This window comes from Pseudoalteromonas luteoviolacea NCIMB 1944 (genome assembly GCF_001625565.1).
Taxonomy (GTDB): Bacteria; Pseudomonadota; Gammaproteobacteria; order Enterobacterales; family Alteromonadaceae; genus Pseudoalteromonas; species Pseudoalteromonas luteoviolacea_F.
In genome coordinates, this window is record NZ_AUXS01000016.1 from 115,344 (window position 1) to 346,029 (window position 230,686).

Below are 230,686 nucleotides of genomic sequence, written 5' to 3' on the forward strand. Positions count from 1 at the left end.
ATGACCATCAACAACAGCTACTTGACGCACTCAAAACTCTGGCTTGTAGAGCACAGCAGCTAGCCTGTGAAGGTTGCGACATCATTGTACTTAGCGATCAGAATGTTACGCATCAACAAGCGGCTATTCCTGCTCTACTTGCCGTTGCTACTATCAACCAAAAGTTGATTGCCGAAGGTCTGCGTTTCAACACCAGTTTAATTTGTCACACCGGACAAGCCGCGAGCACACATGACATAGCTTGCCTATTGGGATTTGGCGCATCGGCAGTCTGCCCTATTACCGTTTACAATCGTGCGATCGAGTTATTTAAAGACGAAGGTATGGTTTTTGATGCCCTTGCCAGATATCAAAAGGCCGCCGAAAAAGCACTGATGAAAACCATGGGTAAATTTGGTTTGTGTACTGTCGAGAGCTACATTGGTGGAGAATTCTTTGAAGCCAACTTTATCGACACACACGATCCGCTACTCAAAGCTATTTTTCCCAATATTCACTCACCTGTAGGTGGAGCTCGCTTTAAAGATCTTGCTGATAGCGCTATTACGTGGCACAAAAAAGTATTTGAGGTTCAAGCCGAAGATCAAATTCCTGTGCTCGGCTTATTTAAAGAACGGGCCCAAGGGGCTGGCCACAGTTTTGGCACAACTGCCGTACGTGAATACATCAATATGACTGAGGAAAAAATTCAATATATTGATGAGTCACAGCTCGAGTCCACAGATACAGGCGTTATTCTACCCGAAGATGACGGCTATAAAGATCTTGGCTACGAAGCCAGAACCCCCGCGCAAATAGCCCAATTTGAAATCACACAAGCTTATCGAGATTTCAGTCACAACCTACTTGTTGAACGTCATCATCGTCCAGCTGCACTGCGAGATGTCCTTTCTCTACCGCTTGATTTTACAAACCTTGATAGCACACAGGCCTTTGTTGATGCTTTAAAACTGATAGAGATTTCCGGTTCTTTTAAAGTCAATATTAGAGGTTTAAGCGTAGAGCCTATCGCTCAACATAAATGGCTGCTTAGCCACAGTGCCAATCAGCCAGATACCAATTTGCACCTTGCAGAGGCATTAAACCAGTTATTCAAAACTGAAATTTACGAGGTGCTACCAGCCAATGATAAGATCTTAATAGTCACACGAACCAACTCTACGCTAGATAAACTGTGCGGAAAACTTTGTACAGGGGTGGCGCCAGTGCCCCTTGCCCAAGTGCAACCCGCCCACGAAATCACTGCCACTTTCGCTTCAGGTGCCATGAGTCATGGAGCACTGGTTGAAAAAGCCCATGAAGCCGTAGCACAAGGTACGAACATCGCAGGTGCGATGAGTAACTCGGGTGAAGGCGGTGAAAACTCTCGCCGTTACAATACAGTCAAAGCCAGTAAAATAAAGCAGTTTGCTTCTGGGCGCTTTGGCGTTTGGACCGGCTATTTAGCCGACCCAGCACTGCAAGAAATCGAAATCAAAATTGGTCAAGGTGCTAAACCTGGTGAAGGTGGTCAGTTACCAGCGCCTAAAGTCAATGTCGTGATAGCCGCAGCACGCGGTGGCACACCGGGTGTAGAGCTGGTTTCTCCACCACCTCACCACGATACATACTCGATTGAGGATTTAGGCCAGCTGATCCACGATGCCAAAGCAGCACGTGTCAGGGTTATTGTTAAACTCGTGTCTTCAGAAGGGATAGGTACGATTGCCGTTGGTGTTGCCAAAGCTGGTGCCGATGTCATCAATGTTGCAGGAAACACTGGCGGGACAGGCGCAGCCCAAGTAACAAGCTTAAAACACACTGGCCGAGCGGCAGATATTGGCATTGCCGAAGTGCATCAAGCACTCAGTGAAAACGGCCTCAGAGATAAAATCACACTGCGATGTTCCAATGCACATCAAACGGGTAGCGATGTTGTTAAATCGGCTATGTTGGGCGGCGATTCATTCGAGTTTGGCACCACAGCGCTTATGATGCTCAAATGTGTAATGGCTAAAAACTGTAATTTAAAGTGCCCTGCGGGACTTACCACCAACCCAGAAGTATACCGAGGCGATCCGAGAGCACTGGCACAATACTTTATGAACGTTGCACACGAAGTACGAGAGATCTTGGCCAGCATAGGTTATCACTCATTAACTGAAGTGCGTGGGCGCTCAGATTTACTGCATCTTGTCTCCCATCCTGCCATGGTTGGCAAGTTAGATATGACTGCAATGTTAAAGCCTGCCGAAGAGATAAAATTCGACTCGCCAGTCTATTTGGAAGCCAATTTTGATATTGATAACAAATGGCTAAAACAGTTACAAAGCGAGTTTATAACGACTAAAAAGATATGCTTCGACAGTGAATCTATCAAACTCAATAACTGTAATAAAACCGTCGCAGGTCAATTGGCAATCGATATTGAACGCATTTTGACCTACCAACTGTCAGATAAAGATATCAACGCCCACCCCGCTATCATGCGTCTTGAAAATGGCCGTATTGTACTCAAACCGCATAGTGTTAACTTGCATACCTCAGGCTCTGCTGGTCAAAGTTACGGGGCCTTCAATAATTCAGGCATGTCGCTTCGCCATATTGGAACCTGTAACGACGGGGTTGGCAAAGGCGCCAGTGGCGGTCAGATCACCATTACCAGCAGTGGTAAAAATATCGATGAAAATGTCCTTATTGGTAACTTCGCACTATTTGGTGCAACTGGCGGACAGCTCTATGTTTGCGGTCAGGCAGGCGACCGATTTGGAGTAAGAAACTCCGGCGCGGTCGCGGTTGTAGAAGGTGTGGGCGATTTTTGCTGTGAATACATGACCAATGGTGCCATCGTCAACCTAGGCGCTTATGGTAAAGGGTTTGGCAATGGCATGAGTGGCGGAACCGCATATCAATATGATCCATCGGGTCAAATTAGTGAACTGTGCTCGCAAGACTCCGTTTCGGCGCTGTGTTTGGCCACGGACGATGAACTAAGTCGCGGACAGGAACTGGCGCTGTTGCAACATTTGCACGATCACCTCGCGGCTACTGGCTCACCACGTGTGCAAGCACTAATAGATAATTGGCAATCCGCTAAGCAACACTTTTATGTGCTTATTCCAAACGCACTTTATCAGTACCACTGCGCAGAACAGATTGTCCTGTCATTAAATAGGCGGACAATGCTAGAAGAGCTATCGCTCGGCTGGGCAAATAAGTCTGTCAAAGCTATCCAGCTTGCATATCACAAGTATCACAGTAACGCAGCATCCCTGTTCGCTGGCAAGCTACCCGGCTACGGCGATTGCGATACCGAATTAGTTTACAACTATATAAGTAGTGCTGGTGTGCTTCACAGAGCGGAGCAATTGGTGCAAAAACAACATGCACAGGGTTATACGGAGATCACCGCAAAGTACTTGTTTGAAACCTTAGATCACAAACTGATTGATTCACTAGCCAAAGATGCAAAAGAAGCTTTGGCCAGTTATGACGATCAGGCTCTTAGCTGCCTGTTGGCTTTAAAACGCGTGCAAGATTACAAAGATGCGCTTTCACTCAGAGAGGTCTGTGACTCACATGCGATAGGCACGAGTGTGTGGATCATGCACAGAGATAGAGCCGTGCAAAAAGCGCTGCTCGAGTACCGCAGTCTCGATGAGCTGCTCGCTACACATTATTGCTATGTACTGTCTGAAGCCGTCAAAACCGCAGCGTAATTAGGAGAACCTTATGGAACAATTAAAAAGCAACAAAAAAGTCCCGTTTTTGCCACAAGATATTCCGTTTAATGACGATCAACGCCAGTGGCTGGGCGGCTTTTTAGCTGGGCTGCACACCCGGTTATTAGTTAAAGAAGAACATGTTTCGACCGCCAGTGCTCCACAACAGCAGATCAAGCCGTTAACCATTATTTATGGTTCGCAAACAGGCAATGCCGAAGGCGTTGCAGAAGAAGCAGCAGAGATAGCTAAAAACCATGGACTGTCTCCTGCTGTTATTGACATGGATGACGCTGACCTTACACAGTTAAGCCAAGCCGAACGTTTGCTGGTCATCACCAGTACCTACGGTGAAGGAGAAATGCCTGACAATGCCCAAGCTCTGTGGGACGATATCTCGAGCGAAAGCGCACCGCGTTTCGACAATACGTATTACTCCGTATTAGCACTTGGCGATACCAACTACGACGATTTTTGTCTTGCAGGCATTCAGTGGGATGAGCGCTTAGAAGCGCTGGGGGCCACACGGATTGCAGAGCGGGTCGATTGCGATGTTGCCTTTGAATCTCCAGCGCAGGAGTGGATCGCAGAGACACTGCCAACCATTGCGCAAAAAGGCAGTAATGGACATAGTGAAGTTGTGCCCAGTCCACCCCCCGCAGCAACAAAAAAGGCAAAACCCAAATTCAATCGAGATAACCCGTTCGAAGCCGAGCTAATAAATGCCTATACATTAAATAAACCAGACTCTGGCAAAGAAACCTGTCACTACGAATTTTCATTGCTCGATACAAATGAGAGCTATGACGCAGGTGATGCCATCAATTTAATTCCATGTAATCGGCCTGATTTGGTCGAAGAGTTAATCAACATACTCGGCGCAAGGAAAGAACAACACGAACAATTTGATGGTCATACTCTTGCACTGCAAACCATCTTCAGTGAACACTTAGAGATCCGAGTACCTAGTAAAGAGTTTATCGCTGAGGTAGCTGCACGCAGTGGCAATGCCGAATTTATTGCCAAATTAGAAGAGGATCCGCAGAGTCTCAATGATTTTCTTTGGGGACTAGATTGCGTTGACCTATTAACAAAATATGCGCCGACAGCATTTACGGCCAGCGACTTTATACGTCTCGCCAAGCCTCTTGCTCCGAGAGCCTACTCCATCTCCTCGAGTATTAAGAAACATCAAAACCAAGTGCATTTAACGATCGCAAGCGTCCGTTATACTCAGGACAACCGCACACATAATGGCGTTTGTTCAACGTTTTTGGCCGACATTTGTAAACCTGGCGACAAGGTAAAGTGCTACTTCGCACCCAATAAGCACTTCTCTGTTCCTGAGGACACGTCAGCCCCCATTATAATGGTCGGTCCTGGTACTGGTATCGCGCCATTTAGAGGCTTTTTAGAAGAACGCGCAGCGACACAGGCTACTGGTGACAACTGGCTGTTTTTTGGCGATAGACAAAAGGCGTGCGACTTTTTATACCAAGAAGAGTTAGAAGCAATGCAACAATCTGGGATTTTAACCCGCCTAGACTTGGCATTTTCCCGAGATCAAACGCAGAAAGTCTACGTTCAAGACAAAATGCAAGAACAAGGCGCTGAGCTATTTTCATGGCTTGAACGCGGCGCGTACTTTTATGTCTGTGGGGATGCATTTAGAATGGCCAAAGACGTCGACAAAGCACTTCATAATGTGATCGCTGAACATGGCGGTTTAGATGCTGAACAAGCTCAATCCTACGTAGCGAGCCTGAAAAAACAAAAGCGTTATGTCAGAGACGTGTATTAATGAAAAAGAGGCTGCAACTTGCGGCCTCTTCACTATTTAATCAACGTCAGTTGACCTACTTATTGGCTTCTTGGCTTTTTGCCGCCTCAGCTAAGCCATACATATCTGCGGTAAATAAACCGATCCCCTGCTTTCTAAAATCGCTTTCTTTGGAATAAGGTTGCTTGGTTTGATATAAGTATACTTCGCTGCCGTTTTGCTGGGCACGCGCAGCAAATTGATCAGGCCACCCCCACAAGATGCGACCAAATTGCTCAGGTAACACCAGAGTTGTATTGGCACAAGATTTTGGATAGTAACGAGACCAACCAATAAAGATATATTTCACTAAACAGCGCTTACCAACTTCTTTTGAGTACGTCTTTTGGTTTGGGAATTTTTCTATGATCCCTTCAGACACACTTTGAAGACCAATAAAGCTTAAACGATTGCGCTGCGCTTCAGAAAGCTTTTCCAAATGACTCTTAAGCACTTCAACGGCATCTGGCCCTGCTGTTTTTAGATTGAGTAGAAATGACTTTTCAGGAAACTGCTCAAGTACATCTGCAAGAGAAGGTATCAGCCCTACCCCTTTACCTCTTAATGGATAGGTTTCCTCTTCGCCAACACGGTAGCCATACCCAGCATCGAGTGTTCTGAGGTGTTCCATTGTTTGCTTAGACGTCACCCCTTCGCCATTAGTTCTGCAATCTAACGTCCAATCATGAAACACAGCCAATTGTTTGTCCGTCGTAGCATGAATGTTTAAGTGTACTGTGTCTGCACCTAGCTTAAATGCTTTGCCTATCGCAGGTATTGTGTTTTCAATATATGGGTGCTCAACGGAAGCTAGTCGGCGTGCTGTGCAAGTTTCATTTGTTACACCTGAATAATCCGTTGGTTGTACTAATCCTTTATACGAAATGATTTTTCCTTGATGATCCAGTTCAAGGTCAGGTTGCCTAGCAACCAATATGATAAGTATTAAGACGGATATACGTACAGCCCAGTGTTTCATGAAACTCCTCAAAAATAAGCTTTTAAGCGCACTATTTTAACAAAAATGTCTTGCTGAAGGAATTATCAAACCCCTTATCTGGGCACAAATGTTACAGTAGCCCCTAATGGCAACAGAAGGTGCTTTATTTTTATTCATAGCAATGATAAAAATACCCATAAGAAAAACAAGCCTCTCTAAACGATATTGGTCGTTATTTAGTGAGGCGTATTTGTGATGAAAAAGCGTTGTTGATAGGCTTTTTGGTTTGCTCATGCTGCCCTACATCATAACAATGATTGTTTTTGATTTTGATAAAGTAAGTGCAAAGCAAGTTTCCAACGTACTAAATTGCACCCTGAATTATTAAATAGAGTGTCATTAGTCAAATGGGTCACATTTTGAGTATCACTGTTAAGTGCTAATCCCTAACCTTTATGATCTGCAACTCAGGCTCGATAAAAGAAAATCAAACTTTCACTTTTTACTTGTTTAAAAAGCTAAGCGGCCTGCTCAACAATGACAAAGGTAGAAAATTTACTGATGGAACAAATAGAGGAAGTTACATGTTACTAGAAATCGCTATCGGTGACGCTTACGGTGCTGGCTTTGAGTTTGCTAGCAAAGAAAAAGTTACAAACTATAATAACCTGACAGCCTACCATGAACACGGTTTAGGTATTGCGCCAGGCCATTATACAGACGACACACAAATGTCGATTGCGTTAGCAGAACTCATAGTAAGCTCTGAACCATGGACTAAGGAAAGTATTACACGAAAGTTTGTTGAGTGTTTTAAACGGGACAAGCGACTTGGGTATTCAAAAGGGTTTTATGCCTTTTTGGAGTCAATTGAATCCGCTGATGAATTTTTGGCAAAAATAAAGCCCAATAGCACAGCCAATGGTGCAGCAATGCGTTCAGTCCCAATAGGATTGTTTCCCAATATTGACGATGTTCTCAACAAGGCAAAGCTACAGGCTTGTGTGACTCACAACACACCTGTCGGTATTAATTCTTCTCAAGCTGTCGCACTAGCTAGTCACTACTTTTTCTATCAACTTGGACCCAAACAGCAAGTCGCTAATTTTGTTCAATCTCATACCGATATTAAGTGGGATATTAACTGGAATAAAGAGGTCGCTTGTTGCGGTCATGAAACCGTAAACGCCTTGCTCACCGTTTTAGTTAAAGCACGCAGTTTCTCTGAAATACTCACTCAATCAGTCGCTTTTGGCGGTGATGTTGACACTGTTGCAGCATGCGCTCTGGGTATTGCAAGTCTAAATGAAGACTATGTTAATGATTTACCTGCTTTTTTATTCGCAGAGCTTGAAAACAACCAGTATGGTCGAGATTACTTAATTCAGCTGTCAGCACAATTAAAGCGCACCATAAACAGCCTTTCATAACGCCCATATTTAAACGCGTTTGTTTTTAATATCACCTCACTTGCGGCAACAAGGGGGTGATATTATTGCCATAATTGGCAAATACTGTTTTGAGTTGTTTATCTAAATACATAAGCTCAGCTAGACACATATTTTGAAAAGACAAATTAGCTGCGCCTCGGCCATAATTTAATACCAAATTACGCCTAATCCACATTTTTAAATGAGTAACATGTAGCTGGTCACCGCCTTTTAGGCACACTTCTACAAATTTGCGCCCAGCATCTATGTAGGCGGCCAAGTTATCAATATTGGCAGGGCTATGTTTAAGGATCATTGCCTGCACTGCAAATTCCGCACTTGCGTTTTGATACGCTTTTTCAAAAGCGTCTTTAGCAATTAGCTGTTGATAATTCATCCTGAAGGTAATTTGGCCGTTGATATTGATAATAATAATCAATATCAACAACACTGTAAATGCTGCGAATGATCTAAATATTAGCCCATAAAAGTGACTTTACAGATAAGGCCATCTTTTACTTCGTATGCAGCAACCACTTTGACGCTATGATCAATCTCTTTACTGGGTAGAGTTGACGATTGAGCCAGCTCATGATCGATTAAAAAGTGCCCCTGAACAATACGCGTCAAAGAAGAAGCATGTAAGTAACTAAGGCTTGAAAACTTTTTGCCATAACGCTCAATGAGCGCTTGCTTTCCTTTGAAGACCAAAGTTTGAGATTGGTAAATTTCTACGTCTTCACTATAAGTCGCTGCAAATGCGTCGATATCTTGATTGTTATAGGCTTCAAGCTGTCGGTCGACAATATCAATGGTGGTTTGTTCTATTTCTGTATTCATAGGTCTGGTCCAAAACGAGGTTGCTTTGGACCGGTATATTATACAAACAAAACGTGGCTGTTAACCTTTCGACATCAGAGATTTCCACCAAAAGGCATTGTTATGAGGCGTGCCGGCCGTGATCACTTCCCCTACAATCGGCGTGTTTATTGTCACCTGCTCATGCTCAGCCGCTTTGCTCACACGCTCAAGCGGGTCGTACCATGAGTGGAAAGCCAAATCGAATGTTCCATTGTGAATAGGGAACATGACCTCACCATTTAAGTCGAGATGCGCCTGCACGCTCTGCTCTGGGGTCATGTGGATATCTGCCCAATCTTTGTCATATGCACCAGTTTCAATGAAGGTATAATTGAATGGCCCATAGCGACGACCAATTTCTTTAAATCCATCAAAATAACCGGAGTCGCCACTGAAATAGATACTTTGATCGCCAGCCTTAATAACCCATGACCCCCACAGTGTTTTATTGCTATCTCCCAATCCTCTACCGGAGAAGTGTTGAGTTGGTACAAATGATACTAGGCTATTGTTGTCCGTGTGCTCTTGCCACCAGTCAAATGCCTTGACCTTAATGTCATCAACACCCCATTGTTTTAGGTCACCTTCAACGCCAAGTGGTACAAAAATTTCTTTAGTTTTGTCTATGAGCGCCAATACACTGTCTTTGTCCAAATGATCGTAGTGATTATGAGAGATCAGAATGCGTTCAATGGGCGGCAAGTCTTCAAGGGAAATAGGCGTGTCTTGAAAACGTTCAGGACCTGCAAAGCTGAAAGGCGAAGCGCGCTTTGAAAATACCGGATCAAGCAGCCAATACTTGCCGTACACTTTCAGTAATACCGATGAATGACCCAGTTTTATCATATGGATTTGTGTATCAGACAACTGAGTCAGCATAGATGTGCTCTGCTGTACCATAGGTAAAGGCTTACTCGGCACCGGCGACTGTTTAGTTTCAGTAATATAACGCCAGAAAATGCCTAGGGTTTTTCTCATGTTGGGCTGCTCAGTTTCATTACTATTATGAAATTTACCCGCTTTAAACTGTGTTGAGTAATAACCCGCTTCATTCACTTGTGCATCTAAGTTTGAAACCATAGTGCATCCTCCAACCGTTAATCCAAATAATACTGCTGCAAAAAGGGAGATTTTATATCTAGCTTTCATTTGCCATCACCAAAAGTAAACTACACGGTGCAGTTTTTCACATCCAATATAAAAAGTAAACTATGCAGTGCAACTTTTTTTAAATTCAGCTACACTAGCCTCGTCAAAATGAGGAGTTAACAATGAAGCTGTCCGAAAAAAAACGTCTGCAAATCATTCAAGCAGCAGAGCTTTTATTCGCTGAACATGGAGCACAACAAACCAGTATGGATTTGGTGGCACAAACTGCCGAAGTATCAAAACGCACGGTTTACAATCATTTTGATAGCAAAGAAGCGCTTCTTTATGCCGTGATCGAAAACATGCTCGACCAAGTAACTCAAGAGCAGGAGTTGATCTATACAAATGACAAAACTATGCGCCAACAGCTTATAGAGATTGCACGCTCCGAAGCAAAAATGCTGACTTCAGCGCCCTTTTTACGTATCGCCCGGGTTGCGTTTTTAGAGTTACTGCAAAATCCTGATATGGCAGTACATTTGAATAACACCAAAGTCGGTTGTATGCGCTATTTTGAAACCTTCATAGATCATGCAATTGCGGCTGAGCAACTTGAAATAGACGATATTACATTTGCGACCAAGCAGTTTGTCTTTCAACTTAAATCATTCATATTCTACCCACGCCTGTATGGTTTTGAGATGGATGCCCATATTACCGAAGATAAAATCATTGAAGAGACAGTGGATACATTTCTAGCTCGCTACCAAGTCAAAGGTGGTAAATAAAAATGAAGCTGGGTAAACGACTTGCTCAAATAAGTGCATTGGTTGATGACCGCTATACCCATATATGGGATTGCTGCTGCGATCACGGCCTACTTGGTGCCAACCTGCTCGATAAAGGCCTCAATGCTAAAATTCACTTTGTCGATATTGTGCCGCACTTGATGCAAGCCCTGGAAACGAAATTACGGCAATTCTATCTACACAAAAGCGACCAGTGGCAAACCCATTGTTTGGACGTCGCCAAGTTGCCACTAAGTGAAAAGCAAGGCAAACACTTAGTGATTATTGCAGGTGTAGGCGGCGATCTGTGTAGTGCCTTTGTGAAACAAATACTAGCCGATCACCCTAATGCAGACATCGAATTTTTGCTCTGCCCTGTGCATCATTTATATGCATTGAGGCAAGATCTCAATAGTCTTGAACTACATTTAATCGACGAAGTATTGATCAAAGAAAACAAACGCCATTACGAGTTGCTAAAACTATCAAATAAAGCAGCTCGCCAAACAGTATTTGACGACATCTCGCCTGTTGGTGAAAAAATTTGGTATTACCGTGACGAGCAAACCCGTGCTGTGGCATCAGAATACCTCAGTAAAACCATTGCACACTATAAGCGTATAGACCAAGGTAGTGGCGATGTCTCTGCCATTGTTGCAGCCTATGAAAATGTTGAGCTCATAGCCGAGTAATCCTTTACGTCGCCTTTTAGAAATATTTAACTACGATATACATGCCTAACATATTGCCGCTTTAACCATGAACATATGAGTATAACTGGCCACAGTATCAAAAAGTAGCCAAGAGAAAACAACGCGCCGGTAATTGGCGCAAAATTACGCCCCGTATCGGATATTACTCGTTGCATCGCTTTTTGTTGCTCAGGTGTTTGTTATTGAGGGGCGTTTATCGTATAAATATCCCGATATAGGCCGTCAGGGAAACACATTCTATCCGTTTTAACACCACCCAAACGCTCTACTAAAGCGCGAGCGGGGGCATTATCGTCATTCATATACGTTTGCACATGTTCAAAATTCAGCTCGTCATATGCATGTTTTATCGCGGCTTCTGACGCTTCAACGGCATAGCCTTTGCCACGACCTTCGGGTAGCAACCACCATGTCAGTTCAGTTGGCCAGTTGTAACCACGCCAAAAGCCACATGTACCAATATACTTTCCCGTTGCTTTTTCCTGCACGACCCACACACCGAAACCATACAAATACCAACAACCTAAATCGGCTTTAAGCCTTGCCAGTACTTGCGCCGGTTCGATGGGGCCACCGTACATTTTTGATGCGCCTGCGTCGGTATAAAACTGTAAATAGGCATCGAGGCTATCCGTTGTGGGCGCAACTAATTTCAGCCGCTCTGTTTCTAATGTTGTTATTGTTGTCATGTATATCATCCAAATTAATGTTCTTTTGAGAGCGCCAGTCTCGCTGCTAGTGCTAGGAATAACGTGCCTAGAATACCGTCAAAGTGTTGCGCAAGTTTAAATTTGCCAGCAAAAATGCTCGCTACTTTGCTGAAAATAATAGAAAAAGCAAAGTTAACTAGCAAAACGATTGTACATAGTAGTACACCTAAGGTGATGATTTGAGGCACCATAGGCTGCGTATCATTTGTAAATTGAACTAAAAACACGCTAAAAAACAAAATGGCTTTAGGGTTCATTAAATTATTTAAAAACCCTTTGATAAGAAGGTTTCGAGAAGACAAAGGTGTGGCTTTAACGGACGCTTGTGGTTGTTTTTTATTTATCCACCAAGTTTTTAGCATATTCACGCCAAGCCAAGCTAGATATAAGGCGCCGAGTAATTTTACCAGCATTATTAACGGTGGAAACTGTTGCATTAATTGACCTAAGCCTAAAGCAACACCCAATGTTTGCAACAGGCCCGCAATAAAAATTCCCAGTGATATCCTCACCCCAGCCAAAAAACCTTGCCCTGAAGAGTAAGCCGAAATCAACACCAAATCAGGCCCAGGTGAAATCGCAAGAAGTAAGCACGTCATGGCAAACAGTGGCAAAATCGAAAGCTCTAGCATTTATACAATCTCCATCATTATTGCTGCAAAAAACCGACAATTTTGCCACACATTGTCTATCTAAATAAATCACCTTTAATTATTGATTTTATTGGCCCTGATCCTCGCTAAGTCGCAGGGGACTGATTTTTAATATTTGTAGTGGCTTCTGAGGCACTTTGCTGACTACGAGCATGGCCATACCAATTCACTTTGCGTGTTAAAATCATTACCAAAGACAACACCATAAAACACATTAAGCTGCCCATCAATAGTGCATAATCTTCTGCACCTAACATACTATAGAGCAGGCTATACAACATGATTAGACCGGCACTGAAGTAGAGCCCTAGTTTTAAACTTTTGAGTATCCCGGTAACATACCAGCCAAGTAAACCTGTCGCACTTAACGTGGAAATTAGATAAGCAGCGCCAAATCCGAGATGCTCACTTAATGAGATAAGGAGTAGATAGAAGATTGCTAACGCAAGTCCGACAAAGCCATATTGCACAGGATGGATCGGCTCTGAACGCACCAGCTCGAGCAGGAAAAAGCTTGCCATTACCAACAAAATAACCAGTAAGGCATAATTGATTGCTCGATGACTTTTCAAATAGTGGTCGACCGGATCCACTAACGCAACCCCCATAGTTCGGCTGTATAACATCTGACATTGACTGCGCATGACACAATTAGTAAAAATGCTTTGCATATTGGTGGAGAAATAACTCGCCTGCCAGCGTGCTGTAAATGACTCGTCACTGATTTCAGAGCTCAAAGGCAAATACTCACCTTCAAAACTTGGGTGAGGCCAGTTGGCAGACATACTCAAATGCGTTTCACTGCCAAGCGGCGACAATGAAAGCCGTGTCATCCCTTGTAAATGCAGATCTGCTGAAAAGGTTAAAGTCTCGTTCGCCAATTGCGACACTGAGATTGGCGCGTGTACGCCCTCTTGAATACTGTTTAAAAGTGACCCCGGTAATATATCTACTTCTTGGCCAGACACTTTTAATATTGAATCTAACCCGATACCTCTAATGTCCTCGATACCAAATACCAAGCTTGCACTTATCACTTGCTCTGCTCGCAGTGCGTGTAGATGAGCAATCGAGAACTCACCTGAGATGGTGTTGATAGAGCGATACAAGGTCGCTTTATAAATACTCCGGTATTTTTCAAATGTATCTAATTTGCTGTGTATTTTAAGCGTTTCAGGTAACACAAAGGCTTTGTCCTTAATCACCTTGGTTTCATTTTTCAGCTCGACTTCTCGCTCAAATTCGATATATAAAAATGGACCGATTAAACGTTGCTCATCACTACTGCTTTTAGCTATCTCCCGCTGGACCTGTTGCTGCATTTGGCTGCGCTCATCAATCAAGTCTTTTATCAGCATCAAAGGTATCATCAGAAAGATAATAATCCCGATTAAGGTCGCAAACTTTACGCCCATTTTTTCTTTGTTTTGGTTATTCATGATTAACTCCTTAGGTTTACCAACAGTCTAATAACCTTATTTGGCTTACTCGTGGAGTTATTGTGGAGTCTTTATGGAGTTTTCACTGCCAACGTCACTTCGACTCCCTTGTTGCGGTTGCGAATTTGCAAGTAACCAAAATGTAGCTTGGCCACTTGATCAACAAAGTTAAGTCCAAGCCCTGTACTTTTATTGCCGTTGGCTCTTGGCAATGAATAAAAACGTTCGGTCAATCGAGCTAGCGCATAGTCTGGGATTGGCGCCCCTTCATTAAAAATAACGAAACAACAATGTTCATCTCGCTGCACTATGTGCACTTCAAGCGCCCCGCCTTGAGTAACAAAATCTAGTGCATTATCAAACAGATTAAGTAAAGCTTGGCGCAGTAAAAAGATATCGCCGACAATAGCAATACTATGTGTATCATCAAATTGATATTTAACCGCTTTTTGTTCCATCTTGATGTTCAGCGTATCTGCAACATAGTGTACTAAATCGGCGCTATTAATATCACTTGTCTGTTCAAGTTCAGGCTGTTTTTCTAGTTTTGCCAGCACCAATAGTTTGTCAATCAAAGACTGCATGCGCTCAGACTCGCGCTCAATATTTGTCGCGAATCGCTGTCGTTTAGCCTCTTCTAGCGGCATCTGTAATAGTTCACTGGCTCCTTTTATCCCTGAGAGCGGGCTTTTCAATTCGTGGGTCAGTGTTTCAACATATGACTCAACGTAATTTTTACCATCGAGTTGATTTCGCATATCCGCCAGAGCATCGCTGAGCTGCCCATATTCATAAAATACTCTAAAAACTGGCTTTGCCGCCTTTTCTCCCTGCCCCATTTTATAAGCGTATACAGAGAGTTTTTTCAATGCTGAGTTAATGCGCCACGCAATCACGGCTCCAACCAATAACACCAGCACACTCATGACCGCGAGCCAATTAATTACTCGCTGTTTTGACAGGTCAATAAATGGCTGTACAGAGCGGTTCGCTTTGGCAACCGTTAAACTCCCAATGGTTTGGCCTTGGTATATGACTGGCGCCGCCACATGCATCACCGTTGAAAGCGGATCATTTGGATCTGTCGCGGTGGAACGAGCGCCGTATTGTCCCCTAAGGGTAAGATACACATCATTCCAGCGCGAAAAATCACGCCCAATGTCCTGTTGCCAAGAATCCGCAACCACAATACCTGACATATCAGTGACATAAATTCGGTGAGTCATGGATTTCTTATCGACTCCCCAGATCGCCGCATCGACACTTCTATTACCAAACTGCTGAATTAAATGGGCAATTTTACTACTTTGTAAGGTCTCATTAGCCAGGTCATCAGCCACCAACACAGCGAGCAAATTTGCCATATCAACGAGCGTTTCTTCTGTAGTTTGACGCACTGTCGGTTTGATTTCTTTGAGCAGTGTTGAACTGACAAAATAGGTCGTCATGATCACAATGACGAAATAGAGCAAAAATAGTCTCAGTCCCAGTGGAATTTTAGGCCAGCGCTGCATCGTACTTCCTAGTCTTCAAAGTAATAACCAAAACCGCGTTTGGTTTTTAAGTTATCACTCATTTGCACAGTTTTCAGCTTATTGCGAATAGATTTGATATGCGAATCAATATTTCGCTCATATGCCTCTTCAATCGGCATATCGGCAAAGTCCATCAGCTGTTGGCGGCTTAGAACACGTGATGATGCGGTGATCAGCGCTTTAAGCAACCGAAACTCCAATGCAGTCAGACCTAATGCGACACCATTTTTATGATAGTCGTAATTTTCTTCTGTTAAGTCGGACGTGGTTATATCTTTGACGTGTGATAGCGTTTGCTGTCTAGGATTCAGTCTTAATTTTATTCGCGCTAACATCTCTCTTGGACTAAATGGTTTAGTGACATAGTCATCAGCACCTATTTCCAACCCAACAACACGATCAATTTCGTCTGATCGCGCCGTCAAAAAAATAATTGGTAGAGCAGAAAACGCGCGGATCTGCTTACAAAGCTCAAAACCATTGCCATCAGGTAAGCCAACATCAAGCACCAATAGATCAGCATGTGCTGAGCGCAAATATTCAATTCCCGCGCCTGCGGTATTGAACCAGTTAACCTCAAAGCCATCCAGCTCCAATACGTGTGTTAATGTATCCGCGATTGCCGGTTCATCTTCAATAATGACTATATTCAAGGCGCCCCCTAGAGATGCTTTACAGTGTATGATCGTTTTTGAGCCGCTTAGTATAGGGCAGCAGGTCACAATCTTCTATAAAAGTATTTAAAAAACGGTAGCTTACACTGAGAAATCATCACTGCTTCGACATGTATTTAACGACTCTAACAGCGACAGGGCTGTCAATGTCTTGGAGTGTTTTCATGATGCACCGAAAAGACCAATCCGCCGATCTGTTGCCAGAGCCGGCTCCAATCAGCGGCATCGCTATTTCCTTAAAACCATGTTGCTGAGCGAGATTTAATGCATTTTTTACTGATTGGCTTACAGAGTATTCGGTGGCAAACCAACATAAATTAATCCCCGCAACATGAATAATCCCTTTGTAATTCAAATCACCGGCGGATGTAAAACGCGCTTCCCCAAGTGGAATTGCCCCATAGTTTGCCACTTCTTTAAAAGGCTCTGTGCCTGCTTTTCGTTTGATTGCCCCGGAGACCCCTTGTGGTAAAAGTAACCACCAAGGAATGATATTGCGATTCCAACTATTGACGATCGCATCAACATTTTGCTCCAAAAGATCCCCATGCACTACCGTTACTCTGACGCTCATAATCCCTTGTCACCCAGCTGTGTATACACTTCAATCACCACAGGTATTACGGATAAAACCAAAAGAGCAGCCATAACGTAATTAAAATATACTCTAGATTTTTGCTGCTTTAATACACGTTGAAGAACAGACCCACACAAAAGCCAAGTACCAACACAGGGGAATGCTGCAACCAAAAATATCAATGCAATTGTCATGTTTTGGCCGTAATAACCTTCACCTAATGAAGTAAAAGCAGCAATTGCGCCAGTTGCGACAACCCATGCCTTCGCATTTACCCATTGAAATAAAGCCCCGTTAATAAACGTAAGTGGTGTTTGCGCTTGTGATTCCATAGTTTCACCGCCTGAGCGGGCAATAAGCCAAGCGAGATACAGTAAATAGGCAATGCCCGCACACTTAATCACAAAATGTAAGTCTGGGAACCAGTTAAATACTTGTCCAAAGCCCAGCCCCACCACCAGCAACATCACACTAAATCCAACGCAAATTCCCGACAGCAAGGGTAAGGTTTTTTTAATACCAAAATTTAGGGCACTGGTCATCACCATAATGTTATTTGGCCCCGGTGTGATTGACGTGGAAATTGCGAATAGGGTGACAGCAATCAAATACTCCATTTTCAGTATTTCCTTAAGCAGCATTGTGTTAATCAAATCAATATCACTATACAAGCATATTTTTTCAAACAAAGTATATAAAAAACGTCGAGCCTTAATCACTCTATCGCAATTTGCAGAAACAATTTATTGGCCGCTATTTTCTTTCAACGCTTTCACTTCAAAGGGTTTGGTCTAGAGTTAAAGTTGAATAACCCAGAAACAACATTTGTTGTCTCGATGCTGAATATGCAAGGAATAGGACCATATGACCTACACAAAGTTACTTGTCGTTGACGATGATGCAATTGATAGAAAAACAGTGATAAAAACACTCTCTAGCGAGCAACAACATTATGATATTGTCGAGGCCAGTAGCCTTATTGAAGCATATCAACTCATTCAAGAGATACAAGTTGACGTGATCTTACTTGATTTCAACATGCCGCTGGTCAACGGTGTCGAAGCAATTATCGAGTTAAGAGGCAATTGCTATCTAAAACATACTGCAATCGTGATGACCTGTAATATCTATGATCAACAACTTGCTTTGGATTGCATTAATGCAGGCGCGCAAGACTTTTTACTCAAGCAAGAAATCACCGGCTCTCAGTTAGCACGCTCCATATTACAAGCTCGAAAACGTCATGAACTAGAGCAGCAATTACATGAGAGTTACATACATATCAAAGAATTGGCTGAGAGAGATTCTTTGACTGGTTTGCACAATCGCTTCCATTTCGAAGAAATGTTGAATCGTCTGCTTTGCTCCCGAGCTCGCCGCCAAAACGAATTAACCGCTGTAATGATGTTAGACCTCAATAAATTCAAACATATTAACGACAATTTCGGTCACCATACCGGTGATAGATTGCTTGGCGCTATATCTGGTAGAATAAAAGAGGTATTGCGTGAAAACGAGTTACTTGCCCGCTTAGGTGGAGATGAGTTTGCATTTGCTTGTGGTGAACTATCATCAATATCGCAAGCACAAGTTATTGCTAGGCGCATACTCGCTACCCTTGATACGCCTTTTGAGATTGCCGGTCATGCGCTGCATTGCAGTGGCAGTATTGGCATTGCCATCGCGCCTTATAATGCAGAGCACAGTCAAGATCTGATGAAACTAGCAGATATTGCAATGTACCGAGCAAAGCGCAAATCAGGCGAGCAGATTGAAATTTTTCAAGATAACATTCAGGCGCCTTTTTTACTTAAATACAAAGTAGAAGCCGAGCTGCGTCAAGCGGTTAGCAATAAAGAGTTTGATATTAAATACCAGCCTATTATTGACAGAGAATCCGAAAAAATCGTGATTCTCGAAGCCTTGCTACGCTGGCCTATTGCAACAACCACTCAACTACCTGCCGAGTTTATTCCCATTGCCGAAGAAGCCGATTTGCTCCAGTCAATTGGCCAATGGGTTTTGGAATCAGCATTTAAACATTTCGCCGCTATGCTGCAAAATCAGCAGTACCAATTTAAGCTCGCGATCAATGTTTCGCCAGGCCAGTTAAGCAAAAGTGGCTTTGCTTATATGGTGATAGAAGCACTTACTAGATTTCAAATACCACCGGAACGACTGATACTCGAATTAACCGAAGAAGCCCTATTGCAAAATTCATCAATGATCAATGAAACCCTAGCCAGTCTCGCTGAGCAGGGAATTGGGCTAGCGCTAGACGACTTTGGTACTGGCTTTTCGTCTTTACCTTATCTGCTTAAATCTCCCATAAAAATAGTAAAAATTGACCGTTCGATAATCCAAAGTATTTCGCAGCCGGACTCAACCAGTCACGACATGCTTAAAGGACTGACTTACATGCTCACTAAATTAGACTTTGATATTGTCGCTGAGGGTGTTGAAACAAGCCCACAATCAACAACCTGTGCAGATTTAAATATTAATTTGCTGCAAGGTTTTTTATATTACCAACCCATGAGTGAACACAAAGTAAAACAATTGCTTGAAGATGAAAATAACACTAACCATTTAACGGTAGTGAACAGCAATTCACCTTTGAATCAAGGCACAAAAAAGTAACGCTGATAGCCTGTAAAGCGCCTTCAATTCTTGATAAAGATATGCGTAGTAAAGGCGCTTGCGCGTCAACTTGAACTATTAGGCTATACGAAAAAAGAAGCGCCTAATTCGTTTGAAGGCAACAGTGTTTTAATTGATGGCGCAAAGCTATACTGGGATTGCTGCGCAACTTGCCCCACATTCCTATACACCACTTATTGCATAGCAATTCGATAGCTATAGATATTAAATGGCTCATCAGCTGTTCGAATCGACCATCAAGGTTAGTTGCTCTGTTAAATTGTCAACGCCATAGGCGCCTTTAATAAAGTAGCCTTTGACTTGTGAGTAACTCAACGCCATTTTTCTATCTTGCTCTCTTTCCGAGCTACTGAACATAACAATGATGATTGAATCAAGGCTCAGCTTTTTCACCACCCCCTCAAAGACTTTTAAAAATTCAAAGCCCCCCATAAGTGGCATATTGATATCTAAAAATATAAACTTTGGCGGATAAACCTCATCGCTCATTGCAGCATGTTGTTCACCGTCTTCAAAAAATTCTACTGCATTGACGCCATCACACGCTTCAAATACCTTGCTAATTGGTAATTTCGAGTCTCTTAGCTGCCGCTTTAAAATGTACCTATCATCTTCATTGTCATCAACTATCAATATTGAAAATGGCGTCATTGTTTATTCATTCCTTTTAATTTGAATAGTAAATCGAGTTCCCTGATCGGAAGTTTCAAACTTGATATACCCCTTCAATTTATCAACGTGTTTTTTGACAATTGCAAGACCAAGTCCGGATCCAGAAGATAGCTGAGGGTGGAATCGCTTAAACATATCATAGACTTGATGATGATACGCTGTTGGTATGCCAACACCGTTGTCTTCAACTTCAAGTGTGATCCTATCATGGTCATTATCTTTCATAGTAACAGTGACAAAACACTGTTTTTTGGCAACATCTTTGTACTTAAAAGAGTTAGATACTAAGTTTTCAATGATTTGCTTATAGCGCACTCGCTGCCCAAATATTTTGGTGTCGTCCATATCGACAGTCATAGTCAGAACACACTGTTCAGCGTGATAGAAAGCGTTTACTTTTGCTGTCACTTCATCTAGTAAATCATGGATATCAAAAAATTCATCTCTTTCTTTGACCAAGTCAACACGAGTTAAAGACAGCACATCGTCGACCAGAGATTCCAACTTAGACATTTGATTAAAAATACGTTCAACACTGCTTGTTGCTTCTTGTAAATTACCGCTTTCTATATCTTCCAATACGTACTGAGCAAGCTGCTTAGACGCGGTCAGCGGTGACTTTAAGTCATGTGAGGTACGGTAAGAAAACTCACTGAGGTCTTCATTTGCTGCCTCAATTTTTTCTAAGTTGTCGTTCAGTTTAACCCGCATTGTTTCCAACGAGCGGCTCAGAACAGCAAACTCTGTTGGCGACTCTATCTCCAGCTTATTATCTAGCTTTAACATTGACACATTTTCTGAAAACTGCGTGATTTTAGTCAGTGGGTTTAGAAATAAATATCTATAGATAAAGGAGGTTATGACAAAAAGTAGCACTAATATAAACGCACACACCCAAAATACAGCGAAGCCAATTTCATGTAAAAGCCCGCTGGTCATAGATAGCGGATAAATACCGTAGATTTCCCACCCCCAAGGTGAGAATACGTGTTTGGAATAGATATAACGCTCCGGACCTATTTTCACCACATTGACACCATCAATGATATCAAAGCCGATTGCGCTTAACTGCGCCTGAGGATCTCCCTTTAAATAACCCTCTTTGTAAAACCACTTATCAAAGGTCTTATCAAAAATTAAAAAACTGCCGTCGTAGTGTTCATAGCTTTGTTTAACCTCCAACAGCACCTCTTTTTTATACGCATTTACATAACTCGGATAGCCATCTAGTTTGTTTTTAATTAAGGTCTGATTTCGTGACTCGACATGCAAGCCGATAAAATCTGTTGTATGCATATCATTTAACAGTGTTAATTTTTCGAAAGTTGTCCGCTCAATAAACTGATATGCAATCAACCCCACCGCTGCAGGGCCAAGTACCATTAAAGGGAAAAATATTATAAATAATAGATACTTAAGTTTCATTTTATCGCTCGTTAATGATACACATGCTCGCCCGCTATTTTGAGCAAGCTAAAGGGTATAACAACGCCCAACGACGTGGCGGTTTTGACGTTAAACGCCAGAATATTCTTTGACGCAGAACGAATTTCAATTTTACTAGCAGGCGTACCACTTAATATTTTAACGACAATTTTGGCGATTTCCTTCCCTGTCCACTCAGGATCAGGAATAACCGTAAATAACGCACCTTGTTGCACCGATCTAATATTTGCACCATACAAAATAGGTTTCAAAATAGACATAGCAGGGACAAATTCACTTTTTTCGCTAAGCGGCCCATTCACAGACCAGAAAAAGTCCACTTGTGATTGAATCGCGCTTGCGGCTTGATACGCCGCTAAATAAGTATCATCTAGTGAGGCATTACTCACATCCTGATATTCAATGACCTTTTTAGTTAATTGGATATTTTTATATTGTTTCGCTATTACCTCAATCCTGCGTATGTCTGTCAAAGCAGCTGGGTATGTGGTCGCAACAATACCAATGTTAACTTTATCATTCTTAAATAGTTGATTGACGATTTCTAACTTAGTGCCGCGCCTTACTGAGTATGCTCTACCCGTAATAAAGTGACTGCTGGAATTGTCACCCATGGTAAGCCCGGCACCTTCTGGATCAGCCACTGTCACAAACACCATAGGGATACCTTGATTGGCCAGCAGCTTTTTACCTATTTTCGCAGCGAGTGTGCCATTAGCGATCAGTAAATCAAAACAGCGACAAGCAAGTTTTTCTTGAATATGCGCAGCTATGATGGCGCTTTGCCCTTTGCCATCAAATACCTCAATTTCCAATTGGTTATCCAATCGTTGTAAATGAGTTATTACTTGCTTGGTGTGAGTGGTGACGATAGGCACTTGAAGCGTCTCGACAATCAATATTTTTCGAGCTTCGGCATTTAACGCAAATGCCAATAAACACATTAATAAGAATCGGCCTATAATCACACTATATCTCCTTGCGACACTCTCGAGGATGTAGTTATTTACTCAATGTCGACCTACTCGAGCGCATTTACTTTTTCAGATACCATCAGCTTTTTCGAGACAGAAAAATGAAGCTTACTGCCTTGACCACATTCATTATCTGAAAAATAGATATCTCCACGATGTTTGTTAACGATTCTTTTTGCAGTAGCCAACCCTAACCCAGAACCTGCGTAAGTTTCACTATTGTGTAAACGGGCTAACGGCTCAAACACTTTATGCCTTAGTTGTGGTGGGATACCAATGCCGTTATCTTGTACGGTGAAGTGCCAACACGTTTCATCACACTGGCAAGAGATATCAATAAATGGCTGACTTTCAGAGTATTTAAGGGAGTTTTCTAATATGTTTTGAAACAACTGTACAACAAAGCTCGGGATCGCAGTAATGGATGGCAAATCTGACCAGGCTATTTTAGCACTTGAGGATTCAATTTGAGTGGTGAGATTCGATATTGCTATTTCAACACACTTGTTAAAATCCGTTTTTTCGAAAAGGTGAGAATCGTCTAAATCTAATTGGGTATAACAAACCAACGCATCAATTAACCCGTACATCTGCAATGATGATTGATTGATCAGTGTCAGTTTATCTAACACATTTGCCGGAACACATTGATGGTAATTTTGCACAATTACTTGGCTCATTTTTCGAACCGCGTTTGCTGGCTGTTTTAAATCATGCGCCAATACATATGCAAACTGCGAAAGTTCTCTATTTTTTTCCTCAATTCTGCGATGCAATCGCGCAGAGTGTATGGCTGAATTAATTGATTTCATCAATGACAAGTGTGTGAGGCCGCCTTTGCTTATATAGTCTGATGCGCCATTTTTGATTGACTCCGCAGCCACGGTTTCACTGCCCTGCCCGGTGAGCATAATAACGGGCAATAGCGGAAACTGTTTATTAATCGCCGATAACGTCATTAATCCATCGGTGCCGGGTAATGAATAATCTAGCAGAACAATGTCAACCTGATGGCTTTTCAGTATGTCTAAGCCATGTTCACCTGACTCGGCCTCTAAAACATGCCAATGGGAACCATCGCTCGTCAGTGTTCTCTTTAAAAAATAGCGATCGTCCTCACTATCATCCACTATCAAAACATTCAATACGTCCATCTATACTCCTTTATACCTCACCCCAAACCAAATTAGCGTTTTACTGGCTTAAGCTGTGCTCAAGCTCCTGCCTTAACGGCTCTTATTTTTAAATCTAGGCCCTGCCCTTGCGTCGCTCTCAACACGGCATACTTCCATATAATGACCGCAAGATATTCTCATTGCTTTTAAACTGATTTTTCTTGTGCTTGTATACGCTCCCTCAAAAATGATAGGTAAGCGCTTTAGTATCCGTGTTTATTTAGGTAATTACGCAACATGTACAACCTTTCAGTCATTCGACCCATGCTTTTTAAGGTACATTGAACACCAGCTATTCGTCCCCGTCGCGCTTGGGCGCTTAACTTCAAAAAAGTATAGTAAATCACTGGCTAAGTTTTCCATGTAAACTAAAAAATGTATCTTGCCACTGACTGCATAGCCACTATTTCGCGCGGCTCTTAAGTAACCATAGCCAACGTATATTGGTACCTTTTGCTGCCGACCAAGGCATCTCAAAAAAAGCATCCTTAATTAAGATAAACATCAACTAAGAGTAATACTAAGTTAGTAAATAAATAGCCACTTCGCTAGCCAAATATTTACTCCTAAACTAGGCTGATTATTAACACTAAAGTACATCATAAGATCAGGCCACAGCCACCGTGGTGACAGGGAGCACAGCAAATGAATATATTGCTGGTTGATGATGAAAAAATTGACCGTGAGCTGGTGAAAGAAGCCTTATTTTGCTCAGGGAAAAAATTTAATATAAAAGAAGCAATTAGCGCCGAGGACGGGCTTACTGCTATCGCACAAGATGAATTCGACATTGTATTGTTGGATTATCAAATGCCCAAGCAAAATGGGCTTCAACTGTTGATGACATTAAAATCGAAAAACATCTGCGAGGATTGTGCGATCATTATGATCACAAACAATAGAGATGAAGAATTGCTGGTTAATTGCATCAATGCCGGTGCCCAAGATTTATTACTTAAAGATGAAGTCACTTCAACCCAACTCATTAGATGCATCAAACAATCTCAAAGAAGAATAGACTTACAGAACAAACTTACTCATAGCTATCAACAAGTTAAACAACTAGCTGAGCGCGATACATTAACCGGGCTTTTTAACCGCAGATATTTTGAAAATGCACTCACCTCGCTGTTGGTCAATATGCGCAGTCTCGACGGGTATGTGGTTGTGATGTTGTTAGATATCGATGGGTTCAAATTGATTAATGACAGTTTAGGGCACTCAGCTGGCGATGTTGTTTTAAAGGAGTTTGCTAACCGGGTTAAGTCAAGCTTTCGAGAAAGCCCCTTATTCGCAAGGCTTGGTGGGGATGAATTTGCATTCGTATTTTCTGGCGTCAGGGACTCAAACGCGGCTTTGGCGATATCTGAGCGACTGCTGTCTAGCTTCGATGAGCCATTCCACTATGATAAACATCAAATTCACAGCACTGCCAGCATAGGTATTACGCTTTGCGCTTCAAAAACCACATCGGAAGACATGCTAAAACAAGCTGATATCGCCATGTATAAGGCAAAAAAGCAAAAAGAAAACAAAGCCTGCTTTTTTGATGAGTCCTTGGAACGAGAGTTTTATCGGCTATTTCAAATTGAAAACGAACTTAGGACCGTGATAAAAAACCACAATTTTGACGTTTTTTTTCAACCTATCTTTAATACGACAGGCACCAAAATTATTGCCATCGAAGCCCTTGTGAGACTCCCAGTCGGTGACTCCAAAGCCTCGCCAGCTGAGTTTATCATTGCTTCAGAAAAACTCCGACTGATTGAAACGTTTGGCAGGATGATCATTCAAAAATCTCTGGCTAAGTACGCACAACTGGTCAATATGACAAACTCCAATAACATAGCACTGTCAATCAACCTCTCCCCTTTGCAAATTCATGATTTAAACCTCAACGCATTTATCGTCGAGCAAGCTAAATTAAATCACGTCAACCTCAGCAATGTCATTGTTGAAGTGACCGAGACCGCACTGCTAGAGAATAATACAGCGACTTTAGAAACACTGAAGTTAATTAAAAGCAGCGGGTGTCAAATTGCTCTCGATGACTTTGGCACTGGATTTTCCTCTATATCGCATTTGTTAAATTACCCAATTGATATCGTTAAACTCGATAAAAGTTTAATTGAGAGAACAGTAGACGATAAAAAAGCCCAAGCGATGCTGGATGGACTCACATCCATGTTACATGGGATCTCAATCGAAACGGTCGCAGAAGGCGTAGAGTGCAAAGCGCATGTGGATGTGTGCCAACGAGCTGGAGTGTCTCGCCTGCAAGGGTATTTTTTTGGCAAGCCTATGCCAGTTGATTCATTAATCGAGTGTATCTTAAATAGCTCGTTCTAAGCCTAAGTGCACTGTATACGCGACTCAGTGCACCTATAATTGTTGTATTACGCTTTTTTGACGAACTTTGCAGTCACCATCATTTCACCAACACCATCGACCTTACAATCAAGCTCGTGATCTTTTTTATCCAACACACGCCTAACTAGCGCTTTAGTGCCTATTTTTATAACCTGTGAACTGCCTTTTATTTTAAGGTCTTTAATCACAGTCACTTTGTCGCCATCGACAAGTAAGGTGCCATTGGCATCTTTTACTTGTGGCGTATCATCTTCCTCAGATTCTGACGGGTCCCACTCATAAGCGCACTCTGGACAGATTAATTGGCTCTGATCCTGATAAACATACTCAGAGTTACACTTCGGACAAGGAGGGCAAGACATACTTTACTGCCTATATAAGTTTCTTTGTGCGCATGATAATCCCTCCTTGGCAACATCGCGAGAAAAATTCCACGCAATGTGGGAATTTTTTAACACAAACGATTATTCCCCTGATTTTGATCAAACGGCTATTGTCGTAATAACCTGCAAACTATCAGTTTAGTAACCTACTAACTCTCCGTAACCTGCACCTGAAAATCCTCCGTGACTCAACACTCGTCCCTCCCAATAAGGAATACTCAGTTTATTGCGTGAGTCAGGGTTAATACTCTGAATGTCGATTGGCTCAAAACCCTCGACTCTGAGCCGCCAACGCGTTGGGTAAGTAACATCTGCCAATTGAATATGCTCCAAGACCTCCAGCGCAACTTGATCATTGTCAAATGCCCGAGTTTGTCCATTTTCATCAATCGCCGTCGCACTGCAATATTCATAACCACGACTCGATGAGCGAATGCAAAACGCCATTAACCCACCATCAGCGGGGTTGTCCGCTTGCAAACTAAACCAGTCCCACCCCGCTTGGCTCGGATCAATAAATGCTGATGACCACTCTCTATCAAGCCAAGCTCGCCCTTTGACAGTGTGGTATTGAGAGTCAAATTCCACTTCACCTGTGACATCTAAAAATGGATAGCTGTAATACATTGACGCATGACCGTCCTGAGTTTTTTGACTATACCCCTGCTTGCCATGCAAGACTCTTGGACTGTTATCGAGCTGTAGTGCAACACGATATCCGTTTTCGCTGGCAGTTAAGCTCAAAGGTAGAAAGGACTCATCAACACTTTCCAATGACCAGCTCTTCAGCCTAGCTTCAAATGGAAATGCACTAATCGTAACATCTGATACTCTACCCGATTTTTCGAATGCCACATGCTGCGTGTCAGTTTGCACCGCAAAGTGGGCAAAATAGAATTGCCCATCCCACCAAGGGCTCGATATATCAGAAGAGATATCTGGCATACTTACTCTAAACAAAGTCCATTGCACACCAAACTTTTCACCTGTGGTGCTTTCTAAATTTGCGGTCACATACCACCACTCAATGCCTTGCTTAGGGTGACTGCCATGATCTTTAGGAAACGCCAAAGTGGTCCCTGGCTCTACCGCCTCACCACTTTGCAAGGAAAAAAGATGAGCACTTGGTGGCGGATTTGTTACTTCACCATCCATTTTTAATAGCGCCGTAATCACCAACACAAAACCTATTATTATTGCTATAAACTTTGTTTTCATTTGACTCTCTATAGCTTTGCTACACTGTCTGCGATGTTACGTTTTAGCAGCCTTAGCATAGGTAATGCGCCAACAAACATGGCCAGACTTAATACAACAAGGCTAAACGCGAATATACTCTTCCAATCCAATATCATGGCCATGCTCCAACCAAATGCCAAAGGCATCACATAAGTCAGGAGCACCCACCCCAATAAAATCCCTAATGGGATTGCCAATGCAATGGTTACTGTCAAAATAATCAAGGTTTGCAGCAGTTTGGCCCGCAATAATTGTGAACGAGTCACTCCCAAAGTTTGCAGCACTGCCATAGGTTGAAGTTGACGCCTTCCCAGTGTCAAAAAGCTCACCCATACACCAAATAATGCGATTAACATGATAAATATGTTTAACGCATGAGTGACGCTAAACGTGTTTTCAAACAGTTGTTTTGCATACTGCTTAAACACTTTATTCACGCTCACTTGAGTGCGCTCAATGGACATTTGCTCAACTAGATATTCAGTTACTGTATTTATATCGTCGTCATTGATGAGCGAAAGTGAAAAGCCAAACGCTTGATACTTAAAACCACTGTGTTCTATGACACTTGTGGCGGTCAATAATGTCGCTTCCTGCTCGCCGTAGTCATAAAATACCCCAGAGACCAAACATTCAAACACCTGCCGTCCTTGTCTAACCTCAACAATACGCCCGGTTTCAATGCCATATAAACGCCAACCAGGCTCATTTACCAAGCACCTAGGCATACTCGCTTGATGAGGTGATATGTGCTGCGCCGTCACCTTGTGGCCGCCCAATAAGGTAACATGCTGATGAAAGCTTGCGTCACGGCCAAAACTAACGAGTTTAAGTGGTATTTGTTTACTCTCATCAATCAGTTCGCTGCGAGCTTGCCAATACACCCCCACTCTCTCCACTTGGGGCATTTGCGCCAGTTGACTATGCATTTGTGTGCTAACCTCTGCTGGGCGTACATATAAATCAGCACTTAACCTGCTTTCCAAATGGCCATCCAGAGTATGGCTAAAGCTTTTGACCATCACCAACATACCAATTGCAGCGCCCATTGCCATCAAAGTTGCCAAGACAGCACTTAACAAAGATTTAAGTTGCCCCTGACTATCGCCTTTGAGCCACAGTATCAAAGGCGATTGCACAGGCCAGCGAGTTGAAAACACTCGAGTGATCACACCCGGTGTAATGCAAAAGAAAATCAACAATATAACCGCACATAGAAACAAGGCCACAAGTTTACTTTTTGCAAACAAGGCAAGTAATACCGCGCCACTACAAAGTCCAGATAATATAAGCCACGTAACGCCTTTTTTCGCGAATAAGCGGGTTAGTCGATGTGAAAGAAAGAAGCCTGACAACACCGCGATATTTAGCACAAAACCTAGCGCCACCATCGACCAATTCAATTGGACTGTCAATGCTCTGTCTAACTGGTAAAAACTGCGCAGAACCTGCGTGACATCAGCAACCAACACATTGGCCAGTGAAACACCAAATAATGCCCCCAAATAGGCACACACAAGCCCAAGTAATCCCAGCTCTATAAACATGGCTTGCCTTAACCTGCTCGGTTGGCAGCCCATCAAATACAACTGTTTATGCAAGGTTGTCCTAGCAGAAAACGCCAGCTTAACTGCATTAAAGCTTAAAAATGCACCAACGATATACCCCAGCAGTGCCAGAGCTTGGAGGTTAAAGAAAAATGGCCCTGAAAGCGTGTCAAAGGCCTGTGAGTCGGCCCGCTCGAGCCTCGCGCTACCTTGCAGCGCTTGGTTTAAGTTAGTGGTGGCGGTTTCATCTAAGTCAAACACCTCTAAATAGCTCACTTCTCCGTTGGCATTAAGCAATCTATCGGCCAAACTTATGTCCATAAGCGCTTGATAACCCAACCCTTCAAATGGTGAAATATGATAGCTGACGCCATTGATATTAAGTCTGTTCGAGCCTAACCTTGCAATCATTTTGGGGTCTAAAAAAACCGTATCAAATAGCGCTTTGCGACTAAGGTTTTGTGCATTCAACCCAGCTTGTGAGCTTGGTGCCGATTGTGACGCCCAATGAAGTAAATTGACACCTTTGATGCTGAGCCATTTGTTATTTTCGAGTTGGACCCGACCCTCTAAGACGACTTCAAAATGAATGTTGGTTTGGCGGGACAACTGTTTTCTCACCGTCTCAGGGAGGCGTTCTGTGCCGAGGTTAGGTTTAATAAAGTGAGTAACAGGAACTGCGAGTAACGCGCTGCTATTGGTATAACGCTTCGAAGCTTCTAGATTTAAGCCATAAATAGCACTTATCAAAGCCGTGCCCAAGCTAAAACCAAGTATAAAAAGTAAAAAAAGCCCCTTGTGACGAAGGTAAAACTGCCAATAAGCGAAAAATATAAGCTTAAATTCAGTCATGTAGCTGCCCATTTTTGAGCCTCAGCTGCCTTTCAAACTGAACGGCCAGTTTTTCACTGTGCGTAACCATTACTAAGTTAATTTGATGCTCTTTGCATAATGATTGCAATAGCTCAAGCACCTCTTGACTGCGCTCGCTGTCTAAATTTCCGGTTGGTTCATCTGCCAATATCACCTTGGGCTGGTTGATAATGGCCCTTGCAATACCAACTCGTTGTTGCTCCCCGCCACTCAACTCACAGGGCAAAGCCATAAGCTTGTGCGCTATGCCGAGTCGCTCAGCGAGAGTAGAAAGCGTTTGTTGTGATACTTCTAGACCGTTTAAACGCGCTTGAAAGGTAATATTATCCGCCACGTTCAACGCTTCAAGCAGTTGGTAGTGCTGAAATATCACTCCAATTTGACGCCGATAAAGGGCAAGCTGATTATCATCAAACCCAGAGATGACGGTACCATTAACTTTGATTTCACCGCTGTCAGGCATCAATAACCCGGCCAGCAAATTTAACAGAGTCGTTTTTCCCGACCCACTGTCGCCTACCAAGGCGACCTGTTGCGCGCCCTCAATTGTCACAGAAACATTATTAATAATGCGTCGTTGAGCCGCACCATCGGCTCTAGAAAATACAACATTTTTTAACTGGATCATGTCAGCCTCGAGATGTTTACGTACCTATTGTGCACCCTCAGGACAGCGTGATCTAGTCAGAAGCAATAATTAAATTGTAACAATTTTTGGGTAACTGTTTGAAACTATTCGCCTCTACAACACGGTGTTAGTCATAACCATCTATGGAGGGCAATAGCGCAACATTAAACCAGTAGTCTTTTAAAATCTTAAATGCATTTGCCAAGTCATCAAATTCAACGGGCTTTTGAATATAAGACGCTGCACCTAAGGCATAACAAGATTCAATATCTTGAGGATCGCTTGAGGTTGTTAATACCACAATGGGAATAGAACACATTTTCGGATCAGTTTTGAGCTCCCTGAGTAATTGTCGACCATCAACACCGGGCATGTTCAAGTCAACCAGCGCCAGAACGGGCCTTTTTAAATGTTCATGCTCGCTATACTTGCCCGTTTTATACAAAAAGTCTTTCGCATCTTGGCCCGATTGGCACCATTGAATTGGATTCATAAAGTGACTTTTTCTTAAGCTTCTTAAAATCGCTTCAAAATCATCGGGATTATCATCGACCAGTAACAGCAGGCCCAAATCTTTATCCATTTCTCACTCTCCCAACTTTAGGGTGAAATTAAAACAGCTGCCTTGTTCAAGTTCTGATTCGACCCATATTTGACCATTGTGTCTCTCCACAATCTTTTTGACAAATGTGAGCCCAACGCCTGTACCACGCACCGAATCATCTTCTTCATTGAGCCGTTTAAATATTCGAAAAATATCTTCAAAAAAGCGGCCCTCAATACCTATACCATTGTCTTTTACATAAAAAACCTGCTGCTCCAATACGTTAGAATGAGGGTTTACACAGGACTTGACCCCTATTTCTATCTCTTTTCGAGCTGAATTATTGTACTTCACAGCGTTAGATATCAAATTGCGAAACAACTCTGACACCCGAGGTTTATCGCAGGTGACTTTGGGCAGCACTTTTGGAATTAATAAATGTACACTTTGGGTGGTTTCTTCCGGTAAAGTGAGCTCTGCTACACTGTCAATTAGCTCATTTAAATCTACTTCTTCAACCGCCAAATCTTGACGGCCAAGTCGAGAGTAATACAATAAACTATCAACGAGCTTTTCCATCCGGGTACACAAAAAACGGATCCGAGCAATGCGTCTAAGCCCTTCTCCCTCTAGGGAGTCGGCATGATCTTCTTCCAAAAAAAGTGCATTGTTCGCCAACCCCCGTAATGGCTCTTTCAAATCATGAGAGGCAATATACGCAAATTGGTCAAGCTCTGAGTTACTTATCTGCAACTTTCGGATATAGGAATCTATGGCTATTTCTGCCGCTTTTCGTTCAGATATATCACGTACAGTACCCACAAACATTGTTTTGCCTTGGACGGTCATTTCATTTACACCTAACTCCATAGGAAATAAATAACCATTTTTGCGCCTACCTGTTATTTCGCGCCCGATACCAATGATTTTCTTATCACCTGTTGTATGATAATTATCTAGATAGGAATCATGTTCGGATTGAAAGGGCTCAGGCATCAGCATTTTAACATTGCGACCGATCACCTCTCGAGCACGAAAGCCAAATATAGATTCAGCCGCCGCATTAAAACCGTGGATCACACCTCGCATATCTATGGTGATAAGCCCATCCAGTACCGTATCCATAATGGTTTCGATATGTTCAACATAGGACTTGATTGACAACTCAGCTTGTTTTCGCTCAGAAATATCTCGTACAGTACCAAGCACAATATCATTAGAGGGTAAAACACTTATGGCAAGCTCAAGTGGAAATGTATTGCCACCTTTATTCAGAGCAATCATTTCAATGCCTACACCGTAGTCTTTACTTTCTTGCTCACCAAATGTTGAGTTGGTGACATCAAGTAAATACTGAGCATATTTTTGCTGTTCTGAGTCAGGTAGAAGTAGGGAGATATTTTGGCCAATGACTTCGTGTTTTTCGTAACCAAAGATTTGCGTTGCAGAATAATTAAAGCTGAGGATCTCTCCGCTTTTGTTGGTCATAAAAAAGCCATCTTTGACGCTATCCAATACGGTTTCTAACTGCAACTCCCTTGTTTCCATCACGCTTTTGTTATTTCCTGACTTTGAGATGATGTTCAAAGTGTAGTCAATGAAAAATCATAGCGCTGATAAATCAATAAAAATAAGTTCCCGCTATCGGGCTAGTTGATAAACCGCCATTTTTTAACTATCTCATCGTAGCGTCCTGAAGCTTTTATCGCCGCAAGGGAATGCTTGAGTTTTTGCGCATCCAACTTGGAAAATTGAGGATTGGCTGCCAAGTGAAGTTCAGAGGGGAAATCGTGTAAAGTCAGCTTGTATTCGAGCAGTTGTGGATCTAGCCCGAGCTCATCTAGCTCGCGCTTTAGTGTTCTTGTGTTGGTTAAAATGAGGTCGGTACGCCCTTTGTACAACATTTGCCACATACTTTTGTAATGAGACACTAGCACCAAATCATGTTCCTCAGAAAAGCCCGCTTCTTTTAAATACTGCTCACTGTAATACCCTCTGATTGTACTCGTGCGTAGTCGTTTTGCATCGTCAAGCTGACTCAGTTGCAGAACATTGCTTTTTAGTCCAATCAATGACGCTGAACTTTGGCACATTGTGCCCAAAAATTGAAAGTGCTTTTCTCTTCTCGGTGTTTTTAGCCAAGCCAACATCACGACATCAAACTTTGTCTGCAATTCATGATGGGCCCTTGCCATCGGCAAAATCTCTATTTTCGCCTTAAGTCCACTGTGTAATTGCAGCTCTTTGGCAATGTCGACCAATACACCATCAGGTTTTCCCTGCTCATTTAAATAGTGATAAGGCGGCAGATCTTCGGCAACAAATCTAATTACCTTGGCTTGAGCCGAAGTAACTATGAGGGCAGAAAAGACCAAGATGAAAACAAAAAGACAGCGACGTAACATTGTTTTTATTTTTGCTATAAGGGTCGTTGAGTTTGACTGGTTTCGCATAAAAGATCAACAGCACTTACTTTGTATCTTAAAGTGATACAAACGAAGCGAATCATCACTAACATAACTGATTTATATTACAAAACTAGAAATAAAACGCTAAGATGAACAATCGGTCCAACTCCTGATCTGGTCTTATGAGTGATTCATCTATCAATTCGACACCGCCAAACGTACTGTTAAACACAGTAATTGAGCAACACACATTCGAAGTATTCGAAAACGACACATTGCGCTGGTTTTGCCTTGATGGCGTTTTACAAACCGCTATGTCAAAAGCGGAGCCTGAGAGCTTAATGTTTCCTCATATGTTATTTATGACCATTCCGTTGTTAGAGGCTGTGCAGGTAAACACAGTACTTGAATTGGGCTTAGGTGGTGGCGGCTTGCTTCGATATCTCAATGCCCATAATCCAGATATACAGATTGAAGTCGTTGAAAAAAGCGCACAAGTTATAGAGATATACAATCAATTTTTTAATCCGCAGCAAACTGACAGCCAGATCCACTGTGCGGATGCATATGATTTTGTGCAACAAGCACCTAAACACCAGATTGATTTGTTAGTGGTGGATATTTTTGCTTCCCAAACGCTCGTGCCCTTTATCTTTGATAGCAGCTTTTACAGTAACCTGAACAACTTTCTAACGAAAAATGGTTGGCTTGTTATCAATACCGTATTCACCGAACAATCACACATTGAGCAGCTTTCAAATGTGCTCACCAAGTTATACCCTAACGCCCTCATTTATGGCTTTAAAGCGGCGCAGTTTGCGAACATTGTTTGGGTGATGAGTTGCGGCGGTAAAAAGCTTAGCTCGGTTTGGCATCAACAAGCATTTTTTACTGCCAGCAAAGCACAAGGGCTGTCTTATCATTTAACCTAACTATAGCTGATGCGCTTGCTTATCCATCAAAGCAATTTTGTAGGCAGCCTTTAACATTACGCCAATTGCGACCACATTCAAGACAATGCTAAACCAAGCTTCAAACATTAATAACTCGACTTGGAAATTGCGTAGGTAACTGGCTAGTTGGTCAACAATTTCGATGGATATACCTATCACAATCAGCATAAACCCATAGTATTCTGATGTTTCGTTTAACATTTTATGTTGTTCTAGATTAGGGTCTTGTTTACTATCCCATGCCCTTTTAGAGAGAATTTTTCGGCCATCCATCACAGCGCCAAAGCCGATTAATAAAATCGTGATTGTCGCTTCATTATCTATGATATTTTGGTAGCCATGTTCATCCATATGCCCAAATAAAAAGCGCAGATCTTCCACCGTTATATTGGTCACTAATAAACAGATCAACACTAAAGGAAACAGTAAAAAAGCTCTATTCAGTACCACTGTATAGATTAACTGGCTTGTTCTAGATTTTGGCATAGGGTGCTCAGCAGTTAAGTAATGAAACATTTCAAACGCTCGATCTTAGCCATATATCCCAGATTGACAAGTCTAACATGCCTATTTAAGGTGCTTTCAGTCAATGGCTGTTCTATGTTTAGAAAAGATACAATATTAGCGCACCTGCAACCAAGTAAGCAGCTCTATTGCCTAGCCCCCAACATCAACCTCACAAAACCTTTAAAGGGCATAAAGCGCATTAATAACGCGATTAATTGCCACCTTTTAGTGACATAGGCAATCCGCTTCTTCTTCTCGATAGCAGATAGAATTTGTTGTGCCGCTTTGTCGACGGGAGCCAGCCAAAATATACCATTGCCTTTGGCCATTTCAGTGTCGACAAACCCTGGTCGTATATCCGTTACCGATATATCAATACCATCTCGATAGGCTCGACAATATAGGCCTTCAAGGTAACTGGCAATGTAAGCTTTAGAGGCGTTGTATGATGCACATGGCCCTCCCCTCAATGACATAATTGATGAGGTCGCAACTATATGTCCCGCTCCTTGTTGGGTAAAATAGTGATATGCAGCATTGGCAATACAGGTAAAGCCTGTCACATTAACGGCTATGGTTTCAAGCTCTCCACTGAGCGGAAAATCTGGTTCGCAGCTCCCTGTTCCCGCATTGATAATAATAATGTCGACACCTTGCATCTGTTCAATCAATTGCTTCAGCTGTGCAATAGCATTGTGCGGCTGAGCTATGTCCATCACGGAAATACAAGTTTGAGTGCCTATTTGTTGTTGCAGTGAATGCAGAAGATGTTCACGCCGCCCAGTTAAACCAAGTTTATAACCCTGTTTTGCCATATGAGTGGCAAGTGCTTTTCCAATGCCTGACGTGGCCCCAATAATAATGGCTTTTGCTGACATGATATTTTCTCATATTTATTTTTATTGTTTTGTAAAAGGCCTTGCTGACAAATAATATCGCTGGCGCTTTGAACTGTAACACAGCTGTACGCGCTCTCTCAAAATCTGAAAACTAAATATGCATTTTTAACAGAATTAATTTAATCTTTAGCATGGCCCCGCCTGTTCGGCTCTTACCACTAGTAACACAAACGCATTATCGGCCTATGGCAATTGATAAAAACAGTGACATTAATATCAAAAATCAAAATCACTAAAAAATAAATTAACCCGAATTCACTACAGTGTCATACGGGCTAATAATATAGTCAATAAAAATACAGAATTAGTACCAATGAATTATCCATTCTTTATTGGCATAATGCCCTGACTGGCAGTTCCAAACATGTATATTATCACCGTTTCTTGGATAATATGTTCCTTGTTTTTGCAAACAGTAGTTACCATAATTATATAAATGGATTTTCTCGTAGTTAGGAACCCAAAAGCTATTGCTGATTGATCCTGAATTACAATCCCATAAATGAATATTGTCGCCGTTTGAAGCTGAATCCCGGCCTTTTTTACTTAGGCAGTAACCAGTATTTCCCAGCTCTATTTGACCCAAACCGTACCTGACCTGCCTCCAATACCACTTGCTATTCGAATTGTTGCGATCACACTTCCACAAGTGAACATTGTCACCATTGCTCGCTGAATCCGACCCGGCTTTGTGTAAGCAATAATTCGTGTCAAATGCATTTTGGATCTGTATCTCTTGTGACGAAACGTCAAATGACACAGCCATTCCACCAGTCAATACGACTGCAACTATAGATGTTGAAAGATGTTTTAAACTCATGATATTAACCTCCTTATATAGTGATTAGCACTTTTAAAATTCGAGATTAAATGTATGCCTGAGTGGCAAAGAAAAACATTACAAATCATTACAAAAAAACAAGATTATCAAATAATCAAACGCGTAAAATCAGCACCTTATTGGAATGTAAATCAGAGAATTAAAGCTTAAGTTCCGAATTGGAACCTACGAGTATAGAACAACGAACATTAAAAAAGTATTAGTTGGAAAAATTATATCGAGATATTGATTAAAAAGCGCAATAACCTGTATTGCGCACTATAGCCTTAATGCATATTTGGTTAGTTTACGTCAACAGTAACTGTTGCTGGCGCACTGGAAATATCATATAAATTATTTCCTTTAATGCGATATTTAAATGAATCTTGCCCGACAAAGCCGGTATTAGGTGTATAAGTGATAGTTTTGTCATTGTTGACAGTGACACGTCCATTGGCCGCACTGGCATATACTTCAACGCCAAAGTAATGAGGAATACCACTGTCATTGGCTTTTACATCAATAGCAACGGGTTGACCCACACTGGTTTGTGAGAAGTCATCGCTTGGATAAACATCATAGTGCCCGTCAAATGCGTTATCTAGGCTGATCCTGATTTCGCCCCACTCTGATGCTTCCCCAGCGGGATTCAATACCCGAAATGGGATGGTTTCAAATTTGTTTGTGCCATCAGATACAGCGGCAAAGTACAACACTTTACCTTTGAACTTAACCCAACGTCTGTCAACGGTATTGTACGCAATGGCTTGGCCATATTGAGTTCGGATTTTATCGTAAAAGCCAATCTGGCTATATGACTTATCAGGACTGAGTTGGACCCTTAGTTCCTGGCTGGCATAGTTTGGGTCAACGACATTATCATCTTTTAAAATATTAAACTCTTCTTGAATATAAAGTCCGGCATTAAACTCATGAATGGTCTTATTTAAAACAGGTGCTGCTTGGGAAACGCTTGTCAATAAGGTTGATCCAGCTAAAGCAAAGAGCGCTTTACGTGTATTTTTAATCATTTATATAGTTCCTTCTTTATTACTTTTTATTGCAAATAAAACAACTTTAAATCTCTACCACAATGTAGATTAAAAAAAGCCCACACAATATAAATCTATTTATAAATAGTTTCTATATTTTAAACGCAGATTCACACTCTTACTTGAATTTCCATTATTGATTCAGCATTTGCTGCTAATATTCGAATGCCTTGAACAGCATGTACTAAGTAATTCGTAAACAGTCACGCTATGGCAGGTTTTAACTTTTCAATCATAGAATGGTGCGCGTCAATCCTAACGACTAAGCCGTTAACACGCTCAGTGAATTAAATAACCCAGGTTTTACAACAGCTGTGATGGTGGATAAAGTGACAGCTGATAATTGCTCAACTGCAGACCACAAAATATAGAAACGAGGAAAATAACATGCTCCAAGGAACACAGAACTTTATGCTATACGGATTCATTATGTTTATTGCGGGCTTGGGTATTCCTATCATGGCAGCATTAAATGGTGGACTCTCTAATAAACTGCAAAACACGGCCCTGGCGGCTGTCATTTTGCTTTTTGTGGGTTTGTGTATTGCACTTACTTACCTGTTTACCACCAGCGGAGTACCCAAAACATTCTATGCAACAGGCACACCTTGGTACTTTTACTTCGGTGGATGTTTTGTCATGTTTTACATTCTGACCATTAGTTGGGTAGCGCCTAAATTTGGCATTGCCAATGCCATCGCTTTTGTATTACTAGGTCAACTCATCGCAATGGTAGTGATTGATCATTTTGGCTTTTTTGGTGCCAAACAGTACACATTAGATTATAAGAGACTTGCAGGGTTAACTTTGATGATTGCTGGAATAGCGCTCATACTGAGCAAACCACAACAGAGTTAGTGAACACTTCGATCGCTCAACAGCATACATTTGCCAACTAAAAAAGCGCGCTTAGTGAGACACCAAACGCGCTGTTTAATTAACTTTGAGAAAACCTATTCGATTGCTGCCAAATACGTTTCTAGTAATTATTCTGGTTTATTAAATAGCCATGTCATTTCAGTTTCACAAGATTGGCCCACTTCATAATTACATACAGTGATGCCATCTTGTGCGTACTCAATCAGTTCGAATGTCCACTCTTTATCGTCGAGTTTAAAACGCATTTGCCCTTCAACAAGCGATACTTGATGCGTTTCACCGAATATACCCAGCTTGTATACAGTTCCACCGTCAACAATGGTTGGTTCCAGAATCACTTGGTTGCTCTTTTGGTTTTGCGGTTCATTAAGATAATAAGTGCGCGTGTAACTAAAGAACTCTTTGTTAAATCCATCAAGCTTTAGATCATCTTCTTGATTAAGAATAACCAGCTCTCTTTTCATCTCTTGATAGCCACTGTCGTCACTTTCAGTAAACTCTCTTTCAAGTACAACCATATCGTCTTCAACCACTAACACGCGTTGCTTGAGACTCTCAACGTTTAAACACAGAGTTTCTGCCTCAGTGCACTCAACCTGCTGTGAGGGGCTTTTTAAGTTGAAGTCTAATGCTTGACCTTCGCCCTGAATAAAGTCAGTTTCCCAAGTAAAATTATTAGAACCATAATTTACGTTTAGCGTACCATCATCCAATAGATCAAAGATAAAGGTCTCAGTGTTTCTGCCGACTTCGCCAACCCAACGTCCTGCCATACTTGACGCTTCTTCCAATGGCTGTGCATTTATAAAAATGCCATACTCAGTGTGCGAATAATCAGGATGCTCGTCATCAGAGGACACAAAAGTGTAGCCTCCTGCAATTGCTTTTGTGAACCAAAAGCGTACGGTTCCCGTTTCCTCTGAGTCGTCTCTTGGGTATAACAACTCCATAACACCATCTTCTGCAATGCGCCACGCTAGTTCCTCTTCCTCATCTGTATCAGGAAACGTTTCAATCACTTTTCCATCAGCTGAGAAGGTAAAAATCCCGTAACTTTCTTTATTTTCACGTGCATCGCTTTGGAAGCGGTCTAAGTACCATTGACCTTGTGTTAATTCATCAATATCAATTGATAAAGTATCATTTTTGGATACTAAATTAGTAATGTACTTATTGTGGTGCGCAACTTTATCGCTATTTGGCAGGACCTTATCGCCGATTTCTTCTACTTCCACCGTCTTATACACTTCGTTCTCACCTAACACCGTTAAGTTGAGTGTATTGATATAGACTGATTCAAGACCAGAATCTGAAGCGATAACTTGACTTACTAGAGCGCTTGCCAACTCAATAGTCACAGAGTTGCCAGTTTGCTCCCAATGTTCAATCGCTACGGTATTGATGGCTGAAACTTGGCCTTTGCCATTTTCACTTAGCGCTAGGTGGGTTGCTGGACTATCGTAGTTGTGCAGATACTGCAAAACGTGCCCGCCAACCAATGATCCGATATTTTGGTCAATTAAGTCTTCGTCCTTTTCAAGTTCGTCACGTGTTTTATCAAAAAGAGTCGGATCTTTTTCATTGACGATTGCCATAGCTTGCTGAACAGATTTATCATCATCAATAAGGTCAAGTGTCGACTCAACCCCTTCTGGTAAATCAATATCATCATTGTCGACGAACACTTTAATCAGTGTCGCTAAGTCAATTTTTTTCTGAACGTCGACATTAGCCAGTGCAATTGCCAACTCCTCGTCAGACTCAATAGCTTCATCAAAACGCGCCATAAGAACATGCTCTGCCGTAGTCACATTGGTGACGTTCACAGAGAAGTTTTCAGTATCGTCCAACACTGCATCTTCTCCAGCTTGCGAAACTAGCTTTTGTACAGAGTTCAATTGTGAAACAAAGCTAACACTTTGCTGCGCTTCTACCCCGGTTGCAAAAACTGTCACTAACTCCCCTACTTGACTTTCATCAACCTCTAGCAAAACGGAATATGCGCCTTGGCTGTCTGCTGTTGTAGAAAAAACTTCACTCCCAACCGAAATGTCGACTTTCGCATTATTAATGGGCTTATCAGTAACAAGGCCTGTTAGTGTCACACTCGACACTTTGCGCTTTACTGTAACCTGAATTGTACTTTGCGATTTAACCCCGTTGCTGTTAGTCACTACAACAGTGAAATTCACAACATGGTCCGCATCAATATCTGGTGCAGTCGCGGACAGCGTTGCGCTTTCACTGCCCGACATTGTGATATTCAAACTTGAGTCATGAGACCAAGCATAGCTAGTCACTTCTGTCTCTGATACGTTCGCGGTTAATTCAAAAGTTTTTTGCTCTAGTGCAATTGAGTCGCCAGCAATACTTATCGCAAAATCCTGCTCGGTAGCGGATCCCTCTGTTGCTGGTGTAGTTAAATTACTTGTATCACTCGTATTACTTACGTTATTGCTGCCGGAGTCAGTGACTTCTTGAACATTTTTTTGCTCAGGCTCTTCAGAACTGCTTCCGCCGCAACCCACCAAAAGTGAAGAAGTAATTAATGTAGCTAAAATAGATTTCCTAAAATCATGCACTTGCATGTTAATTCCTTAATAAAAATAGTGACTCAATGCGCTTTTACCTGCTCCACAGCAAAGCGTAACCACGCACCAATAAATGACGATTAAAACGGTAAATTTGAGGTGCAGAAATTGTCTAAATTCTGCAAGTAGCGCTTAGTAATTCCACTGCAGACCAGCAGTGAACGAAACATTCGAGTACTCAATATCAGGCACTCTGAATCGGCGACCATTAATTTCTTCAGCAACCGAACTTCTTTCTTTGTAGTAGGCATCGACACCAGCCATAAGCGCAATATGTTGAGCGACTTGGTATCTAGCACCCGTTCTTGCCATTAAACCCCAGCCGTTAAAGCTGTCAGTTAATGAAGTTGTTTCAAATTTGGTACTTTGAATATGACTATACACCGGCGTACTTAATTCACCTTCGACATACCAACTTAGCTTTCCTGCTGAACGAGATAGCTTACTGTCGTAACGTACCCCCAATGATGCAAGCACGCCCATTTGATCTTCTGTGACGGATACAACAGATACGATCGATGCGGGGTTATTTTGTAATGCCTCATCGCCGCCTTTTGCCTGACCAGGCAAGTCAAAACGCGCAACGGGATCGTTTTCATCTCTGGGCAATGCCTGCAAAGCTTGGTCAAACTTCGTCGCTCCGGGATTTACAAATTTAAAGTTTGAGCGCGTAAAACTTGACGTATAAACTCTCATACCAAATGTTAACTGTACGGCGGGTAAATAGTTGTAAGCGCCGGTAAATGCAATTTCATTGGCTTTTACTTTAAAATCGTTTTGTTGAACTGCTCCAAACCCTTTTATTGACCATGTCTCTGTATTTATATCTGTGGCGATGGTCGCTGCACTGCCGATAAAATAACCCCATTTCTCATCAATTCCAGTATAAGAAAGCTGGCGAATAGCAGGGTTAGTTACTGAGATTGACTGTGAAAGCTCACCAAAACCAGCCACGTCTGAAAGAGACTCAGTATAATTAATGGTTTCAAAACCCAACCTAATTTCACTAAAAGAAGAGTGTGGTGCTGCAAGCGTTGTACAACTACCAAGCAGGCCAAATAATGCGAGAGTATATTTCATTGCCATTTCCTATGAGCATTTTATCCTAAAAGATCTTTTTTAAAATTTGGAAATGAATAGTGAACAAACGATAAGGACAGGCAACATACTGGGCATATTATAATCGATACATCACGTATAAAAACGCGATATAAAAACTCTATCCTTGTGTTCACAGCCCACTTCCTGCTGCGCATTAGATATAAAAACCCCTTTATTTTCAATGCATTTTAATTAAAAACCCAAAAAAGCGAGAAAAAAACACACTCTATTAAAGATTAGTAACCAAAATAGATACACACTCACACATATGCAACATTAAAAATCAAAAAATCATATTTTATATTAATTAAAAATTACTTAAATAATGAACTAAACCAATAAACCACATCCAGATAACTAAACAACCCACAAAGTAAAATTAATATACTTATCAGCCCCCCTTAATTTCATCAGGTTCCCTAACCATAAATTTGCTCAAAAAGTTAGGGATGTTTGTGTTGTTAAAATATATTTTTCCCTTTTAAACAATGATCTGACTTTCAGTAGTATCAACTAACAAAGTCAGCTGCTATAAAATAGCCCTTTTTTGACCCCAAAGCCGACTCGACATATCAAACTCTTTCCTTGTTTATTGTCATAAATCTATGACCAGCGATGTATATGCTAGCTCACGTTTTAATCAAAGCATGCCTCTGAGCATTACATAATAAGGAGTTAAAAATGAATAAGGTTAATTTAAGTCTAATCGCGTGTGCATTTGTGGGGCTTTTGAGTGCTTGTAGTGGTGATGACGGCAAAGATGGTACAAATGGACAAGCTGGCCAAAATGGTACAGAGGGATCCGCTGGTAAAGACGGGAATACAGGCCTAACGAGCCTCATCGACCAGCAAGCGATTAACATGGGCGATACGCATTGCTTTTTTGGCGGCGTGGCTGTGCACTCTGGAGTGGATTTAAATAGTAACGGCGTACTAAATAACAATGAAATCAATCAAACTAATTATGTGTGTAAGCCTTCTGTGCTTTCTGCCAATGGCGTAAAGCTGCCTTATACGGCAATGAGAAAAGATTTGCAAAACGGTAACGTGGAAGGCAGTGTATTCGAGATCCGTAACGGCGGATATGGTTCAGATATGGTGGCGCACCCAAGCATTAAAAATCAATTTTATGCACTCACAGATCGAGGCCCAAATGCCAGTTTCACGGGCGACTACGGCAAAGGAAAAAAATTCCCAACTCCTGACTATACGCCGCGAATCGGTCTATTCGAATTGACCGCCACTGGTAAGGTAAATAAATTAAAAGAAATCCTTCTCAAAAGGCCCGATGGCACACCCATTAGCGGCCTGCCTAACACTTCCGATCTAGGTGGAACCGGAGAGACGCCATACACAGTTGAAGGCCAACCTGTTTTGGTTGATCAAGCTCAGCCTTTTGATCAAACGCACAACCCAATTAAGTTGGATGATTATGGATTAGACGGCGAAGGGCTTGTGGCTCTGTCGGATGGCAGTTTTTGGGTGAGTGACGAGTACGGTCCGCACATTGTGCACTTTGATAGCGACGGTAAAGAGGTAGGTCGTATCAATGCATTTTCCCATGATAAACGTGCCACCATTAATTTACCGCAAGAATATGCACATCGTCGCGCAAATAGGGGCATGGAAGGCTTAGCGATCACACCTGACGAAACAACGCTTGTAGGGATTATGCAATCAACGCTCTACAACCCGGACAAAACAGTTAAGGCACTCAATATCACTCGCATTGTGACCGTTAACTTGAAAACGAAGCAAATTGGGCAGTTTTTATATAAACAAGAAAAAGCGCAAAACTCCAACTCAGGTATTGTGGCGCTTTCGAATACCGAATTTTTAGTTATTGAACGAGATGGTGCATTTTATGAGCAAAACCCAGAAGCCATGAAACGCATTTATAAAATTAACCTCGAAGGAGCAAGCGATCTTGAACAGATAGCTGAAACAACAGACCTTACGCAAGATCCCAACTTAGGTTTATTGATAGCAGGAAAAACGCTCGAGCAAACAGTGCAAGAGTCAGGGTGGGATACACTCTCCACGCATGCGATCACGCCTGTTAGCAAGTCTCTGGTACTGGATCTCGTGCAAGAAATCGCATATCCCCATGACAAGCTTGAAGGTATGTGGCTAATCGACAACAGTCGCCTAGCCGTACTAAACGATGATGACTTTGCTACATGGTCAACAGGTGGTGTTTTGGAGCAAAAGTACTTAGATGCCGCCAAATCAAAAGTTGACGGCAACACGCTCTACTTATTTGAAAACCTCACACTCGACAAATAACTGTTTGAGCGGCTTCGGCCGCTTTTAACCACAATATAATAAGGAAAGTTATGAATTACCAAGCTACTCTCCCCCTGCTTGCTTTTTGCTTCGCAAACATGGCATGTGCCAACCCAGTTGTCGACTCAAAAGAGTACAAACTCATGTTAAACACGAGCTTATTCACCAAATCAACAGAGTTGTCAGATGTAAATAGCGTATTCATAGAGCTTGCTCCTCTCGCCCGCCAAGCCACCAGCAAAAATACGACTGGTTCAGTATTTTTGGCAAAAACCCGAGCTGTCACTTTTTATGACGTTATCCATGAATGTACTCTCGCAAAACTAGGTTATGTGTTTAGAGAAAGAACAGATCAAGATGGATCTGAGGTCACGTTAAAATACCGTCATACTGACCGCTACTTATCTGCATTTGAAGACTTATCTGCCGACTCTGATGAGGCAAAAACTAAGCTCGAAGCCGACTACAGTATTGCGGCATCAGGAAGCTGGAAGGTCACCTATAGTCATTCTACCAAAACCCCTAACACACGTAATATCAATGAAGTAAAAGATATCAACCACCACTTTTTGGGATTTAACCAAGTATATCAGCTTCCAAACTCTCTACCTCTGCAAGCAGTGTCTGGTATAGCAATCTCTGAATATGTTTACGAAGGCATTGTAATTGACTTGGGTAAACAAAATGCTGAATTTGCACTGACACTTTGGTACACCTCACAACAATCAAACACCCCTTTAATAGCCGAATTATCATTTAAGTATCAAGATAATCAAGGTGATTACAGTCAAAAGGTTGTATCGCGTGCTGCCAATTTATTTGACAAGCTGGCCAGTGAGCACAGTGCGGTTAACCCCCTTAGCCTGACTAAAACTCAGTTTGTTTATCAGTATCAATCCAATTTTTGTGCTGAAGGCTAAACAATTTACCTTCCTCCAACTGTGCTCTATGTAGTGATTAACAAAATTAAAAAACACCACAACAACAATAAAGGCAAATAATTTAACCCCAATCATTGAAAGGGAATTTATTATTAACCATACTGTAAACACGCTTAGTAAAATAAGAAATGGTGAAATAAAGCTCACGCTAAAGGCTTTATGCAATTAGCGTGATTTTATGTTGAATATCTAATTATTAATTCAACGCAAAGCCATATAACCGTCATAAACACATTTAACAATACTAATTTACAGCGTTTTATTATTGTTAATTTGAAAAGATTAATATCACAATCAAGGAAATCAATTATGCACGTTTCTCTTTTGAAAACTTCAGTGTTTTCTGTGGCTATATTGTTCAACTCAATAGCCAGCGCCGATGTAACCACTAGAGGTCATGCTTTGACCAGTACCATCTGGAATACCAACAACATTCATGTCTGCTGGGAAAACCTCAATGACTCAACCGCAGCAGATAGAGCATCAGTACAGGAAGCTGTCGAAAACTCTTGGGAAGCCAATTCAAATTTAAACTTTTTTGGTTGGAATGAATGTGAAAGAAACTCAGACGGTATCAGGATTGAAGTGACCGATAACGCAGAACTAGGGCCGCATGTAGACGGATTAGGCACCAGAATACGTGGGCGTCAAAATGGCATGAGTTTAAACTTCACATATGAGAATTGGGGTCAAAACTGTCAATTCTCCCGCAGGTGGTGCAATGAAGTTATCGCTGTACATGAATTTGGTCATGCCCTTGGGTTTGCTCATGAACAAAATAGACAAGACACACCAGATACATGCGATGAGCCTGCACAAGGTGCAAATGGCGATATCGATATCGGTCGCTGGGACTTGAGCTCTGTCATGAATTATTGCAACCCACAATATAATGGCAACGGCCAACTAAGTGATACGGATATTTTGATGGTACGCACATTTTACGGTCCTGAAGTACAAACTAGCGTATTGTTAGATAACGAACGCTATTCCGTATACGTTGGCAGTAACCTGACTATTAACGCTGCCTATTCAATAGAAGATATCGTAGATTCAACCTCTTGGTTGTGGTCTCTAGGAGATGGAACTAGTTCTAACTCACAGAATTCTGTTACTCATAAATATACCAATAAAGGACGTTACAATATGACGGTGTCTGTATCTGACTCAGAAGGGTATTCTGCGGATAAAAGTGCTGAGGTGTATGTTTATGGTTTCGAGGTGTTGCTGCCAGCGATCAATGTGATGATGCTTTGATTTTATAGCAAGTTGTGATGCAGTTATAATTGAAAAGTTATCGCTGCATCACGACGCACGCCAAAAATTAATCGAGTCAAAGACCGCGCATTTCTTGTTTTTAAAGTAAATACGTAACTACAAATAAGTCACAACCGAAATGAACGAGCAATATGCCTTCTGTTCATTCCTTAAAAAATTATAAAAATTTATTCACTCACAAACCTAACAATTAAAACTATGGAGAGACTATGAAATTTGTTTTTTTATCTACCGCACTTGCTTCGCTTCTTTCTTTTAATGCAGTTGCCGAATGTGCTGGAGTAAGTTGTACGGATGTCAAAATCACAAGAATTGTTACTTTAGCTAAAGGCGGTGTATCAATAAGTACTTCCGGCGACGAGTCAAAGCTATCATGCGAGGCCGGAAGCTCTGGTTATATAAAATTACGACCTGAAGATTCAAATTATAACGCCGTGTATTCACTGCTATTAACAGCCCATACTACAGGCCACCCTATTTGGATAAGAACATCAGAAAGTGGTGAGTGCTCACTCGTCTATGCGGTATCTGATAAATAAGCTTTAGCCAATGGAACCAATCACTATAGTATAAGGATATACCTAAGGCTTGGTTCTTTTTATTATCTACCGGACAGATTTTAATCTTATAAACATACTCTGATAACTACCTTGCTAATGAGTAATGACCTCTCCATCTTAAGCTCCAAAATAATTGCCAAGGTTAAATTCATTTACATAGTGGGTTCATCAGTATTAACCAAACAGTTGTTTACCACTCTTGCTTAAATCCTTAAAAACATATAGATAACTTAAGACAAAGTGATACTCTATAGAGAGAAAAAACAGAGCGTCAACCTCACCCTATAAAACACACTTTTTTGCGCTAATTTTATCTAAGTATTGAATTAGCTAAAACGCTAAATATTTTGTAATTAAAAATAATTAAGAAAGTTATATGAAAAACGATGTAATAATAAGACAAGCCAATGACGATGATAGGGCTTTTATTTTTGAGCTTTCACCTTCTTTAGCTGAGGTTGCCAAATTAGATTGGCATACTGACGAAGCGATTCAAAAAATGCAAGATGATTACATTACACAAATGCTCTCAAAGACATCGGTTCCAAATATCACTTTAGTTGCTGAGGTTAACAATATACCTCAAGGTTTTGTACATGTGCGAACGCACCAAGATGGCATTACAGGCGAAACATGCGGTACCGTTCCACTGCTCGCTGTATCTCCTAATTCTCAAGGGCTGGGTCTTGGGAAGCTATTAATGGCCAGTGCCGAAGAATGGGCCAAAAGCCAAGGGTGTCGCTTATTACACCTCGAAGTATTTGCCAATAACCTAAAAGCCAACCAGTTTTATGAAAATTTAGGTTTTAAGCCAGAAATGTTACATATGATTAAAAGCATATAAGGTCGTTCTCTACACCTAAGTTTTAGGCAATGTTGTAATCGTTGATAAGACCTAAAAAAAGTATTACGGGCTGCATTTACACTTAATTTGACTAAGACTAAGAACAAATGAAAATGACCAAAAAAGTACTCTTTTCATACTAAACAAGTGGAATAAACGGTGTAAAAAGCCGTTGTTTCTCTGTTTCAACATTTTACATACACAATCTCCACAGATAATATCTAAATATAAGTACAGATTTGATTAAAAATATCAAAGATGATACCTAAGTAACGAAACCTTTAGGGTAAAATTGCTCCACAAAGACAATTATAGCTACAGTAAAAAACCAACCAAAGAATAAATTTAAATAGTTAAAAAACTTTAATAAAATAAACTTCTAACATATTAAATCGGTAGAGCTTCACATATGAAGTGCAATAATAAAACACAAAGGAAACTTAAAATGGAACGTAGAAAGTTTATAGGCGGTGCTTTAACAGGTGCTGCTGTGCTTGGTTCATTAAAACTACAAGCTGCAACTTCCCCTACAACTGCAACTCCAACGCATAAAAAAGTCATCGATATAAAGGATTATGGTGCAAAAGGAGATGGTTCTTTAGAAGCAGATGCGGTGCAAAGAGCATTTACTGAGGCTGAGGGAGGCTGTATCGAAATCACTCCCGGCACTTATGCGCTAGAAAAAGAGGTATTTATAAAGTCAAATACGCTTGTGTTGGGGAAAGGTGGAATCATAAAGTTAGGTGGTAATGCAGCTACACTGCGTTTACATCAAGAAACAGATATCACTCTAGTTGGTGTAATTATTGACGGAAATGGTTCGAAGTGGAAAAGTAACCAACAGTACACTTTACCTATCCACGATTGTTCAAATATCACAATACGTGATTGTCATATTTATGATGGCATTAACTCGGGTATTGGTGTGGGTCCAGGTATCAACCCGAGCAAAAACATCAAGATCATCAACAACCACATTCGCAAAATAGGTTATAAAGAACATGACCTTATGAGTTTTGCATATGGAAATGGTATAGCGATAACACATGGAGAAGACGTACTGATTGAAGGCAACCTCGTCCATGATATTTATCAGGTCGGCTGTATCAATTTAGAAGGCACTGCACTGAAAAATATCACAGTCAGTAATAATATTTGTCATACAACCACAGGTAAAGCCGCAGGTATCAAGTGTTATGCGGGCGGCGAAGACGTATCCGCTAAAAATGTGCATATCATCAATAACCATTTATATAATATTGGCGACTCAGCGGCGGACTCTGTAGAACCAACTATTTGGATTGAAGCTGGCCACGGGGTGATTGTTGATGGTAATTATATCTCGGATTGTCCGGGGACAGGTGCAGCTGGTCGCATCCAAGTTTCAACAGATTCAGTTTCAAGAGTGACCAATAATACCATCAGAGACTGTGACGGTGGTGCTATCTTTATCAACTCTGCTGAGGACATTCTTGTTGAAGGCAATGTAGTCAATTGTACGGCGCAAACAACGCTATCTGGTCACAATGTACCACTGTATGTCGAATCCATTTCAAGTGGCGAAGGCAGCGTTAGAGTGGTGGGTAATGTAATCAGAGATGCACCTTATGAAAGCATTATTTTTAACGCACGATCTAGTGGTACGTTAACAGGTAACACTATTATTAGACCTAACCGTAAAAAAGCTAGTTTCTCCTATTCCATAGGCTCTCAAATCGGTTTTCAGAACTCCATTGTTGGCAACAATGTCATCGTAGACGATGGCCATTACCAAGGGAACTTCTTCTATAATTTTTCAGGTGCCGGTCATGCTGATATGATTTATAAACCGGATGTATGGAAAGTACCAAATGTTGAGGTTTTCCCCAAGTACGATGTGAACGCTAACCCGCATTTTATTCAATCAGAAATCGCCATTAAACCTAACCCGCCGACGTCTGGATATAATCAAGTTGGTCGTGTCATGTTAACAACCGATCCTGCTAAAAAAGGGTTCGTAGGTTATATGTGTGTACAAGCAGGCACGCCTGGCTTGTGGAGCGCCTATGGTGCAATTATCAATGATCAAAGTTAGGTATAACCTTTGATGTATATATTTTTATAACTGCTTAGGTACAGACAATAACTGGAGGTATCAACCTCCGGTTAACTCCTTGGCGGCCATTTGTATGTGTGATACCCACACAGTTAAACATATTAACTTTTTTGAGTGCCTAAGCTAGTGCGACCCCATCTCACTTGCAGTGTCTATAGAGTAACCCTATCAATGTTGTATGCTTCGCTAGTGCCAGTGCTTTAGGCTAGAGCACGGTATATAGATGATTGAAGGAAACTCGGCTTCATAATAGCCCCTAATGTGTCAATATTCTCCCTTGTTAAGAGTTGTATTTGTTTTCAAAATTTATACAGATTGCGCTTGCTAAGTATCACAGCGCTGTGGATACTAGTGACGCATTTGGGATTATTGCTAATAAAGGATAATGCCGTAATCAGCCCACAAAGAGACACTCGCCGCCAACGCTCAACCATGCCATAACGGTCTGTGTTTCATGGTATGCGAAAAGTCTATCCCAACCGTTAAGTGCACAAGGAGGCATTGGTGAATTGTTTAGTTGTTTTAGCCCACCCACTGGAAAACAGTTTATGTAAACACTTGGCCGAAAAAGCAATCAACCGCTTAGAGTCCAAAGGCTACACCGTCACTGTTAAGGATCTCTATCAAGAAAAGTTTGATCCTGTGTTGACCAAAGGAGAGCGAGAGAGCTATTACCAAAGCCAATTTGACCAGTCACAAATCGAGTTAGATATTGCTCAGCTAAAACAAGCTGAGTCGTTAGTTTTGATTTTCCCTACCTGGTGGTTTAGTTTCCCCGCAATTTTGAAAGGCTGGTTTGACCGCATATGGGCACCAGGACATGCATACGAACATGCTTCCGATTATGGACCGATAAAACAATCCCTGAACAATCTCAAGGAAATGACTGTTATCACTACCCTTGGCTCGCCTTGGTGGGTGGACTTTTTTATCTTAAGAAAACCGGTAAAAAAAGTTCTGAAAATTGCATTGCTTGGAGCCTGTGCAAAAAACTGTAAGTTCAAAATGTTGTCACTGTACAAAAGCGAAAGCCTTACGGAAGCGAAAATAGCCAAGTTTGTAGAGAAAATAGAAACCAGATTATAAATTGCACAAAATTTAGCTATTATCTGAAATGCGTTACTCTTGGCTCCAAAAAAACTTTCTTTTAAATTCAGCCACCTGAATATGTCTGTTTCCTGCAAAATAGCTAGGTGAAAAAAAGGTATTTAGATGTCTTCTATAAAAATAACAACTCAAAACTTCATTCTTCGCCCTTTTGAAAAGAAAGATTTGATGAAATTTACGAGCTACCGGGCATTAGGATCAGTGGCTAGATACCAAAATTGGGCAGATTACACGTATCAAGACGCCATTAAGCTATTTGAAAGTATGGATTACGCCACTTTTGGCTCTGCCGGAAAATGGTATCAATTGGCTATTTCAGATAAGGGAACTGATACCTTGTTAGGAGATCTCGCTATTCACTTCATTGATGCTGAGCAAGTAGAAATTGGTTTTACTGTCGCACCTGAATTTCAAGGTAAAAACGTTGCGACAGAAGCGCTCTCAGGCCTAATAAACTATGCATTCGGCTGTTTAGGTAAACACAGAATCATTGCAACGACCGATGCAAGAAATAAAGCTTCTTACAAGTTACTAGAAAAGGTGGGCTTTCGCCGAGAGGGCCACTTTATAAAAAATGTTTTCTTTAAAGGTGCGTGGAGTGATGAATACCAATATGCGTTACTGCGTTCAGAATCAAATATTATATGACACAGCATTGGAGAAAGGTCACAGACAAATAATCCATGCACAATTTGCATGCAGATTAAATTTACTTAGCTGTTAAATCGCTAATGCTTTATAAGGAGTTTCAATTAGAGGGAAATACACACGCGACAGCCCTTAATATGAGTAAGTTTTAACTTGACCTGCCAGATTTGATTATTAGGGTTAAATCACACCTGATAGTGAATGGCAGCAGTGTGCCAAAAGCGGTCATTGGGTAGATATCAATCAATGATTCTGATTTCATTAATTTCAGCACCAAAATTATGCTGCCTTAACCAGTTTAATCAGCACAATTGGTTACTTTCTTAATCACCACTCAATCTCATGAACTGCTATTTTTTAGACAAATGACAAATGTCATGTTTTTTTCATGACATTACTCCATTACTTACATCTAGCGTTTTCTCAATAATACCCACATCAATAAAGCGCTAGGGGCTAATATGCATCACTCACTATCTATTGTTTTAATCTTAATCACCACTATTTTGTCAGGCTGTACCAACTTTATCTGTCAGCAAGAAATAAGAGAAGTCAAAGATTTTGACAGTATTGTTGTTGGTGGACTTGCTGATGTCTTTATCACTCAATCCGATCATCAACAAATCAAAGTATTTGCCCGTGGCATACCTATAACAGATGTAATCACACACATTGAAAATGGCACCTTAACCGTGACCACCCAAGGCTACCACAGTGGTGAGTCGGTAAAAGTTTACGTGTCATACAAAAAATTAAAAAACATTAAAACCTCAGGTTCTGCCACATTAACAGGCGAAAACCAATTGATCGCAGACCAAATCTCTATTGAGACCACAGGATCCGGCGATATCACAAGCTTATCCTTAACTGCCAAACAACTCAGTGTACAAATTAACGACACTGCTAACGCTAATCTTGTCGTTCAGGTAGAAAACTCAAACATAGAAATGAATGACGCTGGTGACCTTGATATCCGTGGAGTGGCAAAACACCAGCAACTGCGTTCGAACGGCTCCAGAGGTACTTTGAACAACACCAAATTAAAATTTAATTAAGACCAATAGCCGGAGAAAAGTTATGAAAAAGTTCTTTGCATATCTGTTAGTATTTTTAATTATTTCTGGTTTAGCGTTGGTGCTAGCGTATAAACACGACCTGTACACTTGGGAAAAACCGCAACAAAATATGTGGATACAAGGCGGCACTTTATTTGACGCCACCTCTGAATTTGCAACAAGCAACCCGGGAATATTAGTAACTGATGGTAAAATCGCTTGTCTTGGAGAAAGTTGTAATGTTACGGAAAAAACTTTGATAATTGACGCCACGGGAAAGTCAATTATGCCTGGTCTAATTGATTTGCATGGCCACTTCTTTGGGGGGAAAGAGCAATCCAAACATGACAACATGCTAAATACAATTTGGGCTCAACTTCGCTTTTTACCCAGTGTTAGACAAGACCTAATCCAAGCTGGCGTAACCAGTTATCGCTCGCTAGGAGACATAGCGCCAGCCATCTTTGATTTAAAAAAATCATTGTCTCAAGATAAATTAGCTGGTCCTCGATTATTTGTCGCGGGCCCAATTTTTACCGTTGCAGGTGGTCACCCCACTCAACGTAAAGACATGCCAGCCTGGGTACTAAAACAAATGACTTTTCAGTCAGATTCACCAGAGCAGATCACGACACAAATCGAACAGTTAATGTCACAAGGGATTGACGGTATTAAGGTTGTTTATCAAGGTCACACCGACAGCGTTAATGATATTGAAATGCCTCGAATGTCTCGGGAAACACTGGCTACTATCACCTCGCTTGCAGAAAAGAATGGCCTTTGGGTCGCGGCGCACACTGGTGGTCAAAACGAAACAATCGAAGCAATTAACACTGGGGTGACAAGTGTTGAACACGGTATTCGACATGGAAACATCATTCGCCAAGAAACTCTTGATGCTGTTACAAACAATCAAGTGACTTATGTTCCCACGCTCGCCCGAGAGCCAAAGGGTCACTTAAACATCCCACACTTGGCACAATCTGATGTCATGTTAGGAGTTGGCACTGACTCACCGGTAAAAGTACATGGTCAATACAGTTATCATATGGAATTAAAACGTTTAGTTGATGCTGGTTTAAGTGATACTCAAGCCGTTATCGCCGCGACAAGAAATGGCGCAATTGCCCTTAAAAAGTCAAAGCAACTTGGAACCATTGAACAGGGAAAACTTGCCGATATCCTCATAATAAATGGCTATCCGTGGGACAATATTAGTGATATAGAGAAAATCGACACCGTCATAATAAACGGTCGTATCGGGTATTCCGTTAACTAAGCTGACAAAGACAGACTTGTCGTTCTTGATTACATTAGCGGATTACAAAGACACCAGAACCATAAAACCTTCAATTTGCAACAAACGATTCACCACAAGCAACTACCACCGTGAGAGGACTTAAGCCTCTCACCTTACATTATTCTTATACTTTTTAAGCTTATTTTTTGGCAACTTGTACTATTTTCGGTTGCGGTGTCGAAACGGTTATTATGGGATTGGGCTGCACCTATTACTATTTGTTTTATCGACTATCCTGGGCCGCTCACATCTGCCTGTAAGGTAAAGTCTAAGCCTGTTCACCTAAATTGTAAGAGCAGGTATGAGCCACTACACTTGTTACGTCTTTACAACGCTATGCTACGCCTGCTCACTCCCAGATTTCCTAGAAAGCTCAATCTCCCTTAACTCGGAATCAAAACCAGTCTCAAAATGCCACTTGAAGCTTTCACGTATTTCATCTCGAAGCTGCTGTTGCTTCACCGCTGAGTTATCTTTATTTGCCTCAATGTGCTCTGCAAGGTTATCAATCGTCGTCTTTCCGGTATCGTCATTCACCTTAATCCACTGCTGCCAAACATCAGCTCTGTCAGATGCATCAACATCACGCAATAACTGTGCAGCGTCATTAAGAAAATCAGCACCGTGGGTTTTATGCAAAGCTAAAATATCCGCCATCATGCTCTGGCGCTGTTCATCAGAGTCCGTATTATAGGCGTAATAAAGCTTAACAAGGTGCTTGTCCTCACTATCTTGGTTTTTACTCGCATGATAAAAAGACGTAAATTCCAGTTTGTCCGATTGCGCCCCAAACAGCTCAAAGAGTGCGTCTGTCTGCTCACTCGGTTCATTAAGTAGATTAATAAAAGCACCTTTGTCATGCTTAGAAGAGAGTGCGGCCATATCGAGTATGCCGCGAGTAGCTAGGTAGCTGCGCCCCTCTATGTTTTGGCCCAGCATAGTTAATTCATCTGTAGTTAGCTGCTGTGCAGCTTCAGTTAAACGCTTAACCATTTGTGCACCAACTTGGTCATCGGTCACAAAACCTTCTGTGGGGTGTTCATAATCAGGCTTATACAACCGCTTATTCTCAGTTGTGCCCCACATAGTCCCCGGCGGATAGCGCTTGTTCACTGACCTTTCAAGTAACTCTTGCTCACCAATATCAAGTAATTGCTTGGTCAAACCAAGCGTTGTTTTAAGTTTGTCATCAGATAACGCCGCCAATCCATGTACGTAGTCAATAATTTGCTCTGGCATATAATTTTGATTTAGCACTTGGTCTTTATGAAGTGAAAACGCGCTATCAATTACCGTTTCGATTTGTTGCGTTGTAAGCTTATCAGTGAGATCTAAAAATGATTCATCAACAGGTATATAACGCAATTTATCTTGGTGTTCCATAGACACGCTCTCAAATACTGCCATAAACGCATTGACCTGTGCTGGTGAGTTGAGTTTGCTATAACCAATAAGCTCCCCATCTCCATTGACTTTAGCAGCCCCGATGAGATCAGCCGAATTCGCAAGACGTTTAGATGTGCTCAGCAGTGGATGCATTTTTTTTGACTCTGGCGAGAGCGAAACCTTATCAAGGCTTGCCGCCCCCTCATTTGAAGGCCGCCAAGATTGCTTGGGAGTATGCGCGAGTGAATAAACAGCCATCTGGCTGTTCGAAGTTACTTTCATAATTATCCTTATAATCCAGTCATTCCTTGGTATCGGCAGGCAAGCTCAGAGCTTAAGATTGGTAACAAGATTAATTGCGCTAAATCAAAATTTTAGGGGGATCAGTTGCTGTCCTCAATCGACTCACTGGGGTCCGTCAAAACGCCAGACCATTTCTGTTTAATTTGTTTTAAGGTGCCATTTTTTGAGATCCGCTGGCGGCCTAGATCAAATTGGCTCAATAATTTTTTTGCCATTGGGTTGGCATAATAAGCAGCAATAAACTCTTTGTTGCTGTCGAACATAGGTAATTTGGTGAATTCGGCTTCAAGGTTATGCCGTTGTAGTACAATGTCCCATATGCCTTCATACCCAGCAAAACCATGGACCCGATTACTCTTAAGCATTTCAAACCCTTGTATGATTTTGCCAACATCATACTTTTTTATACCAGTCGCCGCTTCCCATTGCGCGCCATAATTAAACCCGCGCATTTGTGCAATGGTTTTTCCATTCAAAGTATCCAATGAACTCCATACAAATGACTGTTCCTTTAAAACATAAACACGGTAATAGACGGTATTTACATACTCTTTAGAGTACTTATAAATTTTTAGGCGCTCTTCGCTAATGCTAACGGGAAAAATTAAATCAACTCGCCCACTCTCAAGGTACGTTAATGCCCTCGCCCAAGGTACAACCCAAAGTTCAACTGTATAGCCCATCTCGTGAAAGCTCTCGCGCACAACGTCCCACGCAAACCCTTGAAAATTGGGGCTATCTTCACCTGGTTCGACGCGCGCTACATGTGTGTCCCCCTGATCTAAAAAGCCAAATGGGGGATAATCTGGAAGGGTTATTACAGACACGGTTTTAGCAGCATGACAAGCATGTCCAAAAAACAAACCTATCAGGATACATGCTCGCAACAACAGGGCCATTTTGCCGCCTTTAAAAATCTCTCTCCTATTGAGCTTAGTTAAGTTCGAAACATCTGACAAAACAAATATGGCCGTATTACTGCAATTTCACCTTTTTTACCTAGCATATTTGGGGCCATGTTCTCAATTAAAAACAAGATATTATGTGCAGCTGCATATAGACTCTGTATTATGCTGACAAACACACTTCCTTATTTATTATTTGGAAGGCCCGAATAAAAATAAACCTCAACGGGAATCATATGAGTTTTACGCCAACTGGTTTAGCAATCGTCTTGTGCCTGAGTTTATGGTTAGGTAAAGCGTGCGCCGCAGAGCACCGCTTGCCATCGTATTTATCACTGCAACAACAAACCGTTCATTTAGAATTGGACCCTAATAAGGTTACACTTATAGGTTCTACAACGCTTGAGTTTAAGTTAGAAAAGCCCAGCCAAGTACTGGCTTATCACAGTAAAAATTTAAACATCAAAGAAGTACAGCTTATTTATCAAGGTAAACACTGGTCACTCCCTGTCACTTCCCCCAATCGATATGAAATTATTGAGCATGCATTACCTCTAATTGTGGAAAACTCAGCACAATTACATATTGTCTATAGCGCGCAGTATTCCCAACATGTTGAAGGGCTTTTTCAGGTTAAAGGTAACCAAGGCAACAATTATTTGATATCCCAATTCCAATCCATGGAAGCCCGCAGGGTATTCCCAACGCTTGATGAGCCAGACAAAAAGACACAATTTACTTTTCACATCACTGCACCCAAGACCTATTCAGTACTGCACAATACAAACGTAAAGTCGGTCAAATTCAGAGACAACCTAAAAGTTTCGGAGTTTTCAACCACACCTCGTATGAACACAGACATTCTTACATTGGCCGTTGGAAAGTTTGAAACCCACACCTTTTCTGACACCCGTTTCAATACCAAGGTATATAGCCCAGCTGACAATCAAATATCCTTACCTGATTACTTCAGCAGTACAATCGAAGGCTCTCTCTCCTTTATTGAACTCTATTTAGCAAAGCCCTTTCCATTTAAACGATTGGATTTTGTTATCGGTAACTTCGGTAGTGTCGCAGCAATGGAAAACTTAGGTTTAATATCTTTGAATGAAAATCAAATTCCACAGCCAAACGCATCAATCCATGAACATTGCCAATTTAAAAAATTGCTTGCCCACGAAGTAGCACATAGCTGGTTTGGCAATGACATAACTATGGCTTGGTACGATGATTACTGGCTCAATGAATCGTTCACCGAGTTTATCGCAGCGAAAGTGACCGAATCACTTTACCCTGATGACGCCGCTTGTACCTATATACCTCAAGCTAGAGCGTTTTATGATGACAACAGCCACGCTTTACCGCTGATATTTGATGTGAAAAACCGCGAAGACACATTGGCATATGGGCAATTGCATTACACTAAGGGCAGAGCAATCCTAGAAATGCTCGAACAGGCCACTGGTGAGTCTGCTTTTCAAAAACATATTCAGCAATATGTACATTCCTTTGCTGGCGGTAATGTCAGTACAACACAGTTTTCTGAATTGTTTAAAGTACGTCATTTACAACGCTTTATTGCCAGTTTTACCCAAAGTACAGGCTTCCCTCTTATTTCTGTGTCTAAAAACAAACAACATTTGGTGTTTGAGCAGCAAGATTTGTTAAACAGACAAAGTCAATTTTGGACAGTCCCACTGACCATCAAACTTTGGGATGGAAGTAACATGACTGAGCGCAAACTCACACTAGAAGGTAGTCAGGGAACTCTGCCTATCTCACCCCAAACGAAAGCAATATTCATCGACGCTGGTGGCGTCGGATATTTTCGCTATGTGGATAACACCGGTCTCGATGCATTCCCATTTTCAAAATTGAGCGCCTCTGAACTGGCGTCCTTTAGGGACAATCAACAAGCTCTTGCCATAACCGGATACATAAATTATATGGATTATATCCAAGGTATTGTGAAAGAGTTAAACCAACTCGATATTAGCTCCTCTGACGCGAATGAACTTATTGGTAAACTGCTTGATGCATTTTTGGAACACGCACAACTAGATAGCCAGGAAAATCTCGCCAACTACTTAAAAAAGCACATAAAACATAAACTCGATTGGTCAGATATTCTCGCCCAACCACATGGAGGGGATACTCTTAGACTATTCGGTCTATATTTAAACAGCCCCAAAGCCATTGCAGCTGCATTGCACCATTATAGAAAACCACACAGTCAATCACATGCATACTTTTCAGATATGGTATCCGTTTTGGCAAATAGTGCGACCAAGTCAGAGTATCAGCAGTTGATAAAACAGTTTAAGCAGGTAGCCAGCCCAGTCAAAGACGATATGCTCTCGGCACTTGGCTATGTGAGTAGTGAAGAGAACGTTGCACTCTATTATAACCTGTTACTCAGTGATGCCACGCAAGGTATGGTGATAGATTATCGTTTTCAGTACCCAATCTTTAACCCTGCGCTTAGGCTAGCCAGTGCAAAACAAATAAAAAAGCGTGAATCAGAAATTTTTAAACGGGTTGCTCAATCTGCTCTGCAATGGTTTCCGTATAACTTTTTATTGGCCTGCTCAAGCACTCAAAAGCACGCTGTTGAACAGTTATTTCTCGACTGGCAACACATCGAGGGGATCAAAGGGAAACTAGACATCGTGAAAGATAATATTGATCAATGTACGCAAAGATCGCAAAAGATCAGCAAAAGTATCTCTGCTGCAAGCTAAACCCTAAAAAGAGCTGGGACCAGCTCTTTTATTTACTTTATATCTCGCCAAAATACCTAGCCAAACTCACGTGCTTTTTTATAGGCAGTTCGGTCCTGAATGCGAGCAAGATATGATTGGATATTGGGCCTATTTTCCAACAGTCCTAAACTGCCCGCTATCTCTAAAGATATCGTCATCATGATATCTGCCGCGCTAAACATAGCGCCAGCGAAATAAGTGCGCTGCGCTAGAATTGAATCGATATAGCTCAAATCTAAATTAAGCTCTTTGGTAATATATCCATCTAAGGGCGCATCTCCAGAGCGAGTTTCCATTTGCATAAGTAAATGGGTGATCACAGGCAGCGCCAACGACCCTTCGGCAAAATGCATCCACTCCAAATAGGCATAATAATCACTGCTTTGTTTATCTGGGCGTAGATCGTTTTTACCTTGGTCAAGGATATACTCCAATATAGCGCCAGACTCGCAAATTATATGGCCGTTGTGCTCTATTATCGGTGCCTTATTCAGAGGGTGGATCTTGCCAAGACTAGTAGGTGCCAGTTTAGTGGTTTCATCACGCAGATGTTGTACCACATGATATGGCATAGCCAGCTCCTCTAATAACCAAATAACGCGCGTTGAACGGGATGCATTCAAATGGTGAACGGTTATCATTAATTAATTCCCTATCAATTTCGACATACACTAACCTAGCGTGCGATTTTACTCACTAGTAACTCACCAACAGCATGCGCACTGGCTGGGTTTTGCCCAGTGATCAGCCTGTCATCTTCGATTACGAAACTCTGCCAAGGTTGCACTTTGTTAAACTGGGCAGCCTTTCGCGTTAAAGATTCTTCAAGTAAAAAAGGAATGTCTTCAATAGTGCCAAAGTCCACTTCTTCTTCTCGGGTAAAAGACGTGACTTTTTTATCTGCTAGCAATAACTCACCAGAACTCAAAGTGATCGGTAAGAGCGCGGCAGGCCCATGACATACCGCAGCTATGATGCCGCCATTTTCATAATGCGTGGCAGCTAAAGAAGCCATCACCTTATCTTCGGCGAGATCGTTTAGTAAACCAAAACCACCGGGATAAAAAATAGCGTCATAGGATTCAATATCGAGTTTAGAGATGACCAACGTATTATTAACTTTATCCATGAAATCAGGATTTGAGAGTACGTCAGTGTTAACTTGGTCATCTTCGATATCAGTACCATACAGTGGCGCTTTGCCACCTGAGAGGGAAGCGATATCAAAGCCGATATTGTGAGCATTTAGAATAGCGACAACATGTGTCAACTCAGGTGCATAGGTGCCATTTGGCTGATCTGTGCTACCTAATGTTGGGTGATTTGTTACAGGGATCAAAACTTTTTTCATCTCAATTGACCTTTAGCTTTTGTTATCTCGATAAGTACTTTATATTTTTTCTGAATAAATGATAATTAGTTAAATTGGTTAAACACTTTTGCTAATTAGCAATAATAGTAGACACTCATGAATACGTGGTAAAAAGTGGAGTCCAAATGGATAGTTTTGAGGGTATCTTTGAATTTGTCGCAGTTGCAGAAAGCGGCGGGTTTTCCTCTGCGGCTAAAGTGCTCAATTGCAGTACAAGTCATATCAGTCGGCAAGTTGCTCGATTAGAGCAACGAGTTGGGTGTAGTTTATTTGCACGTACAACAAGGCAGATAAACCTCACAGAAAACGGGACATTTTACTATCAACAAAGCAAACAGTTGATCACAGGCTTACAGCAAGCAAACGAGCAATTAGCACAGCAACAATTTAACCTCAGTGGCACACTCAGAGTAAGCGCAGCAGGTGGATTTGCCGAAAACTATATTGCGCCAGCCCTTATGGAGTTTGCGAAACTGCACCCCGAGCTATCTATCGACATTGATTTTAATAGTCGCATGGTTAACTTTGTTGAAGATGGTATAGATTTCGCTATTCGCTATGGTGAACTCAATGACTCAAATCTGATCGCACGTAAACTGGTGAGCCGTTCAATGATGGCAGTGGCCAGCCCTGCCTATTTAAAAGAATATGGCACCCCTACTCACCCCTTGCAGTTAAAACAACACAACTGCGTAATCGCCAACAACGATAACTGGGTATTTCAGATTGACGGCACTAAACACACAATAAAAGTGAAGGGCAATTGGCGCAGCAATAATGCCAACGTGGTAGTGTCTGCCTGTGTAGCAGGGTTAGGCATTGCTTACATGCCTCAGCGCACATTTGATAGTGCGCTATCAGAGCACACCCTCACACCTGTACTGGCGCCTTTTTGGAGTTCTGGTGCCACCAGCTGGATAGTCTATCAGAACCGTCAATTTCAGCCCCTCAGAACGCGGCTTGCAATAGAATTCTTGCTCAAGTACTTTGAGCATTATTAAGTTAAAGAGTCTGATAATGCTTTAAAGTTATATACTTACGTTTTCGGATTATTGCCTAATTCAACACAAAATACGGTACACCTATGAGCAATTTAGTTAATTATGAATTCCCACCTCCTCGCTCTTGGGAGCAGTTTGAAGAACTCTGTGCAGATCTTTTTGAGTATATGTGGAATGCACCGAATTTAGTTCGACATGGCCGTGCGGGACAAGCTCAACAAGGGGTTGATATAGTCTCAGCACGCGGTGGGATCTACCCTGTTGGATTGCAATGCAAGAAAAAGTCTAAATGGCCTGTTAGCCGTTTAACTGAAAAAGAAGTAAAAAAAGAAATTGCGGCGGCAGAAACATTTGAACCCGCTTTAAAAGAATACTATATCCTCACGACTGCACCAGCGGACGCTAAAATCGAAAAATTTATACGCCAATACAATAAGCAAACCAAATCATTTAGTGTCATTGTCTTATTTTGGTCCGAAATCGTCCGAAAAGTGTCTATGTGCCCTGAAGTCGCGGCGAAACATTTTCCGCTCGCGTCTAATGGTACAGAGCACACACCTCTATTGGCCAGTTGGGGCACCAAAAATGGGCTGCTTAGATCAACCGGAAAAGAATGGATACTATCAGCAAATGAAGCCGTCGAAGATTTGAAAGATCACCCAAATGGCCGTATCGCTATAGCGCAAGATGAGTCAAAAAAATTAAAACAAAAGCTATCTAGGCTCCAGTATCAAACTGAAACTAACGCGGAAATACGCCAAAAAAAGCTCAAAATACGACGTAAATTACGTGTCATGGGCAATCGTGAAGCGGATATTCAATCTACTATCAAGTTTATATTTTCACATGATACGCTACGATTCTATTTATTTGAGCGCGATGAATCTGACTTGCAAGCGGCCGTGGTATTTAAAGCGCTTATTGAGTCGAGGTTGTTATCAAGTGAGATAAAGCAGACAGATCAAAAAATTAGGCTTAGGCCACCATCACCAGAGAAATTAGCAGGCCCATTTATTGAACACAGCGTCGCACAAAGTGATATTGCCATTAATATTCCTTACCCTGACTATGAAAAATTGATGGAAAAGGAAGTATCTTTTTACAAACACTACGGTAATCATATGTGCAAAGTGGTCAGCGAGCTTCCCAAAGAGATACGCTGGAAATATGCGCTCCCCGCTCTTATTAAAAGAATCGAACGCATTATGTCTGAAGATAAAAAATCAATCGACGAGCTAGAAATGGCAGGATACTTAGATCTACACGCTTGGACCTATCAGGAATAAATAGGCTTATTTATCGCCGTACCCAACCAATGCTGAGTAAAAGGCGCTCACCCTGCTCTACTTTGGAAACGGCGTGTACACACAGATCAGGACGAAAAAGTTTGATTCGTTCAGACTCAAAAATGGGCGAATGACATATAAACTCGCCTCCTTTTTGGGCTTTTTTCAGCACTATATTAAGCCGGTAGTGACGTCCTTTATTGACCTTATCTGTATGCTCTGGTACTTCACACCCTTGTGGGAACCTCAAAAGATAAACATCAAACTTAATAGGCCAATATGCCCCCATCAGGAGCATTTTATGATACCCGGACTTTTGTCGCCCTACTTGCCATTTAAATAACTGATTAAGCAATTTTTTCTCCTATAACACTGAGTCCAAAGTACAGGAAATAACAGAGAAATTTAAGTAAAAAAGAGAAAGGGAGTTAAATAAGAATGTCAGCTTCTAACCTTTTACGCATAGAAGCATATCATCATCGAATAAGTTACTTCTAGACGCTTTTACAATACATACATCATATAAAATAAGAATAGAGTTCCGATTGATTCCTATTCATTTCCTCAACAATTAAGAGATTTAGATTAAAATTTAGTGGATAAGGAAATTTAAGTACATGTATCATTAAAGGTGCCACACTAAATATACCGTTTTAAAAAGCAATACGGAGTGGCATATCACACCACTCCACATCCATTAAAACACTCTATTAGTTTGCCTTTCTAATTTCTTTTATAAGATTGTTTTTATGATAGCTAAAGTTAGTGTGGCTTAAGTTAGCACCATTTACAGCATAAACTTTGTTAAAAGGTGTTGACGCTGAGTTTGGATTAAATGGCGAGAATAAATCATTGCTATTCAAATCAAGTGCACTGGCTGTCGTAATGAACGTTGGCGCTTTGTTGCTTGCTAACAAATTATTGGTTACACGGCGAATATTTCCGTTCCCATCAAAAAACTGCTTTAACAAACCACCTGTCACAGAATATGAACCTGGTGCATCATCAAACAGGTGTGAGATATAATAGTGTCCAGCTTTATATTTACTGCGAATATCCATAGATTTCAATGTATAATAGGTATCACCATATACAGAGTAATTCACTTCAAACCTAGCCATCTGCGCATTGAGTGGTAAACTTGCTCGAGTACCTGTATAACTCCCATTTGAAAATGCAACATTATAAGTAGACGGGTACCCTTCGCTTCTTAAGTTTCTAAAATATTGATTGCTGTCTTTCCCTGTTATCAGCAGCTTAGCGGCTATTCCCTCTGTCAAACTACTATACATTCTGCGCGCATTGTCTCTTGCTCGTTTACATGAACTTGACCAAGAACAACCTCTGGCATCTTCAAGGCGCCCTTTAATTCGGCCAATTGTTTCGGTAATAGTATAAGGAATGTTTGCACCTTTATGGGGGGCATCTATTGAAATGTAATTAAAAAACTGATGATTAAAGCCTGTTGATTCAAACAGATTCAATGCTTGCTTAGCGAGCACTCCTCCATAGCTGTATCCCACCATTGTGCTTTGATAATTCCCTTGTTTTAGCTTAGTTTCAATAAAGTGGATTAATTGAGCATTCTCGACCATTAGGTCATCACTAATATTTGCATAGTCAAGAAAAACTATATCTCGCCCTTCATTGAGAAGAGGTTTAAACACATCTCTTAGCCTATAATCACTCCAGTATTTACTAAATTCATTTTCACTGGCGGTAATTCCATCTACCGTCGTATTTAGCCCTTTGACAAAATATACTGGCTTATCAAAAACGCCATCTTTCGATTTTACGATATGTGCCTTTATCTTACTAACATCATAACACCATGTACCACGCATTTCAGGACATACGTCGTTGGTACTATACGATAAATCAAGTCGGTCTGAGTTTTGTACTCTATATTTCTCATTTTCTGACACAGATATATTTGGAGCATACCACCTAGGGAACGGTTCACGGTCCCACCAAACCATACCCTGATTATAATCAATGGTGCTAAGTGGATAACCCTCTATTGTACTGGAGTATGCCGATTGAGATAGAAAAGATAATGCGATTAATGATAAAGCTTTTGTTTTATTCATACGTTGTCCTTACGAATTAAATTTATAAACTGAGCATAAAACACTCACCACAACGACGCGTAAAAAACCGGTAAATTTAAATTTATTTAAAATAAACATTAAAGAAATGTTTATTGATGCAAAAATCAAAACTTACAAAAAAAGGAAAATAAAAATCCTAACTAAGTATATAGAAACATATTGATTTCACCTTAACCCCCTTAAGATTCATAAAAAAGCACTTTACAACCATCCACGAACAACCCTGCCATATAGATAAAAACTAAAGACAATTATAAAAATCACAATAGAAAAAATCCGACATCAACACTGAGTATATGATTAAAAAAACAGAAGCAACACTCACAAAAACAACTTAAGAAATAAAAAATTCCACACTATTTATGTATAAAATTAAAATAATAAAATCATTCCATAAATAAAAAGATCAATCTTAATATTCTCTTCAGTTATGACCATTGACACCGTCATATCAAATGCTGAAGCATATCTTTGCCGGCGCCCATTGAATATATGAAAGGTGAACTAGATATATTAGCGATAAAAATTGGGCAATGAGGTTTGGTTTGTAATGTAGAGGCCATAGCAATTTAGGATACAAAGCCGATGTTGAGTTTGTCAGAGACTATATTATTGATGTACAAAATTTTATTCGCCAAGGGTTGCAAAACGCAGACTTTGCAAAACACTTTAAAGGGGAGTCACCTTTTAGCTGGTATGCCGGATACACTAATGAAATCATTGACTTTGCATATCAGCAGATGGCCAAAAAATACCGTGAAGGCAGAGAGGAAGAGTTTGATATAGTCGCACACTCTCATGTTAGAGTCATGTTCTGGGCGATGTTCGCAAGAGCATTGTGATCACCTAAAGCATGGCGTTAGCTTCAGTGAATACAAGCCGCTCTCCCCTTTCGGTTATATGGTCAGTTAAATCACACTAAGCCAATAATGTTCTTGTCACTAGGTCACTTCATAGAGCTCTAGTGGCAATCCATCCGGATCTTGGAAAAAAGTAAACTTATTACCGGTATATTCATCCACCCTAACAGGCTCAGTAGACACCCCCTGTTCATTCAGAGCTAAAATTGTGGCTTCAATATCGACTACTTTAAATGCGAGATGGCGAAGCCCAGCAGCTTCAGGCCTACTTGGTCGCTCAGGCGGTTCAGGGAAAGAAAACAGCTCAATTTGACTGCCATCTTCCAGTACTAAGTCAAGTTTATACGAATCCCTTTCCTGTCGATAGTTTTCAGCAACTATAGTAAAACCAAGTACTTCGGTGTAAAACGCTTTGGATTTTTTATAATCTGAGCATATAACCGCCACGTGATGAAAGCCCTTTAACATATTATCTACCACCTCATGAAAGTTTATAGTTAGTGTTACGCTATCATGGATATGATAGCAAAAAATAGACCTCGCTGAAGTAACAGCTGGTTCCTTGTTTATTATAAATCTTTTAATACACATAAAAACAAAAAATGACACAAAAAAAGAAGAAAAACACCTTAACAACATAAACTTAAAAACCTTAAAACCGAAAAAAACAAAGGAAGACCGAGCTATATACTTAACAATAAAAATATGAAAGGATGGATAAAGAGAGTAAAAAAACAATTATAAAAGGACATTAAATGAATAAAAATATAATAAAGGCAGGTGTTTTATCAGCACTCAGCATGGTTACTACAAGTGCTTACACTCACAACCAAAAAACACCAGAACAAGCGTTAAATCTGCAAACAAACCAATCAAACTATTTACTTTACTTTGATAGCCCAGAGCAAAAGGCCCATTATTCAGGGCTATACCATGAACAAATAATTGATGCATCCCACAATGCATTTAAACTATCATTAAGCAAGGCGGAATATAGAACTATACTTCAGACTGGAGTCATTATTGTCGAGCAAAATGTGGCAGAGTCTTTCGCCGCTCCTGCTCTTCCAAAAACAAAAAAAAGTATGTCCATAACGCCTTCATCAGGCGCTGAAGAATTGACTTCAATTCCTAATTTTCCCTGTTACCCAACCGTAGAAGAAACACATAAACGAGCCCAACAGCTCGCCGAAAAATACCCAGATTTTGTTGAGCTAAAAACCATAGGCCCATCTTGGGAAAAAAGCCAAGGCATAGGCGGCTACGACTTAAACGTCTTGGTGTTGAAAAACAAAAAACGCAATAAAAATAAACAACTTCCGGCTCTGTTTATGCAAAGTGTACTGCATGCCAGAGAATATACCCCCGGAGCAACTACTCTGCGCCTCGCAGAGCACCTGTTAGAAAACAGAAAAACAGACGCTGATATTCACTGGATTTTAAACCAAAGAGAGATCCATATTCTTCTGATTGCCAACCCTGATGGACGTAAATATGCCGAGCAAGGGCTGTTTTGGCGTAAGAACACCAACGCGAGCTATTGTGCGCAAAGCGAGCAAAACCGAGGTGTTGATCTAAATCGAAATTTTGACTTTGCTTGGGCAACCACTTCAGGTTCAACTGATGAACAATGTGCAAGCAAATTCCATGGCCCCTCCCCCGCTTCTGAACCAGAAACACAAGCTATTCAAGCTTATGTCAAAGCATTGTTTGGTGACAACCGAGGTGATGCGCTCAACGATGCTGCGCCATTAGATACACCGGGCGTATTTATTGATATTCACAGCTACAGTCGTTTTGTTATGTGGCCTTGGTCACACGAAACAACGCCACCACCAAATGCAGCTGGTTTATCTATGCTAGGTCATAGAATGGCTGCCTATAACGATTATCTCGCGCTGCAAGTAAGTGAGCAATTTAATGGCGGTGGCTCCGCTGAAGGCTACGCGTATGGAGAGCTAGGTGTAGCAGCTTATACGTTTGAACTCGGATCGACCTTCTTCGAGAACTGCTCAAATTTCGAAGGCGAAATTTTACCTAATAATCTTCAAGCACTCATTTATGCTGCGAAAGTAGCGAAAAAGCCCTATAAGCTCTCCGGTGGCCCAAAAATTGTGGATTTTAGGTTAGAAGGCGCTGGGGAAACAGCTGTACCTGCGGGGACTTCGATAAACCTTATTGCCGACGTACATGATGATGCATTTGGTCCATCCTTGTCTGGTGTTGCACCACCGAGTCAGGCTATCAAAAAAGTTAGAATGACAGTCAGAAAACAAGGAGAGGGCCGGATCCAACGCCTCATACTCCCACCCGTTGATGGCATATATGATTCCCCACGAGAAAAAATTAACTATGCCCTAGACACAAGCGATTGGGATGATGGCCGCTACACAGTCATTATTAAAGCGCAAGATACTACGGGACAATGGGGCGTGAAATATGCCAAGTACTTAACCATTGATGATGATGCAAGTGAGCAAAACCAAGCGCCCATCGCAAACTTCACACCTAATTGCACATTTGGTGCATGTAAATTTGACGCCTCCAACAGCATAGATGACAAAGCAGGCTTAAAGTACCGCTGGTACATAAGCAATGATGCAACTCAGTTTGAGTACTTTGGTAAGCAAATAGAGTTCGTTAATCAACGAGCGGGAACCTACACAATCGCATTGGAGATTGAAGATGCCAACGGAGTGCGCGCAAATAAGGAGGTAGTAATGGAGTTACAAGGCACAGTCCCACCTATTGCCAAGTTAACCTATCAGTGTAATGGCCTGACCTGCGAATTTGACTCTTCAGGTTCAACTGATGCTGATGGCCAAATAGTTAGGCGTTTGTGGCGTATTGGCTCGGATGATGGATTTGCAGATGGTGACGTAAAGGTCACACGAACCTTCCCTGCCCCTGGTGAATATATCGTTAGTGTTGTTGTACTAGATAACCATGATGAGTATAGCCAGGTTATTGAAACCATTACGGTTAAATAAAGTAAACCTAGGCAGCATATTAGCCTGTGCTGCCTAACTTTATTATTAGCACTTAACCCGAATTATTAAAATTAAAAAACACATTATCCACCCACAACAAAAGCCAACTTAAATTATTAAAATAAAATACAATTTAAAAATCACTCAAACAACAAGACCCCCACCAAACCAAGAACTCAATTAAATTCAAAAAAAACTAAATAAATAATAATCACCTTACCCTATCGTAAAAAAAAGAATATATTAATAAAATTATAATTCATTATCTTTAGATGCTTTTACTTACCTTTACCGATGCGTATATCCAATTTACTGCTATGCTTATTTTTTTAGCAGTTTAAAGAGAGACGGCGTTGATGTTGTTACGTTGTACAATTTTGGTATTCCTGTTTTTTAGCACAGCCGCCTTGGCAGTACCTTTCGACGAAGATGAATTTGAGCAGCTCAGGGCTGAAATACGCAATGCATCTTCGCAATCGCCTTTTCAAGCGATCATTACTACTGAAGAACTTCTGATCAGGCACCGTGGAAAACTCACCACTCGACAACAAATACGTTTGCTGTACGGTAAGGCTTGGTTTCAGATTCAAACTGACGATATTCACGGCGCTATCTCAACTCTGTCGCAGTGTAAAAAAATGAGCATTGAAGTTTCCGACCCTACGATCCTATTTAGCTACCACAGCCTAACTGCCGGTGCGTTAACTCGTATGGGGTTATATGAGAGAGCACTGGAAAGTTATCTTGAAAGCTATAAATTAGCCGCCTTGATGGATACTGAGTTGTTCTTGCGTCAAACCGAGAACAATATCGGCAATGTTTATCTTAAACTCGGTCGATTTGAAGATGCCAAAACCTACTTTCAGCGTTTTTATCAAGATGCAAAAGCAAGAGAGCTCCCCCAACAAATGGGCGTCGGATTAAATAATCTAGGCGAAGCTTATTTTGGTTTGGAGCAATACCAAAAAGCCTTAGAGCTGCATTTGGAAAGTTTAAATCTCAGAGAACAACATAACCTGACTTACCATAGTTCTTGGTCTCACCATAATTTAGGTAGAACCTACCTTGCGCTTGAAGAGCTCGAATTGGCAAAGCAACATTTAGCAGCAGCAACTAGCATTCGCCAACAAAGTAACGCGATTGCCGACAGTATCGGACCGCAAATTGACGCAATTAAAATCAACATAATGCAAAAGTCATATAGTGGGGTTGAGTCTCAGCTTAGGAAAATAATTGAGTTGAGCAACGAGCACTCTCGACTTCAAGAGGAAACTCAAGCATATCAATTGTTAGTAGAGTATTTTAAACAGATCCAAGATTGGAAAAATGCTCTTGAAACTTCAAAACACTTGATGCAAAGCAAGTTTGACTATTTACAGGGACAAGCCGAAATAGGCGTTGCCTTTTATTCAGCGCAAATGAATCTAGCAATTAAAGAGCGAGATATTGCCAAGCTAACACAAGAAAACGTTTTGCATCGAGTAAATACACAAGCAGCGAGAGAGCAACTCACCGTTGTTTTGATAGCCGCAGCCATCATTACGCTACTCACCGTATTTTTTGTTCGCAGGATCAAGTCAAAGAATCAAACTCTCACCGAAACGCTAGAAAACCTCCAAGCTACACAAAAACAATTGTTAGAGTCCGAAAAGATGTCAGCCATGACAACGTTAGTTTCAGGCATGGCTCATCAACTAAATACTCCGTTGGGCTTAGTCGTCACCTCTGCATCATGCCTTGAAGACAAACTCAAAGAAATACGCGAGTTACTCACGGTTAAAAAGCTCAGTGCTAGTCAGCTAACCGTGTTTTTAGAAGAAGCGTCAGAGATGCTTGCAATGACGGCAAACAACTCCACCCGCGCAGCCGATTTGATTGCGCGATTTAAAATGATAGCTGCCAATCTAGACTCCAGTGAAGCCGTTGATTTTGAAGTTTTTGCATACCTTACAGAACGATGTGAATTACTTGCCCAAAGCTTTGAACAGGACATCAATCTATCCGTAATTGGCAATCCGGTACATGCCCATTCTCACCCTGAAATTGTACTAAAAGTTGTAGCTCAATTGGTTAACAACTCCTGCGCACATGGTTTTACAGGTCAATCACCTGGGGAAATTAGCATAGATGTTGAGGAAGTGGATGAACACGTGGTAATAATCTACCAAGACAATGGCATAGGGATCAACGAAGAAGATCAGCTGCATATGTTTGACCCTTTTTACACCAGTCAATTGGGCCAAGGGAAACTAGGGCTAGGCTTAAATATTGCATACAACTCAGTCGTTCAAATATTAAAAGGTGAGATAAGCTATGAACATCAATCAAGTGGTGCGAAGTTTATAGTGCGCTTCCCTAAAAAATTGCTATGACTGTAGTGTTGGAGGCAGGTCTCTTAAACCAACCTCCATTACCTCATATCAAATTGGTACGCTAGCACTGCCAGAATCGACTGAGCCTCACTCTGCATGGATGTAGAGGCTGCGCACTAATGCAGGCTGAGGCGCTAGCATACTACAACTGCAACAGTGACTTTAAACGCGCTTGCCGATTTTTATAAACATCCAACCCACTGTCTCCTTCGTTTGCAAGCTGCAAAGCAATGTTGACTTGCTCTAGCGCATTGGAAAATTGCTTTGCTTGTTCATAGCCATATGCCAAACCATTATATGCTTCAGCATTTTTCGGGTATAAAGCGATGTTGTACTTAAATATTTCAATCGCAGTTTTAAACGCCTGCTTATCAACTAAACCATAGGCCAGTTCACGTAGTACCCACTCTTGAGGCTGTATCTGCTCACCGCGTTGAAAAGCGACATTTTGATAATACTCTTTGATACTGCTTACACCATTTTCTAGTGCTTCGTTTGGCATGACTAACGGTAAAAAGAGTGTATGGTACGCATTGAATACGCCAGCAGCAGAGGTCATAGCATGTGGAACGTCATTAAAGGTATTCAATACGAGCTGTAAATCTGAAGGTTTGTTCTTTTGTACATGGGTAGATAAATCGTCATAAACTCTGCGCATGGATAGATGCTCAGAGCCAATATTCATGTATAGATAATTTTTGTACGATGATACTGATGACACAAACTGCTTCACTTTTTTCTTGGTTGTCTCATCTGCCCACCATACAGCTGGACTATAAGCTATATGCCCTTGAAAAAGATGAGGTCTAGAGTGAAAGCTATGCAAAACGAGCAAGCCACCAATTGAAGCCCCTGAAAACACCTTGAAGTCATGGACACGATAAGACTGATTGACGTAAGGGATGAGTTCTTTTTCAATAAAGTCTAAAAACTTGTCTCCACCGCCACCCGCGCCAACCGGCCCCCTCGGATCGTAATTAACTGTAGGCGTTAAATCCCTTGTTCTATCGGTATTTTCAATTGCGACTATGATCACCTCTGGTGCAGATCCAGATTGGTGTAACTTGTTCAACATTGCAGATTCAATTGCTATGCTCTCTTTGCCATCAAGGCGATAAATCACCGGATATTTTTGAGCAGTGTTATTAAAGTATGAGTTAGGTAGTTGAATCGTCACAGTCCGTTGCTCATTGAGCAGCTTGGAGTTAATCGTTTTGCTTTGTTGATGTTGCTCATGAGCGAACGCAGAACCAAAACCAAATAACAAAGTTAATAATATCCCTAGCATGTACCTATGAAGCATGTGTATTCCTTAATTGTTTTTATCATTGTTATAATACTTAGAGCATGTCCTATTCTCATATTAACTGAGTTGAACAGTGCTGAGAATAGAGTTTTATTCACTTCAAAACTTCAGGGATTTTACTACTTAATTAAATTAGCGAAAAGACCACAAAAACCGATTTAATTCCTTTTTAATAAGCACTCTTCCCACTCTCCCAACATTTTACAATTAAGTGCGACCTAAAGTTGGCGCTGCGCAATGCTAAATTAATAGAAAACCCTAGTGGCGGCCAACTCATTCTTTGCTAAAGGGCTTTCACTTGTCTTATTTACGTCGCCCAACAGTAAAAACAACTTCCTGAGTCATATTTCATTGCCACCTGATTTATACAAACATGCCACCAGTATTACATGACAACAATTCCAATTCTTATAAAGACATCAGCAAGATACTATAAACATCATGGGGTTCTGACATCACTCGGAAATGCCTATAACACAGTTCTAAAAATGCTCAAATGGAATATCTTACAGCTTTCAAGTTGTTACCAGTTCAACAACAATATAACCACTCTTGTCAATTTAGAAACTTTTGACTTTTATAATAACAAATGCAGCAAATGAGTACGGCCATCAAATATGCGTTTTTCGTGTCGTTAACTCATTGCACTAAGCAAACATAAAGAAAGAGTTATCAATATGAAAGAAAGAGCACTATATTTTATCGGTGGCGCGGTCGTTGGATGTATCTGCTTATCCATGCTGCAACCCTCGCCCATACAAAACGAATCGCCTAGCGCTATAGCTTATGATCCAAGCCTAGATTTAAAAATTGTTGAGCTAAAAAAAGAAAACCAGATCTTGAATGCAAAAATTCAAGCGCTTGAAAGTGCTCCGCCAACTGCTATTGGCACTCAAAATGATAATCAGGTCGCTTCCCAGTCGTTAGATTATACTGATGAAACTCCTCAAATATCTGAACCAACAGTACCGTCGCAAAAAATACAAGATGAAGCCGTCATCAGTGCGATAGCCAATCAAACTGTTTTACCAACATCAAGGCATATCGCAACACAGCTCAACTTAGACGATGCTTCGCGAGACGCACTTCAGCAACTACTACAACAAAAAGCAACGCAAGATTACCTTGCTTGGAACGCGAGTGCTGCTGAGCCTCTCCAAGCCCAAGAGCAGATAGCGGCTAAGCTTGATAACAATACCCAAGAGTACATTCACGCCCTACATAGTATCTTAACGTCAGAGCAGATTGAAAATTATACCCGCATAGAACAGCAACAAGCTGAGATTCAGCTCGAACAAAAGCAACTTTCACTACGCCAAGCTTTGGTGGGCATCGACCTAGATGATTTTCAACAGCAAGAGGTAGCGCGGCTGTCTAAAGCGCTTTATTCAAAGAACAAAGTGGAACTTGGGAGTATGGGTAGTCCCTATGGTATGGACAATATACAGGTTAACAATGACGTACTCTCAGAAATTAAGTCTTTGTTTACTGAAGCACAGCTAAAAAAGCTCAACATGTAACACCTATATTGCAGCTTGTGCTCAATTTTAATTAACACACTGAATCACAACAGGTTCAGGCTCCGTGCTGTGTTGCTTTGTTTAGTACACAAAACGGGTCTAACAATAAATCAGAAACTATTTCTGATAACAATAAAAAAACTTAAGGAAAAAACATGAAATCAATCTTAGCATTAGCTGTTGCAGCTATCGCGTTTACAAGTGCGTCAGCCAACGCGCGTCCAAACTGTCCTGGTGGTCAAGGTTATTGGGAAGAAGTTGTACGCAATGTTCGCGTTTGTGACACATCACAAGAAACCTACACTGTGACATTTAAAGATTGCCGATACCACGGGATTTTGAATCTGGGCCACTTGTGGCATCAGCCTACTTCTTACTTACCACGCACCAAAGTAATATGGGACACAAAGCATGCGCAATCAAGCTGTCCATCTACTGAGTTCAGAAGTGAATCAACAACTTACTGGTATAAAAATAGCTCAGGCTATCAATCAATCGCCACAGCTCAGTACACTGGTTGGGTAAATAAAATCTCAGAAAACACGCGTACAGAAGAACGTACTCGTACAGTTGAAACTAACTGCCGTACAGAGCAACGTGTAACACGCGTATTCCGTTGTGGTTATGAGCCATAACCTATTTGGTTAGGCTATAACCTAATACAGGGGCTTGTATTTCGGCCCCTATTACAAATCAGCTACACAAGAGATTTTAATTCAGCTTGAAGGTGTGCTAAAAACACTTTGACCTTTTCCAAAGGATACTTACGACCAGAATAAAACGCGTTCAAAACGAGATCTTCAGGTTCACGGTCTAACGCTATCTCTACCAGCTCGCCTCGTGCTATCTCACTTTGACAGGCATGGTAAGGCAAAATTGAGAAACCAAGTCCTTTTAGCGCAGCCGCTTTTGCCATATTTCCACTATTTACCTTGTAGCTCGATTTCACTTTTAATAGATAATCCTGTTTGAAGCGCCAAGGCGCCCCCTGTAAAACCGATAACGTTGTGATACAAGGTAAAGCAGCCAGTTCATCCAACGTGTTTGGTTTGCAGTGCCTGTTGAGCAAGCTTGGAGCGGCCACAATGCAGCTGCGCCAACACACCAACTCCCTAGCCACCCACCCTGAGTCCTCTAAAGCACCGCGGCTAAAGCTCAAGACAAGATCAAAGCCATCTAACAGGCCTTCTTTAGGTGCCAACTGGGTGTCGCAACTTAGCTGAATCAAGGGATATTGAACGCTAAAATTGGCAAGAACTTCAGCCATAAATGGCAAATCTGGCGTCATTATTTTTAAGTGACCAGATAAATTACTTCCCTGCTGAGACACGGCTTCCAATGACGCCTGCAAAGACTCTAGTAGCGGGCTTACTGACCGATATAGCTTATGACCTGCATCGGTAGCGGTCATTTTTCGTGTCGTTCGCTCAAACAAACGTACATTGAGTTGCAGCTCCAACAGCGCCACATGCCTGCTCACATTGGATGTCGGTAGCGCTAACTGCTCTGACGCCAGCTTGAAACTCGACTGTAAAAATACCGCTTCAAAGCTTAGTAACCATTTTAGTTCGACTCTATCCAGCACAATTAACTCATTTTATGGGATTATAAAAACAATATACCCTAATTTATCCCACCGATTTGTTTTGTCAAAATCCAAAGAGATTCTTTTGGAGATAAAGTAAATGCACGGAAAAAAAATTGCGATTGTTGGTGCGGGCGTTGCGGGCTTGGCCATGTCGATTTTGGCGACGCAACACGGGTATAGTGTCGAGATTTTCGAAAAGAGAGGTCAAATCTCTGAACTTGGTGCTGGTGTCACGTTATGGCCCAATGCCATGTTTGTATTAAATAAAATGGGCTTAACTCAGCAAATTCGGCAACGAGGTAACCTGCCTAGATTTGTCCAACAGCTAAATCAGCAAGGCCATACCCTAGCACAACTAGATATTGCTCAACTCAATCAAAGTTGTGGGTATGACAGTGTTTCTATTTTACGCAAAGACCTGATGAAAATCTTGTATCAGTGTGTACAAAAACTAGATATCCCTTGTCACTTTAATACCCAAATAGATGACGCAGATATATCGCTACTCGCTAATAAGTTTGATCTCATTATTGGTGCCGATGGGAGGATGAATTCAAGTATCCGTGCGGCCTTGTTTGGCGATAAGTTCTCCCCTTCTTTTCGAGGCTTTATTAATGTGATTGGCATAAGCCCACGCCCGCAATGTCTGCATGCTAGCACCATTAAAGAATATCGAACATCAGGCTTGCGTTTTGGTATTGTTCCAGTGAACGATGACTTGTGCTATTGGGCTGCAGCTTGGGGGTGTACACTTGATAACACTCGCTCCACTGAAGCTTACCTTGCTGATGCCCAGCGTCACTTCAAACTTTGGCCATCGGCCATAACAACCGTTTTGCGCACGTATAATAAGGGCTCAGTAAAAAGAATATTTGTTCATGACCTCGATCCGCTTCCATACTGGCATCGGGATAAATTAGTACTCATCGGTGACGCCGCGCACGCATCGCTTCCTACTTCTGGGCAAGGGGCCTGTCAAGCGCTAGAAGACGCCTGGCACCTTACTCAGCAACTCAAATCTCACACCGAGATTCAACACGCACTGAGTACTTTTTATGACGCTAGAATCGAAAAGACCACAACAGCACAGCATATTGGTAGGCAGCTGGCCGAGCAATTTTTTTCAAACCAGCCACAGCAGCCCGTTAAGATGGATGCAACACAATTAAGTACACTTTGGATGCGAGGATTAGAAAATACCTAAGCGGTGTCATGCTTAAACCAAGCGCTATATAGGGTATAGCGCTTGTATAAGGGCAGTCTGGTAATAAATGAGCACTAAGTAACATCTGTCAGGACGAAACTAACTGGACTTCATAAAAACCAGAGATTCAACAATGTGATTAAATTCTCAATTAAATTTGTGCCTGTGCCGTGTTTGTTCAACTAACTTAGTAAATTACCAAGAGTTTACTCAAAGCAGCCTTGATAGATTGGCATTTTAATCGCAACGAAAAGATGAAATGTCATGCCATCACTATCTCACAAACTGAAAGAGTTATTAAAAAGTAACGAAATAACCGCGTATATCATTGTTGCCAATGGAGGTGGCACGGGAAATGAAGCCTCTGCTGCCAGACTTGGGCGTTATCTAAACCAAGAATTAAGCATGCAGGTTAAATTTCTTACATTTGATCCTTCACAGGATAAATTTGGGCGCAGGACAGATTTATCCAAAGAATGTAATGAAGACAGTATTGCCAAGCTTAAAAAACTGAATGTACCTAGTGAACAAATAGTCAATACTGAAGAAAAATTAGTGACTAAACAACGCTTTTTTGTATTTTGTGCCGCCGATATAAAGCGTGACAATTGCAGGGAAATGGGGTTGGCAATAAAATCCATTAATGCTCAAAACAACAAGCAATTAAATGCCGATCTGTTTCTTGGTTCAGTAAACCTGAACCCGTTCGCATGGCATAGTGATCAGCGAGGTATCTTCGACAGCTTGGGTAAAGAAATTGAACGTTTAAAACCATTGCCCCTGTTAGCAGACTACTTAGCACCTAGTTCAACACTAAACCCTCTACAAAGTCAGAGAGAAGGCCTAAGCTCCGGTAACAAGCATAAGCTAGTTGACTTATTACAACCATCTCTGCTTAATTGCCAACTCATGACAACTTATGGTCTACATGCGTTATTTGAAAGCGACCCTTGTGATTATAGGTGGGTCGCAAGAGCATTTACCGGGCTGGTAAAAGGTCTTCACCAATATGTATCAAATCAAAAGAAATCAGTGGTGCTATTGGCCTTACACCCCAGAAATACCAGCGATTTTACTATTCTACGCCAACACTGTGAGGAAAATATCATTTGGTACAATGGTACTGAGAACAGTGCAAGAAGCGTTGAAGGGTGCAGTAAGATTCACTTATTAAGCTCTACTGCCACTCACCTCAATGAAGTTGTCAATGACATAGCAAAATTGAGGGTTAAGCAAGTTATCGTTATCCAGAAACACGAAAGTGACATTGTTCCACCTGACAGTTTTAAAGAGCTGTTACGAGCAGCTACCGTGCCAACATTGACTGAAGGAGCTAATACAGTTGGGCAGCTTATTCAAATGCAAAAACCCTTTTGGACATTAGCTGAGGCAGAGAAACAGCTACCCCTTGTTAGTGAAGAGCTGCAATCGTTAGAGCATTGGCAATCTTTGCTAACGGCTGTTTTCAACCTGCCAGCACTTAGTCGAGATAAACTTTATTTAGTCGAAAAGTTGAAAAAGGCGACAAAAGAAATTGAGCAGGCAGCAATAAATGCACGTAAAATCTCAAAGGAATTTCGTCATGAAATGATGGTAGCGGATATACAAGAAGAAAACCTAAACAAGATTGCTAACCATACTGAAAATTCCATTGATAATAAAGCTGTAGACGAATATCTCAGCTATATTGGTGACTTACACTTCATTTTTGATAAAGAATGTAAAAACCAAGTTTTGCTGGCTTTGACAGCTTGGTATGCGAAGAAGCATGGCATAACCCCCTCAATACACCGTGATACTGGGAAAACTGGTGACCCGGCGCTTGATGCAATCGTCGATATATTAAGTGATGCACATATTACTGATTTAGGCACAATTAAAGCCGTTCAGAATGCTTATCAGGAAAACAAACCGTATACATCTAAAAAAGTGATGTATAACCAACTAAGTAGCCTTACTTTTGGTCATATCTCGACGCGATTACTGAACGAGCTAGTCGACTATCTATATGAGAATTTCCACTAATTTTTGTTGCCATACTTGTTATTGCACTACTAAAAACAAGATTACTTTTCTGAATGTTTGGTAATGAAATCAGTCGATTTAGAGTTTATAACTCAATTGGCACATCTGGCTATAAAACAACCATTTATGAATTTAAGCTAGGCAATTGTGAACAATAATTTGTAGTGTTTATCTAGTAAGTAAAAAAGCCCCAGCAAGTGCTGGGGCTTATAGATGATTGTAGGATTATCCAATCTAAAAACAGTTTAGGAGCAGGAGCGTGCCTGTCCTAAAATATTTTACTTACAACTAATATACTCCCTTGCAATATCTATCTTATGGGCTTCATCGGTATACTTCTCTAAAATATCCAAAACGCCAGCTCTATTATGCAAAGCTGCATTAGCTATAGCATTCTCAACAGTTTTTGACATGTCCTGATATGTCGGATAAATACCTGCACCATTTTCCAATAAAAATTCTACATTGGCATGCCTTAATGTAGGGTTTTTATTCAACATTGCTTCATTGAGCAAGATAATGCCAAATTTGCTCAAATAAGCTTTCCTTTCATTCTTTGGCATAGTTTTTAAACTCAACATGGGTCTTTCATACTTTGAAAACATCTCATAAAAAAATGGCTCTATACTATCCTCTGGCATATAACTCATATCCAAAGTCGATAGTTTTAGGTATATAGCATCACAGTCTTTTGATGAATTACACCCTGATAAAAATAGCAAACTAACAACTATTAAATAAAATTTAAAATTCATAGTTAGAATACCCACTCCTGCTCTCTTGCCGTATATATAACTCTTACGGGTTTGCCAACCCTAAATTCAAATTCATGTTGAACGGGGACTTTGACTGGTGCAAAGAAGCCTACAACTGCGTCAAGTGCATTTGACAAAAAGGTAGTTGGTTGTGCTAACGTCTGAACACCAAACTCCAATGCTGCCATACCCGCCCTATCAACAACAAACCCTGGAGTATTTATAGTCGTTGAAGAGTAGTACCTATTTAACCCTCTTATATCTGAGCTAACTTGCATTTTGAGCCTGCTACCGCTTAACTTCGCATAATGTGGGTATAAGATTTTTAAAGTCTCAATATCTCCTGCTTCCCACAAGTCGGTTATTTCATGCTGTTTCTTAAACGCGTCTTCTCTAACTTCTTCGATTAGTTTTTCTCGTTGGTCTTTATTGAGACTACTAAACTCTGCTGATGCCTCAGCATTCACTAGATGCATCATAGCAGCAGTTTTAGCACCATTGGCAAACTTACCTCCAGTCATGACACTCGCAGTACCACCTATAATCGCAGCCACTGTTGTCCTACCAGCTATTGCATCCAAGTCCCGGTTATCCATGTTAAAGCCAGCATTGCCCATAGCCATCTTGGTAAATCCTGCCGAGACAAAGCCATGACCAAACTTACCGCCAGAGGCAACGGATGAAATACCGCCAACTAACGCATGGGAGCCCGCCCATTGTAGCTGCTGACCAATGTCTAAGTCAGCAAAAGTTAAGTTCGAGTCAGGTTTAATCCCAAACTCAGCTTTAAAGTGCTCGCCAACTTGCTGAAAAGCAGCTGCGGTTAATCCAGATATTGCGCCAGCTTTGAAAGCCTGTGAGGAAGACCCCCCCATTGCTCGGGTAAACTCATAGCTCCAAACAGCGGCCCCTATAGGTCCCCCAATGTAGGTCGCTACCGCAGAACCAACTATATTAACAAGCTCAGCTCCAAATATCTTAGTCGCACCTTTAATCAAAGCACGTGTTATATGCTTAAACGGGTTTAATGATATATAACCGCTAGGATCAATGCGACTTAACGGATTATTGAGCACATAGCTGTAAGCATTGAAACTTTGAATATTATTTGGTGCTTGCACTACAGAATCAGCCTGCATAAATCGCCCTGTACTTGAGTCGTATATCCGTCCATTCATATGAATGATACGGTTATCATCAGACAGAGATACTGATTCATGACCGGTATACCCGCGCAGGTTTCTTGGCAGTGATGTAAATAAACCACTGGGGTCTTGATTTAAATAGGTTTTTTGCCAGTTGTCTATTTCCTCTTTTTTGACGACCGACTTTTTACCCCATACATCATATTCAAAGCGTTCGATCAGATTTAAATTATTGTCTGTGACAACAATAATGGAACCCTGATGATCCGTGAACAACCAGTTAGTATAGCTGGTATCTGTGCCATAGTATTTTTGTAGCGCATCATTGCCGATATAACGTTTGATATGAGCTTGCTCATTGTCAGTATCGGTCACTGTAAGCTCTAATGCTCCCACATAATAAATGGTTTGTGTGCCGTCTGTGCGTTTATATCTGTAGTTATTAACATCATACGCAAAGTGTACAGTTTCACCATTACCAGTAAGCGTAACCGCTTTGTTACGCCCTGAATATACGGCACTTCGATATGCTGACGATGCACCATTTTTATACATCGCAATTTCGTTGCCATTGGCATCGTACTCAAATCGCTCAGCTGATGGCGTCGGCAAAGTGGAAGTAACGCACTCATTTGCAACATTGTTGTAAGTACTCGCAGAGCGAGAGCTCAGGGCATGTCTTGGAGTCCCCTCTTCACCGTATTCGTTAGTCCACTGATGATTAACGACCAGTAAATCCTCGGTTAAGCCATCGCATTGGTGCTGCTTTACAAAGTAGTAGTCACTTTTCGTTTTTAACGCGCCATCTGCTTCATAATCAAATAACCTAACGTTGTTTACATGGGTTATTCGATTGAGGCTATCATATGCATAATTACGTGTTTGCATTAGATTTTGTGAGCGGCTCAATAGGTTGCCCAGCGCATCAAATGAATACACATCATTTTGAATATGTGCATTTCCTTCAGTCTTTATAGACGACACCATACCATTGTGATCATAACCGACCACCATTTGCTGAGTGCCTTTGTAGTACTTAGTCACTTGGCCCATTTCATTGACCGCATCGACTAAGAAATAAGACTGCTTGTTGGCAATATTACGCGCTTCTAATACTTGGTAAACGTGGCCAGCACGGTAGCGCTGCATTGTGCCTCGGGCTTCAATGTAGTCACCGTTCTCTTTACGTCTATAGTCGTCAAACTGGTATGCTACACGACCGTATTCGTCAAAGCTGGTTTGCCTGATAACACACTGACTTGTCAGCGGATCGTGCATTGACGCTGGGCTATCCGACGTTAATCTCAAATCACCCACTTTAGGGTCAAAAATGACATTATCTTCACACACAAGATCAGACTCGACCGAGGTCAATGTAGCCACATTACGGCCCAAGATATCGTAGTAATAAAACTCCTTCCAGCCAGCTCCTTGTTGTACAGAAATCAAGCGATGCAGATCATCTGATGACGTTCCGTAGTGCCAAACGCTCTTTCCTTCAATTTTAAGGTGATCGCCTGCCCCACCTTCAGTCCATGACTCGACTTTTCGACCAAAGCTGTCGTATCTCAGCTGAGTTGTAACACCTCGTGCATCGGTTTGCGAAATCAAGTCACCAAAGCCATTGTATTTATAGCTCCAATCTCCTCGATTTACGTCCTCGACAAGCTCCTTTCTACCCAGCGCATCATAATGCGTTTTAATCAAAGGCGTACCAGTATCAGATTCAGCTGAAGAATATACCTCAGTTTGCAAGCCAGTCGCGTTATATACATAGGTAAGTGTATTTCCTATATTGTCTTCAACGGATACTGTTTCACCCAACCCATTTGTGTAGGTAATGGTGGTTTGACTCGCATCTAACCCTGACTTGCCCTCTCCAGATACGGTTGCAGTGTGCTTCAAGCTCTCATATTCATGGGTCGTCGATAAACCAGAAGTTGTATCTTCGGTACTCAATACTCGATCAAACACATCATAGTTGGTCTTTATGCGGCCCAATTTACCGGGCTCATTAACTTCAACAACTCGACCATATTTATCGTAAAAAGTCAGTGCCTCTATCCAAGCATTTTCCTTATCAAGCTCACTCACTGTGCGAGTACGGGTTTTGTATAACCTACCCAATCTGTCAAAAAATTCGTATTTGATTTTTTCGCCATTGACAACTGACACTGACTGATAAGCACAATATGTCTGTGAAGAATCAGTACACGCCTGAGTATACGAATACTTATGCGCACCTGTTGCCGAATAGCTTCCTATTTCTTGGCCAAATGGGTCGTAAATTAAACCAGATAAGGCACCGTCAATACTGCGCAATGTTAAAGGTTGACCGAATCGGTTACGAGATTCCACTTTCGAACCTTCAATGACTTTATTGCCGCCATCTGCCAGTTGTTTTGTATAGTCGACATATCGGCCATTATCATAGACGGTTTCTGTGCTGCGAATTAGCTCATTACCGCTTTCACAATCTGTGGTCTTAGCGTCCGTTTGTGTGATATTCCCCCATACGTCGTATTGATATGATTTAGTTAGCTTTAGATCGCAACCAAGGTCTGCACCAACAATCTCATCTTGTAACATGTAGGCAAAATCACTACCTGCAGGGTAATAGGTAAACTCACTTTTCGATGTTGAATACTCTGTATTGCTTAGCGTATGTGTCACACTTGCTGATGCAAGGCGCCCTAAACGTTTTGCAATCGGGTCGCTCGGGTATTCGTTCACCGTTTTTACCACTTTAAGGGGCGAAGCATTACTCGTACCGTCAATAAACGATGTAGCATCAGTAAGCGTATAGTTGGATACTGACAGGGTATCCACATTGCCATATTTATCCTGATCTATGATTGTTTGAGTACAGTTGTATTTACTTGCCTCTAGAGCGGAATTAAACAGCCCTTGGCATTCTCTTACTTCTTTTTGGTATACCTGCTCGACGCCAACGTCAATGGAATCAATGTCATTGGAATCAATGTCATACTCATTAATCGCAACACTTACTAGCGTATTGTCCATCCACTGATGAGTTGAGTGTGGCATGCCTGTAAGTGGGAATGCTTGATGGTAACGGGTCGTTGTTTTAAAGGTTTTGCCACCCTTCTCATGGGCTGTTGAAACCGCTTGAAAACCCAGCATGCCTCGTCCACCAAACTGCGCTTTAGCGCCTTGGTACTGGTACTCTATGCTGGTTGTTGCGTTGAGTTCACTTGCCAATGCCGGGCTATCAGATGTTACCTTACTAACAAGTGGCATTGCCCCCATCAACTCAGACACCTTTAAGTTTTGATTAGCAAATAAATTAGTATCTTGGTCTGTCGGCGACTGTGCCTCAAGATAAATTTGCGAGAACAAACCGCTTGCACTGGTATCATTTAATAAACGATATTCAATTTGAGTTTTATTTTGCCCTTTTTCATTGCCACCTTGATATATGGTCGAAAGCGCGCCTTCATGGGCTTTGTTAACGGAATTGAAGTACACCCTTACGGCACCTTTAGACCTGTAAACCAAATTCAATTTAGCGTCACCTTCAACATCAGCTAAAAAGGCGCTCTCTCCTCGGTCTATACTAAAAGTGCTGACAGTCAGTGCATTTGAGCCTTGATCACTAAAATGAAGTCCATCAGGTTGCCACTCATATTTACGCCATATACGCGACTTTTCATTCCAGAAATATAGCTCTGCCCGCCCATCGCGATCGACATCAGAGATCATAGGTGGAATTTTGTCCGATACTGAATCACTGTCGCTTTGCTCAGTTGAAAACTTAGCAACTTCATCAAAGTAGGATTTACGTCCACTGCGATTGAGCAACACATGCCAACTGATTTCATCTAGGCTTGCATGTTTACGCATGTAAATAATGTCAATTAACCCGTCACTGTTAATATCAGCAGGAGTTAAAAATTGAATGTACTGCGCGTTGAGTGTCTGACCTTGATTTGAAATACCACTGCTATCGAACCGTGCTAATGTTCTCTCGCCATTTGCAGCACTCGCAACGCCTTGGTTGTAATGTACCATGATCCTGTTTGCGTGGGCTTCTTCACAATCACCAAAGGTTGGGCACATTAACGCGACAATATCAGCCAAGCCATCAAAGTTCATGTCTAGCAACTGCCAGTCAGTACCTTTTTGCGTGAAACGTCCCCATTTACTCTCTGACTCAGTATCTAGTTCAAAGCCCTTTGTGAAGCTTTGTAAGTTGTGATCCCAGAAGCTGGCGTGAAGGTTTTTACCTTCTTCATGAGTTTTATATACTAAGTCGGCATAACCATCGCCATCTAAGTCCGCCATTTTAATTTCGAACATTGGCGCAGCAGGGTCATGCAGCGGTAGATCTGTCGCTTCACTAAAACGGCCATTTACAAATTCAAACTGCCTCCAGTAGTGCGCTTTTGGCGATAGAGACTTTTTAGAAATATAGTTAACCCAAATAGCCTGTTTACCATCGCCATCAACATCCACTGCTAATATTGAAACATGGTCATCTTCACCCAGACGGTAGTCTGTTTCATACGCGGTCATGTCTAAGTTGCCATCAGGACCAAGGTAGTCTTCTGGGTTTAGTTCGATGCCCCGTTTGATATCTATACAATCGACCTCTTGCGTATCACTCGTAGACGCACACAGTCGATACTCCCTTGAGCTCTTATTATGTAACTTTTCAAGTGTGATTATTTCAGTAGAGCCATCCCCTTGAAGATCAGCAAGTGTCATTGCCGCCAAGCCGTGACCCGTGCTCGACACATCGCCATAATATTCTTGGAAAGGTAACTGAGTTTCAATCGGATTATAATCAAACCTGATTGGCTGTTTACAAACTTCATTGCCGCTTTGTGCCTCAATACAATGCGCAACTTCTCTAAGCTGTCTAATGCTATTTGCCGCTTCGTCAAATACAAAGTCGTAACGGCCCAGTGGGACATTATTGTGATTAGTTATTGAGATACCATTAATTTGTGCATCGTCAAATACTTCTGAGTATTCAGTCACTGATACCGAACGGGATTTCAGTGCTTTAGACAGCGCAAACTTTACAGTATTACCGCTATAGTTGATCTCCTCTAAAGCAGGCTGAGACTGCCTTGCGTCACTAAATACGTGCTTATAGGTATAGGTGATCGCATTGTCTTCGCGTCCAATATTGTCGGTCACCTTGCGCAATAACCAAGTCGTGATTTGAGCGGTGTCGCTCATATCCGTGATCTCAACACGGCTATTCACTGTGTCACCAAACACTTTTACCGAGCCATCTTTCCCTAGCACCTCAAAGTAGTCACCATCTTGGCCTTGCCTGCGCAGCACTCTGATATGGCTATCGATTTCAGTTTTATATACAGCAATATATTGGCCGTCGTAACCCTGATCTTGCTCGTCAATCTCAATCAAACGTTGGCCATTTAAGCAATAGCGGTCATTTTCATCGAAATTAATATGTCTAAATTGACCGTCTTGAGCAACCGTTTGTCGACATCGTTCAATGCTCCCTGCTGCGTTGACACTCCAACCAAGCGCCAAGGCACTTTCAGGGCTTTGTGAGTGATAAGATAAGCTTACACTTGGTGTAACACCTGCAATTCCGCTCGGAAGTGAAATTGGAATATTATAACTTGCGGCGCCCCCTTCAGTGACTCTAAAGCTACCAAGCGTTGCTCCTTGCGCTGCATTATCTTCCAATAAAAACGAGCTCAGCGAAGGCTTGCTGGCTGCACGTACACCTAAATTCACACCGATAGGTCCATCAGCTGACGTGTCTTCTAAATCTAAGTTAACCTCTTGCGAGAAATTAGCCGAACACGCTCTAACTTGCGCGACTTTACCTTCAATTGCTGGAATCGTTAAGCAAGCTTTAGCTCTAAACCAGTGTATACCTTCACCAAATTGGTTGCGATATGTGGTCAAGTAACGCTCAGCATTTTGGTTCGCGTCAATGACAGCTAGCTCATGATATGGAGATGTACCTGTGCGGTATTCTAGATAATAGCTATCTACTCTGACATCAGAAGAGGCTGAAAGTATCGTATCGCCTTTATCACTCACTAATGTTAAATCAGGAGCCATCAGCATATCTGAGCTATCCGATGCCAAAGTGCCCGCGTTGATCTCTACCCAGTCGCTGATCCCATCGTTATCACTGTCCACGTCATAGCTACAATTATTTCCTACCAAACAGAAGTCGTAGTAGTAGTACAGTATGTTATACGCGGCATCTGTATATTGACTGCGACTGCTATTTAATAGCGCAATAGCAACATCGGCATGGGTTGTGCCAGCCTCAAGTTCACTTACCCACTGTGCTTGAGTTTTGCCAGCAAGGGATGATGAACCATCTAGGTATTTAAATAATTGTTCGACAAATTCAGCATATTTATCAGGTTCAGTTAATAGATTTTCATTAGCATTAATTAATGCATTGACCACTTCGTTAAAAGGATGGCCATGCGCTAGCAAATACGTCAAAAAGCTAATTTCTGCCTTTGAAGGATTTTTTTGCAATAGGACAAAGATTGCCTTGGCAACGTCGGCGACCCCTGCATTATCTTGACTTGGTTGCCATTTTGTCGGCTCCCAACTAGCAAGTTCATCTTGGTAGTTGCCAGCGAGAAGCGTATCAATTTCGTGCCATTTAAATGCATTTGCGCCCATCATACGGTCGCTAATGTCATGCACTTCACCATCGCCTGTTTCAATTCGGACCAAGGATGGGACTAAGTCGAGGTCTTGAGAAGTGCTTGAACCACATAGTTCAGCACTCACTTGCTGCCCCTGACCATCAACACACTTTGGAGCAAAAACTTGAGGTTGTTTCGTGATACCGCCACTGTGTGGGAAGCTGTAGTGCCATTGCACATCGCCATTGTCTGGGTTGACTGAATAAAGCGCACCACCTAGCGTTCCAAGGTATAAGTTGTTTTGTTGATCTAACTGCGCTTGGGCTTCTGCCACACCAGCAGTTTTAAAAAACCACTTAAGTACCATGTTATTTTGGCTAAAGACATGCTCTACTTTATAAAAGTTTTCGTTTTGTGCACCAAAATAAACTGCATCTCGTCCGTCCTGACTCTCAACCAGAGGCTTAGACTTCACAGCAAAATCTCTTGCAAACGGTGTGGTCGCAATCAATCCATTATTGTGCTTGGACATATCGACAAAGAATGATTTAAGGCCTGTTTCACCACCGATATAAAGATAACCATTATTACTATAGGTATAAGGTCTATCTAGATTTACGGCAGTTGAGCTACCAGAGTCATCCACCGTGATACTGCTATAAACAGGTTGTCCATCACGTTTCACCCCATTATTGACAGTGACAATCACACCGCCTTGGTTCAGCGCATCATAGAACTTACTATCAACTTGCGCTGTGAGTTTTCCATTCGCTAATGTTAAGGCACTTGCGTTTAAAAATAGCGTTTCGCCTGTTTTTCTAACTCTGATTTCTGCGGCCGATTGAGAGCCATGTAATCCAAACCCACTGATTGTCATGGTGCTTTTCGCCGCCTGAGTCGGTTTCGAAAAAGACACATCAGTGATGCTAGGTGGTATATGCTCAATAGTTAATTGATGCCCACCTGTACAGCGAACATTTCCATTGTCACACGACACTATTTCATAAGTGCGAAGCCCTATATCGAGGTTCCTGATACCAAAAGAAAGTGAGCGAATGCCACTAATATGAGTAGTCACCATACTGCTTGACTTATCGCTCGCAAGACCAGGCCAAGATAGCACTTTATAAGAAGTTGTATTGCCATCATTTTGGTTGACCCAATTGAGTGTAAAGTCACCGCCGACCTGTGCTTCAGTGTTGGTAAAGGACGTTGGCATAGGTTGAATAGTGTGTTTTATGCCAGCTTTAGTTGCTACCCCCCATTGACCATAGTTTGAACTGCGTCGACCTCTGACTTTAACTTCCAAAGTTTGATTCTGATGATGCGCCTGAGTCCGTATATCAAAATAGTACTGAAGTTTATCCCGTACACTGACCCATCTAGGTACAGTCTGAATATACTCGTTGCCAATTTTAACTAAGACTTCTAATGCGTGGGCATGATTAAAGTCTGTAATTGTCGCAGAATAGAGTCCCTCTTCAGGGTTTGAAATCACAACATTCGGTGTGCTTGGTATGGCATGATAGAGAACTTCAAATCCCCAACTCGTTACAGAAGCTTCGTTCCCTGCTTTATCTTTGGCAACGACTGTAAGCGGGATTGTATCAGCAAAATCCGCTCGCTCTGGCGTCCAAGCAATATTGAAATTGATGGCTCTTTGTTTAGTCCCTTGTGCTGAGGAAATCACACTACCATTGTAAAAGTGTTGCGGCAACGTAGGAGATATCGTGTATGAAGCAGGATTTACTACCTTATTGCCAATTCTCAGCTCAAGACTATCTACTCTGTAAGATGCCTTACCTGAAGCAGGCGTTGTAACCTGCACAGGAATTCTGAACGTCCCCCCATCGGTGATCCTTTGAGTCCCTGAACTTTCGATCTTTACACCAAGGACACTTTGAAACAGAACGTTTCTTATCGAGGCATTCGATTGACCTTGTTTGTTTTTAACATATAAGGAATATAAAGCTCGCCCAGACTCCGATTGGGTGTCTTCAAAGCCACAATAAAAGTTCGTTTGGCGAGGTGAATTAACTTCACAAGTGTGAACTTTATTTAGCTCTCCACACCCGTTTCGCGGATCAATTTGACCTCCAACAGTATCGGCAAATTTACAGAAGTACAATTCTTCTACACCGACAAAGTCAATGACATGTGCTCTTATTGATACAGGGCTATTTGTCGTCGCTAAAGTTGGCGACGCAGTAAAACTCTTAATTAAAGGCTCTTTAACAACATAAATTGTTCTCGAAGCAACATCACTTGCTCCTGCACCATCAGTTGCTGTTAACTGCACAGAAGTGGTTTTTTGTATATCCAGTTTGATGCTACATTTCACTTCTTTTTTACCAGAACAACTCGAACTAAACTCCGTTAAGTTCTTACTGACATCACCCACTTTAAGCTTCAGTGAACTTAATTGGAGAGACGCAATATTATCTGCATCGGTCACATGCACTTTAAGGGTAACCGTGTCACCAGAAGGAATATGTGTCTTATCAGCACTGAGCTCTTTAATCACAGGTGGAGAGTTCAAGCTAGGATAGGTGACAACAATATCTGAACTGCGACCCGAATTAGAAAATTTATCCGAGGCGGTTGCGTGCCAGGTAACCTTGCACTCTGTGGCACACGCCTCAATTGCGGCATTAGTATCAGTGTAACTACATGACAACGAACCTGAACTCGAAGTTGTACAGCTCTTTACCAACGTGTTATTGCGATAGATATTGAAGTGTTCAATATCCTTGCCACTGTCGTCCACCTTGAAAGTAACAGTGACAGGGTCTCGCGTAGCCAAATCTCCTGCACGCGGGCTCACATCGGCTTGAGTAAAGTCTGGCGTTGTTTTGGCTACGACCTTAACCGTTCTGTCAATATCAAGAGCGCCACCAATCACATGAGTTGTGCCATCAACTGGATCATGGTCTTCAGACATCGCACCATAAGTTGCGGTAATACTGTACGTGCCCTTGTCTAACCCACGGACGCGCACACACTGAACATCGTCTCCATGCTTTGTCCATTCATCATATTGAGTATAATTGTTAATCTGATTAACTTTTACTCCAATAAATCCATCATAGTATTCTGTGTCGCGACCACTATAGTCCCAAGGACCAATAACTTCTTCAATTAAATAAGAGTCGCCTTCTTGTATAACTGTGGCATTGGCATTAGTGCCACACTCGGACGCCAAAGCTAAGTGGGTATAACTACTTGCGGCCAATAAAGCAGTCGCTTTTAAGGCCTTTTTAAATAAACTCATCATAAATCTGCGCTCCATGCTTCATCTAGTTTTTGCACCTGCGCTGCCTTTGACTCACTGGCAACTGATTGAGTACTAAAACGAAACATTTGCTGTGCACGCTCAACTATCGAATTGCCTTGCGATTCAACTGGCACGGGTAAACCCACCAACCTATCGCCATCAATAAGGGTGAATTGCAGCTTTCCTTCACTTGCTGTATTTGGCGCGCCAATTAACAATTGCGGCGTATTCAAAATTGGGTTTGCCGGATGAAAAGGTAAGGTAAATTGGCGAGAAGTTGTGCTTTTAGAAAGCTGAGATAACACTTCGATTTTGCCATCTCGATAAAAAACGTAAATACCGCGCATAACTTGGCTATCAATAGGTGTGATCCCATTTTTCTGTAACCAGCTTAAATTTGATTGGGGCAAAAAGTCGGGGTCGATTACGATTGGACTGGCATATACTTCCCCGTATTTGATAGAAGTACAGTTATGTGTTGGTAGCTGTTGTAATTTTACGCTGCAAATTTGGCTGCGCCCGCCAAAAATATTGACCGAATAGTACAACTCTCGATTATGCAGTGTTGGCGGGTTATTAATTATACCATTTAACGTGCGCTCCCAAATTAACTGCCACTGTTCACTACCAGCAGCCTCTTTTTTATATCGGTAGTGTAATAACTTTCCGTCATGCGTACCAAAATATATATCTTCGTTATCAGTCAAAACCGTTTTATGGTTTATATCATAAGGAAGTTCATATAAAGGTTGGGTATACGCTGTTTTATGTCCATCATGACGAATTAAACCATGCTCTAAAGCCACGTTTACTTTAAGCGTTTTTTTCTCTCCTGAAAAACCCGATGCCGTGATATAAAAAGTACTAGACCGTTGAGGTCTGATTGTAATTCGTCCACTTACAGGGTTCAAAGTCGAGAATGTATAACCTTCACTACTTCTAATTTCAACCGTCGCAGCCCCCATAACTGACCATCTCAATAATGTACTTTCACCTTTTTTTAAAGTGGATTTATCAGTATAAAAAGCGTTGATTTTTAATTCATCACTCACTTTATTATTGTTCAATTGCCATTCAGAGCAACCGTACTTATGGCAAGAGCGTATACGATACTCTCTACTAGAATCGACCTTAAAGCTCGCACTGGTCCCAACAACCTTATTAGAAACTAGACGCCACTCTCCGTTTATATAGGCTTCAACTTGATAGTAATCGGCGGTACTTTCGGAACTCCAAGCAACAAAGTCGTGAGTGCTTGTATTTTTAACGCTGAAATAAACAGGTTTTGAGGGGTAAACATCAATTGGTAATATCAATGTAATGCCATCTAAACCGATAGGTACATATGCTTGTTCAAACTCTTGAGAAAAGCTTTTGAATGGCATATGGAATAAGAAAAAAATCAAAGGAAAGTGTATCAACCTTTTCAAATTTAAAATCCCTATAAAATAAAACCCACTCGCTCATTAAATAAGCAGCAGGAAAGTTAAAATGGCGCAAATAATAACACCGTCCATTAGAAACAAAAGAAAAGCCACTTAAATAATGTAAAAATTCATTAAAAAACAAACCAAGTTACACAACATAAATAATGACTTAATAAAAAATTAAAATAAAAAACATTTTAAGAATAATAAAAGAAAAATCGATATTGATTATAAAACCGGCACGACAAAGGTCTTTTAATGTTGAAGGTTGAATTTGAATACATTTAAATTAATTACTAAACCTTGCATAAAAAGCACATAAAAACAGCAATTTCAACAGCTGTAAAAGTCATTTAGATGGCTACTCTTCGCCCTATACTGCTAGTTTATTAAATAGGAAAAAGGAATTAGAAAAATTCTTTTCAGTAAAAATTAAAAAACCAGAAATTATAAATTTAGGTCTTACTTTTAAAATATAGAAGACTTTCAGACAGTACGATTCTAACCCCAGAAATTAGTGACCAAAGCTTTTTTATAAAATACACGTACAAAGAAAAAAGGATGACACCACACAATACCACGGCCGACTATAGCTAGTAAAAAATATTAATAATGGTCATGCAAAGTTAGTAGTAATGGACTATATAACAACCCATAAACAAGCCTTAAAAATCAACAAAATAGAAAAAACAACGCTTTGCAAATTGACGTTTTTTTGTACCGCTCTAGTTAGAGATTACATCTTTAAATCAAACTTGAAAATGACTGGATTTATATTAAAGTACTGAGATTGAGATGGAATAATCAAGGAAAATACTATGGATATAAAATCTTCTCTGCAAAAGTCACAACATGACTTAATCAGCAATAACGCGGCTTTAACAAAAACAAAATCTACGACCATTGATACACAATCTCGCGCTGAAAAGCTCATTGCAGCCCCTGCATCGATTGAGAATACGGCTGTCGTAAGCGAAGAAGAAGTAAAGAGGTTTCAACAAGAAGCGTATGACTATAATGTGAAGAACTTCGAAATACAGGACAAAACACAAGCCGCTTTTGCAACAACACTAAAAGAGTTTGGAAAGTTTAAAGATGCGCAGTCGACTTTACATCCAAATATCGATTTAAGCACACTCGACCTTGCTCAACAAGAAGATGGCTCTCTCCAACTGGTAGGTGGAAATATAACTGAAGCGCTCCGAGCCGATCTGGAGGCACAAATAAATGAAAACGAGGAGCTGAAAAGCGCTTACAAGCAAGTACATGAAGGTATGGCAGATATTGTTCGCTATTTTGACGTAAATAGTAATGTTGAAGCTAAAGACTTTTACGGAAAATTTAGACTAAATGAGTTAAGTAACAGTTTTGAGAAACAATTTCATGATGACGGTTTTGGCCAAGATTATCATACGTTAGAAGAAAAAGTATTGAGCAGCTCTTTACTATTCTCTTACAAGATGGCTGATGCAATAAACCCGAGAGTAAATATATCAGCATAAAGCTCTGGCATAACCGACATGAGTATGATTTATAAAAAACAGTTCAACGCAACGTTTAACACCGAATTAATTTAAGTACACTTCATTATCACATACAAATAAAACTAGGTAATAAATATCACTGAGTTTTATAACATACAGAGCTCTTATTATATGGAGCACAGTTTTAAGTCTGCAAGTACTTATAAAAAAACTGCTATGATAATTGAGCTCGGTTGAATAGCATGGGCAAACAGGGATCGGTCGTAGTCGCAACAATGTCTCTTTAGGATAGAAATATGACAGAAGTTTGGATCGCAGCCCTTAATAGCTGATTTCCTTGAGTGTACATAGGCCGTGCGGACTCATTAGCACTTCACTTTAACATCGCGTTTAACTCAATTGATGCGAGATAGGTAAACAGAGGCCACTGTTGATAGGGCCTCTGCTTTATTGTTTAAATTGGGCGGAGTTGCTTTAATCTGCGTGTCGCAACAATCACCAAAACCAAAATAAACAGTGTGCTTGTCAACAGCTGCCAAACATCAATACCTTTAGCTAGCGTTTTTGCTTCAAATAGTGGGAAGTTTTCCACATCCGTTTTTGTCACTGGCTTATCAAAAAACATAAAGTCATAAAAGAAATGACGGATCTGTTGATGATACTCGGCTACTTGTAAACGGTAGTCTGCCTGATCTGCGCTGCTAGTATTTGCCAACTGATTCAATTTGAGCTGGAAAAACAAGGACGGAGATAGCACACTCAAACGCTGTAAACTTTGCTGTCGCATCAGATTGGTCTCACGGTACTGCTGCCACAGTTGTTCAACCTCAACATCACTCAAATGCTGTTGGGCGTAATACCATTTCCAGTCAAACGCTTCACCTAATGGGGTCGTGTCTTGCCAGTTGGATTCATGCTGCAAAAATGTATTAAGGGTTTGCTGCTTGTCTTTATCCCACCCATCATTAAGCGTTACACGCTGCTTAAGACTTATTTCAAGTGGTGCGTTGGTTTGATATTGATTTGACAGATATAGGTGCACTGCACTGGGCAGTAACATGGCAAACACAACCCAACTACTTAAATAGGTTAAGCTATTAAACACACTGCTTTTGCCAAAGCTCATAATTAGCGCGGCAATGCTAAACCAAAAAACCATATATAAGCTGGTCGCAGCTAGTACAGTCCAAAATATGCCATCAAAAGGCAAAGACAGCAGTATTGCAGCGCTCACTAGCAGCAGTATAACTAACAGCCAAATCACAGCAAAACGCAGTGCAAGCTGCTTTGCCACTTGACTAAACGCGCTGGTTGGCAGGGCATTTAGCATTCGCCAGCGGCCCGCATGCTGTTCATCAGAAATCAGAGTAACCGTCAATATACCGATGACTAAAGGCAGCAAATATACCAATACAAAGCCCAGATCTAAGCCACCGGTACGCTGCTGTGCAGGGTTGACAATCTCGCGGTTAAAAATCTGGCTTTGCAATGCAGTGGCACGCACTTTAGTTGCAACCATGGAAGAATGACTTTCTCCAACAAACAAAGCCGCCCATGGACTCAACTTCCACTCAGTCGGTGCACTGGCATAATAGGCAAGCGAACCAGCGGCAGGGAGAGTCTCTCTTTTATTAACGTGTTCACGTTCTTTTTGAAAAACTATTTTAGATTTGTATTGATCGATACGTAACGTTTTATAGCCTTGAGCACCTTGATAAATCGCAAAAATACCTGCAACTATAAAGAGTAACAGAACGAGTTTATTTACAACCCCTGAGAACAGTCGCTTACATTCAAGTTTAAACAGTAGCATAAACTCTCCTTTGCATACCTTTTGAGTTCAAAGACCCAAACATCGCCAAGACCACCAGCAAAGGCAGTAACCAAACCAAAGAAAACGGACCTAACGACCAGCTCAATACTGGAGACCGATAAGAAAACGCTTCAAACTCTTGCCAGTAAGATTTATCAATACGTTGATCACTGTCGTTGTGATGATGGATCTCATTGGTGTGTAATTGGTTCAACTTTTGAATACGTGCGTAGCGATGCGCTTCTGCTTGTTGCTCAAAGTCCAAAAAGTGCCTAGTATCTGTGCGCGTCAGTGCCATTGAAAAATCGCGAACAAATAAATAGGGATTTAACCAGTAAAACTGGCTTACAAAGCGTTGCTGCGCCGCAAATTGCGCTAGTTGGTTTTCATAGTGCTTTTTATAGATTTCGGCATTGAGTTTTTCACCTTCTTGCATCACCAAGCCTCTATAATTGACTGGTAGCTCTTCCACTGTACTAACACCATACTTTTTGAGAGTGTCCTCTTTGAACTTGTTAAAATAAGGATCATTTGGATTGTGGCTGTCACCTACTTTGCGGTTATCTAACTTGATAGCCAACTCGAAGTCATTACGCTTTTGATGTGGGTACTGGTTGTGTGCAAATTCGGCCAGCATTCTAGGCATTAAAATGGTTAAAATAAACCATAAAGATGTGAGTAATACCAATGCTTGTTTTGGTGCTTTCACTAGGCTTGATACGAATAGGGTTAAGCCAATCCAAAATAAACAATACAATATATACACGGTAAATAGCAGCAACAGTCTCAGCGGGGCTTCAGAAGAGAAAGAGGCACCTGTGCTAAAGGCGAGTAATAATGCCAAAATAAACACTGGTAAGATAAATATCACTGACAACAATAAGTAGCTCAGACTTTTCCCAGTGATCAAATCTCTGAATGAAACGCCCATGGACATAAGCTGACGCAAAGTGCCACTTTTTTGTTCACCACTGATACTGGCAAAGCCTAACGCAATGATCAGCAGGGGCCAGATGGTTAAAAGGATATTAGCAGTACTTAACTCAGAGAACCTCAGTAACGTACCGCCGTCTTGATCATTAGCGAAGTTTGCACTGTTTTGTTTATGGGCTTCTAAAAAGATACTGTTGCCAACCCATGAGTTTACTCCTAAATCAAAAAAGCTTAGAGCACTTGGCGTTCTAAACGCAAAATGGCCAAAATGTGCAACTCGGTGTGGGTGTCTATCTGGCTGAGCTTCCCACTGCTGTTCTACCAAGGCCTGTGCCGTGGCCTGCGTTTGTGCATTGTGTTGATATTGCTGCCACCCAGTAAACAAGGCGATAGCAAGCAATAGTTGGATCATGATGAAGATCAACCACAAGCTAGGGCTTTTACGCTTACTGGCTAATTCGTGGCGAAATATCTTCATTACTCTGGTATTAATCATGTAATTATATTTCCTGTATAAACGCGGTGTTATTACGCAACGAGTTGTATTTTGCTGCGTTAATTGCTGCGTTAGCTTGCCTCGCGTATCGCACTTTTTCCTGAAATCAACTCATGGTAGGTATTTTCCAGAGTACTGAGCGGAAGTTGTTTATTATCGAGCAAAGTTAACAGTGTCCCTTTGTCCATGATGCCAATTTTATCCGCAAGGGTATGCGCACAATAAAAGTCATGGGTTACCATTAAAATGGCCGCACCTTTTTTCGCAAGCTGCTCGATAATACGAATAAACTCAAGGGTTGCACTCGGATCTAAACCTGAGGTTGGCTCATCGAGTAAGAGTACTTTGGCTTCACGAATAATCGCAAAAGCAATGCCCACTTTTTGTCTCATCCCTTTTGAATAATTTTTTAATGATTGAGAGCGTGCTCCTGGCTCTAAACCGGTCTCATCTAACGCGGCATTGATCTGTGCTTCAGACACAACTAGACCAGACAAACTGGCGAGGTATTTGAGGTTATCTATGGCATTAAATTCTTGATAAAGGTTTACTTGCTCTGGAAGGTAAACGAGTTTTTCCTTTGAGCCCGAACTGCTGTGTACATTCACACCGTCAATCAGCGCTTGGCCACTATCAGGCTGTAAAAAATTGAGAAAAATATTGAGGGTGGTACTTTTACCTGCGCCATTTGCGCCCAACAGACACATAATTTCGCCCTGCTCGACCTTAAAACTCAGGTCATTAATCACTTGTTTTTCTGAGAATGATTTATTTAAATTTTTGGCTTCTAACACAAAACACTCCTTATACTAAAAAATTCCGCTTCAGCAAAATGCATTGTCCCGGATACGGTGCACAATGCATTTAACTTGAGCGGAACTTGAAATATGCGATGAACGCAATATTGCTTAGTTATAACATAACACTTGTTGATTAAATAGAAACATTTATCATTTAACCTATCGGCACAAGAAAACTGGCTGTGCCTGTAAATGCGCCTCCCTCAACATGGATCTGCCCATTTTTATAGTACACAAGGTCTTTTGACAGTTGCTTCTTACAGTGTTTTGGAAAAAATCCTTCGAATCGAACTTCTTCTGTGATGTTAATAGGGCGCTTGAATTTAATATCTAAATCTCGCAGGTACACTTCCCCTACTTTTTCGGTAAGCTGATTATCCCAACAGCCATAAATAATGCCCAGCTGAGATATCCAAATCATTGCACTTTGTGCGCTAAAATGAAATTGACCATCTCCTGGCATTTGAAAATGCTCGACATTGATCCTGCCATCAATATAACCAGGCTCTAGAGATACTGAACTAAAAGACATACGCTCTTCACGCCAACCATTTTCTAAATAGTCCGACATATAAGCGCGCTGCTGCTGTGGTGTGAGTTGAATCATTTGATGTTCCTTACTTAATGGGTAGATGGGCTGGTTGTTTGACTTTCGTCTTCTTGGGTAGCGGAAGACATCAGCAGCGTGTTTAGTATCGCCGTAATAAGGCCAATGAAGATTAGGCAATACCATGCTAAGTGCTCATTAATGTTTGAAAGATCAAACGCAACGCCGACAACGCTACTGCCTGCGATCAAACCAACGCCAGCAAATAGATAAAAAAAGCCATAATGAGTTGCCACTGACTTGTCTTTAGCAAGTTCAGAGATTTGACTCATGATAAATGGGAAACTGACCATGGTACCCACGGTAAAAATAACTGCGAGTAAGCTAAGTGGTAGGTAATACAATACGCCTTGGCTATAAGGCCAGCTTGGAATAAGCGTTAAGAAAGACACCCCCATCAATGCAATACCAATACTTATCCATTGTTTTGGTGACAGCCAACGTTCACATAACTTAGTTACTGGAAACTGTAAAAATATTGAGATCAGGGCACATAGCGTTAGTACCCATGCCACATCTTGCGGCGCACCTTGCTGATTGACAATATGCATAGGTATTGCAAAGGAGATTTGGTTAATAAGCATAAAATAGCCAGCCATCACCGCCGAGAACTTCAAAAACTCTCGGTTACTCAGTACACCCGCTACCATCGCTTTTACTCCACCCTGTTTGGATGATGAAGACGCATTGGTCTGGTCGCTTTGCTGCTGTTTTTGATGTTGTGGGATCAATAATGTGAAAACAACCGCAAACATGGCAAATGGCAGTGCAGAGACGATGCACAAGATATCAAAACTGATATTGAGCAAAAGCAAACCGCAAACAGGGCCCAACAGTTCCCCGCCATTTCTCGCCACGCCAACCAAAGAAAACATTTGTGCGCGACTGAGCACTTGTTGCTTGGAAAAATACGCTTGTGCAGCTGGAGTAAATAGTGCCCCTGCAAACCCGGTTAAAAACGCAGCAAGAAATAAGATTGCCGTCACATCAGAGAACAGGAATAAACAAAAACCAAGCGCTCTTAGCAAACACCCAATTACAATGAGTTTTTTCTCGCCAAATAGGTCAGCTAAAAGACCACCAACAAGAAACAGTCCTTGCTGACAAAATGAGCGTACGCCAAGTACCACCCCAACCAAGGTTGCGCTCAGCAACAAATCTTGTTTCAAATACCCCGCTAAGAACGGGATCAGCATATAAAACCCAAGGTTAAATACAAAAGCAGCGATCAACATCCATCGATATTCTGCTGTCAGCTTAAAATATGAGGTAAAAATAGACATAATCTTAAACTGGCTTCTGCGCTATTAAAATTGAATGAAAATTATCAGCATAAGTTTGGATCTTAAGTTTCAGCTGAAACGGTGCTAGTCCCTGTTCGTCAATACTTGGATAAAGCAAGGTCCGCAGGTTGTATGCCGTTCGCACAACCAATTGTGCACCCGGCTTCATCTGTTCAAACAGGTGAGCGATAATTTTATTTTTTAGTGATTCATCACCAACAAGGGCCGCGAGCCAAATAACATCGTACTGCGCCAAGTTGCCTTGCTGACATATATCATTGTGAATAAACGTCATTTCATTGCCCGGTGAGAGTGACTGACACACTTGCTGGCCAAGCAACAGGTCTGGGCCATTGATATCTAGGTTATCAACCTTTAAACCCGAGTTGTGTAGCGCTAACGTCGTCAATGGCAATGCACCAGAGCCGACCATAAGCACGTTTTTCACAGGCGTATCCGCCAAAGAGTGAATGGCGTTTATTTCCAATCCAGTAGCACGTTGATAGTGTTTGTAATATGGATACTCGTTGCCCAACACCTCGTTTGGGTCATCACTTGCCACAATCCGCTCAGCCCAGTGTCGTTCGTATAAGCTTGAAGCGTGGCTAAACAGTTGCTGTATCCCAGGTTTAATTTTTTGGATCTGCGGCTGCGCAAGTACATTGTCGGCAAACTCACTACCATGCTCATTGGATAGCAAATCTAAAAATTGATGGAAGGTAGCCATGTTATCTGGCGTGATCTCAAGCGTGGACATTGACTTGATATGCTGGAACCCATCCACTATTTGAGTCGCGTGAATGGCAGCCTGATTTGAAATATTCATAAGTTAGTATTTACTGTATTGTCCCTATTTTTATGTTATAACATATCCCACAAGTAACCCCAATGTAAACTGCTCAACTGAAATAATTTCAATTAGTTTAGTTGGTTAGTTAAATTTGAAACATAATATTTACAATCAAACCAGGTGCGAACAGAGACATTTTCATGAGAATAAATAAAAATAAGTCTTATTTTCATAAACATACAAAGCGAATTGCGATTTTGCTTGTGGTGTTAGTAACAGGTGGTTCGGCATGTGCAGCGCTACTAAAATTTGGTAAAAAAAGTGCGGCAATAACACCGCCTGTGGATACACGTCCCCATGTTGTAGCCCAACCACTCAATATTGTCGATTATCAAACAACGCTTTCTTTATCCGGTGTATTACAACCTGCCGAAAAAACGGATGTCGCTTTTGAACTTGGTGGCAAAATAGCGTGGCTAAACATGAAGTTTATTGAAGGTGGCATTGTCAAAAAAGGTGAAGTATTAGCAACACTTGACACTTTTGACTATGAAACAGAAGTAAAAGACAAACAAGCGGGCGTCGCATTAGCCCAAGCGCAGCTCTCAGAAGAGCTAGCCAAAGCAGAGGTAGCAAAGAAAGAGTGGGCTCATATTCCCAATACCACAGCGCTGGCCCTTAGGAAACCTCAAGTTGCCAGTGCAAAGGCACACCTTAAAGCCGCTCAAGCCAGCCTAGACAAAGCAGAGCAAAACCTTTTCAGAACAAAATACTACGCGCCCTATGATGCACTGATACTCAGCCGTAACACAGGCCTAGGTCAGGTGGTTTCTAAAGGTCAGGGTTTAGGGCAGCTGGCCAACTTAAGTTATGGTGAAGTTCAGGTCCCTGTCGCCGGTTTTGACCGTCCATTTTTACCTAAACTTCCCGCTAAAAACGTAAAAATAAGCGCCGAGAATATTACACGATTGGGCACTTTAACACGGCATATAGGGCGCTTTAGTGAGCGTACTCGCATGGCCTACTATGTTATTCAAATTGACGACCCTTATGCACTTAACAATGATAAATCGCCTCTTTATTTTGGCCAGTTTTTAGAAGCCAATGTAACTGGGATCACACTGAAAAATGTACTAAAAACCCCCCAAGCACAGCTAAAAGATAACGCGGTGTGGTTATTATCTTCAAATAACAAACTGGTCAAATATACAACAGAAACCATTCGAAAAGAACAAGACTTTGTTTTGTTAGAAGCACCAAAATTAGATAACTATCAAATGGTTACTCAACTCCCTGAATATCCGCAAAGTGGTATGCAAGTCAAATTACAAACTGGGCACCTGCAACTTGCAGAGAAAGGAGATAGGCAATGAATCAGCGACAAGGTCTGATAAGTTATTTTGTAAATCACCCTGTTGCAGCTAACTTAATGTTGTTGTTGATTGTGTGTATGGGACTGCTCAGTTACAACAGTATTCAGCGCCAAACCTTTCCTTTGTCTGAGAGTAATAAAGTGACTGTCAGAGCAATACAGCTTGGGGCATCTGCAAAAGAGATCGAAGAGAATATCCTACTTAAAATTGAACAGGCACTTAAACCCCAAGTTGGTGTAAAACGCATCATTAGCACCGCTTCCCCTTCACGTGGTCGAGTTGAAATTCAATTGCACAATGGTGAAGACATGGCATCGCGACTAGACGAGATAAAACTCAAGCTAGACAGCATTGCCACATTTCCTTCAAATATGGACCCCTTGCTTGTATATGAAAATGTTCAGCGCCAAAGAGCATTTAGCATCGTCGTCTCAGGACTTGAAAACCCAGTTGCACTCAAACAACTCGGCGATGAAATGAAAGATGAACTACTGCAACTTAAAGGGATCTCTTATGTTGATTTGTCAGCAATGCCCGACTACGAAGTTGCCATTGAAATCTTACCTAACAAGCTTAGAGAGTATAATTTAACGCTTGCGCAAGTTGTTTCGGCACTGCATGCACAATCAGACAACCTCTCAGCAGGTCAAATAAAAACAGCCAGCGGTAATATCTATTTAAGGTTAGAGCAGCGCCAGTATTTCGGTGCAGGTTTGGCCGAAGTGCCGATACTGACAGGTATATTAGGCGAAAAAGTGCACCTTAAAGACATTGCCAATATTAAAGATGGTTTTAAAGAGTCACTCAATCAGGGCCGATTTAATGGCAAACGCGCACTGTACATAATGGTGTTAGCTTCCAAAGAGCAATCATTAACTCATGTCGTTGATACTGTTAAACCATATATTGAGCGCAAGCGCCAAACACTGCCTGATGAAATAGACATTTATGAATTTGTTGATGTGACATATTACCTCGATGGTCGCTTAAATATGATGCTCACTAATTTAGCTCAAGGTGCCATTCTGGTGTTTATTGTGTTGGCGGTTTTTTTGCGCACACGTTTAGCTTTGTGGGTCATGGTGGGTTTACCTGTCGCCATGCTCGGTGCATTTTGGCTGATGCCATTTTTGGGGATCACCATTAACTTAGTATCACTCTTCGCGTTTATTATGGTGCTTGGGATTGTTGTGGACGATGCTATTGTCATAGGTGAAAGCGTCTGTGATCAAATAGAACACCACGGACATTCAAATACACAAGTAATACTCGGAGCCCAAAAAGTCGCGATGCCTGCCACGTTCGGTGTACTGACTACCATCGCAGTTTTTATGCCTTTTATGCTCAGTACAGGTCCTAACTCAGGCCAATTTATTGCCATTGCCGGTGTATGCATTTTGTGTTTGTTCTTCAGTTTGATTGAATCCAAACTGATTTTGCCAGCGCATTTGGCCGCAACCCCGATACCTACACTGCCTGACAACCACTGGCGAGTGCGCTTTAACAACAAATTCCAGCAAGCTTTGCACAATCGCTACGTACCGCTGCTAACAAGTAGTATCAATCACCGCTATGCGGTGATTATTGGGTTTGTTTGCTTGTTTGTCTTTGCTATAAGTTTATTAATTAGCGGTCAGGTGCGTTTCACAGCAGTCCCAAAAGTTCCTCACGACTACCCATCGATTAATATCCAAATGAATCACAATGTTTCAGAAGCACAAACGCTCGCCGCAGTCGCGCAAATAGAAGATGTAATTCAACGTGTTGAGAGCAATATCAAAGCTGAAACAGGAAAAGGCATGGTCGAGGCCATGTATACACGTGTCGATCACCTCACCGAAGCTGAAGTAGTCACTCCGCTTATTCCTGAAGCCGACCGCCCTTTTGATACTTTTGAATTGGCTAGACGCTGGCGTGAACAACTACCTAATATTCCAGGGGTGAAAAAACTCACGATCGAATCAGACGTCATTGATATCGCAGAAAAAGGCGACCTTCAGTATCAGCTATTTGCCCATGACATTGCTACTTTACAACTCGCAAGTAAAGATTTCATCGACAGAGTGAATGAAATCCAGGGAGTTCATAGCGTCTTCTCTTCTTTAGATAGCGCACAAACCGAATATCAGGTAAAGCTAAAGCCACTTGCTCATCAGCTGCAACTCACAGCGAGGGACGTCACACAACAAGTATCCGCTCGATTTTACGGTATTGAGATGCAACGTGTGATGCGTGATGGACAAGAAGTTGTATTCATGGTCAAAGGGTTGGAACAAAATCGCGAACGTATAAGTGCTTTGGAACGCACCGTAATAAGCCTTAAAAACGGTGAACAGGTCTTCTTTGGAGATGTTGCTGAAACAGTGGAAGTGCCAGGGATTTCCGTTATCACCCGAGAACAAGGTCATCAAGTGGTCACCATCAGTGCTAATGTTGACCAACAGCAAACTGCGATAAAACAAGTTTCTGATGTAATCGAAGAGCAAATACTGCCCGAGTTAAATGTCAAATACCCTGAGTTAATGACACAGTTGGGAGGCGACTTATTAGCACAGCGCAAGGAGCAAAGCCAAGTGGTCAGCTTTGCTATCGTAGGGCTACTAGTTGTCTACCTTTTATTAGCGTTACCACTACAAAGTTATGTACAACCTGTCATCGTCATGTCTGTGATCCCATTTTCTTTGGTCGGTGCGCTATGGGGCCACTATTTCTTGGGATACAGTGTAAGCATGATGTCTATTTTTGGGATAGTTGCAGCAGCCGGTGTTGTGATCAATGACTCGCTTGTTATGACAGATGTGATAAACAAAAACAGAGAGAACGGCTTGGACATGAAAGAAGCCGTCATCCGTGCTGGCGTATCACGTTTTAGGGCTATCTTATTGACCTCGTTGACCACCTTTCTAGGGTTAGTGCCTATTATGTTTGAATCTAGCCTACAGGCGCAATTTGTTATCCCTACCGCGATTTCGCTAAGCTTCTCAGTCGTGTTTGCGACCATAGTTACACTGGTCTTGGTGCCCTGTTTATATGTTGTGATAGAAGATATCAAACGACTATTTACCATACTAAAACGCAGTTTGGCTACGCAACAGGCATAAAAAAATGCCTTGGCAGGGAGACTGACCAAGGCATTGCTTTTTGAGACTTATCAGTTCACATCAATTAGAACTGATAAGACGTCGAAACTAATATTTTACGAGGCTCGCCCGGCTGTACCCACATCTGAGTATACGAATTCGTATAGTGTGTACGATCAAATGCATTGTGCACTTGTGCTTTTACTGCCCAGTTGTCGCTCAAATCATATTGTGCAAAGAAGTTTGCAGTCACATAAGATGGTAAGTAGAAGTCTGAACCACGTTGACCAAGTCTTTCATCTACATATTGTAAACCCCCGCCCACTGTCAGTGCATTACCACCAACCTCATAGTACTGGCTCAGCTGTAGACTTGCAGAGTGCTCTGGAATATTGAGCAGATCGTCACCCTTTTTAATTGCTGCAAAAATACCTGTATCTACATAGTCTTCTTCAACTTGTGCATCTAACAACATGTAAGAGAATCGAATTTCAATATCGGCAGGTAATTGACCAGCAATGTCTAGCTCATAACCCGCGCTACTTGCTTCACCAATGGCAAGATGGCTGCCTAGATTCTTGATGTCCGCGACAATGATGTTCTTCTGTTCACTGTCAAAATAAGCAAACGTAATGTCTAAGTTATTGTCAAGTAAAGACCATTTACTACCAAACTCTATCGATTCCGTTTCGTTTGGATCAAAAGCACTACCTTGGGCGTTGGCACCAAAGTTTAGTCGGTAACCTTCGCCATAGGTCGAGTATAAAGACCAATTGTCCGCCACTTGGAATACCACGCCGAGCTGCGGGCTAAAGCGGTTTTCAGACTGCTCAGTGTTACGGCCTTTTACCTTGTCTTCTAAAGTTTGCTTTAATGAGTCAAAGCGACCACCTATACGGACCGAAAGCGCATCAGTTAATGCCATTTGGTTCTGAATATACAAACCAGTTGCCCATTGATTTTGCTGACGAACAATCGCAGGAACGCGTGTTCCAGGTGTAAACTGACCATATACAGGCTTGTGCACATTTATCGCATACATTTCTGCGTCTGTTGGATTTAACTGCAACGGCTTACCACGCGCGACAAGATAAGAACGATCATATTCAAACCTGTCGTAATCCACACCCACAATAATATTGTGCGTGATAGCACCTGTTTCTATTTCACCAGCGAGTTCAAAACGTACAACGTATTGATCAGTGTCATAATGACGCTCACGGTGCTGACGCGCCAGAGTTTGGCCATCTAGATAAAACTTTTGAAATTGAGGCGCTATTTCAGCATCGCTTGAAAAGCTATCAAGCTCAGTTTGTCGATACGCAGCGGCGGAGCTAAGCGTCCATGTTTCATTAAGGTCGTAATCCCACTTTAGCTGATGGCCAAGTACACTTGTGGTCGTTGGCCCATCTCCAGGCTCCCCTAAGAAACGTTCAATTGGCATAAAATCAAAGTTACCGCCAAGTGCGATAATGCCACGATCAAACGGGATCTCATGCTCAGCGTATTCTAATTCATAAGAAATACTAGAACGTTCGCTTTGTTCAAATAATAGCGAAGCCATAAACCCTTGTTTTTGCGTTTCTATGGTGTCTCGGAAACTATCTTCTTCTTGATAGAATCCAATAAAGCGACCCGCAACATCATCGGCAAATACTGCATTTACATCGGCTTCTAAGCGACGGTGAGCGCGACTACCCGCGGTCAATGCAATCGAACTTGCAGAGTCAAATGTCGGTTTTTTTGTCACCAAGTTAATTGAACCACCCGGCTCGCCACGACCATATAAAGCAGCCTTTGGTCCTTTTAATACTTCGACACGCTCGATACCTGATACATCGCGCGGCCCTGAAAACCCTCGTCCAGCATTAAAACCATTGACTAGGTAGCCACTGGGTACATTCTCATCGCCAAAAAAGCCACGTATTGCATAGCTATCCCAAAGCCCGCCCAAACTGTTTTGACGGCTAACTGATGCTGACATGTCTAGAACATCTGTCAGGTCTGTTAATCCGGTATTTTCAATGAGCTGTGAGTCGAACTCGAAAGTAGATTCAGGTGATTGCAAGTGTGTGAACTCACCACGATAAGCTTGGCGTTCACCAGTGACTTCTATTTTTTCAATACCGTTGTCGGCGTGAGCAGAGAAAATGGCAGCAAGTGACAGAGAAAGTACGCTTAAACGACAAGCATAGTTTAGGGGTTTCATTACAAATCCTTTATTTGATATGTTATAACGTTTTTGGGTACTTTAGCATGTGTCAATGCGAGTGTTAAGGATTATCGTTTAAGTATTTGTTGCAAAGTATTTTTCTGTATTTACCGAACTGACTGACACTTACCTAACCTGCTTCCAGCTTCTAGAGCGCTGTAATAAAGCGTAATGTTTTTTTCTACCTTTCTTGCTCTAACTTGTAAATACAGCTTTCTTTTGAGTAGAGATAGCTGTCTCTAAGCAACAAACCGTCAAACTGAAGGAGCAAGAAAATGTCACATGTCATACCCAAAAAAACCAGTGATCGAGGCCTAAGCTTGTCGTCCACTGCACAACCCCCATCTTCGCTAGGCAGGGAAACCTTAGACCAATACAGAGAGAGCCAAATGCGTGAGCCTCGGTGGGATCACGTCAATATTGGCGTTAGCAAAGCAGATTTAGATAACAACTTTGAGTTTTTAAACGGTGCGGTATTAAACCGCAGTGCTGATGAGCAACTGCTGCTAACCACCACAGGGCTATTTGGCCCAATTAGAACAGGCACTTTGGTTCACCTAGATCCAGATGCAGATAACCTCGTTGTACAAAGCGATTGTGCACCACTTAATCCAGAGGCAGATTTGGTTACACGCTTAAACCGACTGCATGACGAAGCAACACACAACCCTCCTGGTAATAAACATGCGCTCAGCGTATCTGGGTTTTGGACATCAGCGACAGATGGAGGTGGGATCCCAGGTTTAGATGGCGCATCCAATGTATTTGGTAGTACGGGTCAGCTAATCTGCGACACCGAACACCTTGAGTTCCCAGTACTCACATACGGCGGTGATGCAAAGTCTCAACAAGAGTATTTACAAACGCTTGCCTACTACGGTGGCACTTTGTTAAGACCTAAAGAAGAATTTGCCTTAGGGTTTATTCAAGATTTGTGGGGGATCCAATATGACCAAAAGCTCCCGCAATACGTCACCGACTATCAATTTGGCGTGCATAAAGGCGGAGGCCTATTTGTAGAACACCACCCATTTCCACATATTTGGCTGCCAGCGACTGGCTCTGATCCCGTTTTTCATAGATCCACAAAGTCGCGAATATTGCTGGGTAGACGAAGAGATATAGACCACGAAGATGGTTACTATCGTACGGTTAAAACACAGCATTTCCATTTTACGCTATTTGAAGTGCCAAATGATGGTAGTGCACTCGCCATCAGACCTCAGTGCATTCATAACGACAGCTTTACCGATGGAGCCCAAACGGTATTCTTAGCAAATACCCCAGCCAACACTGTCGCAATAAGGCAAAGTGCGCCTTTAACAGACATGACGTTTGATAGATATACGACCATGGATATGTACAAATAAAGATATAGTAAGGCGCAAAGGAAAAGCCTTTGCGCTATTTCAGTATTGCCAAAGTACGTAAGCTTAATTTAGATAAAATCCGAAATACGCATTAAAGCCTACTTATTTTAGAGTTTTATGTTGTGAAGATTGGTGGGTTTTTTCCAATAGCAAAATAACTTGCTTTTTCAAGACACTCCTCACTCGAGGCAAGCTCAATAGTAAGTAATACAGTAACAATAACTAAATAGGTTGGTTTGATTAAACGCATTTTCATCTCCTTATTAAAAGTCAAAAAGGCATAACTCAGCACCTTTGAATACAGTAAAAACAAGACTGCACAAGCCCGCCATTCATCACTTGATGGCAGCCTGATTTATTTATGAATTCAGCAAAAAAATACAAAATAAAATTAATAAACAAAGATTTAACTTTTATTGAACCGCTTTGAATACGCTTTATCTGTACTCGACAGGCTAGTTAAAATACGTTGACCATTTTCTGACGTACAAGCCTATTGGAGTAGAAGTTTTTTGCCACAAAAATGGAGTCTTACTATGGCATGAGCAGCTTTACTCTTGGGATTATGATTATGCTTGGCGTACTGCGGCTGATTGCGAAAGAATGTATGGCGGTAAAGCGACAATGAGAAATATCAGGCACAACTGAGTTTTTGTGAAGTAAAAACATAACCTTACCATCGCATTACTCATTCAAATGAGACACTAGCAGTGGCGCAAAATAAGTGGGGATACTACGTTCTTTTGCCCATGTTATTTCACCAAAGAGCTCAAACTCTTTGGTGAAAAGTTACTAGTTTATTTACTGGTTATGGAAATATTGACACTCTAGAGCCACAGTTTGTTAGGCGAGTATTTCTCGGGTAAGAATCACCGGAAATTTTATTTAAACGATTAAATACCCTCTAAGCATATGATCCGTAACTACTAATATAAAAATCAGTAATATTCCCATTATATTTATACTTGAATGCGCAATAGATGTGATCGCTTCTAGGCCCGATGAGCGGCTATCGCGACATTACTTACAATGAGCTACATCAGATATACACCCAATACCACAGTTATGACTTGCATCAGCAAATTTCCAAACAAGCCTTGTTATTTTTAATCTGGAACTCTCTAATCACTTGAGCGTCATTAAAATTATTATCTGCGGTTTGAGTGATCTGATGAATACGACTTGTACCATTAATGTTCTTGCTATGGTAACTGATATACGATCTTGCCATTGTGCCACTTGAACCATTATTGTCGTAGTACTTCCAAGTTACATACCCTTTGTGTACTTTAAACGCTGTGATACGACTTTGCAGGGCCATAAAATCTTTAAGTATAGTTTTGATTAATAAATGGTCGTTTTTCCGGAGCACTGTTCAAGCCTCTTAGCATGGCTCTTATATACCTGATTTGGATAAGGAAGGTATTGTTCGACAATAGTATCTACATGCAGATTTTGCTTCAAATAATCAATAGAGCGTTGAAGTTTTTTCACAATAACATCATCGATATTTTTATTCATTGCTAAATAATTTCCTTTTAAAGATCTGTGCTCTAGAACAAAGACAGGTTCTACATCTGAAAAAGTTAACCCTGCTTTTTTTAGTTGGGCTCCCAACGTAACAGAAGAACCTATGATTAAGTCCAGCTTTCCTTTTTTAAACAGCTCCATTTCTTGATGCTTTTCAGCAAATGTTAAGTAGTGTATTCCCTCTTTTAGCTGTAAGTCATCAAACACTAATTGATAGATGTCAAGGCGCATTAAACCAATCGTAAAATGCTTAAGATCGTCAGTTGAATGGATAATCAAATCTTTGTTTTCTTTAAGCTTATAGAAGCAGGTAACACTGTAAACAAGAGGGCCAACCCACTTAAACTTATCTTCTCTGGCCGGGGTGCGCGAGGTAGAGAACAAGCCTGAGTTTTTATTTAATTTTGTATTTTTCATGGCTCTTGCCCAAGGCAACAGTACTAATTCACAGTCAATACCAGAAACCCTACATGCTTCCATCACAACTTCGGTATTTATTCCTTTTATTTCATTTTGTTGCGAAAAGTTGTAAGGGGGGAATTCTTCTGTATAGAGTGTTATTTTTTCACCGCTGCTAGGTGCGCAAGGCAGCGAAAAATAAAACAAGATCATCATCAAATAATATTTCATGCTTTCTCAATTATTCTAAATCCAAAAGTAGCTCAGTATTCGTTACTACTTTATACAAAGTATCTTTTTATGTAAGTCTAGTACATGTTATTGGCTAGCGGTTAGTTGCTAGGGGCTAACCCCATCAACGTGATTGCTAGTTCGTTGAAAATACCTCATTTCAGATAATAAGCACGACGCGCGTGGGATCGCCTTTAAGAGAAAGCCAGCGACTGAAAGTAGTACGCTCTTATAGCCACAGAAACGAGCACTACTGCTATGCGATATCGGCAGTTGGCGAGGGCTGAAAAATCCAAATTTCTGCATTATGAAGTAGGTTGCTCTGTCTCTTACATCGCTAAAAAGTAAATTGTCATTGCGCCACCGCCTTATTGAGAGTAATTGTCCTGATTCAGCACACGTGGGAACCGGAAGCAAACCCAGTCGGACTAAAGATATATCGCCACAAAAATGGTGTCTTACTATGGCATGAGCAGTTTTACTCTTGGGATTATGATTATGCTTGGCGAACTGCCGCAGATTGCGAAAGAATGTATGGCGGCAAAGCGACGATGAGAAATATCAGGCGCAACTGAGTTTTGGTGAAGTAAAAGCGTTGCTTTGACATCGCATTACTCTTTCAAATAAGAAGCTAGCAGTACTGCAATTAAGTGGAAATACTGCGGTTTTTTTACGAATTTCACTGAGAGTAACCTTTTACTTAAGCCGTTACTCTCTTACATCACTTTTCTATTCGTTATTTCCTTGCAATGATAACGTGCTTTGCAATGTATTTTGTGGTCCAACTTTTGCCGCGCCGCCAATCAAATACAGAGTATTATTCAGTGTCACAGAGCCATGGCCATGCCGTGCTTGTGGCATATCGGGTAACGTCTCCCACTTGTCTGTATCTGGGTCATAGCGCCAAGCATGTTTAAACGCTTTTCCCAATTTCCACTGGTGGTTAGGGCCAAACACTTCTCCACCTGTCACAATCACTTTGCCATCAAGTACACTGGCTGAAAGCCCCGCCGAAGCCACAGGTAGCGGGCTTATTGTGGTCCATGTATCCATTTTTGTATCATAGACTTCCGCATGGTTTAAGTTTTTGCTGCCTTCACTCGCGGAACGCCCGCCAAACACATAAATTTTGTCACCAACCACAGCACTTGCTGCGGAATTTCGTTTAATCGAAGCAGGCTTTGCTTTGCGCCAATAAGCATTGTTGACCAGAACATAGTGGGCGTTTGAGTCGACATTTTTGCCTGTTTCGGAAGAGATTGTTTTGCCGCCAATAACGTGAATATACTTTCCGACGTTGGCATACACAGATTCTGCCAGAGGGATTGGTAAAGTGGGCCCAGAACGCCAAGCTTGAAACTTACCATCCAACCTGAACACAGACTTTTTGATTTGCCACGCGTTGCTTTTAGGCCCGGCGTAGCCACCAATACCATAGACATAGTGTCGATTACTAACCATGCCCAAATGATGACGCGGCTCGGGCAACGATGGGGCTTTTTGCCATTGACCCGTTGGTGGATTCAAAATATATACATCTTTGGTTGGCCCAAGTCCAAAAAATGACGGTGACTGAGACGGAGTAAATCCTCCTCCTGTGATTATCCGCTCTTTAAATACAGCCGGATAAACTTCTTGAAATGCAACGGGTAAGCTGGGGGCTTGCTGCCAATAATTAACGCTGTTTTCAACTGCTTTAGTACTTGACCAAACACTGCCCGAAGCTAAACCACTTAGCACTATACAGCTTTGTACCACTAAATTGACTTTCGCAGATAAACAACGCATTGGCACTCCTTAATTTTGGACTAAAAATTTATACCGACGATATGGATTGCGGGATCAATATACACGCTCGCTTATCATCAATTTTCGACTATTGATAAATAACACATCCATTACAATAGTAGATAGAAATGCGCCAAACCGCTGTAAATTCAGTTAAACACCAAATCATTATGGCCATGAATATTCAAAAGATGTTGCTGTGATGGCAGCCTAATTACAGCGAATGAAGCTCATAATAACTTAGCAACTAGCTCCCTACTCCCTTAAAAAATAAATGTACCACTTAGTCTTTTTAGATTATCCCTAACAATTGGCAAGGCCGCTAAAATCAGTCAATAAAATTGATTAATCTAGTCATTACTTTCTGCTCATAAATTTATTAATTAAAATTCAATAGCCTGACTCCTTCATCTTTACATGGGTGTTACACATACATACTATACTGCGAGTTTAAATCTACTATATCTAGTATGAGGGAAATTATGGATGTTTTAGACACCGTCATCTATTCCGGTATGTGGGGCGCAATTTTACTTGCGCTTGTGCAAGCTGTGAACAAGCCCAAACAGCCACAAACAACTTACCTCATCGCGCTATTATTCTTGCTGCTTATACATGTTAGCGGAGAACTCGTTATTTATACTGGAGCATATCAGTACTTCCCTGCTTTAGTAGGCATGCAAATGCCAGTCCGTATCCTGCTCGGTCCCGCGTTGTTTTTTTATGCCTGTGCAACTATGTCACCAAACCTGTCTATTTCCAAGAAAAGCTATGCTCTGGCCATGATTGGGCCCGTGGTTGCGATACTTGTGATGCTGCCATTTGCAATCGGATTCACATCAGCAGAAAAGCTCGCTTTGGCAGATCCCGCGACTCGTAATCCAGAGCATTTTAAAGTCGCCTTGTACACTTGTGTCGCAAATATGCTGGTATTTATGGTGTTCAATGCCTTTTATTTCATCAAAGCACTGCAAGTTCACGCCAGACATCGTCAGCAATTAATGGAGCGCTTTGCAGAAATACAATCCAGATCACTGGACTGGTTTAGGATCATGTTGATGCTGTGGGGAATTGTTTGGCTTTGCTACTCACTCTCTTACGTTCCAACCTTAACCGGTTGGAAGCTACCATGGTTGAAGCTTCTGCCGTTTTTTGAGGCCGTCGTTTTACTCGCTTTTGCGCAGTTGGCACTCAATCAACCTATTTTAACTAAAGAAGATAAAGGAGAACCCGTGTCTGCACAAACCAGAAGTGCAACTTTAAGCCTAGATAAAATGGATGCAATATCAGACGAACTGAAAAATATTATGAGGGAAAAACAACTTTTTATGGATGAAGAACTGTCTCTCAACAAGCTGTCAAAAGCCATTAGCGTAAGTGAAAATCATATCTCGGAGACTTTGTCGCAAAGACTGAAAACCAATTTCTTCCAATTCGTAAATGGATATAGAGTGGCAGCGGCCGAAATACTTTTACAAGAAACAGATAAACGCGTCTCCACCATTCAATATGAAGTGGGCTTTAATTCAAAGTCGACTTTCAATACTGCGTTTAAAAAAGCAACAGGTTTAACCCCATCACTATATAGGAAGCAAGCCACGTTAGTAACTCACTAAAAAATATACGAATAAAAAGACCGAACGGGCCCATTCGGACGATTTACTGACATTAAACGACAACAATAGAACCATCTTAAAAACGCACCGTCGGCATGCACAACTTTAAACAGCACGCCGGCGAGAAAAAATAAAAAGGGTTTTATTTATGTCTAATTCACTTGCAATACGTTTTGCCGGATTACTTATCCTGATCTCTACCAGCTCATTTATGTATGCTGATTCCATCATCTATGAGCTGCTCACTAAACCAGACTTTTTAGAGCAAGCCGCACTAAACAGAACATCACTTGCATTCGCAGCCTTATTAGAATTTATAAATTGCGCAGCGGTTATTGGCATGTCTATCCTAATTTATCCGACTATCAGGCAGTATAGCGAGCGTGTCGCCATCGGCTATGTCAGCGGTCGCTTAATAGAAGGCGCAACCTTAATTACAGGAGCGGTCACGCTGATGACACTTATCGCCATGGGCAAGCAAATAATCGATAATCCAGATGTGTCCAGCGAATACCTTTATATGATGGGCACTGCACTCAAATCTGAGCGTTGGTTCGGCTTTCTAATGGGGATGTTTTCTTTAGGCTTGTGCGGCTTTCTACTCAACATCACCTTATATCAATACCGTTTAATTCCAAGAGCCATCTCTGTACTTGGCATGGTAGGTTACGCGATTTTATTACTAAAAGTTGCATTTGATTACTTTGGTGTGAGTTTTTCAGGCTCTTGGATGTACATCCCGGGTGGACTATATGAATTAATCTTCCCTCTTTGGATGATTTTCAAAGGCTTTGATTTAAGCGCTAAACCCAAGTCCTGCTCATAATAACAATAAAGCCCTCCAAGGAAGCTAAATAAGGCTTCCTTTTTATATTTAATCTTGAACATAACCTATTCACAAACGCTTTTATATATGCTGCTGAGCCGCCGGAAAGGTAATTTCGAAACACGCCCCTTTGTGTGTGCCTGGCAAATAACGAATGCTGCCCTGCAATACATAAGTCACCAAGTTAAATACCATATATAAGCCCAAACCAACCTTGCCTTGATGTCGAGCGGTCGTATAAAAAGGCTCAAACATATGCGATACGGTTTGCTCTTCAATTCCTCCCCCATCATCTGCAAACAGCATGTTTACATGGCCATCTTTTATTTTAACAGTGATAAGAATATGACCCGATTTTCCTTCAAATCCATGTAGTGACGCATTTAGATATAAATCTTCTAAAATTTTGGACAATGCTTGCGAATCACATTGTATTTGAAGGCTTTTTGGGCAGTCAATTTCTACCACAACGCCACTGCCTTTGCTATGAAATGCTGTAATGCCCTCAATAGACGCTTTAAGATCTATGGTCGTTTCGTTACCAACGTACTCTTGTGCCGAAGCTTGTTTAAACCGCTTGATCAATTGTGCAGCGCGCTCTGTGTTGCTGTCTATTAGCTCGATACTCGATAGCGACACTTCAAGAAATGCGTTGGTATCACTCAGTGTGAGTTTGCTGTTCTCGAGTTTAGCTTTAAAATCATATAGCTCTTTCAATAAAATTGAACTTGCCGTCACAGTCGTGCCAAGTGGTGTATTCAATTCATGTGAAACCCCCGCAACCAAACGCCCAAGCGATGCCATTTTTTGCGCTTCTACCAAATTCGCCTGTGTCGAGGTAAGTTCATCTAATATCTGCGCCAATTCATCCCGTGACTGCTTCAAACTGACGGTACGCTCTTCGACTCGTTTCTCAAGTGTTGCGTTTAGTTCCGCTAAAGCCAATTCAGATGCTTTAATGTTAGAAATATCCTTAATAGTGCCACTCACTCGCAATGGCGTTCCATCAGAGCTTCGCTCAGTGACTTTGCCGCGATCCAGTACCCACATCCATCCGCCACCTTTGGTCTTTACACGATAACTCACTTCATAAAACTCACTGTCACCTGCAAGATGGCAATGAAACCTGGCATGCAAATCAGCATAGTCATCTGGATGAACCGATGACTCTAATGCGTTTAGGTCTGATCCAATATGTTCACAGGGCAAACAAAGGTTATGCATTCTGTTGTCGCGGACAATCAAGCCTGTGTCTAAATCCCAATCCCACAGTTCATCTCCACTTCCCCAAAGTGCATGCTTAAGGCGATCTTTAACTTTACTTACTTGTTTGAGCGCAGTTTGCTCAACGCTCAGCTGCTTGCTTTTATTGCGCCAAAAATATGTAAAAGATAAAAAGCTGAATATAAATAGCATGGCGATCAATATCATCACTTGCTGTACCGCTTGCTTATCTATTTCAAGATCTTTTATTCGGTTTTGTTGTACTAAACTGGCAATTTCCCGCTCTTTTTCATGAACATCAAATTCAATTGCCAAGGCACTTATCCGGTATTGACTATTTTTTTCATTCCAAGAATTTTGAAGTGCCAAATAAGCTTGCATATAAGACAATGCTTGTTGAAATTCGCCCTGAGCTTTGAGTATTTCAGCAACTTCTAGCTGGCAATCCATTAACAAGGCGTCTCTTTGGTGCTCCTTCGCGATTTTAATTGCAACCAAATAGGCATCAATGGCTTTTTCAGGTTCATTTTGTTTAACGTAAAGCTGACCTAAAGCTTGATAGATTTCAGCAAGCCTATCTTCCCATGGAGAACCTTGATACAGCGGGATACTCTTATTCAAATAGTCTTCAGCTATAACCAACTGGTCAGTTTCAATGTATAAACGCCCTAAGTCGAGAAAAGTTGAAATATTCGGGTCAGGGCGGTTAATCTCAGCTTTGAGGGCGATTGCTTGTTTTAGTACATCTTCTGAGTTTTCATAATCGCCCGCTTCTCGATATACACTACCCAACCGGTTGAGACTATGGATCATGCCCATTTTATATCCAAGCTGAGACTTGATAGACAGAGACTTTAAGTGCATTTCAATGGCTTTATCAAACTTCCCGACTTCATCTAAATATGTGCCCATGTTGCTATAAAAAACGGCTTGTTGATTGGGGTTGTCTAGCGTAAGTGATATCTGGATAGCTCTATTTTGATGAAACAAGACTTTTTCATATAAATTCATTTTTCGGTAGATCGACGCGAGGCTTTGATGGCTTGAAGCGATGTAAACAGGTTTGTTCAACTTGCGATATAAACTTAAGCTTTGTAAAAAGCTGCCAAGTGCTGCCTCATAGTCTTGAGTTTTACTGTATAAACGTCCGAAAAGCCTTTTGGCATTGGCTAAAAAGCGCTCGTATTTATCATTAGTCGCTTGTTCGATAATATCTATCAACCGCGCGTTTGCGAGATCATACTTTCGCTGCCTGATTGCAATATCAGCAAGCACCAATTGCGCCCTAAGTTCATTCTCTTTGACACCACTGCGTTTTGCAAAGCCTTGCGCTTCAAGTGCTAGAGCATGTGCTTGCGCCAAATCACCATAAGAAATATACGCCCGAGAAAAAAAGCTGAGTAATCTAGCTGACTGATCACTATTTGGCATTAAGCTCAGTAAAGTGCGTCCTTCTTCAGCGTATTTAATGGCGTCTTTGGTTTTATAATGAAAGTTTTTGGACACATAGTCGATTATCAATTCAATCTTATCTGAGCCACTACTACTTTCTATTTTGCTGATTAAATGTTGATTTTTTAACGCAGTAGACGCCATACACATATTGCTAAAAACAAGTAAAGCAATACAAAATATGAACATTCTATGCTTCAAGGTTAGTTCGCGCATAGTCAAAACCTATGTTCTATATCTGTGACACCATCAAGGTACGCCTTTTGAAACGCAACTGACTAGGTGCAACGACATCATTCGAGTAAGTTTAGCTGGTTGTTGAGAATTCGTTCAATGTAATCTTTTTGGGTACGAACAATTGAAAAACTGTAATATCGACCCATATAGTTAGTGTTGAAATTTAAAATGGAGTACAGCCAATTTCTCGGCTGAAATTTTAATATGGACAAAAAACTCACCTTTAAATCATTAAGCAAGGCGACACAACAAGAGCTTGAGCGAATTACTAAAGGGCTGATCAATACCTATAACACTTCGCCACTACGCAAAGTAAACTCGGCACAGGCCATAACTGCTGAGCGCGAAGATATCCGCGCTCGGTGTGATGACTATCAAGACGGCTTTGATGAAGTTCGCACCCGTAGACAAATTCCTGACAGTGTTCCCGATGAACAGTTACATGATCAAATCGTATATTTGCCCAACGGAGAGATTTGGTTAGCCAGTATATACCGCAACCATATCGACCAAACCATTATTGAAATAATTGGTGAATCTCAAACAGAATATGCCGATCTAAAAATCTATTTACCCGAGATACTGGCGTTTTTCACCTGGTGTCAACCAGAGCTATTGTCTGTTTGGTCCAAACCCAACAGTCAGCACTTTGATAGCCTGTTATCGTTAAGTGGCGCGCACTTAGAAGATTGTTTTTGGGGTGCTGAAATTGATCATATGCCCTTGGCAGCAGCGGATGATGTAACCCTGCGTCCACTAGATATGGAAACAGACTGGCACTGGTATAAAACAGAATATGATCTCTTCCACAAAGAAACACCTGAGCTGAAAGAGCGTATCGAAATCGAAGATAAAGAAACCTTTGAAGAAGCACTGAAAAGCCAGCTTCTTTTTGTCGCAGAAACACACAACCAACCAGCGAAAAAAATTGGCGTCATTATGTTAGAGCCTTGCTCTGAACTCGGGTATAGCGGCGTATTAGTCAGCGATTTTATTATTGCGAAGGCTTTTCGAGGAAAAGGGTTTGCCTTTAAAATCCAAGCAGCTACATTAAATAAGTTAAAGCGAAAATATGACTTTTTTTGCGGCTATATATACGGTGGCAATGACGCATCAAAACAAAATGCGAAAAAGAACCGACATTTACTGAGAACGGAAATCACGTTGCCCATTGAGCACTTCATTTCGGTTTAAAAATCATAACCTCCCACTCATTTAACAAAAACGCTCATTGCTATGCAATGAGCGTTTTATCTACCAAGAAATCATAAACAAGGTTATTTGCAGTCTCTAACCCACTGCCAAACTTCCCATTTTCCTGAATTGTCAGCTGGCGAAGCACCTTGCGTCCACCACTGTGCTTCATAAATACTGCCATTTTGCGATGCTTGATCGCCTTTTAGATAAGTCTTGTTGCTTTGCCACGCATCAACTGTACAGCCACCACCAACTGAAACTGAGATCTGTTCAGATTTAGTTGACTGTGCGCCTTCTGCATCAGTAACAGTCAGAGTAACCGTGTAAGTATTTGCAGCACCGTAGGTATGAACCGGGTTTTGCGCCTGACTCGATGTACCATCTCCAAACTGCCAGTTGTAGCTCACCACTCCTTTGTCATCAAAAGATGTATCAGTAAAGGTGACAGATAACGCATTTTGTGTGTAAGAGAAGTTTGCAACTGGCGGTGTATTATCAACAGGACCATTGTCACCTTTAGGCACTACACCACCGAAATGTGATGCAACTTCAGGCCAGATAAGTTCGATTCGAGTACCGCGATTTAGCTTAGTGGTACACTGTGTGCTATTGCCATAGTGGTGCAATGCAATCACATTGTTATGCTCAGCTGACACAACTGGAGATCCCGATGACCCGCCAATGGTGTCACATTTATAGCCCATATCTGTATCTGAACCACGACCTGCTGTCACAGTTTGATCAATTTGGCAGTAACCACCTGCATTTTGATCACTCTCAATCGCTAACTCTTTAGGGTTACCACTGCCATGCTGAGGGATAAAAATACGCTGTCCCTTCAGCTGAGAAGTTACATCCAAGCCAAAGTGACCAAACTGCTTAATTTTATCGAAATCTTTCACTGTGAAGAGGGTATAATCTAGCTTATAGTCAGTAGCAAGAAGCTGATCGCCCATTACTTTAACAGTACCGTTAGTATCACCTGTTCCGCACGCTGAACGCTGATAGTTAAACCATACTTCTACGTTTTTTGCATCTGCCGCAGAGTCAAAGCAGTGGTTATTTGTGAACATGTGGTTGCTCGCGCCTACACGCCAAGCAGTACACAAGCTACGACCTCCAATTAGTAGACGCGCAACAGGTCGGCTGCGTTCATATTCGACTGGATGAGAGCTTTGCCAACACGCTACATCTCTGCGCTCATTAATGCCGCAAGTCGAGTTCGGCTTTACAATATCCATCTCTGACATGACTTCATTTGCAGCGAGTTCAGTGTCCGAGTAACCAGCAAAAAAGTCAGCTATTTCAATGCCGTGTTCATGATTCCACGCACTTTTGTCAGTAATTACTAACTTAAGCTTAACAGCATCTGCAGATACTGACATTGAAGAAGAGACATCGCTGTCATTGTGGTCATAACGATAAACCTCACCGCCTTTAAGGTCACTCACTTCTAAGTAAGCGCCTTTTGGTAAAGCAAACTTGGTAAAATTGATTTTAATAAAGTTGGCGTTTGGATGGTGAATGACGTGTTCAAATTCATTGCTGTCTGAACGAGACATACTGTGCAAACCCAAATTGGCTTGATGAGACACAGCGTGGGCGATATCTGTTTTTTGCACAGCGCTATCAAATGCGCTGGCCTGAGCACTTGAAGCGAGTACGAGTGCGCATACAGGGAGTATGGTTTTGATTACTTTACATGATGTCATAAACTTAAAATCCTTTAATTGTAATTATTGTGCTTTTTTAATAAAAGACTTTTGAAATTTATGTTATATCAAAGTTAATTTCAAGCTTATTTTTTAAGCATCTTGCAAAAATCATGTCACTGACACGCTCTAATTTGGATCGATGCAATCAAATACGATTCATTCACTATGGCATCACTATCACCTTGAATGTCATAAAATTGTCAAACTATTACTGTGTGAACTCGCTCATAACCTGAACCTAGTTAAGGGAGTAGGTAAAAGTAAACACTAACTTGAATCTAAGCACTGTCAGGTAGAACAGTTTTTATTTTGAATACTCAAATTGTAGATTAAAAAAGTAACCCGTTTAGGAACTCAATTCGTAAGAACTCACCGACCAAACAAAGAGTACAACCCTAAGTAACCACAAGCTTGCAGTACCTGCGATACTGACACCTTATATTGGTGAGGCACTGCCAAAGAACGCAGAACTTATGACCCCGACTACTGTAATAACATAAGTAATACACCGCGTACGTACACTGACTTATAACCTCAAACTAAATTGCGAGTCTCTTTGTAATCGCACTCGAGACTCACATTTAACTCAATTAAACGTTATAAAAACAACTACATATTCATAATTGTACTAAGACGCTTTTTTACTACCGGATTTGATTCCGATTGATAAAGGTGCTCTAGCCTATCTAAATTAAGCGCCGACAATTTGTAGTTTGCTTGTTGGTATACACGAGAGAATGCGTCAATTGCACCGACTTGCGGTGATGCAACTAAACTCGATACTACCTGATCTTGGTAGTCAGCCATTCGCGCTAAAGATTTGATTACGTTTTTTCTCACTTGCATATTTGAATGTTGTAAATACGCGGGCAATTTTGCAACTAACTGCGGATTTTTACTGTTTGCCATTGCCAATACTGCCGTAGGCAGTTGTTCGGGGTTGGTCAATTGATCGGTCAAATAATTCGCGACTTGTCGTGATTGACCAGGAGAGAATTTACTCATAGTTCCGATACTTAACAATGCCATATCAGATAAAGCTGGCGTTGATTGTTGCTCTGCAACAGACCGTAAACTAGCAAAACCAACCTCTGATGCATTTTCAAACCGCCCTAACGCCATAACTAGCTTTTGCTGTACTTGCTGACTTAAATCAGTGTCAGTTAACAGATCTGACAACATCTGCTCTGCTTGCATTGTCTGTGCTTTTTGTAGTGCATAAATGAACGCAGACGTTGATCCCTCATGCTCTTCGAACAGCCTTTTAAGCGCGCTTTGATCAAAGTTTTCAAGTATAAATAGGCCAATTTCTTTTGCTAACATGGGATCTAAATTAGTTTTAAGTGACTGGACATGCTCTAAAAAGTTTTCGTTGGTCACTTTTACCACCTCCTGCACCTGAGCTGTTGGTGGCAAAACATGTTGGTTGTGAGAAGCTAACCAATCTGTTGGTTCAAAAGGTGTATGTTTAATCAGTTTAACCGTAACAGATTGCACAACTTCGTACTGCTGATCATCGCGTCGCCAAATTTGTTTGTTGTTGTAATCCAGTGCCTGTATAGTCCCCGGCTTATCAGCATCTAATGTGATCTGCCACTGCTCTAGCTCTTCGTTATCAGCACTTTTTTTCTGCTGTGTAATTGAGCGCTCTATCATATTTTGACGCTGCACATACTGAAATGTTTTTACACCCAGAGCATCCTCAAATGTTAAAGGCTCATCTAAAGAATAACTCATTAAATCCAATACTTTTGACAGCACGGATAACGGATGCTGGCCGCTCAGACCCAACATATCTAACTCAGAAAACTGATGATTCTTATACTTCACCAAAAATGGTAACTGATCTGGCATTGCCTGTACTTTATTGTCTGCAACAAACTGAATATTGCTGAGCATTGCAGCCGACTTGGTTGATGCCGAAGCATGGGGTTGGAAGCTCATTTGCCAGCTGAATTCTGAGAAAGTCATAGCACTGCCCTGCTCTGTCAGCACTGCCGAATGTATATCTACCTGATACGCAAAAAAGTAAGTGTTTGCTGATATCGTGTCGCGCTGTTTTGGCGCGGTAGCTGTCGGTTGGGCGCTGACCTCTTTTTCATCTTCAGAGACATTAAGTATGATGAATCCGATCAATAAAGCTGCAACAGCGCACGTTAAAGTTATTTTTTTCATGGAATCTTCTCAAAAAGTGGTGGCAAAGCCACCACCTATAGCATTTTATAGATTTTCCCAAACTGGGCTTGCGTATTCGTAAAGCACGGTTTCACGTGTATAAAGTGGATCCCACTTCATTACGTCAACATTGAATTGCAACAAACCCCATAGCTTTTTACAGTAAGCTTGGATTTTACCGTCACCACCAGTCAACTTAGTGCTGATCTTCAGCTCCAAGAAGCCCTGCTCTACAACTTGCTCATCTTGAACAACACGGCGTATACCCGCCTCTACGTAGCCTTTTCCTTTTACTTTCAGAAGGTTTAATTTACCTTTAACACCCGCTTCCGAGATACCATGACCAAATGAACCATAGGCTGAGCTAGACACCAAACCACCGACATAAGGTTCAACTGAGGCATACACATAATCAGGGCGTCTTACACCATCCACTTCAAACGGTTCTTCATTGCCATGACCACCAATCACACCACCGACCGTAAATTCAGCACCTGCTTCTACACCTGCACCAAATTTAACGCCCACCTTGAGTAGGCCCAAAGGATCAAGCGGCAGTTCAACTTTTGGTTTAATTGGCTCAGGAATAAGGTCAAAGTAGTACTCAACAGGGTAAGTGATTGATGCATTCAATAAGTCGTCACAATTTGGTTTAAAGCTTGCGACAGTGTCATCTCCAACTGTAAAATTGAAGCTCATCCCTTGCGTACAGTCGAGTTTGCTTGGATTGAATGAAAATTCAAGCTCGCCTATAGACATTTTGAAATTACGGTTATGTAGTTTCACCCAGTTTCCAGCCTGATACACCCCTTGTGTTGCGCCATTGCTCACTTGGTCAACATACATCCAACCTTGCTGATCACGATATTGGTGTGACTGCCCAATCACATTATTTTTTTGAATTGAACGAACATTTCGCTCTACATAGCCCGGATCTTTATATAAATAGGCATTGGCAGCAGGTGACAATGTGATAGCAGAGATAACGCCTAACAATGCAGCGTATTTAAATTTCATGGTTATCCTCATATATTTTTTTAGGTTTAAATTGTATATATGTTGCGCAACACAAATAAGGTAACACACAATTTTTACACTTTGCTTTCATTTTTACCTTTTTTAGATAAAAAAGATTTAAATTCTATTACTTTTAGTCAGAATAATGTGTATTACCACAACGACTAATACCCAAAAAAGGATAATTAATGACGTTCACTATTGTTAAATTTAAATTAAATTTATTTACTAAAAACGCGATAGAAAGAAGGTTATTTTTTACTGCTATTGGTATAGCTGCCACAGCGAGAAAATCGAGCTAAACTTTGCATTCATTTAACTCATGAAAAAAGTAAACTAATTAAATGAACATTTATAAAATTCATTTGAATTATTAGAACAGAAGAAATACTGTATATTTTTCAAACAAAAGGAGTTAAACATGCGATCTAAATTAACATTAGCTTTAACCACCGCGCTTGCAACAGCATCGCTTTTCACATCTCTAGCAACAACAGCCTACAGTGAAGTTAGGTATAGCAATGCCTATACTTATGTAAGCCAAAGTGAAGCACGCCGTTTATTTATCAATGATTTTAAGAGCCAGTATCCTGGTGTTAGAATTACTTATACCCGTTGCGAGTACCCAATTGGTGCTGGTATGCCAGTATTTATTTGCAATGGCACAGGTAGATTATAAAAGCTGAATGCAAATATTCTCTGACCGAAAATTGTGTTGTTTTTCGGTTTAACAACTTGCTCATCTACAAGCCCATCATTCAAAACAACACGACGTTACATCAGCGTTCATCATTTTCGAAGTGGTAAACCATGGTTGTTGAACCTGAAAAGCCAAGCAACCACTTTAGGTAAGGAAAATACTCGGTTTGCGTCGCTACAAAACCTTTAGATTCATATAGCTTTTTCGCTCTCGTGTTGCTGTCTATTACATCGAGACGCACCGATTTATAGCCATTATTTTTTGCGTGTTCAATGATGGCATCCAATAGTTGGGAACCGTAGCCACTGCCTCTAAATTGCTCGTCTACAGCAATTCCGTCCATAAGCAACTCATGTTCCTTGACCTGCCTTTCAAGGAGGCCAAATATCAGTGCGGCTTTCACTCCTTTGACAACCCCCAAAAGTTCAATTAGCCCAGCAAAGCTCAATCCACCTGTCAACGAACCTTCGTTAGTATGAAACCCGGCAATGCCCGCGATTTTATCATCCACCATAACAACGTAGGAAAAAGAAGGTACGAAGCTTTTAGCTAAAATGAGTACTCTGCTCTGTTGGCAATTAATTGCTGTAGCAAACTTTGCACCAAACGCCATTTCGTACAATTCGGCCACTTTGCCAACATGTGACAAATCCCATCCTCGCTCTATCTTAGTGTGCTCCATCATATTCTCTACCGCTGTTGTTTGACTGCTTTCATGGTTCAGCCCTTGCTATCGATATATTAGTATCTGTAAAGGGCATGAATTATCATGTTTCAGAATGGTTCGAAAGGCAATAGTAGCTCCAACGTCTTTGTCCCTGTTTGATAATTTTTCCTTCCTTATGTAATTTTCTTAACAAATATGATGCGCGGTCATGGTTCACATCGATCAGCTTTTGGCATTCCATGTTGGTGATTTGATCATGTGAATTTAAATACGCTAAGATCACGTCTTCGTCTTTTCTTCGTGTAACAAACGACGGCGTATGCTCCGGAGTTTTGCTGCTGTGTTGCAAATTCACATCAATGTCTTGAAACTGCATGATTTGTAGTTGAGCTGGCGTGATGATTTGTTGATTACTGCGAATGAGTGCAAACTCAATCAGGTTTTTAAGCTCTCGAACATTGCCAGGAAAATGGTGTGCAGTAAGTATCTGCATCGCCTCTTCATTGATGGAAACAGGTGCTTGGCCCATTTCCTGTGAGAACAAATGAATAAAATGTGTAACTAGCAAAGCGAGATCTTCTTGGCGGTCACGCAGTGCAGGCACATTGACAACATAGCTCGCTAAGCGAAAGTATAAATCCTGTCGAAACTGTTGCTGCGATACTTTTTGATGAATATTGACATTGGTGGCACATACCACCCTCACATCGACTTTTTTAGATTGGTTTCCACCAACGGGTGTCACAACCCCATCTTCAAGCACCCTCAACAATTTAGCTTGCATCTCCAAGGGCATATCGCCAATTTCATCGAGAAACAAGGTGCCACCATCAGCTTCAACAAAATGCCCTTTTCTATCGCTCACGGCCCCGGTATAGGCGCCTTTAACATTGCCAAAAAATGTTGCATCCGCAAGCTCTCTTGGAATGGCTGAGCAATTAACTGCTATAAATGGCTTTTTTGATCTTGGGCCACCAAAATGTATGGCCCTTGCAACCAATTCTTTACCTGACCCCGACTCACCCAGTACTAACACACTGGTTTTGTCTATTTGCTGCAGCCGATTTATGTCATCGTGTAATGCCAACATCGCAGGGCTTCGACCAATGAGATTTGAACCATCCCACTTTTGTGCTTCATGACGAACCAATGTATTGACTTTTGCGTCTGCTTTTTTGCGTTCTGCACTTTCTATTTTTAGCTCTTGTGCCAGCTTTTCCAAAGCTTGATTTTGCTTGGCAAGCTCGTCGATTTGTCGCTGTAGGGTCAAGTGTGTGGAGATCCGAGCAACCAGCTCAACCTCACACAGTGGTTTGCGGATATAATCTACGGCCCCAACAGAAAAGCAGTCTACTACTTTCTCTTCATCGTCATGGGCGGTAATGAATATAACGGGGATCTGCGCACTTTTTTCGTTAGCTTTGATTCGCTTGCATATTTGTAATCCGTCCATACCCGGCATCACCACATCTAGTAATATTAAATCTGGCAATTGTTTACTGATGGTATCAAATGCCTGCACGCCACTGGTTGCCACAATAATCTCATAGTCTCTAGACAAACTCATACCAACCGCAGTTATATTGGTTGGATTGTCATCAATTATCAGTATTCTTTGGCGTCTACCTTGTTTGTTATCGCGCATTATTTTTTACCTCTTGCTTAATTTTCAACGCCAGTTGCAAAGCAAGTTTAAAGTCAAACTCAGTTAACGCTTTGTCTAATTCTGCGGTTAATTTGGGAGAAATTGTGACCAGCTCATGTTTGATGTTGTCGAACTCAAAGGTCGCATCAAATTGCTGCATTTCTAGCTTATTGATTAAATTAGTCAGTGTGACTGTTGATGATTCGATTGTTGTAACTTCAGGTTCAAGCGCTTTCTCATTAAGCTGAATATATGTCTCTATGTCCATTAATAAGTGCTTCAAGTTAGATTTGATATCGCTCAATTGGGTATACAGTTCTTGCTTGTTAATACTTGATAACTCAGCCTCTAATTGCGCAATTTGTCGCTCAGTTTGAGTAGCCGCTATCGTGCTAACCGCTCCCCTAAGCCCATGTAATTCACTGGCAATAACAGCCTTGCTGTCATCCGCGTCTAAACGATTAATCAAATCTGGCTGGGAACGTAAAAAGCTATGCAGCACCCTAATATAACTCTGCTTATTACCACCAGCTTGGCGAAGCCCTTGTTGAATATCCAGATGTTCAAATGAAGCGTTAAGCACTTCAGTGCAGGCAGTTTGCGATTCGTCTTCACTTTCTAACAACCACTGAGCAAGTGTCTCATATAGGGTGTGTGGTTCTATGGGTTTGGTCAAATGCGCATTCAAACCCGCACCGATGGATTTTTCCCTGTCACTTTCATAGGCATGAGCTGTCATAGCAACAATAGGTAAATCTTTAAGGTTCAGTTGATTACGAATTTTATCTGTGGTTTGCAATCCATCCATATCTGGCATTTGAATATCCATCAACACCAAGTCAACACTGCGACTTTCGAGATAAACTAACGCATCGCGACCTCTTGATACCACCGCGACAGCAACATGCCACATATCTAATAGTTCACGCAATACTTGTTGATTAACCGGATTGTCCTCAACAATCAAGATCTGGGCCCCTTTAAAGCCTTTAAAACGATCTGATACTTCAGCCGTAACACCCTCTTCAATCGGTAAGTCGTATGGCTCAAAAGCCAACTCAAAACTGAAAGTACTGCCTTTATTCAGTTCGCTTTTAAGTTTGATTTCCCCCCCCATGGAACGCACTAAATCTTGGCTTATAGTCAAACCAAGCCCCGTTCCTCCATATTGACGGGTAGTCGACAAGTCTGCCTGAGTAAACGCTTCAAACAACTGGGCTTGATTTTGTGGCGCAATGCCAATACCAGTATCTGTTACCTTAAACTCATGGCTTACCTGCGCGCCCACCCGCTGTTGGGTCACTTCTAAAACAACTTGTCCAGTTTCAGTGAACTTAAAAGCATTTGAAAGTAAATTTGTCAGCACTTGTTCAAGACGCAGAGCGTCTCCCATAAAGAGTGTTTGCTGGTATTGAGGCTGGATCACGTCAAATCGAATGGGCTTTTGAAGTTGCTGCGGCAGAAACATTTGGGCCACTTTACTAACCAGTTCAGGTAGATTAAAAGGCACCTTTTCTAGCGGCATTTTACCTGCCGCTATTTTCGAATGGTCTAACACATCGTTAATTATCCCGAGCAAGCTGTTTGACGCTGTCCCGATCCGCTCAAACAAATGTTGATGAGGGTGAGCATCCGATTGTTTTGACATTTGCGCAAGCTCAGCACTGCCGATGATTGCGTTTAGAGGCGTTCGCATTTCATGGCTCATCATCGCTAAAAAATCGCTTTTTGATCTATCTGCCGCTTCTGCTTGCTCCTTAGCTTGGATCAGATTTTGTTCTGCTTTTTTACGCTCCGCGATTTCTTTTTGCAGTGCATGGCGAAGGCGAAACTCATTCAGTAAGCGCCGAGAAACAATTACTGATGTGTACAAAATATTCACCGTCAGGATCAAAGTGAACAGCGCCATGGTGTAGTAAATCCAGCCGCCAATTATGATAAATTTAATAAATACGGCCAGCGTTGTTGGCAAGCAATACGACAATACCGTTCTAAAACTGGTACTAAATGTTACCCCGACAATGCCGCTTATACCGATCACGGCACTACAAGACAAAACATTGTATAAAGGAGGTTGGTACGGGACCAGTGTCAGAATACCTATACCGGTTAAACACCCTAGTACCAACACACCAACAAAGTATCGACTTTCCAAACCACGTACGACGTTATCTTCATCCAAGTCCGGCTTAATTAAATACAGACTGCTAATGCGAAACAGTGACAAAGAAATAATCACTATTAATAGAGTCACTAAGCCTTCAGGCGCATCAGCATCAATTGCAGCCAAAAGCATTAATACGTTTGCCAACATCCCCATTAGTATATTCGTCGGCGCTTTCACGGCTGTTTCACGACAACAATCTACCCATAATTCAGGCTCCTGCTGCCTGATCTTTAGTAGTCGCCGCATTTCATCTAAAAACTGTTGAACAACCATAAACTACCCAATCAAAAAAGGAATTAATTATTAATGACTTTAATTACTTCATTATAAGTTATACGTAACTTTTCGCAAATTACGCATAAATAAGACATATAGGTAAAAATACCTATAGATTCATAAAGTCGCGCATAGAAAACATGAAATTCAAAGGCTTATATGTGGCTTACTACTTGCTCTTAGGCAATACAGGAATGTTATAACTTTAAACTCAGTATATGTTTGCTATACAATTTCTCCCATCTTTAGTGTGTCGCACGCGCCTCGTCAAAAGCCAAGTGTATTTGCTGGCTGGCTCATCTGGCTGTATCAGTGCGCTCTCTTTTGCTCCATACAACCTGTACTATCTAGCTTTTTATGGTCCGATAATTTGCTTCTTGCTTTGGGAGCGAGTTTCAATCAAAAAGGCTTTTGTAACTGGCTTTTTATATACCGCAACTTTGCTGTCGGTTGCCGGGACTTGGCTATATTTGTCACCGAACCAACTTGCCGATATGCCAATGCCCTTGGCTATTCTTGTCACGGTTTTGGTTATTGCTGCTGTAAGTTTGTGTATGGGCGCCGCGGGCGCAATATATGTATTGCTCAAGGGACGCGCTTTACTTACCCGGGCTTGCTTGCTCTTCCCCAGCCTGTGGTGGCTTGCAGAATGGTCACGGGAATGGTTTCTTAGCGGTTATCCATGGTTCAATATTGGCTATTCACAGCTTGATATGCCCTTGATTGGTTGGGCAAGCGTATTTGGGGTCAACGGCATAGCTTATTTGGTTGCAATGAGTTCAGCACTGGTAACGATTGCACTGTTTTATACACGCTATAGACTCATCGCAATGAGCATAACTACCATTGCTTGGACATCAGGCATGCTTCTGCAGAGTATTTCTTGGACTAACGAGGTTGGCAGCCCAATCCCAATTGCGCTTGTTCAACCTAACCACATTTACAGCGCCTTATCGAATAAAGACAAGTGGCAGCGCGCTGTTGAGTTAAATCGGCAGTTGCTAAGTAAACATCAACTCGTTGTTTGGCCTGAAACCGAATTTTCAATGCATACAGTGGCACCGCAACCTTCACATTTAACTGAGTTAGATAAACATATATGGCAAACAGTTTCGTTTAGCCTCAATGATACAGTTTTGCCTTTTGCCACCAGCTCAGCCCAATACAGAGACTTTGTAGCACAGCTTGAAACCATCACAGCTCCCCAGAACAAGTCTGTTTTAATGGGGACAAATATTCGCGATCACCAAAATAACCTCACTTACAATAGTGTTCTGGCGGTCAATGCTACAGACAAAGCGATTTACGATAAACGTCACTTAGTTCCCTTTGGTGAAACCATTCCACTGCGCCAATCTCTCGCACCGCTATGGCAATTGCTGAATGTTCATCAGGATACCTTCAATGCCTCTCGAACACCTAACCCGCTATTGCCAACCTCCGAGTATTTAGCCGGGGTGTCTATTTGCTATGAAGCCGCTTTTGGTTCAGAAGTAGCAGATGCGCTGCCTAGTGCACATTTTCTGGTAATGCTCACCAATGATGGTATGTTCGATGGGACCTCCCAACCCGAACAACACTTACAGATCGCTCGAATGCGTGCGATTGAAACAGGTCGCTGGGTAGCGCGTGCAGCAAGAACGGGTATCACGGCCTTTATTGCTCCCGATGCGGCTGTGATAAAGCGAACATCACATCAAGAGTTTGCGATATTAAGTTCAACCATAGCACCACTTCAAGGCAGTACTCCATTTGTTTACTGGCGCAATACCCCCTTTTTGCTCTTCACTCTTGCCGTCATTGGATGGTTTGCACTTAATCGGCGCTAACAAATTAAAAAGCCCAGAGTAGTGTCTACTCCGGGCTTTTTTAAACGCTTAGATGCTCGGTTTAAACCAACCTTTACTTAGTGTGCCAACCGTTTTTATCGAAGCTGGTAAAGGTGTAGGTCGCGCCACACTTCACTAGTGGAATACTTCGAGTCCAAGTAGGTACCCCATCACAGTTGCTGCCACTTTTTTTAATTTTAAGCGCGCACTTACTGCCTTTACAGGTAAAGTTTACCCCCTTACCAAACTCAACCTTTCCTTTTGAATAAGGTACAAATAGTACTTCGTCTGCACCATCAAAGGCACACACATAACCATCTGGGCCGCCGCCATCGTAAACAAGGTTTTGTACTCTAATGCTACATGTTTTACTTCCTGCAAAAGCAGAAGCTGAGGCAAACATTGCGATACCTATGCTTACTAATCCTAATTTTGATTTCATTCTTTATCTCCACTTGGCCCAACTGGCCGTTTATAGACTACGGTCATGGAATGTGCTGCTCTCTAAATATCAGCGAGGAACAACTGCCCTGTTACTTTTATTCAGAGAAATACTCCACGTTATGAACCGGGTTTTATCATGCCGATTTCATACCCTATAAAGAGCAATCAGTAGGCCAAAAAGAGATACTTCATATATTTCAAACACTTAAAATAAAGTAGAAATTTCATATAAGTAATTATCCTGAAAACTCCGCATAAACATCTAAACTAGTCCACATAGACACTTATAAAAGCGCATAAATAACCTATATGATTTTCTAATCACATTGTAAGGCGTCGATTGGGTCCAACTTGGCTGCGTGATTTGCCGGTATAAAGCCAAAAAATATCCCGGTTAATATAGAAACACAGGAACCCATCGCAATTGGATAAATGGGGATCAAATACACCCAGTGATAGAGTGAAGCCGCCGCATAACTCGCGCCTATGCCTATCAAAACACCCATTACCCCGCCAATAGCACATAGGCAAATTGATTCGATTAAAAACTGGCTACGAATATCCCGCTTTTTCGCCCCCATAGCTCGGCGGATCCCAATCTCTTGCTTTCGTTCTGTAACTGACATCAACATGATGTTCATGATCCCCACGCCACCTAACAACAAAGAAATGCCAGCAATCATTGCCAGCATAATATCCAGCAGCTCTGTTTGTTCACGCATTTGCTCAAGTAATTGCTTGGCAGTGACTGTGTTGACGAGAATACGGTCATTTAAGATGTAAAAGTGTTGATGCATCTGCCGCTCACAAACTTCTGTATCAAATTTCTCCCCTACCTTTAGCAACGCATGGTTAAAACTAGCTTGGTTGTCGCGTTTTTTAATGTAATCCTGGGTCGTGAAAATACTGGTGTTAGTAGCAAGGTTAAGTGTGTTTATATCTGGTGATTCGGTTAACACTCCAATTACAGTAAAGTGGTGCTGCTCCACCTTAATGCGCTGACCGATCAGAGCCTTTGTCGCTGTGCTAAGCCCCAACAACTCAGCAACATGTGCACCTATCACGACGTAGGGCTTTGCACCATCAAAGTGAGAGAGCTGCCTGCCTGCTGCTAGCTTGGCTTTTGTCAGGGTAAAAAACTCAGAGCTCACACTTGCCAAAGTTCCGTTCACCCCTTTATCCAATGTCACGCCTTGTGTGCTCAGCGGCGCACTTAGCTCAACGCAGTTCAATCTTTGATCTAACTCTGCCGTGTGCCGAGTAGATCTAAAGGTCAATTGTTGTGTACTGATATCGTAAAGACTCAAGGTGATCAAATTTGAGCCCAAACTTCTAAATTGTCGCAGCGCTTCGTTTGATACCATTTGCCCAATGGCAACCATAGATATCACCGCGCCGATACCAATACTGATCCCTATCAGCGCCAGAAGTGTTCGTTGTTTAGTGGCAATTAAACTGCGCCACGCTTCTCTAACGTAGGCTTTTAATATCATCGTTTTAGACCTTTGGCTCAGTCGAAAGCTCACCACTTTGCATATGTAGAGTTCGATGGCACTGCGCGGCAACTCGTGGATCATGAGTGATGATCACCAAGGTTATCTGCTCTTCTCGATTTAAGGTCAAAAACAGTTCCATGATCTCTTGGGCAACTTGTGGATCTAATGCACCGGTTGGTTCATCAGCTAAGATTAGGTCTGGCTTTCCCACCAATGCTCTTGCGATAGCCACTCTTTGGCGCTGGCCTCCAGAGAGCTCATTTGGCTTATGTTCAGCTCGCTCCGCCATGCCAACTTTTGCCAGCATTGCCAAACTGCGCCTTTTTTGCTCCTGCTCTGAGACACCTCGATATAACAAAGGGATGGCTACATTTTCCCAGGCACAGAGCCGTGGCATTAAATGAAACGACTGAAATACAAAGCCAATTGATTCATTACGTAATCGAGAAAGCTCATCATCAGGCATATGCATAATCGAACGACCATTTAACTCAAATTCTCCTGAGTCAGGATGATCTAGCAACCCTGCAATATTCATTAACGTTGTCTTGCCACTACCAGAGCGGCCCATAACAGCAAGCATTTCTCCCTTTGAGACAGACAACGATAAGTTATTCAAAATGGGCAAATGTGTGTGGCCGGGACAAAACGACTTACTAATATTTGTCAATTTAAGCATTAGTACTTTTCTCCAAACCCAATCACAACTTTGTCTGCTGCACTTAATCCCGAAGACACTTCTAACCCTTGAGGCAGACTGGTACGTATCTCAATGTACTTGCGAATCACTTGCCCCTGCTCAGTTTGAACCCAAACAAACTTTTTATTGCCTTCGAGTTGCACTGCTGAGACAGGAATTACCAGCGCCTCCGGGTTAGAATAAATGAGCACACGAGTATCAACAGACATGCCTATGCGAATCAAGCTGCGCTGTTGTTCTGTTAATTGCTTCACTTGGATCTGAATATTAAAAACCCGACTGCGACTCCCTTTGCTTGCTCGGGCTCGCGCATCCACGTAGTGAATTACTCCTGACAATGACAAATCGTTGAGTGCCTCAATGCGCACATCAACACTTTGTCCCGGCTTGATTTTCAACAGGTCTACCTCATTCACTTGGCTGTCAATTGATACTCCACTCATGTCGGCAATCATCACCAAAGGCTCGTTTTTAACAACTTGAGCCCCCGAGTATATCTCCCCTTTAAAAGACGGCTTTTCTTGCTTTGAAGTTGCGGGGAGGACTATGCCTTGCACTGGGCTGTGGATGTTTGCTTGCTCTACTTGCTGTGCCAAACTCTGCATTTTCTGCTCTGCGTTTTGCAAACTAAGTTGAGCTATTTTCAGCTGCACATCACTGGCAACTGACTGCTGCGCAATCAGCGATTCTTGAGCCATGGTTAAGGTAACTTCAGCTTCAGACACAGCGCGCCAATCTGAGTCCAGCTCAGTTTTGGCAACAATGCCTTTTTGAAACAGCGAGTTGGTGGAAGCATGACGCTCTTTAGCCAATTGCAGTGCTTTATTTGCTCTAACAACAGCTCTTTTGGCGTTTTTAACCTCTATACTATTTGACCAGTTTTTTAATCTTTCAAACTCTTTCAAACTTTGAAAATAGGCGGCAGTGGCATCTCTATAAGCTAACTGAATAGTGCTCTGATCTAGCTCCAATAGAAGTTGTCCTTGCTGTACAGTATCTCCATATTGAAAGTTGACATGCTCGATTGCGGCATCTAACGGCGCGTTCACTTTTACCCAGCTCAAAGGCTGTAAATTGCCAGACAAATGCAGAAAATCCTCTACTCGCTCAACTTGAGGTGAAATCAGCTGACTTTGTATGTGACTTTGTGGACCTTCCCGATCCTGCGCTTCAGGTGCAACGTTAAAAGAATAGGCGAAAAATAGGTAGAACAAACAAAATAGAGAAACCATTATCGCAGCAGTAACAGTAAGTTTCTCTGTTATTCTTTTGCTACGCACAGTGCTTTCTAGCTGATGATTATCCTTACACACTGGTGCGTAAGCCGTTTGTAAGTCTTGATATTGGTTGTTCAGCTGCTCTTTTTTTGCATGCTCTGTGTCTACCTGCAATGTTTGCTCGACAACCCAGCCAGCCATACAGCTCAGCTTTTGCAACAATTGCTGGTCTTGCACTGTAAACTCTGTTGGCGCTATACCTTGGTTGGCCATTTTGTTGAGTGCCAGTACGAATCCCAAAGGCTCGCTGCTCTCATTGCTCATAATTGCCGATATACCGTTTTGGATACACAGCTTAAGTTTGGCATCTAGCTCCTGTATCAAGTCAGTACTCAAGAGCGCCTCTTGCAGCGTGAAAACAAAACTTACAGGACAGCTATCTGTCGTGATGTGAATATCTACAACCCGCGCTTCACTTTCCAGCACCCCCAAAAATTGGCTTTTTCCATGGTCTAATAAAAACACAATAGTGTGCTCTGCAGCGAGCAACTCTGCCACGGCTTGGCTCAACTTCAAGCACATATTATGCTGTGACGATAAAGGCTTGCGTGTTGCTTCTTTAACTTGAATACTATTCATGACTGTTCCACCCTTCTTGATGGGGTCCAGCCGTTAAGCGATACGCCTTCATATTGTTAACCGAAATACCTGATTCTGGCTCAAGTTTGATCTGCCACGCTGTCAAAGTAGTGCCCAATTGTGCTTGCAACACGGTTAACTGGTTGAGGTAGCTTATCTGCGCAGAAATAAACTGATTTTCGGCATCCACTAATTGCGTTTCGAAGCTCACTACATGAAAGTTTGAAGACAGCCCCGCCGCCAACTTTTCTTGCTCTAGAGACAACTGCTCTCGGGTGAGTGCTAGATAACTCTTTGCGAGCTGTAGCCCCTCCCAGCCAGTTTCAATATTGCGTTTACTATTTAACAACTCAAGACGAATTTTGCTTTCTAGCTCATAAAGCGAATTTTGCGACTGATACAGAGCGATTTGCGCATTGTATAACGACTGCCTTTTAATCTTGTCGCCTATCGGAATATTAAGCTGCAAGCCAATGCTATAGTCCCCTTGGTTTAGATGACCTTGGTACGCTAACGAGTCCGTAAAGTGTCCTTCACTGCCCATTAATTGATATGACAAGTTAAGGCTTAAGTCCCAGTTTTGCTCATCGTTCGCAACGGATAAGTTAAGGTCGTTAGACCGAACATTGAGCTTAGCTTGCAAATAGTCTGGGCGATTTTTAAGCCCTGTTGTCACCATGCGAGCCAAGTTTAAATTAGGTGCTGACACAGCAAGCGGCTCTGTGAGATTTAAATTGGTGTGTTCTTCTAAACGCAGTATTTGCAATAGCAATAAACGCGCTTGATCAAGCTCGTTTTCAGCTCGCTTTAATGCCAACTTTTGGTTTGCTAATGCAACTCTGCTTTGAACATATTCTGAATGAGATAAGCGACCAGCTTCAACTAGCGCACTATTTGTCTGTACTTGATGTTGTGCCCTTTTAAATGAGTGCTGGCTAATTTTCATCGCGTGCAAAGCTAATTGATAGCTTCGGTACTGCGTAACAACTTGACCAATCACCTCTGTTAAAAACTGCTGCATGCGAAGCTGTTGACTGAGCTCGTGCCACTTAGCCTGCCTCAATGAGGCACCAGCGACTTTAGAGCCAGCACCCCGCAACAGAGGTTGCTTGTAGGATAAAGTCAGCGTCGAGGCATACTGAGGATCAAATCCCTCATACTCATTTTTTTGTTGTGCAAGATTTAACTCTAACTGCCCACCCAGCTCGTTTTTTAGTCGGATAGAACCGCCAACAGACGTTTGCGTATTTTGCTCATGCTGCGCCAAGGTCGATGAGTACACTGAGTTACTTTGATCCCCAATAGTTATCATATATTGGGGCTCAAATTCCTGTTCAGCTGCCTCCAGTGCAACCTTATCCGTGATGCGAGATAAATATTGATTTTGCACACTGATATTATGTGTCAGCGCCCTATCGATTGCCTGTTTGAGTGATAGATTAACTTCTTTGGCTACAACTGTGGATGTACCAAATAAGCTAGCAGCGACAAGCAAAAGTGAGGAGAGATTACGCCGCCTCGAGCACAAATATAAGCCAGAGCTGTAATAGTAAAATAAATTGAACTGCAAAATGAAAACGCACAATGATGGAATTGAATGGTTTATCAATCAGCAATAAATAAACCACACTAAGGGCACTTTTTGATAGCATTGATACAAATAATGCCCCCTAGTGCTACACAGCAAAGTTTTGCTGTAGATGAATGATTTTATTCACTAATTCCACATATCGTTGGCAACTTAGTACAGTCGGCGCCCCCCTCAAATTTGATGCCCACTTGGGTTACATGTCTCGCTATACATAACAATACGAAACCTATCCGTAAAAGTTACTTATATAGCCGCATAGTGAAAGCACAAATCAGTTTGATACCTCATGCTTTATCTATATCAATCACTCATCCTTGCAAGTAGCTCATTAATTTTACGACGCACAGGTGACACTACATCAGATTGATTGGCCAGAATCACGACGACGTACCCTTTGTCTAGGTGCATATCAACTCTCGCATCGACCCCTAAATAGGCACCACCATGTCCAACTATACGATTGTCAGGTGTGCCTCCAACCGAAAAACCATATCCGTACCATTTGGCAGAATTATATTTAGATTTTTCGCTGTATGCAGATTCCGTCAATTCCTTATTGAGCAGTTTATAACTTGTTAGTGCCAGCGCATAGTTATGTAAATCTTTGGCACTTGCAAAACCGCCACCAGCTGGGCTGCCTTTGACTGCACGGGTATAAGTGCTATTGACCCAAGTGTCACTGTGCATGCGCTTTAGATAACCAGTGGCTAAATTAGGCGTGGTTGAATCAAGTTCAAAGCTGCCTGCTTGGGGCATATTGGCTTTGTCATAAATATGCTTTTGCACGAAATCGTAATAGGACATGCCACTGACTTTTTCTACGACTAAACCAAGCATCAGCATGCCTGAGTTACTGTAGCGATTTTGAGTCCCCGGAGAAAAATGCAATGGCATGCTTGAGATAAGGGGCTTATAGTTATTCAAATCTCGATAGAGCTCTTTATTACTATTAATAAACTCCTCATTAAAAAAATTACCCAATCCTGATGTGTGAGTGAGTAATTGCCGGATAGTTATCTTATCAACCTCCCCTTTTGGTAACCAGCTGCTATCAACATAATCGGTGAGCCTATCTTCAAATTTTAACTTTCCCTGTTCAATTAAATTGAGCACTGCCAGCGCAGTGAACATCTTATTAATTGAGCCCAAAGCAAATCTCGTATCAAGTGTGTTTTTTACTCGCCACTCCCTATTTGCTAGGCCAACTGCCTGATTGAAAATAATCTCCTCATTTTTTGCAACGAGAATAACTCCAGAAAATGCATCTTTTTTGCTCAAGCGTTCAGTGAATACTGATAACGCATTTGCTACCTGCTTTTTTGATAGATTGGTTTTTAGGTCTGCTTCCAAAGGCGTATTACGTAGAAAAAAATAGTTGATCCCATGCGGCTTTTTATTTTCTCTGTTAATCACCAAGGTGTATGTAAGCTGGTTATTTTTTGACAACACCAGCAAATGATCATGACCGTTTTTTGCTGGCAGTTGCTTCAGTAACGTCAGCTCTCCATGGGTATTTTGTGTATTTAGAAATGTATCTACATGCGCATCAATGCCAAAGCCTTCAAGCGCACTTTTTGCCATGTTATTGGCTAAGTACTCTGTGATGTCTTGCCTATCACCAGAGTTAAATAAAGGTAAAAATGAGTCTGATATGTTTTCTTTGGATAATACGAGACCTGATACAGTCAAAAGTAAAAAGCTGGTAAAAGTTTTCAATTTAATTTCCTTATTGTAATCTCATTGATTTAGCCTCACTCGTAAAAATAAGACTGACAACAAGTTATAATATAAAAACAATTAAAAACAAGGGGAAACAAATAGAACAAAACTGAATAAATAAATAAGAATAAATATAACCCCTTTTTAGTAAATACCAAAACCACGCCAAAAAGGCCAACCAAATTAAATATATAGAATTTAAAATTCAACTTTAAACTCACCGATTTTAAATGCTATATATATGCTATAAACCGCCCGAAAAAATATAAAATATTTTTAATTTCAGAACCCCTCAAAGGGATAAAACTTGTGAAGCTCAAAGCGTCCACTTTCTTTAACAAAAGTTACTTATTTATTGTCTTTGTGAGGTACATATTCTAGTGAAACTCTCTAGTTCAGGCTTTACACAAGATTACCAAGGATATGTATTAAGCCATAAAATACAAGAACCTTAGCAATAAATCCCCCCTACATCGAGATAGGATTAAATGCCAAGTCAATTTTGCGAGATAACAATATGGAGGGTTCGTTCACAGATAAGTGTAAAACATGAACTTTTCTAAGGTCAAGCGATTAACACCAAGAAAAGTTCATATCAGTTTATATATAACTCAGCCTATCACAACCCCCAAAGTATAACATTACTCATACTCTTAAGGGTCGCTTCAAGGTCTTCATCTACGTCAGTGTTGGTTAAATTCAATAAAAGACGACTATCGATATTGTCCAAACCATATATGCTATTCAGCACATTATTTTGAAAACTAACATTATACAATGCACTTCCTTTTGAGATATTCAAGCTGGTTATTGAAACATTATCAGCACTTAAATAACGTAGGGTCACTGGGATATCGACAGATGCAATATCTGTCCTATCAATAACTAAGTTGGATATAAATTCCAATTTTGAGATATCCAACTGTGTTAATTCTGTGTCCGATAAAATGACATTTGAATATTTCCCACCTTCGAATGTAATGCTGCCCAATGGATTGTCACTTACATCGAATTTAAACAAGCTGTATTGAAACTCGGGTATTACTAGATTTGTCAAAAGGTTACTAGATAAATCCAAACTCCCGTTTAATTGCCCGTAAGCTGAAAATTGCTCCAATAAGTTGTTCGACAAGTTTAACGAGCTTATGTTTGTGGTTTCCGACAAGGAAAAACTAACTAGCTCATTATTAGATAAGTCCACACTATCAAAGAGGCCCGAGAGTTCAGCTGACTTCAGCTTATTTCCAGCCAAGTTTACAGTTCTAACCTGAGACTCGGTAGTGAGTGAAATGCTTTCCAATTGGTTGTTTTTCAAGCTCAAATAAGAAGGGTTACCCAACATATTTAATTCTTGAATATGGTTATTATCAAAATTTAAAGAGCTGCCTTGTAAACTTGCCGGTATAGTTAAACTCTCAATTTTATTATATGCGACATTGAAGCTACCGCCCTGCGCATGCTCACTATCGGGCAATAACACACTTTTTATGGTTCCTTCAGATGCTTGTAAAGATCTGATATTCAAGTTTTGAGAAACGTCTAAGTTTACTAATTTATTTCTCGCAATTTGCAAAAATGATAATTTGGGCATCATCTCTACATTGAGCTCAGTCAATTGTGTATCAGAAAGATAAACATTCTGTACGTTGGAAAAATCCTCGAAATAAAGAGTATGTAACTGCGACTCTTGTGCATCGAATTCAAGCAAGGCTTTTGCTTTTGATATGTCTATCTCTCTTATTTGCGATTTTGACAAATAAAGGTAAGTAAGTCTTTCAAACCCGGTCAAATCTAGACTCTCAAACTGAGTACTTTTTAAGTTCATTATTTGAAGCTGATGATCAGCTGTTACACCGGTGATAGATTGAAGTGCTGATGAACGAGCATCCAACATTGTGAGCTTTTTATTGTTAGATAAATCTAAAGCGGTGATCGAAGAGTTGTATATAGACAAGTCCTCCAGACCGGAAAGTCCAGACAAATCTATTTCTGTCAACGCAGAAGAAACCAAAGATAATTCTTTCAATGTCGCTGTATTTGGCAGCGTTAAACTTCCTTCTGGCAGCCTTGTTAAAGTGAGTTTTTTCAGTTTTTCAAGCCCAGAAAAATCTACTTCTACAGGTCCCTGTAGTTCATCAAACAGATTAGTATGAGCAGAAAATTCTTCTAGATTTGTCAGCTGCTCAAGCCTCTGAAGCCCCTCAGCCGTTAGACTAAAATTTTGTAGCCCTAAACTGGTAAGAGAATGCAACTTTTCGATCCCTTCAAGGCTCGAAAGACCTCGATAGTTAGAGCAAAAGAATTGGTGGTCATACTCCACGTATTCACTGGCTTCGCGGTCTACACATGACTTCAATACAGGATCTGTTATGCCCAATCGATCTGCATTTGAATCTGGCAGCGGTGCCGCTGTCATTTGTAATGAGCACGATTGTGTTAGAGCAGGTGACGAAAATGTGATCACCGCAAAATTAAGCCAACTGGGCTTGGTAATACCGCAACCGGAAAACGCAGATGCATATTGGCGCTGTTGGTTGCTCCTATTAAGTGTGACTTCGAGTTTTTCGCCATACTTCAAATAACCTGAACCGGCATTGTGTCTAGCTTCTAAAGCATCAGGAATATCCAATGTCACCTCAACAAAAGGCAATTGAAATAACAGCTGAATTTGATTGTGTGCTGAGCACTGCCCCGAAACCATGCGGCACACTGTCAGGCCATCTGAGTCAATATCAAGTACACGATACGTAAAGTTGTCAGGATTATGAACCGACTTTATTTCACCTTTATCATAACTTGCAAAGAATGATGCATCATCACCAACTCTTACAACAACGTTACTACCTGTACCGTTATATATAAACTCCCATGTGCGTATCGAACCTGTTAACTTTTCATAATACTTGGCCGACTCAAGGTAAACAGGGTTATCGTTCTCAACTGAGAAGGTATCATCAATATCAATAATCCTTACAGAGCTCTGATAATCATTCGACTGATAAACGTGAATATAAGCACGGGCATTGTCTAGCGCAATCACTTTAAATTGCGCAATTGAGCGCACTTCACATTCAGGGCGAGTGTCATTGCAGATATGTTCAAAACGGTTTTGGCTCTTATTAAAGCTGGCCGAGATGGTTAAGGTGTTACGCTCAAGAGCGACTGTCCCTGCACCATTAAGTTTACCGGAACGGTATTCCCCCCCAGAAAACAAATAAAAGTTCTCTATGCTTTGCTCATCAACAGCGACCCAAGCTCCTTTAAGTTGCTCTAATGACCACGGCTTGCGTTCAGTTCGGATCATAGACCAGCTGCCATACCTCAACCAGTCGGCTTGGTTTTCACCACCGGTTTGATTAGCTAGTAAAGTGTAGAGACTCGCATTCTTTTCAATCACCGAAAACGACGCGACAGCGCCCGTTTCGTCCGTCAATTCAAGCATGTTTTCGCGGTTTAACTGCCAGTTTATATATTGGGCACTCGCTATCGAGCCATCGCCCAGCAAAGACATGAAAACCCCAGTATTGTCTTCATTAAGCGTCAACTGGTATTGATTTGAAGACAAGTCAAAGTTTAAGTGCCAGTCACCTAGTAATTCGCTGACCTCTAACTCAGTCGCTTGTTTTGAACTTGCTGATTCTACATAAGTACAAGTCGCCTCCAAATGCGCCGATTTGGGATCGAAGTTGTCGTCTTTTTTACTTCCATTCCAACAAGCATACAGAGAGTCAGCGCCATAACGGAGCGTAAATCTAGACGCAAAAAACAGTTTACCATTTACTCTGGTTTGAATAGTCTGCTCAAACTCAAAGATATACATTTCTGACTGTATGTTACGTACCGTAAAGGCTGTATTTTTGTCTTGGCCGAAAAAGGTGCCGCGGATTTGAGAGTCAGCGTCAAAAGTGTAATACCAACTGTCTACAAAACCTGCAGGCGTCGCATCCAATAAAAGTGATGTGTGCTTATGTGCAATTCGCTCTTGAAAGGTCGCCGTAATTTCACATGAAGACTCTAGTTTTGGAACTTGATATACCTTAGTAAAGTCTATCGTTTTCAGTACTCCACCACAGCCACTGATATTCTCGAGTGAATAGTCGCCAACTTCTGAGATTGTGATATTAAACCTATCTCCAAAGTAAAACTGCGACTGTGAAATCGTAAGCTCCCCTTCACCTATTTGCGATACGTTAACGGTCAATTCCGGCTTGGAGAACACAAAACTGTGATTGCTCCCTTGTGAGCAAGACGCCCCTTCAGCAAAATGGCAAAGTGAGATAGTTTTGTCAGTCTCTTCGCTCACCGCCATATAAGAGATGGCACCAGATTGTAGATGTTCTAATTTCAACTTCTCATTTTCTAAAGACGCACGGTAGCGTTCACCATTGAAAACTATCGAGTCAAAACACAGCCTCAATGGAGAAGGATTAGTTGGACAATAAAAATCACTGTATAGATGAGAAATTGTCTCACCATTAACAGAGTATAAATGTGTTTGCGCGCCAAAAAGCCGCTCGAGCTTGTCTGTATTAAAGAAAGACTTTGTAAACTTACCCAACGCCCAAGTTTTTTCCGATAGCTTGTAAAAATGGATGTCTCTGGATCTATCTGACACATTTAGTCTATTTCGAAAATAGGCCACCGCAATGGTATCGCCTATCTGCGCCAATAGCTTATATTGATAGACCGTATCTATGCGACAGCTGCTTAGTTCGGTATTACAAAAATCAACTTTATTACCGTCTAAGTAATAGTCAAAACGCGTCAGTATGCCGTTGTCATTTTGACCATGAATGTCACGGTGCCATCTAAAATTAAAGTTATCGTTATTATCAACCGTGAAAGCCGAATGAGATTTTTTACTGTGGGCTTTGCGCCATGTTTTTTGGTAATCAATGTCGTCGAAACTAATGTCTTGGTGTTTTATGAAGGTACCTTGTCGATATACTTCTTCACCAAAAGACCCCGTTTCTACAATGGTTTGATAACCAAAGTTAAACTCTCTGGCCAATTTAAGATTGAAACCAAAGACCCAATGGCTGACTTCAACTTGACCAAGGTGAATGCGCCAAGTACCGTCCCACACAGTGATCCCGGTATCAATTGCAACCTGACCATTTTCTCTAAAGGTCAACTCAAAGTTATTTTTTTCACCGAATTGAGAATAAGCAAGGCTCCAAGTGCCGACAAGAGCATCTTCAGTCAATCTATTTAAATCGCGCTCGCCAAACACCTGCGCCGCTGTCGTGTATTTTCCATTGGGCAGCTCTTCGATATCTCGTGAGACATCGAACTCCACCATGACTGCCAATGACTTATTATGCAGATCGTATGTGGTTATTTTAAATGAAGAGCTATGAAAACCTGTACGATGTTCAAACTGTTCGTTGTTTACCACCACTTCTTGGTCGAGGTTGATTGTTACTTCTTTGCCATTTTGTGCCCAAGAGAAAGGGATGCGCTTATCAGCGGTACTCAGTAAACCTCTTTGGTCTTCATAAAATGCCAGCTTATAATCCAATCCATCAACATAGTTTGTCTCGAGTAAGTAATATGTGCCGTTTGGTGCGAAGGCTACAGGAGCAACAAGAGTTTCGTCATTGGTGATTTCGCTTTTGATTTGCTCTACTAACTCTGGCTGAGTTTCAGTTAGGTTGTCGAGTAATTCATCCACTAACTCAGAGTTTTTAGCCAACTCCAGTGTCGAGTTCACGCCATCAGGAAGTGCAACACCATGATCAATCACGGCTTTTAAAACTGCTGCTAAGGTTAATTGCTCTTGCGACGAAATACGTGCTTTTGCGTCATTTAACTCGGCGTTATTGCTATACCCCTGTGTATCTCTTGCCAATAGTGCATATTCCGCAGTTGTGACATTGGTTACATTGACGTCAAATAATTCCTCAGCATTAACCAAATTGTCGTCACCTGCTGCTTCTTTAATAGTGCTAACAGAGTTTAACTGTGAAACAAGCGACACAGTGCTTTTATCATTAATACCTTTGGCAGATAACTTAACTAATTCAGCAGCTTGAGATTCATCGACTGCAACATCCAGCGTGTAGTCGCCATTTTCATCGGCATTTGCTTCAAAAGTTGCCTCACCGATTTGCATGGTAACTTGCGCAAATGGAATAGGCGCATCCGTTACTTTACCTGTAACCGAGAACGCTATTTGGATCGGTTCAATAGTCACCAACTGAGAAACACTGGTGCTCGCGCCTTGATTGTCAGTAGCGGTGTAAGTGAATGTCACTTCGTGAGGAGTTTGAATATCAGGGCTAACAACACTGATCGCATTAGTGTTTTGTCCGTCTATCAATAGCGTCAATGGTGAGTTGTGCGACCAGCTATGGCTGCTCACTCGACCATCAACATCGCTTGAGATACCTGTTAGGGTGAAAGCCTGTCGCTCAACAGTTTCTTGGCTCACTTGGATAGATGCATCAGGGGCAACATTCGGCAACGCTTCGATAGTTACTGTATGTTCAACTGTGTGGGAAGCCCCCTGATTATCAGTAACTTGTAAAGAAACAACAGCAGTATGGTCTTCAACTATATCTCCAGATTGAAGCGTTAAAGTCTCACTTTGCAAACCAGATACAGTAAAGGCTATGTCAGACGTATACGACCAAGAGTAGAATTCGACCTGACCATCGCTATCGCTTGCTTCAGCTGTTAAAACTAATTCAGCTTGCTCAGTAACTGTATTTTCACCTTTAATCACCGCGGTAGGTGCAACATTTGGTAGTGCCGTTACTTGCACAGTGATTGATTCTTGTGAAGATGTCCCTTGGTTGTCAGTAACTTCAACTGTAAATACCACCGTCTGATCGTACACAATGTTTTCAATAGACGCTGACAGGTTTTCGCTTTGCTCACCCGCTAAGTTTATGTCGAGGTTAGTGTTATGAGACCAAGCATATGTAACAACTTCACCATCCTGATCTGAAGCTTCAGCGCGCAAAGCTAAGGTGACCCCTTCAAGCACTTTGTGGTTACCAACAATGCTGACTTCAGGAGGCACATTTGCAAGCGCTTTAATAGTAACAACATGAGTGTGTTTGGCCTCTCTGTTGTCACTCAGCTTTACTTCTGCATTAAAGTGAACGGTTTGATTTTCTAAAATATCAGGTGATACCACAGTCAAGGTGGTTGAATCGCTGCCACTGAGGTCTAGCGCCAGCTCAGAATCATGAGACCATGTAATTTGAGCCGAGTCATCTAGCGGCTCTGTCGCTTCAAGTGTCAATTGGAATGCTTGCTGCTCAAGTTCGCTTTCGGTGCCTAATATATTAATATTCAAAGGCGCGATATCTGGTGCGTAAACCTTAACAGTATGGGTCGCTGAAGTTTGTTTACCTAAGTTATCAGTCACGACAACAGAGACATCAAAGGTAATATCTTCGTCAAGAGCTAAGCTTACAATCGTTAAGCTGGAATCGGTTAAGTTGTCTGCAGAAATCGGTAAATTTGGGTCGAAACTCCACGCATAGCTCGCTATGTTGCCATCGCTATCTGATGCTATTGCATTTAACGTAATGGCGACTTGTTGCGTTGTTTCTGTCAGACCTTCAATGGTAACTTTTGGTGCGGCGTTTATCGCTTTTGGCGGTTCAACGTTTGTGTTACCTGTACTCCCGGTATTTGCAGCGCTATCGGAGCCACCTGAGCCACCGCAAGCGCTCAGCCCCAGCACCGTAAAACAAACTAAAAACACTTTTAAAACAAAACGATAAAAAATATAGCTTCGCAACTATAATCTCCTCAATAAAGTCACAGATCCCACCTTTAGCCCAGTCCTAAAGACGACTGAGCAATAATTAAGCTGGCGGATTATATAGTAACCAGTAGAAATTTAAAGCACTTGCCTTCTTTCTATGAAAAGATTTGTAAAAGACCAATTATTTAACATTACAAAACAATAAGATGAATTCAGGGTGAGGCAGATAACTTGGGTAAAACCACTCTTTTTCATTACTTTTCCATGATTGAGTACCTAAATATAATACAGGCTCAATAACGCGATGTCTTACCTGTTGATTTGACGATTACTCGCTGAGCAAATAAAGCTTAGCTTCAATCAGATGACAAAGAAGCACACAATAATAAGTCATGTGCTTCTAGATTTGGTCACAAGTTATCGAAACTAGACCACTTGCAGAAAGTTCACATCAAAACGACCATCCGGATCTTCCACTCGGATCATCTCGCTATACCGTGCTTTTTGGTAGTTGTTATTTGTCTCTAAAAGCACTTCTAATAACGGTTTTACACGCTCACTACACAGGGCTATAGCAAGGGCTTCATGGGCAAGTTTAAATTGCAGGTCTAAGCTTTCATCTGAGTTTTCAGTAGCCTCACACTCTGACCAGCCATCAAAAATATCTCTCAAATTAGAGATATCAGGATGCCTGCCTTCATAATCAGATAAAATAATAAACTCTTGATTGTCGTATTTAGCATGGCATGTGAACTCGCAGCTCTCCTTTTGATACAAGTTCCAATACATATCGCTATGCCAAAATGCCACTGACAACGTCATATGGGAAAATGCGGGTTGCTGTATATAGAATTTTAGCTCTTTTTCTCTTTGCTCAATCAGTTTTACTAACACGTTTTCGTATACATAGGAGAGCTCTTCAGCACTGACCATTTGATTTAACTCCTTTAATCTATAAATTCAGTGCCAGTATTACGTCCGTTCACTTAACTGGGACAAAACACCTGCTCAATATTTAAACAACTATGCAGCTATCAATTTTTCATTAGTGCCTGAGCGTCCACGCCCAATGGCGTTAGCAGCTAAACAGAACGTTTATAGATGAGTGCAACTTGGGCGCTTAGTTAAAGATAATGGCTACACTAACTAGCGCGGTGCCCAATGAAGCAAGTATGCATGATTTAAGTGACCTCAGATTATTTTCAACGTCGAGTGGTTCCTTTTCCAATACGCTTAAAGCGCTCGAATAACCCCCAAGGTGAAAAACTAAGATTAAGCATAATGTTGCAATGAATTGAACATATATAGAGTGAATATACCCGCCAAAATCACTTGGACTTATAATAGATATAACTAACGCCATTACAGTTGAAAACAACACATTGACCAACAAAGCGTTATCTTCAAAGAATTTGCCCAGTTTTAATTCATGATATTGTATCGCGCATTCTTCAAGGCGCCCCATGCATCGCAAGCAGCGATAGTGACTTTTTTTGGCTTTGTCTTCTCTATATGCCACCTGTTCACAACAGTGAATATTTGTACACTTGTAAAAGCGCATTTTGACTAGACCTCTAACACGTTTTTAAATGTCGGACCGAATTCTAACTTGTCTGATAAACTCATGCAGACTCAAAGAGAGAAACTCACTGACCTAAGCTCTCTGACTTAACAGTATGGAGTGTTACATCCATTTCCTACCCTTTCATTATGCATGAGTTCAATTAAAAGTAGAATCATACAATAATTACTCCCTTCACCCTTATGGTTAGGTATTAAGGATCAGATGACTATTCACTTATTCGTGAAAATGTCATAAAGTACGCACGAATTATTTTATGAGAATTATATGCTTAAACCCATATCACAGGTATTCATTATCATCGCGATGTTAATTGCCTTCGTTGGACAAGCTGTGGCATATAATTTCACTATGTCTTTTGAGCAAGCCTCAACATCACTTGACCTAACACATGCACCGCAGACCTTGACAGAGCACTCTAGCAAAGCGAACGCTTCTGAAGCAGACGACTGTTGTGAAGTTGAATGTTGCGAAAATGATTGTGTCTGCCCAGGAAATGCCTGTATTTCATTGATGTATTTAAGCACAGACGTGCAATCAGCCCGAGTTGTCAAACACAGTGAACTTGTTATCAATATAGATATTAGTCGGCCTATTCCAATGACCGACTCCCTATTTCGTCCCCCCATTTTTACCTCTTAAGGGTCAGTGCGCCCTAAATTCAACCATTTTGTCAAAACGTATCAATAGTGCGCTATTTGCGCTCAGTTTTTTGCATTCTTAGAGGTAAAAATGCTTAAAAAATATTCAAAACTCGCTATTTCAGCGATGTTGTTACCGTCTGTTTCTTATGCAGGCGAGCACCATCATGATGAACATGGCCACGACGAACATCATCATGAACACAAAAACAGTCAAGTTGAAAAAATCCAAGTCACGGCATCTCGACTTGGTCGTATTGTTACAGAATCCGCAACACGCACAGAAGTGATAAATGCAGAAGAAGTACAAGAAAAAGCACTTATGAGACCGGGGAATATCTCCATGCTGGTTGCTGAAACCGGCGGTGTCAGGGTTCAGAACACCTCTCCTGCTTTGGGCAGTGCAAACATCCGCTTGCAAGGGTTGTATGGTCGCTATACCCAACTCCTCAGCGACGGCCTGCCTTTGTATGGTGGTCAGACTGCATCTATTGGTTTATTGCAGATCCCACCAACCGATCTTGCCAACGTTGAAATTATCAAAGGCTCGGCTTCTTCATTATATGGCGGCTCTGCACTGGGTGGGGTTATCAACCTTATTTCCCGTACTCCATCTGACGAATTTGAAGGAGAAGTGCTACTCAATGCGACATCAAAAGATGGCCAAGATATTACCGCCTATGTTGCGGCGCCCGTGACGGATACCATCAGCACATCAGTTACTGCCGGTGGCCACCATCAGGCCGCAAAAGATCTCGACAATGATGGCTGGATAGATATGGCAGCATACGACAGAGCGACAATACGACCGCGCGTATATTGGTCTAACGAGAGCGGTGCTAACCTGTATGCCACCTTTGGCGCTATGACAGAAGAGCGCACAGCAGGTACCCTAGCTGGTGCTACCCTGCCCGACGGCAACCCCTATGTTCAAGCGCAAGATACCGTAAGGCTTGATAGCGGCTTTATTTTTGAACAGCCATTAGGAGATGTTTTGAACCTGAATGTTCGGGGTTCAGCTATGCATCAAGAGCATGAGCACCAGTACGGTGAAGTATTTGAAGAAGATACCCACGAAAGTTACTTAATCGAGTCGAGTATTTCTGGTTACAACGATGATACCGCTTGGCTTGTAGGCATCGCACATCAAACTGACAAGTACGACTCCGCCGAGTATCCTGACTTCAACTACACATTTGACGTACCGGGATTGTTTTCACAACTCGACTATGACGTCGCTGACAATGTGGCATTATCACTCAGTGCCCGTGCTGATTGGCATAGCGAATACGGTTCACAATTCAGCCCTCGAGTATCTATGCTGTACAGCCCAAACAACTGGACCGTGCGCGGTTCATATGGACAAGGTTTTTTTGCGCCGACACCATTTATTGAAGACATCGACGACACCGGACTATCTCGCCTTGAAGCATTCACCGAACTAGAAGAAGAGCAAGCATCCACTGCCTCACTCGACATCAGCTACACATTTGACAGTGTTGAAACCAGTGTCACCTTATTTGCGTCTGACGTAGACAACGTCACTGAGCTTCAAGCTGTCGACAATTTGACAAGTAATACGGATAAAACCGTACGTATTGTAAATGCGCCAGGCCAGAGTGAGATTCGTGGTGCCGAGCTATTACTTCGCTATCGGTGGCATGACATCAAGTTCACGGCGAGCTACTTGTACACCGATGCCAGCAAAGAGAGCAACTCAGGTTTTGGCCGCGAGCAACTTGCTTTAACCCCAAGGCATTCAGCTGGTGCTGTGATTATGTGGGAGGAACATGGCAGCCATTTAGTTGGCTTTGAAGCATACTACACTGGCACACAAAAACTAGATAATAACCCTTACTTGGATAACAGCGATCCGTACTGGCATTTAGGTCTACTTGGTCAAATTACCTTGGGTCATGTGAGTTGGTTTGTGAATGCCGAAAACTTGCTTAATGTGCGCCAAACAGAAGAACACTCAATGTTATTACTTAACCAAGCACCGAGCGGACGTTGGACCACGGATATTTGGTCACGCAATGATGGCTTTACCGTCAATGCGGGAGTAAGAGTCCAGTTTGGTGGTTAATTTTTTAATTTAATTAATAAAGTTCAGTACCAATGCAAATCTCTTTTGCTGATTGCATTGGTACGCTTCAACGTTTAGTTCTGACTGGGTGTGCCTTCCACCGGCTCCTGCACTAATCTAAATCCAACGTCTGTAAAAGCCGAGTTTGCATAGAGAAAATACCTGAATGAAGAGCGCAAGCGATAAGATTTTCCTTGCCAAGCGCCACCTCGAGTAACTCTGCGCTTGCAAACCCCTGACTTTTCATATTTTTCGCCCCTTAACTCATTTGCTCCGCTTGAACTTGGTTTGTTTTGATATTCTTGTTCATGCCAACAATCTTGCACCCACTCCCAAACATTACCGTGCATGTCATACAAACCAAATGCGTTGGGCATGTAGGACATCACCGCGCCTATCTCCATATTCCCATCTTCAGGCCAAAGCGCTCTATTATTGCCATTTGCATGTGCGCCGCTGCGAGTATTTCCCCAACTATACTTAGATTCACTTCCTGCTCGAGCCGCATATTCCCACTCAGCTTCAGAGGGCAATCTAAAACGTGCCTTTTGGTTTTGATTTAACCAAGGTAGAAACTGCTCTGTTATGTCATTCCAGCGTATTATTGCAACAGGTTCATTCATTTGATGTCGAAATCGATAATATCGGTTGTCATCACAAACTCCTGCTTCAATACACGGTAAATACATTTCCCATGTAAGTTCGTGTTTCATCATCTTAAATCTAGGTATTTTTCTTGGATGAGCTGGCTTTTCATTTTCTTCACACTCTAAATCCCCAGCACTGCACCCCATCACATACGTCCCGCCGGGGATATCTACAAGGCTTGCCTGTATTAAATTGATTGATTTAGTTTGCTGGAGTCTATTATTTGTGGACTGACAAGCAGTCAAAAGACTTACAATGAAAATGCACAAGGTTATGTTTTTTAACGTCATTTTTCTCTGATACGGATAGAGGGTAAAGGCCTTAATGACCAATTCAATCGCGATATGATACGTTTTCTTGCGTTTTTAAAGAAGTGATAATTTAGACACTACGTCTCAGTACAACCATGCCTGTTTCAAAATTAAACAAGCTAAAGTGGCCTATGGTAGCAAACGTACAGCAGTTACGAGTTAACTAATACTTATTCATATGATAATTAACTCACGCTCCATTTTGAACACAAAAGAGTTTATGTCACAAAATAATCGCCACTCGGAGTGGGAGTAAAAATATATTCACTCCCTTGGCCTTTAAGTGCAAAATATTCGCACTGAGTTTATCTGTTACTCTATCCGGCTAAACTCCATCTGCCAGTTCACTTCCCATGTTTCACCATTGTCTTTGGAAAATGCTTGTTGCCACGTCGGCTTTTCTGGCGTTGTCGAATCCCAAATAAACCTTACTTTTACCGCCAAGCCATTATAAGTTTCGTCGGCGTAAAAGTGTCCGATACCGTCTATAAATCGCCCAACCACAGGAGTATCCATTGCCATTGGATTGCGCCCATCTAACCACCAAATGGACCATTCCTTTGATTTGTCATTGTACGAGCGTATCGCTTTAGCTCTAACAGACTCACTGGGCATATGCAAAAGGTTGTCTTCTACATTGCCAAGCCCTCCTAGCGTTTTGGCGGTTGATGATTTTCCCTCAAATTCAATCCATTCATCCGAACCATTTAAAATATCTTTTAAACGGCGGTGCTTAACCTGCCAGTCGCCAATGATGAAGTCAAAGTCCTTTGGTTCTTTTGGGTCTAATTCCTTAAGCATGCCTTTTCCTTTGTATTGTTTTTGGTTTGGACACACCCTACCACAACAACTGTATATTAATACAGGTGTAATTCACGATTTAATAAAAAAATAATCGTGACTAAATGACGAGTTTAATTGGGCCTATTCGTGAAAAAAGTCAGCATAAACGCTGCAATTTACCTCATTTTCTGCTCAGGATTGCAAGGTTATTAGCCTTTTAAGCTGGTTGTAATGAGAATTGTTTAAGCACAAATTGTACCTAATAAGTAATATTTCAGTTCAACTGTTAAATTTATGCGATAAATGCCAACAATGTAGTATTGTTATACTGTATCATTTGATAACAACAAAAAATATTAAGTTTCACTACCTTTATTAGGGGAAATCCAGTGTTAAGAAAAACCCATTTGGCTTTGGCCATTTCGGCTGCAATGTTACTGAACGGTTGTTCAGATGCACCTGAAAAACAAACAACCCAAGTAGAAGCAACCGACAAAGCGTCAGCAAAAGCGACTTCAACAAACGACATTTCGCAAAATCCATTCTTCCAAGAATGGAATACCCCGTTTGGTGCACCACCGCTTGGCGACATTCAAACAGCGCACTTCTTACCAGCATTTAAACAAGCAATTGTTGAACACAAAAAAGAAATCGATGCCATTACTGAGAATGAGCGCCCTGCTGACTTTGACAACACCATTGCGGCAATGGAGCTTGCGGGCTCAACACTGACAAAAGTTGCCCTAGTATTTGGTAACCTAGCAAATACTGAGTCAAACGATGAGATGCAGTCATTGCAACGCGAAATTTCACCTATGCTGACACGTCATCGCAGTGAAATTCGTATGAATGAAGCATTGTTCAAGCGCGTAGCAGCGGTATATGACAATCGAAAATCAGCGCTACTGAATGCAGAGCAAACACGTCTACTTGAGCGCGTTTACAATAGCTTTGTTCGTTCAGGTGCCAAGTTAACAGGTGAACAGCGTGCGGAGTTTGCGAAAATCAATGAGCGTATCTCTGCACTTACGACTGAGTTCGGTCAAAACGCACTGAATGACTCTCGTGCATTTACCATGGTTTTAGAAGAGTCTGATCTTGCTGGGTTACCACAAACACAGCGCGACGCTGCCGCTGCAGCCGCTGCTGCTCGAGATTTGCCGGGTAAGTATGTTATTACCTTGAATCGCTCAAGTGTTCAACCTTTCCTTGAGTTTTCAGACCGTCGCGATCTACGCGAAAAAGCTTTCAAAGGCTGGGCAAACCGTGGTGACAACGACAACGAGTTTGATAACAAAGCCATTATTGCTGAAATTGTCGAGCTGCGTGCAAAACGCGCTCAGCTACTTGGTTACAAACATCATTCTGAATATGTATTAACCAATTCAATGGCAAGCAAACCTGAAACGGCAATGGATCTATTGCTAAAAGTGTGGGAGCCAGCGGTTGCTAAAGCGGAACAAGAGCGCGAATGGATCCAAGAGTTGATGGCTGCTGAGGGTGTCACTCACAAGCTAGAGCCGTGGGATTGGCGTTATTATGCTGAAAAAGTACGCAAAGCCAAATTTGATCTAGACCAAGGTCAAATCGCCGAATACTTCGAGCTGAACAACATGATCGAAGCACAATTCTATACAGCTGAGCGTTTATTCGGTCTTAAATTTGTTGAGCGTACAGACATTCCTGTATACAACCCTGTGGTACGTGTATGGGAAGTTCAAGATAAGTCAGGTAAAGCAATTGGCTTGTTCTACGGCGATTACTATGCACGTTCAACTAAACGTTCAGGTGCGTGGATGAGTTCTTTCCGTTCACAGCAGAAACTTGCTGGCGACGTTAAACCACTGATCCTAAATAACATGAACTTGAACAAGCCTGCAGAGGGTGAGCCAACATTAATGAGCTACTCTGACGCGGTTACCCTATTCCATGAATTTGGTCACGCATTGCACGGTTTGCTATCAAACGTAACTTACCCGACACTGGCTGGTACCAGCGTACCGCGTGACTGGGTTGAATTCCCAGCACAGTTATTCGAGCACTTCATTGCACAACCTGAAATGCTGAAAAAATTTGCTCTACATTACAAGACCAATGAGCCAATGCCAGCAGAGCTGCTTGAACGTATCAAGCAAGCAGGTACTTTTAACCAAGGTTTTGCAACGGTAGAATTTACCGCATCTGCCCTTGTGGATATGGCCTACCACCAACTGACTGATGTAAAAGATCTAGACGTTCGTGCTTTTGAAAACAAAGTCCTAGGCGATTATGGTAAACCTGAAGAAATTATCATGCGCCACCGCAGCACGCACTTTGGTCACATCTTCGCAGGTGGATATTCATCAGCTTACTATGCGTATATGTGGTCTGAAATCTTAGATGCAGACGGCTTTGACGCATTCTTAGAGAAAAAAGATATCTTCGATAAAGAAACCGCTGAGCGCCTGTATCAATTTATCTATAGCCGTGGTGATACTCTAGATTACTTTGAGGCATATCAAGGCTTTAGAGGCAGAAAACCAACTACTGATGCGCTACTTCGCAACAGAGGTTTAGACTAATCTCCCAACCAAAAAGCCGAAGTCATTGTACTTCGGCTTTGTTTATTCAGCTCATGCCCACCAAATAAGCGAATACAATTTCAACATCATTTCAATTGCTTAATACACTTAGAGGGCACAATGGGCAGCGTCAATGACGCGTCTCCTTGAGTTCCATAATCAGCCTAAGGCAGCCATTAGCAAATGATCCCACAGTAAAAGAGACCAATAGAATATAAGGTCCTACCCCATTCCGAGTGGTTGCATATAAGTGTGTCAGCTTGTTATATCCTGTGGCCAAACACTGCGAATTCTCCAATACTGAAAAGAGGTTGTCATTACATCCCTTATTGATAAAAAGCCGTAGCTCAAGCACAAACCAAGGGCTGCTAACCCCATGTGAGATAGTGCATTATATCTTTTTAAAAAATAAAGCATACATGAGGCTGCGATAACGATGCTCGGTATATAAAGTGCTAGGTCCAAAAGCACAATTTGAAGCACAAAAACAGCAAAAAGTAATAGCTTTAATAATGACATGTATAAACCCTATAGCAATATACAGCAAAGATTTACGAATCTAACTCTTTCAGTCAAGATGAAGGGATGAGAAAATAAAATTGGCCTTTCACTTTACTCATTACAGTAAGTGCAGTTTAAACTCGTACCAATATATCTATAAATATACATAAAGCTAAATAAGCTTTTACGTTCTATTTTAGTAATTGTAAATAACCGATTGCAACGAATGCTGCTAAAAAAGCCAGCCTTTTACACCAAATAAGTCCAGAATATACTTTCTTTCTACGCTCACTTACCAGCATGGCCAAAGGTGAGCTATCCGTTAATGCTCGTCTCACTTCAGTTAACTCTGGGGGCAATATACTGTGAGCGCTTTCAGACGGTAAATCTTCTGCGGTTCTCTTCACAAACTCAACTTCGTAGGCAACTAAAAGCGCCCAAATTACCAATGTAATAATTGCATAAATCATCCAATCTGTTCCTATTACCGCACTTTGGTTAAAATGTATTGTCGGCGTCAGCACAGTTCAAACACACCTTTCTGCCCGAACTATTATTCACATTTTTAGCAGGTGTGCGAGATCATATAGCACATCTGCTATTTATCGCCATGGTTACTAGATTTCATTATTTGGCTCTCGAACAACCACAGTGCCAGCCAATTTGTCATGCCACCCCTGTTTTTTGGGGTCCCAAGCCACCCAAAAAAAGCCCAAACCGAACGGGAGCAAAGACACATAATAGGCTATATACCTGATTATTGACTGCCGGGCAGATAGAGCTCGACCTGTCTTTGCATCCACTATTTTTGCCTTGTAAACCATTTTCCCTGGCGTAGTCGATTTGTATAACCAGAATAAGATAATTGCCGCAATAGGCAAAACGTAGTTAATCAGTAATTCGGCTGGCCCTAATATGATCTCCCTTGAGGTCCAGTAATCACCGCCATAAATTGAATATATGAGTGGGATTGTGATAAGCAGCAACATTATGCTATCAATAAAACTGGCGCCAAACCTTGCCCAAAACCCTAGATAGTTTTGAGACACACTTTCATTGTTAATTTCTGAAGTCATAATGTTCATCTTTTCCTTTGGAGTTATTGCTCACGAACAATAATACATTTATTCAACTATTTGAATATACTTAACAAAAAAGTCCATGTCCTTTTCAAAAGTTGAGTTTATATCGTTCAACTAAACACGCTTTTTTATCTTTTTAGCTCAGCTTTTTAATTTTGAGCGCAGTGTATACTGCTAGGGTGATATCAATGGCTGCGCCGACAGCTCCCACAATAAACGCTTTAAATGCCATTTCAGGATCTTGAAGTAAAGGGATAACCGCATTGCCTTTAAAGTGAGCGGCAGCCCCAAGTGCAAAAATAAGATAAAAAGGGAAACCAATTGCACCTATAATTGAGAGCCTTTTCTGATATTTTTCTTTTTCACTAGACATTACTTTTCTCCAATTCACTATATATTCATTAAAACGCTTAACAGTTATGTCTACACATGATGTGCATTTTGTAACCCTTCCAGTCTCCGTTTCCAGTTACCGTCATGTTCAGTATTACAGGCTTCCTCTGTATCAAATACGATGCGTTTTTTTACGCCTTTTGCTTTAATACCAAATGACAAAAGTTTAGCTTCAATTGAGGCTTTCAATTGATCGCCTTTATCATCTGCAAGGGTGTATACTAGACTTTCATGGGTATCAAATACGCACACGATAGATAAGCTCTCTGGAAAACACTGAAAATTGACGGCGTGAGTAAGCCATTCAAATCCTTTATAGCGCTTAAGTGCATCATCACAAGCTTCGGTTAAAGCTAAAACAATATTTTTTTCTAATTTTTTATCTGACTTTCGCATGCTGCTCTCGGTGTTTTTGCGACCAACTTAAAATATACATAAATCTGTATGCTCGCTCCGCTTTACAGTATCTGGCAGGCTTGGCATCTATTGGGGAATAGGCAAGTTGTGTGCTTTAAGAAAGCTCAATTTATCCCAATACCCCCGTTGAAAAGTAATTAACTCATTTTCAAACTGAAAAAAGCCGCAGCCTCGCAGCCCAATGGGATCTTTCCACTCTAAAATAACCCATTGACCATCTTGGAATATATTTACCACAATACAGAACATATCTGCCGTAGCAAACTCGCTTGCAAACATTTGTTTAATGGCTTCTTTACCAATAATAGGATCATTTGTAACTTGATGGTTTACTGCGTTGTCACAGTAAAATTCAGCAATTGCATCAGCGTCACCGCGATTAAACGCAGCAACCCAGTTTTCAACAATTTGTTTTAACTCCATCAAAACATTCCTATTAATTAAGGTTTATGTAAGTGCTGTTAATTTACTTTAGCAAGGGATCTGTGCATTTAGGGTAGGCTTTGTAAATACCATTCGACATCACGGCGACTTTTTCTAAATTTTTACTGTTATTTGCACCACCAAGGAGCATTACCGAAATTGGCGGTAATATTTTCACAACATTCGGGCATTCATCTTTATAGGTCACCGCCACCGCGCTGGTTAATACTGTATTTCTATTTAACCATACTTTGGTTTTAAGTCCATTATCGTCAACTTCAGCAACGCTTTTACCAAACTTCCAATCTAGATATTCAATCACCTTTGTCGTTGGTGCTGAGCCTATAAACCGAACTTGGTCATGGCGCATTTCTATTTTTTTGGCAACATAGGCATGACTAAAATAATCAACCTGCTGAGCACTTGATTCTTGCCAAGCGAAGTCTGTTAAAACAGACGAACCAGCCTCTTGAACACGGCATTTTATTTTACCCAACAAAATTACATCTTGAGTGCCTAAGTTTACCATTTGGCCTGCGACTGGTGATTTAACTGTGCCGCGGATCACGTCTTCAGTTTTTGACAAAGTTTCAAAACCGCTAGGGCAGGTTTCATTCGCCGCTTGTAACCAACTATTCTCAACAAAACCCTTGTCTGTACCGTGGTATTCAATATGGTGAATATCATTCTTAGGAATAACAACATAGCCGTATGTACCGGTCAAAGGTTGATAAGTAGCCGAACAGCCCACTAATGATAGTAACGCCAGCGCAATAGCAGCTTTATGCATAATTTATTTACTCTTTATCGTACGATTTACACAATAAGAACGCGTGTTTCTTGCTACAAACTAGCTATACGGATAACGTTCCCAAAAAGGCGATTCTATCACTTCAGAATCACCGATTGAATATTTGCGCATCATTATTGATAAAAAACAAACAAAATACCTTGCTTGACCATGTGGCTAAACGTGGTTGTAGATTGAATGACAAAGTAACTAACGTTCAGCACTATTTAGAGTTACTGTTAGTCCTTGTCATTAAAATAGATGGGTGAAAATTGGTGTTTTGGCGTTTTCCTTAATCCAATTGGACTTTGTGTAAAAGGCTATGCAAACATTTGTCTCATTTTTCTTCCACCAACTGGCACCAAGCCATTGCGTTTGTAAAAGCTCAATGTGCGTTCAAACTCTGGTAAAGGTGGAGTACAAAGCTCAAGACAAGACCAGCTACGTTCGTAACCATATGCCTGTACTTGCTCTATCAACATGGACCCTACGCCGCCAGACCTATACGCATCAGACACATAAAACTCTTGAACAACCCCTATTTTTCCTCCCGCATACAGTGCGTAAGTCTCAGTCATCGTTGCCACTGCAATCGGCTCGTTTTGATAAAATCCTATGATTGCAAAATAATGCCCTTCACTCAGGAGCGTAAGACAACGCCTAGCAGTGCTTTTTAAATCTATATCAAAATGCTGTGTACACGTTAACTGACAAATTTCAGTAGTCAGCTGTACAACCATTTTTGCAATTATTTCGCAGTCTTCTATTGTGGCAACTTTAAAGCTTATATCCATATTTACTCACTCAAGTTTAATGAGATTGAAAAAATGCCCGGCTAAAAACACGCCCAAGCCGTTTTTTTAACCCTGAAAAAGCAATTGTACGCCTTATCGGCATCAAGCACCTCTAAATCATACGCACTGTCTAGCAGCAGATAAACCCTATCATCTTCCAATCTGATGTGGACAGGAATTTGTATATGCGCCTGTTCAAATTTAGGATGTCGCAAGATAGCGTGGCTGGTTTCCTCCGGTAAATTAAATAACCTCAAGACGGCCATGTTAATAACTAACTCACCATCTCCATTGTGATAACAACCTTCAAACTCAACTTTCGCCGAATAGTACGATTTGGTTTTTGATAGCATGCTGCTTTTAAAGCGAATTTTGTTCTCTTGAGGCAACTGGATACGGTATTTAACCCCAGGCCCGCCATTAACTTTCGCCAATTCAGTGATCACAAATACATCTTGTTCAGTATTTCTAAATGCCAAGAAAAACTTCCCATATTGTTCCTTCGAGTAAGCACATAAGCCCATATTTTGTAATGGATTAGTGATGGACTCTGTCATTGTTTAACCTTTTCTCCATAGCCGTTTGATAGTTTAATTTCAGATAGTTCAAATGTTCAATTATGAGTACAGCTTCTGCATCAGTCATTTCTTCAAATGAAGGCATAGCTCTTGGTATTCGCTCGCTATTTTTTAACCATGCGATCAGTTCTATTTGCGTTTTCTGGGTCTTTACGTTAGCAGGAACCCCCTTAAGAAAGTTTCCTTGCCCTCTCTCTCCATGACACCCTTGGCAATGATGTGCGAACAATTGTTTACCAGTTTTAAATGTAGGATGCTGATGTGATTCGTTATCTGTACAGCCAAAAAGCAAAATCAATAACACCGAAGTCAGGTAATTTTTCATTATCTTTGCACCTGTGCCTAACTGTTATGCGTTCATGTTTCGCTTGATAGCAATACACTGTTCATTTGTTTGTAGGCCCAATTAACTGCTTCATAATGGCAAGCTTTAACTGTTTGCTCAGTGACATTACAACAGGCGTAATCAAACTGTTGTTGGCACTCAATGGCAATAGCGCACTGTAATACCTTGCCCCCATGACCCTGCTTTTTTAATATCGCTGTTTTGACTGAACCACATAGGGGAATATGATGAAACAACTGTTGAGCCGGAATGTCTAAACAAGTTTCCAGCAAAGAAAACAGGCCAGTGGTAAAATAGGCGTTGCGCTGCGTTCTCGTCAGCCGCTGCTGCACAGCCATTAATTCGCAAAACTTGGCGCGCTGCAACATCAATAAAAACAACATGGGCGGTTTATCTGTCATGCGACTGAGCGCCATAATACAAACCAAAGTACGCAACTGCTCCAAACCCAAAAAGATCAAAATTGATTTAATATCATGAAAGACCTTACCCATACCGGTGTAAGCAGAATTGATATATCTCAACAACTTATAGTAAATAAATGGGTCTTGAGACACCAAGGCTTCTAACTCGACAAAGCTGACCTTTGGATCGTTAAGTTTTATCAGCAGCCTAAGTGTAGAAATACGGTTGTGTGGCGTTTTTTTACCATTGAGCATTTCCGGTGACGCAAAAAAGTACCCTTGAAATAGCTCAAACCCCAATTTTTTACACATTCGATACTCTTGCCAAGTTTCCACCTTTTCGGCCAACAATTTCACTGAAAAGCGCCGTAGTAAATTGACTTGGTGGACCAATGCCTGTGTATTAAATGCTCTGATATCCACTTTCACTATGTCTGCACACTCCAACAGAGGAATCGCTGCGTCACTGTACACAAAGTCATCGAGCGCTATGGTGTAGCCTCGCTCAACCAGTGCCTTGACTGAATTAACCAAATACTCATCAATTACCACATCTTCCAAGACTTCAAATACAACCGAACTTGCAGACAAGCTCAATGACTGAGCATGATATAAGGCATCTTTAGTCATATTGATAAAACAAGGTACATCCGCACTGAGCAAGTCCATACCTACCTCAGTCATCGCTGTGATCATCACCTGCGCTGTCGCATACTCTGGATCAGGCTCAGTACAGCACGTCGAATGACAATGTGGACGGTATAACAGCTCATATCCAACTAACCTTAATTCTCTGTCACAAATTGGCTGGCGGGCCAAAATACATTCGAACTCAGATGCAGGCCCACGACAATTTTCTTCTGCAGCCATGTTTACTCCCTTTTTTACAAAACTGTCTCTGCTAATTTTTCCAATATTGGAGAAACCCTAGGATCACTTGGTGATATCACCGCTTTGATCCCCATTTGCATATGTTGTTTGTCACTTAAATCCAGCTTGTGTCCACACTTGTTACCACTCAACAGCTCTATTGTCGGTCTTAGACGATTTTCATTGCAGGCTTTAACAACCAGCGCAATTTCACCACTGCTGGTCTCAACTACACACCCAATCGGATAAATACTCAGGGCATGGATGAACTTTTCCACCAAGCGTTCGTCAAATTCCACCGCCCGCCGACTGTATAGATATTGCAGCGCTTCAATAGGTGAATACATCTGTTGATAGCTACGTTGACGAGTCAGGGCTTCATATACCGATGTGATCGCCACCATACGTGTCAGTAAACTCATTTTTCGCTCTGCAAGTCCGCTTGGATACCCTTGCCCGTCGATCCGCTCGTGATGACACAACACAATGTCTTTTACATCTTGTGGTATGTCTGGCGCTTTATTCAGTATGTCGACGCCAAGTTGTGGATGCCGTTGCATTTTTTGTCGCTGCTCCTCAGTTAAAGTTCGACTTTGCGCCAGTACTTCAGGTGTTATGTACAACATACCGATGTCATGCAACAGCGCACCTAACCCAAGGTGCAACATCTTTTTATTGGCAATGCCTATATGCTTGCCAAAAACGAGACTAAAAATGCACACGTTCACTGACTTTTGCGCCAAGCAATTGTACTTTTTCCTCATTTGCGCAAGGTAAAGCATGGCATCAGTGTTGCTGATAACATGCGTCGTCAACTCTGTAACTACATGTTTTGCGGCATCTGTATCGAGACTTTTACCAAAACGCACATCGCTAAAAATCTCGTTTAGAACCGACACACCTTTACCGTGCACAGTGCGGCAACTATGCATTGTTTTTTGCTTGTTATAAGCTGTACGCAGCCTCTTTTCACTCTTTGCTGTTTTAATACTATTGTTGTTTTGGGCCTGTTTTACTTCTTGAGCAAACACCACTTCCCGCTCGGTATCAATTGTGACTCTGCGGCAATATTTCGAGAGTTTGGTAATTTGCTCATCAGACTGAACCAAAAACGCATGGCACCAAAATGGGGTCTTTAACCATTGCGCTTCAATGGCACAGACATACATGCCTATTCTTAAAGATTCGATGGGAATTTGTTTTTTCAATCCAATACTCCAGTCCCTTCGCGCCAAAAAATGGCTACCTGAGTAAAATCCAATCAAGGAAAAAGATCATTGTGTAAGTACAGATTCAAGGCCTTTTAAAGCAGGCATAAATGACAGGGCGGAGTGATAGAATGGATCAGGACATACGGCGTACGTTTGACAATAAACGTAACTAACATAGTCACGCAAAATATTAAGGTATCTTGAATGCAGGCGCGAATACCTTAAATGATGTTCCGCCCCCTAAAATATTGCTTTAGAAGGTGTAAATAACTCAATCGGATACATCTTTTTCCTCTTGCTTTGTGCCATCCCCACTGGCTGCAATCACTTTCGAGTCCATGAAAGTGCAAGCATAATACTGCATAACATTTTTCTTTCTCAAGCCTTTGAGCAATATTTGTTCTTTCATCATGATTCAGATCAAATTGACTATGCTTTTGAACTCTTTGAAGGGAAAATTGCTGTGCGTCATGTATAAGCATCAAAAATTGGCAAGAATCACTTTTTGCACCGTCTGATACGCACACGTTTATGTAATTGGCGGGAAAATGAGCTGCTTTTACACTTGGTCAAGCATTTACGAACTAGGTTTTTTCAATTAAAAATAAAAGTGCGGCCTGTTGCCGCACTTTAACTTAAACTCACGTTTTGCTGTCTAATCCATTTCAATATTCACATTAAGCACGCAATCTTCAAATAACATTGACGTTTTAAGACCGGTGCTACCTGGGCTTTCCCTAAAAATTGTTAAGCCACAACCATCGAAGCTTGAAAGCTTAGCACTGGTATTATAGCCCGCAGCCACAGTCATACCAGCATGGCTACCAAACAACACATACCCCAAGCTAAAATTATGAGAATAACCTATGCCCGGAGTGATATTGAGTGTCACATTTATCTTAGGTGGGATGTAGCTAAAATTAATGATATTTTCTGTCTCGCAAACACTAAAACGTGCTCGCCAACATGCGGTGATCCCTTCAGAATCACTTGAAAGTATATTCAATACAAACTGTTCATAAAGTCCTTTTGTAACAATAATCCCATTTACCAGTTCAATCGGGTAAGTTTTAACACCATCTTTTTCGGTAATCCACAACGTCGCCGTACCCGTTTGCTCATCTATATCAAAACGCCATTGTCGAGGTGTGCCGTTAAATTGGTCATGCAAATACAGACCATGGAGTTGGTGAGGCGCAAAGCCAGTAAGTGCAGGTTCTGGGCTAAACTCATATACCAAAAAGCGTGTTTCATTGAGGCTGTCCCATATCAAATTCACATAAACCCTGTCCCCGTGTACACCGAGTACTTGATATTTTGTGCCTTCTTTTAGCTCGCATTCTTGCGACTCAAAATTACAATATGGATCTGACTTGTCGACCTCCACATTGTTAACATAAGCGATTGATAACATATCGCCTGTCAAAGATGCGATACGCTTTGAAAGATTCTGTTTACTCACGACAGTACCATCTTCGAATATTTCAAAACCCCAGTTGCCCAATAACTTCGGCGCTCGATACTGACCCACTACATTTTCAAATGATGTCGCTGGCTGCGCTTTAAATATCAGCCCTGAACCATGGCGAAGCCAATCATTGTTGTAGCGCCCATATTCCACCATACTGAGTTTGTCTATCGCAAAAGCATAGCCACCAGAGCGCGCTTCAAACAAAGAGATTTCAGCAAAGTCGCTGTCATTCAGTGTTGTTAAATGAAGCTTACCATGTGCATTAAGTGACCATGATAGCTCTGTTATTGATTCAGATTCGCTATCTAAGTCAGTGATCAGTCTGCCTGTTGTGTCTGCGTTAATTTCTAAAATGACAGTCTGCTGGGTCATAGGCACAAATGGCCAATGAGGAAGGCCCGTTTCAATATTAAACGAAGACTCTAGGCTCCACTTATTATTATAACCATAGGTAAGATACCAGCGCCCCACTAGTGAACTTTCATCAACATCTAAAGTGGCTAAATCAGAGCTATTAATTACTTTCCTTTTTTCCAAATTTTTATAATTAGCTTGCTCATAAACAACCCAGCTTATATATGTGCCATCTTCCTCAATACTCAGATCGAATCCACGCACCTCAGTTAAATTATTTTCATCTAATTTAACAACAACAGTTTCAAAACTATTTAACTGAGCCGAATAACTCTTATCAGCAGTCCTATATAACCTAAAAGGCTTAATCTCATCGAGGCCATACAAGGTGCCACTGGTTGCTGAGTCAATGCTAAAATAAGTACTCAAAGGTATCTCGTGGGCTGACTCTTCAATCAATAAAAAGTCACCGCTGATCGGCTCTTCAGAATAAAACTCTGTATTTATTGTACAATTTGCTTTGGGATCTTTTATTGTATATCGCGCAAATGTCGGTTCGTATTCACTAAAAGTGCCCTCACAACCACTGACCTTGCCAATGATATGCCCATCATTCGCAGTCATTGTAACGGAGAAGACTTCCCCATACCTGACAACCTCAGTGGAAGCTTCAACCTCCCCCTGACCTAGGGTGTTAAAATCAATATCCAGAATAGGCTTAGCATATTTAAAGTTATATTGATTCGATGCTGTACACCCTTGTCCTTCGGTAAAATGGCATACCGTGAGTTGCTCATGTGTTTCCTCCATCACCTGAAGGTAAGATATTTCATCCGAGAGAACAGCAGTTAGTTTTATCAGATCGCCTTCTAACTCTGCATAAAACCGCTGATCATTTAAGGTAATGATGCTTTTACATTTTAAAACATAGGAAGAGACAAAAGAGCATTGCTGACGCGAATTCAAAACAGCAACACCTGATTCAGATTGTGCATAAAGATTTGTTTCTGCACGATGTCGTATCGCCAGTTCGTCGCGCTCTAAAAATGACGTACCAAATTGGCCGAGCGCCCAGCTTTTATCTGACAACTCAAAGATATGTATTTGCCTTTGATTCGTAAAACTACTTTGACTATCGCCAATTTGATGACGCTGCTCCACAGCAATTTTATCACCATGAATAGCTAGCAGCTTGTAACTGTCCGTCCAGCTTATTTCACAATATGGTAAGGTCACATCACACCATGATACTTCCCTATAGTCCGAACGATATCTGTAACGATTCAAAATACCATCTTTGAGTTCCCCTTCAATATTTTTCGTCCAACGAAAATGATAGTTATCATTTTCATCAATAATGAATCGGTTATTGGAATGCTTATTTTTTATTAATTGCCATGTGCGTTGGTAGTCAATATCAGCAAAAGTGATGTCTTGCGTTTTTATCATTACCGCATGCGCCACCTCAGTGAGCTCTGCCAAGCCAGAGTTGACAACAACTTGCATCCCAACATCGATATCACGAACTAACTCAATATCTAAATTGTATCTCTCATTTGAAATGTGTAATACATTGTCGGTAATATCCCAATGGCTCTCTACACCAATAGAGTCCATCATGGCTTCATTATTATCATTCAACGTTATCGTTATGTATTCCTGATTTTTATATTTATCACGATAATTTAAAATCCACGTGCCCAATAGCTCACTGTGTTTGGACAACTGGTGAGTCTTGGCTTTAAACAATTTTGCTGTAGTGGAGATTTGATTGGGACCCCCCTCTGCCGCTAAGGTATTTTTAAAAGTTGCAGTTACTGCATGATAATGTTCCCCACTATCAAAAGTAGATAATGTAAACTCCTTAGCTTGGAAATCTACAAAACGGCTTGAACTACTACTATAAGCCCAAAATTCATGCGCCAAGCTTACCGTTATTTCTGTGCCATCTTGATGCCACTCAAATGGTATTCTCTCGTCTGCAACTAAAGTGCCTGTATGATCATCGTTAAAAGACAGTTTAAAACCTATGCCATCTAAGTATCTCGCTTCAACTAAGTAGTAGTCTCCAAGTGGTGATAACGCTACGGGGTTTACCAGTGTTTCGTCAGCTTTGATCTCTTCTTCTATTTGTGTAAGCAATTCAGGGGATTCGGTCTGTAACAATTCTATCAATGCATTTGACGTGTCTTTATTCTGCGCAAGCTGCAAGGTAGTTTCAGTGTTACTCGGTAGCTCAACGCCGTAGTCAATCACCGCCTTTAATAAGGACGAAAGCGTCAACACTTCAGCGGGCTCAATACTTTGTCTGGCTTCTAATAATTGATTATCAGAAGTAATTGATGAGTTCATTCTTGATATTAACGCATCTTCTGCGGTTGTCACATTGGTGATATTAACATCAAAATATTCTGTCGAATTCAATGATAAGTCATCACCTGCCGCATGTTTAAGCTGCTCCATAGAACCTAACTGCGACACAAGTTCAACATGTGCTTGCTCACCCGTACCGAGCGCCCTAAGATTAATTAACTCTTGAGATAGAGACTCATCAATTTCAAAGCTCAGCATATAAGCGCCTTCAGCATCAGCTGTAGTCGTAAATGTTTCATCGCCAACGTTTAGCTCTACAGCAGCATTTGCGATCGGTGCATCTGTTACTTTACCAACCAGAGTCAAACTGTCTTTGATTGGCTCCAATACAATAGAGTGCATAGCACTGGATGATGCACCTTGATTGTCGGCAACTGTGACTGTAAATTTTATTTCATGCTGGGATTGAATGTCTGGACTGATCACAGATAATGTTGCGTCTGTATTGCCTTCTAACGTTAGTTGAAGCTGTGAATTATGCGTCCAATTGTAACTTTTGATTGTTCCATCAGTGTCAGTTGCATTAGCAGTCAAACTAAACGCTGTTTTTTCAACCGCTTGCTGCGCACCATCTATTAATACTTGGGGCTGTTCATTTTCTAGTGCAGTTACTTCTATCGCATGTGTTGCCGATACAACTTTTCCATGTATATCAGTAATAGATACATTAAAATTGACCAGCGTCGCGTTTTGTATATCTGGCAAGCTAACCTGTAAATTCAATCTCTCTAATTCAGTTAAAGTAATGTCCAGATCCGAGTCATGCTGCCAAGCTATATCTGCAATCTCGCTTGTGTCTAGCGAAGTTTTAATCGTCAAGACAAATTGTGATTGCTCTACATACTGCTTATCACCCTGTATGGCAATGCTTGGGGCAGGAGTATCTTTGAATAATACTGTGTGTGTTGCCGAAGACTTAGCCCCATCATCATCTGTTACGGTTAACGTAAATTCAACGGATTGATCTTTACTTAAATCGTTACTTTGAATTGTGACTTCACGCTTGTCGCTGCCTTCAACTTGCAAAGATTCATTGTCGTTAAAATGCCATTGATAAGACTGAATGTTGCCATCTGTATCACTGGCATTGCCCGTCAAAATAAGCTGTTTTTGCTCAAAAACTTCAGAGTCACCAACAATTGAAACCGTGGGTTTATTGTTTTGCTCCTCAGGTAATGAAGGGGGAGTGGTGTCATTTTGTGAACTGCCACCACACGCGGTTAAATTCATCAAAAAAACCGCTAGGAAAAATTGCCGACCTCTATTTATTAGCCAACCATATCCTTTGGTATTTATTATAGTTAACAACTGATACATTTAACTACTATTCCATATTCGATAAAAAAAGAAACTATACCAAATATAAAAACAAGTGTTAATGGATCCATTTTAGAAACAATGAAAATTAAATAATTAATAAGCCTAATAATAAAAATTCATAACGAGTGTTAACCTAAATAATATAAAAGGGCTGCACTGCCCCTTTATTCTCTTACTTTGATACTCTCTTCCTAGAGTACATAAAACCAAGGGCACTCAATAACAAAATCACACCACAGCCAATTGCAATAAGATTAAACATATCAAGCAACATAAAACGCAGCTGAAACATATCCGGCGTTCCCGCTTCCCAGTTTGTCCACTTAGTTGCCATGTTAGATGCAAATGCCCGCTTGTTGCCGGTTTGAAACATAATGAAGGCGTTACCAGTTTTGGGGTTCATGCGCGCCGTTGCGTTGAGCATTGGGGAGCGGCCGCCATGTCCCAATACAAAACTGCCATGATTATTATCTGCATATAACATGACTCCCGCTCCCCAGATCTCAAGTCCGCCCGATTGGCCAATTGGCTGGCGCATTGCCAACAGACTCTGATCGGTCAGTATTCGTTTTCCTGGTGTATTTAAGGCGGATGTAGGAATTTGCGAACGTACAAACTTGGCAAGGTCTGACGTGGTGCTATACAACCCCGTTGCAGCTAAAGACGTATAGTTTGGATAAACCAGCAATGTTTGATTCTCGCCAAAATACTGAGCCGTTTGGGGTGCGCTTCTATCTACACTATATCCAGTATTTGTCATGCCCAAAGGCAAAAAAATGGCTTGTCGCATATATTGTGCAAAACCCTGCCCAGAAATCTCTTCAATTAACAGCTGAAGTAAGTTGTAGCTACCACCCGAATACTGCCATCTAGTACCCGGCTGCATGCCCACTGCAACTTTTCCCGATTTATCCGGTTCGCGGTCAGCTGCCAAGGTCAAATGTTCGACCAATGGCTGAACCGGCGTACCGACAGGGAAACCATCGTGACCTAAACCATCGGTAATGCCCGCAGTGTGACTCAATAGCCTTCTTACTGTGACTCCATCATTGTCAAACTCGCTAGGCGGCAATTGCCAGCGCGTTAAGTAATTAGAAACCGGGGCATCCAGATCCAACTTCCCCTGCTCTGCCAGCTGCATAGCGGCCACAGCAGCAACCCATTTTCCCAGTGATGCAACACCAAATACTGAATCAGTATTCACTAATTCGCCCTTCGATACATGATGAGTTGCAATAACCTCCCCTTGTTCCATCATCAGCATCGCCACATTGCCTCTAAAGCCTTTATCGACCTCTGTTTTAATGTTGGTTACAAACTCTTGTGTATCGCCCTGAGCTGCGATTTTTTCGATAAACCAGCCCTGTGTTGTGGCATAGAAGTTCAGTGCCGCCCACAAACTCATTACACCCAATGTCGACACTAACCAAAGCACCCCTTTTTTCATTTCAGCTCTCCTCATAAAAGATTTGAGCCAATTATCCAAAATTGAATTCAAAATAATTGTTCAAACTCACCAACTGCACCTGAGTTGCATTAAACGCATTTAATGCACTGAAAGATGGTTTACAATGTCCAATATGTTAGGGAACGGTGTTCACTGTGATTAGAAACGAAATTAGAAATGGATTGATTTTTATGTGCCTGCTCGTTGCAGCTTTGGCTCACAAATCATTCGCCAGCTCAGAGCTTCAAGGGCTAAGTAACCTTCGGCAGGCGCCTTTCTCGGAAAGTTTAGGGCAAGGTTGTCACAGCAAAGAATTAGATGATCGTCATTGGCAAACTTTTCAATTTCCCAATATTCAAGCCCAACAACACCTTTGCATTAGAGGCACACTCACTATTGACAAGGAACAGTTACCGCCAAATCCAACACTTTTGTTTTTAGCGCTCGCAGCCTATGAGATCTATTTAAATGGTGAGCTTATTGGTAAAAATGGTGTACCAGGCAGCTCTAAAACCTATGAACAAGTCGGTGCTATTAGCAGCTTGACCCAATTAGACTATAAAACACTGGTCCCCGGTGAGCATTTGATAAGCATTGAGTTATCTAGTTTTCACACTGCAGATGCATTTTCAGCAATCGCCTATGCACTTGCAATTATCGACCAACAATCGTTTTACCAAACAATTATTGTTGCCAGTAGTATCACGGCACTGTTAATCGGTGGCCTATCATTGCTATTTGTGATCTTTCTTACTGTGTACCTGCGCTATAGTAATCAAGCTAGTCACCTCATATTTGCATTGTTGTGTGTTTTTACGCTTGCTCTGCTTGTTGCTGAGCAATGGAAGCTCTGGGTAAATTATTACTATGACGTACACCTCCTGCGAATGCATATTGTGTTTGCATTGACCCTGGTAGTGACCTCCCTGCTGCCGAGTTACTACCTTGCTCAACACAATGCCTCTCACAAACCTCTCTGGCTCGGCGCGCTTGCTTTAACGCTGCTTGCAGTGGCGTATTCTACAACCAGCTTTGACGCTCGCAGTGCATGGCTCTTCTGCGCCTCACTGCTTTTTGTTGGTGCAATCAACGTTATTACTCTGAGGCACGGCAAGGCAGGCAGTATCACAGCTTTGCTGATCTGCGCCGTTTCTATATTGGGGTTCATTTTAGCACCTCGGCTATTTTTAGAGTTTGGCTTTGCATTCAGTATTACCTTAGTGCTGGCTTCAATTGGCGTATCACTTTTAAATCAACTTATTAAACAGCGAAATTTGGCTTTGGAAGCAGGTAAAATAAAGGGCGAGCTACTGCGCAGAAACCTGCAACCACATTACCTTATGAACTGCTTAATGCAGGTTCAGGAACTCATCGACTTTGCACCAGCACAAGCTAACGAATTTGTGCAGCAACTAGCTGAAGAATTTCGTGCTCTGGTAAAAGTAAGCGAAAAAGAAGTCGTCACACTAGAGGAAGAGTTGCGCCTATGTCACAGTCATCTCAAAATAATGTCAGTGCGTTACCAGCAAAACTATCAATTAGTTACACAGTCAGTACCCGACAGCGCCTCTCAATGCCCTGCTCACATTCTAGTACCGACGGCCATTATTCACAGTCAAATTGAAAACTGCTTTACCCATAACCGTATCATGTCAGATAAACCTATTCAGCTTTCAATTAGTGCCAGTAAAAGCCGCATCATTTTAGAACTTACAACCCCAATCGATGTCGCCACTCAACATCAGGGAATGGGGATTGGCGATGCATATATTCGCGCTAAAATGGCACAAGTTTGCGAGTCTGATTGGCAGCTAGAAAGTTGCCAAGTCGCTGACCATTGGGTAACTCGATACGAATACCAAATTAGACCTAATTTTACATAGAGGAGCGTTTTATGAGAGTCGTTATAGTAGAAGATGAACCTCTATTACAACAAAGGATTGCGCGTTTTACACGCAATATTTTAGGAAAAAAACTCACTCACTTAGGGCAATTTTTAACCTTATCTGAAGCTGAAGACTATCTTGCAGATAACGAAGTAGATCTATTACTGCTCGACCTTAACTTACAGGGCCAAAATGGCTTTTCTTTACTTCAAAATCAACTGGCTAAGGCTTTTCATACCATTGTGATTTCTGCGTATTCTGATAAAGCTATCGAGGCATTTGAGTATGGCGTTCTGGATTTTATTGCTAAGCCTTTGGAAGAACACAGACTAGCTAAGGCCCTCGCAAAACTCACTGACAACACCTTGCGAAGCCACTATGGTTGCCGCTACTTAAGCGTAAAAAAGCACGCTGCGATTGAGTTAATAGAAGTCGCCAATATTGCTTGGCTCAAAGCGGATGGCCACTACAGTGAAATTCATCTGATAAACAGCGAAGAGATCTATTTGCACAGCAAAAGTATTGAAAAAATTCAACTGCTTTTACCTGAGCAATTTGAGCGGATCCACCGTTCATATGTCGTCAACATCAATCAGGTAGCACGCTTACTGGTAGAATCTGGTGGGCGTTATTTTGCGCAGTTACGCGATAACACACAATTGCCAATTGGACGCACTAAATATCTGGCAATTAAAAGTCATATAGAGACAAAAAAATACTAGCTCACCACTATCCCTAGATAAAAGTAAAAGTAAGCACTTACAACTAAACTGGACTTTGCTTTATCTATTACTATGGATATCCCATGTTAAACGAGGAGGAACAATTAGCATGGGTTATGAGAGGAATCATCCCCTTGTTCCTGGTTACGCGTATTTTGCTTTACTGATTGGTTAATGGTGCGGTACATCGCGTGCATAGCTACCGGCTTACCAATATGGGCTGCAAAGCCAAGACTTTTATAGTGCGCAATGTCTTGCGACATCACATTTGCGGTGAGTGCAATCACTGGAATGTTTGGATTGACTTTTTGAATTAGCATAAATGCCTCTATACCATCCATTTCTGGCATCTGTATGTCCATTAAAACTATGTCGTAGCTGGACTGATTAAAAGCTTCTACCGCGAGTTTGCCATTCTCAACGACATCCATGGTGGCACCAGTTTTCTCTAGCATCTTGCTAATCACAATTTGGTTTATTTCATTGTCTTCAGCGATTAGAATTTTCAAAGCCGCAAAATTCGGTAACTGGTCTTCTCCTCCCTCTTTATCTGGATCCGATAGCTCAGCTTGTGCCAGTGGCAAGATAACGTCAATCGTAGTGCCTTTGCCTTGTTCGCTTTTAAGGTTTATTGTGCCACCCATTAAGCGAACTAAGCTCGCCGTAATGGCGAGGCCTAACCCTGTGCCTCCATACTTGCGTGTAGTCGACGAGTCAGCTTGCTGGAATCGATCAAATATCGACTGCTGGGCGTTTTTATCCATACCAATTCCAGTGTCGATTACTGCGATATGTAGCGCCGACTCTCCTTGGTATTGAATGGCATGCAGTTCAATTTTAATTCCGCCTGAGTCTGTAAACTTAACGGCATTTGATACCAAATTAAGTAGGATCTGCCGTACTCTGACAGAATCCCCCAAGCGGCCATCAGATGACCCCAGATCATAACTCGCATGGAGTGATATAGACTTTTTATCTGCTTCAACTTTTAAATCTGATACGACAGACTCAACAGTGTCTGACATTGAAAAAGGTGCGACTTCAAGCGTTAATTTATGCGCTTCAATTTTTGAAAAGTCCAAAATATCGTTAATAACCGTAAGTAAAGATTGCGCAGAATATACAGCTTTTGACATTAAACTTTTTGATTCCTCATCGAGATTTCCTTTCTCAAAAATCTGTAGTGCACCTAAAATACCATTCATCGGTGTACGTATCTCATGGCTCATATTTGCTAAGAATTCACTCTTTGCTTTAGAAGCTTGTTCTGCCTTTATTTTTGCCTCTCTAAGTTCTTCATTTTGCTGTCGCATTTTGTCTCGAGAGCGCTTTAGCTGCCCGGAGTATTTTCGATTGAAAAAACCGACATTACAACAATATAAATAGACACTTGCAGCAGCCACAACCTGCGTGATAAGCGGAGACTGTTCAACAAACTCGAAACCGAACCATACCCCACCAGATACACAACCCAAAGCCAATACGGCAGTACAACTGTAGTACCTTTTCACACCACCTAAGATAAGGCTATTTAACGAATTAACGATTAACAACGCAAACACCACCCAAACCTGAAACCCAACCACAGCGCACCAAATCCCATAAAACAGTGCATCTAAATGTAAGTTAATGTATTCATGGTTATTTTTATCAGAGAAAAGTTTGCTGTGTAGGCGCGCTACATGAGGCCACATTGCGCAATTTAGGAAAATAAAACAAACAGTGATGAAGTTAAGGTCATTGTACAGTGCGCCAATGAGCATAATTGCCATCAGGACGCAGCCAATTATACGTGGCGCATAGTTGAGTTTAGCCAAGGAAGGCTTCTGTTCTGGTGTTTCGTTGCTATATTGAGCAGACGTCATGTGAAATGTTTAAGTCCAAAGCGCAGCTAATCTTTTAACTTTATACACTAAAACAAGGGTTTTTATTTAACTTTAGGTTAAAAAGTTTGCATTTTTGCGTTGGCACGCGCTGCCGACCATACTGTTCTCACCACATAACGGGACTCAACCTACCGCAATGTTGCTACAATATGTTAAAAATACACACATTTATTAAAAGCACCAAGGTATACATACTCACACTCACAAGCAAAATACATATCAACAGCTTACCAAGCTTAGTGTTGGCCACCGTTTTTGTGACCACACACCATAACATCAACATATACAAGGCTATTTCGCCGGAATGTTTAAGCAACAAAGCTTGATTGAACGCACCTGAGACCCAAAATTGCGAAGGAACTTTAGAAAAATAAATCCCCCAACACAACTGATAAAGACAGGCAATTGGAACAAAACAAAAGCACACTGCCTGCCAAAGCCTAAATGATTGCATACTGCCAAGCACCCTATTTCTATTAAGTTCCTAATGAACTGCGTCGAATAATACGACCACACTGTCAGCAGCTGCACAGCTAGATGTGTTCATGCCGCCAAACTCAGCAATCACAACACATAGTCCGACAATGACTAGCAAGTTAGTTATCATGTCTAAACCTCTCAAAATAGGTTGAAATGTCTAAATACAAGGTCTTCACCCATTGCGGTTTGTCTGTCGCTAACTTTGAAATATCATTCATTCTTGGATCCGACGGCGCAATCGCGACGTTGACATTCGCTTTGCCCACGAGCGTCGTTAAAACAAAAAGTTCTTCTGCAACTTCATCGCCCATCGCTAAACACCCTATTGAAAAGGCCTTGCCGTGAATGAAAATATTGGTTCCCGGTTCAGTTCTCCCCTCTTCTTTGGCATGCTTTAAATCAAAATCATTTGGGTAGTTTAGTTTCATGGACAGATGGAATGCGCTATTTGGATTTAAATACTCTAACTGGTAGATCCCTTCTGGAACTTGCTTATCCCCCTCCCTTAGCTTGGGACCTAACACACCACTGGCAGCCAGCACTGGGTAAGAACGTATAAAGGTTTGCACTTCACCATTTTCAGCCCACAGTTCAAGTAGATTTGAATCTTTAATCGCGAGCAAGGTGACCTTTTCAGGTGGAAATTGAACGTCTGCGGCTCTGAAAAAAGGCAATAACCTATCTTTTGAAGTCTTACCATATAGGTCAACGACATCTGCTGTTGTGCGTTTTCCAACCACTTTATGAAACATAGGAACCCATACAGGCCTCATAAAAAAATAGATACAAGTCGTGATAATAACAAATGAAATGAGTGTTAGAAGTTTCACAATATGCATTGTTAATTCTTATCTTGCTATAAAATAATATAGGCACCAATCCGACTAAAAATTTTATTTAAACTAACCCAATCGCCAATCCAAGCACTAAGATCACAAAGTACAACGGGCCATGATTAAATCTATTTAAAAACCAAAAATACAAAAAAGATAAGCCAAACGATATTAAAGTACCGACTAAAACATACGAAAAACTGGCACCGCTCATCAAGCCAAACACTAAAACCACTGAGGAATATATCCCTGCACATAAAATTGGTTTTTCGGTGATTGCCAATACTCTCAGTAAAGCAAGCAATAAAATTATTTTTATAATCATTATGTTTTCCTATATGAGCAATATGAGTTACATATTCTGTGCTATTCGCCACAAAACTCCACTGGGATCAGTCAAACAAAATTCAAGCATTCCCCATGGTTGCTCTACAACTTCAGTCACCTTAACATTAAACTCATCGCTCACCTGTGCATTTAATAAATGTTTGTGCCAACTCATTGCATCTTCCACCAACAGGTGCATCATGGCGTTTTGGCAATGATCCGGCTCGTAAAAGTCTTGGAGCAAAAAAGCACAAGCACCGTGCCTAAAATAAGCAACCCCTTCAAACTCGGAGGCCATTTCAAACCCAATAGTCTGATAGAAACGCTTGGAGCACTCAAAGTCCTTCGCGGGAACAAATGACTTGATTTCAACTGTCTTTAAACTTTCCATATTTACACTCGCTTTGAAAAAATGGCTCACACCTGATCGAACAAGAGTCGCACTCAGTGGCAATTTAATACTTGCCATCACTCAAGTTTTCTAATGCTGGATAAATGAGAGAACAGCCTGCAAAAAAGCAAGGCGAAGTAGGTTATCTGTTACATAGTATGCTGTTTTGCAGTCCACCAATCTGTTGCACACGCTTGCCTATTGGCAAGCGCGACAGCGCCAAAGATTTTTTAAACGGCTGCAAAGTCATAAATATCAGACGCTTGCATACCATAAAAAATACTTGGAATAACAACAACACAAGCTGCTATAAATGCGTATGTGAGAGATTTATTCTTTTTCCCTCTCACATACGTGAGACCAATAGTTGCCGCTATCATAAGAGGCAGTAAGAAATGTACTCTCATGAGCGCCATTAAAACAAACAGTCGCTGTACTTCTATGCTCATTGATATATCGTAAGCGTAAGCCAGCAAAGGCGCCCCAATAAAAGTACCAATGATCAATGTAGTTACATATAAAAGTATTAAGAACCACCACGGCGTGTTTTCTATCAGTTTAATCATGTTTCAGTACACTTAACGCCAAAATCAACGGCGTATTAGGCTTGGCTAAAATTACCTAAGAATGGACGTCAGCCAAGCTTTAGACGACCCACTCATCATTGTGTCGCCATTTTACAACTTTCCCCGCCATTGAGGTACTTAAATCACTCATCATAAAAAGTTAGGCGTCAATTGACCTAGTTACTCTGCTCAATTACGACTCTTTGCGAGCAAAAATATGCCACTTCGCTTAGCTGGATCAGAGCAATTAACCTAGAGGTGCGAACACAGAATGTACTCGCGATAGAAAGGGAATGTTAAAAATCTGCAATAACAGCGATGACCTAGCAAATAAGCCTACAGCGTGAACACGCTCTAGGCCTTTGAGTAAAGTCTTTTAAAAGGTGTATAGTCACTACACTTCACTCAGTAGTTTATCAGTTCCCTGAGCTCAATCACTTTAGGTTGAACACTTGGTTGTTTCACTTTTTCCCAAAAATCTTCTTTGAGCATAGGGGGATATACTTCGTTTACCTCCAGGGTTTCCCTATCCATAAAGGTAGCATCCACAATGTATTCTATGGTTGCTTCTTGCGCAGTGCAGTCTAAAGTACCGCCAGTGAGTTCACAGTGATACCAAAATTTTACTGAACGTTCTTTTGGGAAATGCATTTGTTCGATATACATAAGCTTATTGACAGATACATCGAGTCCTGTTTCTTCTTTTACCTCGCGGATCACGGCCTCTTCTAAAGACTCGACTCCTTTGACACCTCCTCCAGGAGACACCCAAAAGTTATATCGGCCCGCTCTTTTATGATTGACCATCAACAGTTTGTCATCTTGAACCACAAAAGCCCCAACACATATTCTATGTTCCATGTTTTTATTTTCACCTCATATTTTTATAGGCTCACACTTGCAATAAACATGAGCCAATGGACCTAGTTTTTATATAGTGTCATCACCGGAGTGGGAGTTTGCACTGGCTTTATTGTCGCCAGTTAGCATGACGAAATATGTTGGCACATATTAAGGAAGTTATTTAGGGTTAGTTTGTTACTCCAACCCCAATTAAAGAATCAAACACTTTTAACTAAATTGAGGATCCGCTTTATCTATTTTCAAAAACAAGATCACACTCTAGAAAAAGCACTTTTGCGTTTTAAACCTCCACCACAGTATGGACAGGCTAACGATGTGGTAAGGATCGTTCTACCACAGTCATTGCAGTCGCTCTGCTCTTTTGTATTGACACGCCCGTCAGCCTTTCCGTCCATCAAATCCACTTTGTCGACGTATTTTTTGAGATCGCCCTCCGTTAAACCGGAATGATCTTTGAGCAAAGTCCACATGGCCATCGTCACAAGCTTAAGCTGTTCATGGCGGCGCTCTAGCTCCCGAAGGCGGGCTTCATTGGAAGTTATCTTTCCGTCTTGATACTTATCTTTCTCAAGGTTATTGCGGAGCCCATCTTGCACTTTACCAATTTGCCTATGCTGAAACATGTCCCAGATAAAATCAATCATATCGACTCCTATGAAAAGTTGTTAACACCTAAAAATAAAGCAAATAAGAAAAATATACTTTTAGCGACAATTATGCGATAAACCTGCACAAGTACACACAGTCCACATTGCCATCAGCGACAGTGAAAATGAATATCAAGTAACTCACCATTTCTCTTCACAAGCTGTCACAATAATCAATTGGCCCCTTACTAAATCTGAATATTCGAGGTGTTATAAACCTATTGAGTACCAAACGACCTACAAATGCACGTTAGTCGCAAATCATTTCATGCCACGTAAGTACATAGTAGGCTTATTAAGTTGGGTGTTTTATGAACTAAATTATTGAGTTTTGAGACTACAATAATAAAAGACATTTTCGGAACAGATACTTGCATGGTTAAACTTTTCTTTATTTTTCTGTTGGTATTTTCATGTGGAGGATTTGCACAGAATTCAGCCACAGGGCCACATATTGAAGTTTCGCTGGTATCCGAAACCAGTCAACTCAGCATAGGGAAAATCCATTGGATAGGCATCAAACTGAATCCGGAACAAGGTTGGCATACCTACTGGCTAAATCCGGGTGATTCCGGAGAAGCCCCTAAAATTGACTGGCACAGTGATGCGCTAGAGTTTGGAGATATTCAATGGCCAATCCCTAAAGCAATAGAGGTAGCGCATTTAGTGAACTATGGCTACGAAGGCAATACCTTACTAATGGTGCCAATAACGCTTAAAGACGAGACCCTTACCCATGTAACCATCAAGGCCGACTTGTCTTGGCTAGTCTGCAAAGAGGACTGTATACCAGGGTGGGCTAAGTTAGAACTAAATTTACCAATCGTGCCAACAGGGCAAGCTATCGTCTATTCCGAGCACCAAACCCTATTTGAGCAAACTCGCCTGCGTTTGGCGAACAAGTCATTCATTGAGGCTCAATTTGAGCTAAGCGAAAGCCATATAGCTGTGCAAATGGCATTGCCGTATCAATCTAACTGGCAGATATTTCCATTTAGAGGCGATGTGATCCAGCACAATGCTGTGCAAGTTTGGACACAATCACAAGATGCGGCCCAACTAATGTTACCATTATCTGATTATTTTTCGTCACAACCCGACTCACTGAAGTTTTTAATTAGCGACACCGAGTCTGGGTACTATGTCCATGCCTTGCCCAATTCACCCGACTTTAGTCGCACCGATAACGCTTCAACGAAACCGCTTTGGGTTATTTTAGCTTTCGCATTTCTTGGAGGTTTAATCCTCAATATCATGCCTTGTGTACTGCCTGTATTGTCGATGAAAGTCATAGCGCTGAGTTCGACAGAGCGTAAAAGTCACTGGGGGTATCCACTAGGGGTCATTATCAGCTTTTGGCTATTTGCTGCGGTAGTCGTTTCACTGAAGGCGGCCGGCAGTGCCATTGGCTGGGGGTTTCACCTACAAGAGCCCTTGCTGATTGCTGCACTGGCCTTTTTGTTCACTTTCATCGCAATGATATTGTGGGACTTAGTGCCACAAAGCGCAAACATGTCAGGAATTGGACATTCATTGACACAAGGCAGCTCTTTCTTCAGTCAGTTTTTTACTGGTGTACTTGCGGTTATCGTTGCTTCCCCATGTACAGCACCATTTATGGCGACGGCACTAGGTGTTGCCATGCTTAGCCCTGCATTTGAAACCTGGCTAGTTTTTACTGCCTTGGCAGTTGGTTTTGCGCTTCCTATGACACTACTACCTATGTCGCCACACTTTGCAAAGGTATTGCCAAAGCCCGGAATATGGATGGAAACCTTTAAACATTTCCTTGGCTTTCCTATGCTTGCGACTGTGGTGTGGTTGGTTTGGATATTTTTATCTCAAACCGGCAGCCTAGGCCAATTGTGGTTATTGTCTGGGCTATTACTATTTGCACTCTTTATCTGGCTATCGAGTAAAATGAATCGCCCTTTTAGCTATATTCTCGTGCTCATGGCAGTCGGTATGGCAGTACTTTCAAGCATTAAAGGCACACAAATTACTAGCGATAGTCAGCAACTCAGTTCTGGCCAATTTAATGAACAAAAACTCACGCATCTACGTAATGAAAATCATGTTGTGGTAGTGAATATGACCGCCGACTGGTGTATTACTTGTAAGGTAAATGAACAAGTCGCCTTTAAAGATAAAGCGCTAAAAGCACTCTTTGAAGAAGAGGACGTCGACTATCTAGTCGGAGATTGGACCAACAAGAATTCAACTATTTTAAACTATTTGACGCAATATCAACGATCTGGTGTCCCCTTGTATGTTGTGTATGCAGGAAACCACAGTAAACAGATTTTGCCTCAAGTTTTAACACCTGAGATAGTAATCGATGCTATCTATGAAGCTAGGAGGGAAATTAACAATGCAACGTTTAATTAAATGGTTTTTAATTACACTCTTTTTTGCCCCAGCCATGAGCATGGCAGCAGCAAAAATAGACGCTATGGCACCTGATTTTACACTGCAAGATTCTTATGGAAAAACGGTGAATTTATCAGATTTCAAAGGTAAATATGTGGTACTGGAGTGGACAAACCACCTTTGCCCCTATGTCAAAAAGCATTACGGTAGCGACAATATGCAGTCGCTGCAACGCAAGTACACGCAACAGGATGTGGTTTGGCTGTCAGTCATTTCCTCTGCAAAAGGTAAACAGGGGCACGTTGATGCCGACAAAGCCAATAGCCTAACCAAAAGTCGAAATGCATCTCCATCTCATGTGTTATTCGATGAGTCGGGGACAGTTGGTCGTCTTTACAAAGCCAAAACGACGCCCCATATGTACATCATTACCCCTGAGGGTAAATTGAGTTACGCGGGTGCCATTGACAGCATAAAATCGGCAAACCCCGCAGACATACCAAAAGCGACAAACTATGTTGTCAGTAGCCTAACCAACTTATTGGCAGGTAAAGCCATCAACAAGAAAATTACTAAACCGTATGGCTGCTCAATTAAATACAAGAGTTAGTCGATGCAATTGAGTTAGAGATAGAGATAGAGATAGAAATAAGCTGGAAATATTGCAAAGCTTAGCAATCTTGCTACACCAGCTTATTTCAACGTCTTAACAGTGAAATCTAACTTCCCCCAAAACACCGTTGATTAGTTTTCAGCATTGGGGTCGCTAGACTTTCTCTCTATTTTACTCGTAAGCGCAGTCGTCAATGTACCAAAGAAAAACCCTAAAATGACACCACCCCAATTAACCAGTACTTCTGGCAGCTCATTTTCAGGGTATTTCACGGTCACAATTGCGACGGGAAGGATCACCATGACCGCCAATATGGAAGCCACAACAACCAAAACGCTAATGTGCCAATTAGACATATTTACCTCCTTTCTACGATGTTTTTGAGTAGAGTTGTTGCGTCACGTATCCGTTTCGAGCTAGGTTTATTATCATGCTTAAAAATCGATTCGTACTGCTGTATCGTCACTAGTAACTTTTTAGCCATGTCATAGTACAAAGTGTCTTTTGCTATATCCTCCCGTGAGGTATAAGGAAACCCTGTCACTTTTTCAAAGCTCGTTAACCAATCCCCTAAAAAAGTACGTATTGTTGATCCCTTTTTTATTACCGCGTTATTGTCAAAATAGCTTTGGATCACCATAGCCGCGTCAAAATGGTTGCCCGTCTTTTGATACAACTTGTATTCACCCTGATAGGGCCTCGCGTTTGCTGGATTTGCCTTTTTAGCAACGGCATAAGCCGACACCGCCACATCAAAATAGGAAGTTGTCGCGTCAATCTCTTTTTCAGGATCTGGTACATTTGTATATACGTGGCCGAGTTGTAAAAATAGCTTATATCTCTCACGATCACTGAGGCCTTCTGTATAATTCAAAAAGTCGCCATCAGTGGTCAGATCCATATGTCTGATTGGCAGTGTATTTTGGGTCTTTAACGCATCGCCAATCAGCCTTACTTTGTAAGAGTAGATGTCAAAGCTTTGATAGATGGCACTTGCAGAATCCAGCTGATCCAATGCCTTAATATAATCGCCTGTTAAGGCAGACTTTTTTGCAGAAAGCACTAGAGTATCTGCTAGGTGCTCCTTTGTCCTAACATTGATGTGGTGTTCTGTTTTGCCACTAAAGCCTGTTCTTATCTTATCGCGCTCTGGGTCAACCTGCACAAAGTCAGTATGTTCGACAAACAAAGTAATATGCTCCTTAGCAAATTCATCTGGCGGTAGCCGTTTACTGAATGTACCGTCCGACGCAAAATACTCCGCTTCGATACGCTCTCCTTTGGCGAACAGGACCACTCTAGCGTTTTCAATATGTTGACTTGGTGGGGTTTGATTTATGACCGAACCGGCGACTAAAATACTCTTGCTAAAGCAGCCTGCAGAGAAAAAAACAACCAGTATGGCAAAGAAAGATTTCAACATCATACGCCCTCCTCTGGCCCGTTTTTTATTCAATGGCACTACTAGCATAGCAGCAGATACCACCTTTTGCGTTCATTTAACACATCATAAAAAAGGAGTAATAACTCTATCAGCATCAACACATTCACATGCGTGACTAATTGCTAAAGCGAATTAATTTAAATAAACAGACCAGCCAAAAGCAAACCACAAGAACCATTTAACCACACAAATTTAAAACAGAGATTTTTATACCTTCAATATGAAAACAAGGAGTAAAAATGCAATATAAGCCATTTACTTGTTGTTTTTCTTTGCAGCTCGTTTTTGCCTTATCCGTTTCTCCATATTAATATAGTCTTGCACTCCATCTTCAACAACGTAGTAAGTCACTAGAATCTCTTCAGCTGGTAGTTTCATTGCGGCTTCTTTTAGATCTTTTAAAGACTCTAATTTATCCACCACCTCTAGTGGATTGTCATTAATATTCAAAAAACTCTCTTCGCCAAGTTGTTTTGAAGCTTGATTGCCATCCATTTCTCTGTTTACTTCCCGCAAATACAATGGCAAATTACGTATATTGTCTACTTGTCGTTTAGCACTTATATATTCTCCTAATTTTTGCAAGCGATCGTTTGTTTTTGTTACAAAGTCATGTTTGAACTTCCATGGCATTTTATATAAATTCATCCTTGTTTTAGCAATTGCTGTTTCTAATGATTTTCTCTCTGCCCATCCCGATTCGAAAAACTGTTTAATTCGGCTTTTTTCTATTCCCAGCTCCGTAAACCTCCCTGTTTTACGTATGGAATCCAAATTTCTAGCGGCCCAAATTGCATTATTGTATTTATTGACACTTTCCTTCTCCAACTCTGTTAACGCTTCAATTTGCAATGGTGTAATTTGTTCTTCAGACTCTTTGTTTTGTGCGATTACTTGAGAACCCGTAATATCAGTTGTTGGTTTACTTGGTCCTTTTTGCATTAGAACCATTTCTGACTCTTTGTTTTGTGGCTTAATCTGATTACCCGTAATTCCTGTTGCTGGTTTAATCGGTCCTTTTTGACTTTGCATCACTTTCTGACTCCTTATTATTTAAAAAACCTTCAAATTAACTCCAGCCATATAAATTTAATATATAATTTTTAAACTAGCCACAAGCAACCAAACAAACACAACACCAAAAAATTAAAATAATTAAAATACATAACAACATTATAATCAATTTTTCTTTAAACGTGAAAAACCCAGAAAAATGAGGTTCCACGCTAAAAAACCAATGGCGCTCATGTCGCTTTCATGACAAATAAAAAAGGCTAGATTAACTATAAACTAAAAATCATGGTGCAATTATCTTATCCAATCAAGGTAAAAATAAACTAATTTAAATATGAAAAAGCATGAAGCTTAACTACTTACAGGTTACTATTTTTTTTGAGTGTTCCACTTATACACGTTGTCCTCATACCCATCTTCAAAAGCACTTTGATCTATAGAGGTCCCCATTCCTGTTTCAATCGCTCCTTTTCGTGCAGGATTTTCCAGCCCTTTAACAGCTGTATACAAATCAACTAACGATTTGGCCCTGTCGCCCGGAGCGGAAGTGAGTTTTTGGTCATGCAAAAACTTAAACATTTTTTTCCATTTGGTAACTGACACATCGGTCGCGTTCGTGCCATCCTTCGTGGTGTCGTCAGTCGCTGTTTGCACAACGGTTTCAACTATACTGGTAATTTTAGCCGCGCCTTCGAGCACACTATCTCCTTTAGAAGGGTGAATATCAGCAGCTGCCCGAGTAAAGTAAGTTGTCGGCTCTGGATAATAAATTTTTAGTGGATGTTTATCATATAGTTCTTTTCTTTTATCAACTTCATAGCCGTTAAGTTCATCTAAAAAGGTTTGGTATTTATAATCTTCAGACTCTTGTAGATCGCTCGCCCCTGTCGAGCTCCAGTGGTAAGGCGTTGTAAGAACTAAAGGCATATTGAGCGTATCAGACACAATACTTTTGGCCCCTTTTGAATCACCAATTGCTTTAGCAGCAGCGTCAAGACCATTCTCTATTTCAGACTCCGACCAGTCTTGATCATCATCCGCAGTTTTGTATATCAAGTCTCGTCGCTCATCTCCCGCAAGCCACTTGTTTGCACCCCAGTGCCCTAAAGCGGTTGTATGAGCAAGCTCTCGCCACGCGCGAAAAGGGAAGTTAGTTCTTATTGGCCGCCCTATTTTATTTTGCTTTCTCGCGAGATCTGATGAATTTAAATTTGCCCAAATCCAAGTCGCAGATCCCCAACGCAAGAAGTTTTCAATGTAACCAAAGGTGTCATCTGACTTTTTTTCATAATCTCGCTTTTTAACTTTGTCATACTTGTATTTGATACCATTTATTTTTGTACTGCCCTTTTTAACTGCCCCTTGGTTTAAATCAGGTTCCCCATCAGCATTTCCTTCTCTTTTGTTAAAGCCAATGGCGTAGAAAATTCTATTTTTCAAACTCGGTTTTAAGCCACTGTGTTTTGCAACGACACTGTTTATTAGTTTCCGATCTGTGTGCAAGCCTTTTTCAGCAGGCGCTATCATTTCAACAATGACACCTGTCTCCTTCTTTGGCTGCTCACTTTGATCTGCATTCAGCATAACGCATCCTTAGTTTTGTTTATGAATTGAAAAGCGCATTTGTGCTGGGCAAAAACAACCGCAGTAAGCCGTCAACCTCTGAGCATATAGACTGACTCACACGCAGCACAAAGCTAATTTGTGATTTAAAATAATTAAGTTAGAGATTTAAATTTAAAAAAGGGGGCGAAGAGCTTGTTCTATAACACAATCAAATTGTGGGTCCACTGATTTGAATTCTCACTTGTGTCATCTCGGTGGAAATATGATTGACGTGTTATACAGCTAGATAAGTCACCGTCAACAAGGTTGATCATGTTGTAAAACACCAGCTCATATTCGAACACTGTAAAATTAAGAGCTTATCCGGCTTCAAAACACGGTTACTGATGACGCAGGCCGCTCGGCCCCTTCAAATGATTGAGATTACGTCATTTAATTTGGATATCTACATGAACAGTCTTGAGATATCGTCAATAAAATGAGCAGTCGTTTTTTAATACAAAACTGAAAAGCCATTTTCTAGTACGAGTTATACCCACTTTTTGAAGGTCAAATCAGGAGTTGTCGTTACGACCTCATAAGCATCAGAAGTATGATTGCCCTTTCCTGCCCCAGAGTGATAGCCGTTGGCGGTGACACTTTTACCAATCTTCGTAAACCAGAACTTCCAGCGCCCCTTCACCCGCTCTAGTGAGTCTGTCAGCTCGTAACCTGAGTTGGGGACTACCTTATCTTTCACATCGGTACGACCACATTTAAAGATACAGGTTTGTGTGATATGGCCATCATAACGGGTGCCGTCTTTGTCCGGTTTTAGCTTATTCTTGTCGATAGAACCATACGAGATGCGCGTGTGAGAATCACTCCCTGGTGAGTCGCCATCCAGATAGTCTGAGTTTTCTCCCGGGCCAACTGTTAACGGACCAACAGGCGCGCCCCCCTGCACTTGCTCTGAGATCATTACCTCATCCAACCAACTATAGTCGTTTGGCACGCCATCGCTCTCATAGGCATCAGAGACTTCCATAATGGCCTCATCATCATCGACAAGACTATTTTTCGCGCTGGGAAGATCCCAGTTTTGTGGGTACGAGGCAATCGCAAAATGATTGGTGATTGGTGAATCATCGATTTCTTTATTCTCAGATTTTACCATCAGCTCTTCACCCAGTTTGGTTTGCTGTTTTGGACTAACGGTGATTTCTATTTCTTTGCTTAATTTAACATCACCGAGCACCGAGACGTCGCCCTTGGTTTTAGATTGGTTACCTTTTGCATCATATAATGCCAGTTTCAACTCCTCTTGCTTAATCGTACCTTCAACTTTTGCAGCCACTTTGGCCGACGCGCCCCCCGGACGAAGACGCTCATAGGTTCCCAACTTTGTTGCTTCCTTAATATCTTCTGAAGCTGTGATTTTTGGTTTCATCATAATAAAGATCCTTAATATTGATGGTGCCACTTACATAGTTTTACTACTACTTGCATGTAAAAAGGATTGAGCCACCTTATAAAGAAGATGCTTAATCCCTTATTTACTCGGTTCTTTAAAATCTGCTTTCAACCAAAATTCATCTTGGTTAGATTTGGAAATCACTCTCTATCTGGTCTAATAGGCTGGAAGCTAGAAACAACAAAACAATTTCTTTCTTTGAATGCGCCCTATAAATACCGGATAGTTAATTAGTCTGTTTGTATGCCAACTGCCATCGGATCATATACATCTACACATCATTGCCATTAATAAATAGCGCTGCAAATATTTATTTTTTAGCGTGCACAAAGGAGGCTGTAAGTACCAACTATCAACATTATTGCTTATATACTGGCGCGGTATGTACAGCCGAAATCGTTGGTAATCATCACTGAGTTTTAAGCGTTCCGTATCAGTAAAAGTGCGTTATTTTGAGGTTTTTAGTCGTATTTAGGCAGCAATACAGCGCCGTCGCTTAACGCGCAATGCGTTATAACGGCTTCGCTGCATCACCTACATTTAGGTAATCTTATTTAATAATACCGCTGTTTTTATTGGAAAACGCAATATACGCTGCGCTTTATTAATACCAATAACGCAGCCAATGCGATTTTGTGAACAATATTATGATTTTAAAAAGGCAAGTAAACCCACGCTAAACCTGTTCATAACGTCCAAAGGCACCCAGTCGGCTAAACGTTTGAGGTGATTCACCCAACCTAAAGTTAAATATCACAAACACGCTCTGGTGTTTCATAGCCCCCCAATGCATCAATAAACTCATCTCCCCATTCCATCACTTTATGTTCACTTAACTCCACAAGCCCTTGCGCTTGCAGCGCCACAACTCTATTGGCGACTTGCTCCAATTCATCGACATGGCAGGGTTTAAATAGATCCGGATAATCTTGTGCGATGACTTTCGCTTTTTTAGGGCACACAGTATGCAGTGGATGTTCAAAGGGCACATAGGGTCCGAGCATTACTTCAACTACCATGGGGGCATCTTCTGCCCCCCAAAAACAGTGTGGCGTCGCATGTGGAAACAATATCACGTCACCTGGCCCCACTTCTTTTTTTGCCATTTTTCCCTTATAAGTTTGCACAATGGCTGTACCATAGCCCTCCAACACAGTGATCAAACGGCTACTTAACGGGTGAACATGCATATCCCCTTTGGCCGCTGATTTTGGCGGAAACATATCAAAGCCGAATGAAAGCCCATCCTCTTGTTGTTTAACAATTTTAGTCAACATGCAATCAATTTTTTCCCAAGGAAAAGCGTCGAATTTTTTATAGTCTGGCAATGCCTTTAAAGGCAAGCGATCAAAGTGCTTCCCCTGCTGCCATTGAACGAGTACAAATTGGTCCAGCTGTGCTTTGGTGAGTTTTTGCCTGTTATTTAATAGGCTCAGTAAATTATCTGTCATTTTCATACTCCTTTTTGAAAAACTGTTTCAGACTTAAGAATCTAATACGTCTGTATTGGAAGCTATCATCAGGCTAAAAGCAGACGGCTTAGCTCTGTCTCCTAAAGTAATTTCCCAATGTTTGCTTTTAACGAGCATTTCCAGCGACACAAGTCACCGCCCAAACTTCTATGTATAAATTAGATATACCTTCAACTTCATAAATTTTCGGCCCGCGAAAATGCTAACCCAAGGTTGCAAAAATGTAAAAACAAATATTCAAATTCATGATTGAGGCGAGAAAGCATTCCGTTGATTCAGTGCATGCAAAGAAAATACAGAATAGTAAGTTGGACATTGCTGCCAAATATGAGGTTACTTAATTACACAACAAAGGCCGGAGTTATTCAGGCTATTTCACATAAGTGCCCACTGTGTTGAGCTGCTTAATCACCAGTTCTTGCGCAACAGCCATGGCAGAGTGAATTACTCTGCCATGAAGAGCTCAATGCCGGTGTTGCTTTTGTTCTCTGTGCTAAGGTTGCTGACGTGTTGCAGCAATTGCAAGCTCTCGAATGCACACGTATTGTGGCTGCTCTTGAATAAACAGTGCAGCTCTGGCGATGTCATCCGCGATTAACGCTCCGCCCATGGTCTGTTTCCAGTCTTCATAACCGGTTTTAATCTCTGTTGAAGTTGTATGACTTAATAACTCTGTTTCCACCGCGCCTGGACAGATACTTGTCACCCTAACACCAAACTCTGCAACTTCTTCGCGTACATTTTCACTGATAGCAGACACCGCAAACTTAGTACCACAGTACGCCGCATGATTAGGAAATGTTTTCTTTCCAGCAATTGAGCTAACGTTAATTATCGTCCCACTTTGTCTTGATTTCATAGGCTCAAGCACAGCTTGCATGCCCCCTAACAAAGCCAATACATTAACATCAAACATCTTCGTCCATTCACTGCGCTCTTGAGTATCAATTTGCCCAAGTAACATGACGCCAGCATTGTTAATAAGGCACTCGACAGGGCCATATTGGGCCTCTGCTTTTGCGATCGCTTTTTCAAATGCCTGTCTATCCGTTACATCGACTTGTTCACATAAACAATTTGGTAGGTCGAGCGCGACCAATTTCTCAATACGTCTAGCAACGAGTAAAAGTGGGTAACCAGCTGCACTAAAACGCCTCGCTATAGCCTCTCCGATACCCGAACTTGCTCCGGTAATAACAACCAGTTTTTTCATACGATTTCTCCAATATTTAATGCGTTAGTCTTGCCTACAAAGCTCTGTTATTGTGAATAAGTGCGCTGCAATATCAGTTATGCGCCGAACAGTTGCTTATTCGACCTACTTTATTGGTGAAACAGACGTGAGTGTTCAGCTTACCTTTTTCGTTTCACATAGCACTTTTCAAGTAAATGAAGCTGCAAGCAACTTCGAACGCTATTGTATAAAATCGTCTATTGGTGATATATACTTATCAATTCACATCAATGTTTACTATAAGTTACCAATAGAGTCACTTTATGGACCAAGTAATATGAATAAAGCCGTGAGCTATTCAGATATAAAAAGCTTTTTAGTGTTGGTCGAGTCAGGCAGTTTTACCAATGCTGCACAAACACTGCGCTGTTCTCGGTCCCACGTTTCCAAACAGTTGACTCAACTTGAGTCTGACTTGGGTGTGAGCTTGATGGTTAGAACAACACGAACACAACACCTCACTGATGCAGGTGAGATCTTCTATGAAAAATGCAAGCAGTCATTTTTAGGCATTGAATCGGCCATTGAGCGCGCCAAAGAGCAGGCTTCTAGCCTATCGGGGAAACTTAAAATTAATAGCGTTGGTGGCTATATCGGCGAAAACATCATCGGCCCTTTGGTGTCAGACTTTATGAAAGCACACCCAGAGATAAGCGTTGTACTGGATTTCAGTAGTCAAAGGGTTGACTTGGTCTCGGGCGAATTTGATTTTGTGTTTAGAATGGGAGAACTATTCGACTCAGCCCTGATCGCTCGAAAGTTGACAGATATTGAAGTCGGCACATTTGCCAGCCCAGACTATATTGAAAAGTACGGTCGCCCTACAGAGCCTAAAAACTTAGACAGGCACAAATGTATAGCTGGCAGCATGAACCAATGGAGCTTTGTAAATTCATCATCTGGGGCGAGGCAAAATATCAGTGTAAACGCTGATTTAGCCTGCAAAAATGGTCGAGTAATGCTCCACGGCGCACTACTTGGCAACGGCATAATTCGCGTACCAAATGTGTATTGCACCGATGAAGTTCAGCAAGGGCGCCTTGTTCCAATATTTAAAAATTGGCAGCCAGAGCCAACACCGTTTTATTTGCTCTACCTACAGGATAAACATCAATCTGCACGGATCATCGCTTTTAAAAACTTTGTTTTAACGCACTTTGCTAAATACTTTAAATAAGCCTGCCTTCTATATTTTGATGGCGTTTTGCTATTAACTGCGCACTGCCCGCTAGCTTAGCCTGCGTCACAACCCCTACGCAGGCTAAACACTCATAATACTACTAACTGGCTTCTACATTTGGTCTGTAGGGTTCCTCGCGCACACCGTGAGATAAAACCAGCTTAATAATGTAAATTGACGCCAACCATTCAAGCCCCGGCGGGCCGACAAAAACCAATTGACTCAACATAATCGAGAACATAACAATAAGCAGAGCAACGGGCCGATGAATATACTGTGGTAAACAATGGATCAACACAACTGACAACATCATCAATCCATACCAGAAAAATGCGTATGACCAACTGACATCAAAACACAGTGGTACTGCAAAAATCTGAAAATGTATCGCTGGGAATAAAAACTTACTGCCTACCAGCTTACCTAAAAAGTTCAGCTCTAGGGTTTGATTTGTATGTAAAAACCGTTTCATCGATCCTAAAGAATTGGTCAGCACACCTCCTACCATATCCAATGCCAAAAAACTGGCAACGACATACTGTAACACCGACCAATCGAGTGTACGCCACAGCGCAAAATATAGAATGACCGGCGCTAAAAACGCAGCATAATTGGCGATTGCACTTTCAGCCTTGGTCGGACTAAACCCTGCCGTAAAATTAAACTTACCCATACAGTGCCAGTCAATCTTTGCCCCATTAATGATGTGTTTATCTTGTGACATTTTTACCTCTACTTACAAAAGCCAAAATTAGCCGCATATTTTTATCGACCACTTGGACTATATAATAATCACAAGCGCAAAGTTTGATCAACCTTTTTAGTCCACTTGGTCCATAATATATTTATGCGTTATACTGGGCTGAGTAGAATTATTAGATAGATCATGAGCTAAACGATGCCAAAAGTTATTGACCGAGACGCATATCGGATTGAGCTGGCCACAAAAGCCATAGATATCTTTACAGAGCACGGATACAACGGCTTAGGGATGCGTGGCATTGCAGAGGCATTAGGTGTTTCTAAAAGTGCTTTGTATCACTACTTTCCGAGTAAAAAAGACTTGTTTGAAGCAAGTACGGAAATAGTCACACAAAAGCACAGCTTATATGGCACAGCAGATGAGCAAAGCATACCCACATCCAAAGCAGATGCATTACACGCAATCATCTCTACCTTAGACAGCCGATTTCAAGGCGAAATGGTACTGCTATTAGAATATATAAAAAACCGCGATCCGCAGGATATCGCCGACGATAAATTACTGCAAAAAGCAGACTCACGTTTTATGGATGAACTTGCGACCATAGTTGGCAGTGAGCAATCAGAACAGGCCTATGCATTAGTGATGGGCGGCTTATTACTTAGGCTATTAAATGGCCAACAAACCTCAATTGAAGTGATCAGCGATTGGATTAAAAATATGGCAAAAGTTAACCCCACTTCATAAACAACAACATTCATAAACCAGCTTCCTATCAACCCGATGGGAAGTAGCCATTTTGCAAGCAAGTTGCCACGCTTTCCTTGCCAATCCATTCTAATGCGCTGATCTGAGCGTACAGCTCAGGCGCTAATTTTATTTATTTCACCTACGTATTTTATGTATCAAAAGCCTTTGATTCACATTTATTTCACCAAAAACCCTCTATTGATTCACAAAAAGAAGTTAAATATAATAATTCTCATTTTTATTAAAAGGATAATAACCAAATGAAATTACTCTCTGTACTCTTGTTGTTGCTGTTTTCTATACCTGCACTAGCAAAAAAACCAGTACGCGTGGTGGATATAGGCGTGATGGGCTTAGCTTCCCATGACTTATTTCAATGGAATGCACAAACACGAGAAAATGAAGAAAATGGACGTTTTGATTTAAGCACCATTTTTGACTATGCCAATGGCACAAAAATTTACCAAGGTGGCAACCCCAAAAACTCTTCAAATGCCGCAGTCTATTCAATTACACAAAACCTAGTGAGTTTTTATGCGGGTAAAAAAGCTACGCTGCTTATGTCTAGACAAATGACTGAAGAACAGGCACATATCATCGCTCGACAGCAAACTGTAGCGTTTTTTATGGGTATGGTCATTGAGTCTTACGAACGTTTTACCAACGCTAGGTTTCCTAACTATGCCCTTGCGCAAAGTGTTACCGACGATGAGCAAGGCGTAATGCGCGCACTGCATGATATTTTACCTGGCAAAATTTATGTCAATCGTAATTTCTCTCAGCAGCAGCTTGAAGTAACTGACTTTAAACTCGCGATGAACCAACTGTCTCCAACAGAAATGATGCAATATGTGAAGTTTTTTGATGGCGCATACGACGAAGAATACCTGCATGTTGTGATCCCTGGCTTCCCAGATTCTCGGGTAATCAATTTAAAAGAAATAGATCAAAATTTTATAGCAGAACAAACCAATTACAATTTGGATAATATGCTCCGCGAGTTGCATTTTTACGGTAAGTTTCCTTTCTTCGGCAACATTGTTGAATTTACCAGTTTTGGCTATCACCTAGAGAGCCTATTCGCAAAAGGTATATGCAATAAATATGTTGATGGAAGCCCAAACCCTTGGAACTCAGTTTCAATAGAGTGTTACTAATCGGCAATCTGACTTAAAAATATGGCTGGTGCTCATTTGCCAGCTATATTTAACTGCCCTCAAATGCTCAAGTGAGCAATTTTAAAGGGCTGTTGACTCTTCAACTTAATAATTGCTCCACCCTTTTGTGTCGAGTTCACTGCCATATATTAACCGGGTTTTATACACCCAAAGAGTAACGCTTAGTTTAGGGTAAGTCGTCATTCGCAAAACGGCGCTTTTACAAAGCTGCGCTATCGTTACACACTAACTCTAAGACATTTTGCTCTGGATCTTTTACATAAAGAGACTTCCAATGACACCAGTTATGCTGTGCGGTGATCACTTCACATCCCGCCTTTTCTAACCGAGATTTCTCTGCCAAATAGTCATCTGATGATATTTCCAATGCGAAGTGATGTAAGCTTGAGCATGCAGGCTCAATTGAACTGATGTTATCCTTAGCGAATGCGGTGGGCAGCTCTTGCGCAAATAAGCCTAATACTTGCGTATGTCCCCCGTACCCTTCTGCGATTTTAAAAAAAGCGACTTTTGGTAATTCTTTGATTAGCTCAAGGCCAATAATGTTAGAATAAAAGCCTTTCATCTTATCTAGATCACGTACTCTGAGTACCGTTTCCCCTAACCCTTTAATTGCAGGATTCATCTATTTCTCCTTAAAACTATTTGGTGTATCTATGTAATTTTATAAATCCCTAATTTATGATATTTAAAAGGCATTAATGATCAAGTGCACTTTTCTCATTAATTTTAGTAAGTTACCAATATAGGCATACTCGTTCAACGCGATTCTCATCTGCAAAATACCGCTCTCACTTATGCCAGCTTTATTCTGCTTTGCAAGGCTCTAAATCTCATGCCAGTAAATGAGCTATGTCAACAAATCAACGACTCTGACCCCATTGATATGATTGAAAAAGAAACGTAAATTTAACCCCCACAAGCACCAAGGAGCAATAAACCCCATGGCAAGAGATGACAACAAAAAGACAATACTCGAGGGTCAAGCAGCGATAAACCTTTGGCTAGAAGGTGTCGATATCTGGAATCAGTGGGTAGCAGACAATCCTGTTGCTGATATCAGCTTTGTAGATGCTGATTTTAGGCAGTATGACAAGGTTTCGTTTGAGCGTTACATGTTCCCAAAAGGTCATGTTAACTTTTCCCGTGCACAGTTTGGCAAAGGTGATGTTTACTTTGATCGAGCGCGATTTGGAGAGGGTGACGTTGACTTTTCCAGTGCACAATTCGGTGAGGGTGATATTAGCTTTGAAGGTGCGCTATTCGGCATTGGTAGTGCTTATTTTTACAATGCTCAATTTGGTCAAGGCGAAATAGACTTTTCTCGAGCACAATTTAGTAAAGGTATTGTTAGCTTTGAGTTTGCACAATTTGGTGAGGGCGACGTTAACTTTTACTCTACACAATTTGGTGAGGGTGATGCTTACTTTTACAACACCCTGTTTGGTAGGGGCAATGTTTACTTTTACTGTGCGCAATTTGGTGAGGGCAATGTTAGCTTTGAAGGTGCACAATTTGGCCAAGGGTTTGTTAATTTTTACGGAACACAATTTGGTACGGGTGATGTTTACTTTGATGGCGTACAGTTTGAACAAGGCGATGTCAGCTTTTACGGTACACAATTTGGGGAGGGTACTATTGGCTTTTCCAATGTACAATTTGGGAAGGGCGATGTAAGCCTGGCATCAGCCAAAATTCTAGGACGGCTAGAATTTTCTAACCTTGTAAAAGTAAATAAAATTAGTGGCTTATCTTTCAAATTTACGACTTTTGAAGGCCCTGTTGACATGGATGGCAATGAGTTCCACTGCATTCCTGACTTTACCAATACAAAACTTTCCCACCAGCTAAGCTTGAGCCACTTCTCTGTTAAACCCAAAATGCGCAATAAAGGAAAGTTATTTGTAAAAACTCTCATCGGGTTACGGCGGATTTGGCTTGGTTCCCAACTTAGGTTCTCAAGCACTAAAAAAGCGATAAAACTCTCAAGAATAATGGCGAAAAAATTCCCTTGGTTAGCCCAAACTACTGCGGCTGATAGGCAAGATATAGATCGACTAAGACGACTTAAGGAATTGGCTGAAAGTAACAAACATCATAAGCTTGCTTTAGACCTACATATTGAGGAAATGAAATGTAGCCGCTGGATTGAAACGCCTTGGCACCAACTTTTCACTGAGTTTCTGTTTCAAAAGCTTGGCGATTATGGGCGTAGTGTTTTGCGACCCATAGTCTCACTCATTTTACTCTGGTTAGTATGCGCCCCAATATATGCAACAGCATCCAATAACAAAGAAATTTCCTTTGATGCACTCATATTTTCTTTTTCTCAAATGTTCTCCATAATACCGAGTTCAAAAGATGCACGTACAGAGTCATCTCAAGCACTTTACGGCACCTTGATTGACGGTAAACTAGTTGTGGACGTCCCTCACATGGTGTTTGTTGTAGCTGGGGTACAATCTCTTGCATCTGTTGCGCTGGTGTTTTTAATAGGTCTTGCACTGCGTAACAGGTTCAGAATATAAGGATTAATTGATGAAACATATCTTTTTTTTATTAGCAGGGCTGGTAATGATCTCCCCGACTTTTGCTGATGAATCTGAGTATAAAAAAGTGCGCGACAAAGTTTTCTGGATAAAATTGTACAATCAGGATTATGAAACATTCTATTGTGGTAAACCCAAAAAAGCAGGTGAAAAGGTAACACTTGAGCACATATATCCTGCCGCTTGGATTGCCGAGTCGTTAAAGTGCACATCACGCAAAAGTTGTAAACACGATAAATACCGTGAAGCGACATCAGACTTACATAATCTATGGCCCGCAGATAAACGCTATAAAACAAGCCGACAAAGCCTCCCCTTTGGTACGATCCCAGAAAATAATCCTTATTTTAAAAACGATAGCTGCGACTTTGAGCGCACATTGGGTAAGAAGGCAATTGTCGAGCCAAGAGACGAAATTAAAGGTCAAGTTGCACGCAGTTTGCTATACATGATCCACTACTATGACTTACCACATAAGGACATGTTGCCATTGCTCGTAAAGTGGCATACTGAATATCCACCAACTCCGGCAGAAATAGAAAGACAAGATCGCATTGAAGCAATTCAAGGTCGCACCAATGAGTTTGTAAAAGGAAATATTTAAATGTTTCAAGAGTTTCGAGACTTCCTAACCATAACGCTTGCCAAGCGGTTATCTAGCCCTTTTTTAGGTACTTTCATATTTACATGGGCTGTCGTGAATATAGATATGGTATTGCTGGTATTTTCCAATGTTCCTTGGGATGTACAACAAGCAAATATAACCAGTTACTATACTAAATTTGAATGGTATCGACTGGTACTTCCGTTATTGATAACCGGATTTTATGTCTTTGTTTGGCCTTATTTGGACATGTATATCTTTAAATTTACCAAAGAGCTTAACTTTAAATTTAAAGAACTGCAGATCAAACTCGAAGGTGAACAACCAATATCGAAAGATGAGCTTGATACCCTTAGAGCCAGCCATAAAGCAGATAAAAAAGCTTATGATGCAGATATTGAAGCGCACGAAAAAACAATTAAGCAATTGAAAGATGAGGTAAAAGAGTTAGAGTCCCGGCCAACACAAGAAGCGTTCGATAAGTTAACTGCAGAGCGAGATTCTCGACCGACTCAAGAGGCCTTTAACAATATACAAGTGGAGCTTAAAGAGAGGCCCAGTATCAATGCGTATAATGATTTGAAAAATGAATACTCACAAGCAGCCGATGATGCAAAGGCCAATAAGTCAGGCTGGGATGAAGAGGTAAAATTACACGAAAACCTCAAACAAGAGAGAAAAAAAGAAAATGACCAGCTCTCGAAATTAATGGCGGAAGTCGAGCAACTCAAAAACAGCAATACCGAATTACAAAATAACCTTAAAGATTCTCAAATTGATTGGCTCAATACTGTTAATAATGAACTTAAGTCTGAAAAAGCAGCTTTCACAATAGACTTTGATGAAACTGGTGTACTCGTTTCAAAACCAACCCATGATGAGACCAATAGAGAAGATATACACTACAACTACTCATACAAACTGGACAGTGATTTAGTTAAACTAATCCTCTCTAAGAAGAAAACGGTACCTAAGCCAGAAATTAGGTTTACACAAAAAGACATCCCTGATCATATTTGGGAGTACTTTACCAATGTTCACTTTAATCGGCTTTCAAACACCTTACCAACTGACGGTGCGTTAATAGGTAGTAATCAGTTTGATTTTCAAATGAAAGAAGATCTTGATTCTTGGGACGCGTACAGTGTTCTTGAGCATTGGTATTCAACTGAGCAATCAAATGATCCTGCGCCCATGAAAAATAAAAGCACAATACAAAACAAATACAACTCTTCACTGGTGTCAAAAAATGTCAAAAAAGACAGAAACCACGAAAAATTGACCGATTCCAGTGACACAAAAAGCAAAGAAAGTGAATAATAAATTAATCAAGAAAATAGCTTAAGAGCAGATGACTTGCTTCACAATACATACTCATTGTTAAATGTGTTGTGAAGCAATGACTTTAACCCCGATTTTTGACGTGCTATTTAGTTACGGTGACTGAACCAGAGTTATTTAATAGAGGTTAATTATCACCTCCTATTTTTTGATGTTCACTTAAAACCAGCAAAAACTGCCTTCATATTTATGGTGCGGCCCTTGTGTTTCATAGGTTAAATTAGACAAGCCAAAGCCGGTAGGTGCGATACTCTGGCTTCCCTCCGGCCTGAATAAACTTCTGAATTTAAACTTTTAATCTTTTTTTATTTTAAATTCGAGCTGAACTTTTTGATTTTCTTTTTTAGTTGGTACGCCATTTACCAATTTAGGCCTGTACTTCCACTTTTTTAGGGAGTTTATTGCTTCATTGTCAAAAAATCCCTCGTGGCTAGATTCTACGACCTCAATATTTTCAGTTTGGCCCTGCTCATTAATATCAAAAGACAAAATAACATAGCCATCTCCAATCGCTTGCTGTTGCTTATCGCTTGAACTAGCGCATGAGCATAAAATCAAAATTAACGACAATATCAAACTAACTTTCACTACGACCTCTTCTTTTATAACCCGCGCCGATGTAATCAACGCAATAAATGTTGGCTAACAATTTGCCACGAAAAATCGCAAAATGCCAATTTACCACCGCAATAATAAATAATTTTTAATGCATTACTTTGCCCAACTTTTAAACTATTTTTTGAATGGGAGCGACTATCTTTAATTAACATAGTTTATGTTGAGATACCGCCTTAACGGCACGCGATAAATCTAATCAACAACATTAATTAGTCTATGTCGTTGACTGGGCTGATACGACCTACAGCGTGTAAACATGGGCCAAGATAGTTGCGCAATAGTCCTTTTAAATTGACGGTAGTATTATCGAGCACCACTTGACCCATTTATCACATCGGTAATTAACTAAACAAGCTCTGCTACTTCGCTATTTTGATGTGTAGTTACGCGATGGCTACTTTGCTCAATAAACCTTGCCATAAACCATACAAACGCTTCGGTCTGCCCTTTCAAAGTGCAGCCACTTTGGCACACAGCTTCAAGCAACCCCTGTACATCACCAGTGACTAGCGCCTGTAGTGCCTCTAGGCTTGTGATATGCAACTCACAATATGCTAAATCGCTCTTTTGATTGTACAAAATATGCACTTCCTTATTTTTTATCACCAAGGTAGCAGTGGGGTCATTTGAGTTAAGGCATATAGTAACAGTCAACTCAGGCAGCTGGTTTTCAGTGCTTCTTAGGTAAGCCTTAAGATAATAAACAAATCCATCTAGCCAGCGATTTAAATTAGGTGCTGCTGTTACAAGTTCCTCTAATTCTGTATTGCTGCTACTTTTTGCAAGCGCAGAAAAATGCGCATTGACTTCCTGTTCTGCTTCGATGAGTGCGTTAACTGTATAATCAATATCTTCATAGGTATGAGATGCCGAACAAATAAACCGCAAACGCCCACGCCCTTTTTCAACAATGGGATAGGTAACCGCTAAGGTTTGCACACCTCGTTGATACAAACTTTGAACAATGGCATATAACTTGTCTTTGTCTCCAAAATGAGGCGTCACTATTGGCCCATCTCCAGTGCCAAGATCAAAGCCTGCTTGCTTGAATTTATTACGCATATAACGAGTACGATCCCAAAGCTGCGCTCTCATCGCATCGTCACTTTGTAAAATGCGCAGAGACGCAAGCGCAGCGGCGATATCCGCGGGACTAATTGATGCTTGAAAGATATAAGCTCTCGACGCTGACTTAAGCAGGTTTACGTGCTTTTCACTGGCTGCGATAACTCCCCCAATACTCCCCATCGCCTTGCTTAAAGTGGTCATAATAAAATCGACCTGATCGCTAACCCCCTGCTGTGCACAAACGCCAGCACCTCGTTCGCCGTAGAAACCAAATGAGTGAGCTTCATCGACCAGAACAAGTGCACCATGTTGCTTTGCCGTTTTTACTATTTCTGCAACAGGTGCAATGCCCTCTCCCATACTGTATACACTTTCTAATACGACTAAGGTGGTGCGATATGGAGATTGTTCCTGTTCTAAAACGCTTGCAAGGTCGTCTTTGTCATTGTGCTTAAACGTGCGGATAGTTGCGCCACTCAACCTAGCACCGTCAACAATAGAGGCATGACAAAGTTGATCTATCACAACTACGTCATTTGCTCCGAGGATCCCTGAAATTGCCCCCAGATTCGCTGTATACCCTGTTGGGAAAAGGCAGGCACTGTCTTTGCCAACGAGTTTGGCAAACTCTTTTTCGAACTCGACATGTTGACCTGTCATGCCTGTGGCAGCTGCCGATATCCCCATCCCGGTGCCATAAGTTTGCAGTGCATCAGAGGCTTGTGCGATAACCTGCGGGTCGCGATTAAACCCAAAATACAAGTTAGTCGACCAAATTATGGACTCTCGCTGCTCGTCATTGTAACTGTCACCAATAAGACCTCTAGACGCGCTGCCTGTGTGCAACACTTTACCATAAGGGTTACGGCGTAAACGGTTGACCATGCTCAATATTGCCTCAACTAACACGCTTTTATCGTCAATACTCCAGGCCTGTACACTCGCACAGCCAAATGTCGGATGGCTGGATTGCAATAAGGTTTGAAACTGGCTCAATGTTTCAACATCGCGTGTAGCCTCATTTACATTCAACTGCGCTTGTGAACGTCCCGCCAACAAATGATTTGCAAGTAATGCGGGTGTTGGAAAAGTTAAAATGATGGCAGGGGTTAAAGATGAACCAAGCGCGCTGTTTATTCTGCTTGCAAGCTCCATCAAACTTAACGAATCAACCCCTAAACTATCAAAGCTGTGATCCTGATTGATCAAGGTTAGATCAGCCACACCCAGTAATGCCGCAACCGCCTGTTGAATAAGTGAAACCGTCTTGGAAAATTGCCCATGATTTGCAGGTGAACTTTGAGCTAACTGGTGAGTTTGACTAGCATGCCTCACTTGAGCCAAATCGGGCAGCTTACTGCGATCTAATTTGTCATTGGGTAACAGTGGCAGTGCGTCCAAAGACATATAAAGTTGTGGCACCATGTAACTTGGTAATTGCTCTAAAAGCAACGACTTTAAATTCTCGTGGCTAGGCGCATCTTGTTGCTCTACTAAATATGCGACAAGTGATTTTTGCCCTGAATCACTCTCTACAGCACTCACAGCCGCAGCGCGAATAAATGGGAGTGACTCAATCTTGGATTCTATTTCACCAAGCTCAATTCTGAACCCACGGATCTTTACCTGTTGATCTATTCTCCCTAAAAACTCAATGTCACCGTCATCGTTCCAGCGGCATAAATCACCTGTTTTGTAGAGTCTTTGTTTAGGCAGGTGTTCGTCGACTTGTACTTCAACAAAGCGAGTTCGTGTTTGCTCATCATCATTCAAATACCCTCGTGCCAACTTATTACCACCAAGACACAACTCCCCTGCCATCCCCTTACTGACGGGCTGAAGCGTATCATCTAAGATGTAAGCAACAGAGCTTCCAACGGGTCGACCAATTGGGATTGTTTTTGCGCCCACGGCTATGTCTTTTAACGTTGAAAATATGGTGTCTTCAGTGGGACCGTACGCATTGACAACCCGTGGCCTTGGACTGAGACTGTGCACTTTGTCAACCAGCGCGGATTTGAGCGCTTCTCCTCCAAATACCACACATTCGATATTTTCTGGTAGCGGCCCACTATTGAGTATTGCCTGCATGGATGAGGGGACCATAACGCAGGCTTTGACTTTATTTGCACGAGGGAGTGATGTCAGTGCGAGTGCATTTTGTGCAAGAATAACGGTGCCACCCAAAGACAAAGTACCCAGAGTCTCCATCACAGATGTATCAAAACACACTGATGCCGCAGCCAATACTCCTGCTAATTCCTGCGGCCCAAACAAGTTACTTAACGCGTGGCTCATAGCCACAAGGTTTTGATGTTCAATCGCAACTCCCTTTGGGTTTCCTGTAGAACCCGAGGTGTAAATAACGTAGGCCAAATCATCGTATTTTGGACAATAATTAGGTTCAACACTTTGCTGGGATAGATCGAGCGAATCCAGACTAATGCAGGTTTTCACGTGTGTACAAAGTGCAGCGGTGTCACTGTTATCGACAATGGCAGCCTGTGCTTTGGAGTGAGACAACATATACTCTACACGGCTTTTTGGATAACTTGGATCAAGCGGGATGTATGCACAACCCGCCTTGTGTATGCCAATCATCGCAGCAATTAATTGCCACTTTCTCGACATACACACGGCAATGAGAGAGGCCTGCGGAATGCTCTGGGCTTCAATGGCAGCTGCGATTGTCCAAGCCGCAGACATAAGCTGTACATAGGAAATTTCTTCAGTCCCATCGATGATTGCGATACTGTTTGGGGCCTGTTGTGATTGCCGCTTGATAAGGGCATAAATCGTTTCATGCTCATCACTTACATTATGATCAGCCGCCTTATTAATTGCCTTGTGCATTTTACGTTTCCTTTTATGGTTTTTGTTATGGATTTAATTATTCTTAAACACGGCATAAAAGGTATCAGAAAGGTAAGTAAATTACGTTTAAGTTAAGTAGGTGTTTCTAATATATGTACTATGTACAATTCGATAGTAGTGCAACCACTGACAACTCATCACGACTGGTGGTTTAAACTGTTACCGAAGCAATTTAATTGCCTTTTCTTAGTATCCCTATAACTTGCTGTGGATTTGAATTGCGCGTAAAGCGGGCATGAACCTCCCCTGCAATATTCGACTCACACTAGCTTGCGTTTTTTCCCTTCAATCCTCAGAGTTCTCCCTGTGTATGCAGTTAGGCAAGTGTGTAAGCTCATGCTCTGTGACTATAGAGCCAACCAATAAAGGAGCGAACCGATGTCGAACAACCCTCTTCAAGGCAGGGCAAGTCCGAGTGACAACTCATCCGCAAGTCCCATCTCTGCCGTTAGGCAAATCGCCAAAGGCGCCTCGTCGGGGCAGTTGCTAGGCGAACAACTTTTGATCCGATACGGCAAAGCAAACAATATCGAAAAGCCGACTCAGATAACCCAGCAACAAATGCTGGACACCTTCGTCGTTACCGGACTGGACTTTGTAGGTCAGGCTTCTCATGGCTACGGCGCCAAAGGTGTCGGTGTGGGTATTGATTTCGGGGTAGATATTGGAAAAGCAGTGCTACCCGGATTTGCCACAGCGGATGCCAAAGTTAGTGTAAAAGCATCGGGTGCCAGCGAGGTGCTGGTCGCTCTCACTCGCCAACCCTGCGTGCGCGATGTCCACCCCATCTGTTTGATGACCGCAAAAGGCGAGCTATGGGAAATGGAGTTAGGTATCGGTGCTTCTATTGGTCTCAAAGCGTCCACTTCAATCGACACTTCGGGTCAATCGAGTAACATGATGACCAGTAAAGAAGAAAAAGAGACTCAAAAGCAACAGGCACAACAGCAATTTGGTACTTATGGCACCATGGCCTTAGAACAGATAGGCCTTGAAGCATCAGCCAGTATTGGGGCTGAAGCAAATGCCAAGTATCACGGCGAATTAATGATGCTAAGAGACCCCTACCCCTCTTGGTATAACAGCGTGAGAGATCCGTCTCTTGAGGAGATTTTCTTTGATTTGGTCGACTATGGCAGCAAAACAGGCAGTAAATCTAGGATCAAACAATTCTTTGACCGTGAGAGCAAAACCATAGGTCCATTGTTTAAAGATTTGAGCTTCTGGCAAACCATTCAAAAGGCCATAACTGGCGGCAATATTCCGTTTGAACAACTGCTACTGAGTTTGTCCGATGCCAGTGCATGGCTCCTGCACATTCAAGCCATTAATGACCGTGGCGACAAACAAGAGATAATCACCACATTAGATGACTTGGCTCAGCAAATCGCAACCCAGCAGGAAAAGAATTGGATTGTGCGCCGATTTAATAAAACTGAAAAGCGCGAAGTGAAAATGACTGCGCTGCAATATTTCGAACAGCAAGGCTTCAACTTATTGTTGCCCAGCAAAGGGCTTAGTGGCTTTGCCAGCTTGAACGATTGGAAAAATGCCATTACTTGGGTAAAACAAGCCCTTTCTGTGGACCCATCAAAGCTTAATGAGTTGCTCACAGAGGTTATTCACCACCAAAAAGTCGTCGCTTATTTCCAGAACAAATCCGATAAGTCTCCTCCACCAGCACCTGACTACGCGCTCAGACGCAATCGCCTAAGTTTCGTCAACCTGTGGGGCCATGCTGCTAGTGCTGGTGCTGGTGCTGGTGCCAAAATGGCACTCACCGGCAAAGCCACGCCAGCGCTGTCACTTGCCACTACTGCGGGAGTTAGTGTCAATGGCGAGAAAAAATGGACCAGCTACCGCTTACAACAATTTGAAATCGCACCAACAGATAACGAAGAGCAGATCTGTGAGCGCATTTTTACTCAAGATAGCAGTATCACCTATTCTCAAGCTGCCATCACAGGAGAGGCAGCGCTAAAAATCTCTCTAGCAGGTTTAGATCCGGTGAAAAAAGTCTCCGGTAAAAAGGCTGAAACAACCAAAGATAAGGTCTTGGTTAATACCTTAGGTTATCAATCGGCACAATTTACTTGGCAGCCAGTGTTAAAAGCTGAAGAAGTCACATTGGAAAAAGGCACTGGGTTGACTTATGGCTATTCCATTACAGTAGCAAACCTAGAAAAAATCATCGCCAATGAGCCCGGTAGCGACAAGCTGCTTAATACACTTGCTGATCTGCTACATGTATCGACAACCGATTTAATGACCGCAATTACAGCGGGGCAATGGATCACACAAAGCAAGTTACCGGCTCCTGTACTCTTGTTAGAAAGCACTTTTGCAGTCGGTGAAGGCTCAAGCGCGCCAATTACCTGGGATAACAATATCGAGCCGAAGCTTTGCAAAAATGCGCGCAGCCAACTTATTGACCGTTCGAGCGCTGCGATAGCCGCCGACAAAGATCTCGATGCTAGCGAGAAAAAGTGCCTGCAAACCATTCGGATCCGCTATCGGATAGCTGACGCACTTGACGACAGTGCCACTTTCAAATTGGGAATTCCAATTGGGATTTTCAAGGTCGGTGTTGAACTCAATGCTGTTGCGCGAGCCGGGGCAAGCGGCATTGTCGACTTACACACGCACTGGTTTGGCAAAGACTCAGATACTCTGAATCGTAAAACAACTTACCCAACCACAAGCGTGCCTGCAACAATATTGCTACACCAGTAATAGCAGCCACAGAAAAGGGGCTATCCAATTCTCTTTTTGCAATCAAAAAGAGCATTGAGTTGCTCCTTCATTTGCTCATATCCAAGCGCAAACTTTGCCCTACTTATTGATGGTTAAAGGGTCTAAATACCTTTAGCCAAACTATGCTTAACCCTTTCGACAGCGCTTTTTTCACCTGATATACCTGGGTTTTAAATTTATATAAACTTGCTCTCCCCTTCCGCTCAATAAAACTGGATACAACACTAGTCAATATAACCATCTCCAAAACCCATGAAAATCCTAAAAAACAATACTTAATAGTGGTTACACCAATCAAGACAATGAAATATAATCCTTCATAACAAAAATTAACACCCACTTATCAGATTAAATATATTAAACAATATAATTTTTATATAAGGATATCTCCAATGAGAAAACTAAGCGCTCTTTCACTTGTTGCTTTGCTTGCTACCGCATCTACATTTGCTAATGCGACAGCCAATAACACATACACTGCAAAAGGTTCACTAATTGAGTCAATCAGTAGTTATTCAAAGGAAGAAAGTATTTTCCCAGCATGGAGATCAATGACGCAATTAACTTTTTCTGGTGAACTTGTATGGACTTCAGGTGGTTGCCACAACAAGCATGTAGCGGTAAGAGATAGCGACCAAAACTTAATTCGTTTAGCTGAATTAGCATTTATTAATAACCGCCAAATTCGTGTATATGCCGATGCGACTGTGCCTAAACTAGACAATCAATACTGTGTATTAAGAGCTGTTACAATTATTTAAGCGATCTAGTCTGCACAAATAACTAGAGGTCTATTACCTCTGTAGCTGAGCCTTGTTAAAAAGACTCAGCTTTTAAATTACTTAAATTCCGCCAATGTACTATTTCCTTTTTCAGCACAATATCACCACATATCAAAGTAGATAAAAACGTCCTACTGACCTTAATTGCCAGATTATGTAACAGCCATAACCACTTAAAATAAAGCGGTTTTTAACATGCTATTGCAACTTTAACTTTATAATTTCCGGCCCGCTATGATTCTCTTAGAAAAGACAAAGTTTAAAAGTAGTGATGCCGTCACACCAAAAGTAAAGCTAAGTTTAAGCGATAACCCAAAATAAACAGCGGCAGAGTATACTGCTAGGTTAAATAGACCTGTACTATGGCTCATTATTAAAAACTGGCAAAATTTATGAAGCCTATCCGTGGCGGCCTGATTTTTAGCAATAAACGTAAAGTAAGTGTTGCCTATCCAATTGCAATAAATTGCAACACAAAAGCTTACCCACCTAGCGAAATAAGGGTTCTGAATATATTGAACTAGCCAATTAAATAAAGCGAAGTCTATGATAAAAACGACCCCACCTACTAAACAAAAACGAATAAACTGCACTTTCTAACCTACTAGAATATTTAACCTCTATTTGCTGAAAGTTACAGTATCATTGGTGACGTCTATAAAATGTCCTAAACTTTTTAGCAGCTGTTTGCTTCTCGAAACTTAACGCTCGCAGTACACCCTTTGTTGACATTATTGGTCAAGGAGAATTGCCATTGATATTTATTACAGATGTCATTCACTATTTTTAAACCAACACCAAAGCCCTCGTCATTTCTAGGCTTTGAGCTCAGCCCAACTCCATTATCAATCACTTTAATTTCTCTTTTCGAAACAAAGATATTCACTGTTCCACCTACGGTACAATTGAGCGCATTTTTAATTAAGTTTCCAAGTGCAGCAGAAAACAATTGATGACATGCATTTAGCTCAAATGGTTCCAGTAGCGTAATATTAAGATCAACATTATTGCTGTCTTTCAGCGAATTGAACTTATCACTCATTCCTTCTAGTAATTTGTTGTCTATCAAAACCTTATCAGACTCTACTTGATCACGAGCTAGAAACAGAAAGGTTTGGACCAAAGACTCCATTTCTTCTATCGATTCACGAAGCAAGCCAACCTGTTTAAGTACTTTTTCATCGGTTGATTTTTTCAGTATGCTGGCACTGCCTTTTATTACCATCATTGGCGTACGAAGTTCATGGCTGGCATAACGGGTGAATGACTTTTCTCTATCAAATGCGTGTGCAACCTTAGCGCGATATGTATTCATCGCCTCCTCCATTTGTAGCATTTCATCTGACAGCTTGCCATCTACTTTGATCGGTTCAAAATCTTCATCATCTTTAAGTTTTTTGGCAAGTTCGGTGACAGGTTTGCTAATTCGCCGCGCACTGTTAATAACATAGGCCGAAGCCAAAATTAGCAGTACCACACCGCCGCCAAATACAGTTGCGGTCAGAATAATGACTTCTTCGTCTTCTAACTCTATTGCGTCAATATCCTCAACCGCATACATAACACGCTGACCTTCACCATGGCGAATTACTTTGCCCAGCACATTGAACTCTACATCCAAGTGCTCAATATGAAACGTCGAACTACCAAACCAATCCTTGGTTATGTTTTTTTGAAGTGACTCAGGTAAAACTGAATAATCCGTATATACAGTTAACAGAGGATTTATTTTAATTGACTTAGGCTCCGCATCTTTGTACTTAATAATGTAGTGTTCGCCAACGATAGCGAGCCGCTTCATACTATTGTTATCTTCTGTCAAAGACGTACCAAAATAAAAGATCACCGCATAAAAAATGACAAGTAGGATTGCGCCAAACAAGTAAGTACGGATCAAAATGCCAGAAGTTGAATTATCGAGTTTCATTTGTTGAGCTTGTAGCCTATTTTAGGGATAGTTTCGATCAGATCTTTGTTATAGGGATTGTCTATTTTTTTACGAAGTTGGTATATATGCTTTCGCAACACATCTTGTTCTGGCAAGTCCTCCCCCCAAAGCTGAAACTCCATTTCTTCTCTGGTGACAACATTAGGGCTGCGTTCAACTAATAGTTTTAAGATTTTAAAGCTGATAGGAGAAAGTTTAATTTCATCTCCGTCTCGCCATACTTGATGGGTTGAAATATTCAGTTTTAACGAGCCTTGTACTAACTCTGTTTTAAAGCCTGTTCCTGAATATCTGCGCGCTAGGCTAAGAATTCTCGCTTCGAGCAATTCTATATTGAAAGGTTTCACGAGGTAGTCATCAGCACCATGATGAAACCCTTGTAACATATCCTCATCAGTATCTCTTGCAGTCAACATGATAACCGGTGTGTTAATACCTAATTCTCTGAGTGATTTGCAAATATCTAAACCATTCATACCTGGTAACATTAAATCTAATACAATGCAGTCATAATGATTGGACTTTGCTAACTCCAAGCCCAAGATACCTGTTGCGGCATGATCTAATGCAACCTCAGAACCTTCAAAGTAGTCAAAAATCACTTCTGCAATATTTTTGGAATCTTCTACCAAGAGTACTTGCACATCGGGCTCCTAATTACATTGATACAGTATATGTTTGTTAACGACTTCAACAACCTTACAGTTATTTTTCAATATATTGGCTACGCCGTTAAGCTGGACTGTATTTATTACCAAAAAGAAAGGTGCTTGTTCATCCAGCTTCGACTCTAGTAGTTTAATATTTTTTAGTAACTTAGCTTTTCCTTGAGAGTAAAATTGTGCGCTAAACGGCCGCTTGTACCAATAATATAACTCTCCCTCTTGAATTGATGTGCCGTTTGCAACTAGCAACTTTTGCTGTGTTGGCAAAGTTACTTTTCCAGATATCAACAATACAGTTGTTATACTCAATATACAGAGTGTTAAACACCCTGCTAAGACCAAGCGTTTGGAGAGTTGATTTGTGATGGTCACAAATACAGCCATGGCTCCAAACCCCGGCATAACATAGATTGGAAGAATATTTCCTGCAAAAGTAAACAGCACCAGTGGCGCAAATATCCATGCGACTAAATAAGGCTTAATCTGCGACTCATGTTCAGATGAGAAGCTGCCTTTTGTCATTTTAGACAAAAGTGATTTTATGACAAAAAACGACCAAGGAAATGCACACAGTATCCAGTAAATCCATATGCTGCCTCGTGGTCTATCGTGCGCGCTACCATACAAGTCTCCCGCCCATCCAGATACTAAAAAACGCTGAATATGCTCACCTATAATAAAGTACTCAAGAAACCCTGGGGTTCTTATTTCCGCCCATGCATACCACGGAACGACGAGCAGCCAAAATAAGGGAAAACCCGTTTTCCAAGGTAGTGAACAAAATGCTTTCACAAATTGCTTTTTCCACACACTCCACATTATTAAAGCGATAACCACAAGCGCAACAGCAACCGGCCCTTTCACTAACATACCTAAGGCCAATGCAGTAAAAAACAGGTGACCATGTAGTTTTGAACGATAACCTTGATAATTTAACCAAAAACTTGTCATGGCCAATGTGTAGGCCAGTAGCAAAGAGCTGTCGGTCATCACCATGCCAATAGCCAAAATAAAGCCTAATGTAGATGCCAAAACAAATACCGATACAACCGCTTTGTGTGTATCAACCAATAGAGCCACAAAACGAAAAACCACAAGTGCTGTTAACATGCCCACCAGCAAGTGCGGTAACCGAGCAAAAAACTCACTAACGCCAAACAGTGAAAAACTAGCAGCGCTAAGCCAAGTATGAAACGGGGGTTTACCCCAAAAGGGCACATTGTAATCGAATTGCGGCGTAACCCAGTTTCGTGTCTCCAACATGATCCGCGCAATTTCACCATACCTCGCCTCGGTGGTATCAAACAGAGGGTACATACCTAGCGAAGCTAATCGCAATAAAAATAGTGAGAGCAATACTAGACTTATGACTTTGACGATTGTTGCCGAATGGACAAGGTGTTTGGTACTTGGTTTAAGCATGCTTTTGCTGCCCCTTTACGACTTGAACTTTGCTCTCAACATCCATCACAATATAACTGGGCCGCCCTTTGACTTCGGTGAAAATACGCCCGATATATTCACCGCATACGCCAATAGCGATGAGCTGTACACCACCTAAAAATAATTGAACAAGCATCAATGATGGGTAGCCTTGCACGGCCTCTCCCAACCATACGGTTTTAATGAAAACCCAAAACGCATAGACAAATGCAGACGCAGAAATTAAAACGCCAGCCCAGACTGATAGCCGCAAAGGCTTTACACTAAATGCAGTGATCCCAGATAGCGCAAGCCCCACAAGCTGAGTAAATGACCACTTGGTTGTACCTGCTTCTCTGCGAGGCCGCGAGAATTCAATCGTAGTTTGTTTATAACCTGGCCACGACAATATCCCCTTAATGTATCTGTTCTTTTCAGTGAGCTGTTTAATTTTCTCTATCACACGGCGACTAATTAAACGAAAATCTCCCACATTTCTTTGCACTGGTACATCCGCTAAATGGTCAAGCAACTTATAATAAATATCAGCGGAGTATTTTTTAAACCTGCTTTCTCCTTCTCTCTCAGTCCGTTTCATATTTACCACGTCAAAGCCTTGTTGCCATTTAGCAAGCATCTTTGGAATGAGCTCCGGTGGATCTTGAAGATCAGCATCAAGCAAGGTAACTGTTTGGCCTTTGCAATGATCGATACCAGCCGTCATGGCCGCCTCTTTGCCAAAATTGCGGCTTAAATTAATACATTCGACATCTGCGCAAAATGACGTGAGAGACAGCATGACACTCCAACTATCATCAGAACTTCCGTCATTGACATAGATAATTTCAAACCGTTCGTTAGGTATCGCACTCAATACCTGGTTCAGACGATGATGAAAAATTGGCAGCACCTCTTCTTCGTTATAAACAGGTACTATTACACTCAATAAAATGTCTTTTTCATGGGACATGTTGTCTGAAACAAGCTGCATTGTTAACCCCTTCTATAATGAGATACAGCAAGGTTACACTGGGCTATGTCTAGGAAATGTCCTCAGCCATTTAATACCCTTAAACATTTGAGGTGTACACGAATTTTATGTCGACATTCGATGCCTAGTTGTTAGCGATCACGCTCTAAAGTGGGCATGTTTGCCCATTAAAGGTATGACATGCTTACAATCAAATCGAAATTATCCATACAAAAAACGCGAGGCGAGTTTGCTACCTCAAAATAAAATTTTAATCGCAGCCAACTCCCCCCCCCCCCTACGTCCCCTTTTTGAATAAATTATTCGACCATAGTCCAACTTGGCAAACCGAATTGTATAAAATATCCTCAAAAAGCTGATCTAAGAGCAGTTAATGTCAGCGTTATTGATCCGTAACTATTCGGTAGATGGCGTTTATGGTAGTGCCACCTGCCAAGACAAAACATGTAAAGGGATACTTATGAAAGTATATAAATTGAATAGCATGGGCTTGTTTGGCCTTATGTTGATGTCTGCAACCCATTCCTCTTGGGCGCAAGAACAGTATCAAGAGTTTACTGGCAACCACCAACAGTTTAAACAAACCAGCAATAAGGTAGTTGGCACTTACATTGCCAATTGGTCCGACCCCAATTCAATCGATGATGTGCCAGGCGATAATTTAACCCATATTTTATACGCCTTTTTGCGGGCGTGTGGACCAGGAGAGCTCCCCAATGACGCCACAGTGTGCGCCAATAAACCCGATTATGTCCTCGCCGAGGACGACGCCACAATAGACAAGCAGTTTGCGCCTAAATTTTTGCAACTAAAGCAAAAATACCCACACCTAAAAATCCTTCCTTCGGTCGGTGGCTGGGGCGGCTCGGACACATTTCCCCCCATGGCTAAAGATCCACAAGCAAGACAAGTATTTGTTCAATCAGTTGTTAATTACTTACGTACGCACCGCGCTTTTGACGGCATTGATATTGATTGGGAGTGGCCAAACACACCAGAAGAAGGCGGTCACTATGCCGATCTGATGCACGATTTAAGAGCTGCATTTGATGTGCTAGAAGCTGAGCTTGGCAGAAAGTACTCAATTACAAGTGCGATTGGGACACACGCTAATAACGTTAGAAATATTGATTATGAACGCGCAGCACCTTATCTTGATTATATCTTTTTGATGACGTACGACTTTTTTGGTGGCTGGTCAAGAAACAATATTGGACACCACACTTCATTAGATGCACACAGCGCAAACATGGCAGCATCCCATGGCGTTATGCAAGGTGTGCAAAACCTACTTAACAAGAGCGTCCCCGCCAGCAAACTGGTTGTGGGTGTCGCTAAATATGCCCGAGGTTTTGATGGTATTAGCCTAAGTGCTTCTGGTACGCCTATTGGTGGGCAAGCGGCAGGGCTATTTCCGAAAGCTGTGCAACCGTGGGATGAAGAAGGTGTTGGCACATATCGACGTATTGTTGATGAAGTTATCGGCCCAAATGGTCAAGGGATCAATGGCTTTACTATCCGTTACGATGCAGACTGCGACTGCCACTACGCTTGGAGAGAAAGTGACGCTGCATTTGTCGGGTTTGACCACCCAAGCAGCGTGATTAAAAAAGCTCAGTATGTGTTAAACAGCAATCTAGGCGGCATATTTGCGTGGGAGTACGCTCAGGACAATGGCGATATTCTCAGCGCTATGAACTATGGTATTGGCAATCAATGGTTAGGTAACTCTAACCCCGGCGACGGCATATGCAGAGGCATTGCAAATTGGCGCGCCGAAGATGTCTATCGCAAAGGCGATCAAGTACACATAGACAATCGCTTATATGAAGCCAAGTGGTATTCAAACAATCAACACCCTGCTCAGTACTCAGGCCGCTGGCAAGTATGGCAGTTTATAAGTGCATGCCAATAATATTTAAGAGCACTTAAAGCCCAACTGATTGGGCTTTCATTCATTTATAAAGTAGCACCACTACAAATTTCTACCTCTAGTTAAACTCCAACGGCGAATATTCATTCTAAACATAAACAAGCAAATTAACTACGCTTCTCATGCGCCACAAGCTTAGTAAAGCATGCGAATATATTCACGGTTTCTTCAACTTCATAGCCGCAAACAGAACCTGTAGACTAATTAATACACTTAGCGACGTCCACCTCACCAAACAGCCGAACAATAACACTCAAACTATTGCAGATAAATGAATAAATTAATAAATTAGGTGATTTAGAATACGGTATTACTCATCGCCTTTAAGTTTTACCAAACGCACAAAAACACACTAAACACCTGTTTTTAAACACAAAAAACAATACAGCTCGAATAAATTAAAAATACTCTCCTTGTGGATGCTGAAAAAACAATCTTTAAAACAGACTTATATAAAATGTCATTTATGTTAGAATATGCAACAAAAATGAAACTGTATGAATAATAAAATAGTAAATTCAATAATCATTAATTTAATTTCCCGCTATCTTGCAGGTGGCTCTAGTCTGAGAGAAACACGTAATATTACTCGAAAACAATTAGCGTTGACTAACTGCGGTGTAGGCTTTATTCACCCGGGAAGCCAAGTACAAACGGAATTAAATTTGAGGTTTATGAAAGCTGTTGAAATATTTAACAGCTCCGGGATAAATATTAGTACTTTATCTCAAGTAAACTCAATTTTTTTAAACCGCAAAACATCTATAAGAACTTCAGGCGTAAAAATAGCCACCCCAAGCCAAGAGCTTGAATTTAAGCCCCCTTCAGCTGACAAGTTACAATCCCTGCTAACCCAAATGCAAATTGATATTGCAGAATTCCCCGTGATTAGTATTCAACAAGCTATTTGTTTTTACACACAACTGATCAAAATTCACCCATTTTCAGACGCAAATGGCCGCACAGCCAGAGCTATGGTTTGTGCAATGTTAATAAATGATCCTTCTGCATATATAAGCTTTTTGTATCGATTGAACGCGAATAAAGAAGATTATATTGCGGCATTGGACGCGTATACACTGACAAGCAAAGAGTATATCGACAGCACATATTGGGACCAAGCTCAGTATTTTGGCAAACAAGTTGCACAATTAAGCACTCAGGTTATTTTGGAGACACACAAGTCCTTAACCACTCAATTTACACTGTCTCCAGATGCCAAGAACTGCGTTCTGCTGATTGAGCACCTTTGGTTGCATCCTATTGTATATCCACCCAAGCTCGCCTCACATTTAAAGCTATCTGAAATTGATCTAGATAAAGCTATTGATGAATTAGTAAAAAGAAAAATTCTTGTCCCACGAGCAATGCGTAATCCCAAAGGCGCTGTTGTTCTAGAATGCCCAAAGATAATGTCAGCTTGGGCTCAAATAGATAATCAGTTTTTACAAAGATAAGACTTAAAGGAAAAGTCATGAAGTATAAGAAGACCAAAGTGGCCTTGATGGTTACGCTCTATATCTCAAATGTAAATATCACCACAGACAGTTTTATTGATGATGAAGCTGGAGTGGAGCTGCACTCCACTGAATGGGGTTGGGGTTTAAATGCGGCAGCTGCTAATGATGAATGCACGGGCCCAGATCAGCCAGGCTGTGAGCCCGTACCAGACCCAGATCCAGATCCAATACCGGAACAAGACCAAAGACCAGAAACACCTCATTGTGATCCCCTGAGATCAACTTGTTTAGAGATTAATGCCGATCCCATACCTGATTATCGTTTGGACGACAACTACAAAAGGTACAAACGGAATCAGGAAGCAATGCTTGAGCAAATAGCCCGATTACAAAGAAATCAGTTTTTTTATGACCCAGACTCAGGTGATTCTGAGGGAACGCACGGTCGAGCCGTTTTCGAAAAAGTTACTTGTAAAGGGGAAATTGGTAATCCAATACGTTACCAAGATGGTGAAAAAGTCGAAAAGTTTACAGATTTTGTTGGTCGCGGAAAACACCCTCTCTCTATTATTCGTACCTATCAGAGTGATAAACTTTCGCATGTACGGTATCAAAAACCTTTTGGAAGAAACTGGAGCTCGAACCTAAACAAAAGCTTAGAAATTTACTACAACAAACATATAAAGAAACATATCATTGAGCGTCAAGCTGACGATGGAACGACAGTCATGTTCGAAAGCTCTGATGGGTATAATTTCACCAAAACTAATCAAGTTAGATTGGCCGGTTCTAAGCTACAGAAATTTTTAGATGGGCGTATTGTATATACTTCCCCTTCTGGCGAAACAGAACAATATAACTCCCTGGGCCAATTGGTTAAAATAACATTTAAAGGTGGTATTACTCATTCATACACTTGGACACCTAACAGCCAAAGTTGGTTACCCGGTCAATTGAAAATCACTCATTCCAACGGTTCATCAATTACGGTATATAAAGCGAATGGTCGAGTTACTAAGTTTGTTGATGAGCTTGGCCAAGAGTATAAGTATCAGTATTTATTCGACAATACAGATGTTGGCTCCTTCTCACTAAAAAAAGTAATTTATCCAGATAACAATATTACTGAGTATACATACGATAAATCTAGCAAGTCATATAAACAGTACTCTTTCGATCAACTAAACGGTGTACATTACAACGGCGAACAGTATTCTTGGTTTGAATATAAGGATGGGAAAGCAACTTCAAGCCGACACTATGGTGATATAGATAAATATACTTTTGACTACCATATGGAAGGCATCAAAGTAACTAACCCATTAGGCCATCAAGTCGATTATTTATATGAAACAGGCCTTGAAATCGAGAAGCGTAGCTTACCGTCAGAAAACTGTAATGGCATGTCTCTACATAAAACATATACGAGTGAGGGATATATTGACACCATTACTAATGAAGAGGGCCACATTACAGATTTTGACTATGACGAAGATGGCAACGTAATAACCAAAACCGTTGCAAAAGGGTCGGCTGAAGAGTCAGTATTTAGGTATACATGGAACGACAAAAACCAGGTATTAACCGAAACAGGTCCAGACTTTAAACTTGAATTAAATTATAATGACCTTGGCGATATAGTTTACAGAGCTCATCTCAACCTAAATGGTGATATCCTCAGATCGATTACGACAACTTATACATATCACAATAACAAAGAGCCTGCTTCAATCGTTATGAAAAGCAGTGATTTACCGCACTCTCCTAATTCTCAACACTTTAACAGCCAAGGAAACCTTACTAAGCTAGTTGAGAAAGGCCTCACAACAAAATTCGAAAAATATGACGCATTAGGTCGTGTGGGTAAAATTACCTACCCTTCTGGTTTAATTAAATCTTTTACCTATCATCCTCGTGGTGAGGTTAAGTCTCTGACTACCAATGATGGAGGTAAAAGCAGTACAATTACATATGAATACAACATCAAGCAAAAGCTCGAAAAAGAAACCCATTCTAGCGGCCTAGTATTAGATTACGTATATGACAGAGCATTCAGGCTTGTACGAGTCGACAACCTCACAAGCCAAACGAGTTCACAGTATGACTATGACAAAATGGGAAATTTGATCAAGTTAAGCTCATACCCTCTGAACAAACCGACTCAAATTCAAACTGAGAGTGGCGCAACCTACGATGAGTTAGGCAGGAAGCTAACAGAGTCAGCTGGTGGGCAACTGGTTGCGCAATACACCTACGATAACTTAGGTAACGTGCTTAGCACTACTGATGGCGAAGGCTACACGAATTCATATCAATACGATGAGTTAGATAGAGTAAGGCGAGAGAATATCTCTGACGGCGGCATCATTGATATTGAATACACAAAAAGTAAACTAACCGAAATAAAAGATCCCAAAAACAATAGAACAACATTTCAGTATAGCAACAACAATACTCTTGAAAAGCTAATTAGCCCAGACACAGGGCAAACCCCTATGTCAGTTAGTACCAGCGGACGAGTATATAATTTAACACGTGCTGATGGTACATATATCGAATATGGCTACAACTCCCATGGTGATTTAAGTAACATAACTTCAGGTGGCGTGAAACATAGCTTCGAATACCACAATGGTACATTAAAAAAAATATCAAGCCCATCAGGGAATATAACATTGCTACGAAATGGAGCTGGTAATGTAACAACCCAAACTAATTTAATTGATGGTGTCAATTATACTACCTCTTCTACGTATAATAGTTCAGGCCAACTATCTACTATAACTTACCCGGGTGGAAACCAGGTAAGCTATACTTACGCCTCTGACAAAACCATAGAAAAAGTGAATGTTAAAATAAATGGTGTGACTAAGAGTTTGATCAATAAGGTTGATCACCACTCTACTGGTGCTATTTCTGCATTACATTTTTCTAATGGAATACCGCAGTACTTTGCTAGAAGTAAGTCCGGGAACATCTCAACTATTCGCGCTGGCGGAATTCAAAATCTTGATTATAAGTACGATAGAGCATTCAATATTAAGGAAGCAATCAATACCGTTAACTCAGACGCCTCCCGCCAGTATACTTATGATAAAGCTGGCAGATTAACTTCCTCTCGTCACCCAGTTACACAAAGTGGCAGTAGCTATACTTACGATTTGGTTGGTAACCGAAAAACAGAGACCTCCAAAGGGCTGAAGCGCTCTGGTTTTTTTGTTCTCCATGGCGAAGTAAGCGTGACTCTTCCATTTGTTACACAAGATGGACATAAAAATATAACTCTAGGTTACGATAAAAACAGTAACCGTTTAACAAGCCTATCAGGTACTGAAGGAAGCCATAGCATTACCTACGATGCTAATGGCAACATTAAGAACGATGGTCATCGAAACTTTACTTATGACTCTTTTAACCGTTTGGTTAAAATTAACGACAATATACAATACAAGTATAATGGACTAGGTTTACGAGTATCTAAAAAGGCAATGGGAAGAAGTACTCACTTTATCTATAATGAATCTGCCAAACTTCTCTCCGAAGGCAACGAAAAGCAATACATTTATGTAAGCGGTCGAGTAGCAGGTTATATTTATAACAACAAGTTATTTAGTGTTTACAACGATCACATAGGTCGTGCTGAAGTAATCACGGACCAAAGTAAAAATGTCGTATGGCGAGCAGAAAATTATGCATTTAGCCGTACTGTATTGAAAGACAAAATTGGCGGCTATCACCTTGGCTTTCCTGGGCAATATTATGACTCTGAGAGTGGCTTGTATTACAACATAAATCGTTATTACAACCCAGAGACTGGCCGCTATACACAATCTGATCCTATTGGTTTAGCTGGTGGTATAAATACTTATGCTTATGTTGGAGGGAATCCAATCTCAAGAATAGACCTATTTGGCCTTGCTCAAATATGTAAAAGGCCTCTTTCATTTGCTGGAAACTTTCAAACCAGTGGAGCAACAGGCCTAGATTTAGGTATATTTCACGAGCATATCTTCTCTGAAGATGGAAGTGGAGAAAACTGGGGATATACCAAAGGTGGCTTCTTCGATGACGCTAAAAACAAAAGTAAATACCAGTGCGGATCCAAGAGTTACGACGAAAACTTAATTCGGGCCGCAGTGAATGATGTAAGGGTAAATTACGCTGATGATGGTTACAATTTTCTTACAAATAATTGCCAAGACTTTGTTACGGATGTGATAAAAAGGTATGACCAGCTTGAACTATTGCAAAAAATACTAGATAAAGGTAACAATTAAAATGCATGGTGAGTTATTGAAACATTTGATTAAACTTGTAATTATTGCATCAATTTATCTGTTGTTTTTATGTACTCTAGATCTTATCTTTGTATTAGCATTAGAGCAGAAACAAGGTTGGTACAATAGTTTAGTACTATTAACATTCACCCTACCAATTGTTATGAGTTTCTATGTCTATAAAAAAGTAAGCAAATCAATTGTATTAATGTTGCTGACTTTTATAAGTGGCTTAGTTATTAGTTATATTGAGTTTATGTGGGTTTCAATTGAGTTCCATACTTTGATAGGGGGAAGTATTTAGCTACTCCCATTTAGCTTTGAAGTCATTATAAGCCAGCAATGCTGGCTTTTTATGCTAAAATATGCTGCCAGAAAAGTTTAATTATTTATTACCTGCACCCTGTAACTAAATCAGAACAGCTATTGGTCACAATCTTACTGTAATACCTTGAAGCCTTGTGAAAAAGCTCAACTCAGTATCATCGCTTGAAAAGGTTGGTCAGCTCCGTCAAGACAAGCACCTTTAATAGGTGCATTTTCTGTTTTGATATTTCGACACCAACAGACGCACAACAATACAGTCCAATATTTTTGCCAGGCAGCCCTGTTTCTCTTCAAGCACTTCGTATTGACCTTGACAAAGTTCAGAGGCCCTTCTGTGCCAATAATTGCTAACCTGCTCTTTGGTACTAACACATGACATCCAGCTGTATTTCTAACACAGTTCTACTTAAACACGTCTGATGCTAAGGAAAGTAGGCGCCTTTGAATCTAATTCCGCGTTTGCAGAGTTATGCTAGAGAATTTCCAGAAATAGTAAATTGAATAAGAAAATGACTAGGCCAACTAGATAGTCAATGATTCAACAGGTCTATCCACTATTTCAACTCAGCCACAACACAAAACTTTAACTTGAAATAAACATGTGTAAAACATAATATCTTGTTTCCAAAAAAGAGAACTTGGATGTGTTTCTTGCTCTTCCACACACTTGAGAGAGCAACCGTGCACAACTGTTTTTTGTTCCCTCTCTAGCTCAATTATTAAAGTTTCAAATACTTTAAGGATAAAAAGATGAAAATAAGAAAGGCCCTAATTAGTTTAACTTTAGCAAGCGCTGTATTTAGTATTAATGCAAATGCAAAGCAAGATATAACGTTTAAATTAGCAGCAACGACTGATGGCACTACGCATTCAGTACCTATGCCTATTGCGGGACAGAATCCATTTTCTTTTGACATTCTATTGGACTACCAATACCAGACTAATGGTGGCCGATGCATTATTGTATATCATCAAGACTCTTGTACCATTGAAAATATGAATGGAGCTGTGACTCTATCGAATATTCACTGGGGCAGAGCCTCGATTAACGGCTCCATTCAGCAGATCTCTAATTGGATGTATGTCAATCCAAAAGAAACCAGCTCTACTGTTTTAATTCCATCTAGTAATGTTCACTTCTACTATATAAATAATGACAAGCCAACCTCTACGCTTAACGTATATGGCCGCTCTTCACTTCAAATTAGTAATTATGGTAGAGCTAGCTTACAAACAACTAAAAATGCTAACAATGCAGGGTTTGAGATTGCGCGAGTCCCTGCTAGTACAAGTCAAGATGGCGTAAAATTCCCTATGATGGCGGGATGTATCAATTTAGCCGTGCTTAACACAACGTTACCCAGCATTGCTCGTGTTAACTTTACCGAAGCAAACCAAACTACTGGGCCTATTACTACCACCTTATGTGTGCCAGGAAATGACACAACCACATTTGTTGGTATAGACGCAAAAGCAGAGCGTATTGCAAATATCACAGCTAAAGTGCCAACTGAATTAAAGCACCTGTATTAAAAAGCGATTGCTACTAACAAGAATCAAAATTAGCTGCTGAAGAGCAGCTAAAAATCGCTAGAGTAGCTTTGTGTGAAAAAAATTATATGGGTTTGAAAACAAAATCAAACCCAATTTAATAGACGTGGCCAAACAAATCCTAAATCGTCTACTTACAGTAGTTATCTACGAAGGTTAAATCATTGATATGCCGTGGCGCATCCATAACATAGGTAGACACTGCGGTTTGTGGGTCGACGGTATAAATTTTCGCGTTTTCACCTGAGACTCTTCCTGAGACATACAATGTACCCTCATCGGAAATTGCTAAACCAGACGCCCAATTAATGCCATGGTGACCAATCAAGGTTAATGCCATCGAACTATCATCGATTGTATATAAGGATTTACCAGTTAGCACATAAAGTGTGTTGTTATCAGCAGAATAAGCAATGTCACCGTGTGAGAAAGAATCACCTGAATAACGCATCTTGCCTAACACTGTTTTTTCACCAGTTTGTAGATTGTAATCATACATATACGTTTTACTGGTGGCGCGTAAAGATTGCCCGCTCGCGGTTACCGCAGAACGATAAATTGGCCAAGATTTCGCATCTGCCTCAGCAACTTGAGCACCGGTTTCTAAATCTATTGACCAAAGTTTTGAAGCCTTGCTGCCAGAATCAAGCTGCTCCATAAAATAAAGCTTATCATTGTGACTAGCAATGTTTGACGCGGTATTTTGAGCCCCTGCTACGACACTAAAAGTCTTTGTCTCTAAATTGAACTTATAGACATAACCCGTCTCAAATGAGCCATAGTTATTGATCCCAAAAATACCCGTGTGGCACGCCTGTTTTTCTGTTACGACAACGTCGTCAATAAAGCCCCCTAAACTATCGTTAGTGCCCGCTCCTGTGAAACGGAGCTCTGAAGTACTTGAATCCGCCTCTAAAGACAAGGTAAAAGACTGCCAACCTCTTTGCGCTGCGTTTAAATTTAAAACCGTCGTGCCATTCCACTTAACATCAACTTTGTTTGTCTGAGTGTGCCCAGAAACTCGCGGTGAGTAGTAGAATGAGACTTCATATGTTTTTCCAGCCTCTGTAGCGAGAGTTTGAAATACACTGTGATTGGCAGTCGAATCGAGCTCAATATATTGATTGCCATCTTGAGCGGTAATGATACCAAGGCGTGACGTTTGAATTTCAAACCTTGCCCCTTCACGTTGCCACCCGGTTACTGTACTCAGCAATTTCCATTTTGATTTAACGACATCCTGTTCGAAAGAGCCGTTTGTAACTAAATTGTCCGCTGTTGCAATTTGCGAAGCAAAAAGCGTGGACATTGCAAAAAGAGATAATTTCATAAAGTAGCACTCCAAGGTTTGGTGGTATTTACAGCACAATCGAAAGAACATTTACCAATTAAATTCATAAGGTTACATTTAATATAAGTGTTCAGTTAGAACTGAATCGATGTCTTCATTTGAAAAGAAGTTGCACAAATGATGCCTAAACTGAAAGCAGTGCTTATGGATCAGGAGATTACTATAAAAGATCACGATCTTACCGGCCGCTTTAAGTCAGGTGTCTCACTGACGAGGAATTAAGCAGCTCCAGTGATTACTGAAGGTTTTGTTGTTTAAAAGCTGGGTGACTATTTTGGGGCTTAAAAAATAGGTCAGCGACTTTACAGCCGCTGACCTCTCGCAAAAATGTTTGTGTATATTCGCCCTACAAAAATAATTGTATTAGCATACGCATGCCTGTAATAAGCAATACGATAGAAAATACTTTCTTGAGCTTTGTTGCGTCTAATTTAGCTGCGAGTGATGCGCCAACTGGCGCAAATAACACGGTTAAAGGCACAATACATAGGAACGCAACTAGGTTCACAAGTCCGAACGTGCCGACAGGAGCATCAGCAGGTGACTGACCTAAAATGAGCATAGTCGCGGCTCCTGGCAAAGAGATAATTAACCCAATGGCAGCGGCTGTACCCACAGCTTTGTGAGCCGGGTAGTTATAAAGCGTGAGTAATGGAACAGAAATAGTACCGCCTCCAATGCCCACCATTGAGCTGAAAAACCCGATTGAGGTACTCATTGTTGCTTGTCCGGCTTTACCGGGTAGTGATTGAAATAAAGCTGACTTGCCTGTTCGAAACATCATATTCAGGGCTGATAAAGTAGCGATCACACCAAATAGCCCAGTCAACCAAGTGCCGTTGATGCGAGTTACCAGCCAACTTCCTGCCAAAACGCCAATAAATATAAACACAGCCCAGCGCTTTAAAAGGTCAAAATCTACATTACCTTTTTGATTGTGCGAGCGAATTGAGCTGATGGAGGTTGGAATAATTGTCGCTAACGAGGTCGCTGTTGCGATAACCATGGCCGACTCAGGCGATACGCCAAAGCTCTGAAAAACAAAAAATAGCACCGGCACTATCACAATACCGCCGCCTACCCCCAACAAACCAGCCAAAATGCCCGCAAATGCGCCAGTTGCAATCAGTGCGACAAGTGTTGAAGTATTATTGCTTAAAAACTCTATCATAGTGTGAATCAACAACGTTTAAATGAAATAAATAAAACCAACAAACGGAAACCCCATTTGTTGGTTATGTGAAAAACAAACGAAGAAATTATGCAGAGAGCTCTTTTCTTACTATTTCAGCCCCAGCTGCTAAAGCCTGCAATTTGCCTCTCGCTACTTCTCGTGATAACGGTGCCATACCGCAGTTTGTACTTGGGTAGAGCTTGTCGGCATCGACATATTTAAGTGCTTCGCGAATAGTGTCGGCGACTTCCTCTGGCGTTTCAATGTCATTGGTAGCTACATCAATAGCACCGACCATCACCTTCTTGCCTTTAAGTAATTCCAGTACTTCTAGAGGCACTCGACCGTTATGACATTCTAAAGAAATAATGTCGATGTTAGAGCGCTGGATTGCTGGAAAGGTTTTTTCATAGTGACGCCACTCATTGCCCAATGTTTTCTTCCAGTCGGTATTTGCTTTAATGCCGTAGCCATAGCAAATGTGTACAGCGGTTTCGCACTTAAGCCCTTGGGTTGCGATTTCAAGAGCTTCTATACCCCACTCGTTCACTTCATCAAGGAACACATTGAACGCAGGTTCATCAAATTGAATGATATTAACGCCAGCTGCTTCTAGCTCTTTTGCTTCTTCATTCAATGCTTTAGCAAATTCGAAAGCAAGGGTTTTACGATCTTGATAGTAATCATCATATAGCGTATCTACCATAGTCATCGGCCCAGGTAGCGCCCATTTGATTGGCTGCTGTGTTTGCGAGCGTAAAAATTTTGCATCGTCAACAAACACCGGTTTTTGGCGGCTTACTGGGCCAATAACCCCCGGTACACTGGCGTCATAGCGGTCGCGAATTCTAACCGTTTTCTTATTTTCAAAATCAACACCGCTTAAGTTTTCGATAAACGTAGTGACAAAATGCTGGCGGGTTTGCTCGCCGTCACTCACAATTTCGATACCTGCACTGTCTTGTTCTTGTAACGTGACTCTCAGTGCGTCTTTTTTACCGGCTATCAGTTCTTCGCCTTCTAATTTCCAAGGTGACCAAAGCTGTTCAGGTTGTGCTAGCCAAGACGGTTTTGGCAAACTTCCGGCGGTAGAGGTTGGGAATAGTTTTTTCATAATTAATGCATCTATACCTTAAAATCAGAATGACGGCTGAACAAAGTTAGCGGCCCACTTTTCCAGTGTTGACTGGTGTCGCTGAATAAAATTATCTTCGCACCACTTGCCTTGTTCAATCGCAAGGCGAGCGCGCTCTTCTCGGTCATAAACCACTTGCGTTAAAGAGCAGTCTAAGTTCTTCAGGCTTGGCTTATAAGTTTCACCAGCGGTAGAGTTAGCGTTATAAATCTCTGGGCGATAAATCTTCTGGAAAGTTTCCATGGTGCTCAGCGTACTGATCAGCTCCAATGTGCTGTAATCGTTTAACAGATCACCGAAGAAAAAGAATGCATACGGAGCAACACTGTTTTCAGGCATAAAGTAACGAACTTCCATACCCATTGTTTTGAAATACTGCTCAGTCAGTGATGATTCATTCGGCGTATATTCAACACCCAAAATCGGATGTGTATTACTTGTACGATGATAGGTTTTATTGTCAGATACACTTAAGCAAATGACAGGCGGCTTACTAAAGTTTTCTTTGTAAGCACTTGAATTAATGAAATCTTGAAACATTTTACCGTGCAATTCACCATAGTTATCTGGCACAGAAAACTGATCTTTCCCTTCATTGTGTTTACGTAGTAGCACGCTAAAATCGTAGTCGCGTACATACGATGAGAAATTGTTACCCACAATACCTTCAATACGTCTGTTCGTATGGTGGTCAACTATGTATGTTTTTAATACTTCGATAGTAGGAAACGTTTCGCCATTGCCCTCAACATCAATGTCCACATGCACAATATCAATTTCAACTGAGTAACGGTCTTTGTTTGGGTTATCCCAATTTGCCAGACTATTAAAACAGTTATTGATCATGTTAATTGCTTTACGCAGGTTTTCTTGACGTACTTCACCGCGAGCCAAATTAGCAAAGTTTGTAGTAAGGCGCGTATCGTTCGAAGGTGAATAGTGCTCATCAAATCGAATGGTCTTAATGGAATAGGTGAAATCGCTGCTCATAATATTGTGGTGTCCCTAGCTTAAAAATTAAATCTGGCCTCAAAAGTAATGAAGCGATTCTATGATGAATAATCCATGATTAATATTGATTTAATTTTATGAACCTATGAGTTTTGCTCATAGTATTATGTTAACGGAGAGAATACACAAACGTACTGGAATTGTTAATCACAGTGAGTGATAAGCTGGGGTGGTAATTAATTCCATGTTTAGTGATGCTGTTTTATGAGCAAAGCCGTTGGCTTTTTAAGTATGCTTGCAATAGTTCGAAACAGCGTGTTATCACTGAAAAGTTGTTTAACTACGTGAAGGACAGCGCTTTGCGCCCACAGTAGAATATGCAGTACAACGAGCGCCGCGTTTAGGTCATTTTTCATTTCTCTAATGCAGGCAAACCGGGGGCTTTTATCTTTTCGTGACTTTTAATTGTTTGTGCAAATGGATATCAGAGTTCGATAAGAGAATAGAGAAATCAATTTTTGAGGCCAACATCACACTTGTCATTTCACCGCGACATGGCTCGCAACAAGAATGTAATAACAGGTAGTTATAGCCATTAGGAAGAGCTAATGGCTGTTGATTTACTCCGAGTCTATAGCCACCGGATGCTTGTAACTGTGCGCCATTTTGATAAAAGCTCCGAGGTAATCAATATTACTATCCCCTTCGCGAGTACCTAAATAAATTTGTTTCGCGATGCCATTTTTACCTAAACGCACAGCTGATAATGGTAATTTTACGCTGTACTCCTCTGCCAGCCAGCGTGGTAATGCCGCAACACCTCGACCACATGCAACCATTTGCAACATGATGTCGGTGGTTTCAACGGTTTTATGTTGTTTAGGGATCACTTGATCTGGATTGAGGAACTGCGTGTAAATATCAAGGCGATCTTTTGATACTGGGTAGGTAAATAATACTTGGTTTCTAAGATCTTCAGCCTTAGCAAATTTTTGCGCTGTTAATTCATGATCTTTTGGAACAACGAGCACTTGCTCATAATCAAATACTGGCTCAAAGACCAGACCACTTTTAAAATAGGGATCAGGTGTTACCAGCAGATCTATTTCGTAATCTAACAGAGCACCTACTCCACCGAATTGAAATTTTTGTTTAACATCTACGTCAACACCCGGCCAGGTTTCTAAAAAAGGCGACACCACCTTTAATAGCCATTGATAGCAAGGGTGACATTCCATACCGATCCGCAATGTGCCGCGCTCGCCCATGGCGATTTGTTTTAATCTTTCTTCAGCACCGCTCAATAGTGGAAGCGCACGGTTTGCGATATTAAGCAGATAATGGCCTGCTTGTGTTAGCCTTAAACTTCTTCCGTCACGTACCCAGACTGCAGTCCCTAGATTGTCTTCCAGTTTACGCATGGTATGACTTAAAGCCGATTGTGTTACACAGAGCTCTTTTGCTGCGGCAGTAAGAGATCCTTGCTGATGGACAGCATGAATGATACGAAGGTGGATACGTTCTAACATTTTTAATTATGAGCAAAATTAATAGATTGTTTATAATATATCATTATCTCTCATCTATAAACTCATCTAAACTAGCGCCAATTAAATAATCCATACGATTAAATGTAGGTTTAGAAAATGAAAAATGAAGCTAAAACGCCCCCTGTTGCACATCATGACGTTTTTGTAACCAAGTTAGAGTCACTGAATAAACACACCTTTCAAATTGAGCTCTTAGCACCTGAAGGAAGCGTATTGGACTATAAGTCAGGGCAATATTTGAAGCTCAAACTTGATGTGAATCATGATGGCAAACCATTGTGGCTTTCATACACAATTTCCAGCCGTTTAGATGCTGATAAAGCGAATAAAGTGTGTCTAATCATCCAAGTTACCAGTGATTTTTCAGGTAAAGTTGTTGACTGCTTGTTTGCTGCCAAAGCAAATAATCAGCCAGTTGCTATCATGCTCGCAATGGGAAATGCGTTTTTACAGACCAATATTGACCAGCCTCATTTATTTGTCGCTGCAGGCTCTGGTATATCCAAGATAAAATGTATTACTGAAGAGCTTTTGCATCGAAACCCTGAAGCCAATATCAATATTTACTGGTCCAATCGTCATAGCGATGACTTTTTTCTTTTGGAGCAATTTCATGATTGGGCGACTGCGCATAAAAACCTAAATTTCAATACGATTTTAGAGTCGGCTCAGTCGGGTTGGACAGGAAGAACAGGCTTTCTCTACGAAGTGATACAACAAGATTATTCTGATCTTAAGGATACACATGCTTATTTGTGTGGCTCAACACAAATGGTTTATGGCACGATTGACCAGCTAAACTCTATAGGCTTACAAGAGCTAAATTGCTATTCAGACGTTTTTGAGTTTTCACCTAGAACCGAAAAGCTAGAAGCGTAAACCAATTCAGATAATTTAAAGCTAAAAGTGCTTTCAAGTAACCGCCAAATATGCTTTTTGTGGTTACTTGAAGGGGTGACTAATTGTTGGCTAACCCACGTAGTAGAGCAGGATCGAGCCAACCGTTACGGATCCGACTTTAAAGCTTTTTTATATTCAATTAAATAATCAAAAACCTTATTTGAAATCGATTCTAACTTTGGTTGAGTATTTTTCCCTGCCACATTTGTCACAACGAAAATACCAATTTTTTTCTTTGGGTAAATGGCTAGCCAACTAGATGTGCCCATTGAGCCGCCACTTTGATAGAGCATTAGTTCATTTGAATCATCTTTAGCTGTATACCAATAAAATGCCTTGCCATGACCCGTCCAGCTCTCATCTAATAGTTGATGAGAAATTGCCACCTCAGGCTCTGAAGAAAATTGATGTTGCATATACCGCGTGACAGACTCAAGGTTTGAAGTTAATCCCCCACCAGCAAGCCAATATGGACTAGCCAAGGGCATTTGATTGCCATTTCCATCTGATCCGACTGTAACTTCGCTTACTTCGGAGTCTGTGCGTCTGAATTTTGTGCCTCGCTCTCCAGACTTACTCGTGATTATTTCATAAACCAGTAATTCAAATGGCTTTTGGTAAACAGATTCCAGAATATATCCAGCTAAATTTGTACCGACGCTTGAATATAGATAGTCCTCGCCTGGTGTAGAGTTCAGTTTTACTTTTTTAAGGTCATCAAAGTAGTCACTTCTAGAATATTTTGATATTTTTTCAAAATATCTGCCTTGCTCAATATCTTCGCGACTGGCAGCAAAATTGCTAGGCAGCCCACTGGTATGCGTCAAAAGGTGTCGTAAAGTTATATACTGGTTGGACAGTTCTAAGTTTTTATATTCGTTATTTTTAAGGTAATGGCGGATATCTTTATCAAGCTCAACTTTCCCGTCGTGAATAGCCTTAGCAACAGCTAAACCTGTATAAGTTTTGGTTAACGAGCCAATTTCATATATTGTTTGGTTGTTAGGCGTGTCTCCATTGCTTAACGTCCCAACATGATATTGGTAAGTATTTTCTGAGTCTACGACAGAAATTGAGACCACCTGCCCAACATTTCCATCAATAAATTCAATGATTTCATCTTTCGTATTGGATTCAAAATCAATTGCATCATGACTTTTGCATGAGGTCAAAACTGTTATTAATGAAATAGCCAATAACGATGATATAGTTTGAGTTATTAATCGGCTCATTACTTTCCTTTTAAAATCACTAAAATCATTCTTTAGACGAAAAAATTGGCTAAAAGGTTTAAAGGCTGAGTCAAATTATCTGATTAATGCTGAAAATAAACGGCTAAAACATAGTCGGCTAGAATAAGCGCAAGCCTGCAGTTTTACGTCCATTTTTTAATTAACTTGTGATGTATTTATTGGCTACAGCCTACCAAATTGCTTTTACTAACGATGAGCACAAACCGTTTATTGAATTCACTGTTTGTTAAATAACCACAAGTTCCAGTTATTGTATTACCGTCAATTTTAAATGAATAATTATAACTACCATCATTTTGAGAGAGTGAATGGTAAATGGTGTTTTCTTGCTTGTGTCCAATAGAGCCAAAATTCAAACGACTCTCAGGCAAACGAACAATGGCCTCTGTTATAACGTTCTCTGATTCATTTATGACAGTAACACTTGGTTTAATAAAGAAATACAGATGATAAAAAGCAATAACAATAAAAGGGATAGCCACTGTTATCTTAATAAGCTGATTCAACAATAATCTCGATAGCACAGAGCCCCCTAACCAGCCGGGCCTTTGCTTGGCGTCGCTTGAACTTGATTGTTATGTTCCAACGCGCCTTTCATTGCTTGTTTAACTTTTGGGTTCTTAAGCAAGTCTTCATAACCATCAAGCATTGATTCTATTTTATTTTTCGGAATTCGCTCAGCGCTTGGCTTTGAATAAAACTTCATAGCTGCTTGAAATCGAGTCATGGAAACTCTCATGATTGAAGAAATCAACTCGTTGTTATCATGAATTTTGGTGATATCAAAGCAACCTTTAAGTTT

General features: G+C 41.3%; 173 protein-coding genes (2 of these 173 only partly in view). 58 read left to right on the forward strand and 115 right to left on the reverse strand.

What is annotated here, in order from left to right; genetic code table 11:
* Together N483_RS05440 and N483_RS05445 are read left to right on the forward strand one after the other, a co-directional pair.
* Positions 1–3,698, forward strand: the 3' portion of a protein-coding gene (locus N483_RS05440; RefSeq protein ID WP_023402071.1) for a glutamate synthase-related protein. 1,732 nt of this gene lie to the left of the window's left edge; only the last 3,698 of its 5,430 coding nucleotides appear in the window; its start codon lies off the left edge, out of view; it ends in the stop codon at positions 3,696–3,698.
* Positions 3,699–3,711: 13 nt separating this feature from the next.
* Positions 3,712–5,502, forward strand: a complete 1,791-nt coding sequence (locus tag N483_RS05445) for a sulfite reductase subunit alpha (protein WP_023402070.1) — start codon at positions 3,712–3,714, stop codon at positions 5,500–5,502.
* Between the two features lie 55 nt (positions 5,503–5,557).
* On the opposite strand, the gene N483_RS05450 is transcribed toward N483_RS05445, so the two are convergent.
* Positions 5,558–6,499, reverse strand: coding sequence for a glycerophosphodiester phosphodiesterase family protein (locus N483_RS05450; protein WP_023402069.1), 942 nt, complete (start codon positions 6,497–6,499; stop codon positions 5,558–5,560).
* Between the two features lie 545 nt (positions 6,500–7,044).
* Here N483_RS05450 and N483_RS05455 point away from each other — a divergent pair.
* The gene (locus N483_RS05455) at positions 7,045–7,890 is read left to right on the forward strand and encodes an ADP-ribosylglycohydrolase family protein (protein WP_023402068.1); all 846 of its coding nucleotides are present in this window, start codon (positions 7,045–7,047) and stop codon (positions 7,888–7,890) included.
* Positions 7,891–7,921: 31 nt separating this feature from the next.
* Here the strand turns inward: N483_RS05455 and N483_RS05460 are convergent, their stop codons facing one another.
* The 3 genes from N483_RS05460 to N483_RS05470 are packed head-to-tail and all read right to left on the reverse strand — an operon-like array spanning position 7,922 to position 9,831.
* Complete coding sequence (locus N483_RS05460) at positions 7,922–8,341, reverse strand: hypothetical protein (protein ID WP_036977338.1); 420 nt, start codon at positions 8,339–8,341, stop codon at positions 7,922–7,924.
* A 26-nt stretch (positions 8,342–8,367) separates the two neighbouring features.
* A complete protein-coding gene (locus tag N483_RS05465; protein WP_023402066.1) occupies positions 8,368–8,730 on the reverse strand; it encodes a nuclear transport factor 2 family protein in 363 nt (120 codons plus the stop codon).
* Positions 8,731–8,790: 60 nt separating this feature from the next.
* Positions 8,791–9,831, reverse strand: a complete 1,041-nt coding sequence (locus tag N483_RS05470; protein WP_023402065.1) for an MBL fold metallo-hydrolase — start codon at positions 9,829–9,831, stop codon at positions 8,791–8,793.
* A 191-nt stretch (positions 9,832–10,022) separates the two neighbouring features.
* Here N483_RS05470 and N483_RS05475 point away from each other — a divergent pair, with 191 nt between their 5' ends.
* Complete coding sequence (locus N483_RS05475; RefSeq protein WP_023402064.1) at positions 10,023–10,628, forward strand: TetR/AcrR family transcriptional regulator; 606 nt, start codon at positions 10,023–10,025, stop codon at positions 10,626–10,628.
* 2 nt (positions 10,629–10,630) lie between these two features.
* Positions 10,631–11,320 (forward strand): tRNA (adenine(22)-N(1))-methyltransferase, encoded by a 690-nt coding sequence (locus N483_RS05480; protein ID WP_023402063.1) that lies wholly within the window; start codon positions 10,631–10,633, stop codon positions 11,318–11,320.
* A 200-nt stretch (positions 11,321–11,520) separates the two neighbouring features.
* Here the strand turns inward: N483_RS05480 and N483_RS05485 are convergent, their stop codons facing one another.
* The 7 genes from N483_RS05485 to N483_RS05515 form a co-directional block, all read right to left on the reverse strand.
* A complete protein-coding gene (locus N483_RS05485) occupies positions 11,521–12,030 on the reverse strand; it encodes a GNAT family N-acetyltransferase (protein ID WP_023402062.1) in 510 nt (169 codons plus the stop codon).
* Positions 12,031–12,044: 14 nt separating this feature from the next.
* Entirely contained in the window at positions 12,045–12,683 is a 639-nt protein-coding gene (locus tag N483_RS05490; RefSeq protein ID WP_023402061.1) for a LysE family translocator, read from the reverse strand.
* 107 nt (positions 12,684–12,790) lie between these two features.
* Positions 12,791–14,143 carry a cell envelope integrity protein CreD gene (gene creD / locus N483_RS05495; protein WP_023402060.1) on the reverse strand — a complete coding sequence of 451 codons (1,353 nt, stop codon included), beginning with the start codon at positions 14,141–14,143 and terminating at the stop codon, positions 12,791–12,793.
* Positions 14,144–14,214: 71 nt separating this feature from the next.
* Positions 14,215–15,657 carry a two-component system sensor histidine kinase CreC gene (gene creC, locus N483_RS05500; RefSeq protein WP_023402059.1) on the reverse strand — a complete coding sequence of 481 codons (1,443 nt, stop codon included), beginning with the start codon at positions 15,655–15,657 and terminating at the stop codon, positions 14,215–14,217.
* 8 nt (positions 15,658–15,665) lie between these two features.
* Positions 15,666–16,331: a response regulator gene (locus N483_RS05505; protein ID WP_023402058.1), complete on the reverse strand. Its 666-nt coding sequence runs from the start codon at positions 16,329–16,331 to the stop codon at positions 15,666–15,668.
* A gap of 118 nt (positions 16,332–16,449) precedes the next feature.
* Positions 16,450–16,926, reverse strand: a complete 477-nt coding sequence (locus N483_RS05510) for a macro domain-containing protein (protein WP_023402057.1) — start codon at positions 16,924–16,926, stop codon at positions 16,450–16,452.
* Positions 16,923–17,546: a LysE family translocator gene (locus N483_RS05515; protein ID WP_023402056.1), complete on the reverse strand. Its 624-nt coding sequence runs from the start codon at positions 17,544–17,546 to the stop codon at positions 16,923–16,925. The genes N483_RS05510 and N483_RS05515 overlap by 4 nt, the downstream gene beginning before the upstream one ends.
* 247 nt (positions 17,547–17,793) lie before the next feature.
* Here N483_RS05515 and N483_RS05520 point away from each other — a divergent pair, with 247 nt between their 5' ends.
* Entirely contained in the window at positions 17,794–19,569 is a 1,776-nt protein-coding gene (locus N483_RS05520) for a GGDEF domain-containing response regulator (RefSeq protein WP_023402055.1), read from the forward strand.
* Between the two features lie 237 nt (positions 19,570–19,806).
* On the opposite strand, the gene N483_RS05525 is transcribed toward N483_RS05520, so the two are convergent.
* From N483_RS05525 to N483_RS05540, 4 genes are read right to left on the reverse strand one after another with little or no spacing between them, the layout of a single operon-like run.
* Positions 19,807–20,241 (reverse strand): response regulator, encoded by a 435-nt coding sequence (locus N483_RS05525; RefSeq protein WP_023402054.1) that lies wholly within the window; start codon positions 20,239–20,241, stop codon positions 19,807–19,809.
* A gap of 3 nt (positions 20,242–20,244) precedes the next feature.
* The gene (locus N483_RS05530) at positions 20,245–21,687 is read right to left on the reverse strand and encodes a sensor histidine kinase (protein WP_023402053.1); all 1,443 of its coding nucleotides are present in this window, start codon (positions 21,685–21,687) and stop codon (positions 20,245–20,247) included.
* Positions 21,688–21,698: 11 nt separating this feature from the next.
* Complete coding sequence (locus N483_RS05535) at positions 21,699–22,676, reverse strand: ABC transporter substrate-binding protein (RefSeq protein ID WP_023402052.1); 978 nt, start codon at positions 22,674–22,676, stop codon at positions 21,699–21,701.
* A gap of 53 nt (positions 22,677–22,729) precedes the next feature.
* On the reverse strand, positions 22,730–23,836 hold the full coding sequence (locus N483_RS05540) for a hybrid sensor histidine kinase/response regulator (protein WP_023402051.1): 1,107 nt from the start codon (positions 23,834–23,836) through the stop codon (positions 22,730–22,732).
* Between the two features lie 666 nt (positions 23,837–24,502).
* Here N483_RS05540 and N483_RS05550 point away from each other — a divergent pair.
* Positions 24,503–26,206: a GGDEF domain-containing response regulator gene (locus N483_RS05550; protein WP_023402049.1), complete on the forward strand. Its 1,704-nt coding sequence runs from the start codon at positions 24,503–24,505 to the stop codon at positions 26,204–26,206.
* Positions 26,207–26,253: 47 nt separating this feature from the next.
* On the opposite strand, the gene N483_RS05555 is transcribed toward N483_RS05550, so the two are convergent.
* From N483_RS05555 to N483_RS05585, 7 genes are all read right to left on the reverse strand, one after another.
* Positions 26,254–26,589 (reverse strand): zinc ribbon domain-containing protein YjdM, encoded by a 336-nt coding sequence (locus tag N483_RS05555; RefSeq protein WP_023402048.1) that lies wholly within the window; start codon positions 26,587–26,589, stop codon positions 26,254–26,256.
* Between the two features lie 159 nt (positions 26,590–26,748).
* Complete coding sequence (locus N483_RS05560) at positions 26,749–27,828, reverse strand: lipocalin-like domain-containing protein (protein WP_023402047.1); 1,080 nt, start codon at positions 27,826–27,828, stop codon at positions 26,749–26,751.
* Positions 27,829–27,836: 8 nt separating this feature from the next.
* Positions 27,837–30,248: an ABC transporter permease gene (locus tag N483_RS05565; protein ID WP_036977336.1), complete on the reverse strand. Its 2,412-nt coding sequence runs from the start codon at positions 30,246–30,248 to the stop codon at positions 27,837–27,839.
* Positions 30,241–30,897, reverse strand: a complete 657-nt coding sequence (locus N483_RS05570; RefSeq protein ID WP_023402045.1) for an ABC transporter ATP-binding protein — start codon at positions 30,895–30,897, stop codon at positions 30,241–30,243. The genes N483_RS05565 and N483_RS05570 overlap by 8 nt, the downstream gene beginning before the upstream one ends.
* Before the next feature lie 127 nt (positions 30,898–31,024).
* A complete protein-coding gene (locus N483_RS05575; protein ID WP_023402044.1) occupies positions 31,025–31,480 on the reverse strand; it encodes a response regulator in 456 nt (151 codons plus the stop codon).
* A 3-nt stretch (positions 31,481–31,483) separates the two neighbouring features.
* Positions 31,484–32,989, reverse strand: a complete 1,506-nt coding sequence (locus N483_RS05580) for a sensor histidine kinase (RefSeq protein WP_023402043.1) — start codon at positions 32,987–32,989, stop codon at positions 31,484–31,486.
* A gap of 101 nt (positions 32,990–33,090) precedes the next feature.
* A complete protein-coding gene (locus N483_RS05585; RefSeq protein WP_023402042.1) occupies positions 33,091–33,894 on the reverse strand; it encodes a substrate-binding periplasmic protein in 804 nt (267 codons plus the stop codon).
* Between the two features lie 137 nt (positions 33,895–34,031).
* Here N483_RS05585 and N483_RS05590 point away from each other — a divergent pair, with 137 nt between their 5' ends.
* Positions 34,032–34,781 carry a spermidine synthase gene (locus N483_RS05590; protein ID WP_023402041.1) on the forward strand — a complete coding sequence of 250 codons (750 nt, stop codon included), beginning with the start codon at positions 34,032–34,034 and terminating at the stop codon, positions 34,779–34,781.
* Here the strand turns inward: N483_RS05590 and N483_RS05595 are convergent, their stop codons facing one another.
* From N483_RS05595 to N483_RS05610, 4 genes are all read right to left on the reverse strand, one after another.
* Entirely contained in the window at positions 34,782–35,318 is a 537-nt protein-coding gene (locus N483_RS05595) for a hypothetical protein (RefSeq protein ID WP_023402040.1), read from the reverse strand.
* A 134-nt stretch (positions 35,319–35,452) separates the two neighbouring features.
* The gene (locus N483_RS05600) at positions 35,453–36,187 is read right to left on the reverse strand and encodes an SDR family NAD(P)-dependent oxidoreductase (RefSeq protein ID WP_023402039.1); all 735 of its coding nucleotides are present in this window, start codon (positions 36,185–36,187) and stop codon (positions 35,453–35,455) included.
* 325 nt (positions 36,188–36,512) lie between these two features.
* Positions 36,513–37,028 carry an RICIN domain-containing protein gene (locus tag N483_RS05605; protein WP_023402038.1) on the reverse strand — a complete coding sequence of 172 codons (516 nt, stop codon included), beginning with the start codon at positions 37,026–37,028 and terminating at the stop codon, positions 36,513–36,515.
* A 302-nt stretch (positions 37,029–37,330) separates the two neighbouring features.
* On the reverse strand, positions 37,331–38,059 hold the full coding sequence (locus N483_RS05610; protein ID WP_023402036.1) for an Ig-like domain-containing protein: 729 nt from the start codon (positions 38,057–38,059) through the stop codon (positions 37,331–37,333).
* Between the two features lie 408 nt (positions 38,060–38,467).
* Between N483_RS05610 and N483_RS05615 the strand changes: the two genes are divergently transcribed.
* Positions 38,468–38,938, forward strand: coding sequence for a DMT family transporter (locus tag N483_RS05615; protein ID WP_023402035.1), 471 nt, complete (start codon positions 38,468–38,470; stop codon positions 38,936–38,938).
* A 128-nt stretch (positions 38,939–39,066) separates the two neighbouring features.
* Here the strand turns inward: N483_RS05615 and N483_RS05620 are convergent, their stop codons facing one another.
* Positions 39,067–41,547, reverse strand: coding sequence for a hypothetical protein (locus N483_RS05620; RefSeq protein ID WP_023402034.1), 2,481 nt, complete (start codon positions 41,545–41,547; stop codon positions 39,067–39,069).
* A 135-nt stretch (positions 41,548–41,682) separates the two neighbouring features.
* Positions 41,683–42,630 carry a hypothetical protein gene (locus tag N483_RS05625; protein ID WP_023402033.1) on the reverse strand — a complete coding sequence of 316 codons (948 nt, stop codon included), beginning with the start codon at positions 42,628–42,630 and terminating at the stop codon, positions 41,683–41,685.
* Between the two features lie 702 nt (positions 42,631–43,332).
* Between N483_RS05625 and N483_RS05630 the strand changes: the two genes are divergently transcribed.
* The 10 genes from N483_RS05630 to N483_RS05675 all read left to right on the forward strand — a co-directional run bounded on the left by N483_RS05630 (position 43,333) and on the right by N483_RS05675 (position 54,744).
* The gene (locus tag N483_RS05630) at positions 43,333–44,937 is read left to right on the forward strand and encodes an esterase-like activity of phytase family protein (protein ID WP_023402032.1); all 1,605 of its coding nucleotides are present in this window, start codon (positions 43,333–43,335) and stop codon (positions 44,935–44,937) included.
* 50 nt (positions 44,938–44,987) lie between these two features.
* Positions 44,988–45,857, forward strand: a complete 870-nt coding sequence (locus N483_RS05635) for a hypothetical protein (RefSeq protein WP_023402031.1) — start codon at positions 44,988–44,990, stop codon at positions 45,855–45,857.
* A gap of 330 nt (positions 45,858–46,187) precedes the next feature.
* On the forward strand, positions 46,188–47,135 hold the full coding sequence (locus N483_RS05640) for a PKD domain-containing protein (protein WP_023402030.1): 948 nt from the start codon (positions 46,188–46,190) through the stop codon (positions 47,133–47,135).
* Between the two features lie 230 nt (positions 47,136–47,365).
* Complete coding sequence (locus tag N483_RS05645; RefSeq protein WP_023402029.1) at positions 47,366–47,695, forward strand: hypothetical protein; 330 nt, start codon at positions 47,366–47,368, stop codon at positions 47,693–47,695.
* Between the two features lie 397 nt (positions 47,696–48,092).
* Positions 48,093–48,560 carry a GNAT family N-acetyltransferase gene (locus tag N483_RS05650; RefSeq protein WP_023402028.1) on the forward strand — a complete coding sequence of 156 codons (468 nt, stop codon included), beginning with the start codon at positions 48,093–48,095 and terminating at the stop codon, positions 48,558–48,560.
* Positions 48,561–49,005: 445 nt separating this feature from the next.
* Positions 49,006–50,634: a right-handed parallel beta-helix repeat-containing protein gene (locus tag N483_RS05655; protein ID WP_023402027.1), complete on the forward strand. Its 1,629-nt coding sequence runs from the start codon at positions 49,006–49,008 to the stop codon at positions 50,632–50,634.
* A 525-nt stretch (positions 50,635–51,159) separates the two neighbouring features.
* A complete protein-coding gene (locus N483_RS05660; RefSeq protein WP_023402026.1) occupies positions 51,160–51,741 on the forward strand; it encodes an NAD(P)H-dependent oxidoreductase in 582 nt (193 codons plus the stop codon).
* Positions 51,742–51,867: 126 nt separating this feature from the next.
* A complete protein-coding gene (locus N483_RS05665) occupies positions 51,868–52,410 on the forward strand; it encodes a GNAT family N-acetyltransferase (RefSeq protein ID WP_023402025.1) in 543 nt (180 codons plus the stop codon).
* A gap of 461 nt (positions 52,411–52,871) precedes the next feature.
* On the forward strand, positions 52,872–53,465 hold the full coding sequence (locus N483_RS05670) for a GIN domain-containing protein (protein ID WP_023402024.1): 594 nt from the start codon (positions 52,872–52,874) through the stop codon (positions 53,463–53,465).
* A 22-nt stretch (positions 53,466–53,487) separates the two neighbouring features.
* Positions 53,488–54,744 carry an amidohydrolase family protein gene (locus N483_RS05675; RefSeq protein ID WP_023402023.1) on the forward strand — a complete coding sequence of 419 codons (1,257 nt, stop codon included), beginning with the start codon at positions 53,488–53,490 and terminating at the stop codon, positions 54,742–54,744.
* A 360-nt stretch (positions 54,745–55,104) separates the two neighbouring features.
* Here N483_RS05675 and N483_RS05680 read toward each other — a convergent pair whose 3' ends face one another.
* Both N483_RS05680 and N483_RS05685 read right to left on the reverse strand, forming a co-directional pair.
* On the reverse strand, positions 55,105–56,433 hold the full coding sequence (locus tag N483_RS05680; RefSeq protein ID WP_023402022.1) for a hypothetical protein: 1,329 nt from the start codon (positions 56,431–56,433) through the stop codon (positions 55,105–55,107).
* Between the two features lie 101 nt (positions 56,434–56,534).
* Complete coding sequence (locus N483_RS05685) at positions 56,535–57,353, reverse strand: substrate-binding periplasmic protein (RefSeq protein ID WP_023402021.1); 819 nt, start codon at positions 57,351–57,353, stop codon at positions 56,535–56,537.
* Positions 57,354–57,595: 242 nt separating this feature from the next.
* On the opposite strand from N483_RS05685, the gene N483_RS05690 reads away from it, so the two are divergent.
* Positions 57,596–60,100 carry a M1 family aminopeptidase gene (locus N483_RS05690; protein WP_023402020.1) on the forward strand — a complete coding sequence of 835 codons (2,505 nt, stop codon included), beginning with the start codon at positions 57,596–57,598 and terminating at the stop codon, positions 60,098–60,100.
* Positions 60,101–60,156: 56 nt separating this feature from the next.
* Here the strand turns inward: N483_RS05690 and N483_RS05695 are convergent, their stop codons facing one another.
* On the reverse strand, positions 60,157–60,762 hold the full coding sequence (locus N483_RS05695) for a glutathione S-transferase family protein (RefSeq protein ID WP_036977335.1): 606 nt from the start codon (positions 60,760–60,762) through the stop codon (positions 60,157–60,159).
* Between the two features lie 35 nt (positions 60,763–60,797).
* Positions 60,798–61,472, reverse strand: a complete 675-nt coding sequence (locus N483_RS05700) for a type 1 glutamine amidotransferase domain-containing protein (RefSeq protein ID WP_023402018.1) — start codon at positions 61,470–61,472, stop codon at positions 60,798–60,800.
* A gap of 146 nt (positions 61,473–61,618) precedes the next feature.
* On the opposite strand from N483_RS05700, the gene N483_RS05705 reads away from it, so the two are divergent.
* Entirely contained in the window at positions 61,619–62,494 is an 876-nt protein-coding gene (locus N483_RS05705; RefSeq protein WP_023402017.1) for a LysR family transcriptional regulator, read from the forward strand.
* An 83-nt stretch (positions 62,495–62,577) separates the two neighbouring features.
* Entirely contained in the window at positions 62,578–63,780 is a 1,203-nt protein-coding gene (locus N483_RS05710) for a restriction endonuclease (RefSeq protein WP_023402016.1), read from the forward strand.
* A 10-nt stretch (positions 63,781–63,790) separates the two neighbouring features.
* Here N483_RS05710 and N483_RS05715 read toward each other — a convergent pair whose 3' ends face one another.
* Together N483_RS05715 and N483_RS05720 are read right to left on the reverse strand one after the other, a co-directional pair.
* Complete coding sequence (locus tag N483_RS05715) at positions 63,791–64,078, reverse strand: 2OG-Fe(II) oxygenase (RefSeq protein ID WP_231105427.1); 288 nt, start codon at positions 64,076–64,078, stop codon at positions 63,791–63,793.
* Between the two features lie 412 nt (positions 64,079–64,490).
* Entirely contained in the window at positions 64,491–65,870 is a 1,380-nt protein-coding gene (locus tag N483_RS05720; RefSeq protein WP_023402014.1) for a hypothetical protein, read from the reverse strand.
* A 662-nt stretch (positions 65,871–66,532) separates the two neighbouring features.
* On the opposite strand from N483_RS05720, the gene N483_RS05725 reads away from it, so the two are divergent.
* The gene (locus tag N483_RS05725) at positions 66,533–66,733 is read left to right on the forward strand and encodes a hypothetical protein (RefSeq protein WP_036977333.1); all 201 of its coding nucleotides are present in this window, start codon (positions 66,533–66,535) and stop codon (positions 66,731–66,733) included.
* A 99-nt stretch (positions 66,734–66,832) separates the two neighbouring features.
* On the opposite strand, the gene N483_RS05730 is transcribed toward N483_RS05725, so the two are convergent.
* Complete coding sequence (locus N483_RS05730; RefSeq protein ID WP_023402012.1) at positions 66,833–67,219, reverse strand: VOC family protein; 387 nt, start codon at positions 67,217–67,219, stop codon at positions 66,833–66,835.
* A 287-nt stretch (positions 67,220–67,506) separates the two neighbouring features.
* Between N483_RS05730 and N483_RS05735 the strand changes: the two genes are divergently transcribed.
* Together N483_RS05735 and N483_RS05740 are read left to right on the forward strand one after the other, a co-directional pair.
* Positions 67,507–69,741 carry a M14 family zinc carboxypeptidase gene (locus tag N483_RS05735; protein WP_023402011.1) on the forward strand — a complete coding sequence of 745 codons (2,235 nt, stop codon included), beginning with the start codon at positions 67,507–67,509 and terminating at the stop codon, positions 69,739–69,741.
* Between the two features lie 407 nt (positions 69,742–70,148).
* Entirely contained in the window at positions 70,149–72,113 is a 1,965-nt protein-coding gene (locus N483_RS05740; RefSeq protein WP_172642434.1) for a tetratricopeptide repeat-containing sensor histidine kinase, read from the forward strand.
* Between the two features lie 142 nt (positions 72,114–72,255).
* Here N483_RS05740 and N483_RS05745 read toward each other — a convergent pair whose 3' ends face one another.
* Entirely contained in the window at positions 72,256–73,416 is a 1,161-nt protein-coding gene (locus tag N483_RS05745; RefSeq protein WP_023402009.1) for an alpha/beta hydrolase-fold protein, read from the reverse strand.
* 680 nt (positions 73,417–74,096) lie between these two features.
* Between N483_RS05745 and N483_RS05750 the strand changes: the two genes are divergently transcribed.
* Positions 74,097–74,939 carry a hypothetical protein gene (locus N483_RS05750; protein ID WP_023402008.1) on the forward strand — a complete coding sequence of 281 codons (843 nt, stop codon included), beginning with the start codon at positions 74,097–74,099 and terminating at the stop codon, positions 74,937–74,939.
* A gap of 155 nt (positions 74,940–75,094) precedes the next feature.
* Positions 75,095–75,574, forward strand: a complete 480-nt coding sequence (locus N483_RS05755; protein WP_023402007.1) for a hypothetical protein — start codon at positions 75,095–75,097, stop codon at positions 75,572–75,574.
* A 62-nt stretch (positions 75,575–75,636) separates the two neighbouring features.
* Here N483_RS05755 and N483_RS05760 read toward each other — a convergent pair whose 3' ends face one another.
* Entirely contained in the window at positions 75,637–76,524 is an 888-nt protein-coding gene (locus N483_RS05760; protein WP_023402006.1) for a LysR family transcriptional regulator, read from the reverse strand.
* Positions 76,525–76,624: 100 nt separating this feature from the next.
* On the opposite strand from N483_RS05760, the gene N483_RS05765 reads away from it, so the two are divergent.
* Together N483_RS05765 and N483_RS05770 are read left to right on the forward strand one after the other, a co-directional pair.
* Positions 76,625–77,731, forward strand: coding sequence for an FAD-dependent monooxygenase (locus tag N483_RS05765; protein WP_023402005.1), 1,107 nt, complete (start codon positions 76,625–76,627; stop codon positions 77,729–77,731).
* 264 nt (positions 77,732–77,995) lie between these two features.
* A complete protein-coding gene (locus N483_RS05770) occupies positions 77,996–79,756 on the forward strand; it encodes a hypothetical protein (RefSeq protein ID WP_023402004.1) in 1,761 nt (586 codons plus the stop codon).
* A 278-nt stretch (positions 79,757–80,034) separates the two neighbouring features.
* On the opposite strand, the gene N483_RS05775 is transcribed toward N483_RS05770, so the two are convergent.
* From N483_RS05775 to N483_RS05785, 3 genes are read right to left on the reverse strand one after another with little or no spacing between them, the layout of a single operon-like run.
* Positions 80,035–80,511, reverse strand: coding sequence for a hypothetical protein (locus N483_RS05775; RefSeq protein WP_023402003.1), 477 nt, complete (start codon positions 80,509–80,511; stop codon positions 80,035–80,037).
* Between the two features lie 2 nt (positions 80,512–80,513).
* Entirely contained in the window at positions 80,514–91,553 is an 11,040-nt protein-coding gene (locus tag N483_RS05780) for a SpvB/TcaC N-terminal domain-containing protein (protein WP_023402002.1), read from the reverse strand.
* Positions 91,550–92,983 (reverse strand): hypothetical protein, encoded by a 1,434-nt coding sequence (locus N483_RS05785; RefSeq protein ID WP_155250828.1) that lies wholly within the window; start codon positions 92,981–92,983, stop codon positions 91,550–91,552. Before N483_RS05785 ends, N483_RS05780 begins: the two co-directional genes overlap by 4 nt.
* Positions 92,984–93,798: 815 nt before the next feature.
* Between N483_RS05785 and N483_RS05790 the strand changes: the two genes are divergently transcribed.
* Complete coding sequence (locus N483_RS05790; RefSeq protein WP_023402000.1) at positions 93,799–94,482, forward strand: hypothetical protein; 684 nt, start codon at positions 93,799–93,801, stop codon at positions 94,480–94,482.
* A gap of 436 nt (positions 94,483–94,918) precedes the next feature.
* Here the strand turns inward: N483_RS05790 and N483_RS05795 are convergent, their stop codons facing one another.
* The 6 genes from N483_RS05795 to N483_RS05820 all read right to left on the reverse strand — a co-directional run bounded on the left by N483_RS05795 (position 94,919) and on the right by N483_RS05820 (position 101,222).
* Entirely contained in the window at positions 94,919–96,277 is a 1,359-nt protein-coding gene (locus N483_RS05795; protein ID WP_023401999.1) for a DUF3526 domain-containing protein, read from the reverse strand.
* Positions 96,264–97,706, reverse strand: a complete 1,443-nt coding sequence (locus N483_RS05800; protein WP_023401998.1) for an ABC transporter permease — start codon at positions 97,704–97,706, stop codon at positions 96,264–96,266. The genes N483_RS05795 and N483_RS05800 overlap by 14 nt, the downstream gene beginning before the upstream one ends.
* A gap of 71 nt (positions 97,707–97,777) precedes the next feature.
* The gene (locus N483_RS05805) at positions 97,778–98,500 is read right to left on the reverse strand and encodes an ABC transporter ATP-binding protein (protein WP_023401997.1); all 723 of its coding nucleotides are present in this window, start codon (positions 98,498–98,500) and stop codon (positions 97,778–97,780) included.
* A 160-nt stretch (positions 98,501–98,660) separates the two neighbouring features.
* Positions 98,661–99,113, reverse strand: a complete 453-nt coding sequence (locus N483_RS05810) for a hypothetical protein (protein ID WP_023401996.1) — start codon at positions 99,111–99,113, stop codon at positions 98,661–98,663.
* A 14-nt stretch (positions 99,114–99,127) separates the two neighbouring features.
* On the reverse strand, positions 99,128–100,396 hold the full coding sequence (locus N483_RS05815; protein ID WP_023401995.1) for an MFS transporter: 1,269 nt from the start codon (positions 100,394–100,396) through the stop codon (positions 99,128–99,130).
* 4 nt (positions 100,397–100,400) lie between these two features.
* Positions 100,401–101,222, reverse strand: coding sequence for a nicotianamine synthase family protein (locus tag N483_RS05820; protein ID WP_023401994.1), 822 nt, complete (start codon positions 101,220–101,222; stop codon positions 100,401–100,403).
* A gap of 164 nt (positions 101,223–101,386) precedes the next feature.
* Between N483_RS05820 and N483_RS05825 the strand changes: the two genes are divergently transcribed.
* Both N483_RS05825 and N483_RS05830 read left to right on the forward strand, forming a co-directional pair.
* Positions 101,387–102,559 carry an efflux RND transporter periplasmic adaptor subunit gene (locus N483_RS05825; RefSeq protein ID WP_023401993.1) on the forward strand — a complete coding sequence of 391 codons (1,173 nt, stop codon included), beginning with the start codon at positions 101,387–101,389 and terminating at the stop codon, positions 102,557–102,559.
* Positions 102,556–105,660 carry an efflux RND transporter permease subunit gene (locus N483_RS05830; protein WP_023401992.1) on the forward strand — a complete coding sequence of 1,035 codons (3,105 nt, stop codon included), beginning with the start codon at positions 102,556–102,558 and terminating at the stop codon, positions 105,658–105,660. The genes N483_RS05825 and N483_RS05830 overlap by 4 nt, the downstream gene beginning before the upstream one ends.
* A gap of 64 nt (positions 105,661–105,724) precedes the next feature.
* Here the strand turns inward: N483_RS05830 and N483_RS05835 are convergent, their stop codons facing one another.
* Positions 105,725–107,848: a TonB-dependent siderophore receptor gene (locus N483_RS05835; protein ID WP_023401991.1), complete on the reverse strand. Its 2,124-nt coding sequence runs from the start codon at positions 107,846–107,848 to the stop codon at positions 105,725–105,727.
* Between the two features lie 278 nt (positions 107,849–108,126).
* Here N483_RS05835 and N483_RS05840 point away from each other — a divergent pair, with 278 nt between their 5' ends.
* Positions 108,127–109,221 carry a hypothetical protein gene (locus N483_RS05840; protein ID WP_023401990.1) on the forward strand — a complete coding sequence of 365 codons (1,095 nt, stop codon included), beginning with the start codon at positions 108,127–108,129 and terminating at the stop codon, positions 109,219–109,221.
* Between the two features lie 115 nt (positions 109,222–109,336).
* Here N483_RS05840 and N483_RS27595 read toward each other — a convergent pair whose 3' ends face one another.
* From N483_RS27595 to N483_RS05855, 4 genes are all read right to left on the reverse strand, one after another.
* Positions 109,337–109,471 carry a hypothetical protein gene (locus tag N483_RS27595; RefSeq protein WP_023401989.1) on the reverse strand — a complete coding sequence of 45 codons (135 nt, stop codon included), beginning with the start codon at positions 109,469–109,471 and terminating at the stop codon, positions 109,337–109,339.
* Between the two features lie 825 nt (positions 109,472–110,296).
* The gene (locus N483_RS05845) at positions 110,297–110,542 is read right to left on the reverse strand and encodes a hypothetical protein (RefSeq protein ID WP_155250827.1); all 246 of its coding nucleotides are present in this window, start codon (positions 110,540–110,542) and stop codon (positions 110,297–110,299) included.
* A gap of 23 nt (positions 110,543–110,565) precedes the next feature.
* On the reverse strand, positions 110,566–111,381 hold the full coding sequence (locus tag N483_RS05850; protein WP_023401987.1) for a substrate-binding periplasmic protein: 816 nt from the start codon (positions 111,379–111,381) through the stop codon (positions 110,566–110,568).
* A gap of 729 nt (positions 111,382–112,110) precedes the next feature.
* Entirely contained in the window at positions 112,111–113,169 is a 1,059-nt protein-coding gene (locus N483_RS05855) for a Kelch repeat-containing protein (protein WP_023401986.1), read from the reverse strand.
* A 482-nt stretch (positions 113,170–113,651) separates the two neighbouring features.
* Between N483_RS05855 and N483_RS05860 the strand changes: the two genes are divergently transcribed.
* Together N483_RS05860 and N483_RS05865 are read left to right on the forward strand one after the other, a co-directional pair.
* Positions 113,652–114,785 (forward strand): helix-turn-helix domain-containing protein, encoded by a 1,134-nt coding sequence (locus N483_RS05860; RefSeq protein ID WP_023401985.1) that lies wholly within the window; start codon positions 113,652–113,654, stop codon positions 114,783–114,785.
* A gap of 148 nt (positions 114,786–114,933) precedes the next feature.
* Positions 114,934–115,611, forward strand: a complete 678-nt coding sequence (locus tag N483_RS05865) for a DUF4386 domain-containing protein (RefSeq protein ID WP_023401984.1) — start codon at positions 114,934–114,936, stop codon at positions 115,609–115,611.
* A gap of 81 nt (positions 115,612–115,692) precedes the next feature.
* Here the strand turns inward: N483_RS05865 and N483_RS05870 are convergent, their stop codons facing one another.
* A complete protein-coding gene (locus tag N483_RS05870; RefSeq protein WP_023401983.1) occupies positions 115,693–118,503 on the reverse strand; it encodes a tetratricopeptide repeat protein in 2,811 nt (936 codons plus the stop codon).
* Between the two features lie 225 nt (positions 118,504–118,728).
* Between N483_RS05870 and N483_RS05875 the strand changes: the two genes are divergently transcribed.
* Positions 118,729–119,718, forward strand: a complete 990-nt coding sequence (locus tag N483_RS05875; protein WP_023401982.1) for a hypothetical protein — start codon at positions 118,729–118,731, stop codon at positions 119,716–119,718.
* Between the two features lie 83 nt (positions 119,719–119,801).
* Here the strand turns inward: N483_RS05875 and N483_RS05880 are convergent, their stop codons facing one another.
* The 3 genes from N483_RS05880 to N483_RS05890 all read right to left on the reverse strand — a co-directional run bounded on the left by N483_RS05880 (position 119,802) and on the right by N483_RS05890 (position 124,628).
* A complete protein-coding gene (locus tag N483_RS05880; protein WP_023401981.1) occupies positions 119,802–121,433 on the reverse strand; it encodes a PKD domain-containing protein in 1,632 nt (543 codons plus the stop codon).
* Positions 121,434–122,045: 612 nt separating this feature from the next.
* A complete protein-coding gene (locus N483_RS05885; RefSeq protein ID WP_023401980.1) occupies positions 122,046–123,611 on the reverse strand; it encodes a HEAT repeat domain-containing protein in 1,566 nt (521 codons plus the stop codon).
* Between the two features lie 45 nt (positions 123,612–123,656).
* Complete coding sequence (locus N483_RS05890; RefSeq protein ID WP_023401979.1) at positions 123,657–124,628, reverse strand: hypothetical protein; 972 nt, start codon at positions 124,626–124,628, stop codon at positions 123,657–123,659.
* 421 nt (positions 124,629–125,049) lie between these two features.
* Here N483_RS05890 and N483_RS05895 point away from each other — a divergent pair, with 421 nt between their 5' ends.
* On the forward strand, positions 125,050–125,307 hold the full coding sequence (locus tag N483_RS05895; RefSeq protein ID WP_023401977.1) for a hypothetical protein: 258 nt from the start codon (positions 125,050–125,052) through the stop codon (positions 125,305–125,307).
* 100 nt (positions 125,308–125,407) lie between these two features.
* Here the strand turns inward: N483_RS05895 and N483_RS05900 are convergent, their stop codons facing one another.
* The 3 genes from N483_RS05900 to N483_RS05910 all read right to left on the reverse strand — a co-directional run bounded on the left by N483_RS05900 (position 125,408) and on the right by N483_RS05910 (position 130,080).
* Entirely contained in the window at positions 125,408–126,013 is a 606-nt protein-coding gene (locus tag N483_RS05900) for a GNAT family N-acetyltransferase (RefSeq protein ID WP_231105424.1), read from the reverse strand.
* 82 nt (positions 126,014–126,095) lie between these two features.
* Positions 126,096–127,640, reverse strand: a complete 1,545-nt coding sequence (locus N483_RS05905) for a sigma-54-dependent transcriptional regulator (RefSeq protein WP_023401975.1) — start codon at positions 127,638–127,640, stop codon at positions 126,096–126,098.
* Positions 127,630–130,080 carry a response regulator gene (locus N483_RS05910; RefSeq protein WP_023401974.1) on the reverse strand — a complete coding sequence of 817 codons (2,451 nt, stop codon included), beginning with the start codon at positions 130,078–130,080 and terminating at the stop codon, positions 127,630–127,632. Before N483_RS05910 ends, N483_RS05905 begins: the two co-directional genes overlap by 11 nt.
* A 221-nt stretch (positions 130,081–130,301) precedes the next feature.
* Between N483_RS05910 and lnt the strand changes: the two genes are divergently transcribed.
* On the forward strand, positions 130,302–131,912 hold the full coding sequence (lnt, locus tag N483_RS05915; protein WP_023401973.1) for an apolipoprotein N-acyltransferase: 1,611 nt from the start codon (positions 130,302–130,304) through the stop codon (positions 131,910–131,912).
* A 73-nt stretch (positions 131,913–131,985) separates the two neighbouring features.
* Here lnt and N483_RS05920 read toward each other — a convergent pair whose 3' ends face one another.
* From N483_RS05920 to N483_RS05955, 8 genes are all read right to left on the reverse strand, one after another.
* On the reverse strand, positions 131,986–132,354 hold the full coding sequence (locus tag N483_RS05920; RefSeq protein ID WP_023401972.1) for a hypothetical protein: 369 nt from the start codon (positions 132,352–132,354) through the stop codon (positions 131,986–131,988).
* A gap of 319 nt (positions 132,355–132,673) precedes the next feature.
* Positions 132,674–133,849 carry an ABC transporter permease gene (locus tag N483_RS05925; RefSeq protein WP_023401971.1) on the reverse strand — a complete coding sequence of 392 codons (1,176 nt, stop codon included), beginning with the start codon at positions 133,847–133,849 and terminating at the stop codon, positions 132,674–132,676.
* Between the two features lie 4 nt (positions 133,850–133,853).
* The gene (locus tag N483_RS05930) at positions 133,854–134,531 is read right to left on the reverse strand and encodes an ABC transporter ATP-binding protein (protein ID WP_023401970.1); all 678 of its coding nucleotides are present in this window, start codon (positions 134,529–134,531) and stop codon (positions 133,854–133,856) included.
* On the reverse strand, positions 134,531–136,408 hold the full coding sequence (locus N483_RS05935; protein ID WP_023401969.1) for an efflux RND transporter periplasmic adaptor subunit: 1,878 nt from the start codon (positions 136,406–136,408) through the stop codon (positions 134,531–134,533). Before N483_RS05935 ends, N483_RS05930 begins: the two co-directional genes overlap by 1 nt.
* On the reverse strand, positions 136,401–137,978 hold the full coding sequence (locus N483_RS05940; protein ID WP_196764399.1) for a TolC family protein: 1,578 nt from the start codon (positions 137,976–137,978) through the stop codon (positions 136,401–136,403). The genes N483_RS05935 and N483_RS05940 overlap by 8 nt, the downstream gene beginning before the upstream one ends.
* Positions 137,979–138,299: 321 nt before the next feature.
* Entirely contained in the window at positions 138,300–139,715 is a 1,416-nt protein-coding gene (locus N483_RS05945) for a serine hydrolase domain-containing protein (RefSeq protein WP_023401967.1), read from the reverse strand.
* Between the two features lie 622 nt (positions 139,716–140,337).
* The gene (locus N483_RS05950; protein WP_023401966.1) at positions 140,338–147,474 is read right to left on the reverse strand and encodes a PKD domain-containing protein; all 7,137 of its coding nucleotides are present in this window, start codon (positions 147,472–147,474) and stop codon (positions 140,338–140,340) included.
* Positions 147,475–147,867: 393 nt separating this feature from the next.
* Positions 147,868–148,374 (reverse strand): hypothetical protein, encoded by a 507-nt coding sequence (locus tag N483_RS05955; protein WP_023401965.1) that lies wholly within the window; start codon positions 148,372–148,374, stop codon positions 147,868–147,870.
* Positions 148,375–149,290: 916 nt separating this feature from the next.
* Between N483_RS05955 and N483_RS05965 the strand changes: the two genes are divergently transcribed.
* Positions 149,291–149,665, forward strand: a complete 375-nt coding sequence (locus N483_RS05965) for a hypothetical protein (RefSeq protein ID WP_023401963.1) — start codon at positions 149,291–149,293, stop codon at positions 149,663–149,665.
* A gap of 90 nt (positions 149,666–149,755) precedes the next feature.
* Positions 149,756–151,750, forward strand: coding sequence for a TonB-dependent receptor plug domain-containing protein (locus N483_RS05970; protein ID WP_023401962.1), 1,995 nt, complete (start codon positions 149,756–149,758; stop codon positions 151,748–151,750).
* Between the two features lie 74 nt (positions 151,751–151,824).
* Here N483_RS05970 and N483_RS05975 read toward each other — a convergent pair whose 3' ends face one another.
* On the reverse strand, positions 151,825–152,688 hold the full coding sequence (locus tag N483_RS05975) for a formylglycine-generating enzyme family protein (protein ID WP_036977329.1): 864 nt from the start codon (positions 152,686–152,688) through the stop codon (positions 151,825–151,827).
* A 333-nt stretch (positions 152,689–153,021) separates the two neighbouring features.
* Positions 153,022–153,510: a hypothetical protein gene (locus tag N483_RS05980; protein WP_023401960.1), complete on the reverse strand. Its 489-nt coding sequence runs from the start codon at positions 153,508–153,510 to the stop codon at positions 153,022–153,024.
* 371 nt (positions 153,511–153,881) lie between these two features.
* Between N483_RS05980 and N483_RS05985 the strand changes: the two genes are divergently transcribed.
* Entirely contained in the window at positions 153,882–156,053 is a 2,172-nt protein-coding gene (locus N483_RS05985; protein ID WP_023401959.1) for a M3 family metallopeptidase, read from the forward strand.
* Between the two features lie 692 nt (positions 156,054–156,745).
* Here N483_RS05985 and N483_RS05995 read toward each other — a convergent pair.
* From N483_RS05995 to N483_RS06055, 14 genes are all read right to left on the reverse strand, one after another.
* Positions 156,746–157,024 (reverse strand): hypothetical protein, encoded by a 279-nt coding sequence (locus N483_RS05995; protein ID WP_023401957.1) that lies wholly within the window; start codon positions 157,022–157,024, stop codon positions 156,746–156,748.
* A 147-nt stretch (positions 157,025–157,171) separates the two neighbouring features.
* The gene (locus N483_RS06000) at positions 157,172–157,630 is read right to left on the reverse strand and encodes an RDD family protein (RefSeq protein WP_052027454.1); all 459 of its coding nucleotides are present in this window, start codon (positions 157,628–157,630) and stop codon (positions 157,172–157,174) included.
* A 142-nt stretch (positions 157,631–157,772) separates the two neighbouring features.
* Positions 157,773–158,009 carry a hypothetical protein gene (locus N483_RS06005; RefSeq protein WP_023401955.1) on the reverse strand — a complete coding sequence of 79 codons (237 nt, stop codon included), beginning with the start codon at positions 158,007–158,009 and terminating at the stop codon, positions 157,773–157,775.
* A gap of 50 nt (positions 158,010–158,059) precedes the next feature.
* Entirely contained in the window at positions 158,060–158,425 is a 366-nt protein-coding gene (locus N483_RS06010) for a hypothetical protein (protein WP_023401954.1), read from the reverse strand.
* Positions 158,426–158,512: 87 nt separating this feature from the next.
* A complete protein-coding gene (locus N483_RS06015) occupies positions 158,513–158,869 on the reverse strand; it encodes a nuclear transport factor 2 family protein (RefSeq protein ID WP_023401953.1) in 357 nt (118 codons plus the stop codon).
* Positions 158,870–158,912: 43 nt separating this feature from the next.
* Complete coding sequence (locus N483_RS06020; protein ID WP_023401952.1) at positions 158,913–159,659, reverse strand: hypothetical protein; 747 nt, start codon at positions 159,657–159,659, stop codon at positions 158,913–158,915.
* Positions 159,660–159,979: 320 nt separating this feature from the next.
* The gene (locus N483_RS06025; RefSeq protein ID WP_023401951.1) at positions 159,980–160,453 is read right to left on the reverse strand and encodes a GNAT family N-acetyltransferase; all 474 of its coding nucleotides are present in this window, start codon (positions 160,451–160,453) and stop codon (positions 159,980–159,982) included.
* 41 nt (positions 160,454–160,494) lie between these two features.
* The gene (locus N483_RS06030; protein ID WP_023401950.1) at positions 160,495–161,010 is read right to left on the reverse strand and encodes a hypothetical protein; all 516 of its coding nucleotides are present in this window, start codon (positions 161,008–161,010) and stop codon (positions 160,495–160,497) included.
* Positions 160,991–161,356: a c-type cytochrome gene (locus N483_RS06035; RefSeq protein WP_023401949.1), complete on the reverse strand. Its 366-nt coding sequence runs from the start codon at positions 161,354–161,356 to the stop codon at positions 160,991–160,993. Before N483_RS06035 ends, N483_RS06030 begins: the two co-directional genes overlap by 20 nt.
* Positions 161,357–161,388: 32 nt before the next feature.
* Positions 161,389–162,651 carry an EAL and HDOD domain-containing protein gene (locus N483_RS06040; protein WP_023401948.1) on the reverse strand — a complete coding sequence of 421 codons (1,263 nt, stop codon included), beginning with the start codon at positions 162,649–162,651 and terminating at the stop codon, positions 161,389–161,391.
* A 14-nt stretch (positions 162,652–162,665) separates the two neighbouring features.
* Positions 162,666–163,859: an HD-GYP domain-containing protein gene (locus tag N483_RS06045; protein WP_023401947.1), complete on the reverse strand. Its 1,194-nt coding sequence runs from the start codon at positions 163,857–163,859 to the stop codon at positions 162,666–162,668.
* A 274-nt stretch (positions 163,860–164,133) separates the two neighbouring features.
* Entirely contained in the window at positions 164,134–164,274 is a 141-nt protein-coding gene (locus tag N483_RS26870) for a hypothetical protein (RefSeq protein ID WP_155250826.1), read from the reverse strand.
* Between the two features lie 243 nt (positions 164,275–164,517).
* Entirely contained in the window at positions 164,518–169,290 is a 4,773-nt protein-coding gene (locus N483_RS06050; RefSeq protein WP_172642433.1) for a carboxypeptidase-like regulatory domain-containing protein, read from the reverse strand.
* A 262-nt stretch (positions 169,291–169,552) separates the two neighbouring features.
* Complete coding sequence (locus N483_RS06055; protein WP_023401945.1) at positions 169,553–170,827, reverse strand: serine hydrolase domain-containing protein; 1,275 nt, start codon at positions 170,825–170,827, stop codon at positions 169,553–169,555.
* A 155-nt stretch (positions 170,828–170,982) separates the two neighbouring features.
* Between N483_RS06055 and N483_RS06060 the strand changes: the two genes are divergently transcribed.
* Positions 170,983–172,710, forward strand: a complete 1,728-nt coding sequence (locus N483_RS06060; RefSeq protein WP_155250825.1) for a histidine kinase — start codon at positions 170,983–170,985, stop codon at positions 172,708–172,710.
* Between the two features lie 11 nt (positions 172,711–172,721).
* Positions 172,722–173,435: a LytR/AlgR family response regulator transcription factor gene (locus N483_RS06065; protein ID WP_023401943.1), complete on the forward strand. Its 714-nt coding sequence runs from the start codon at positions 172,722–172,724 to the stop codon at positions 173,433–173,435.
* 104 nt (positions 173,436–173,539) lie between these two features.
* Here N483_RS06065 and N483_RS06070 read toward each other — a convergent pair whose 3' ends face one another.
* The 8 genes from N483_RS06070 to N483_RS06105 all read right to left on the reverse strand — a co-directional run bounded on the left by N483_RS06070 (position 173,540) and on the right by N483_RS06105 (position 179,426).
* On the reverse strand, positions 173,540–175,300 hold the full coding sequence (locus tag N483_RS06070; protein ID WP_023401942.1) for an ATP-binding protein: 1,761 nt from the start codon (positions 175,298–175,300) through the stop codon (positions 173,540–173,542).
* 505 nt (positions 175,301–175,805) lie between these two features.
* Positions 175,806–175,928: a hypothetical protein gene (locus N483_RS27600; RefSeq protein WP_023401941.1), complete on the reverse strand. Its 123-nt coding sequence runs from the start codon at positions 175,926–175,928 to the stop codon at positions 175,806–175,808.
* Complete coding sequence (locus N483_RS06080; RefSeq protein ID WP_231105425.1) at positions 175,918–176,553, reverse strand: L,D-transpeptidase family protein; 636 nt, start codon at positions 176,551–176,553, stop codon at positions 175,918–175,920. Before N483_RS06080 ends, N483_RS27600 begins: the two co-directional genes overlap by 11 nt.
* A gap of 145 nt (positions 176,554–176,698) precedes the next feature.
* Positions 176,699–176,959, reverse strand: coding sequence for a hypothetical protein (locus N483_RS06085; RefSeq protein WP_023401939.1), 261 nt, complete (start codon positions 176,957–176,959; stop codon positions 176,699–176,701).
* Positions 176,960–176,986: 27 nt separating this feature from the next.
* The gene (locus tag N483_RS06090; RefSeq protein WP_023401938.1) at positions 176,987–177,352 is read right to left on the reverse strand and encodes a VOC family protein; all 366 of its coding nucleotides are present in this window, start codon (positions 177,350–177,352) and stop codon (positions 176,987–176,989) included.
* 230 nt (positions 177,353–177,582) lie between these two features.
* Positions 177,583–177,918 (reverse strand): hypothetical protein, encoded by a 336-nt coding sequence (locus tag N483_RS06095; RefSeq protein WP_023401937.1) that lies wholly within the window; start codon positions 177,916–177,918, stop codon positions 177,583–177,585.
* A 405-nt stretch (positions 177,919–178,323) separates the two neighbouring features.
* Positions 178,324–178,779, reverse strand: coding sequence for an NUDIX domain-containing protein (locus N483_RS06100; RefSeq protein ID WP_023401936.1), 456 nt, complete (start codon positions 178,777–178,779; stop codon positions 178,324–178,326).
* Positions 178,780–179,033: 254 nt separating this feature from the next.
* Positions 179,034–179,426, reverse strand: coding sequence for a hypothetical protein (locus tag N483_RS06105; RefSeq protein ID WP_023401935.1), 393 nt, complete (start codon positions 179,424–179,426; stop codon positions 179,034–179,036).
* Between the two features lie 378 nt (positions 179,427–179,804).
* Here N483_RS06105 and N483_RS06110 point away from each other — a divergent pair, with 378 nt between their 5' ends.
* Both N483_RS06110 and N483_RS06115 read left to right on the forward strand, forming a co-directional pair.
* Positions 179,805–181,817: a protein-disulfide reductase DsbD family protein gene (locus tag N483_RS06110; protein ID WP_023401934.1), complete on the forward strand. Its 2,013-nt coding sequence runs from the start codon at positions 179,805–179,807 to the stop codon at positions 181,815–181,817.
* Positions 181,801–182,409, forward strand: coding sequence for a redoxin domain-containing protein (locus N483_RS06115; RefSeq protein ID WP_023401933.1), 609 nt, complete (start codon positions 181,801–181,803; stop codon positions 182,407–182,409). The genes N483_RS06110 and N483_RS06115 overlap by 17 nt, the downstream gene beginning before the upstream one ends.
* A 134-nt stretch (positions 182,410–182,543) precedes the next feature.
* Here N483_RS06115 and N483_RS06120 read toward each other — a convergent pair whose 3' ends face one another.
* The 7 genes from N483_RS06120 to N483_RS06150 all read right to left on the reverse strand — a co-directional run bounded on the left by N483_RS06120 (position 182,544) and on the right by N483_RS06150 (position 190,574).
* On the reverse strand, positions 182,544–182,768 hold the full coding sequence (locus tag N483_RS06120) for a hypothetical protein (RefSeq protein WP_023401932.1): 225 nt from the start codon (positions 182,766–182,768) through the stop codon (positions 182,544–182,546).
* A gap of 2 nt (positions 182,769–182,770) precedes the next feature.
* Entirely contained in the window at positions 182,771–183,838 is a 1,068-nt protein-coding gene (locus N483_RS06125) for a hypothetical protein (RefSeq protein ID WP_023401931.1), read from the reverse strand.
* Between the two features lie 273 nt (positions 183,839–184,111).
* The gene (locus tag N483_RS06130) at positions 184,112–184,891 is read right to left on the reverse strand and encodes a hypothetical protein (protein WP_155250824.1); all 780 of its coding nucleotides are present in this window, start codon (positions 184,889–184,891) and stop codon (positions 184,112–184,114) included.
* Between the two features lie 348 nt (positions 184,892–185,239).
* Positions 185,240–186,454: a hypothetical protein gene (locus N483_RS06135; protein WP_023401929.1), complete on the reverse strand. Its 1,215-nt coding sequence runs from the start codon at positions 186,452–186,454 to the stop codon at positions 185,240–185,242.
* Positions 186,455–186,965: 511 nt separating this feature from the next.
* Entirely contained in the window at positions 186,966–187,868 is a 903-nt protein-coding gene (locus N483_RS06140; RefSeq protein ID WP_023401928.1) for a hypothetical protein, read from the reverse strand.
* A 767-nt stretch (positions 187,869–188,635) separates the two neighbouring features.
* Positions 188,636–189,340, reverse strand: coding sequence for a cupin domain-containing protein (locus tag N483_RS06145; protein WP_023401927.1), 705 nt, complete (start codon positions 189,338–189,340; stop codon positions 188,636–188,638).
* Between the two features lie 514 nt (positions 189,341–189,854).
* Positions 189,855–190,574, reverse strand: a complete 720-nt coding sequence (locus N483_RS06150) for an SDR family oxidoreductase (protein ID WP_023401926.1) — start codon at positions 190,572–190,574, stop codon at positions 189,855–189,857.
* A gap of 79 nt (positions 190,575–190,653) precedes the next feature.
* Between N483_RS06150 and N483_RS06155 the strand changes: the two genes are divergently transcribed.
* Positions 190,654–191,772, forward strand: coding sequence for a LysR family transcriptional regulator (locus N483_RS06155; RefSeq protein WP_023401925.1), 1,119 nt, complete (start codon positions 190,654–190,656; stop codon positions 191,770–191,772).
* Between the two features lie 103 nt (positions 191,773–191,875).
* Here the strand turns inward: N483_RS06155 and N483_RS06160 are convergent, their stop codons facing one another.
* Entirely contained in the window at positions 191,876–192,499 is a 624-nt protein-coding gene (locus N483_RS06160) for a hypothetical protein (RefSeq protein WP_023401924.1), read from the reverse strand.
* Positions 192,500–192,673: 174 nt separating this feature from the next.
* On the opposite strand from N483_RS06160, the gene N483_RS06165 reads away from it, so the two are divergent.
* Both N483_RS06165 and N483_RS06170 read left to right on the forward strand, forming a co-directional pair.
* Positions 192,674–193,225 (forward strand): TetR/AcrR family transcriptional regulator, encoded by a 552-nt coding sequence (locus N483_RS06165; protein ID WP_023401923.1) that lies wholly within the window; start codon positions 192,674–192,676, stop codon positions 193,223–193,225.
* 263 nt (positions 193,226–193,488) lie between these two features.
* A complete protein-coding gene (locus tag N483_RS06170; RefSeq protein ID WP_023401922.1) occupies positions 193,489–194,385 on the forward strand; it encodes a hypothetical protein in 897 nt (298 codons plus the stop codon).
* A 220-nt stretch (positions 194,386–194,605) separates the two neighbouring features.
* Here the strand turns inward: N483_RS06170 and N483_RS06175 are convergent, their stop codons facing one another.
* Entirely contained in the window at positions 194,606–195,031 is a 426-nt protein-coding gene (locus N483_RS06175; RefSeq protein ID WP_023401921.1) for a VOC family protein, read from the reverse strand.
* 319 nt (positions 195,032–195,350) lie between these two features.
* Here N483_RS06175 and N483_RS06180 point away from each other — a divergent pair, with 319 nt between their 5' ends.
* From N483_RS06180 to N483_RS06190, 3 genes are read left to right on the forward strand one after another with little or no spacing between them, the layout of a single operon-like run.
* Positions 195,351–196,934, forward strand: a complete 1,584-nt coding sequence (locus tag N483_RS06180) for a pentapeptide repeat-containing protein (RefSeq protein ID WP_023401920.1) — start codon at positions 195,351–195,353, stop codon at positions 196,932–196,934.
* Positions 196,935–196,944: 10 nt separating this feature from the next.
* Complete coding sequence (locus N483_RS06185; RefSeq protein WP_023401919.1) at positions 196,945–197,559, forward strand: endonuclease; 615 nt, start codon at positions 196,945–196,947, stop codon at positions 197,557–197,559.
* Positions 197,560–198,879, forward strand: coding sequence for a hypothetical protein (locus N483_RS06190; protein ID WP_023401918.1), 1,320 nt, complete (start codon positions 197,560–197,562; stop codon positions 198,877–198,879).
* A 315-nt stretch (positions 198,880–199,194) separates the two neighbouring features.
* Here the strand turns inward: N483_RS06190 and N483_RS06195 are convergent, their stop codons facing one another.
* Both N483_RS06195 and N483_RS06200 read right to left on the reverse strand, forming a co-directional pair.
* A complete protein-coding gene (locus N483_RS06195; RefSeq protein ID WP_023401917.1) occupies positions 199,195–199,488 on the reverse strand; it encodes an energy transducer TonB in 294 nt (97 codons plus the stop codon).
* A gap of 375 nt (positions 199,489–199,863) precedes the next feature.
* Complete coding sequence (locus N483_RS06200) at positions 199,864–203,439, reverse strand: amino acid adenylation domain-containing protein (RefSeq protein ID WP_023401916.1); 3,576 nt, start codon at positions 203,437–203,439, stop codon at positions 199,864–199,866.
* A gap of 399 nt (positions 203,440–203,838) precedes the next feature.
* Here N483_RS06200 and N483_RS06205 point away from each other — a divergent pair, with 399 nt between their 5' ends.
* Positions 203,839–206,193, forward strand: coding sequence for a hypothetical protein (locus N483_RS06205; RefSeq protein ID WP_023401915.1), 2,355 nt, complete (start codon positions 203,839–203,841; stop codon positions 206,191–206,193).
* 413 nt (positions 206,194–206,606) lie between these two features.
* Complete coding sequence (locus tag N483_RS06210; protein ID WP_023401914.1) at positions 206,607–206,975, forward strand: hypothetical protein; 369 nt, start codon at positions 206,607–206,609, stop codon at positions 206,973–206,975.
* A 236-nt stretch (positions 206,976–207,211) separates the two neighbouring features.
* Here the strand turns inward: N483_RS06210 and N483_RS27655 are convergent, their stop codons facing one another.
* From N483_RS27655 to N483_RS06235, 5 genes are all read right to left on the reverse strand, one after another.
* A complete protein-coding gene (locus tag N483_RS27655) occupies positions 207,212–207,589 on the reverse strand; it encodes a GtrA family protein (RefSeq protein WP_023401913.1) in 378 nt (125 codons plus the stop codon).
* Between the two features lie 83 nt (positions 207,590–207,672).
* Positions 207,673–208,923, reverse strand: coding sequence for a sensor histidine kinase (locus tag N483_RS06220; protein ID WP_023401912.1), 1,251 nt, complete (start codon positions 208,921–208,923; stop codon positions 207,673–207,675).
* Positions 208,920–209,588, reverse strand: a complete 669-nt coding sequence (locus N483_RS06225; RefSeq protein ID WP_023401911.1) for a response regulator transcription factor — start codon at positions 209,586–209,588, stop codon at positions 208,920–208,922. Before N483_RS06225 ends, N483_RS06220 begins: the two co-directional genes overlap by 4 nt.
* Before the next feature lie 9 nt (positions 209,589–209,597).
* Entirely contained in the window at positions 209,598–211,031 is a 1,434-nt protein-coding gene (locus N483_RS06230; protein WP_023401910.1) for an ArnT family glycosyltransferase, read from the reverse strand.
* Positions 211,024–212,022, reverse strand: coding sequence for a glycosyltransferase family 2 protein (locus tag N483_RS06235; RefSeq protein WP_023401909.1), 999 nt, complete (start codon positions 212,020–212,022; stop codon positions 211,024–211,026). The genes N483_RS06230 and N483_RS06235 overlap by 8 nt, the downstream gene beginning before the upstream one ends.
* 373 nt (positions 212,023–212,395) lie before the next feature.
* Here N483_RS06235 and N483_RS06240 point away from each other — a divergent pair, with 373 nt between their 5' ends.
* The 4 genes from N483_RS06240 (at position 212,396) to N483_RS06260 (ending at position 221,552) form a co-directional block, all read left to right on the forward strand.
* Positions 212,396–213,937 carry a glycosyl hydrolase family 18 protein gene (locus tag N483_RS06240; protein WP_023401908.1) on the forward strand — a complete coding sequence of 514 codons (1,542 nt, stop codon included), beginning with the start codon at positions 212,396–212,398 and terminating at the stop codon, positions 213,935–213,937.
* Positions 213,938–214,452: 515 nt separating this feature from the next.
* Positions 214,453–215,412 (forward strand): Fic family protein, encoded by a 960-nt coding sequence (locus N483_RS06245; protein WP_023401907.1) that lies wholly within the window; start codon positions 214,453–214,455, stop codon positions 215,410–215,412.
* A 17-nt stretch (positions 215,413–215,429) separates the two neighbouring features.
* On the forward strand, positions 215,430–219,692 hold the full coding sequence (locus N483_RS06250; protein ID WP_023401906.1) for an RHS repeat-associated core domain-containing protein: 4,263 nt from the start codon (positions 215,430–215,432) through the stop codon (positions 219,690–219,692).
* A gap of 1,077 nt (positions 219,693–220,769) precedes the next feature.
* Positions 220,770–221,552, forward strand: coding sequence for a hypothetical protein (locus N483_RS06260; protein WP_023401904.1), 783 nt, complete (start codon positions 220,770–220,772; stop codon positions 221,550–221,552).
* Positions 221,553–221,700: 148 nt separating this feature from the next.
* On the opposite strand, the gene N483_RS06265 is transcribed toward N483_RS06260, so the two are convergent.
* The 6 genes from N483_RS06265 to N483_RS06285 form a co-directional block, all read right to left on the reverse strand.
* Entirely contained in the window at positions 221,701–222,900 is a 1,200-nt protein-coding gene (locus tag N483_RS06265) for a DUF642 domain-containing protein (RefSeq protein WP_023401903.1), read from the reverse strand.
* 367 nt (positions 222,901–223,267) lie between these two features.
* A complete protein-coding gene (locus N483_RS06270) occupies positions 223,268–224,092 on the reverse strand; it encodes a sulfite exporter TauE/SafE family protein (protein WP_023401902.1) in 825 nt (274 codons plus the stop codon).
* Between the two features lie 88 nt (positions 224,093–224,180).
* Complete coding sequence (locus N483_RS06275) at positions 224,181–225,209, reverse strand: methionine synthase (protein WP_023401901.1); 1,029 nt, start codon at positions 225,207–225,209, stop codon at positions 224,181–224,183.
* A gap of 24 nt (positions 225,210–225,233) precedes the next feature.
* Positions 225,234–226,220 (reverse strand): DUF1852 domain-containing protein, encoded by a 987-nt coding sequence (locus N483_RS06280; RefSeq protein WP_023401900.1) that lies wholly within the window; start codon positions 226,218–226,220, stop codon positions 225,234–225,236.
* Between the two features lie 405 nt (positions 226,221–226,625).
* Positions 226,626–226,763, reverse strand: a complete 138-nt coding sequence (locus N483_RS27660) for an epoxyqueuosine reductase QueH (RefSeq protein ID WP_155250832.1) — start codon at positions 226,761–226,763, stop codon at positions 226,626–226,628.
* Between the two features lie 38 nt (positions 226,764–226,801).
* Positions 226,802–227,710: a LysR family transcriptional regulator gene (locus tag N483_RS06285; RefSeq protein WP_023401899.1), complete on the reverse strand. Its 909-nt coding sequence runs from the start codon at positions 227,708–227,710 to the stop codon at positions 226,802–226,804.
* Between the two features lie 117 nt (positions 227,711–227,827).
* Between N483_RS06285 and N483_RS06290 the strand changes: the two genes are divergently transcribed.
* The gene (locus N483_RS06290) at positions 227,828–228,610 is read left to right on the forward strand and encodes an FAD-binding oxidoreductase (RefSeq protein WP_023401898.1); all 783 of its coding nucleotides are present in this window, start codon (positions 227,828–227,830) and stop codon (positions 228,608–228,610) included.
* 125 nt (positions 228,611–228,735) lie between these two features.
* Here the strand turns inward: N483_RS06290 and N483_RS06295 are convergent, their stop codons facing one another.
* The 3 genes from N483_RS06295 to N483_RS06305 all read right to left on the reverse strand — a co-directional run.
* On the reverse strand, positions 228,736–229,863 hold the full coding sequence (locus N483_RS06295) for a serine hydrolase domain-containing protein (RefSeq protein WP_023401897.1): 1,128 nt from the start codon (positions 229,861–229,863) through the stop codon (positions 228,736–228,738).
* Positions 229,864–230,039: 176 nt separating this feature from the next.
* The gene (locus N483_RS06300; protein ID WP_155250823.1) at positions 230,040–230,390 is read right to left on the reverse strand and encodes a hypothetical protein; all 351 of its coding nucleotides are present in this window, start codon (positions 230,388–230,390) and stop codon (positions 230,040–230,042) included.
* Positions 230,391–230,416: 26 nt separating this feature from the next.
* Positions 230,417–230,686, reverse strand: partial view of a hypothetical protein gene (locus N483_RS06305; protein ID WP_023401895.1) — the 3' portion only. 255 nt of this gene lie beyond the right edge of the window; the window shows 270 of its 525 coding nt (coding positions 256–525); its start codon lies off the right edge, out of view — the gene reads right to left on this strand; the stop codon is at positions 230,417–230,419.

Bases quoted from the DNA above. Each gene is read 5' to 3' on its own strand.
- N483_RS05445 (WP_023402070.1), top strand. From the start codon at position 3,712: ATGGAACAATTAAAAAGCAACAAAAAAGTCCCGTTTTTGCCACAAGAT.
- N483_RS05450 (WP_023402069.1), bottom strand. From the start codon at position 6,499: ATGAAACACTGGGCTGTACGTATATCCGTCTTAATACTTATCATATTG.
- N483_RS05455 (WP_023402068.1), top strand. From the start codon at position 7,045: ATGTTACTAGAAATCGCTATCGGTGACGCTTACGGTGCTGGCTTTGAG.
- N483_RS05465 (WP_023402066.1), bottom strand. From the start codon at position 8,730: ATGAATACAGAAATAGAACAAACCACCATTGATATTGTCGACCGACAG.
- N483_RS05470 (WP_023402065.1), bottom strand. From the start codon at position 9,831: ATGGTTTCAAACTTAGATGCACAAGTGAATGAAGCGGGTTATTACTCA.
- N483_RS05475 (WP_023402064.1), top strand. From the start codon at position 10,023: ATGAAGCTGTCCGAAAAAAAACGTCTGCAAATCATTCAAGCAGCAGAG.
- N483_RS05480 (WP_023402063.1), top strand. From the start codon at position 10,631: ATGAAGCTGGGTAAACGACTTGCTCAAATAAGTGCATTGGTTGATGAC.
- N483_RS05485 (WP_023402062.1), bottom strand. From the start codon at position 12,030: ATGACAACAATAACAACATTAGAAACAGAGCGGCTGAAATTAGTTGCG.
- N483_RS05490 (WP_023402061.1), bottom strand. From the start codon at position 12,683: ATGCTAGAGCTTTCGATTTTGCCACTGTTTGCCATGACGTGCTTACTT.
- creD (WP_023402060.1), bottom strand. From the start codon at position 14,143: ATGAATAACCAAAACAAAGAAAAAATGGGCGTAAAGTTTGCGACCTTA.
- creC (WP_023402059.1), bottom strand. From the start codon at position 15,657: ATGCAGCGCTGGCCTAAAATTCCACTGGGACTGAGACTATTTTTGCTC.
- N483_RS05510 (WP_023402057.1), bottom strand. From the start codon at position 16,926: ATGAGCGTCAGAGTAACGGTAGTGCATGGGGATCTTTTGGAGCAAAAT.
- N483_RS05515 (WP_023402056.1), bottom strand. From the start codon at position 17,546: ATGGAGTATTTGATTGCTGTCACCCTATTCGCAATTTCCACGTCAATC.
- N483_RS05520 (WP_023402055.1), top strand. From the start codon at position 17,794: ATGACCTACACAAAGTTACTTGTCGTTGACGATGATGCAATTGATAGA.
- N483_RS05525 (WP_023402054.1), bottom strand. From the start codon at position 20,241: ATGACGCCATTTTCAATATTGATAGTTGATGACAATGAAGATGATAGG.
- N483_RS05530 (WP_023402053.1), bottom strand. From the start codon at position 21,687: ATGAAACTTAAGTATCTATTATTTATAATATTTTTCCCTTTAATGGTA.
- N483_RS05540 (WP_023402051.1), bottom strand. From the start codon at position 23,836: ATGGACGTATTGAATGTTTTGATAGTGGATGATAGTGAGGACGATCGC.
- N483_RS05550 (WP_023402049.1), top strand. From the start codon at position 24,503: ATGAATATATTGCTGGTTGATGATGAAAAAATTGACCGTGAGCTGGTG.
- N483_RS05555 (WP_023402048.1), bottom strand. From the start codon at position 26,589: ATGTCTTGCCCTCCTTGTCCGAAGTGTAACTCTGAGTATGTTTATCAG.
- N483_RS05560 (WP_023402047.1), bottom strand. From the start codon at position 27,828: ATGAAAACAAAGTTTATAGCAATAATAATAGGTTTTGTGTTGGTGATT.
- N483_RS05565 (WP_036977336.1), bottom strand. From the start codon at position 30,248: ATGACTGAATTTAAGCTTATATTTTTCGCTTATTGGCAGTTTTACCTT.
- N483_RS05570 (WP_023402045.1), bottom strand. From the start codon at position 30,897: ATGATCCAGTTAAAAAATGTTGTATTTTCTAGAGCCGATGGTGCGGCT.
- N483_RS05575 (WP_023402044.1), bottom strand. From the start codon at position 31,480: ATGGATAAAGATTTGGGCCTGCTGTTACTGGTCGATGATAATCCCGAT.
- N483_RS05580 (WP_023402043.1), bottom strand. From the start codon at position 32,989: ATGGAAACAAGGGAGTTGCAGTTAGAAACCGTATTGGATAGCGTCAAA.
- N483_RS05585 (WP_023402042.1), bottom strand. From the start codon at position 33,894: ATGCGAAACCAGTCAAACTCAACGACCCTTATAGCAAAAATAAAAACA.
- N483_RS05590 (WP_023402041.1), top strand. From the start codon at position 34,032: ATGAGTGATTCATCTATCAATTCGACACCGCCAAACGTACTGTTAAAC.
- N483_RS05595 (WP_023402040.1), bottom strand. From the start codon at position 35,318: ATGTTTCATTACTTAACTGCTGAGCACCCTATGCCAAAATCTAGAACA.
- N483_RS05600 (WP_023402039.1), bottom strand. From the start codon at position 36,187: ATGTCAGCAAAAGCCATTATTATTGGGGCCACGTCAGGCATTGGAAAA.
- N483_RS05605 (WP_023402038.1), bottom strand. From the start codon at position 37,028: ATGAGTTTAAAACATCTTTCAACATCTATAGTTGCAGTCGTATTGACT.
- N483_RS05610 (WP_023402036.1), bottom strand. From the start codon at position 38,059: ATGATTAAAAATACACGTAAAGCGCTCTTTGCTTTAGCTGGATCAACC.
- N483_RS05615 (WP_023402035.1), top strand. From the start codon at position 38,468: ATGCTCCAAGGAACACAGAACTTTATGCTATACGGATTCATTATGTTT.
- N483_RS05620 (WP_023402034.1), bottom strand. From the start codon at position 41,547: ATGCAAGTGCATGATTTTAGGAAATCTATTTTAGCTACATTAATTACT.
- N483_RS05625 (WP_023402033.1), bottom strand. From the start codon at position 42,630: ATGAAATATACTCTCGCATTATTTGGCCTGCTTGGTAGTTGTACAACG.
- N483_RS05630 (WP_023402032.1), top strand. From the start codon at position 43,333: ATGAATAAGGTTAATTTAAGTCTAATCGCGTGTGCATTTGTGGGGCTT.
- N483_RS05635 (WP_023402031.1), top strand. From the start codon at position 44,988: ATGAATTACCAAGCTACTCTCCCCCTGCTTGCTTTTTGCTTCGCAAAC.
- N483_RS05640 (WP_023402030.1), top strand. From the start codon at position 46,188: ATGCACGTTTCTCTTTTGAAAACTTCAGTGTTTTCTGTGGCTATATTG.
- N483_RS05645 (WP_023402029.1), top strand. From the start codon at position 47,366: ATGAAATTTGTTTTTTTATCTACCGCACTTGCTTCGCTTCTTTCTTTT.
- N483_RS05650 (WP_023402028.1), top strand. From the start codon at position 48,093: ATGAAAAACGATGTAATAATAAGACAAGCCAATGACGATGATAGGGCT.
- N483_RS05655 (WP_023402027.1), top strand. From the start codon at position 49,006: ATGGAACGTAGAAAGTTTATAGGCGGTGCTTTAACAGGTGCTGCTGTG.
- N483_RS05665 (WP_023402025.1), top strand. From the start codon at position 51,868: ATGTCTTCTATAAAAATAACAACTCAAAACTTCATTCTTCGCCCTTTT.
- N483_RS05670 (WP_023402024.1), top strand. From the start codon at position 52,872: ATGCATCACTCACTATCTATTGTTTTAATCTTAATCACCACTATTTTG.
- N483_RS05675 (WP_023402023.1), top strand. From the start codon at position 53,488: ATGAAAAAGTTCTTTGCATATCTGTTAGTATTTTTAATTATTTCTGGT.
- N483_RS05680 (WP_023402022.1), bottom strand. From the start codon at position 56,433: ATGAAAGTAACTTCGAACAGCCAGATGGCTGTTTATTCACTCGCGCAT.
- N483_RS05685 (WP_023402021.1), bottom strand. From the start codon at position 57,353: ATGGCCCTGTTGTTGCGAGCATGTATCCTGATAGGTTTGTTTTTTGGA.
- N483_RS05690 (WP_023402020.1), top strand. From the start codon at position 57,596: ATGAGTTTTACGCCAACTGGTTTAGCAATCGTCTTGTGCCTGAGTTTA.
- N483_RS05695 (WP_036977335.1), bottom strand. From the start codon at position 60,762: ATGATAACCGTTCACCATTTGAATGCATCCCGTTCAACGCGCGTTATT.
- N483_RS05700 (WP_023402018.1), bottom strand. From the start codon at position 61,472: ATGAAAAAAGTTTTGATCCCTGTAACAAATCACCCAACATTAGGTAGC.
- N483_RS05705 (WP_023402017.1), top strand. From the start codon at position 61,619: ATGGATAGTTTTGAGGGTATCTTTGAATTTGTCGCAGTTGCAGAAAGC.
- N483_RS05710 (WP_023402016.1), top strand. From the start codon at position 62,578: ATGAGCAATTTAGTTAATTATGAATTCCCACCTCCTCGCTCTTGGGAG.
- N483_RS05715 (WP_231105427.1), bottom strand. From the start codon at position 64,078: ATGCTCCTGATGGGGGCATATTGGCCTATTAAGTTTGATGTTTATCTT.
- N483_RS05720 (WP_023402014.1), bottom strand. From the start codon at position 65,870: ATGAATAAAACAAAAGCTTTATCATTAATCGCATTATCTTTTCTATCT.
- N483_RS05730 (WP_023402012.1), bottom strand. From the start codon at position 67,219: ATGTTAAAGGGCTTTCATCACGTGGCGGTTATATGCTCAGATTATAAA.
- N483_RS05735 (WP_023402011.1), top strand. From the start codon at position 67,507: ATGAATAAAAATATAATAAAGGCAGGTGTTTTATCAGCACTCAGCATG.
- N483_RS05745 (WP_023402009.1), bottom strand. From the start codon at position 73,416: ATGCTTCATAGGTACATGCTAGGGATATTATTAACTTTGTTATTTGGT.
- N483_RS05750 (WP_023402008.1), top strand. From the start codon at position 74,097: ATGAAAGAAAGAGCACTATATTTTATCGGTGGCGCGGTCGTTGGATGT.
- N483_RS05755 (WP_023402007.1), top strand. From the start codon at position 75,095: ATGAAATCAATCTTAGCATTAGCTGTTGCAGCTATCGCGTTTACAAGT.
- N483_RS05765 (WP_023402005.1), top strand. From the start codon at position 76,625: ATGCACGGAAAAAAAATTGCGATTGTTGGTGCGGGCGTTGCGGGCTTG.
- N483_RS05770 (WP_023402004.1), top strand. From the start codon at position 77,996: ATGCCATCACTATCTCACAAACTGAAAGAGTTATTAAAAAGTAACGAA.
- N483_RS05775 (WP_023402003.1), bottom strand. From the start codon at position 80,511: ATGAATTTTAAATTTTATTTAATAGTTGTTAGTTTGCTATTTTTATCA.
- N483_RS05780 (WP_023402002.1), bottom strand. From the start codon at position 91,553: ATGATGAGTTTATTTAAAAAGGCCTTAAAAGCGACTGCTTTATTGGCC.
- N483_RS05790 (WP_023402000.1), top strand. From the start codon at position 93,799: ATGGATATAAAATCTTCTCTGCAAAAGTCACAACATGACTTAATCAGC.
- N483_RS05795 (WP_023401999.1), bottom strand. From the start codon at position 96,277: ATGCTACTGTTTAAACTTGAATGTAAGCGACTGTTCTCAGGGGTTGTA.
- N483_RS05800 (WP_023401998.1), bottom strand. From the start codon at position 97,706: ATGATTAATACCAGAGTAATGAAGATATTTCGCCACGAATTAGCCAGT.
- N483_RS05810 (WP_023401996.1), bottom strand. From the start codon at position 99,113: ATGATTCAACTCACACCACAGCAGCAGCGCGCTTATATGTCGGACTAT.
- N483_RS05815 (WP_023401995.1), bottom strand. From the start codon at position 100,396: ATGTCTATTTTTACCTCATATTTTAAGCTGACAGCAGAATATCGATGG.
- N483_RS05820 (WP_023401994.1), bottom strand. From the start codon at position 101,222: ATGAATATTTCAAATCAGGCTGCCATTCACGCGACTCAAATAGTGGAT.
- N483_RS05825 (WP_023401993.1), top strand. From the start codon at position 101,387: ATGAGAATAAATAAAAATAAGTCTTATTTTCATAAACATACAAAGCGA.
- N483_RS05830 (WP_023401992.1), top strand. From the start codon at position 102,556: ATGAATCAGCGACAAGGTCTGATAAGTTATTTTGTAAATCACCCTGTT.
- N483_RS05835 (WP_023401991.1), bottom strand. From the start codon at position 107,848: ATGAAACCCCTAAACTATGCTTGTCGTTTAAGCGTACTTTCTCTGTCA.
- N483_RS05840 (WP_023401990.1), top strand. From the start codon at position 108,127: ATGTCACATGTCATACCCAAAAAAACCAGTGATCGAGGCCTAAGCTTG.
- N483_RS27595 (WP_023401989.1), bottom strand. From the start codon at position 109,471: ATGCGTTTAATCAAACCAACCTATTTAGTTATTGTTACTGTATTACTT.
- N483_RS05845 (WP_155250827.1), bottom strand. From the start codon at position 110,542: ATGGCCCTGCAAAGTCGTATCACAGCGTTTAAAGTACACAAAGGGTAT.
- N483_RS05850 (WP_023401987.1), bottom strand. From the start codon at position 111,381: ATGAAATATTATTTGATGATGATCTTGTTTTATTTTTCGCTGCCTTGC.
- N483_RS05855 (WP_023401986.1), bottom strand. From the start codon at position 113,169: ATGCGTTGTTTATCTGCGAAAGTCAATTTAGTGGTACAAAGCTGTATA.
- N483_RS05860 (WP_023401985.1), top strand. From the start codon at position 113,652: ATGGATGTTTTAGACACCGTCATCTATTCCGGTATGTGGGGCGCAATT.
- N483_RS05865 (WP_023401984.1), top strand. From the start codon at position 114,934: ATGTCTAATTCACTTGCAATACGTTTTGCCGGATTACTTATCCTGATC.
- N483_RS05870 (WP_023401983.1), bottom strand. From the start codon at position 118,503: ATGCGCGAACTAACCTTGAAGCATAGAATGTTCATATTTTGTATTGCT.
- N483_RS05875 (WP_023401982.1), top strand. From the start codon at position 118,729: ATGGACAAAAAACTCACCTTTAAATCATTAAGCAAGGCGACACAACAA.
- N483_RS05880 (WP_023401981.1), bottom strand. From the start codon at position 121,433: ATGACATCATGTAAAGTAATCAAAACCATACTCCCTGTATGCGCACTC.
- N483_RS05885 (WP_023401980.1), bottom strand. From the start codon at position 123,611: ATGAAAAAAATAACTTTAACGTGCGCTGTTGCAGCTTTATTGATCGGA.
- N483_RS05890 (WP_023401979.1), bottom strand. From the start codon at position 124,628: ATGAAATTTAAATACGCTGCATTGTTAGGCGTTATCTCTGCTATCACA.
- N483_RS05895 (WP_023401977.1), top strand. From the start codon at position 125,050: ATGCGATCTAAATTAACATTAGCTTTAACCACCGCGCTTGCAACAGCA.
- N483_RS05900 (WP_231105424.1), bottom strand. From the start codon at position 126,013: ATGATGGAGCACACTAAGATAGAGCGAGGATGGGATTTGTCACATGTT.
- N483_RS05905 (WP_023401975.1), bottom strand. From the start codon at position 127,640: ATGCGCGATAACAAACAAGGTAGACGCCAAAGAATACTGATAATTGAT.
- N483_RS05910 (WP_023401974.1), bottom strand. From the start codon at position 130,080: ATGGTTGTTCAACAGTTTTTAGATGAAATGCGGCGACTACTAAAGATC.
- lnt (WP_023401973.1), top strand. From the start codon at position 130,302: ATGTTTGCTATACAATTTCTCCCATCTTTAGTGTGTCGCACGCGCCTC.
- N483_RS05920 (WP_023401972.1), bottom strand. From the start codon at position 132,354: ATGAAATCAAAATTAGGATTAGTAAGCATAGGTATCGCAATGTTTGCC.
- N483_RS05925 (WP_023401971.1), bottom strand. From the start codon at position 133,849: ATGATATTAAAAGCCTACGTTAGAGAAGCGTGGCGCAGTTTAATTGCC.
- N483_RS05930 (WP_023401970.1), bottom strand. From the start codon at position 134,531: ATGCTTAAATTGACAAATATTAGTAAGTCGTTTTGTCCCGGCCACACA.
- N483_RS05935 (WP_023401969.1), bottom strand. From the start codon at position 136,408: ATGAATAGTATTCAAGTTAAAGAAGCAACACGCAAGCCTTTATCGTCA.
- N483_RS05955 (WP_023401965.1), bottom strand. From the start codon at position 148,374: ATGGTCAGTGCTGAAGAGCTCTCCTATGTATACGAAAACGTGTTAGTA.
- N483_RS05965 (WP_023401963.1), top strand. From the start codon at position 149,291: ATGCTTAAACCCATATCACAGGTATTCATTATCATCGCGATGTTAATT.
- N483_RS05970 (WP_023401962.1), top strand. From the start codon at position 149,756: ATGCTTAAAAAATATTCAAAACTCGCTATTTCAGCGATGTTGTTACCG.
- N483_RS05975 (WP_036977329.1), bottom strand. From the start codon at position 152,688: ATGACGTTAAAAAACATAACCTTGTGCATTTTCATTGTAAGTCTTTTG.
- N483_RS05980 (WP_023401960.1), bottom strand. From the start codon at position 153,510: ATGCTTAAGGAATTAGACCCAAAAGAACCAAAGGACTTTGACTTCATC.
- N483_RS05995 (WP_023401957.1), bottom strand. From the start codon at position 157,024: ATGATTTATGCAATTATTACATTGGTAATTTGGGCGCTTTTAGTTGCC.
- N483_RS06000 (WP_052027454.1), bottom strand. From the start codon at position 157,630: ATGACTTCAGAAATTAACAATGAAAGTGTGTCTCAAAACTATCTAGGG.
- N483_RS06005 (WP_023401955.1), bottom strand. From the start codon at position 158,009: ATGTCTAGTGAAAAAGAAAAATATCAGAAAAGGCTCTCAATTATAGGT.
- N483_RS06010 (WP_023401954.1), bottom strand. From the start codon at position 158,425: ATGCGAAAGTCAGATAAAAAATTAGAAAAAAATATTGTTTTAGCTTTA.
- N483_RS06015 (WP_023401953.1), bottom strand. From the start codon at position 158,869: ATGGAGTTAAAACAAATTGTTGAAAACTGGGTTGCTGCGTTTAATCGC.
- N483_RS06020 (WP_023401952.1), bottom strand. From the start codon at position 159,659: ATGCATAAAGCTGCTATTGCGCTGGCGTTACTATCATTAGTGGGCTGT.
- N483_RS06025 (WP_023401951.1), bottom strand. From the start codon at position 160,453: ATGGATATAAGCTTTAAAGTTGCCACAATAGAAGACTGCGAAATAATT.
- N483_RS06030 (WP_023401950.1), bottom strand. From the start codon at position 161,010: ATGACAGAGTCCATCACTAATCCATTACAAAATATGGGCTTATGTGCT.
- N483_RS06035 (WP_023401949.1), bottom strand. From the start codon at position 161,356: ATGAAAAATTACCTGACTTCGGTGTTATTGATTTTGCTTTTTGGCTGT.
- N483_RS06040 (WP_023401948.1), bottom strand. From the start codon at position 162,651: ATGGCTGCAGAAGAAAATTGTCGTGGGCCTGCATCTGAGTTCGAATGT.
- N483_RS26870 (WP_155250826.1), bottom strand. From the start codon at position 164,274: ATGATGAAAGAACAAATATTGCTCAAAGGCTTGAGAAAGAAAAATGTT.
- N483_RS06050 (WP_172642433.1), bottom strand. From the start codon at position 169,290: ATGAATTTAACCGCGTGTGGTGGCAGTTCACAAAATGACACCACTCCC.
- N483_RS06055 (WP_023401945.1), bottom strand. From the start codon at position 170,827: ATGAAAAAAGGGGTGCTTTGGTTAGTGTCGACATTGGGTGTAATGAGT.
- N483_RS06065 (WP_023401943.1), top strand. From the start codon at position 172,722: ATGAGAGTCGTTATAGTAGAAGATGAACCTCTATTACAACAAAGGATT.
- N483_RS06070 (WP_023401942.1), bottom strand. From the start codon at position 175,300: ATGACGTCTGCTCAATATAGCAACGAAACACCAGAACAGAAGCCTTCC.
- N483_RS27600 (WP_023401941.1), bottom strand. From the start codon at position 175,928: ATGATAACTAACTTGCTAGTCATTGTCGGACTATGTGTTGTGATTGCT.
- N483_RS06080 (WP_231105425.1), bottom strand. From the start codon at position 176,553: ATGTTTCATAAAGTGGTTGGAAAACGCACAACAGCAGATGTCGTTGAC.
- N483_RS06085 (WP_023401939.1), bottom strand. From the start codon at position 176,959: ATGATTATAAAAATAATTTTATTGCTTGCTTTACTGAGAGTATTGGCA.
- N483_RS06090 (WP_023401938.1), bottom strand. From the start codon at position 177,352: ATGGAAAGTTTAAAGACAGTTGAAATCAAGTCATTTGTTCCCGCGAAG.
- N483_RS06095 (WP_023401937.1), bottom strand. From the start codon at position 177,918: ATGATTAAACTGATAGAAAACACGCCGTGGTGGTTCTTAATACTTTTA.
- N483_RS06100 (WP_023401936.1), bottom strand. From the start codon at position 178,779: ATGGAACATAGAATATGTGTTGGGGCTTTTGTGGTTCAAGATGACAAA.
- N483_RS06105 (WP_023401935.1), bottom strand. From the start codon at position 179,426: ATGATTGATTTTATCTGGGACATGTTTCAGCATAGGCAAATTGGTAAA.
- N483_RS06110 (WP_023401934.1), top strand. From the start codon at position 179,805: ATGGTTAAACTTTTCTTTATTTTTCTGTTGGTATTTTCATGTGGAGGA.
- N483_RS06115 (WP_023401933.1), top strand. From the start codon at position 181,801: ATGCAACGTTTAATTAAATGGTTTTTAATTACACTCTTTTTTGCCCCA.
- N483_RS06120 (WP_023401932.1), bottom strand. From the start codon at position 182,768: ATGTCTAATTGGCACATTAGCGTTTTGGTTGTTGTGGCTTCCATATTG.
- N483_RS06125 (WP_023401931.1), bottom strand. From the start codon at position 183,838: ATGATGTTGAAATCTTTCTTTGCCATACTGGTTGTTTTTTTCTCTGCA.
- N483_RS06135 (WP_023401929.1), bottom strand. From the start codon at position 186,454: ATGCTGAATGCAGATCAAAGTGAGCAGCCAAAGAAGGAGACAGGTGTC.
- N483_RS06140 (WP_023401928.1), bottom strand. From the start codon at position 187,868: ATGATGAAACCAAAAATCACAGCTTCAGAAGATATTAAGGAAGCAACA.
- N483_RS06145 (WP_023401927.1), bottom strand. From the start codon at position 189,340: ATGACAGATAATTTACTGAGCCTATTAAATAACAGGCAAAAACTCACC.
- N483_RS06150 (WP_023401926.1), bottom strand. From the start codon at position 190,574: ATGAAAAAACTGGTTGTTATTACCGGAGCAAGTTCGGGTATCGGAGAG.
- N483_RS06155 (WP_023401925.1), top strand. From the start codon at position 190,654: ATGCGCCGAACAGTTGCTTATTCGACCTACTTTATTGGTGAAACAGAC.
- N483_RS06160 (WP_023401924.1), bottom strand. From the start codon at position 192,499: ATGTCACAAGATAAACACATCATTAATGGGGCAAAGATTGACTGGCAC.
- N483_RS06165 (WP_023401923.1), top strand. From the start codon at position 192,674: ATGCCAAAAGTTATTGACCGAGACGCATATCGGATTGAGCTGGCCACA.
- N483_RS06170 (WP_023401922.1), top strand. From the start codon at position 193,489: ATGAAATTACTCTCTGTACTCTTGTTGTTGCTGTTTTCTATACCTGCA.
- N483_RS06175 (WP_023401921.1), bottom strand. From the start codon at position 195,031: ATGAATCCTGCAATTAAAGGGTTAGGGGAAACGGTACTCAGAGTACGT.
- N483_RS06180 (WP_023401920.1), top strand. From the start codon at position 195,351: ATGGCAAGAGATGACAACAAAAAGACAATACTCGAGGGTCAAGCAGCG.
- N483_RS06185 (WP_023401919.1), top strand. From the start codon at position 196,945: ATGAAACATATCTTTTTTTTATTAGCAGGGCTGGTAATGATCTCCCCG.
- N483_RS06190 (WP_023401918.1), top strand. From the start codon at position 197,560: ATGTTTCAAGAGTTTCGAGACTTCCTAACCATAACGCTTGCCAAGCGG.
- N483_RS06200 (WP_023401916.1), bottom strand. From the start codon at position 203,439: ATGCACAAGGCAATTAATAAGGCGGCTGATCATAATGTAAGTGATGAG.
- N483_RS06205 (WP_023401915.1), top strand. From the start codon at position 203,839: ATGTCGAACAACCCTCTTCAAGGCAGGGCAAGTCCGAGTGACAACTCA.
- N483_RS06210 (WP_023401914.1), top strand. From the start codon at position 206,607: ATGAGAAAACTAAGCGCTCTTTCACTTGTTGCTTTGCTTGCTACCGCA.
- N483_RS06220 (WP_023401912.1), bottom strand. From the start codon at position 208,923: ATGAAACTCGATAATTCAACTTCTGGCATTTTGATCCGTACTTACTTG.
- N483_RS06230 (WP_023401910.1), bottom strand. From the start codon at position 211,031: ATGCTTAAACCAAGTACCAAACACCTTGTCCATTCGGCAACAATCGTC.
- N483_RS06235 (WP_023401909.1), bottom strand. From the start codon at position 212,022: ATGCAGCTTGTTTCAGACAACATGTCCCATGAAAAAGACATTTTATTG.
- N483_RS06240 (WP_023401908.1), top strand. From the start codon at position 212,396: ATGTCAGCGTTATTGATCCGTAACTATTCGGTAGATGGCGTTTATGGT.
- N483_RS06245 (WP_023401907.1), top strand. From the start codon at position 214,453: ATGAATAATAAAATAGTAAATTCAATAATCATTAATTTAATTTCCCGC.
- N483_RS06250 (WP_023401906.1), top strand. From the start codon at position 215,430: ATGAAGTATAAGAAGACCAAAGTGGCCTTGATGGTTACGCTCTATATC.
- N483_RS06260 (WP_023401904.1), top strand. From the start codon at position 220,770: ATGAAAATAAGAAAGGCCCTAATTAGTTTAACTTTAGCAAGCGCTGTA.
- N483_RS06265 (WP_023401903.1), bottom strand. From the start codon at position 222,900: ATGAAATTATCTCTTTTTGCAATGTCCACGCTTTTTGCTTCGCAAATT.
- N483_RS06270 (WP_023401902.1), bottom strand. From the start codon at position 224,092: ATGATAGAGTTTTTAAGCAATAATACTTCAACACTTGTCGCACTGATT.
- N483_RS06275 (WP_023401901.1), bottom strand. From the start codon at position 225,209: ATGAAAAAACTATTCCCAACCTCTACCGCCGGAAGTTTGCCAAAACCG.
- N483_RS06280 (WP_023401900.1), bottom strand. From the start codon at position 226,220: ATGAGCAGCGATTTCACCTATTCCATTAAGACCATTCGATTTGATGAG.
- N483_RS06285 (WP_023401899.1), bottom strand. From the start codon at position 227,710: ATGTTAGAACGTATCCACCTTCGTATCATTCATGCTGTCCATCAGCAA.
- N483_RS06290 (WP_023401898.1), top strand. From the start codon at position 227,828: ATGAAAAATGAAGCTAAAACGCCCCCTGTTGCACATCATGACGTTTTT.
- N483_RS06295 (WP_023401897.1), bottom strand. From the start codon at position 229,863: ATGAGCCGATTAATAACTCAAACTATATCATCGTTATTGGCTATTTCA.